General features: G+C 66.2%; 207 protein-coding genes and 7 tRNA genes (2 of these 214 running past the window's edge). 110 read left to right on the plus strand and 104 right to left on the minus strand.

Annotation, left to right across the window (positions count from 1 at the left end; translation table 11 throughout):
- The 3 genes from ACVJ6E_RS06945 to ACVJ6E_RS06955 all read left to right on the plus strand — a co-directional run.
- Positions 1-469, plus strand: the 3' portion of a protein-coding gene (locus ACVJ6E_RS06945) for a TerC family protein (RefSeq protein ID WP_120267629.1). 1,097 nt of this gene lie to the left of the window's left edge; only the last 469 of its 1,566 coding nucleotides appear in the window; the start codon falls outside the window, past its left edge; its stop codon occupies positions 467-469.
- The gene (locus tag ACVJ6E_RS06950) at positions 462-959 is read left to right on the plus strand and encodes a GNAT family N-acetyltransferase (RefSeq protein WP_199681005.1); all 498 of its coding nucleotides are present in this window, start codon (positions 462-464) and stop codon (positions 957-959) included. The genes ACVJ6E_RS06945 and ACVJ6E_RS06950 overlap by 8 nt, the downstream gene beginning before the upstream one ends.
- A 187-nt stretch (positions 960-1,146) precedes the next feature.
- Entirely contained in the window at positions 1,147-1,860 is a 714-nt protein-coding gene (locus tag ACVJ6E_RS06955; protein ID WP_120268328.1) for a glutathione S-transferase N-terminal domain-containing protein, read from the plus strand.
- Between the two features lie 30 nt (positions 1,861-1,890).
- Here the strand turns inward: ACVJ6E_RS06955 and ACVJ6E_RS06960 are convergent, their stop codons facing one another.
- Positions 1,891-2,340, minus strand: a complete 450-nt coding sequence (locus ACVJ6E_RS06960; protein ID WP_158592623.1) for a DUF2147 domain-containing protein — start codon at positions 2,338-2,340, stop codon at positions 1,891-1,893.
- 447 nt (positions 2,341-2,787) lie between these two features.
- Here ACVJ6E_RS06960 and ACVJ6E_RS06965 point away from each other — a divergent pair, with 447 nt between their 5' ends.
- Positions 2,788-3,057: a hypothetical protein gene (locus ACVJ6E_RS06965; RefSeq protein WP_120267632.1), complete on the plus strand. Its 270-nt coding sequence runs from the start codon at positions 2,788-2,790 to the stop codon at positions 3,055-3,057.
- 276 nt (positions 3,058-3,333) lie between these two features.
- Here the strand turns inward: ACVJ6E_RS06965 and ACVJ6E_RS06970 are convergent, their stop codons facing one another.
- The 3 genes from ACVJ6E_RS06970 to ACVJ6E_RS06980 all read right to left on the minus strand — a co-directional run bounded on the left by ACVJ6E_RS06970 (position 3,334) and on the right by ACVJ6E_RS06980 (position 4,864).
- Entirely contained in the window at positions 3,334-3,639 is a 306-nt protein-coding gene (locus tag ACVJ6E_RS06970) for a hypothetical protein (RefSeq protein WP_120267633.1), read from the minus strand.
- A gap of 138 nt (positions 3,640-3,777) precedes the next feature.
- Positions 3,778-4,503 (minus strand): LuxR family transcriptional regulator, encoded by a 726-nt coding sequence (locus tag ACVJ6E_RS06975; protein WP_120267634.1) that lies wholly within the window; start codon positions 4,501-4,503, stop codon positions 3,778-3,780.
- A gap of 7 nt (positions 4,504-4,510) precedes the next feature.
- Positions 4,511-4,864, minus strand: a complete 354-nt coding sequence (locus ACVJ6E_RS06980; protein WP_120267635.1) for a helix-turn-helix domain-containing protein — start codon at positions 4,862-4,864, stop codon at positions 4,511-4,513.
- 349 nt (positions 4,865-5,213) lie between these two features.
- On the opposite strand from ACVJ6E_RS06980, the gene ACVJ6E_RS06985 reads away from it, so the two are divergent.
- Positions 5,214-5,303, plus strand: a tRNA-Ser gene (locus ACVJ6E_RS06985).
- Positions 5,304-5,440: 137 nt separating this feature from the next.
- Here ACVJ6E_RS06985 and ACVJ6E_RS06990 read toward each other — a convergent pair.
- From ACVJ6E_RS06990 to ACVJ6E_RS07040, 11 genes are all read right to left on the minus strand, one after another.
- Positions 5,441-6,463, minus strand: a complete 1,023-nt coding sequence (locus ACVJ6E_RS06990; RefSeq protein ID WP_120267636.1) for a DUF2332 domain-containing protein — start codon at positions 6,461-6,463, stop codon at positions 5,441-5,443.
- A gap of 210 nt (positions 6,464-6,673) precedes the next feature.
- Positions 6,674-6,889 carry a hypothetical protein gene (locus ACVJ6E_RS06995; RefSeq protein WP_120267637.1) on the minus strand — a complete coding sequence of 72 codons (216 nt, stop codon included), beginning with the start codon at positions 6,887-6,889 and terminating at the stop codon, positions 6,674-6,676.
- Between the two features lie 78 nt (positions 6,890-6,967).
- Positions 6,968-7,315 carry a DUF6616 family protein gene (locus ACVJ6E_RS07000; protein WP_120267638.1) on the minus strand — a complete coding sequence of 116 codons (348 nt, stop codon included), beginning with the start codon at positions 7,313-7,315 and terminating at the stop codon, positions 6,968-6,970.
- Between the two features lie 23 nt (positions 7,316-7,338).
- Complete coding sequence (locus tag ACVJ6E_RS07005) at positions 7,339-8,115, minus strand: DNA alkylation repair protein (protein ID WP_120267639.1); 777 nt, start codon at positions 8,113-8,115, stop codon at positions 7,339-7,341.
- Positions 8,112-8,642: a MarR family transcriptional regulator gene (locus tag ACVJ6E_RS07010; RefSeq protein WP_120267640.1), complete on the minus strand. Its 531-nt coding sequence runs from the start codon at positions 8,640-8,642 to the stop codon at positions 8,112-8,114. The genes ACVJ6E_RS07005 and ACVJ6E_RS07010 overlap by 4 nt, the downstream gene beginning before the upstream one ends.
- A gap of 116 nt (positions 8,643-8,758) precedes the next feature.
- Positions 8,759-9,166, minus strand: coding sequence for a hypothetical protein (locus ACVJ6E_RS07015; RefSeq protein ID WP_120267641.1), 408 nt, complete (start codon positions 9,164-9,166; stop codon positions 8,759-8,761).
- Positions 9,167-9,386: 220 nt separating this feature from the next.
- A complete protein-coding gene (locus tag ACVJ6E_RS07020) occupies positions 9,387-10,010 on the minus strand; it encodes a hypothetical protein (protein WP_147421818.1) in 624 nt (207 codons plus the stop codon).
- Positions 10,011-10,300: 290 nt separating this feature from the next.
- Positions 10,301-10,693 carry a VOC family protein gene (locus ACVJ6E_RS07025; RefSeq protein WP_067215874.1) on the minus strand — a complete coding sequence of 131 codons (393 nt, stop codon included), beginning with the start codon at positions 10,691-10,693 and terminating at the stop codon, positions 10,301-10,303.
- A gap of 82 nt (positions 10,694-10,775) precedes the next feature.
- The gene (locus ACVJ6E_RS07030) at positions 10,776-12,086 is read right to left on the minus strand and encodes a short-chain fatty acid transporter (protein WP_120267642.1); all 1,311 of its coding nucleotides are present in this window, start codon (positions 12,084-12,086) and stop codon (positions 10,776-10,778) included.
- A gap of 203 nt (positions 12,087-12,289) precedes the next feature.
- Complete coding sequence (locus ACVJ6E_RS07035) at positions 12,290-12,820, minus strand: SRPBCC family protein (RefSeq protein ID WP_120267643.1); 531 nt, start codon at positions 12,818-12,820, stop codon at positions 12,290-12,292.
- Positions 12,817-13,188, minus strand: coding sequence for an ArsR/SmtB family transcription factor (locus tag ACVJ6E_RS07040; RefSeq protein ID WP_120267644.1), 372 nt, complete (start codon positions 13,186-13,188; stop codon positions 12,817-12,819). Before ACVJ6E_RS07040 ends, ACVJ6E_RS07035 begins: the two co-directional genes overlap by 4 nt.
- Before the next feature lie 189 nt (positions 13,189-13,377).
- Between ACVJ6E_RS07040 and ACVJ6E_RS07045 the strand changes: the two genes are divergently transcribed.
- Positions 13,378-13,899 (plus strand): DUF2478 domain-containing protein, encoded by a 522-nt coding sequence (locus tag ACVJ6E_RS07045; protein ID WP_120267645.1) that lies wholly within the window; start codon positions 13,378-13,380, stop codon positions 13,897-13,899.
- Positions 13,900-13,902: 3 nt separating this feature from the next.
- On the opposite strand, the gene ACVJ6E_RS07050 is transcribed toward ACVJ6E_RS07045, so the two are convergent.
- The 5 genes from ACVJ6E_RS07050 to ACVJ6E_RS07070 are packed head-to-tail and all read right to left on the minus strand — an operon-like array spanning position 13,903 to position 16,773.
- Positions 13,903-14,451, minus strand: coding sequence for a 2'-5' RNA ligase family protein (locus ACVJ6E_RS07050; RefSeq protein WP_120267646.1), 549 nt, complete (start codon positions 14,449-14,451; stop codon positions 13,903-13,905).
- Between the two features lie 4 nt (positions 14,452-14,455).
- Positions 14,456-14,881, minus strand: a complete 426-nt coding sequence (locus ACVJ6E_RS07055; RefSeq protein ID WP_120267647.1) for a MaoC/PaaZ C-terminal domain-containing protein — start codon at positions 14,879-14,881, stop codon at positions 14,456-14,458.
- Entirely contained in the window at positions 14,878-15,282 is a 405-nt protein-coding gene (locus ACVJ6E_RS07060) for a hypothetical protein (RefSeq protein WP_120267648.1), read from the minus strand. The genes ACVJ6E_RS07055 and ACVJ6E_RS07060 overlap by 4 nt, the downstream gene beginning before the upstream one ends.
- 4 nt (positions 15,283-15,286) lie before the next feature.
- Positions 15,287-16,504, minus strand: coding sequence for a beta-ketoacyl-[acyl-carrier-protein] synthase family protein (locus ACVJ6E_RS07065; protein ID WP_199681006.1), 1,218 nt, complete (start codon positions 16,502-16,504; stop codon positions 15,287-15,289).
- A complete protein-coding gene (locus tag ACVJ6E_RS07070; protein ID WP_120267649.1) occupies positions 16,501-16,773 on the minus strand; it encodes an acyl carrier protein in 273 nt (90 codons plus the stop codon). Before ACVJ6E_RS07070 ends, ACVJ6E_RS07065 begins: the two co-directional genes overlap by 4 nt.
- Before the next feature lie 233 nt (positions 16,774-17,006).
- Here ACVJ6E_RS07070 and ACVJ6E_RS07075 point away from each other — a divergent pair, with 233 nt between their 5' ends.
- Positions 17,007-17,849, plus strand: coding sequence for a Frag1/DRAM/Sfk1 family protein (locus ACVJ6E_RS07075; RefSeq protein WP_158592624.1), 843 nt, complete (start codon positions 17,007-17,009; stop codon positions 17,847-17,849).
- Positions 17,850-17,867: 18 nt separating this feature from the next.
- Here the strand turns inward: ACVJ6E_RS07075 and ACVJ6E_RS07080 are convergent, their stop codons facing one another.
- Both ACVJ6E_RS07080 and ACVJ6E_RS07085 read right to left on the minus strand, forming a co-directional pair.
- On the minus strand, positions 17,868-18,653 hold the full coding sequence (locus ACVJ6E_RS07080; RefSeq protein ID WP_120267651.1) for a lysophospholipid acyltransferase family protein: 786 nt from the start codon (positions 18,651-18,653) through the stop codon (positions 17,868-17,870).
- Positions 18,654-18,655: 2 nt separating this feature from the next.
- Complete coding sequence (locus ACVJ6E_RS07085) at positions 18,656-19,363, minus strand: fumarylacetoacetate hydrolase family protein (RefSeq protein WP_491676417.1); 708 nt, start codon at positions 19,361-19,363, stop codon at positions 18,656-18,658.
- A 233-nt stretch (positions 19,364-19,596) separates the two neighbouring features.
- On the opposite strand from ACVJ6E_RS07085, the gene parA reads away from it, so the two are divergent.
- Positions 19,597-20,247: a ParA family partition ATPase gene (parA, locus tag ACVJ6E_RS07090; RefSeq protein ID WP_120267652.1), complete on the plus strand. Its 651-nt coding sequence runs from the start codon at positions 19,597-19,599 to the stop codon at positions 20,245-20,247.
- Here the strand turns inward: parA and aat are convergent.
- From aat to ACVJ6E_RS07120, 6 genes are all read right to left on the minus strand, one after another.
- Positions 20,244-20,942: a leucyl/phenylalanyl-tRNA--protein transferase gene (gene aat, locus ACVJ6E_RS07095; protein ID WP_120267653.1), complete on the minus strand. Its 699-nt coding sequence runs from the start codon at positions 20,940-20,942 to the stop codon at positions 20,244-20,246. The two genes, parA and aat, sit on opposite strands and share 4 nt — an antisense overlap.
- An 83-nt stretch (positions 20,943-21,025) precedes the next feature.
- Positions 21,026-22,375 (minus strand): acetyl-CoA carboxylase biotin carboxylase subunit, encoded by a 1,350-nt coding sequence (accC, locus tag ACVJ6E_RS07100; RefSeq protein ID WP_120267654.1) that lies wholly within the window; start codon positions 22,373-22,375, stop codon positions 21,026-21,028.
- Positions 22,376-22,389: 14 nt separating this feature from the next.
- Positions 22,390-22,842, minus strand: a complete 453-nt coding sequence (accB, locus tag ACVJ6E_RS07105) for an acetyl-CoA carboxylase biotin carboxyl carrier protein (protein WP_120267655.1) — start codon at positions 22,840-22,842, stop codon at positions 22,390-22,392.
- A 50-nt stretch (positions 22,843-22,892) separates the two neighbouring features.
- The gene (aroQ, locus tag ACVJ6E_RS07110) at positions 22,893-23,333 is read right to left on the minus strand and encodes a type II 3-dehydroquinate dehydratase (protein WP_067215835.1); all 441 of its coding nucleotides are present in this window, start codon (positions 23,331-23,333) and stop codon (positions 22,893-22,895) included.
- Positions 23,334-23,583: 250 nt separating this feature from the next.
- Complete coding sequence (locus tag ACVJ6E_RS07115) at positions 23,584-24,336, minus strand: DsbA family protein (protein WP_120267656.1); 753 nt, start codon at positions 24,334-24,336, stop codon at positions 23,584-23,586.
- A gap of 58 nt (positions 24,337-24,394) precedes the next feature.
- Positions 24,395-25,852, minus strand: a complete 1,458-nt coding sequence (locus ACVJ6E_RS07120) for a M48 family metalloprotease (RefSeq protein WP_120267657.1) — start codon at positions 25,850-25,852, stop codon at positions 24,395-24,397.
- Between the two features lie 245 nt (positions 25,853-26,097).
- Between ACVJ6E_RS07120 and ACVJ6E_RS07125 the strand changes: the two genes are divergently transcribed.
- Positions 26,098-27,258 carry an aminotransferase class I/II-fold pyridoxal phosphate-dependent enzyme gene (locus ACVJ6E_RS07125; RefSeq protein ID WP_208996622.1) on the plus strand — a complete coding sequence of 387 codons (1,161 nt, stop codon included), beginning with the start codon at positions 26,098-26,100 and terminating at the stop codon, positions 27,256-27,258.
- Positions 27,259-27,989: 731 nt separating this feature from the next.
- Positions 27,990-28,517 (plus strand): DUF4405 domain-containing protein, encoded by a 528-nt coding sequence (locus ACVJ6E_RS07130; protein ID WP_120267658.1) that lies wholly within the window; start codon positions 27,990-27,992, stop codon positions 28,515-28,517.
- Between the two features lie 261 nt (positions 28,518-28,778).
- Here ACVJ6E_RS07130 and ACVJ6E_RS07135 read toward each other — a convergent pair whose 3' ends face one another.
- Positions 28,779-31,388 carry an Rne/Rng family ribonuclease gene (locus ACVJ6E_RS07135; RefSeq protein WP_120267659.1) on the minus strand — a complete coding sequence of 870 codons (2,610 nt, stop codon included), beginning with the start codon at positions 31,386-31,388 and terminating at the stop codon, positions 28,779-28,781.
- Between the two features lie 917 nt (positions 31,389-32,305).
- Here ACVJ6E_RS07135 and ACVJ6E_RS07140 point away from each other — a divergent pair.
- From ACVJ6E_RS07140 to prfB, 3 genes are all read left to right on the plus strand, one after another.
- Positions 32,306-33,619, plus strand: coding sequence for an N-acetylmuramoyl-L-alanine amidase (locus ACVJ6E_RS07140; RefSeq protein WP_491676418.1), 1,314 nt, complete (start codon positions 32,306-32,308; stop codon positions 33,617-33,619).
- A gap of 291 nt (positions 33,620-33,910) precedes the next feature.
- Positions 33,911-36,352, plus strand: a complete 2,442-nt coding sequence (locus ACVJ6E_RS07145) for a penicillin-binding protein 1A (protein ID WP_208996665.1) — start codon at positions 33,911-33,913, stop codon at positions 36,350-36,352.
- Positions 36,353-36,556: 204 nt separating this feature from the next.
- Positions 36,557-37,688, plus strand: a protein-coding gene (prfB, locus tag ACVJ6E_RS07150) for a peptide chain release factor 2 (protein WP_120267662.1) whose coding sequence is annotated in 2 segments (ribosomal slippage) — positions 36,557-36,625 and positions 36,627-37,688 — 1,131 coding nt in all. Because the reading frame shifts where the segments join, the coding sequence is not laid out codon by codon here.
- 98 nt (positions 37,689-37,786) lie between these two features.
- On the opposite strand, the gene ACVJ6E_RS07155 is transcribed toward prfB, so the two are convergent.
- The 3 genes from ACVJ6E_RS07155 to ACVJ6E_RS07165 form a co-directional block, all read right to left on the minus strand.
- Positions 37,787-39,124, minus strand: coding sequence for a M23 family metallopeptidase (locus ACVJ6E_RS07155; RefSeq protein ID WP_158592625.1), 1,338 nt, complete (start codon positions 39,122-39,124; stop codon positions 37,787-37,789).
- A gap of 178 nt (positions 39,125-39,302) precedes the next feature.
- On the minus strand, positions 39,303-40,199 hold the full coding sequence (locus ACVJ6E_RS07160; protein WP_120267664.1) for a ferritin-like domain-containing protein: 897 nt from the start codon (positions 40,197-40,199) through the stop codon (positions 39,303-39,305).
- A 63-nt stretch (positions 40,200-40,262) separates the two neighbouring features.
- A complete protein-coding gene (locus ACVJ6E_RS07165) occupies positions 40,263-40,736 on the minus strand; it encodes a peroxiredoxin (protein ID WP_120267665.1) in 474 nt (157 codons plus the stop codon).
- A gap of 196 nt (positions 40,737-40,932) precedes the next feature.
- Between ACVJ6E_RS07165 and ACVJ6E_RS07170 the strand changes: the two genes are divergently transcribed.
- Positions 40,933-44,208 carry an AsmA-like C-terminal domain-containing protein gene (locus ACVJ6E_RS07170; protein WP_120267666.1) on the plus strand — a complete coding sequence of 1,092 codons (3,276 nt, stop codon included), beginning with the start codon at positions 40,933-40,935 and terminating at the stop codon, positions 44,206-44,208.
- 90 nt (positions 44,209-44,298) lie between these two features.
- Here ACVJ6E_RS07170 and tyrS read toward each other — a convergent pair whose 3' ends face one another.
- Positions 44,299-45,555, minus strand: coding sequence for a tyrosine--tRNA ligase (gene tyrS, locus ACVJ6E_RS07175; protein WP_120267667.1), 1,257 nt, complete (start codon positions 45,553-45,555; stop codon positions 44,299-44,301).
- 330 nt (positions 45,556-45,885) lie between these two features.
- Between tyrS and ACVJ6E_RS07180 the strand changes: the two genes are divergently transcribed.
- The gene (locus tag ACVJ6E_RS07180; protein ID WP_120267668.1) at positions 45,886-46,416 is read left to right on the plus strand and encodes a DUF3291 domain-containing protein; all 531 of its coding nucleotides are present in this window, start codon (positions 45,886-45,888) and stop codon (positions 46,414-46,416) included.
- A gap of 123 nt (positions 46,417-46,539) precedes the next feature.
- On the opposite strand, the gene ACVJ6E_RS07185 is transcribed toward ACVJ6E_RS07180, so the two are convergent.
- The 4 genes from ACVJ6E_RS07185 to rpsF all read right to left on the minus strand — a co-directional run bounded on the left by ACVJ6E_RS07185 (position 46,540) and on the right by rpsF (position 48,809).
- The gene (locus tag ACVJ6E_RS07185) at positions 46,540-47,271 is read right to left on the minus strand and encodes a class I SAM-dependent methyltransferase (protein ID WP_120267669.1); all 732 of its coding nucleotides are present in this window, start codon (positions 47,269-47,271) and stop codon (positions 46,540-46,542) included.
- Between the two features lie 140 nt (positions 47,272-47,411).
- On the minus strand, positions 47,412-48,002 hold the full coding sequence (gene rplI, locus ACVJ6E_RS07190; protein WP_067215803.1) for a 50S ribosomal protein L9: 591 nt from the start codon (positions 48,000-48,002) through the stop codon (positions 47,412-47,414).
- 90 nt (positions 48,003-48,092) lie between these two features.
- On the minus strand, positions 48,093-48,341 hold the full coding sequence (rpsR, locus tag ACVJ6E_RS07195; RefSeq protein ID WP_029057383.1) for a 30S ribosomal protein S18: 249 nt from the start codon (positions 48,339-48,341) through the stop codon (positions 48,093-48,095).
- A gap of 12 nt (positions 48,342-48,353) precedes the next feature.
- Positions 48,354-48,809, minus strand: coding sequence for a 30S ribosomal protein S6 (gene rpsF, locus ACVJ6E_RS07200; RefSeq protein ID WP_120267670.1), 456 nt, complete (start codon positions 48,807-48,809; stop codon positions 48,354-48,356).
- 396 nt (positions 48,810-49,205) lie between these two features.
- On the opposite strand from rpsF, the gene fabD reads away from it, so the two are divergent.
- The 7 genes from fabD to gmk all read left to right on the plus strand — a co-directional run bounded on the left by fabD (position 49,206) and on the right by gmk (position 55,804).
- On the plus strand, positions 49,206-50,147 hold the full coding sequence (gene fabD / locus ACVJ6E_RS07205; RefSeq protein ID WP_120267671.1) for an ACP S-malonyltransferase: 942 nt from the start codon (positions 49,206-49,208) through the stop codon (positions 50,145-50,147).
- A gap of 37 nt (positions 50,148-50,184) precedes the next feature.
- Positions 50,185-50,922: a 3-oxoacyl-[acyl-carrier-protein] reductase gene (fabG, locus tag ACVJ6E_RS07210; RefSeq protein WP_120267672.1), complete on the plus strand. Its 738-nt coding sequence runs from the start codon at positions 50,185-50,187 to the stop codon at positions 50,920-50,922.
- A 293-nt stretch (positions 50,923-51,215) separates the two neighbouring features.
- The gene (locus ACVJ6E_RS07215) at positions 51,216-51,452 is read left to right on the plus strand and encodes an acyl carrier protein (RefSeq protein ID WP_120267673.1); all 237 of its coding nucleotides are present in this window, start codon (positions 51,216-51,218) and stop codon (positions 51,450-51,452) included.
- Between the two features lie 60 nt (positions 51,453-51,512).
- Entirely contained in the window at positions 51,513-52,778 is a 1,266-nt protein-coding gene (fabF, locus tag ACVJ6E_RS07220) for a beta-ketoacyl-ACP synthase II (protein ID WP_120268333.1), read from the plus strand.
- A gap of 156 nt (positions 52,779-52,934) precedes the next feature.
- Positions 52,935-54,137, plus strand: a complete 1,203-nt coding sequence (mltG, locus tag ACVJ6E_RS07225; RefSeq protein WP_120267674.1) for an endolytic transglycosylase MltG — start codon at positions 52,935-52,937, stop codon at positions 54,135-54,137.
- A 53-nt stretch (positions 54,138-54,190) separates the two neighbouring features.
- Positions 54,191-55,087 carry a YicC/YloC family endoribonuclease gene (locus ACVJ6E_RS07230; protein WP_208996623.1) on the plus strand — a complete coding sequence of 299 codons (897 nt, stop codon included), beginning with the start codon at positions 54,191-54,193 and terminating at the stop codon, positions 55,085-55,087.
- 21 nt (positions 55,088-55,108) lie between these two features.
- Complete coding sequence (gmk, locus tag ACVJ6E_RS07235) at positions 55,109-55,804, plus strand: guanylate kinase (protein ID WP_120267675.1); 696 nt, start codon at positions 55,109-55,111, stop codon at positions 55,802-55,804.
- Between the two features lie 92 nt (positions 55,805-55,896).
- Here gmk and rsmA read toward each other — a convergent pair whose 3' ends face one another.
- The 6 genes from rsmA to lptF all read right to left on the minus strand — a co-directional run bounded on the left by rsmA (position 55,897) and on the right by lptF (position 63,724).
- Positions 55,897-56,739 carry a 16S rRNA (adenine(1518)-N(6)/adenine(1519)-N(6))-dimethyltransferase RsmA gene (gene rsmA / locus ACVJ6E_RS07240; protein ID WP_120267676.1) on the minus strand — a complete coding sequence of 281 codons (843 nt, stop codon included), beginning with the start codon at positions 56,737-56,739 and terminating at the stop codon, positions 55,897-55,899.
- Positions 56,736-57,755 carry a 4-hydroxythreonine-4-phosphate dehydrogenase PdxA gene (gene pdxA, locus ACVJ6E_RS07245; protein WP_120267677.1) on the minus strand — a complete coding sequence of 340 codons (1,020 nt, stop codon included), beginning with the start codon at positions 57,753-57,755 and terminating at the stop codon, positions 56,736-56,738. Before pdxA ends, rsmA begins: the two co-directional genes overlap by 4 nt.
- Positions 57,756-57,766: 11 nt before the next feature.
- The gene (locus ACVJ6E_RS07250) at positions 57,767-58,684 is read right to left on the minus strand and encodes a SurA N-terminal domain-containing protein (RefSeq protein ID WP_120267678.1); all 918 of its coding nucleotides are present in this window, start codon (positions 58,682-58,684) and stop codon (positions 57,767-57,769) included.
- 287 nt (positions 58,685-58,971) lie between these two features.
- Positions 58,972-61,431: an LPS-assembly protein LptD gene (locus tag ACVJ6E_RS07255; RefSeq protein ID WP_208996624.1), complete on the minus strand. Its 2,460-nt coding sequence runs from the start codon at positions 61,429-61,431 to the stop codon at positions 58,972-58,974.
- The gene (lptG, locus tag ACVJ6E_RS07260) at positions 61,431-62,537 is read right to left on the minus strand and encodes an LPS export ABC transporter permease LptG (RefSeq protein ID WP_120267679.1); all 1,107 of its coding nucleotides are present in this window, start codon (positions 62,535-62,537) and stop codon (positions 61,431-61,433) included. Before lptG ends, ACVJ6E_RS07255 begins: the two co-directional genes overlap by 1 nt.
- On the minus strand, positions 62,537-63,724 hold the full coding sequence (gene lptF, locus ACVJ6E_RS07265) for an LPS export ABC transporter permease LptF (protein ID WP_120267680.1): 1,188 nt from the start codon (positions 63,722-63,724) through the stop codon (positions 62,537-62,539). Before lptF ends, lptG begins: the two co-directional genes overlap by 1 nt.
- Before the next feature lie 367 nt (positions 63,725-64,091).
- Between lptF and ACVJ6E_RS07270 the strand changes: the two genes are divergently transcribed.
- Positions 64,092-65,588, plus strand: coding sequence for a leucyl aminopeptidase (locus tag ACVJ6E_RS07270; RefSeq protein ID WP_120267681.1), 1,497 nt, complete (start codon positions 64,092-64,094; stop codon positions 65,586-65,588).
- A 145-nt stretch (positions 65,589-65,733) separates the two neighbouring features.
- Here ACVJ6E_RS07270 and ACVJ6E_RS07275 read toward each other — a convergent pair whose 3' ends face one another.
- Positions 65,734-65,856 (minus strand): hypothetical protein, encoded by a 123-nt coding sequence (locus ACVJ6E_RS07275; protein ID WP_266102542.1) that lies wholly within the window; start codon positions 65,854-65,856, stop codon positions 65,734-65,736.
- Between the two features lie 306 nt (positions 65,857-66,162).
- Between ACVJ6E_RS07275 and ACVJ6E_RS07280 the strand changes: the two genes are divergently transcribed.
- The 3 genes from ACVJ6E_RS07280 (at position 66,163) to ACVJ6E_RS07290 (ending at position 68,898) form a co-directional block, all read left to right on the plus strand.
- Positions 66,163-66,612 carry a DNA polymerase III subunit chi gene (locus ACVJ6E_RS07280; protein ID WP_120267682.1) on the plus strand — a complete coding sequence of 150 codons (450 nt, stop codon included), beginning with the start codon at positions 66,163-66,165 and terminating at the stop codon, positions 66,610-66,612.
- A complete protein-coding gene (locus tag ACVJ6E_RS07285) occupies positions 66,609-67,316 on the plus strand; it encodes a class I SAM-dependent methyltransferase (protein WP_120267683.1) in 708 nt (235 codons plus the stop codon). The genes ACVJ6E_RS07280 and ACVJ6E_RS07285 overlap by 4 nt, the downstream gene beginning before the upstream one ends.
- Positions 67,317-67,485: 169 nt before the next feature.
- Positions 67,486-68,898 (plus strand): GGDEF domain-containing protein, encoded by a 1,413-nt coding sequence (locus tag ACVJ6E_RS07290; RefSeq protein ID WP_120267684.1) that lies wholly within the window; start codon positions 67,486-67,488, stop codon positions 68,896-68,898.
- A gap of 18 nt (positions 68,899-68,916) precedes the next feature.
- Here ACVJ6E_RS07290 and ACVJ6E_RS07295 read toward each other — a convergent pair whose 3' ends face one another.
- Both ACVJ6E_RS07295 and ACVJ6E_RS07300 read right to left on the minus strand, forming a co-directional pair.
- Entirely contained in the window at positions 68,917-69,615 is a 699-nt protein-coding gene (locus ACVJ6E_RS07295; protein WP_120267685.1) for an HAD family hydrolase, read from the minus strand.
- Between the two features lie 20 nt (positions 69,616-69,635).
- Positions 69,636-71,534, minus strand: a complete 1,899-nt coding sequence (locus tag ACVJ6E_RS07300) for an ABC-F family ATP-binding cassette domain-containing protein (RefSeq protein WP_120267686.1) — start codon at positions 71,532-71,534, stop codon at positions 69,636-69,638.
- A gap of 141 nt (positions 71,535-71,675) precedes the next feature.
- On the opposite strand from ACVJ6E_RS07300, the gene ACVJ6E_RS07305 reads away from it, so the two are divergent.
- Positions 71,676-72,500 (plus strand): cyclase family protein, encoded by an 825-nt coding sequence (locus tag ACVJ6E_RS07305; RefSeq protein WP_120267687.1) that lies wholly within the window; start codon positions 71,676-71,678, stop codon positions 72,498-72,500.
- Between the two features lie 97 nt (positions 72,501-72,597).
- Here the strand turns inward: ACVJ6E_RS07305 and glnA are convergent, their stop codons facing one another.
- Together glnA and ACVJ6E_RS07315 are read right to left on the minus strand one after the other, a co-directional pair.
- Positions 72,598-74,007, minus strand: coding sequence for a type I glutamate--ammonia ligase (glnA, locus tag ACVJ6E_RS07310; protein WP_120267688.1), 1,410 nt, complete (start codon positions 74,005-74,007; stop codon positions 72,598-72,600).
- 124 nt (positions 74,008-74,131) lie between these two features.
- Complete coding sequence (locus tag ACVJ6E_RS07315) at positions 74,132-74,470, minus strand: P-II family nitrogen regulator (protein WP_067218098.1); 339 nt, start codon at positions 74,468-74,470, stop codon at positions 74,132-74,134.
- A 424-nt stretch (positions 74,471-74,894) separates the two neighbouring features.
- Between ACVJ6E_RS07315 and ACVJ6E_RS07320 the strand changes: the two genes are divergently transcribed.
- The 16 genes from ACVJ6E_RS07320 (at position 74,895) to ACVJ6E_RS07395 (ending at position 93,444) form a co-directional block, all read left to right on the plus strand.
- A complete protein-coding gene (locus ACVJ6E_RS07320; protein ID WP_120267689.1) occupies positions 74,895-75,299 on the plus strand; it encodes a VOC family protein in 405 nt (134 codons plus the stop codon).
- A complete protein-coding gene (locus ACVJ6E_RS07325) occupies positions 75,299-76,825 on the plus strand; it encodes an NAD(P)H-hydrate dehydratase (RefSeq protein WP_120268336.1) in 1,527 nt (508 codons plus the stop codon). Before ACVJ6E_RS07320 ends, ACVJ6E_RS07325 begins: the two co-directional genes overlap by 1 nt.
- Before the next feature lie 126 nt (positions 76,826-76,951).
- A tRNA-Leu gene (locus ACVJ6E_RS07330) sits at positions 76,952-77,036 on the plus strand.
- A gap of 123 nt (positions 77,037-77,159) precedes the next feature.
- On the plus strand, positions 77,160-78,500 hold the full coding sequence (gene tig / locus ACVJ6E_RS07335; RefSeq protein ID WP_120267690.1) for a trigger factor: 1,341 nt from the start codon (positions 77,160-77,162) through the stop codon (positions 78,498-78,500).
- Between the two features lie 288 nt (positions 78,501-78,788).
- Positions 78,789-79,430 (plus strand): ATP-dependent Clp protease proteolytic subunit, encoded by a 642-nt coding sequence (locus ACVJ6E_RS07340; RefSeq protein ID WP_120267692.1) that lies wholly within the window; start codon positions 78,789-78,791, stop codon positions 79,428-79,430.
- A gap of 244 nt (positions 79,431-79,674) precedes the next feature.
- Positions 79,675-80,940: an ATP-dependent Clp protease ATP-binding subunit ClpX gene (gene clpX / locus ACVJ6E_RS07345; RefSeq protein ID WP_120267693.1), complete on the plus strand. Its 1,266-nt coding sequence runs from the start codon at positions 79,675-79,677 to the stop codon at positions 80,938-80,940.
- Between the two features lie 457 nt (positions 80,941-81,397).
- Positions 81,398-83,821: an endopeptidase La gene (lon, locus tag ACVJ6E_RS07350; protein ID WP_120267694.1), complete on the plus strand. Its 2,424-nt coding sequence runs from the start codon at positions 81,398-81,400 to the stop codon at positions 83,819-83,821.
- 185 nt (positions 83,822-84,006) lie between these two features.
- A complete protein-coding gene (locus tag ACVJ6E_RS07355; RefSeq protein WP_067215746.1) occupies positions 84,007-84,282 on the plus strand; it encodes an HU family DNA-binding protein in 276 nt (91 codons plus the stop codon).
- 260 nt (positions 84,283-84,542) lie between these two features.
- Positions 84,543-84,618: transfer RNA gene (locus tag ACVJ6E_RS07360), tRNA-Val, on the plus strand.
- Positions 84,619-84,939: 321 nt separating this feature from the next.
- Complete coding sequence (locus ACVJ6E_RS07365) at positions 84,940-85,482, plus strand: winged helix DNA-binding protein (protein WP_120267695.1); 543 nt, start codon at positions 84,940-84,942, stop codon at positions 85,480-85,482.
- Positions 85,483-85,792: 310 nt separating this feature from the next.
- Positions 85,793-86,746 carry a TRAP transporter substrate-binding protein DctP gene (locus tag ACVJ6E_RS07370; protein ID WP_158592626.1) on the plus strand — a complete coding sequence of 318 codons (954 nt, stop codon included), beginning with the start codon at positions 85,793-85,795 and terminating at the stop codon, positions 86,744-86,746.
- A gap of 82 nt (positions 86,747-86,828) precedes the next feature.
- Complete coding sequence (locus ACVJ6E_RS07375; RefSeq protein ID WP_120267697.1) at positions 86,829-87,338, plus strand: TRAP transporter small permease; 510 nt, start codon at positions 86,829-86,831, stop codon at positions 87,336-87,338.
- Positions 87,335-88,639 (plus strand): TRAP transporter large permease, encoded by a 1,305-nt coding sequence (locus ACVJ6E_RS07380; protein ID WP_120267698.1) that lies wholly within the window; start codon positions 87,335-87,337, stop codon positions 88,637-88,639. Before ACVJ6E_RS07375 ends, ACVJ6E_RS07380 begins: the two co-directional genes overlap by 4 nt.
- A gap of 21 nt (positions 88,640-88,660) precedes the next feature.
- Positions 88,661-89,722, plus strand: coding sequence for a GntG family PLP-dependent aldolase (locus tag ACVJ6E_RS07385; protein WP_120267699.1), 1,062 nt, complete (start codon positions 88,661-88,663; stop codon positions 89,720-89,722).
- Positions 89,719-91,803 (plus strand): hydantoinase/oxoprolinase family protein, encoded by a 2,085-nt coding sequence (locus tag ACVJ6E_RS07390; RefSeq protein ID WP_120267700.1) that lies wholly within the window; start codon positions 89,719-89,721, stop codon positions 91,801-91,803. The genes ACVJ6E_RS07385 and ACVJ6E_RS07390 overlap by 4 nt, the downstream gene beginning before the upstream one ends.
- A 3-nt stretch (positions 91,804-91,806) precedes the next feature.
- A complete protein-coding gene (locus ACVJ6E_RS07395; RefSeq protein WP_120267701.1) occupies positions 91,807-93,444 on the plus strand; it encodes a hydantoinase B/oxoprolinase family protein in 1,638 nt (545 codons plus the stop codon).
- A gap of 48 nt (positions 93,445-93,492) precedes the next feature.
- On the opposite strand, the gene ACVJ6E_RS07400 is transcribed toward ACVJ6E_RS07395, so the two are convergent.
- From ACVJ6E_RS07400 to ACVJ6E_RS07430, 7 genes are all read right to left on the minus strand, one after another.
- Positions 93,493-94,485: a Gfo/Idh/MocA family protein gene (locus ACVJ6E_RS07400; protein WP_120267702.1), complete on the minus strand. Its 993-nt coding sequence runs from the start codon at positions 94,483-94,485 to the stop codon at positions 93,493-93,495.
- Positions 94,482-95,369 (minus strand): sugar phosphate isomerase/epimerase family protein, encoded by an 888-nt coding sequence (locus ACVJ6E_RS07405; protein WP_120267703.1) that lies wholly within the window; start codon positions 95,367-95,369, stop codon positions 94,482-94,484. Before ACVJ6E_RS07405 ends, ACVJ6E_RS07400 begins: the two co-directional genes overlap by 4 nt.
- Before the next feature lie 20 nt (positions 95,370-95,389).
- Positions 95,390-96,223, minus strand: a complete 834-nt coding sequence (locus tag ACVJ6E_RS07410) for a carbohydrate ABC transporter permease (protein ID WP_120267704.1) — start codon at positions 96,221-96,223, stop codon at positions 95,390-95,392.
- Positions 96,220-97,137, minus strand: coding sequence for a carbohydrate ABC transporter permease (locus ACVJ6E_RS07415; RefSeq protein WP_120267705.1), 918 nt, complete (start codon positions 97,135-97,137; stop codon positions 96,220-96,222). Before ACVJ6E_RS07415 ends, ACVJ6E_RS07410 begins: the two co-directional genes overlap by 4 nt.
- A gap of 178 nt (positions 97,138-97,315) precedes the next feature.
- A complete protein-coding gene (locus ACVJ6E_RS07420; RefSeq protein ID WP_120267706.1) occupies positions 97,316-98,533 on the minus strand; it encodes an ABC transporter substrate-binding protein in 1,218 nt (405 codons plus the stop codon).
- Between the two features lie 35 nt (positions 98,534-98,568).
- A complete protein-coding gene (locus ACVJ6E_RS07425; protein WP_120267707.1) occupies positions 98,569-99,486 on the minus strand; it encodes an alpha/beta hydrolase in 918 nt (305 codons plus the stop codon).
- On the minus strand, positions 99,483-100,181 hold the full coding sequence (locus ACVJ6E_RS07430) for a GntR family transcriptional regulator (RefSeq protein WP_120267708.1): 699 nt from the start codon (positions 100,179-100,181) through the stop codon (positions 99,483-99,485). Before ACVJ6E_RS07430 ends, ACVJ6E_RS07425 begins: the two co-directional genes overlap by 4 nt.
- Positions 100,182-100,344: 163 nt before the next feature.
- On the opposite strand from ACVJ6E_RS07430, the gene ACVJ6E_RS07435 reads away from it, so the two are divergent.
- Positions 100,345-101,421 (plus strand): sn-glycerol-3-phosphate ABC transporter ATP-binding protein UgpC, encoded by a 1,077-nt coding sequence (locus tag ACVJ6E_RS07435; protein WP_120267709.1) that lies wholly within the window; start codon positions 100,345-100,347, stop codon positions 101,419-101,421.
- 177 nt (positions 101,422-101,598) lie between these two features.
- Here ACVJ6E_RS07435 and ACVJ6E_RS07440 read toward each other — a convergent pair whose 3' ends face one another.
- The 3 genes from ACVJ6E_RS07440 to ACVJ6E_RS07450 all read right to left on the minus strand — a co-directional run bounded on the left by ACVJ6E_RS07440 (position 101,599) and on the right by ACVJ6E_RS07450 (position 104,894).
- A complete protein-coding gene (locus ACVJ6E_RS07440; protein ID WP_120267710.1) occupies positions 101,599-102,711 on the minus strand; it encodes an ABC transporter substrate-binding protein in 1,113 nt (370 codons plus the stop codon).
- 81 nt (positions 102,712-102,792) lie between these two features.
- Positions 102,793-104,226: a sensor histidine kinase gene (locus ACVJ6E_RS07445; protein ID WP_120267711.1), complete on the minus strand. Its 1,434-nt coding sequence runs from the start codon at positions 104,224-104,226 to the stop codon at positions 102,793-102,795.
- Positions 104,223-104,894: a response regulator transcription factor gene (locus ACVJ6E_RS07450; protein ID WP_067215689.1), complete on the minus strand. Its 672-nt coding sequence runs from the start codon at positions 104,892-104,894 to the stop codon at positions 104,223-104,225. The genes ACVJ6E_RS07445 and ACVJ6E_RS07450 overlap by 4 nt, the downstream gene beginning before the upstream one ends.
- 176 nt (positions 104,895-105,070) lie before the next feature.
- On the opposite strand from ACVJ6E_RS07450, the gene ACVJ6E_RS07455 reads away from it, so the two are divergent.
- From ACVJ6E_RS07455 to ACVJ6E_RS07470, 4 genes are all read left to right on the plus strand, one after another.
- The gene (locus ACVJ6E_RS07455; protein WP_120267712.1) at positions 105,071-106,039 is read left to right on the plus strand and encodes a tripartite tricarboxylate transporter substrate-binding protein; all 969 of its coding nucleotides are present in this window, start codon (positions 105,071-105,073) and stop codon (positions 106,037-106,039) included.
- A 122-nt stretch (positions 106,040-106,161) separates the two neighbouring features.
- Positions 106,162-106,602 carry a tripartite tricarboxylate transporter TctB family protein gene (locus ACVJ6E_RS07460; RefSeq protein WP_120267713.1) on the plus strand — a complete coding sequence of 147 codons (441 nt, stop codon included), beginning with the start codon at positions 106,162-106,164 and terminating at the stop codon, positions 106,600-106,602.
- A 7-nt stretch (positions 106,603-106,609) separates the two neighbouring features.
- Positions 106,610-108,112 (plus strand): tripartite tricarboxylate transporter permease, encoded by a 1,503-nt coding sequence (locus ACVJ6E_RS07465; RefSeq protein WP_120267714.1) that lies wholly within the window; start codon positions 106,610-106,612, stop codon positions 108,110-108,112.
- Positions 108,109-109,140 carry an AbrB family transcriptional regulator gene (locus ACVJ6E_RS07470; protein ID WP_120267715.1) on the plus strand — a complete coding sequence of 344 codons (1,032 nt, stop codon included), beginning with the start codon at positions 108,109-108,111 and terminating at the stop codon, positions 109,138-109,140. Before ACVJ6E_RS07465 ends, ACVJ6E_RS07470 begins: the two co-directional genes overlap by 4 nt.
- Positions 109,141-109,150: 10 nt before the next feature.
- Here ACVJ6E_RS07470 and menC read toward each other — a convergent pair whose 3' ends face one another.
- The 6 genes from menC to ACVJ6E_RS07500 all read right to left on the minus strand — a co-directional run bounded on the left by menC (position 109,151) and on the right by ACVJ6E_RS07500 (position 115,669).
- Entirely contained in the window at positions 109,151-110,293 is a 1,143-nt protein-coding gene (gene menC, locus ACVJ6E_RS07475) for an o-succinylbenzoate synthase (protein WP_120267716.1), read from the minus strand.
- A gap of 70 nt (positions 110,294-110,363) precedes the next feature.
- The gene (locus ACVJ6E_RS07480) at positions 110,364-111,173 is read right to left on the minus strand and encodes an ATP-binding cassette domain-containing protein (RefSeq protein ID WP_120267717.1); all 810 of its coding nucleotides are present in this window, start codon (positions 111,171-111,173) and stop codon (positions 110,364-110,366) included.
- On the minus strand, positions 111,170-112,021 hold the full coding sequence (locus ACVJ6E_RS07485) for an ABC transporter ATP-binding protein (RefSeq protein ID WP_120267718.1): 852 nt from the start codon (positions 112,019-112,021) through the stop codon (positions 111,170-111,172). Before ACVJ6E_RS07485 ends, ACVJ6E_RS07480 begins: the two co-directional genes overlap by 4 nt.
- The gene (locus ACVJ6E_RS07490; RefSeq protein WP_120267719.1) at positions 112,018-112,926 is read right to left on the minus strand and encodes an ABC transporter permease; all 909 of its coding nucleotides are present in this window, start codon (positions 112,924-112,926) and stop codon (positions 112,018-112,020) included. The genes ACVJ6E_RS07485 and ACVJ6E_RS07490 overlap by 4 nt, the downstream gene beginning before the upstream one ends.
- A 4-nt stretch (positions 112,927-112,930) precedes the next feature.
- The gene (locus ACVJ6E_RS07495) at positions 112,931-113,848 is read right to left on the minus strand and encodes an ABC transporter permease (RefSeq protein ID WP_097176271.1); all 918 of its coding nucleotides are present in this window, start codon (positions 113,846-113,848) and stop codon (positions 112,931-112,933) included.
- 255 nt (positions 113,849-114,103) lie between these two features.
- Positions 114,104-115,669, minus strand: coding sequence for an ABC transporter substrate-binding protein (locus ACVJ6E_RS07500; RefSeq protein WP_120267720.1), 1,566 nt, complete (start codon positions 115,667-115,669; stop codon positions 114,104-114,106).
- Positions 115,670-115,983: 314 nt separating this feature from the next.
- Between ACVJ6E_RS07500 and ACVJ6E_RS07505 the strand changes: the two genes are divergently transcribed.
- Complete coding sequence (locus ACVJ6E_RS07505) at positions 115,984-116,763, plus strand: IclR family transcriptional regulator (protein ID WP_158592627.1); 780 nt, start codon at positions 115,984-115,986, stop codon at positions 116,761-116,763.
- 142 nt (positions 116,764-116,905) lie between these two features.
- Here the strand turns inward: ACVJ6E_RS07505 and ACVJ6E_RS07510 are convergent, their stop codons facing one another.
- From ACVJ6E_RS07510 to ACVJ6E_RS07520, 3 genes are all read right to left on the minus strand, one after another.
- Positions 116,906-117,343 (minus strand): YqaA family protein, encoded by a 438-nt coding sequence (locus ACVJ6E_RS07510; protein WP_120268337.1) that lies wholly within the window; start codon positions 117,341-117,343, stop codon positions 116,906-116,908.
- Positions 117,343-118,560: a chromate efflux transporter gene (gene chrA, locus ACVJ6E_RS07515; protein ID WP_120267722.1), complete on the minus strand. Its 1,218-nt coding sequence runs from the start codon at positions 118,558-118,560 to the stop codon at positions 117,343-117,345. Before chrA ends, ACVJ6E_RS07510 begins: the two co-directional genes overlap by 1 nt.
- 188 nt (positions 118,561-118,748) lie before the next feature.
- Positions 118,749-118,824 (minus strand) — tRNA-Glu (locus tag ACVJ6E_RS07520).
- 338 nt (positions 118,825-119,162) lie between these two features.
- Here ACVJ6E_RS07520 and ACVJ6E_RS07525 point away from each other — a divergent pair.
- Entirely contained in the window at positions 119,163-119,501 is a 339-nt protein-coding gene (locus tag ACVJ6E_RS07525) for a helix-turn-helix domain-containing protein (protein WP_120267723.1), read from the plus strand.
- 18 nt (positions 119,502-119,519) lie between these two features.
- Here the strand turns inward: ACVJ6E_RS07525 and ACVJ6E_RS07530 are convergent, their stop codons facing one another.
- A complete protein-coding gene (locus ACVJ6E_RS07530; RefSeq protein ID WP_120267724.1) occupies positions 119,520-120,443 on the minus strand; it encodes a DUF4238 domain-containing protein in 924 nt (307 codons plus the stop codon).
- 518 nt (positions 120,444-120,961) lie between these two features.
- The gene (gene gloA / locus ACVJ6E_RS07535) at positions 120,962-121,402 is read right to left on the minus strand and encodes a lactoylglutathione lyase (protein WP_120267725.1); all 441 of its coding nucleotides are present in this window, start codon (positions 121,400-121,402) and stop codon (positions 120,962-120,964) included.
- A gap of 382 nt (positions 121,403-121,784) precedes the next feature.
- On the opposite strand from gloA, the gene ACVJ6E_RS07540 reads away from it, so the two are divergent.
- The 4 genes from ACVJ6E_RS07540 to ACVJ6E_RS07555 all read left to right on the plus strand — a co-directional run bounded on the left by ACVJ6E_RS07540 (position 121,785) and on the right by ACVJ6E_RS07555 (position 124,705).
- The gene (locus tag ACVJ6E_RS07540; RefSeq protein ID WP_120267726.1) at positions 121,785-122,369 is read left to right on the plus strand and encodes a cold-shock protein; all 585 of its coding nucleotides are present in this window, start codon (positions 121,785-121,787) and stop codon (positions 122,367-122,369) included.
- A gap of 94 nt (positions 122,370-122,463) precedes the next feature.
- The gene (locus ACVJ6E_RS07545; protein WP_491676419.1) at positions 122,464-123,012 is read left to right on the plus strand and encodes a DUF192 domain-containing protein; all 549 of its coding nucleotides are present in this window, start codon (positions 122,464-122,466) and stop codon (positions 123,010-123,012) included.
- A 225-nt stretch (positions 123,013-123,237) separates the two neighbouring features.
- Positions 123,238-123,762: a methanogen output domain 1-containing protein gene (locus ACVJ6E_RS07550; RefSeq protein ID WP_120267727.1), complete on the plus strand. Its 525-nt coding sequence runs from the start codon at positions 123,238-123,240 to the stop codon at positions 123,760-123,762.
- Complete coding sequence (locus ACVJ6E_RS07555) at positions 123,746-124,705, plus strand: GGDEF domain-containing protein (RefSeq protein ID WP_158592628.1); 960 nt, start codon at positions 123,746-123,748, stop codon at positions 124,703-124,705. Before ACVJ6E_RS07550 ends, ACVJ6E_RS07555 begins: the two co-directional genes overlap by 17 nt.
- A 117-nt stretch (positions 124,706-124,822) precedes the next feature.
- Here the strand turns inward: ACVJ6E_RS07555 and ACVJ6E_RS07560 are convergent.
- Positions 124,823-124,899: transfer RNA gene (locus tag ACVJ6E_RS07560), tRNA-Pro, on the minus strand.
- A 264-nt stretch (positions 124,900-125,163) separates the two neighbouring features.
- Between ACVJ6E_RS07560 and ACVJ6E_RS07565 the strand changes: the two genes are divergently transcribed.
- From ACVJ6E_RS07565 to ACVJ6E_RS07575, 3 genes are all read left to right on the plus strand, one after another.
- Positions 125,164-125,469 (plus strand): ETC complex I subunit, encoded by a 306-nt coding sequence (locus ACVJ6E_RS07565; RefSeq protein ID WP_120267729.1) that lies wholly within the window; start codon positions 125,164-125,166, stop codon positions 125,467-125,469.
- Positions 125,470-125,500: 31 nt separating this feature from the next.
- Positions 125,501-125,576 (plus strand) — tRNA-Arg (locus ACVJ6E_RS07570).
- Between the two features lie 279 nt (positions 125,577-125,855).
- Positions 125,856-126,044: a hypothetical protein gene (locus ACVJ6E_RS07575; RefSeq protein ID WP_120267730.1), complete on the plus strand. Its 189-nt coding sequence runs from the start codon at positions 125,856-125,858 to the stop codon at positions 126,042-126,044.
- Between the two features lie 63 nt (positions 126,045-126,107).
- On the opposite strand, the gene ACVJ6E_RS07580 is transcribed toward ACVJ6E_RS07575, so the two are convergent.
- Positions 126,108-126,842: a Crp/Fnr family transcriptional regulator gene (locus tag ACVJ6E_RS07580; RefSeq protein ID WP_120267731.1), complete on the minus strand. Its 735-nt coding sequence runs from the start codon at positions 126,840-126,842 to the stop codon at positions 126,108-126,110.
- A gap of 149 nt (positions 126,843-126,991) precedes the next feature.
- On the opposite strand from ACVJ6E_RS07580, the gene ACVJ6E_RS07585 reads away from it, so the two are divergent.
- The 4 genes from ACVJ6E_RS07585 to ACVJ6E_RS07600 all read left to right on the plus strand — a co-directional run bounded on the left by ACVJ6E_RS07585 (position 126,992) and on the right by ACVJ6E_RS07600 (position 128,017).
- Positions 126,992-127,228 (plus strand): hypothetical protein, encoded by a 237-nt coding sequence (locus tag ACVJ6E_RS07585; RefSeq protein ID WP_120267732.1) that lies wholly within the window; start codon positions 126,992-126,994, stop codon positions 127,226-127,228.
- A gap of 178 nt (positions 127,229-127,406) precedes the next feature.
- Entirely contained in the window at positions 127,407-127,580 is a 174-nt protein-coding gene (locus tag ACVJ6E_RS07590; RefSeq protein WP_120268339.1) for a CsbD family protein, read from the plus strand.
- A gap of 12 nt (positions 127,581-127,592) precedes the next feature.
- Positions 127,593-127,772, plus strand: coding sequence for a hypothetical protein (locus tag ACVJ6E_RS07595; RefSeq protein WP_147421819.1), 180 nt, complete (start codon positions 127,593-127,595; stop codon positions 127,770-127,772).
- 80 nt (positions 127,773-127,852) lie between these two features.
- On the plus strand, positions 127,853-128,017 hold the full coding sequence (locus tag ACVJ6E_RS07600) for a DUF3309 family protein (RefSeq protein WP_120267733.1): 165 nt from the start codon (positions 127,853-127,855) through the stop codon (positions 128,015-128,017).
- An 18-nt stretch (positions 128,018-128,035) separates the two neighbouring features.
- Here ACVJ6E_RS07600 and ACVJ6E_RS07605 read toward each other — a convergent pair whose 3' ends face one another.
- Positions 128,036-128,515, minus strand: a complete 480-nt coding sequence (locus tag ACVJ6E_RS07605; protein WP_097176266.1) for an Lrp/AsnC family transcriptional regulator — start codon at positions 128,513-128,515, stop codon at positions 128,036-128,038.
- A 161-nt stretch (positions 128,516-128,676) separates the two neighbouring features.
- Here ACVJ6E_RS07605 and ACVJ6E_RS07610 point away from each other — a divergent pair, with 161 nt between their 5' ends.
- A complete protein-coding gene (locus tag ACVJ6E_RS07610) occupies positions 128,677-129,690 on the plus strand; it encodes a 1-aminocyclopropane-1-carboxylate deaminase (RefSeq protein WP_120267734.1) in 1,014 nt (337 codons plus the stop codon).
- Positions 129,691-129,993: 303 nt separating this feature from the next.
- Complete coding sequence (locus tag ACVJ6E_RS07615; protein ID WP_120267735.1) at positions 129,994-131,475, plus strand: PAS domain-containing methyl-accepting chemotaxis protein; 1,482 nt, start codon at positions 129,994-129,996, stop codon at positions 131,473-131,475.
- 59 nt (positions 131,476-131,534) lie between these two features.
- On the opposite strand, the gene ACVJ6E_RS07620 is transcribed toward ACVJ6E_RS07615, so the two are convergent.
- Positions 131,535-133,712 (minus strand): EAL domain-containing protein, encoded by a 2,178-nt coding sequence (locus ACVJ6E_RS07620; protein ID WP_147421820.1) that lies wholly within the window; start codon positions 133,710-133,712, stop codon positions 131,535-131,537.
- Between the two features lie 258 nt (positions 133,713-133,970).
- The gene (locus tag ACVJ6E_RS07625; RefSeq protein ID WP_120267737.1) at positions 133,971-134,792 is read right to left on the minus strand and encodes a phosphodiesterase; all 822 of its coding nucleotides are present in this window, start codon (positions 134,790-134,792) and stop codon (positions 133,971-133,973) included.
- 150 nt (positions 134,793-134,942) lie between these two features.
- On the opposite strand from ACVJ6E_RS07625, the gene ACVJ6E_RS07630 reads away from it, so the two are divergent.
- Entirely contained in the window at positions 134,943-136,499 is a 1,557-nt protein-coding gene (locus tag ACVJ6E_RS07630; protein WP_147421821.1) for a glycosyltransferase family protein, read from the plus strand.
- A 24-nt stretch (positions 136,500-136,523) separates the two neighbouring features.
- On the opposite strand, the gene metC is transcribed toward ACVJ6E_RS07630, so the two are convergent.
- Complete coding sequence (gene metC, locus ACVJ6E_RS07635) at positions 136,524-137,702, minus strand: cystathionine beta-lyase (RefSeq protein ID WP_120267739.1); 1,179 nt, start codon at positions 137,700-137,702, stop codon at positions 136,524-136,526.
- A gap of 298 nt (positions 137,703-138,000) precedes the next feature.
- Between metC and ACVJ6E_RS07640 the strand changes: the two genes are divergently transcribed.
- The 4 genes from ACVJ6E_RS07640 (at position 138,001) to ACVJ6E_RS07655 (ending at position 142,563) form a co-directional block, all read left to right on the plus strand.
- Positions 138,001-139,017 (plus strand): amino acid ABC transporter substrate-binding protein, encoded by a 1,017-nt coding sequence (locus tag ACVJ6E_RS07640; RefSeq protein WP_120267740.1) that lies wholly within the window; start codon positions 138,001-138,003, stop codon positions 139,015-139,017.
- A 192-nt stretch (positions 139,018-139,209) separates the two neighbouring features.
- Positions 139,210-140,412: an amino acid ABC transporter permease gene (locus tag ACVJ6E_RS07645; RefSeq protein ID WP_120267741.1), complete on the plus strand. Its 1,203-nt coding sequence runs from the start codon at positions 139,210-139,212 to the stop codon at positions 140,410-140,412.
- A gap of 4 nt (positions 140,413-140,416) precedes the next feature.
- Complete coding sequence (locus ACVJ6E_RS07650) at positions 140,417-141,718, plus strand: amino acid ABC transporter permease (RefSeq protein WP_185925291.1); 1,302 nt, start codon at positions 140,417-140,419, stop codon at positions 141,716-141,718.
- 44 nt (positions 141,719-141,762) lie between these two features.
- Positions 141,763-142,563 (plus strand): amino acid ABC transporter ATP-binding protein, encoded by an 801-nt coding sequence (locus tag ACVJ6E_RS07655; RefSeq protein WP_120267742.1) that lies wholly within the window; start codon positions 141,763-141,765, stop codon positions 142,561-142,563.
- Between the two features lie 148 nt (positions 142,564-142,711).
- Here the strand turns inward: ACVJ6E_RS07655 and ACVJ6E_RS07660 are convergent, their stop codons facing one another.
- The 4 genes from ACVJ6E_RS07660 to ACVJ6E_RS07675 all read right to left on the minus strand — a co-directional run bounded on the left by ACVJ6E_RS07660 (position 142,712) and on the right by ACVJ6E_RS07675 (position 148,493).
- Positions 142,712-143,533 carry a response regulator gene (locus ACVJ6E_RS07660; protein WP_120267743.1) on the minus strand — a complete coding sequence of 274 codons (822 nt, stop codon included), beginning with the start codon at positions 143,531-143,533 and terminating at the stop codon, positions 142,712-142,714.
- Positions 143,530-145,107: a sensor histidine kinase gene (locus tag ACVJ6E_RS07665; protein ID WP_147421822.1), complete on the minus strand. Its 1,578-nt coding sequence runs from the start codon at positions 145,105-145,107 to the stop codon at positions 143,530-143,532. Before ACVJ6E_RS07665 ends, ACVJ6E_RS07660 begins: the two co-directional genes overlap by 4 nt.
- Before the next feature lie 180 nt (positions 145,108-145,287).
- A complete protein-coding gene (locus ACVJ6E_RS07670; RefSeq protein WP_120267745.1) occupies positions 145,288-147,321 on the minus strand; it encodes an EAL domain-containing protein in 2,034 nt (677 codons plus the stop codon).
- 170 nt (positions 147,322-147,491) lie between these two features.
- The gene (locus tag ACVJ6E_RS07675; protein ID WP_208996626.1) at positions 147,492-148,493 is read right to left on the minus strand and encodes a GlxA family transcriptional regulator; all 1,002 of its coding nucleotides are present in this window, start codon (positions 148,491-148,493) and stop codon (positions 147,492-147,494) included.
- Positions 148,494-148,821: 328 nt separating this feature from the next.
- On the opposite strand from ACVJ6E_RS07675, the gene ACVJ6E_RS07680 reads away from it, so the two are divergent.
- Both ACVJ6E_RS07680 and ACVJ6E_RS07685 read left to right on the plus strand, forming a co-directional pair.
- Positions 148,822-148,896 (plus strand) — tRNA-Val (locus ACVJ6E_RS07680).
- A 275-nt stretch (positions 148,897-149,171) separates the two neighbouring features.
- A complete protein-coding gene (locus tag ACVJ6E_RS07685) occupies positions 149,172-150,272 on the plus strand; it encodes a GNAT family N-acetyltransferase (protein ID WP_120267747.1) in 1,101 nt (366 codons plus the stop codon).
- 36 nt (positions 150,273-150,308) lie between these two features.
- On the opposite strand, the gene ACVJ6E_RS07690 is transcribed toward ACVJ6E_RS07685, so the two are convergent.
- Together ACVJ6E_RS07690 and ACVJ6E_RS07695 are read right to left on the minus strand one after the other, a co-directional pair.
- Positions 150,309-150,998 (minus strand): HAD family hydrolase, encoded by a 690-nt coding sequence (locus ACVJ6E_RS07690; RefSeq protein WP_120267748.1) that lies wholly within the window; start codon positions 150,996-150,998, stop codon positions 150,309-150,311.
- Positions 150,999-151,124: 126 nt separating this feature from the next.
- Entirely contained in the window at positions 151,125-151,781 is a 657-nt protein-coding gene (locus ACVJ6E_RS07695) for an alpha/beta hydrolase (RefSeq protein WP_120267749.1), read from the minus strand.
- Between the two features lie 363 nt (positions 151,782-152,144).
- Here ACVJ6E_RS07695 and ACVJ6E_RS07700 point away from each other — a divergent pair, with 363 nt between their 5' ends.
- The 7 genes from ACVJ6E_RS07700 to sufA all read left to right on the plus strand — a co-directional run bounded on the left by ACVJ6E_RS07700 (position 152,145) and on the right by sufA (position 159,475).
- Positions 152,145-153,323: a cysteine desulfurase family protein gene (locus ACVJ6E_RS07700; RefSeq protein ID WP_120268341.1), complete on the plus strand. Its 1,179-nt coding sequence runs from the start codon at positions 152,145-152,147 to the stop codon at positions 153,321-153,323.
- 99 nt (positions 153,324-153,422) lie between these two features.
- The gene (gene sufB, locus ACVJ6E_RS07705) at positions 153,423-154,895 is read left to right on the plus strand and encodes a Fe-S cluster assembly protein SufB (RefSeq protein WP_120267750.1); all 1,473 of its coding nucleotides are present in this window, start codon (positions 153,423-153,425) and stop codon (positions 154,893-154,895) included.
- Between the two features lie 53 nt (positions 154,896-154,948).
- Positions 154,949-155,704 carry a Fe-S cluster assembly ATPase SufC gene (gene sufC, locus ACVJ6E_RS07710; RefSeq protein ID WP_067215596.1) on the plus strand — a complete coding sequence of 252 codons (756 nt, stop codon included), beginning with the start codon at positions 154,949-154,951 and terminating at the stop codon, positions 155,702-155,704.
- A 17-nt stretch (positions 155,705-155,721) separates the two neighbouring features.
- The gene (gene sufD / locus ACVJ6E_RS07715; protein WP_120267751.1) at positions 155,722-157,047 is read left to right on the plus strand and encodes a Fe-S cluster assembly protein SufD; all 1,326 of its coding nucleotides are present in this window, start codon (positions 155,722-155,724) and stop codon (positions 157,045-157,047) included.
- 128 nt (positions 157,048-157,175) lie between these two features.
- Positions 157,176-158,423 carry a cysteine desulfurase gene (locus ACVJ6E_RS07720; RefSeq protein ID WP_120268342.1) on the plus strand — a complete coding sequence of 416 codons (1,248 nt, stop codon included), beginning with the start codon at positions 157,176-157,178 and terminating at the stop codon, positions 158,421-158,423.
- A gap of 7 nt (positions 158,424-158,430) precedes the next feature.
- The gene (locus ACVJ6E_RS07725) at positions 158,431-158,817 is read left to right on the plus strand and encodes an SUF system Fe-S cluster assembly protein (RefSeq protein WP_067215591.1); all 387 of its coding nucleotides are present in this window, start codon (positions 158,431-158,433) and stop codon (positions 158,815-158,817) included.
- A gap of 280 nt (positions 158,818-159,097) precedes the next feature.
- Complete coding sequence (gene sufA, locus ACVJ6E_RS07730) at positions 159,098-159,475, plus strand: Fe-S cluster assembly scaffold SufA (RefSeq protein ID WP_067215589.1); 378 nt, start codon at positions 159,098-159,100, stop codon at positions 159,473-159,475.
- 78 nt (positions 159,476-159,553) lie between these two features.
- Here the strand turns inward: sufA and ACVJ6E_RS07735 are convergent, their stop codons facing one another.
- Complete coding sequence (locus ACVJ6E_RS07735) at positions 159,554-160,762, minus strand: aminotransferase class V-fold PLP-dependent enzyme (protein WP_120267752.1); 1,209 nt, start codon at positions 160,760-160,762, stop codon at positions 159,554-159,556.
- Positions 160,763-160,876: 114 nt separating this feature from the next.
- Here ACVJ6E_RS07735 and ACVJ6E_RS07740 point away from each other — a divergent pair, with 114 nt between their 5' ends.
- Entirely contained in the window at positions 160,877-161,476 is a 600-nt protein-coding gene (locus tag ACVJ6E_RS07740) for a gamma-glutamylcyclotransferase (protein WP_120268343.1), read from the plus strand.
- A gap of 41 nt (positions 161,477-161,517) precedes the next feature.
- On the opposite strand, the gene ACVJ6E_RS07745 is transcribed toward ACVJ6E_RS07740, so the two are convergent.
- Genes ACVJ6E_RS07745 through ACVJ6E_RS07765 form a run of 5 tightly spaced genes read right to left on the minus strand, consistent with a single transcriptional unit; the run spans position 161,518 to position 165,473 of the window.
- Positions 161,518-161,799: a copper-binding protein gene (locus ACVJ6E_RS07745; protein ID WP_208996627.1), complete on the minus strand. Its 282-nt coding sequence runs from the start codon at positions 161,797-161,799 to the stop codon at positions 161,518-161,520.
- A 15-nt stretch (positions 161,800-161,814) separates the two neighbouring features.
- Positions 161,815-162,336, minus strand: coding sequence for a cupredoxin family protein (locus ACVJ6E_RS07750; RefSeq protein WP_208996628.1), 522 nt, complete (start codon positions 162,334-162,336; stop codon positions 161,815-161,817).
- A gap of 34 nt (positions 162,337-162,370) precedes the next feature.
- A complete protein-coding gene (locus tag ACVJ6E_RS07755; protein ID WP_120267753.1) occupies positions 162,371-163,759 on the minus strand; it encodes a copper oxidase in 1,389 nt (462 codons plus the stop codon).
- A 17-nt stretch (positions 163,760-163,776) separates the two neighbouring features.
- Complete coding sequence (locus ACVJ6E_RS07760) at positions 163,777-165,249, minus strand: TolC family protein (protein ID WP_120267754.1); 1,473 nt, start codon at positions 165,247-165,249, stop codon at positions 163,777-163,779.
- A complete protein-coding gene (locus ACVJ6E_RS07765; protein WP_097176479.1) occupies positions 165,246-165,473 on the minus strand; it encodes a hypothetical protein in 228 nt (75 codons plus the stop codon). Before ACVJ6E_RS07765 ends, ACVJ6E_RS07760 begins: the two co-directional genes overlap by 4 nt.
- 374 nt (positions 165,474-165,847) lie before the next feature.
- Here ACVJ6E_RS07765 and ACVJ6E_RS07770 point away from each other — a divergent pair, with 374 nt between their 5' ends.
- The 7 genes from ACVJ6E_RS07770 (at position 165,848) to ACVJ6E_RS07800 (ending at position 174,435) form a co-directional block, all read left to right on the plus strand.
- Positions 165,848-166,003 carry a hypothetical protein gene (locus ACVJ6E_RS07770; RefSeq protein WP_158592629.1) on the plus strand — a complete coding sequence of 52 codons (156 nt, stop codon included), beginning with the start codon at positions 165,848-165,850 and terminating at the stop codon, positions 166,001-166,003.
- A 287-nt stretch (positions 166,004-166,290) separates the two neighbouring features.
- Positions 166,291-167,676, plus strand: coding sequence for a class II 3-deoxy-7-phosphoheptulonate synthase (locus ACVJ6E_RS07775; protein ID WP_120267756.1), 1,386 nt, complete (start codon positions 166,291-166,293; stop codon positions 167,674-167,676).
- A gap of 266 nt (positions 167,677-167,942) precedes the next feature.
- A complete protein-coding gene (locus tag ACVJ6E_RS07780) occupies positions 167,943-168,479 on the plus strand; it encodes a response regulator (protein ID WP_158592630.1) in 537 nt (178 codons plus the stop codon).
- A 105-nt stretch (positions 168,480-168,584) separates the two neighbouring features.
- Positions 168,585-170,297 (plus strand): NAD+ synthase, encoded by a 1,713-nt coding sequence (locus ACVJ6E_RS07785; RefSeq protein ID WP_120267758.1) that lies wholly within the window; start codon positions 168,585-168,587, stop codon positions 170,295-170,297.
- 76 nt (positions 170,298-170,373) lie between these two features.
- Positions 170,374-171,582, plus strand: a complete 1,209-nt coding sequence (locus tag ACVJ6E_RS07790) for an MFS transporter (protein WP_120267759.1) — start codon at positions 170,374-170,376, stop codon at positions 171,580-171,582.
- Between the two features lie 222 nt (positions 171,583-171,804).
- Complete coding sequence (locus ACVJ6E_RS07795; protein ID WP_120267760.1) at positions 171,805-173,052, plus strand: MFS transporter; 1,248 nt, start codon at positions 171,805-171,807, stop codon at positions 173,050-173,052.
- Positions 173,053-173,061: 9 nt separating this feature from the next.
- Positions 173,062-174,435: a glutamate--tRNA ligase gene (locus ACVJ6E_RS07800; RefSeq protein ID WP_120267761.1), complete on the plus strand. Its 1,374-nt coding sequence runs from the start codon at positions 173,062-173,064 to the stop codon at positions 174,433-174,435.
- On the opposite strand, the gene ACVJ6E_RS07805 is transcribed toward ACVJ6E_RS07800, so the two are convergent.
- Complete coding sequence (locus ACVJ6E_RS07805; protein ID WP_120267762.1) at positions 174,398-175,663, minus strand: DUF2865 domain-containing protein; 1,266 nt, start codon at positions 175,661-175,663, stop codon at positions 174,398-174,400. The two genes, ACVJ6E_RS07800 and ACVJ6E_RS07805, sit on opposite strands and share 38 nt — an antisense overlap.
- A gap of 121 nt (positions 175,664-175,784) precedes the next feature.
- Positions 175,785-176,267 (minus strand): MarR family winged helix-turn-helix transcriptional regulator, encoded by a 483-nt coding sequence (locus ACVJ6E_RS07810; protein WP_120268344.1) that lies wholly within the window; start codon positions 176,265-176,267, stop codon positions 175,785-175,787.
- Between the two features lie 208 nt (positions 176,268-176,475).
- On the opposite strand from ACVJ6E_RS07810, the gene ACVJ6E_RS07815 reads away from it, so the two are divergent.
- Positions 176,476-176,856 carry a hypothetical protein gene (locus ACVJ6E_RS07815; RefSeq protein ID WP_120267763.1) on the plus strand — a complete coding sequence of 127 codons (381 nt, stop codon included), beginning with the start codon at positions 176,476-176,478 and terminating at the stop codon, positions 176,854-176,856.
- Positions 176,857-176,932: 76 nt separating this feature from the next.
- A complete protein-coding gene (locus ACVJ6E_RS07820; protein WP_120267764.1) occupies positions 176,933-177,451 on the plus strand; it encodes a CreA family protein in 519 nt (172 codons plus the stop codon).
- Between the two features lie 58 nt (positions 177,452-177,509).
- On the opposite strand, the gene ACVJ6E_RS07825 is transcribed toward ACVJ6E_RS07820, so the two are convergent.
- The 3 genes from ACVJ6E_RS07825 to ACVJ6E_RS07835 form a co-directional block, all read right to left on the minus strand.
- Positions 177,510-177,851, minus strand: coding sequence for an ArsR/SmtB family transcription factor (locus ACVJ6E_RS07825; protein WP_208996629.1), 342 nt, complete (start codon positions 177,849-177,851; stop codon positions 177,510-177,512).
- Between the two features lie 167 nt (positions 177,852-178,018).
- The gene (locus tag ACVJ6E_RS07830; RefSeq protein ID WP_120267766.1) at positions 178,019-178,258 is read right to left on the minus strand and encodes a hypothetical protein; all 240 of its coding nucleotides are present in this window, start codon (positions 178,256-178,258) and stop codon (positions 178,019-178,021) included.
- Between the two features lie 165 nt (positions 178,259-178,423).
- Positions 178,424-180,166, minus strand: a complete 1,743-nt coding sequence (locus tag ACVJ6E_RS07835) for a L,D-transpeptidase scaffold domain-containing protein (protein ID WP_208996630.1) — start codon at positions 180,164-180,166, stop codon at positions 178,424-178,426.
- A gap of 330 nt (positions 180,167-180,496) precedes the next feature.
- Here ACVJ6E_RS07835 and cysS point away from each other — a divergent pair, with 330 nt between their 5' ends.
- From cysS to pssA, 9 genes are all read left to right on the plus strand, one after another.
- A complete protein-coding gene (gene cysS, locus ACVJ6E_RS07840; protein WP_120267767.1) occupies positions 180,497-181,942 on the plus strand; it encodes a cysteine--tRNA ligase in 1,446 nt (481 codons plus the stop codon).
- The gene (locus ACVJ6E_RS07845; protein WP_120267768.1) at positions 181,939-182,478 is read left to right on the plus strand and encodes a GFA family protein; all 540 of its coding nucleotides are present in this window, start codon (positions 181,939-181,941) and stop codon (positions 182,476-182,478) included. The genes cysS and ACVJ6E_RS07845 overlap by 4 nt, the downstream gene beginning before the upstream one ends.
- A gap of 66 nt (positions 182,479-182,544) precedes the next feature.
- Positions 182,545-184,137, plus strand: a complete 1,593-nt coding sequence (cimA, locus tag ACVJ6E_RS07850) for a citramalate synthase (protein WP_120267769.1) — start codon at positions 182,545-182,547, stop codon at positions 184,135-184,137.
- A 34-nt stretch (positions 184,138-184,171) separates the two neighbouring features.
- Positions 184,172-185,101, plus strand: a complete 930-nt coding sequence (gene rarD / locus ACVJ6E_RS07855; RefSeq protein ID WP_120267770.1) for an EamA family transporter RarD — start codon at positions 184,172-184,174, stop codon at positions 185,099-185,101.
- Positions 185,102-185,320: 219 nt separating this feature from the next.
- Positions 185,321-187,471, plus strand: a complete 2,151-nt coding sequence (locus ACVJ6E_RS07860; RefSeq protein WP_199681009.1) for a TonB-dependent receptor domain-containing protein — start codon at positions 185,321-185,323, stop codon at positions 187,469-187,471.
- Between the two features lie 160 nt (positions 187,472-187,631).
- Positions 187,632-188,036: a metalloregulator ArsR/SmtB family transcription factor gene (locus tag ACVJ6E_RS07865; RefSeq protein ID WP_120267771.1), complete on the plus strand. Its 405-nt coding sequence runs from the start codon at positions 187,632-187,634 to the stop codon at positions 188,034-188,036.
- Entirely contained in the window at positions 188,033-189,982 is a 1,950-nt protein-coding gene (locus ACVJ6E_RS07870; protein WP_120267772.1) for an ABC transporter ATP-binding protein/permease, read from the plus strand. The genes ACVJ6E_RS07865 and ACVJ6E_RS07870 overlap by 4 nt, the downstream gene beginning before the upstream one ends.
- A gap of 137 nt (positions 189,983-190,119) precedes the next feature.
- Entirely contained in the window at positions 190,120-190,821 is a 702-nt protein-coding gene (locus ACVJ6E_RS07875) for a phosphatidylserine decarboxylase (protein WP_120267773.1), read from the plus strand.
- A 13-nt stretch (positions 190,822-190,834) separates the two neighbouring features.
- Positions 190,835-191,734 carry a CDP-diacylglycerol--serine O-phosphatidyltransferase gene (pssA, locus tag ACVJ6E_RS07880; protein WP_120267774.1) on the plus strand — a complete coding sequence of 300 codons (900 nt, stop codon included), beginning with the start codon at positions 190,835-190,837 and terminating at the stop codon, positions 191,732-191,734.
- Positions 191,735-191,842: 108 nt separating this feature from the next.
- Here pssA and ACVJ6E_RS07885 read toward each other — a convergent pair whose 3' ends face one another.
- From ACVJ6E_RS07885 to ACVJ6E_RS07910, 6 genes are all read right to left on the minus strand, one after another.
- On the minus strand, positions 191,843-192,586 hold the full coding sequence (locus ACVJ6E_RS07885; protein ID WP_120267775.1) for an SDR family NAD(P)-dependent oxidoreductase: 744 nt from the start codon (positions 192,584-192,586) through the stop codon (positions 191,843-191,845).
- 10 nt (positions 192,587-192,596) lie between these two features.
- Positions 192,597-194,126, minus strand: a complete 1,530-nt coding sequence (gene purF / locus ACVJ6E_RS07890; RefSeq protein ID WP_120267776.1) for an amidophosphoribosyltransferase — start codon at positions 194,124-194,126, stop codon at positions 192,597-192,599.
- 144 nt (positions 194,127-194,270) lie between these two features.
- A complete protein-coding gene (locus ACVJ6E_RS07895; RefSeq protein WP_120267777.1) occupies positions 194,271-194,912 on the minus strand; it encodes a CvpA family protein in 642 nt (213 codons plus the stop codon).
- A 137-nt stretch (positions 194,913-195,049) separates the two neighbouring features.
- Positions 195,050-196,447, minus strand: a complete 1,398-nt coding sequence (gene radA, locus ACVJ6E_RS07900; RefSeq protein WP_120267778.1) for a DNA repair protein RadA — start codon at positions 196,445-196,447, stop codon at positions 195,050-195,052.
- Complete coding sequence (gene alr / locus ACVJ6E_RS07905; protein WP_208996631.1) at positions 196,447-197,589, minus strand: alanine racemase; 1,143 nt, start codon at positions 197,587-197,589, stop codon at positions 196,447-196,449. The genes radA and alr overlap by 1 nt, the downstream gene beginning before the upstream one ends.
- Positions 197,590-197,614: 25 nt before the next feature.
- On the minus strand, positions 197,615-199,096 hold the full coding sequence (locus tag ACVJ6E_RS07910) for a replicative DNA helicase (protein WP_120267779.1): 1,482 nt from the start codon (positions 199,094-199,096) through the stop codon (positions 197,615-197,617).
- Positions 199,097-199,522: 426 nt separating this feature from the next.
- On the opposite strand from ACVJ6E_RS07910, the gene ugpB reads away from it, so the two are divergent.
- From ugpB to ACVJ6E_RS07930, 4 genes are all read left to right on the plus strand, one after another.
- Positions 199,523-200,842 (plus strand): sn-glycerol-3-phosphate ABC transporter substrate-binding protein UgpB, encoded by a 1,320-nt coding sequence (gene ugpB / locus ACVJ6E_RS07915; RefSeq protein ID WP_208996632.1) that lies wholly within the window; start codon positions 199,523-199,525, stop codon positions 200,840-200,842.
- Between the two features lie 140 nt (positions 200,843-200,982).
- Complete coding sequence (gene ugpA / locus ACVJ6E_RS07920) at positions 200,983-201,864, plus strand: sn-glycerol-3-phosphate ABC transporter permease UgpA (protein WP_120267780.1); 882 nt, start codon at positions 200,983-200,985, stop codon at positions 201,862-201,864.
- 8 nt (positions 201,865-201,872) lie between these two features.
- Positions 201,873-202,709, plus strand: coding sequence for a sn-glycerol-3-phosphate ABC transporter permease UgpE (gene ugpE, locus ACVJ6E_RS07925; RefSeq protein WP_067218063.1), 837 nt, complete (start codon positions 201,873-201,875; stop codon positions 202,707-202,709).
- A 5-nt stretch (positions 202,710-202,714) separates the two neighbouring features.
- Positions 202,715-203,767: a sn-glycerol-3-phosphate import ATP-binding protein UgpC gene (locus ACVJ6E_RS07930; protein ID WP_120267781.1), complete on the plus strand. Its 1,053-nt coding sequence runs from the start codon at positions 202,715-202,717 to the stop codon at positions 203,765-203,767.
- 53 nt (positions 203,768-203,820) lie between these two features.
- Here the strand turns inward: ACVJ6E_RS07930 and ACVJ6E_RS07935 are convergent, their stop codons facing one another.
- Entirely contained in the window at positions 203,821-204,954 is a 1,134-nt protein-coding gene (locus tag ACVJ6E_RS07935; protein ID WP_199681011.1) for a M20 family metallopeptidase, read from the minus strand.
- A 196-nt stretch (positions 204,955-205,150) separates the two neighbouring features.
- Entirely contained in the window at positions 205,151-206,827 is a 1,677-nt protein-coding gene (locus ACVJ6E_RS07940; RefSeq protein WP_120267783.1) for a cache domain-containing protein, read from the minus strand.
- A 274-nt stretch (positions 206,828-207,101) separates the two neighbouring features.
- Between ACVJ6E_RS07940 and ACVJ6E_RS07945 the strand changes: the two genes are divergently transcribed.
- The 3 genes from ACVJ6E_RS07945 (at position 207,102) to ACVJ6E_RS07955 (ending at position 210,647) form a co-directional block, all read left to right on the plus strand.
- Positions 207,102-207,791, plus strand: coding sequence for a glutathione S-transferase family protein (locus ACVJ6E_RS07945; protein ID WP_120267784.1), 690 nt, complete (start codon positions 207,102-207,104; stop codon positions 207,789-207,791).
- A 184-nt stretch (positions 207,792-207,975) separates the two neighbouring features.
- The gene (gene ndk, locus ACVJ6E_RS07950; RefSeq protein WP_120267785.1) at positions 207,976-208,398 is read left to right on the plus strand and encodes a nucleoside-diphosphate kinase; all 423 of its coding nucleotides are present in this window, start codon (positions 207,976-207,978) and stop codon (positions 208,396-208,398) included.
- Positions 208,399-208,550: 152 nt separating this feature from the next.
- Positions 208,551-210,647, plus strand: coding sequence for a molybdopterin oxidoreductase family protein (locus tag ACVJ6E_RS07955; RefSeq protein ID WP_120268349.1), 2,097 nt, complete (start codon positions 208,551-208,553; stop codon positions 210,645-210,647).
- 41 nt (positions 210,648-210,688) lie between these two features.
- Here ACVJ6E_RS07955 and ACVJ6E_RS07960 read toward each other — a convergent pair whose 3' ends face one another.
- Complete coding sequence (locus ACVJ6E_RS07960; protein WP_158592631.1) at positions 210,689-211,432, minus strand: glutathione S-transferase family protein; 744 nt, start codon at positions 211,430-211,432, stop codon at positions 210,689-210,691.
- Between the two features lie 104 nt (positions 211,433-211,536).
- On the opposite strand from ACVJ6E_RS07960, the gene ACVJ6E_RS07965 reads away from it, so the two are divergent.
- On the plus strand, positions 211,537-212,280 hold the full coding sequence (locus ACVJ6E_RS07965; protein WP_120267787.1) for a helix-turn-helix transcriptional regulator: 744 nt from the start codon (positions 211,537-211,539) through the stop codon (positions 212,278-212,280).
- Between the two features lie 22 nt (positions 212,281-212,302).
- Here ACVJ6E_RS07965 and purN read toward each other — a convergent pair whose 3' ends face one another.
- Positions 212,303-212,977, minus strand: a complete 675-nt coding sequence (gene purN, locus ACVJ6E_RS07970) for a phosphoribosylglycinamide formyltransferase (protein ID WP_120267788.1) — start codon at positions 212,975-212,977, stop codon at positions 212,303-212,305.
- Positions 212,974-214,053 (minus strand): phosphoribosylformylglycinamidine cyclo-ligase, encoded by a 1,080-nt coding sequence (gene purM / locus ACVJ6E_RS07975; protein WP_120267789.1) that lies wholly within the window; start codon positions 214,051-214,053, stop codon positions 212,974-212,976. The genes purN and purM overlap by 4 nt, the downstream gene beginning before the upstream one ends.
- A gap of 263 nt (positions 214,054-214,316) precedes the next feature.
- Here purM and ACVJ6E_RS07980 point away from each other — a divergent pair, with 263 nt between their 5' ends.
- The 4 genes from ACVJ6E_RS07980 to ppx all read left to right on the plus strand — a co-directional run bounded on the left by ACVJ6E_RS07980 (position 214,317) and on the right by ppx (position 219,996).
- Complete coding sequence (locus ACVJ6E_RS07980) at positions 214,317-215,453, plus strand: AI-2E family transporter (RefSeq protein WP_120267790.1); 1,137 nt, start codon at positions 214,317-214,319, stop codon at positions 215,451-215,453.
- Positions 215,446-216,138, plus strand: a complete 693-nt coding sequence (locus ACVJ6E_RS07985) for an HdaA/DnaA family protein (protein ID WP_120267791.1) — start codon at positions 215,446-215,448, stop codon at positions 216,136-216,138. Before ACVJ6E_RS07980 ends, ACVJ6E_RS07985 begins: the two co-directional genes overlap by 8 nt.
- 119 nt (positions 216,139-216,257) lie before the next feature.
- Positions 216,258-218,477, plus strand: a complete 2,220-nt coding sequence (locus ACVJ6E_RS07990) for an RNA degradosome polyphosphate kinase (protein WP_120267792.1) — start codon at positions 216,258-216,260, stop codon at positions 218,475-218,477.
- Entirely contained in the window at positions 218,470-219,996 is a 1,527-nt protein-coding gene (gene ppx / locus ACVJ6E_RS07995) for an exopolyphosphatase (RefSeq protein WP_120267793.1), read from the plus strand. The genes ACVJ6E_RS07990 and ppx overlap by 8 nt, the downstream gene beginning before the upstream one ends.
- A gap of 99 nt (positions 219,997-220,095) precedes the next feature.
- Here the strand turns inward: ppx and rnd are convergent, their stop codons facing one another.
- The gene (gene rnd, locus ACVJ6E_RS08000) at positions 220,096-221,343 is read right to left on the minus strand and encodes a ribonuclease D (protein WP_120267794.1); all 1,248 of its coding nucleotides are present in this window, start codon (positions 221,341-221,343) and stop codon (positions 220,096-220,098) included.
- 221 nt (positions 221,344-221,564) lie between these two features.
- Between rnd and aspS the strand changes: the two genes are divergently transcribed.
- Both aspS and ACVJ6E_RS08010 read left to right on the plus strand, forming a co-directional pair.
- Positions 221,565-223,349, plus strand: coding sequence for an aspartate--tRNA ligase (gene aspS / locus ACVJ6E_RS08005; protein WP_120268350.1), 1,785 nt, complete (start codon positions 221,565-221,567; stop codon positions 223,347-223,349).
- Between the two features lie 34 nt (positions 223,350-223,383).
- On the plus strand, positions 223,384-224,023 hold the 5' portion of the coding sequence (locus ACVJ6E_RS08010) for an ABC transporter ATP-binding protein (protein ID WP_120267795.1). It continues 1,145 nt past the right edge of the window; only the first 640 of its 1,785 coding nucleotides appear in the window; it begins with the start codon at positions 223,384-223,386; its stop codon lies beyond the right edge, outside the window.

Below are 224,023 nucleotides of genomic sequence, written 5' to 3' on the forward strand. Positions count from 1 at the left end.
GGCGCAGCTGATGCGCCAGCCGGGCGTCGTGCACGAGATGACCGACGTGCTGACGGTGATGGAGCTGCTGCGCCGTTCGCCGGTGCAGATGGCGATGGTGATCGACGAATACGGCTCGCTGGAAGGCATCGCCACGCCCACCGACGTGCTGGAAGCGATCGCCGGCGAGTTCCCCGACATGGACGAGGAGGCCGCCGCGCTGCAGCAGCAGGAGGACGGCTCGTGGACGGTGGATGCCTTCATCGACATCCGCCAGCTCAGCGTCGCCATCGGCCGCGATCTCGTCGACGAGGCCAACCGCTACTCCACGCTCGCCGGCTATATCCTGTCGCAGCTGGGGCACCTGCCGAAGGTCGGCGACGTGCTGGAGGCCGGGGACCTGCGCTTCGAGGTGATGTCGCTGGAAAAGCGTGCCATCGGCAGGGTGCGGATCTCGCCTGTGGACACCCGGGCGGCACCGCATGACTAAGGGCGGGATGTTCGAGTCGGAGCTTCAGGGCCTTCATATCGCGCCTGCGGGCGAGGACGACTTGGGCGCCTGCGTCGCTTTGATGAGCGCCAATGCGGCCGGCGCGCGCGTCGGGCAGGAGGCGGAGGATCTGGCGCCTTATGTCGCCGCGTTCCGCCGCATGGTGGCGGGTGGGGCCAGCGTCCTGCATGTGGCGCGCCTGCCGGGCATGGAGGCCGGGCGCATCGCCGGCATGTTCGAGCTGACGATCATCGACGGGCTGTCCTTCGGCGGGCGTCCGCGTGCCCAGGTGGAGAGCGTGCATGTGGACCCGGAGCTGCGCGGATGCGGCATCGGCCGGGCGATGATGCGCTTTGCGGAGGCGAGGGCGCGCGACTGCGGCTGCGTGCTGCTGCAGCTCACCTCCAACCGCGAGCGGGAGGGCGCGCACGACTTCTACCGGGCGCTGGGCTACCAGCCCTCGCATGTCGGCTACAAGCTGATGCTGTGAGCGGTGCGCGGCGTACGTGTGGCGTGATCGAGCGTTCACGCGGGCCCGCTTGCCGCCCCGCCTTCGGCCGCGGGTGGTTGTACCGGCGCTTTCCGGCCTTAAGTTCTAACCCGACCGGCCGCAGTCGGCGCGCGCACAAGCGTCCGCGAGCCTCCGGCCTTTTGAAGAAACATGGAGCATGACAGGCATGTCCGCGACCCAGACCAAGCCCATCGAACTGCATTACTGGCCGACCCCGAACGGCTGGAAAGTCTCGATCCTGCTGGAGGAACTCGGCGTTCCCTACAACCTCAACCTCGTCAACATCGGCGCGGGCGACCAGTTCAAGCCGGAGTTCCTGAAGATCTCGCCGAACAACCGCATGCCGGCCATCGTCGATCCGGAAGGGCCGGGCGGCGAGCCGATCTCAGTCTTCGAATCCGGCGCCATCCTGCAGTATCTCGGGCGCAAGTTCGGCCAGTTCTACCCTACCGACGAGCGCAAGCGGGTGAAGGTCGACGAGTGGCTGATGTGGCAGATGGGCGGCTTCGGCCCGATGCTCGGCCAGAACCACCATTTCCGCGTCTATGCGCCGGAGAAGATCCCCTACGCCATGGACCGCTATCTCAACGAGACGCACCGGCTTTACGGCGTGCTCGACAAGCAGCTCGCCGGACGCGACTTCGTTGCCGACGAATATTCCATCGCCGACATGGCGATCGTCGGCTGGGCGACCGGCTGGGAGCGGCAGGGCATGGAGCTCGGCAAGGACTTCCCGAATGTCCAGCGCTGGCTGGAGGCGCTGAAGGCGCGCCCGGCGGTCGAGCGCGGGCTGGCCGTCGGCCGGGAGATGCGTGAGCAGCTCAACCTTGCCAACGACAAGGGCGCGCAGTCGGTGCTGTTCGGCCAGCGCGCGCGCTGACCTTTCGCGAATTACAGGGGCGCCGGGGGATCAGTTCGCCCGGCGCCACACTTCCGTTTCGCACAGCTGCACGACCATGCGCACGCAGCCGCGAATGGACAGGCGGTCGTCGCCCTGCAGCGTCGCCGTCGCCTTGGCTGTCACGCCCCGCCGCGGGTCGTAGACGCGGGCGCTCCAGGTGCCGGCCTTGTCGCCCGGCGCGATATCCCAGATCACCGGTACGTTGAGAAGCTTGCGGCTCCGCTTGGCGGCGTCGCGGTTCTTCACGTCCGTCGCGCTCTGCCGAGTGGTGCCGGCGGGCGGGGGAAAATCCACCAGCAGGCCGCAGGGCGCGGCGCCGCAGGGGCCGACGCGCACGGTGCCGGCGGCCGGCGTCTGCCAGGTTCCGAAAATTTCGTTCGCGGCGAGGGCGGGCGGTGCGAGGGCGAAAATCGCGAGCCCTGCAAGCGCGGGCAGGGGCAGTAGGCGAGCGGGCGTCATCGGTTTCCTTTCGCGGGGCATGCGAGGACGTGTCGAGATCGCAGGCTGCCGGACAAGTTGGGCGCCAGGGTGACCGCCTCTGGCCGGCTTCGTGTCGGGCTTTGGGAAAGCTTGTGCCGGGGGGAACGCCGACTCCTGTCAAAGGGTTTGATGGCGCCAGTTCTTCTCAAGGTGAATCAAGCGTTTCCCGGACAAATCCATGTTGATTCAAGTTGCCTTGATTCCACTGCCGTTTCGGCGCGGAAATGCTGAATCCTTCGTGAAGTTTACCAAGCGTTTTCGACTCGTTTGCTTCCCGTTAAGCGAGAATTTTAAGCTCGCGTTGAAGGGGGCGGACCACACTCGATCAGGAAGATTGCAGGGAAAACAGCAAGCATCCCGAGGTCTTCGGCCCACAACGGACCGGCAGAACGCCGGCTGCAAGACGACTGACAAGGAGTGTGAAACATGGCTCGTTTGGAACTGGGTTCCCCCGACCTCGCCATCATGGGCGGCCAGCCCGCCGGCCCGGATATCCTGCTGCAGATGGGGCTGGACTGCGCCTGCGGCCGCCACGGTGCCGCCGACTTGGTTGCCGCGCACAAGTGGTTCAACATCGCCGCCGTCAAGGGCAGCCAGGATGCGGTACGCTACCGCAAGGAAATCTCCGCCGAGATGACCCGCTCGGAAATCGCCGACGCCCAGCGTGCGGCCCGCGAGTGGCTGTCCCTGCATTGATCCGCGGTGGAGCCGGTCCCTGCGCAAGGGGCATTTCCACCAAGGACATCAACCAGGCTGCGGCGCGCTGAAGCGTAACCCGCGTAGCGCATGCGACATGACCGGCGCCCGTGCCGCAGCCCGTTTTCCTCTTGGCCGTCCGCCGCGGCCCGCCTGCCCGCCCGGAGCACGGCACGTCATCGCAGCTGCAAGCGCGTGTGCTGATTCCTTCCGGCGGTCTCTGGTAGTGCGCGCCGCCACGGCCTCCCGCCGGGCTTTCTTCTCGCGCTCCCTTTCTCACTCCGCCTTGTCGTTCGGGTCCCCGCCGGCCTTGCCGCCGCTTTTTCCCGCCTGCGTCCTGCCGGCTTTCGCATAGCGCGCGTCCTGCCGGTGGCGGAGAGGGTGATACGGCTCCTGCGCCTGTTCGGCCAAGCCGTCCGCCAGTTCTCCTGCCGCCTGTTGCAACGCCGCAATCTCACGGATCGCTGCCAGGCGGCTGCCGAGCATGTCCAGTTCCGGATAGGGCGCCAGCCGGGCGATGGCCGCATCCAGACGCTCGATAATCTGCCTGCGGGCCGCGTCCTGGCGGCTTTTCCTGTCCATGCCGTTCCCCTTCTCCTCGTCCCGGCACGGACTGTGCTGCCGAACCGTTTGCGTCCTCGTATCTCCCGTGGTCCGCAAGTCTTGCAGGCTTTGCCCGGCTCACCATCATGGGTTTCCCGGATTGACGGGCGGGTCCGCTCACCCGATCAGGCCGAGGCGGAACGCCCTTGCGACGAGATGCACCTTGTTTGCCGCATCGAGCTTTCGCCGTGCGGCGGCAAGATGGCTTTCCACGGTCCTGGGAGCGATGCCGAGGATGGCGGCGGTCTCCCACTCCGTCTTGCCTTCCGCCGCCCAGGCGACGCAGTCGCGCTCGCGGCCGGTGAGGGGGGAGGCGGGGCGCCACCGCTCGCCATGGGCAAGGACGGCGGCCCGCTCTGCCGCGCCCGCCGCCAGCAGCGCCAGCGTCGTGCGGTGGGCCGGGTCCAGCTCGATGCGCTCGCCGCTGAGCGAGATGCTGCCGCGCCCGCCGGCGGGACCGGAAAAGGGCAGGGCGAAGCCTGCGGACAGCCCGTGCTCGCGGGCTTCCTCCATCATCCGCCGGGCCAGGGGCGCCCGGTCTGTCGGCGCGCGCGCCTCGCGCCAGTCGAACATCGCGTCGGCGGCCGCGATCTGCGAGATCACCGGGTCGATCTCGACATAGCGCCGGGCGACATAGCGCTCCAGCCATTCGGCCGGCCAATTGCCGAAGAAGATGGACTTCCTCGCCTCGTCCGGCGGGGTGGAAGGGGCGGGCAACAGCCCGCACATCACCTGGTCGATGCCGTAGACGCCCGTCGCGGTGACCAGCCGGCCGCGCACCTCCTCTGCACTCGGTGCGTGGCGGATCCGGTCGAGATGGGCAAGCAGGTCCGCGGCGTGCAAGGGCGCCTCAGTCGATGATCCCGAGGCGCAGCGCCTTGGCGATGAGATGCACCTTGTTCGCGGCGTTGAGCTTTCTGCGGGCAGCGATGAGGTGGCTTTCCACGGTCTTGGGGGCGATGCCGAGGATGGCGGCGGTCTCCCACTCCGTCTTGCCTTCCGCCGCCCAGGCGACGCAATCGCGCTCGCGGTTGGTGAGGGGGGCCAGGCTGCGCCGCGCGCGTTTGCAGGCGCGCTTCGCCGTCATCGTCTCCGGGGGCAGCCCCTTGGAGCGGCGCCAGGTCCGGTAGAGCTCGCGCGCGAGCGCATCGTTGCGCGCCTCGGCGATCGCCTCGAAGGGGACAGCCTCCAGTATGGTCGTCATGAAACCCGTTCGGTTCAATGAATGGTCCGGCCAGGGCCGTTCTCAATTGTCCGCACCTTCGAAATTCCGGCACGCACCGGCCTTGGGGCAGGGCCCTGTTCGCCGGCCCGAACAGTTCAGTGCGCCCGCGCCGGCGACGGAAATATGTTTTTCGTCTCGATAAGGTCGAGAGATGCGACGAGGGCGCCTGTGCCCCGCCGTTTTGCTGGCCCAACGCCCCTTTGCCTGTGGAAATTCGCCGGGAAAGACGCAGGAAAGCTGCCATTTTCCGCGCACCGGCAGGGCAGGGGGACAAAACCGCAACTTCCCGTCTTGCCAAACGCTCGCAAATCCTCGAAAAGGGCGGCACGGAGAGGTGGCCGAGTGGTCGAAGGCGCTCCCCTGCTAAGGGAGTATACCGGAGACGGTATCGAGGGTTCGAATCCCTTCCTCTCCGCCATTCCCCGATTGCCCTCTACAAATCGCTATCGCCGCCGATCACCGCGCTCCAGTTGCGCGGCGCTGATAGCCGCCGTTTCTCCGCTCCCGATATACCCTCAAAACCCACGATGGCAGCAATCGCCCCCATGTCGGTCGTCAGTGAAGCCGGTCAGTCTCCTCGGGGGAGGACGTTGAATCCCTGATCGTTTCAATCCAGGCGCCGTGCGGGTCGGTCCACGCCGCAGGTCGGTTATTTACCGACAGCAGGAAGGCGCCTTGCGACGGAGCGTCTGCGGCGGCGAAGCCAAAATGCGGCATGACGCTCGGTGCCTCGTTGCAGATCCAGACATCTGACAGCGCGGAAGCCCGGTTGGCAAATCTCATGCGGTCGTCGTTGCGTGGGACGTAGGCGAGCACGGCGGTATGAAAGACGACCAGCGTGGCGTCTTGCGGAGCTTGACGGCACAGGGCTTCGAACTCCGGTCCGAGGAGATCACCCTTTACGATCGTCGGTCTCTCCTCCGCCACGATATCGAGTGCCAAACGAAGCCGGTTGCGGCGCTCTTCCTGTTCGGGCCAGATGAGCGTCTCGAGCCATGCGGCCTCGTCTGGATCGCCAGCGTCCAGCGGGTTCAGATCGAGCCCGGCCCGCCAAACGATCTGCGGAAGCGTGTCAGGGAGCTGGACAGTCGCGGCAGCCCTGCATGGGAACACGGGATGAGGTTTAGCCTCCGCCGACGGCCGGAGGCTTCGTGAGGGGTACTCGTATCCATATCGATCCGGGAAGAGGCAAAGCCCGGCGGACGCTCCGACCTCCAAAAGCGCCAGAGGCTGAGGCAGACTGGCCAAAATCGGCAGGAGCACAGCGCACCGTCCCGGTTCGTTTGTTTGCGTCGAGCGCTCCAGCATGATGGAGCGAACCGCATCGAAGCGATCCACCAGAACTTGCCTGAACTCGCTGTAGTTCGCCGGGACACCGAAGAGGTGTCGATAGGCGGCGAGAAGCAGGTTGGGCTGCTGCTTTGGTTGAGGGAGGGCCGCAATCAAGCCGAGAACTTCTGCGTCGTTCGACAGGCTCATGGTGAGGTGCTCATACAGCGGAGACCGTCCGCTCGCCTCACGGACTGCAAAACGACGGTAGCGGGAGGACAACGCACCCGGATCCGCATCGATAGTCATGCTGAACTTCTCCGTGCCGCTGGCTGCCAAGGAAGCGCAGCCATCTAGGACCCATTCGCTCGTGACTCAGTTGGGGGATAGCGTAGGTGCAGTTCTCCGTTGTACAGGCGCGGCCCGCCACTTTCCGAAGATATCTCCCTCGTACATTTCGATCTTACCGCCGACTGCCCGCGCAGCCTCCGGCACAGCGCTATTTGCCGGCTATGCCGGTCAGTGCTTTCGCGCCTTCACAAGCGAGCGCAGGGCGAGCAGCAGAAACACGGCCGCGACGATGCCCCAAAGCTGTCCGCCACTGGTGAGGTTGCTGCCGTCCTCAGTGCGGCAGCTCGAGGCCGAAGCCTCGATACAGTCTCGCCAGCGCCAGAAACGCTCGTAGTAGAGATAGGCGAAGGCCGCGCTGGCCAGAAACAGGCAAACGGTTTTCATGCCGCGATATTGCCCGGCTGGGTGGCGGAGTAAACCGCCCGCGGGCGCGCGCGTCTCCGCCACCGATTACGCCCGTGCCTAGCGCTGGGCGGTTTCGACCAGCTGGGCGAGATGCCCGGTAAAGTCGGCTGCCTCGCCGCCGGCGTTGATCGTCTCGAAATAGTCGTGCCAGCCCGATTGCGCGATGCCGTCGACCAGCGCGCCGAGCGCCGCGTCGTCCGGGCATCGCCACACCGCAAAGAATGTCTGCGGCGCGGCGTGCGCCTTGGTCTGGTCGACCTTGCCGAGGGCAAGAGCTTCGACGCCAAGCGCCGACAAGGCCGGCATGGCCGCGCCGATGGCGGCGAAGAACTGCTGGCGTTCGGTCCCGGTCAGGGCCAGCCAGGCGGACTTCGGCGTGTAGAGTTCGGCAAGATAGTGGGTCACGATGGGTCGCGTCCGTTTCGGTGTCAAAGAGCAGGGGTGATCGAGCGAAGGGCGCGCTTGCAGATGCGCGCCGTCTCCTGTGTGGGGCTTTCGGCGGACCAGCGGGCGCACAGGGCCTTGACCCAATCGGGCCGGTCCTTGCCGGCATCGTTCAGCCAGTTGCCGACCGAGTTCTGTACATAGGCGGCAGGGTCCGCGCGGAGCGGCTCGAGAACCGGAAGCGCAAGCTCGGGCTCTGCCCGGAGCGCGCCGATATGCGCGCACCATACGCCGCGCGGCCGGATCGCCTCCGAGGAGAAACGGCGGATACGCTCGGAAGGTGCCGCGGTCCACTCGGCGAGCTGCGCGATGGCGCCGGCAAGCTCAGTGGCCAGATGCGGACGCACCGCCATCCACGACCATTCCCGCACGCCGAAATGCGGGTCGTCCGCATAGGGGCGGATGGCTGTGAGCCTTTCGGCAAGCGGCATCTCGGCCGCGCCGATCATGAAGCAGGCCCAGCCGCGCGCGGTGTCCGACCGATGGTGTGCAAGTCGGTCGAGGGCGGCAATGCCGAACTCGTCCCCGATCACGCGCGCGGCGAGCGACATGCGCTTCGAGATGCCCGTTGCGGCGCCGCGCTCCATTTCACCGAGCGCGCCCGCTCCGATCTCCGGCAGGACATGGCGCATCAGGATGGCGAAATCGACCGCCAGACATTCGGTCAGCGTTGCGGCTTCGATCTCGCCGGCATTGAGGCGGGCGAGGCGATCCGGATCGATGTCCTTGATGCCGCGCCCGGTGGCCTTTACCGCGCTCATTTGCGGGCGTCCTTGTCCATGCCAGCCTTGCGCCCGTTCGCTTCCAGGTTTCGCCAGATGCGTTGCAGCAGCGCGTTCAGCGTCTTGCGGTCGTCGTCGGTGAAGCCGTGGAACAGCGATGCGACCCAGTCGGCATGTTCGGTGAACAGGTCGCGGGCGGTTTCGCGCCCGAGCTGCGTCAGCGAGACGGAAATCTTGCGCCGGTCGTCGAGGCCGCTGCGCCGGACGATGAACCCGTCGCGTTCCAGCCCGTCGAGAAGCCCGGTGATCGTCGCCCGCGTCACGCCCGCGCGCTCGGCCAGTTCATGCGGCGACAGCCCGTCGGGCTTGTCGTGCAGGAGGAACAGCAGCACGAACTTGCCTTCGGACAGGCGGTGCCGCGCGAGGCGGACGGCGCAATCGCGGTCGATGGCACCGGTCAGCGCCAACAGTTCGAAACACGCACGGATGTTGTCCGTGGGCGCGACGGCCCGGCGCTCTGCTTCCTCCAGCAGCGCCAGGTGTTTTTGTTCCAGCATCTTTGTCATGTGGCGGCATATAATATGGTGCCTAATCAGCGTCAAGCGGCATGGAGGGAGAAGGCACTCGCCGGTCCTGGCGACTGTCGCGGTGCGCCGGCCCGGAAGGCTGTGGGCGGCCCGACTCAGTCGTGCCTGCGCAGAAAGTCCAGCAAGGTGCGGTGCGGCTCCGATGTCTCGCGGGTCTCGTGAACCTTACGGACTGTGGCGAAGACGACTTCGACCGCCATGTCGTTGAAGGAGATGGTCCAGAGCCGCAGGGGCAGCGGTTTCCAGCGCTCGGTCGCCTCGCTCCCCGTCACTTCCGTGAAGTGCCATGGGCGGAGCGGATGGACCGAGGCGTCCGGCCGTTCGGCGGTGTTCGCGTTCTTCTCGAAGCTGAACACGTCGCCGAACTCGAGAATGACCGCTCCGCCGCCGGCGGCCGGCGCGACCCCGTAGCACAACAACAGGTCCCGCCCGTCGAAGAAGAGGGCCGGATTTCTGACTGTCCCAATGAGCGGAAAGCGCTCTTGCGGCGACCTGCCTTCCATCTGCGGTCCTCGTCGGTTTGGTGAGTGCGGGGCATTTCCGGTCGGTGCGAGGGGCGAAGGAGAGGCGCGAAATTCTTCATAGGCTGCAAGGTGTAAAGGGTTGAATTCTATGTAATTTCGATAGCGCGCCTTTCTTCAAGCGCTAACTTCTTTTATACGGCGTCTCTGTAAATGATCAGCGTTTTATCCATACGTCTTGTTGGGCCCATGAGAAGGTTGTTTAAAGCCCGAAAAAACGCCACGCATTTGTCCTTTCGATCTTTTCCAGTAATTTGATATTTTCTGTGTAATCAATAAAAATATTCTCCTCTTCATTAAATGAATTCTCAGATTGCAAGATGTATGCAGTGAATCTAATATATTCCTCACCTCGATCACACCTTATGCCTTGCCGAATTGTTTCGTATGATATTTCTTGTTTGAAGTTACGCAAAACTCGGCATGGATATTTAAAAGACTTAATGAATATATCAATGGTCTCTTTATTTGCATTTCTGTCAAAGAATATCTCGAGGCAATTTTGTTCAATTTTCATAATTTCATTTAGATGCCCGCAGTATTTTCCTTTTTCTCTGGGAAGACGCCACCATCGGCAATGGTTTTGGAGCCACGGTTTTGCGCCGATCTTAAAATCACCAGGGTTTTTACATGCTGGTATTTTCAGTCTCGCTAGTTCAAGTTCTGCTAGAAATATCAAGTTTCCTTGAGGCATAGACTGAATCCAAAGCTTGTTGAATGAAATAATAGAAAATATTATCAAAACTAATAATCCTGCCGCTGATGCGGCGGCGATTTTAAATATTCTTTTGAGGGTGGTTTTTTTAAAATTCAAAAGATACCCCATTGATTTGCGCGAAATAATTTGAAAAATTTGCTTTAGTCGAACGAATTTCTCGTGACGGGGTCAAGGTTTATACTGCTAAAACCATACCCAGAGGATAGAGGAGCCGCCCTGCCGTCCTTTCTGGTCATTGTCGTTGGTTCTCGGAATTGAGATTTTCAGCGACACCATCAAACCCGCTCTAACGTAGCATGGCCACCCCTTCTCAGGCGGGGCATTGTCAGGCGATTCCGTCTCGGGACATTATTACTCCCCCACCGCCGCCGCTGGCGCCGGCGGGGGCTGTCGTCATGTCAGGCCGGGCGGTGGAGAGCGCAGAGCTTGTTGCCGTCCGGGTCGCGCACATAGCCGAGGTAGAGCGTCCCCATCGGGCCGGTGCGCGGGCCGGGCGCGCCTTCGACCGAGGTGCCGCCATGCGCCACGGCGACGTCGTGGAATTCCTGCACCTGTTCCGGCGAGTTGCACTTGAAGCCGATGGTGCCGCCATTGGCGGGCACCGCCTCCTGGCCGTCGAGCGGCTCGGTGACGGCGAAGGTGCTGCCGTCGTGGCGGTAGAACAGGCGGGTCTGGCCCGAGGCGTTCTGGTTGCGCGCCGGTTCGCCGGCGCCCAGCAGCCCCAGCACCGCGTCGTAGAAGCGTTTCGCGCGCTCGATGTCGTTGGTTCCCACCATCACATGGCTGAGCATGTCTTCCTCCCTCACTGGTTCACTTGCGAAACACCGGCCGGGCCATTGTCGGTCCGGCCGGCATGCGGCGGGCGGGCCGTCCCTACAGGACGACCAGCAGCGTCCCGATGATAACGCCGGTGATGACCAGATGGATCAGGCAGAAGCCCATGATGTCCTTGGCCTTCAGCCCGGCGATGCCGAGCATGGGCAGCGCCCAGAACGGCTGCAGCAGGTTGGTCCAGGCATCGCCCCAGGCAACGGCCATGGCAACGCGCGCGACGTCGGCGCCGAGCGCCTCGGCCGCCGGCAGCATCACCGGCGCCTGCACCGCCCACTGGCCGCCGCCCGAGGGCACGAACAGGTTGACGATGCCGGCGCTGATGAAGGTCCAGAACGGCAGGGTGGTGGCGCTGGAGATCGAGACGAACCACTCCGACAGGCTCTGTGCCAGGCCGGACTGGGTCATGATCGCCATGATGCCCGCATAGAAGGGGAACTGGATGATGATGCCGGAGCCGCCCTTGACCCCTTCCTGCAGCGCATTGAGCAGGTTGCGGGCGGTGCCGTGCAGCACGATGCCCACCATCAGGAACAGGAAGTTGACGATGTTGAGGTTCAGCCCGGCGCCGCGCACGAAGAAGTAGTGCGCCAGGAAGACGAGGCCGGCGAAGCCGACCAGCCACATCAGCAGCCGGCTGTTTTCCAGGTGTTCGGCCGGGCGGGTCGGCTCGAACGTGGTGTCGAGTTCCTCGCCCAGCTGCTCGCGCGTGACATAGACGCTCTCGTCCTCGCGCGGCAGCATCAGCCAGTTCACCAGCGGAATGACCACGAAGAGCACGGCGACGATGATCAGGTTGAAGGCGGAGAAGATCGTGTCGCCGGTGCCGATGACGCCGATCTGCGCCTCGGTGAAGTGGCCGGGCGTGGCGATGGTGAGCGGGATCGAGCCGGCAAGGCCGCCGTGCCAGATCACGAAGCCGGAATAGGCGGCGGCGATCAGCAGGCGGTAGTCGACGCGGATCTGGCGGGCCAGCTCGCGGGCGAACAGCGCGCCGACGACGAGACCGAAGCCCCAGTTGACCCAGGAGGCGACCAGCGAAACCACCGACACCAGCACGATGGCGGAGCCGGGCGAGTTCGCAAGGCCGGCCAGCAGGGCGAGGAACTTCCTCACCGGCGGCGACGAGGCGAGGATATAGCCGGTCACCAGGATCAGCAGCATCTGCATGGAGAAGGAGAGCAGGCCCCAGAACCCGTCGCCCCACATCTGGACGACGGCCATCGGGCCGGCGCCCTCGAACAGCATTGCCGACGCGACCGCGATGATGGTCAGCAGCAGAACGAAGATGAAAGCATCGGGCAGATAGCGATCCATCAGCACGACGGCAGGGCGTGAAAGTGCACGCAACATGACAGCCTCCCTTTTCTCGGCTTGCTTAGGGCCGATTCCCGGCCCGCAACCGTAGGGTGATGGGGCGCGAGATTGCTGGGGGTGTCAAGTCTGGGGAAGGTTGACCGCAAGTTGTCGTAAGGGAAGATTCGCTTGCGAGAACAAGGCGGCCGGCGAGAGGTATCTCCCCCGCCGGCCGGATGTCTTCGCCTGGACTTGCCCCATCAGGGCAGGCGCGTGTCGTAGTCCTGCTTGAGCGCGGTAAACGCGTCCCAGAAGGGCGCGGGCTTGCGCCCCTCGACCAGGGCCACCAGCGCGCCGAGATGGGCATGCCAGCCGGCGCTGACGCCGAGCAGCGAGGCGCGGTCGGGCAGGCGGGCATGAACGATGGTGAGCAGCGTGTCCTCGCCGCGCGGGGCCAGCGAGAAGGTCACGTTGCTGGCCGTGCCCCAGGTGATGGACAGGCTGCGCGGCGGATCGGCCGAGATCACCCGGCAGGTCATCCGGTTCTCGTCGCCGATGTTCTCGGGCCGGGTTCCGGGCGGGTCGGTCAGTTCGTCGTTGCGCCAGACCAGCTCGAACTCGCCACCGGGCACCAGGGTCATCTCGCCGGAGGCCAGCCACTTCTTGCGCAGCTCGCTGTCGGTGAGCCAGGCCCAGACCCGCTCGGGGGCGGCGGGCAGCACGCGGCGGATCTCCAGCGTGTCGGGGGCGGTCAGCGTGCCATGGGCATCGGGTTTTTCCATCACGGTCATGTCTTGTCTCCTTCCTTGGGTTGGTCAGTCTTCGTCTTGGCCCTTTCCTCGCGCAGCAATGCGTCGAGGACGTCGAGGCGGCCGGTCCAGAAGCGCTCGTAGAAGCCGAGCCAGTCGTGGGCGCTGGCCAGCGGCCCCGGTTCCAGCCGGCAGGTATGGGTGCGCCAGCGCACCTCGCGGCGGATCAGGCCGGCCTTTTCCAGCACCTTCACGTGCTTGGAGGCCGCCGCCAGCGACATGTCGAAGGGCTCGGCAAGCTGGCTGACGCTGCGTTCGCCCTCGGAAAGGGCCTGCAGCATCTGCCGGCGGGTGGCATCGCCGAGGGCGTGAAAGATGGCGTCGAGCCGGTGTGTTTCTTGTTCAACCATGCGGTTTAATAAACGCGGCCCGGGCGAATGAGTCAACCGAAAAGTTGAATGAATGTTCGAGGGGGCCGAAACCGCCTGCGACGCCCATGCACTTGCGCTATCCGGCCAAGGTCTGCGATACCTGTCGCGTGCAAGGGGATCCGCCGCCATCGCGGATCGACAGCCTGCGGACGTTGAGCGGAACCTGCGATGAAACTCGCCTATACGACCTCGCCCGGACGCGGCGACATGGACCTCGTGCTCGCCCGTGTTGCCGAGCGGCTGGAAGGGCAGGGCCTGCGGGTCCTCGGCGTCGTGCAGATCAATTCCGCCTGCGCCGACGACCGTCCCTGCGACATGGACGTCAAGGTGCTGCCCGACGGCCCGTTGATCCGCATCTCGCAGACGCTGGGGCCGCAGTCGCGCGGCTGCCGGCTCGACCCGCAGGGGCTGGAGCAGGCGGTCGGCGAGACCGCCGCCCGGCTCGCCTCGGGGGGCGACGTTCTCCTTGTCAACAAGTTCGGCAAGCAGGAAGCCGAGGGCAGGGGCTTTCGCGACGTGATCGCCGAGGCGCTGGCCGCCGACATGGCGGTGATCGTCGGCGTCAACGGCCTCAACCTGCCGCGGTTCCTGGAGTTCTGCGGCGACATGGCGACCCGGCTTCCCGCCGAGGTCGATGCGATCGCCGGCTGGGCCGAGACCGCGCTCGCCGCGGTTCCCGAGGACGCGTAGGGCTCAGCCCGTCAGGGCAACGCTTTCCAGCACCCGTGCCGGGTGAAACCGCACCACATCCAGCGACGACAGGCTGAGGCGCAGCGGCCACGCGGTCCCGGCGAGCGCGTCGAAGGCCGCGCCTGCATCGTCCACCTGCTCGCACAGCGTCACATGCGGCACGAAGGCTTCCGCCCGGGTATGCGGGGTCTGCCGCGCGCCGTGCCCCTCGGCCTCGATCAGCTCGGCAAGGTCCGCCTGCAGGTCCAGCAGCGCCCGCGTCGGCTTGGGCGCGGCGAAGAGCACCGCCGGGCGCGCTGGAAAGACCGCAAGGCTCGCGAGCGTCAGGCGCAGCGCCGCTGTGCGTGCGCCGATCTGTCGGGCCGCCTCACGGGCGACGGCCTCGGTGCTGCCATCCGCCTCGTCCTCGTTCAGCACGGCGAGCGTCACATGCGGGCGATAGGCGAAGTTGCGCGCCGCACCGTCGAAGCCCGCTTCGGCCAGCCGCGTCCACATCCGGCGGACCGCGTCCGCCCCGGCCTCGTCGATGGTCAGCGTGATGGCGATGGGCATGGGCCTACCCGTCTGCCGGCAGGTGCAGCACCGCTTCGCCGATGCAGATCATCGCGCCGGCGCCGTTGGCGATGGTAAGGCGCACCAGCAGTTCCGTGTCTCCGCCCGCAAGCGGGCGCACGCGGGCGATGCGTCCGCCGATGGTGATGCCGTCGCCCACCGCCAGCGGCTTCACGAAGCGCGACTGCAGGCCCTTGATGACCGCCTGGGGCAACCAGCTGCGGATCGCGCCCTCGAACCGGCCCATGATCAGCATGCCGTGGACGATGGTGCCGGGCAGGCCGGCCGCCCGCGCTGCCGTCTCGTCGAGATGGATCGGGTTGTGGTCGCCGGAGGCCTCGGCATAGGCGGCAACGTCCTGCGCGCCCAGCACGGCGAGCGGCGTGTCGGCAAAGCGGTGGCCGACGGCAAGGGCGGAAGGCGCGCTCACGGGGCCTCCTCGCGGTTCTCGAACAGCACGATCTCGGCGCGGAAGTCCTGCAAGGGCGTTTCGGCGATCTCTCCCTGCAGGGGCTGCACGCGCCCGCGCAGGGTCAGCCGGTCTGGACGTCCCTCATGCGGCTTCCAGTCGACCAGCACGGTGTAGTGCCGGTCCGCCTCCAGCGTGCCGTGATAGACGAAATCCTGAGCCTGATGGACCAGCACGGCGGAGCGCTCGGCGGCAAGCCGCGCCAGCGTTTCCATGACGCTCGGATGGGAGAAGACGGTGAAGGCGAAGGTGGCCGGCACCGGCTCTTCCGGGGCGCCGAGCGCCGCGGCGAAGGCCTTGACCGCGGCGCGCGCCGTCGACAGGTCCAGCGCGGCGATCTCGGTCCATTGCGCCTCGCTCACCGTCCTAGACCTTTCGGATGGCCACGGTGGCGTTGATCCCGCCGAAGGCGAAGGAATTGCTGAGCGCGGCATCGATCTGCCGGGGACGGGCGGTGTTGGGCACCGGGTCGGCAAGGCATTTGGGGTCGGGTGCCAGCCAGTTGATCGTCGGCGGGGCGATGCTCGCGCGCAGCGCCTCGACGGTGATCACCAGTTCGATGGCGCCGGCCGCTCCCAGCGTGTGGCCGTGGATCGGCTTGGTGGAAGACACCGCCAGCGCCTCGACATCGGCGCCGAAGACCTGGCGCAGCGCCTCGCTCTCGGCGATGTCGTTGAGCACCGTGCCCGTGCCGTGGGCGTTCACATAGCCGATCTCGTGCGGTGCAAGGCCGGCATCGGCCAGCGCGCCGGCCATGGCCGCGGCCGGTCCCTCGACGGTCGGGCGCAGCAGGTCCGCCGCATCGCTGGTGGTGCCGTAGCCGGCGAGTTCGGCAAGCGGTGTCGCCCCGCGCGCCAGCGCATGCTCCAGCTCCTCGATCACCAGCACCGCGGCGCCTTCGCCGAGTACCATGCCGTTGCGCTTGTCGGAGAAGGGCCGGCACGCCTCCGGCGCCATCACCCGCAGCGCTTCCCAGGCACGGAAGCTTGCCGGCGTCAGCAGCGCCTCGCTGCCGCCCACCAGCATCGTGTCGGCCAGGCCGGAACGGATCATGTGCATGCCGTAGCCGACCGACTGGGTGCCGGAGGCGCAGGCGCTGGAAATGGCGAGCGAGGGGCCGCGCGCGCCGTAGCGCATGCTGATCTGCGAGGCGGCGGCGTTCGGCATCACCTTGGCGATGGCCAGCAGGTCGGGGCGCGCGTCGTGGATGTAGAAATTGTAGTGGCCGTCGTCGGAGGTCCAGGCTCCGCCGATGCCAGATCCGATGATCGTGCCGCAGCGGGTCCCGAGCGGCACTTGCGTGTCGAGCCCGGCATGCCGCAGGGCCTCGTCGGCGGCCACCATCGCCAGCTGGGCGAATCGGTCGGTGGTCTTGATCTCCTGCTCGCTCAGATGGGCGGCAGGCTCGAAGCCGGAAATATGGGCCGAGCGCGAGACCCGCTGGCGCGGATAGCGCTCGAAGCGCAACTCGCTGACGCCGCTGCGTCCGTCGCGGGCAGCCTCCCACAGGGCCTGCACACCGGTGCCGGCCGCCGTGATTGCTCCCATTCCGGTGATGACGACGCGCCTGGTTGCGCTGGTCACTCGGCGCCTTCTTTCATCCGTGCTGCAAGCACATTCAGGAAATCGCCCAGGCTCCGCGCCTCGGCCAGATCGCCGTCGACGGGAATGTAGACGCCGAATTCTTCTTCGATCGCCATCAGGATGACGACCATGTCGGCCGACTGGATGCCGAGTTCCTCGAACGTGGCATCGACAACGAGCTTCTCGCGCTCAACCATTCCCTCCTTGGCGACCAGATCCAGCAGACGCTCGATCGTTGCGGCATCCATCCCCTCTGCCGTCAGTCCCATGTCAGCCCCGTACCTGCAGTTTTCAGCGTTTTATGAGTGTCATAAGGGTTAAGCCGGTTCGGTTCCAGCATCAAGTCGATCCGAAATCGGAACAAATACGGAGGTCATCCCGACGTTTCCACGCCTTGAGCGGCTTGCGGAGGGGGAAGGGCTCCACTATTCACGTCCTGCCCCTTGGACAGCGGCGGCCGCCGCGGCCGAAGGGGAGGAACAGGACGAGACGGCAGGCGCGCATGAGACAGTCTTTGCACACGGCCACGGGCGGCAGCGCGCCGGGTTCCGAGAGGGCGCCGCTTCTTGCCCGTCTCGCCGGGCTCGCGGTCAGCGTTCCGGTGGTGGTGATCCCGGCCTGGGCGATCTACATGATGGTCTGGGCCCGCTGGACCTTCTACGAGCGCCATCCCGACTATATCCAGCAGAGCGCGCCGACCGTCAGCCGGGCGATCACCGACCCCTATATCGGCGATCCGTTCGCGGCAGTGATTCTTGCCGTCGCCATCGTCATCGCGCTGGCGATGGTGCCGCTGACCTATGCCTTTTACGGGGCGATCTCGGCGCGCGCCGGCCACATGCCTAAGGTCGCGGCCAGCCTGCGCCGGATGATGGCGGTGTTCCTGGTCATGCAGGTGCTGGGCACTTCGGGCATGGTCATCTGCACGCAGATCACCTTCCGCCACGACCACGACCTGCACATGCTGGGCAGCTACCTGTTCTTCGTGTTCCAGGCGCTGTCGATCCTGATGAGCGGCATCATCACCACGCGGCTGATGCGCCTGCCGGACACGGGCCGGCCCAGCTACCTGTGCCTCGGCTCGCGCTACACCCGCCTTCGCCGCGCCCTTGCCTTCGTCACCGCCGGCCTTGCCGGGCTCTATGTGGCTCTGTTCCTGGTCAAGGGGCTCGACCTGCCGGTCACCGAATACACGATCTACTACGTCTACACGGTGCAGGAGATCGTCACGATCTCGGCCTATATCGTGCAGGTGATGCTCTACGCGCCGGAGATCTACCGCATCGTGCGCAATCTCGTTGCTTCCGGCACCTTGCGACTTGACGCGGCCCCGGCGACCGCGTGATGTCCGGCGGCCCGCCGCTCAGCTTGCCGCGCCACTGGCGCTGCGAACCAGCGCGTCGGTGCGTGTCTCCACCTGCTGCTCCAGCTGTTCCATGAACTGGCCGGAGGAAAGTCCCGCCGGGATCGTCGGCAGGAACTCGATGGTGATGCGGCCGGGAAACTTCCATGCGCTGTTGCGCGGCCAGAAGACGCCGGAATTCAGCGCCACCGGTACGCAAGGCACCTGCAGCGAGCGATAGAGCGCGGCAACGCCGGGCCGATAGGTCGGGGCGGACAGCGGCGTGCTGCGCGTGCCTTCGGGAAAGATCACCACCTGCCGTCCCTCGGCGACCCGCTGTTTCGCCTGGCGGATCAGGTCCATCAGGGCGCTGGCTCCGGCCGCGCGGTTGATGGCGATATGGCCGAGCCGCCACATGCCCCAGCCGGCGACCGGGATCCATGTCAGCTCCCGCTTCAGCACGAAGGCCGGATCCTTGAGGATCACCTGCAGCGCCAGCGTCTCGAAGGCCGACTGGTGCTTGGCGGCGATCAGGCAGGCGCCGTCGGGCAGGTGCTCCAGGCCGCGCACCTCATAGCCAAGGCCGACGATCAGCCGCAGCAGGCCCAGCCAGCCCCGCACGATCACACGCACCGCGATGCGGGTCACCGCGCGCGGCAGGATCATGAAGACGCAGGCCGGCAGCAACAGGGTAAGGCTGGCGATCACCAGCACCAGCAGGAGCAGCGAGCGCAGGACGACGAGCGGTGTCGCGCGCGGCGGTTTCCAGCCGGTTGCCGATGGCGTTGGGGCGCCGTCTGCGGCCATCGTCAGCCCCGGTCCTGCGGCTCGCCGATGGTCAGGCTGAGCCGTGCCACGCCCTCGATTTCGCCCTCCAGTCGGTCGCCGGGAACCAGAGCGGCAACGCCGGCCGGCGTGCCGGTGAAGATCAGGTCGCCGGGCATCAGCTCCACCGAGGCGCTGCAGATCGCGACGATATCGGCGACGGGCCAGATCTGGTCGGCAAGGTCGCCCTGCTGGCGGATCTCGCCGTTCACCGACAACGCGATGCGCCCGCTGGTCGGGTGGCCGATGCGGCTTGCCGGAACCAGCGGCGAGCAGGGAGCGGAGCGATCGAAGGCCTTGCCCCAGTCCCAGGGGCGGCCGAGGTCCTTGGCCTGCTGCTGCAGGTCGCGGCGCGTCAGGTCGATGCCGATGCCGTAGCCCCAGATGTGGCTTTCCGCATCCTCCGGCGCGATGTTGCGCCCGCCGCGGCCGATGGCGACCACCAGTTCGACCTCGTGATGCAGGTCCTTCGTCAGCGGCGGGTAGGGGATGGTGCCGCCGGCATCGCACACCGCGTCCGCCGGCTTGGTGAAGAAGAAAGGCGGCTCCCGGTCCGGGTCCTTGCCCATCTCGCGGGCATGGGCGGCATAGTTGCGCCCGACGCAGAACACCCGGCGGATGGGGAAGCGCGCATCCGTTCCCTCTACGGCGACATCGGCCGAGGCAGGAGGCGCAATCACGTAGTCGGTCACCGGAAATCTCCTGCTGAGGGAATGCCCCGGGAAAGCGGGGAGCCCCTGTTTACGCCCTCGGCCCCATCCGGTCCAGACTTGGCGGGGAGGGCGCTGCCTCCCGCTCATCCTGTTGCGCATGCTGGCGCCGGCGGCCACGATGATGGCGATTGTCTTTGATTTTTTGCAATGCAACAATGGCGGGCAGCACTCGTAAACAACACGAGCGGGAACGCAACCTGCGGGAGCAGTCGATGACGGGGCGTATCATTTCGGTCGCACAGCAAAAGGGCGGCTCGGGCAAGACGACGCTGGCGGCGCATCTTGCGGTGGCGCTGGCCGCGCGCGGCGCCTTTCCGGTCGCCGTGGTCGACATCGACCCGCAAGGGTCGCTCGGCACCTGGTACGAGACCCGCGAGGAGGCGCTCGGCGACGGGGCCACCGGCCTGACCTTCCGCACCTCCAGCGGCTGGGGCGCCCGGCGCGAGGCCCGCTCGCTTGCCCGCGACCACGGTCTCGTCATCCTCGACACCCCGCCCAAGACCGATTCCGATGTGCGTCCCGCCATTGAGGCCGCCGATCTCGTCATCATCCCGATGCAGCCGACGCCGGTCGACCTTTGGGCCACCGGCCAGACGGTCGACATCGCCCGGCGCGAGGGCACCGACACGCTCGTCGTGCTGAACCGCGTGCCGCCGCGCGCCGCGCTGACCTCCGAGGTGATGGGGCTGATCGACGAGAACGGCTTCACCGTTGCCTCGGCCCAGCTCGGCAACCGCACGGCCTTCGCCGCCTCGATGGGCGAGGGGCTGACGATCCTCGAGACGGACCAGCGCGGCAAGGGCGCGGACGAGACGCGCCTGCTGGCCGAAGAGGTCGCGCGTCTGCTCGGGCTCGAGGTTTAGGGAGCTCGGTCTCCGCCGGAGCCATCCTGTGCGCCGTCCAGCACGGCCAGCGCCTGTGCGCCCGTCACGCGGTCGGACAGGGCCAGGAAGTCGCCATAGTGGTTGAGCGCGGCGCTCAGCTGCTTGTCGTAGCGCGCCTTCGGCACTTCTTCCGCACCGAACTGGGCCAGATGCTCGGTGACGAACTGCGCGTCGAGCAGGTGGTAGCCGCCGGCGATCAGCCGCGCCACCAGATGGCTCAGCGCCACCTTGGAGGCATCGCGCTCGCGGGCGAACATGCTCTCGCCGAAGAAGGCGCCGCCCAGCGACACGCCGTAGAGCCCGCCGACCAGCTCGCCGCCGCGCCAGGCCTCCACCGTATGGCAGTAGCCCATGTCGTAGAGCGCGCCGTAGAGGCGGCGGATCTCGCGGTTGATCCAGGTCTTGCGGCGGCCGTCCGCCGGGGCGGCGCAGCCGTCGATCACGGCCTGGAAGTCGTGGTCGATGCGGATCTCGAACACGTCCTGGCGGATGGTTCGGCGTAGGCGGCGGGGGATGTGGAAGCTCTCGAGCGGCAGGACGCCGCGATGCTCCGGCTCGATCCAGAAGAGGTTGGGATCGTCGGCCGACTCGGCCATGGGAAAGATGCCGCAGGCATAGGCCTTGAGCAGCACCTGCGGCGTGATGACCAGCGGATCGTGGGTGTTCCCGGCCATGGCTGCCTTTCCTGCCGGACGCGCGAGGCGGGCGCCCGCAAACGTTGGGGGGACGGCGCCGGCGGGCGGCGCCGTCCGTCCCGTCAGTCGTCCGACTTGGCGGCGAGATACTTCTCGAGCCAGTGGATGTCGTACATGCCGTTGGCGATGTCCTGGTTGTCCACCAGGTCGCGGAACAGCGGGATCGTCGACTGGATGCCGTCGACGACGAACTCGTCGAGGCAGCGACGCAGCCGCATCATGCACTCCACCCGGTTACGGCCGTGCACGATCAGCTTGCCGATCAGGCTGTCGTAGTGCGGCGGGATCCGGTAGCCCTGATAGACGCCGGAATCGACGCGCACGCCGAGGCCGCCGGGCGGATGGTAGTAGCTGATCTGGCCGGGCGAGGGCGCGAAGGTGCGCGGGTTCTCGGCGTTGATGCGGCATTCGATGGCGTGGCCCTCGAACAGCACGTCCTCCTGGCGCAGCGTCAGCTCGGCGCCCGAGGCGATGCGGATCTGCTCGTTGACCAGATCGATGCCGGTGATCATCTCCGTCACCGGATGCTCCACCTGCAGGCGGGTGTTCATCTCGATGAAGTAGAACTTGCCCTCTTCGTAGAGGAACTCGATCGTGCCGACGCCGCGGTATTTCAGCTTGCGCATGGCATTGGCGACGATCTCGCCGATCTCCTTGCGCTGTGCCGCGTTCAGAGCCGGGGAGGGAGCCTCCTCCCACACCTTCTGGTGACGGCGCTGCAGCGAGCAGTCGCGCTCGCCCAGATGGATCGCGTTGCCCCGGCCGTCGCCCAGCACCTGGATCTCGATGTGGCGCGGCTTGCCTAGATACTTCTCCATGTAGAGCGCATCGTCGCCGAAGGCGGCCTTGGCTTCCGAGCGGGCCGTCGACAGCGCGGTGTCGAGGTCCTTTTCGGTGAGCGCCACCTTCATGCCGCGTCCGCCGCCGCCGGCGGCGGCCTTGACCAGCACCGGATAGCCGATCTCGCGGGCGATCGCATGGGCGTCGTCGCTCGGCGTCACCGCGCCGTCGGAGCCCGGAACCACCGGGATGCCCAGCTCCATAGCGGTCTGCTTGGCGGCGATCTTGTCGCCCATGATGCGGATATGCTCGGCGGTCGGGCCGATGAAGGCGATGTTGTGCGCCTCCAGGATCTCCGCGAAGCGGGCGTTTTCGGACAGGAAGCCGTAGCCGGGGTGGACCGCGTCGGCACCGGTGATCTCGCAGGCGGCCAGCAGCTGCGGGATGTTGAGATAGCTGTCGCGTGCCGGCGGCGGGCCGATGCAGACGCTCTCGTCGGCAAGGCGCACATGCATGGCATCGGCATCGGCGGTCGAGTGCACGGCCACCGTCTGGATGCCAAGCTCCTTGCACGCGCGCAGGACCCGCAGCGCGATCTCGCCCCGATTGGCGATCAGGATCTTGGAGAACATGGGCTCGGTCCCCGTCACTCGACGACGACGAGGGGCTCGCCGTACTCCACGGGCTGGCCGTCTTCGACGAGGATCGCGGTCACCCGTCCGGCGCGCGGCGCCGGGATCTGGTTCATGGTCTTCATCGCCTCGACGATGAGCAGCGTGTCGCCGGCGGCAACCGTGTCGCCGACCTCGACGAAGGTGCGCGCGCCCGGCTCCGGCGAGCGGTAGGCGGTGCCGACCATCGGCGAGGTCACGGCGCCGGGATGGTTGGCGGCCTCGGCGGCGGCGACCGGTGCGGGCGCGGCGGCTGCGGGAGCTGCGGCGCGGCCGATGGAGACCGGGGCCTCGACGGTGACCTGACGGGCGACGCGGACGCGGAAGTCGTCCCGCTCGAGCTCGATCTCGGTCAGATTGGTCTCGTCGAGCAGCGCGGCGAGCTGGCGAATCAGGTCCTGGTCGAGCTGGTTTTTCTTTTCCGACATGGGCTTGTCTTGATCTTTTCGTGGTTGTTCGGGCGTCATGCGCCCGCAGGTCATGGCCTGATGACGGTCGACAGCGCTTCCAGCGCCAGCCGGTAGCCCGTCGGGCCGAAGCCGCAGATCACGCCGAGCGCGACCGGCGAAACGTAGGAGCGGTGGCGAAACGCCTCGCGTGCGTGGACGTTGGACAGATGGACCTCGACGGTCGGGATCTGTGCCGCCCGGATCGCGTCGTGAAGCGCCACCGAGGTATGGGTATAGGCCGCCGGGTTGATCACCAGGCCCTGGGCGACGTCGCCCGCCTCCTGGATCCAGTCGACCAGCACGCCCTCGTGGTTGGACTGGCGGAACTCGATGTCCAGATCGAGATCCTCGCCGACATCGCGGCACAGCCGCTCGATATCGGCCAGCGTCGCCGTTCCGTAGGTGGAAGGCTCCCGGGTTCCGAGCCGGTTGAGGTTCGGTCCGTTGAGGACATAGATCGAGGCGGACATGCAATCCTCTTCAAGGGTCCCGGCGCGGATCTTCCGGAGCCGGGACGTCCGGCCTCCGGAACGTGGCGCTGGAGCCCGACAAGGGGTGACGCGCCGCATCCTGGCGCCGCGTCACGATACCTCGCCTCTTATAGGCACTCGCGCGGATGAGGAAAAGACCTGATCTTGCCGCTAGGCTGTGCGCGGGCACCGCCCGCAGGGCAGGGCGCGGCCCCGTTGCCGGGACCGCTTGGCGCCTTTGCCCACAAGGTCAGCAGGTCGCCTGGCCGCAATTGCGCATGGCCGAGATCTTGCCCTTGAGCTGGTCGTAGCCGACCGCGCCCATCACCACCTCGTCGCCGATCACATAGGACGGGGTGCCGGTCAGGCCGAGCCGGTTGGCGAGCATGTAGACCTCCTCGATGGCGGTGTTCACCTCGCTCTTGCCCAGCGTCTCCTCGACCTTGGCCGTGTCGATGCCGGCGGTCTTGGCCGCGGCCAGCGCGGCCGCCTTGTTGGCCTGGCCGCGCAGGCCCATCAGCTCGCGGTGGAAGTCGTGGTACTTCTCCGGCGCGACCATGTTGACCGCGACCGCGACCTGCGCCGCCTCGACCGAGCCCTGGCCCAGAACCGGGAATTCCTTCAAGACGATGCGCAGCTTGTCGTCTTCTTCCAGCAGGCGCTCCATGTCGGCCATGGCCCGCTTGCAGTAGCCGCAATTGTAGTCGAAGAACTCGACCAGCGTGACGTCGCCCTCGCGGTTGCCGAGCTCCACCTGGCGGGTGGAATCGAACAGGATGTCGGCAACGCTCGACAGCGCGTCGGAGCGGGCCTTGTTGGCGGCGGCGACCTCGCGGCGCTCCAGCTCCTCCAGCGCCTCGCGGATCACTTCCGGGTTCTGGATCAGGTACTCGCGCACGATGGTCTCGACGTCGCCGCGCTTCAGCGGCGTGTCCTGGGCGAGCGCCATCGGCGACATGAGAATCGCCAGCATCGCGGCGGCGGCCAGTACGAGTTTCTTCATTCGGGTCTCCAGCGGCCGGGCCCTGCCGGCGTGAGTGCCTTGCATCCTTGCGGCGCGGTCACGACCGTCCGGGGAGCTTCGGGGGTTTATAGGATACGATATCATCGGCTTGCAGCCATGCGGGCGTGCCCCGCTTCAAATTTTTTTGTGCACGGGCGGCGTAGCGCCTGGCGGCCTCGAAATCCCCGCGTGCCATCAGGCCGCGCGCGGTCGCCACGTCCGCCTCCGCCGTCTTGCCCTGGCGCCCGAGCGCGATGGCCAGCTGCGAGTAGCCGATGGGCGAGTTCTCGTCCACCTGCAGGCCGGCCTTGAGGATCTTCTCGGCCTCCGGCAGCAGCGAATTGTCGTTCGCCGCCACCAGCGCGAAGCCCAGCCAGATCTGGAACTGCGCCTCGCGCGGGCGCAGGCTGAGGGCCTGGCGGAACGGCGCGATCGCCGCTTTCGGATTGCCCGATTCCAGCAGCGCCTGGCCCTTCAGCTCGTGGAAATAGGGATTGTCCGGCTGCCGGCGGATCAGCTTGTCGATGGCTGCCACCGCTTCCTTGCGGCTGCGGGTGCGCATGGTGACCACGGCCCGCGCGTATTCGGCCGGCAGCGAGCTGTCGGAGCGCGGGTAGTCGCGTGCCACCGTGTTCGGATGGGCGGTGAAGGCGATCAGCTTGGCGCGCACCATGTCGTGGCGGGCCTGCAGCTGCGGGTCTTCCGGCGCGTCCCAGTATGGGCTCTGGCGGGCCACCGTCTCCAGCTGGGTCAGCCGCTCCCGCGGCATCGGGTGGCTCTGCGCGTAAGGATCGGTGTACTGCGCCGAGAACAGGGTCTGGTCGGCGAAGCGGGCGAAGGTCTTCAGCATGCCGCGCGCCGACTGGCGGGTCTTCTGCAGGAAGGTGAGGGCGGCGCGGTCGGCAATCGATTCCTCGCCGCGCCGATAGGCGAGCAGCGAGCGTTGGGCGAGGCCCGCACCGGCGGTCAGCGCGCCTGCACCGCCTTGCGCGACGCCGCTGGAACCAGAGCTGGAGCCGGCGACGACGGCGCCCGCGCCCAGCACCGCGCCGATCACGGCGATGATCTGGGCATTGGCCAGCGCCTGGCGCAGCCGCACCAGGTGGTTGCCGGTGATGTGGCCGGTCTCGTGCGCCAGCACGCCGATCACCTCGCCGGGCGTTTCCGCATCGGTGATCACGCCGACATTGATGAAGATGCGGCGGGCGTCGGCGACGAAGGCGTTGAAGTCGTTGCGGTTGACCAGGACGATATCGACCTGCTGGCGGGCTATGCCGGCCGCGTCGAAGATCGGCCCGGCATAGTCGCGCATCAAGGCTTCGGTCTCCGCGTCGCGCACCAGCGGGATGCCGCCTTGCGCGTGCACGGCCGTCCCCATCGGCCCGAGCGCCAGCACGCCGGCCATCACCAGCGCCGCCGTCCGGCGCGCCAGCGTGCGCGTGGAGGGCGCCGCGTCTGCACGGCGGGCCGCGAGCGATCCTGCGGCGGATCGGTCGAGCGAGCGGAAGGACCCCATCTTCTGCCTCTTGCCTGTTCTCTTGACCTGTCGCGCCGCGCCCGGGTCCACGGGCAAAATCCCGCCCCGGTACATGCCGAGCCTCGACAGCGGCGCGCGCGAAGGGTAGGGAGCCGGTGAAGGGCGGTCAACCGCTCCGCCAGGCCCCTTGGCTTTCGTCTAGACGCGGCAAATGCGGCGCGAGATGGGCAGGCGGGGCGGCTTTGCCGCAGATTGCCGTCAAGACCGAACACAGGACGTTTTTCATGTCGCATCCTTCCCGCCGGTCAGAAGTCGAGCCGTTCCTTGCGATGGACGTGCTCTCGCGCGCCAACACCCTGGAGGCGGAGGGCCGGCGCATCCTGCACATGGAGGTCGGCCAGCCGGGCGCATCGGCGCCCGCGCCGGTGCTTGCGGCGGCCCGTGCGGCGCTGGAGGGCGGGCGCATCGGCTATACCGAGGCGCGCGGGCTGCTCGGCTTGCGGCAGGCGATCGCCGGCTATTATCGCGACACCCACGGGCTCGACGTGCCGCTGTCGCGGATCGTCGCCACCACCGGCTCTTCGGCGGGCTTCAACCTCGCCTTCCTCGCCGCCTTCGATGTTGGCGACCGGGTGGCGATCACCGCGCCGGGCTATCCCGCCTATCGCAACATCCTCAAGGCGCTGGGGCTGGTGCCGGTCGAGATCGAGGTCGGCGCCGACACCCGCTGGGCCCTGACGCCGGAGCTGCTCGAAACCGCCCATCGCGAGGCGCCGCTCAAGGGCGTGCTGGTCGCCTCGCCGGCCAATCCCACCGGCACGATGATGACGCCGCAGGCGCTCAAGGCCTTGAGCGATGCCTGCGAGGCACTCGATATCCGCTTCATCTCCGACGAGATCTATCATGGCCTGGTTTTCGACGGCGAGCAGGAGACGGCGCTCTCCTTCACCGACAAGGCCATCGTCATCAACAGCTTCTCCAAATACTACTGCATGACCGGCTGGCGCATCGGCTGGATGGTGCTGCCGGAGGACCTGGTGCGCCCGGTCGAGCGCATCGCGCAGAGCCTCTACATCTCGCCGCCGGAACTGTCGCAGCGGGCGGCCGCCGCCGCCTTCGATGCGCGCGACGAGCTGGAGGCGGTGAAGGCCGGCTATGCCCGCAACCGGGCGCTGCTGCTGGAGCGCATGCCGCAGCTCGGCTTCACCGAGCTGCTCCCCGTCGACGGCGCCTTCTACCTCTATGCCGGCATTCGCCCCTTCGCCAATGACAGCCTGGCCTTCGCCTCGCGTCTGTTGGAGGAAGCCGGCATCGCGGCGACGCCCGGCCCGGACTTCGATCCGGTCAACGGCCGCTCCTACATGCGCTTTTCCTTCGCCGGCGATCACGCGGTCATCGCCGAGGCGGTCGAACGGCTCGCCGACTGGCTGCCAAAGGCGGGGTAAGGGGCTCCTTCGTTCCTGGAGCGGTGGCGGGGGTACGCCCGCGCTAACCTCATACACAGAGTGTCATCCCGGTTTCGGCGCAGCCGAAGACCGGGATCCAGTACCCCCGAACGGTTCGGCTCGGACCTCGGAATTGCCGCGAGCGAGTATCGCCATGGTGGAAGACGCCTTTGCGCTATCGCGTGCTCCGGCGGATACTGGATACCTGCCTTCGCAGGTATGACAGCGGTGGAGGTGGCGGCGGGCTCCCGCCTCACCCCCGCTGAAGTTGCCAATGGGTCCCGGCTCTCCGGCTTCGCCTGCGGCCGGGATGACCTCCGAGAGGGAGGCGCGGCCCCGCAGCCCCTCTGCCGTCACTCCGTCCTCTGCCGTCACCTCACACTCCGCCGTCACCCCGGACGAGCATCGCGAGATCCGGGGCCCATTGGTTCCCAGAGCGGTTGCGAGGACGCGCCCGCGCAAACCCGCGCTCAGGCTGTCGTCCCGGTTTCGGCGCAGCCGAAGACCGGGATCCCGTAATCCCGAACGGTTCTGTTCAAGCCCCGGCGTTGCCGCGCGCGCCCCGCGTCGAAGCTGGGGTGCCGCTTGCGCACCACCTCCGCCCACCAAAACTGTCCGTATCTGTCGCGGGCAAGGGCCTTGCGACAGACCGTTACAGCTTGCCTGTTGCCGGCGTCCCGTGCCTCTGCCACGCCTTGGCGCAGAGGAGGCAGACCAGTTCGGAGAGCAACATGCTTCGCGTCCTGAAAACCCACGGAACCACTTTCACCATCGTTCTTTTTGCCGTCTCCGCCGTGTCCGGCGTCGCCCTGTTCTTCCACTGGGGCTCCGCCGCCTTCCATGGCATGCACGAATGGCTGTCCATGGTGCTGCTCGCGCCCGTCGTCGTGCATCTGTGGCGCAACTGGCCGGGCTTGTCCGGCTATCTGAAGCGCCGCCAGCTTCTCGTGCCCGCTGTCATCGGCATCGCTGCCTCGCTGGCCTTCGCCGTTCCGGCGCTGACGGCGGGCGCCAGCGGCGGCAACCCGATGCGCGCCGCCCTGTCGGCGATCGAGAACGGCACCGTCGCCGAGGTCGCCCCGCTCTTCGAGCTGACGCCGCAGTCCCTGGCGCAGCGTCTTGCCGCGAAGGGCTACCAGGTGGCGCCGGACGGCGACCTCGGCTCCGTCTCGCTGGCCGAGATCGCCAGCGCCTCCGGCAAGCCTGCCGGTCCGGGCCTGATCGCCGATGTGGCATTTGCAGGTGATGCTACGCCCTGATGCGGGGGGCGGGGACAAGTTTCACGGGGCCCCGGGGATAGAGCGCCAAGGCGGCCGGCAGGCGAGGGGCCTGCCGGGGCCGTTTATCCCCGCCGCCGGCCGGCCCGGGGCGTCTGACCGATTTTGCGAGTGCGTCTCGATTTTCGCCGATTTCGAGACGGGATTTTGCAAAATCCGTCTCGAAATTTCGCAAGGCCTCTCAAAAACGAAAACGGCGCCCGGATATCCCCGGGCGCCGTCGTCATTTCAGTGGTGCAAAGATCAGAAGAAACCGCGGCGCTGCCACCAGCCGGACCGCTTCGGGCCGTCCGGGTCGGTTTCCTCGCTGCTGCCGTCGCTGGAGACGGTCTCGCGCACCACGACAGGCTCGCTCGGCGCGGCCGGCTGGGCCGGAGCCTCGGGCTCGACAGGTTCGGAAGCCTCTTCCGCGACAGCCTCCACCGGAGCCTCTTCGGTCACGGTTTCGCTCGTCTCTTCAGCAGGTTCCGCGGCAGCGGCGACGTCCGCGACCGGCTCGTCCGCAGGCGTCTCGACCTCGGGGGCCGGAGCCTCAGGGGCCGCGTCGGCCTCGCTTTCGCCCGCCGGCTCGGCAGCGGTCTCACTCGCCTCGGCAACGGTCTCGCTGACGGCTTCGGCCGGAGCCTCGTCCGTGCTCGCCGTTTCTTCGGCAGCCGTCTGGGCGGCCACCGGCTCGCTCACGCTGTCCCCGGTCGCGGCATCACTGTCGCTGTCGTCGGCCTCATCCGAGGCCTGGGCGATGGCTTCGCCGTTCTCGTTCTCGCCGTTCTCGCCCTCGCCATCGCGGCGGCTGCGGCGACCGCCCCGGCGGCCACGGCGGCGCTTGCGGCGCGAGCGCTCCTCGTCGTCGCCATCTTCCTGGCGCTCGGCGGCGCTGGCTTCGCCTTCGGTGTCGTTGTCGCCATCCTCATCGCCGTCCTCGGCATCGGCCTGGCGGGTCTGCGGCTGGTCCTCATCGGAGCCCGAACGCCTGCGACGGCGGCGGCGGCGGCGTTTGCGGCCGCCGTTTTCGTCGTCGCTCTCGTCGCGGTCGCGGGCGGAGGAGGCGCGCGGGGTCTCCTCCTCTTCCTCCTCGACCTCGTCGATCTCTTCGGCTTCCTCGACCGTCATCGGCATGACGGTGGACGGCTGGATCATGCGCGGGGCCGCATCCGGGCGCGCGTCGATCGGCTCGCCGCGCTCCAGCACGTAATGCTGGCCGCTGTCCATGTGGCCGGCCTGGACCGTCACCTCGAGGCCGAAGCGGGCCTCCAGATCGGCCAGGTGGCCGCGCTTCTGGTTCAGGATGTAGAGCGCCGCCTCGGTCGTCGTGCGGACGATCAGATTGTGCGTCGCGCCCTTCAGCAGGTGGTCCTCAAGCGAGCGCAGCACATGCAGCGCCACCGATTCCACCGAGCGGATCATGCCCGTGCCGTGGCAGTGCGGGCAGGGCGTCATGGAGCTTTCCAGAACGCCGGTGCGGATGCGCTGGCGCGACATTTCCAGAAGGCCGAAATGCGAGATGCGGCCGACCTGGATGCGCGCCCGGTCGTTCTTCAGGCAATCCTTGAGCTTGCGCTCGACGGCCCGATTGTTCTTGTTCTCCTCCATGTCGATGAAGTCGATCACAATCAGGCCGGCAAGGTCGCGCAGCCTCAGCTGGCGCGCCACTTCCTCCGCCGCTTCCAGGTTCGTCTGGACGGCGGTGTCCTCGATATTGTGTTCGCGCGTCGACTTGCCGGAGTTGACGTCGATGGCGACCAGCGCCTCGGTCTGGTTGATGACGATGTAGCCGCCCGACTTCAGCGTCACCTGCGGCGAGAACATCGCATCGAGCTGGCTCTCGACCATGAAGCGCGAGAAGACCGGCGTCGCGTCCTTGTAGGGCTGGACGTTCTTGGCATGGCTCGGCATGAGCATGCGCATGAAGTCCTTGGCCTCGCGATAGCCTTCGTCGCCGGCCACCAGGACCTGGTCGATGTCCTTGTTGTAGAGGTCGCGGATCGAGCGCTTGATCAGCGAGCCCTCCTCATAGACGAGGTAGGGCGCCGACGATTGCAGCGTCAGGTCGCGCACATTCTCCCAAAGCCGCATCAGGTACTCGAAATCGCGCTTGATCTCGGCCTTGGTGCGGCTGGCGCCGGCGGTGCGCAGGATCACGCCCATGCCCTGCGGCACTTCCAGCTCGGAGGCGATCTTCTTCAGCCGCTTGCGGTCGGTCGGGGTGGTGATCTTGCGCGAGATGCCGCCGCCGCGGGCGGTGTTCGGCATCAGCACCGAATAGCGGCCGGCCAGCGACAGGTAGGTGGTCAGAGCAGCGCCCTTGTTGCCGCGCTCTTCCTTGACGACCTGCACCAGCAGAACCTGCCGGCGCTTGATCACTTCCTGGATCTTGTACTGCTTGCGGTGCTTGCGGGCGCGCTGGGGGAGCTCCTCCAGCGCGTCTTCCGCGCCGACCGACTCGACGTCGTCTTCGCCGTTCTCGGATTCCTCGGAGGCGACGGCCTCGCCGTTCTCCTGCTCGGCGGGCTTGGCGGCCTTGCTCTTGCGGCGCGAGGGACGCTCGTCCTCATCGGCGCGGGCGGCTTCCGCTTCCTCTTCGTCGATGAGCGCCTGACGGTCGGCCATCGGGATCTGGTAGTAGTCGGGATGGATCTCGCCGAAGGCAAGGAAGCCGTGGCGGTTGCCGCCGTAATCGACGAAAGCGGCCTGCAGCGACGGCTCGACGCGCGTTACCTTGGCCAGATAGATGTTGCCGCGAAGCTGCTTGCGGTTCGCAGCCTCGAAATCAAATTCCTCGACCCTGTTTCCGCGCACCACGACGACCCGGGTCTCCTCCGGGTGCGCGGCATCGATAAGCATCTTGTTTGCCATTGATGGGTGTCTCCACGACCGTCGCGCCCGGGCGGCTTGTCACGCTCGTCCGGATCCGCGCGAGGGCGGTCGTTCTGTTCTGCGGTGTGATGAAAGACGAAGGGGTGCTGCACCGCGCGGCGATCCGTCCGGACCCGGCGACGCCGATAGCGGCGGCCTCGTGTCCGTTTTGGATCGTCTTCGCGCATTGGTTCATTGCAGCGCCCAGTAAGCCATGTTGCGGCGGCCACTGCCTTTCGGCGGGCCGGATGTATCAGTCCTGATCGGCTGCCTGTCCGGGCGCTGAGGCGGCCTCGGTGGCAAGTCGAGACGGGGCTCCGGCCAGCCTTGCCGCCATCGTACGCCGGTTGCGATGAACGCAGCCGGACGCTCCATGCGCCTCGATCCGTCGCGAGCTTCCCACGGCGCCGCAGGGGGCGGGGCCGGAGGGCGCTACGGAGCGCCGGCCGGGACGCAAGCGTCCAGGATGCGGGGCGACCTCGATACGCGGCGCGTCATCACTGACGCGGGGCATCGCTGACGCGCGGCACCATCGACCGGATCCCGGTGTTCGGCCTTCGCCACGCAGACCGGGAACGCACGAATTCGATGGCCACCCTGCCGGGCGCCGCTGCCAAGTGATCGATCGCTGTTTACGAAAGCACAGTTGGCTTGACCGGACGCCGCCAGATGGCACCAGAACGACCCAGGTTGAATCAGATTCAAATCCCGGACCCGTCGCATTTCTTTTACGGTCGTGAAAGGCATATGGCAAGTACGCTTGCGGGGCGGGGGCGCGCTTTGCGTGCATTTGGGCGGGTTCGCCTCGCATCTGCGTACAAGGCGTCGTATCGTCAATGAAAGGTTAACTTGCGAGGGGCTACATCTTGCTGCAGTAAAGCGGCGGGGCGGGCAGAGACCGGCAAGAGGCATATCGAGTGACGATCTTCGCACGCATGACACGGCTGCTGGCGCTTGCTGCCGGCCTGGCGCTGCCGGCGGGGCCTGTCGCAGCCGAGACCGCCGTCGCGCAAGCCTCTGCCGCGGACGCCCAGACCAGCGGGCAGGCCGGCGGACCGGTGGTCGCGCGCGAAGCCCGCGTTGCCGGCGACGCGACGCGCACCCGCTTCATCATGGATCTGTCGGCGCCGGTGGAGTTCGCCGTCTCCACCCTGTCCGATCCCTATCGCGTGGTCATCGACCTGCCGCAGGTGCGCTTCGACCTGCCGCCGACGGCCGGTCAGGACGGGCGCGGACTGATCACCGCCTGGCGTTTCGGCATGTTCGCCGCCGGCAAGTCCCGCCTCGTCCTCGATGCGTCCGGGCCGGTTTCGGTCGACAAGTCCTTCGTGCTGCCGCCGGTCTCGGACCAGCCGGCGCGCCTGGTGCTCGATCTCGTCGGCACCACGCGGGAAACCTTCCTGGCGAGCGCGCAGGCGCCGGCCCCGATCGCCTCGCGCAAGGGCGACAAGCTGACGGCCGTGCGCCGCCGCGACAAGCCGCTGATCGTGCTCGACCCCGGCCATGGCGGCATCGACACCGGCGCGCGCGGCACGTCGGGCACGCTGGAAAAGGCGGTGGTGCTCGATTTCGCCCGGCTGCTGCGCGACAAGCTGGTGGCGACCGGGCGCTACGAGGTTCACATGACGCGGGATGAAGACATCTTCATTCCCTTGCGCGAGCGGGTCCACATCGCCCGCGAGATGGAAGCGGACCTGCTGTTGTCCGTTCATGCCGACTCGGTGCGAATCGGCCGCGAGCAGGTGCGCGGCGCCGGCGTCTACACGCTGTCCGAGAACGCCAGCGACGAAATTGCCGCAGCTCTTGCCGAGCGCGAGAACCGCTCCGACGTGATCGCCGGTATCGACCTTGCCAACGAGCCCGACGACGTCACCGACATCCTGATCGATCTGGCGCGGCAGGAGACCAAGAAGTTCTCTTTCCTGTTCGCCCGCACGCTGGTGAACGAGCTGCGCGGCACGGCGCAGCTGATCAAGAATCCCCAGAGATCCGCCGGTTTTCGCGTGTTGACGGCGCATGACGTGCCGTCCGCTCTGGTCGAGCTCGGCTATCTGTCGAACCGTCTCGACGAGAAGCTGATGACCACCGACGAGTGGCGCGGGCGCATGTCGCAGGCCCTTGTTGCGGCGATCGACGGCTATTTCGGCCGGCGCTTCGGCGATGGCGCGATGCAGATGTCGCGCACCACGGCGGGCCATGCGGCGGCCGAGGCGGAAGAGCAGGTCGAGTAGAGACGCAACGTCCGCCTCAGCATCGCCATATTGGTCAAGGATGGAGGTGGGGTTGCGGGGCATGCCCCAGGCGGTTCGCCGCAATGCGGAACCAGGGGACGTCGAGGTCCGAATCCGCTATTGCGAGGGGACGCGAACGGGGGCATGACGGCGGGGCAGCCAATCGCGCCAGGCGCATCGGCCGCGCGGACCGGCAAGCTGCCGGGGCGTGCGGCGGTGCAAAGCGCGCCGGCCTGACCTGCGACGCAAGATCGACATTACCGGGATAGACGAGCCGGATATATGAAGTTCCTGATCAAACTCTTCGGCTACCTGTTCGGCATTGGTGCCGTGCTGGGATTGCTCGTGGCCGCGGGTGTCTGGCTGTTCCTCCAGGACATGTCCGAGGACCTGCCGGACTACACCGCGCTCAAGAACTACGAGCCGCCGGTGATGACCCGCGTTCATGCGGCCGACGGCCAGCTCATGGCGGAATACGCCAAGGAGCGGCGGCTGTTCCTGCCGATCCAGGCCATCCCGGATCTGCTGAAGCAGGCCTACATCTCGGCCGAGGACAAGAACTTCTACTCGCATCTGGGCATCGACCCGGAAGGCATCGCGCGTGCCGCGGTCGCCTATGTGCGCAATTACGGCTCCGGCCGCCGCCCGCAGGGCGCCTCGACGATCACCCAGCAGGTGGCGAAGAACTTCCTGCTGACCAACGAAGTGTCGATGGAGCGTAAGGTCAAGGAGGCGATCCTGGCCCTGCGCATCGAGCAGGCCTACACCAAGGACGAGATCCTCGAGCTCTATCTCAACGAGATCTATCTCGGCGTCGGCGCCTATGGCGTGGCCGCGGCCTCGCTGCTCTACTTCGACAAGTCGGTGCACGAGCTGAGCCTGGAAGAGGTGGCCTATCTCGCCGCCCTTCCCAAGGGCCCGAACAACTACCATCCGTTCCGCGAGCGGGACGCGGCCATCGAGCGCCGCAACTGGGTGATCGATCGCATGGTCGAGAACGGCTATGTCGACAGCCTGGCCGGCGAGGAAGCCAAGGCCAAGCCGCTGTCGGTCAAGCTGCGCTCGCGCGGCACCCACCTGTTCGCGTCCGAATATTTCTCCGAGGAAGTGCGCCGCGAGATCGCCAGCATGTACGGCGAGACGCGCCTTTACGAAGGCGGCCTGTCGGTCCGCTCGACCCTCGACCCGAAGCTGCAGGTGATGGCGCGCAAGGCGCTGATGGACGGCCTGATCGCCTTCGACCAGCGCCGCGGCGGCTGGCGCGGTCCGGTGCAGAAGATCGAGCCGGGCGCGGCCGACTGGGGTGTCGAGCTGTCCAAGATCGAGGGCATGCCGGACGTTCCCGAGTGGCGCCTGGCGGTGGTTCTGTCGGTCTCCGGGGAGGCGGCCGAGATCGGCCTGCAGCCGACGCGCGAGACCAACGGCCAGCTGTCGACCGAGCGCGAGCGGGTCAGCCTGCCGCTGTCGGGCATGAAGTGGGCCCGCATCAGCGGCCGCTCGCCGACCAATGCGGGCGACGTGCTGTCGCCGGGCGACGTGATCTATGTGGAGAAGGGCGAGGGCGAAGGGTACGAGCTGCGCCAGTTCCCGAGCGTCTCCGGCGCGCTGGTGGCGATGGATCCCTATACGGGCCGCGTGCTGGCGATGGTCGGCGGCTTCTCCTTCTCCCAGAGCGAGTTCAACCGCGCCACGCAGGCGTATCGCCAGCCGGGCTCTGCCTTCAAGCCGTTCCTCTACGCGGCCGCGCTCGACAACGGCTATACGCCCTCCAGCGTGATCATGGACGCGCCGTTCGAGATCGCCCAGGGTCCGGGCCTGCCGATGTGGCGGCCGCAGAACTACGGCGGCAAGTATTACGGTCCCTCGACGCTGCGCGTCGGCATCGAGTTGTCGCGTAACGTGATGACCGTGCGCCTTGCCCAGGACATGGGCATGCCGCTGGTGGCCGAATACGCCAAGCGCTTCGGCATCTACGATGCGATGACGCCGGTCCTGTCCATGTCGCTGGGCGCGGGCGAGACCACGGTCATGCGCATGGTCACTGCCTATGCGATGATCGCCAATGGCGGGCGCCAGGTGCATCCGACGCTGATCGACCGCATCCAGGACCGCTACGGCAAGACCGTTTACCGGCATGAGGAGCGGATCTGCGAGACCTGCGCGACCGATCATTGGGCCGACCAGCCCGAGCCGGAGCTGGTCGACAATCGCGAGCAGGTTCTCGACCCGATGACCGCCTACCAGATCACCTCGATGATGGAAGGCGTGGTCCAGCGCGGCACCGCCACCAGCGTCAAGGTTCTCGGCCGTCCGGTCGCCGGCAAGACCGGCACGACCAACGACGAGAAGGACGCCTGGTTCGTCGGCTTCACGCCGGACCTGACGGTGGGCGTGTTCGTCGGCTACGACACGCCGAAGCCGATGGGACGCGGTGCGACGGGCGGCCAGGTGGCGGCGCCGATCTTCATCGATTTCATGCAGGCTGCGCTGAAGGATGCGCCGCCGGTCGAGTTCCGCGTGCCCAAGGGCCTGCAGCTGATCCCGATCAACCGCCAGACGGGCCTGCGCGCGGGCGCCGGCACGCCGGGCACGATCCTGGAAGGCTTCAAGCCGGGCACCGCTCCGCCGGACGAGTATTCGATCATCGGCTTCCAGGACGAGATCGGCATTCCGCGCACGGTCTCGCCGGAGGCGGGCCAGGCCGTCATGAGCGGTACCGGCGGCCTGTACTGACCCGGCAATGTTCCGCCCCGGCGATGCCGGAAGCGGAACCCGACAGCTTCGACGCCGCGGCAGGGGAGACCCTGCCGCGGCGTTTGCGATTGGCGGCCCGATCAACTATGGTCCGCGACCGAAACGGAAGCGCCGTCAGGCCTGTGGCGAGGACGGTTTCCATCTTTTCGCACTGCAACCCCCAACTGGCGAGAAAGGACAGCGATGCGCGCTGAAACCGAGGCCGTGGTCGACGAAATCAAGCAGGCCATAAGCCTGCTGAGGAGGCATCTTTGACTGGGACAACGCGATTGTCCGTCTGGATGAACTGAACGCCGCTTCCGAGGACCCGACCCTTTGGGACGATCCGACGAAGGCGCAGAAACTGATGCGCGAACGCCAGCAGCTCGATGACGGGCTGACGGGCGTGCGCAAGCTGGAAGCCGACCTTGCCGACAATCTCGAGCTGATCGAGCTCGGCGAGATGGAAGGCGACAAGGACGTGGTGGGCGAGGCCGAGCAGGCGCTGAAGGCGCTGCGCAGCGAGGTCAACAAGCGCCAGATCGCCTCGCTCCTGTCGGGCGAGGCCGACGGCAACGACTGCTATGTCGAGATCAACTCCGGAGCCGGTGGTACCGAGAGCCAGGACTGGGCGAGCATGCTGCTGCGCATGTACACCCGCTGGGCGGAGCAGCACGGCCACAAGGTCGAGACGCTCGAACTCCATGATGGCGAGGAAGCCGGCATCAAGTCGGTGACGCTCAAGATCAAGGGCGAGAACGCCTATGGCTGGCTGAAGACGGAATCGGGCGTGCACCGACTGGTGCGCATTTCGCCGTATGACAGCCAGGCGCGCCGGCACACCAGCTTTGCCTCGGTGTGGGTCTATCCGGTCATCGACGACTCGATCGAGATCGAGGTGAACGAGAGCGACTGCCGCATCGACACCTACCGCGCCTCGGGCGCGGGCGGCCAGCACGTCAACACGACCGACTCGGCGGTGCGCATCACCCACCAGCCGACCGGCATCGTGGTGCAGTGCCAGTCGGAGCGCTCGCAGCACAAGAACCGGGCGACTGCCTGGTCGATGCTGAAGGCGCGGCTCTACGAGCTGGAACTGCAGAAGCGCGAGGAGAAGGCGAATGCCGAAGCCGCGTCGAAGACGTCGATCGGCTGGGGCCACCAGATCCGCTCCTACGTGCTGCAGCCCTACCAACTGGTGAAGGACCTGCGCACGGGCGTCGAGAGCACGAACCCGACCGGCGTGCTGGGCGGCGACCTCGACGACTTCATGGAAGCCACGCTGGCGCAGCGCGCCTTCGGCGGCGCTCCGGATGCGGTCGAGGATGTCGACTGACGCCTTCCCGGCGCAGTTGTCTGCAGAAACGAAAACGGCGCCCTTCGGGGCGCCGTTTGTCGTTACGGGGCGGGCTACACGTTGCCCGCCGGTCTTGATCAGTCGTGCAGCAAGGTGGCGATCTTCTCGCCGGTGCGCAGGAAGCGGATCGGGTTGAGCGGCCGGTCGTTGACGCGGACCTCGTAGTGCAGGTGCGGGCCGGTCGAGCGCCCGGTCGAGCCGACCGAGCCGAGCCGGTCGCCGGTGACGACCTCGTCGCCTTCGCTCACGCTGATGCTGCTCATATGGGCAAAGCGGGTGACGACACCGCTGGGATGGCGGATCTCTACCGACTTGCCGTAGCCGCCGTTGCGCCCCGAAAAGATCACCTTGCCGGGGGCGGGCGCGCGGATGGCGACGCCCGTGGTCGCGCGGAAGTCGAGGCCCGTATGCATGGCCATGCGGCCGAGGAACGGATCGACGCGCGGGCCGAAGGAGGAGGAGAGCTCGGCGCCGGGGACCGGCGAGGCGAGCGGGATGCCGCGGGCGGCTTCCTTGACCTGGGAGAGGGCGAGCAGCGCCTTCTCGGCACGCTCGATGCGCGCATCGAAATCGGAGCCGGTGAGCGGAACGAAGGGGCCGCCCTGGCTGGAGGCAAGGTCCGTCTTGACGCCGGCAAGCTGCAGGCCGAGCTCATCGGCCGCGTCGGCGATGGTCGCCGCGTCGCGCTCCGCGGTCACGGCGATGACGTCGAGCGCGGCGTGGGCTTCGCCGTCCATGCGGTCCAGGGCGGCGTTGACGTTGTCGATCAACTCCACGCGCTGGTCGGGGGCAGGCTGGCTTGCGGGCGTCTGGGGCTGGGAGGCGGCTGCCTCCGGCGCAAGGTCGCGTAGCGGCTTGCCGGGAGCGGCGGCGCCCTGACGGGCGGCGGCTTCGGCAGCGGCGTTGTAGTCGGCCTTGGTGCCGCGCAGGCTGAGAACGGGCGAAATCTCGATGGGTTCGGGCGTGCCGCCGATGCCGGTCGGAGCATCGATCGAGCCGAGCGCGACGACCGGTGTTGCGGGCTTTGCCGCCGGCACCGGGCTGCCGACCGCGACGCGGATGCCGTTCTCGGCAGCCTTGGCCAGCAGGCCGGAGACGCGCGCCTGCCTCGTGTCGAGATCGCGCTGGCGCTCGACCACGTCAGCGAGCTGCTCCTCGATGCTGCGGCGCTCGAGCACGCGGCGGCTGGTCAGCTGGTCGATGCGCGAGCGCAGCGAGGCGATGCGGTCCTCGTAGGACAGCTGCATCTGGGCCTGGCGCTCGGCCGAAGACTGGATGATGTCGTCGCGCAGGACGAGATAGGCGGTGGCGCCGATATAGCCGACCGCGAGCATGGTGCCGACCGCAGTCGCCAGGCCTGCCACGAGCGGGGAAATGGTAAAGCTGCGGACATTGTCGCCACGGGCGATAATCACCCGGTGCGGCTCTTTCCGCTTGCCGAAACCCCCGCGGCCGTTTCCTGCGTGTCCTGTCATTCGTCTGTGGACCCGTTCCCGGCGGTGCCAGACACATACGCGGCACCTTCTTCGGATCCGATCATGCCCCCGTTAAGGTTAACAAAAGCTAAGGAACTGTCCGAATTCGAGAATCCGATCAGCCGATCAGGCGGGCGAGGGGACGGTAGAAGCCGGGCGTAAGGCCGGCCTCGGAGCGGGCCCGGTCGTTGAACGGAGGCTTCAGCCCGCCCTTGAAATGACGGCGCACCAGATCCTGGAAACGCCGCTCGGGGTCGCAGCGTTCCTTGTCGCACAAATAGCGGAACCACTTGGCGCCAAAGGCGACGTGGCGCTTTTCGTCGCGATAGATGATCTCCAGGATCGCCGCCGTCTCCGGATCGCCGCGCCCGCGCGCCTTCTCGATCATCGGCGGGGTGATGTCGAGGCCGCGCGCCTCCAGCACCAGGGGGATGACGGCAAGGCGCCCGGCGAGGTCGTCGCCGGTGCTTTCTGCGGCCTCCCACAGCCCGTGATGGGCGGGAAGGGCGCCGTAATGCGAATCGAGGTCCTCCAGCCGCCGGCGCAGCAGCGAGAAATGCTTGGCCTCCTCCAGCCCGACCCGCACCCAGTCGTCGAAGAAGGAGCGGGGCAACGCCCGGTCGGCGAAGCGCCCGACCATGTCCCAGGTCAGGTCGACGGCGTTCAGCTCGATATGGGCGAGGGAGTGCAGCAGGGCGATGCGCCCGGACGTTCCGCCGACGGCGCGCTTGGGCATGTCGCGCGGCGGCAGCAGGACGGGCGTGTCCGGCCGTCCCGGCTGGTCGGGCATGCGCTCGCTGCCCGTCCGTCGGCGCAACGACAGCGTGCGGCCGAACCAGGCGCGGGCGGTGGCGTGCGCCACGTTGGTCTTTTCATCGAGCGAGCGGGAGGCGACGACGCGCCGTGCGCCGCAGGCGAGCGAGGCAGGGGTGTAGTCCACAGTCTCCGCCTTGCCCGGCGAGACGCGGGTGTGGAAACCGTGAGGCCGAACCGTGCTGTCTGGGGGAACGTGCATGTGATCTCCGCTGGCGCCGGGAGCGGCGCCGGACGGATCCGGCGCCTGCAGCGCTTGCCCGGCTTAGCCGCCGGCGGCGCGGACGGCCTCCAGCACGGCTTCCGCGTGGCCGGGCACCTTAACCTTGCGCCACGTCTCGACGATCTTGCCGGCCTCGTCAATGAGGAAGGTCGAGCGCTCCACGCCCATGTACTTCTTGCCGTACATGGACTTCTCGACCCACACGCCCCAGGCGGTCGCCACGGCCGAATCCGGGTCGGCGGCAAGGATCACCGAAAGGTCGTGCTTGGCCTTGAACTTGTCGTGCTTTGCCGCCGTGTCCGGCGAGATGCCGACGATGACCGCCCCGGCCGCCTCGAACTGCGATGCCAGTGCTGTGAAGGCGATCGCCTCCTTGGTGCAACCCGGTGTGTCGTCCTTCGGATAGAAGTAGAGCACCACCTTGCGTCCGCGCAGATCGGACAGGCGCAGCGTGCCGCCGCCGTCCCGTTCGAGCTCGAAATCAGGGGCGGCGTTTCCGGCTGTGATTTCCGTCATTCTGCCTTCCTTTGGTCATTTGGAGAGTGAAAGGTGCAAGTTTCCTCGCCGGTTGCAGATACGCATCGCAGACAGGCGCGGATCCCCCTTGCGCCATACAATGATTTCCGCGAATCGCGGATGATCAGACTGCCATGCCCAAAGGACCGGGACACTGCTGAAACGCCTCATACATCGTGACAGGCCGCTGCGAGACGTGCTGCGTCGCAAGCCCCGGCTGTGGCGGAAGAGGACCTATGTCCTGGCGGCGCTCGGCGTCCTGTTGCTGGCGGTGTTCGGCGGACTGATCGTTACCTTCGGCAATGGCCCGGTTTCCGTGCCCTATCTCGCGCGAATGATCGCCGAGCGCGCCTCGATGCCCGGAACGACGCTGGAGGTCGGGGCGGTCACGGTGGACCTGTCCGAAGGCCTGCCGCCGAAGGTGGAGCTGCACGATCTTTCCGTCGAGGTCGATGCCGACAGCGACCTGTCGCTGCACGTGCCGCGTGTGTCCGCTCCCCTTGATGCGGCTGCACTGCTGACCGGCGACCTGCATCCAGCCGAGATCCGGCTGGAGCATGCCAGGTTGAAAATCGCGCGAGCGGCGCGCTCGGCATCTTCCAGCGAGATCCCCGATATGGCCGTGGTCGCGGAAGCGGCCGACCGCACCGCTCGCCTTGCCGTGGGGCAACTGGCGCAGCGCGGCATTGCCCGCATTGAACTGGTTTCCGCGGAGATCGTACTGGAGGGCGAGAAGACCTACCGGATGCGCGGCATCGACGCGGAGCTGACGAGGGCTGCCGACGGCACGCTGCAGGTCGACGCGCAGGTTGCCGGCCGGCTCGGCCAGTGGAAGGCCAAGGCGAGCCGTTCCACCGATGCGGAGACCGGCGAAAGCCTGATGCGGGTCGATGTGTACGACGTTTCCCTCGGCGAGTTCGTGCCCATCGACGCCTCGGTGGGGGCGGGCAAGGGGCTCGGCATTCCTGTGCGCGGGCGCCTCGATGTGACGGTCGACGCGGAAGGCAATTTCGGCACCACGCGTGCGGGCGTGATCGTCTCGCCGGGTTGGATCAACACCGGGCGCACCGTGGTCGGCTTCGACACGATCGACGTCCAGCTCTATTGGGAAGCAGGGTCGCCTGGCTTCCGCATCGTCCCGTCCAATTACCAGAGGGGCAACACCTTCCTGCCGTTCGAGGGGGTGGTCGAGCCTCCGCGAGAATGGCAGGAGGCGTGGTCCTTCCGCGTGGTGTCGCGCGATGCCCGCATTGGCCCGTCGGATGTTCCGGGGCCGCCCTTTGCCATGGAGAGGTTCCTGGCGGAAGGGCGCGTGGACCTGGACACGCAGGAGATCCATTTCGACAAGCTGGCGCTGCGGTCGGGATCGGCGGAAATGGACGGCGCCGGCTCGCTGCGCATCGGCGAGGACGGTCCCTACATGGCGCTCGCCGTCCAGAGCGGCGCGATGTCGGTCGCCACGCTGAAGCGGCTGTGGCCCATCACGATGATGCCGCCGGCAAGAGCCTGGGTGATCGAGCATGTCGTCGACGGCCGGATCGAGGGAGGACGCGCGACGGTGTCGCTGCGCCCGCCCGCCTTCGATGTGGACGACGAGGCGCCGGGCTGGGCCGGTGATGACGTACAGGTCGACATCGCTTTCTCCGATCTCAGCCTCAGCACCGTCGGCACGGTGCCGGTGGCGCAGGGCCTGTCCGGCCGCATCCAGGTTGCCGATGAAGTGCTGACGATCACGTCGCCTTCCGGCGTTATGGTGGCGCGGCCGGGCGAGCAGATCGCCATCAGCGACACGGTGTTCAAGGTGCCGGACATCCGCGAGAGCGGCGACAAGACCGGCGTCCTGAAGCTGACGGCCAAGGGGCCGGCAAAGTCGCTGGCGACACTGCTGGACGCCGAACCGTTCACGGTGCTGTCGCGCAACGACCTTGCTCCCGACGATGTGGCGGGCTCGGGCGAGATGACGCTCAACGCCACCTTCGCCCTGGTCAAGGACGTGCGGGTCGATGATGTGGACTGGGATCTTGCCGGCTCGCTCAAGGGATTCACCAGCGACCGGCCGATCCGTGGCCACAAGCTGAGCCGCGCCGATCTGGCCTTCGCGGTGGACGAAGGAAGCCTGTCGCTGAAGGGGCGCGGGCGGCTCGACGGCTTGCCGGCCAATCTCGATCTTGTCGTCCCCTTCGATAATGCCAATGGCGAGGCCGTCGTCGCCCGACAGGGGGTCGTGATCGAGGTCACGGCGGAACAGCTCGCAGATCGCGGCATCGACATTCGCGGCTTCGTCAATGGTCCGCTGAAACTGTCGACCGAGGAAACCGATGCCGGGCAGTCCTACGAGGTCGACCTGACGCGGGCCAGCATCGAGCTGGCCGAGGTGGGCTGGAGCAAGAGCCCCGGCGTTGCCGCGCGTGCGGTGTTCCGCATGAGCGAGGTCGAAGGCCGCCGCGAGATCCGCGGTTTCCGCCTGACCTCGGAAGGGGTGGAGATCGACGGCGGCATCACGCTGACGGCTGCCGGCGATCTGGAGCGGGCGGAGTTTTCGCGCTTCGCCTTGCGGGCAAGCGACGAGGCCAGCTTGCGGCTGTCCAAGCGCGGGCGGCAGATCACCGTCGACCTGCAGGCAACGCGGCTGGATGCGCGCGGGCTGATCGCTAGCCTGAGCGGGAGCAGCAAGGGCGGTGCGGCGGACAAGACCGCGCTCAAGATCAATGCCGAGGTCGGCCAGCTGATCGGCTTCAACGGCGTAACCCTGTCCGGCGTGTCGCTCGTCATGTCCAAGTCCGGCGGCGAGTTGCGCGCGCTTGAGCTGTCCGGCGCGTCCGGCGGCAAGACGACGTTCCAGGCGAAGCTGACCGGGGAGGGGCAGGGGCGCGAGTTGACCGGCACGTTCCAGGATACCGGAGCGATCCTGCGCTTTGCCAATCTCTATGACCGCATGCGCGGCGGCGTCGGCATCCTGTCGGTCGCCATGCCGTCGGCCAGCGACTGGATCGGCCGCTTCAAGATCAAGCGGCTGGCGATTACCGAGGACCCGGCGATCCGCGAGCTTGCGCGCAGCCCCGGCGTGCTCGAAGCGCGCGATCCGCGCAGGCAACAGCTGCTGGCCGCGGCCGAACGGAGCGGCGAGGCGACGTTCAGCGCGCTGGATCTGGAGTTCCGTCGCAGCGGCGACATGCTGACCATCACCGACGGCACGCTGGCCGGCCCGACCATCGGCGGCACGGTGTCGGGCAATGTCAATCTGGCGGCGCGTTCGCTGGACATGACCGGAACGTTCGTGCCGGTTTTCGCGCTCAACAACCTGTTCGCCAAGATCCCGATCCTGGGCTTTGCGCTCGGCGGCGGCTCCGACGAGGGGCTGATCGGCGTGACCTACCGGCTGACCGGCTCGCTGGCCGAGCCGGTGCTGACGGTCAACCCGGCCTCTGCCATGGCGCCGGGCATCTTCCGCAAGATCTTCGAATACCGCTGAGGGGCCGACGCGCCTTTGAAAAATGAAACCCCGGGCGCGGGCGCCCGGGGTTTGCAGTCGTGTCGGCCGTGTCGAAGGGCGGTCGAGCGCTCAGACGGCTTTCAGCAGCACGTGCTTTTTCTTGCCGAGCGAGAGCTTGATGACGCCCTCGTCCACGAGATCGGACGTGCCGAGCACGCGCTTCTCGTCTTCTGCGACCACGTCGTTGACGCGAAGGCCGCCCCCCTTGACCTGACGGCGGGCCTCGCCGTTGGAGGCGCACAGGCCGGCGGTGACGAAGGCGGCCAGCAGGCCGAGGCCGGCCTCGAGCTCGCCGCGAGCGACCTCCACCGTCGGCAGGCCCTCGGCCAGCGCACCTTCCTCGAAGGCACGGCGCGCGGTCTCGGCCGCGTCCTCGGCAGCCTTGCGGCCATGAAGGATGGCCGTGACTTCGGTGGCGAGCACCTTCTTCGCCTCGTTGATCTCCGAGCCGCCAAGGGCGGCAAGCCGGGCGATCTCGTCCAGCGGCAGAACCGTGAAGAGCTTGAGGAAGCGCTCGACGTCGCCGTCCTCGGTGTTGCGCCAGTACTGCCAGAAGTCATAGACCGACAGCAGATCGGCATCGAGCCAGACCGCGCCCGAGGCCGTCTTGCCCATCTTCGCGCCCGACGAGGTGGTCAGCAGCGGCGAGGTCAGCGCATAGAGCTGCTGGGTGCCCATACGGTGGCCAAGGTCGATGCCGTTGACGATGTTGCCCCACTGGTCGGAGCCGCCCATCTGGAGCCGGCAGTCGTAGCGCCGGGCCAGTTCGACGAAATCGTAGGCCTGCAGGATCATGTAGTTGAATTCGAGGAAGGACAGCGACTGTTCGCGGTCGAGACGGGTTTTCACGCTGTCGAAGGACAGCATCCGGTTGACCGAGAAATGGCGTCCGACGTCGCGCAGGAACTCCAGGTAGTTGAGCGGGCGCAGCCAGTCCGCGTTGTTGATCATCAGGCCGCCGCCGAGCGGGCCCTTGTCGTAGTCGATGTAGTTGGAAAAGGCGCGCTTGATCGAGGCGATATTGTCTTCGATCATTTCCACGGTCATCAGCTTGCGGGCCTCCTCCTTGAAGGAGGGGTCGCCGACCATGCCGGTGCCGCCGCCCATCAGCGAGATCGGCCGGTGGCCGGTCGCCTGGAACCAGTGCAGCATCATGATCTGCATCAGATGACCGACATGCAGGCTGGATGCCGTCGGATCATAGCCGATATAGGCGGTGACCGTCTGAGTCCGCAGGAGATCGTCGAGCCCGGTCTCATCCGACATCTGGTGGATGAAGCCACGCTCGCTAAGGGTCCTCAGGAAATCCGACTTGAATCCGGTCATCTTGCCAATCTGCATCTTGTGGTGACATGAAACGCGCCCCGAAAGGGCCCGCATTTCTTAGCCGAACTCGCTGCGGAGATCACGGACAAATCAGGCCGCTGGCGGCTGCCATGCAAAAAGCGCAAGCAGCGGCGTGGTGCGCGCCTGCGCACAAAAAAACGGCCGGACAAGCCGGCCGCTGTGAAGTTTTGCGGGTCGAGGCCGGGCGAGGGTTGGGTCGCGCCGACATCGAAACTTTGGTAGCAGGAACGGATGACGCGGCGGTGACAGGGGAACGGGAGCGTGGCGGGCCGACGCCGTGAAACCCGGTTTCCTCGAGGGAGGCATCGGATGCCCTTGGCTCTTTACACGTTCGGTATCTTCAGGAAGCCCGCCGATGATCCGGCCAACGAGGGCTTTCAGCAGTTGAACGATCCGATCCTGGCGCTGGCGGACCGGTGCGAGGGGCTGATCGCGCGCTCCGGCTATGCTTCCGATCCCGGCCCGCCCTCGTGGGGCGCGGAGGTCTATCCCAGGTTCTACGAGGAGCGCGGAGACGGGTGGTCGCCAGCAACCCTGTCCTTGTGGAGGGATCTGGAGTCCCTGTTCGTGTTCACCTATTTCGGCCTTCACGCAGCGGCGTTGAAGCGCGGTCGCGAATGGTTCGACAAGCCGGCATGGCCGCCGCTGGTGATGTGGTGGCACATGGATACGGCCCCGCCCAGCTGGGCGGATGCTGTTGTCCGCCATGAGCATCTGCATGACCATGGGCCGACGCCAACGGCATTCAATTTCAAGGTGCCGTTCGACGAGGCCGGGCGCGCGACCAGACTGGAAAAGGCGCGGATCGAGCAGCTCCGCAGGGCTGGCGAGAATTTCTGAGACTGCCCTGCCGGAACAAACGAGGCCCCGCCGGAGCGGGGCCTTTTCAAGTCAGCGCTTGCGGGACGCGGCTCAGAGAGCCTTTCCCTTGCCAGTCTCGGCCTCCTCATCGCGGGCTTTCCGCTAGTCCTTGACCGCTGCGACGAGCAGCATCATCGGGCGCTCCAGCTCTTCGGCCAGCCCGGGGGTCTGCGCGATCTGTTCCCGCGTCGGCGCGAACTCGTCGATGCGCCGCAGCCGGAAGCCGGTCTCTATCAGCGTGTTCAGGGTCGTTGCAATGGTGCGGTGGTATTTCAGGACGCCGCTGGCGAACCAGTCCGTGCGCCGTTCTCCTTCGACGGAATAGCCGTTCACCGGCCAGGTCTTGCGGCCGTCGTGGTCCTGCATCCAGAGGGGGCGGGCCGCGGCCATGAAGATCGGGTGCTCGATGGTGAAGACGAGCTCGCCGCCCGGCGCCAGCGCATCGCCGATCATCCGCGCAAGACGCGCGAAGTCCTGGACGTAATGGAACGTCAGCGCGCTGTAGACGAGGTCGAACCCCGCGTGCGGCAGCTCCAGCGTCTCCAGATCGGCGATACGGTAGGAGATCGCCTCGTCGTGTGTATCCGCGATCGCGCGATCGATCATGTTGCGAGAGAGATCGAGCCCCAGAACCGAGGCCGCGCCGTTCTCGCGCATCCAGCGCGATGCCCAGCCGAAGCCGCACCCCAGATCCGCAACCCGGCGTCCGGCCAGGTCTGGCAGCAAGGCCTTGATCGCCGGCCACTCGGGCGCGCCGGCCAGGCCGTGGACCTGGCGCGGCAGCTGGCTGTAGCCGGCGAAGAAATCGGGATCGTCGTAGATGTTCTGGGCCATGCTTTTCGCTTTCGGCAGGGGGAGCGCGAGTATTCGCCGGATCGCTTGCCCCGCGCAATGGCCGCGGCCGGCAACGTTGCCAAACAAAAAGGCCCCGCGAGAGCGGGGCCTTTTCAATTCGGTGCTTTTTGGAAAGCGGCTCAGAGAGCCTCTTCCTCGTCAGCCTCGGCGTCGGCCTCGGCGGCCTCCTCGCCCTCGGCATCCTCGTCCTCGTCCTCTTCGAACTCGAACGTGTCCTGCTCGCGGCCGGTGAGGTCCTCACCGCGCGCCTGGCGCTCGGCCTCGTCGGCGGAGCGGGCGACGTTGAGCGTGACCGACACCTCGACTTCCGGGTGAAGGACGACGGCAACCTCGTGCAGGCCGATGGTCTTGATCGGACGGTCGAGGCGAACCTGCGAACGAGCCGAGGAGAAACCGCCTTCGGTCATCACGTCGGCGATGTCGCGGGTCGACACGGAGCCGTAGAGCTGGCCGGTCTCGCCAGCCTGGCGGATGACGGTGAAGGTCTGGCCGTCGAGCGTCTTGGCGACCGACTCGGCCTCCGACTTGCGCTCGAGGTTGCGAGCTTCAAGCTGCGCGCGCTCGCTTTCGAAGCGCTGCAGGTTGGCCTTGGTGGCACGCAGCGCCTTGCCCTGCGGCAGCAGGTAGTTGCGCGCGAAGCCATCGCGCACGCGCACCACTTCGCCCATCTGGCCGAGCTTGGCGACGCGCTCGAGAAGAATGATCTGCATTTCGGTGATCCTTTTCGTCTGTCCCGCGTCCTGCGCGGTTAGGGACGGCCGGCGAGCCGGCCAGTCCCAGCCGATTGGAAAGTCGTGATCTTACTTGATCACGAAGGGCAGCAGGCCGAGGAAACGAGCGCGCTTGATGGCACGCGCGAGCTCGCGCTGCTTCTTGGCGGACACCGCGGTAATGCGGCTCGGCACGATCTTGCCGCGCTCGGAGATGTAGCGCTGCAGGAGGCGGATGTCCTTGTAGTCGATCTTCGGCGCGTTGGCGCCGGAGAACGGGCAGGTCTTCCGACGGCGGAAGAAGGGGCGGCGCGTCGGCAGCTGTGCGATATCGACCATTGCGTTAGCTCCTTATTCTTCGTCGAAGCGGCGGCCGCCGCGGTCGCCACGATCACCGCGGTCACCACCACGATCGCCGCGGTCACGGCCACCACGATCACCACGGTCGCCGCGATCACCACGACCACCACGACGGTCGTCGCGGTCACGCTTCTGCATCATCGCGGACTGCTCTTCCTCGTGCTCCTCGACGCGGAGCGTCATGAAGCGCAGGATGTCCTCGTTGATGCGCATCTGGCGCTCCATCTCGGCCACGGCGGCCGGGGAGGCGTCCAGGTTCATCAGCGTGTAATGAGCCTTGCGGTTCTTGTTGATGCGGTAGGCCAGCGTGCGCAGACCCCAGCTCTCGACCTTGCCGACGTTGCCGCCGTTGGTGGAGATCAGGGCCTTGTACTGCTCGACCATCTGCTCGACCTGCTGGGCCGAGACGTCCTGGCGAGCCAGGAACACATGCTCGTAAAGCGGCATGAGGGTGCCTTTCTTTCCGTTTCAGTTCCCGGAACCCGGCGCTAAGCCTCTTCGAGCCTTCAAGAAAGGCGGATCGAAGCAACTTCGAAGGCGGAGACACGGGAAGACGGACGACACTTTGCCGACCTGCCCGCCTGTCGCCTGCCTCTCTTCAGTTCGAAGAGATGCCGGCATGCGGCGGACCTTCCGTTCAGCCCCCGGCCAGAGTTCCGAACGAAGCGTGGCTTATACACCAGTTGCGCTGCTTCGCAAGGCGGAGCAAAGGGATTGCGCGTGTTTTTTCCATGCTCCACCTTGACAGTGTGTGCCTGGGACGTCTCTTTGCGGCACATTTCGAGACAAGACGGACGGTCGGACGCGAATCCGGCCGCACAAGGGATGTTGGAGCCAGCGCCAATGAGTATCGCATTCACGTTTCCGGGACAGGGCAGTCAGGCTGTCGGCATGGGCAAGGACCTGGCCGATGCTTTCGCCGAGGCCCGGGCGGTGTTCGATGAAGTGGACGAGGCGCTGGGGCAGAAGCTCAGCGACATCATGTGGAACGGCACGCCCGAGGAGCTGACGCTGACGGCCAATGCGCAGCCCGCACTGATGGCGGTGAGCCTGGCGGCCATGCGCGCGGCCGAGGCGCGCGGCCTGAACCTGGCGTCCAGCGTTGCCTATGTGGCCGGCCATTCGCTCGGCGAGTATTCGGCGCTGGCCGCCGCCGGCACGCTGTCCATCGGCGACGCGGCGCGGCTGCTGCGGATTCGCGGCACGGCGATGCAGCAGGCGGTGCCGGTGGGTGAGGGGGCGATGGCCGCTCTTCTCGGCCTCGACTATGCCGAGGCGGCCGCCGTGGCCGCGGAAGCCGCACAGGGCGAGGTCTGCCAGGCCGCCAACGACAATGCACCGGGACAGGTGGTGGTCTCCGGTCACAAGGCAGCCGTCGAGCGGGCCATCGAGATCGCCAAGGGCCGGGGCGCGCGCCGCGCGGTCCTGCTGCCGGTGAGCGCTCCGTTCCATTGCGCGCTGATGGCGCCTGCCGCCGAGGCGATGGCCGCGGCCTTCGAGACCGTGACCTTCAAGGCGCCGGCCGTGCCGCTGGTCGCCAATGTGCTCGCTGGCCCGACCAGCGATCCGGACGAGATTCGCCGCCGGCTGGTGGAGCAGGTGACCGGCACCGTGCGCTGGCGCGAATCCATCGAGTGGATGGCTTCGGCCGGCGTCGACACCGCATACGAGATCGGCACCGGCAAGGTGCTGACCGGCATGGTCAAGCGCATCGCCAAGGACATGACCGGTATCGCGGTCAATTCGCCCCACGACATTGCGGCCCTTCTGGAGCGGCTGGCCTGACGCACGGCACGCATTGCAAGACAAGGATCAAAGACTCATGTTCGACCTGACTTCCAAGACGGCGCTCGTGACGGGCGCAACCGGCGGCATCGGCGAGGCGATCGCCCGCGCCCTGCATGTCCGCGGCGCCACCGTCGCTCTGTCCGGCACCCGCGCCGAGAAGCTGGAGGCGCTGGCCGCCGATCTCGGCGAGCGCGTGCATGTGCTGCCCGCCAACCTGTCCGACCGGGCGGCCGTCGACGCACTCGTTCCGGCCGCGGAATCGGCGATGGGCCAGCTCGACATTCTCGTCAACAATGCCGGCATCACCCGCGACAACCTCTTCATGCGCATGAAGGACGAGGAGTGGGACGACGTCATCGAGGTCAATCTGACCGCCGGCTTCCGTTTGTGCCGCGCAGCGGTGAAGGGCATGATGCGCCGCCGCTATGGCCGCATCATCAACATCGCCTCCGTCGTCGGCGTCACCGGCAATCCGGGCCAGGGCAACTACGCTGCGGCCAAGGCAGGCCTCATCGGCATGGCCAAGTCGCTTGCGCGCGAGGTCGCGTCGCGCAACATTACGGTGAACACGATCGCGCCCGGTTTCATCGAAACTCCGATGACCGACGCGCTCAACGACAAGCAGAAGGAATCGATCCTCACCACCGTGCCGGCGGGTCGCCTGGGGAAGGCGGACGAGATCGCGGCGGCTGCATTGTACCTCGCCAGCGAGGAAGCCGCCTACGTGACCGGCGAAACGCTGCACGTCAATGGCGGTATGGCCATGATTTGACTTGGCAAACCCGGTCGCTTCCAGCCCCGTGGAACAGGTGTTCCGCAGGGCGGCGGGGCGGCTGGTCAAGCCCTATAAAGTGTGTTAGGAACCCGCCGGCCAGCGAACCCGTTCACGAATGATCGGCGCTCGGGCGCGGCCAGTCCGGCCGGCCGTGGTCGCCGGATCGGACATGGTGCGGGCTGGAATCCCATTCGCCTCGTTCCGGTGCCGAGCTCCGGAGATCGGGTACGAGGTGCGGCGCTGAGCGCTGAACTAGCGAAAACCGTTGGAAGCAACTGAGGAATTCTGAAATGAGCGACATCGCGGATCGGGTAAAGAAGATCGTTATCGAGCACCTCGGCGTGGATGCCGAAAAGGTCACCATGGAGGCGAGCTTCATCGACGATCTGGGCGCCGACAGCCTCGACACCGTTGAGCTGGTCATGGCTTTCGAGGAAGAGTTCGGCGTGGAAATCCCGGACGATGCCGCCGAGACGATCCTGACCGTCGGCGACGCCGTGAAGTTCCTGGAAAAGAACGCCGGCTGATTCAGTTTTCCGCATCGGGCGGGCTTCGTGTCCGCCCGACGCGCCAGATACAGGTTCATGATGAGGCGAGTAGTCGTTACCGGCCTTGGCATGGTCACGCCGTTGGCGTGCGGTGTCGAGGAGAGCTGGTCCAGAATTCTCGAGGGCAGGAGCGGAGCCTCCCGCATCAGCCATTTTGAGGTCGACGATCTCGCCTGTCAGATCGCTTGCCAGGTTCCCCGTGGAGACGGGTCGAACGGAACGTTCAATCCGGACGACTGGATGGATCCGAAGGAACAGCGCAAGGTCGACGAGTTCATCATTTTCGGCATGGCTGCCGCCGAGCAGGCGATCCGTGACAGCGGCTGGTCCGCGAAGTCGACGGAAGACCAGAATCGCGCAGGCGTCCTGATCGGTTCCGGCATCGGTGGCCTGCAGGGCATAGAGGCTACGGCCCATGTCATGCGCGACAAGGGTCCCCGGCGCATTTCCCCCTTCTTCATTCCCGGCCGGCTGATCAACCTGGCCAGCGGCTATGTGTCGATCCGTCATGGCCTCAAGGGGCCGAACCACGCTGTGGTGACGGCATGCTCGACCGGTGCCCATGCCATCGGCGATGCAGCGCGTCTGATCGCGCTCGACGATGCCGACATGATGGTGGCGGGCGGTGCCGAATCGCCGGTCTGCCGTCTGTCGCTGGCTGGCTTTGCCGCCGCGCGCGCCCTCTCGACCGGCTTCAACGACCGTGCCGAGGCAGCCTCGCGTCCCTATGACAAGGACCGCGACGGTTTCGTCATGGGCGAGGGCGCAGGTGTCGTCGTGCTTGAGGAATACGAGCACGCCAAGGCTCGTGGCGCCAAGATCTACGGCGAAGTGGTCGGCTACGGCCTGTCGGGCGATGCCTATCACATCACCGCTCCGGCCTCGGACGGCGACGGCGCCTTCCGCTGCATGCAGGCTGCGCTGAAGCGTGCGGGCCTGACCCCGGCCGATATCGACTACATCAACGCCCATGGCACCTCGACGCCGCTCGGCGACGAGATCGAGCTCGGCGCGATCCAGCGTCTTGCCGGCGACAGCGCCCCGCGGCTGACCATGTCGTCGACCAAGTCGTCGACCGGTCACCTTCTCGGGGCCGCAGGCGCCATCGAGGCGATCTTCTCGCTGCTGGCGATCCGCGACAGCATCGTGCCGCCGACGATCAATCTCGACAATCCTTCCGTCGAGACCGAGATCGACCTGGTTCCGAAGACGGCAAAGCGCATGAACGTGGATACGGCGCTGTCGAACTCCTTCGGTTTCGGCGGCACCAATGCCTCGCTCGTTTTCCGCAAGGTCGCGGCCTGACAGGGCTTCCTGCGCCGGGCGCGAGGGGGTTTTCCCTTCGCTTCCGGCGAAGCCGATCCCCAGTTGCGCCGGGCGGAGCGATCCTTCCCGGTTTGGCCATAATTTCGGGCCAAGTGGCATGTCCATTGCCTCGATCAAAAGGACCGGACAGGACAGATGACCGAGACGCCAGGCCGAGAGCCCGATAACACTTCTTCCGAGACCGCGGCCAAGGACGAGGGCACTCCGTTCCGCCCGCACCCCAAGAGCCCGCGCGAGGCGATCCAGCCGGATCAGGCGCCGCCGCCGCCGCTGCGCTCGCGCCATGTCCGCAATCCTCTCGTCATCGTCGTCAATGCGCTGCTGTCGCTGGCGGTGCTGGTGGTGATCGGCACCGGCGCCATGCTCTACTGGGGCAAGGCCGAGTTCGATGCGCCGGGTCCGCTGGCGGCCGAAAAGACGGTGATCATTCCCTCGGGCAGCGGGTTGCGCATGATCGCCGACACGCTGGAGAACCAGGGTGTCATCGAGGATTCCAACGTGTTCTGGGCGGGCGTACAGGCCTACAAGAACGCAGCCCGGCTGAAGGCCGGTGAATATGCCTTCTCGCCCGGCGTCTCGATGCGCCAGGTGATGGACGACCTGGTCAGCGGCAAGGCGGTCTATCATACGGTGACCGTGCCGGAGGGCTGGACCAGCGCGCAGATCGTCGCCCGGGTGCGCGAGCATCCGGTTCTGACAGGCGAACTGGACGAGATCCCGCCGGAGGGATCGCTGCTCCCGGAAACCTATACCTTCACCCGCGGCACGACGCGCGCGCAGATCGTCCAGCAGATGAAGGATGCGCAGACCAAGGCGCTGGCCGACATCTGGGGCCGGCGAACCGAAGGTCTTCCTGTGGAGACGCCGGAAGAGCTGGTGGTGCTGGCCTCCATCGTCGAGAAGGAAACGGCGCGGGCCGACGAGCGACCGCGGGTCGCGGGCGTCTTCGTCAACCGCCTGCGCCAGGGCATGCGCCTTCAGTCGGATCCGACCATCCTTTACGGCCTTTATGGCGGGGAGGCTTGGCTGCAGGACCGTTCGGCGATCACCCGTTCGCAGCTCGATGCCCGCAATCCCTACAATACCTATCAGATCGACCGCCTGCCGCCGGGCCCGATCGGCAATCCGGGCCGCGCGGCCATGGAGTCGGTCGCCAATCCCTCGCGGACCAAGGACCTGTACTTCGTCGCCGACGGCACGGGTGGCCACGTCTTCGCCGAGACCTACGAACAGCATCAGCGCAATGTCGCCCGCTGGCGTCAGGTGGAGCGGGAGCGCCGCGAGCGCGAGGCGCAAGGGACCCAGGGCGGAGCCGCAAGCGGTGGCAGCGGCGGTTAAGCCGCGCGCCCTGATTGTTGCGTGATTCCAGACCTGTGGGGGCAGTTTCGCAGATGACACTTTCGCTTTGCAGCATGACCGGCTTCGGCCGGGCGGACGGTGCCAGCGGCGCTGCCCGGTGGACCTGGGAACTGCGCTCGGTCAACGGCAAGGGGCTGGACCTGCGCATGCGCCTGCCGGGTGGCCTGGAGGCGCTGGAAGGGGTCTGCCGCGAGGCGGCCGGACGGTATCTCACGCGCGGCAACGTCACCATCGGGCTGAGCTATCAGCGCAGCCAGGGCGAGGCGGTGCCTCAGCTCAACGAAGCTGCCCTGAGCGCGTTGCTGGCGGCGATGGATGCGGTGCGGCAGCGTTTGCCGGATGCGGCCCCCGTTGCCCTCGACGGTATCTTGTCGCAGCGCGGCATCATCGAATGGAAAGAGCCGGAAGAAGATCCGGCGGAGCGCGAAGCGTTGATCGAGGCGCTGAAGGCGTCGCTGGAAAGCGCGCTTGAGGAGCTGGCCCGTATGCGGCGCAACGAAGGCGCGGCCATCGGCACGGTGCTGCGCGGCCAGCTTGCGACGATTGCCGAACTCACCCGCCAGGCGGAAGTCGCGCCGTGCCGGGCGCCGGAGGCGATCCGGGCGCGGCTTGCGGCGCAGGTCGAGGCGCTCGTCGGCAGCAGTACCGCGCTCGATCCGGCGCGGCTGCACCAGGAGGCGGCGCTGCTCGCCACCAAGGCGGATATCCGCGAGGAGCTGGACCGGCTGGTCGCCCATGTGCAGGCGGCAACCGACCTGCTCGACGCGGGCGGGCCTGTCGGCCGGCGGCTCGACTTTCTCGCGCAGGAGTTCAACCGCGAGGCCAATACGCTCTGTTCCAAGTCGAACGGCACGGAGCTGACCGCCATCGGCCTGGAGTTGAAGACGGTCATCGACCAGATGCGCGAGCAGATCCAGAACCTTGAATAACAGGACGAACGGGGCAGGGGCATGACGACAGCGACCGGCGGAACGGTTGTGACATCGAGTGAGGCGGCAGCGCGCCGACGCGGGCTGATGCTGGTGCTGTCCTCGCCTTCGGGCGCGGGCAAGTCGACGATCGCGCGCCAACTTCTCGATCGGGAGAAGGTGAACCTCACGCTCTCCGTTTCGGTGACGACCCGGCCGCGCCGGTCGAGCGAGATCGACGGCGTGCACTACCATTTCATCTCGCGCGAGCGTTTCGAGCAGATGCGCGACCGCGGCGAGTTGCTGGAATGGGCCGAGGTGCACGGAAACTATTACGGCACACCGCGCGACCCGGTGGAGGAGGCGCTGGCCGGAGGGCGCGACGTGCTCTTCGACATCGACATCCAGGGCACGTTCCAGCTGTATGAAAAGATGCGCTCCGACGTGGTGTCGCTGTTCATCCTGCCGCCGTCCATCGCCGAGATGAAGTCGCGCCTGCATCGCAGGGCGGAAGATGCGGAAGACGTCATCAAGCGCCGTCTGCAGACCGCGGTCGGCGAGATGAAGCACTGGCAGGACTACGACTACGTGATCGTCAACGACGACCTGCAGACCGCCTTCGGCGGGGCGCTGTCGATCCTTCATGCCGAGCGGCTGCGGCGCGAGCGCAGCCCGGCCATCGGTCCGTTCATCGAGGGCATGGTCGAGGATCTGAAGCGAGAGACCGGCGAGGCCTGACCAGGTTGCCGGCAAACCCTTCGCAGAGACTGAAAAGGCGCCCGCTGGGGCGCCTTTTTCATATTCCCGGTCGGTCTTTCACAGGGAAGCGGTCAGCCGGCCGCGAAGGCGTTCGCCAGCTTGACGAAGTCGGCGATCTCCAGCTGCTCGGCACGCGTGGTCGGTTCGATGCCGACTGCGGCGATGCGCGCTTCGGCATCGGCGGCAAGCGGCTTGAGGCTTGCGCGCAGCATCTTGCGGCGCTGGCCGAAGGCGGCGGCGGTGAGCCGCTCCAGCGCTTTCAGATCACAGTCGAGCGGCGCCTTGCGCGGTGTCAGGTGGACGATCGCCGAGGTTACCTTCGGCGGGGGGGTGAAGGCCTTGGGTCCGACCTCGAACGCGAGCGTGGCATGGCAACGCCAGCCGGCCAGCACGCCGAGGCGCCCATAGGCCTTGCTGGCGGGGGCGGCCACGATGCGCTCGGCCACTTCCTTCTGGAACATCAGCGTCAGCGATTGCCAGACCGGAGGCCAGTTCGCGCTGGTGATCCAGTCGACAAGCAACTGGGTTCCGACATTGTAGGGGAGGTTGGCGACGATCTTCAGCGGTCCGCTATCGGCGATGCGCTCCAGGTCGATGGTGAGAGCATCGGCCTCCAGCACCTCCAGCCGCCCTGGGTAGTGAGCGGCAATCTCGGCAAGCGCGGGCAGGCAGCGAGGGTCCTTCTCGACGGCCACGACGCGTTTTGCACCGGCCACAAGCAGCGCGCGGGTAAGGCCGCCGGGGCCGGGCCCCACCTCCAGCACCGTGCACTCACTCAGATCACCGGCGGTGCGGGCGACCTTGAGCGTCAGGTTGAGGTCGAGCAGGAAGTTCTGCCCCAGCGACTTGCGGGCCTGCAGCTCATGAGTGCGGATGACATCGCGCAGCGGCGGCAGGTCGTCGATCTGGCTCATTCGATGAGGCCCGGATCCGCCAGAACGGCGGCGAGCCTGACGGCAGCGGCGAAGCTGTCCGGGCGGGCGCTGCCGGTGCCGGCGATGCCGAGGGCCGTGCCATGGTCGGGCGAGGTGCGCACGAAGGGCAGGCCGAGCGTTGCGTTGACCGCGTCGTGGAAGGCCAGGGTCTTTGCCGGGATCAGCGCCTGGTCGTGATACATGGCCAGCGCGCAGTCGTAACCGGCACGGGCTTCGGCGTGGAACATCGTATCCGCGGGCAGCGGGCCCTGGACGTCGATGCCCATGGAACGCAGCTCGGCCACGGCCGGGGCGATGATCTCGTCGTCCTCGAAGCCGAGCGCGCCGCCTTCTCCCGCATGCGGGTTCAGTCCGGCGACGGCGATGCGAGGCGCCTTGATGCGGAACCGGCGCACCAGCTCCTGATGCACGATCCGCCCGACGTCGACGATCAGGCCGGTCGTCAGCACTTTCGGCACGTTATGCAGCGGGATATGGACGGTGACGGGCACCACGAGCAGCTCGGGACCGGCAAGCAGCATCACCGGCGTCGCGTCCTGCGCACCGGAGCGCCGCGCCAGCTCGCCGAGATACTCGGTGTGGCCAGGGTGCGTGAAGCCGGCGTCGTAGAGCGCCTTCTTCTGGATGGGGTTGGTGACGATGCCGGCGGCAAGACCCGCCTGCGTGTCCGCAACGGCGCGGTCGATCGAGGCGATGACGGCGGCCGCCGTCGCTGGATCGGCGATACCCGGACGATCCGGCACGCTCATGCCCAAAGGCACGACCGGCAGGTGCTCGCTCCAGGCCTCCAGCGCTTCCTGCGGCGTCACCTCGGCCAAGGGCACCGCAAGCCCGAGGCGGGCGGCGCGGGCCGCAAGAAAGGCGGGGTCGGCCAGCAGGTAGAACGCAGGCAGCTCGCGCTTTTCGCGCTCCGTCCAGGCAAGAAGGGCGACATCGGGACCGATGCCGCCGGGGTCACCCATGGTGACGGCGAGAGGCTTCACACTGGCGCGCATGCGGGGGCGGCTCAGCGGTAGTCGATGATGGCGCGGCTGCGCAGCTCGCGCAGATAGCGGCGGCTCATCTGCTCGCCTTCCTTGTTGCGCAGTTCGTCCTCGACCTCCATCCGCGCGGCGGCGTTGCTGGCGATCTCGCGCTTGTCGCAAACCGCATAGACTTCCAGACCCTTGGAGCTGTCCTGGGCGGTGGTCACCTTGCCGACGGCGGTCTTGTCCAGCGCTTCCTTGAGCGGGGCGGGAACCTCGGTCTCCAGGCGGGTGACCATCGGCATCACCACCACTTCGCGGAACTCGCTGGCGAGCGTCTGGGCCTCGTTGCAGGACGAGAAGCGCGAGCGGAAGTTGTCGACATCGCGGCGGCGCTGGTTCTTGCCGCTGGCGCCGGTCTTTGCCGGCACGACGAAGATGATGGGCTGGATGCGGTATTCCATGCTGGTGTCGCTGCTCTTGTCCTCCTGCTTGCGCAGGGCGGCGATCACGTCGGATTCGGAGATCCGCACCTCGGACTGGAAGCGGGCGCGCAGCAACTGGCCCCAAGCGATCTCGGCCTGGATACGCTGGCGCATGGTGTCGGCCTTGACGCCCGACTGGGCAAGCGCCTGGGTGAGGCGCGCCGGCGTCAGCTTCACGCGGCTGGCGAGCTGGCCATAGGCCTCGTCGACATCGGCCTTTGTGACGCGCACGCCGGCCCGTTCGGCCTCCTGCATCTTCAGGACTTCGTCGATGAGCTCTTCGGTCGCCTGCTTGGAGCCGCCGCGGCTGCCGGTGAGGCGCAGCAGGCTGGCTCTTTGATTGATGTCATAGGTGGTGATCGGCTTGTTGTTCACGATCACCTTGATGGCGGTCTGCGCAGCGAGCGGTCCGCCGGAAACGGTGGCGGCGACCAGAATCGCCAGGGCCGCGAGCATCCAGCGCTTTGCAGTCATTCATTCCCCCTGTCGTCGCGTCCATTGCTGTCGCGTCCAGTGTCGTCGCTTCTCGTTTCGCCGGATCCGGACAGCCAGTGCCCGGTCGCGCAGCAGTCGGTCTGAAGGCGCGTGCACCTGCTTTCAGACATCTCGCCCGGCGATGCTATCGTGCAACCTGCTGTGACACCAGAAAACGGCTAAAATCCGTCGAAAGCAGCTGTCTCGTCCCGCCGTCCCGCAAGAATCGGGTCCGTCACCGCACGCGCTCCGCCCTTGGCGGCATGCCCGTCGCCGGCATCGGGTCCCTAGTTGGTTCCGCTGGTCGAGAACTGCGTGTCGCCGAGCGTGCGCAGGCCGAACCGGAAGAAGAACAGCCGATCCGTCGTCTGGCCATTGTTGCGGCTGCGGTCCTCCGAATAGGCGAAGGAGACCGAGAAGCCCTCATCGTCATAGCCGACGCCGAAGCTGTCGCGCACCATGTTGCGGCGCTCGAGGTCGAAGCGCACCGAGCCGAACAGACGCCAGTTTTCCTGCAGCCGCAGGCTGGCCGAGCCGATGACTTCCTCGCGCGGCGTCGCGATGCCGAGGTTGGGCTGCGGCGACAGGTAGGCATAGGCGAGGTTGCCGGTAACCGGGCCGTAGATGCCCGTCGCCTCGACCTGGGCGCGGCGGACAGAGAAGTTCTTGTGATCGAAGCGGGCCTGCGCGCCCATCCGGAAGCCTTGCCGGCTGTCGAAATAGAGGCTGCCGACATAGTCGCTGTAATTGGTGGCAAGACCCGAACTCGTGGTGGCGCCGAGAATGTCGGCCTGCTTGAACGAGTTGGTGCCGCCAAGGTGGAACGAGCGGCCGAACAGGGCGCTGACGTGGTAGCCCTGGTCGAAGTTCAGGCTGTATTTCAGGCCGACATTGGTCCTGGTGCCGCCTTCGCTGCGGTCGAAGCCGGAGAACTTGTCGTACTCGAACAGCGTGGTGGAATCGAAGACGATGCTCTGCGCATCCTCGTTCGGCAGTTCGCCGATCCGCATCTCGTTCGGGCGGACGATGATCTGGGCCACCGGCTCGATGATCTGGTTGCCGCCCTGGAACGTGCCGATGAACGGGAAGCGATAGTCGAGGCCGACGGCCGGCATGACCCGGCCGACGAAGCTCTCGTCGGTCATCGAGGCGACGTTCTTGTCCTGCGAGGCGAGGAAGTAGAGATCGCCTTTCACATAGGCGAAGGGCGTGAACACCTGGCCGAAGGAGTCGATCAGCGTGGAGCGCCATTGGGCCTCCAGGCTGGCGCGCGTGAACGTGCCTTCGACGCCGCGGAAGCGGGTAACGCCGGCAGGCGCCGGGCCGCCGATCTGGATCGCGTCGGTCTGGTCGCGGGTCAGGCTGGTGAGGTTGCCCGTCAGGGCCAGCTCGCCGCCGGCGATCGGGTTCTCGAAAATGTAGTTCCAGTCGAGCACCGGGTGGACGAAGGGCTGCTTGTCCTGCAGGCGGCTGCCGACGGGAAGGAACTGCGGACCGGGATTGAGCGCGGCGAGGGCGGCGTAATCCTCCTGCGAGATGCGGAAGGCATAGGCGCGCAGGTCGAAGCGGTTCCGCTCGCTCTGCCCGGTCAGGTAGATCTTCGACACGTCGCTCGCATTGCCGAGCGGGGCGAACTTGTAGTCGCGCAGGAACGAACGGTCGGTGCGCCAGGACAGGTCCCAGCCCCACTTCCAGCGCTGATTGATGTGGAACTCGCCCTCCGAGGCGATCACGCCGCGGAAGTCGCGGTTGCCGCTCGAGGTGGTGTATTCGTCCGGCCGCGCCTGGAAGATACCGGCGGCGTGGATCGAGTAGGCGCCGTCCATCAGGCGCTGGCGCCAGTCGAACTGGCCGAGCACGCCCTGCTTGCTCAGCGGCGTGGCGGAAATCAGCAGGTCTCGCGACTGGTCGATGGCGAAATAATACGGGATGCGCATGCCTGCGCCCACGCGGTCGCCATAGACGAAGCTGGGAATCAGCAGGCCCGACTTCCGCTTGACGCTCGGGTCCGGCATCGACAGATACGGCAGATAGACGAGCGAGCGGCCGAAGAACTCGAACGAGGCCTTCTCGAACTCGATCGTCTGTTCCTGCTGGTCGTGGACGATCGTCTGCGCCCGGATGCGCCAAAGCGGCGGCTTCTCCGGCGGATTGTTCGGCCCGGTGTAGACTGTGTAAAGGCCGTTGTCGAAGCTCGTGCGGTTGCCGTTCTCGCGGCGCGCGCCATCCGCGATGAAGCGGGTGCGCTGTGGCGTGTCGAGCTGCAGTGCATTGGCGAAGCCGTCGCGCAGATCGTCCGACAGTTCCATCGAAGCGGCGCGCAGGACATTGCCGTTCGGCTCGGTCAGACGGACATTGCCGTTGGCGCGCAGACGGCTGTTGCGTCGGTCGAAATCGACGCGATCCGCCTCTACCGTGTTGCCGCCATAATAAATCTGCACATTGCCTACGGCCGAGATGATGTCCCGGTCGAAATCGTAGCGCAGCTCCGCCGCCTCAAGCAGCAGAGGCTCGGTCGGGTCGACCTGTGAGCCGAGCGAATCGAGCGCACTGTCCTGGGCAAAGGCGGGAAGGGGCGCAAGCGCCGAGCTGAAGCCGGCCAGCAGAGCCAGCGCGGCGCCCGACAGCAACGTGCCGGCAAGCATGGAGGCGCGCAGCGAACGCGCGCGCGGGGACGCGCCCACCCGACCAGCGCGGGACGGGCGGTTCTGCCGATCGGTCATGCCTGTCGAAACGGCCGAACGCATCAGCCGTCCTCCAGGTGCAGGAGGATCGTGATCCCCATCAAGACTCCAAACACTCCAGGTGCCCACGCGGCGATGATCGGAGGTACGATTCCCGCACCGCCCAGGTCCTTGCCGAGCTCCGACAGAACGTAAAGCACGAACCCGGCGAGGATTCCACCCAGAATCAGGCGGCCGATCCCCCCCATCCTCGAAACCCTCAGGGAAACGCAGGCCGCAATCAGCACCATTGCGGCCAAAAGTGCGGGCCTTGCCAGAAGTGTTTGATATTGAAGCGAATAACGATACGCGGGCAAACCGGCTCTCTGTGACAATTCGATCACACGCGGCAGGTCCCAGAATCCGATGGATTCGGGGGCGGCGATGCTCTCGCGAACCTCCGTCGGTGTGAGATAGGTGGAGACGTTATAGCTCTCGTAGGTCTGCGGATCGCCCTGGGTCGAGTAGACCGTCGCGTCGGACAGGCGCCAGGTCTTTTCGCCGAGCGTCGCCTCGCTCGCCTCGATCCGCTCCAGGAAACTGCCCTGCCGGTCGAAGGTGAAAAGGGTCACCCCGAGCAGCCGCTCTCCGGAGTTTAGGATCTGCTTGGCGTGCAGCACCGATTCTCCGTCCTGGCCGTCCTGGCGCAGCCAGATGTCTCCGGTGGTCTGCAGCAGGAAGTTTTGCTCGCGGCCGAAAAGGCCCGACGCGAGTTCGTCCGACTGTGTGCGCAGGGTGACGGCCAGCGGATTGTAGAGAAGCACCGCGCCGATGCCGATGACGATGCCGACGATCAAGGCAGGGGCGGTGAACTGCCAGACGGACACGCCGGCAGCGCGCGCCACGACCAGCTCCAGCTTGCGGCTCAGGCCGAGGAACGCGGCAATCGCGCCGAACAGCACGGCGAAGGGCAGGACCTGCTCCATCAGCTGCGGCACGCGCAGCAGCGAGATCGCGCCGATGCGGGCGAGACTGGCTCCGTCCTGATCGCTCGCCCGGCGCAGCAGTTCGAGCGCGTCGAAGATGAAGATCAGCACGGCGGCCAGCAGGAACAGGCCGAGAATCGATGCGACGAAGCGCAGCGCGAAGTAGACGGCGAGCGTGTGGCCGGAGCGGAGCGAGGCAAGCATCAGGCGGTCCCGCCCTGCTGGTGGCCCTGCAGGCGGGCGACGATGGCTTCGATCCGTTCGCCGATCCGCTCCCCGAGGGTGGCAAGGGCATTCATCCAGCGCGGCTTGCGACCAATCGCGATCATCCAGCCGGCCAGGGCGATGGTCACGAGCGGCGGAACATACAGGGCGAAGCGGGCGGCGGGCAGGCCGGACACCAGCGTCAGAATGCCGAAGCCCGCCGTGCGCAGCGCGATCGCGAGGACCAGGGCGGTCAGCGTTGCCGCATGGCGATTCTGTCGGGTGGTCTTCGGCTCGCCGGCGAACAGAAAGACGATGAGCGCAAAGGCAATGGGGTAGAGCGGCTGGCTAAGCCGGTCATGAAGCTCGGCCATCAGCCGGTTGCCGTTGTCGACGGCATAGGGATCGTTCGGGTCGGGCGCGAGCAGGTCGAGCGTCGAGCGTTCGCTGGCCTTGTAGGTGGCAACCGTACCGGTCGGAACCATGCTCGACAGGTCGAAGGCATAGGACTGGAAGCGGACGATGGAAATGCTGCCCGTCGCCCGTGTGCGGCGCTGGATCGTGCCGTCCTGCATCACCAGCAGGGTTCGGCCGGCCGCCTCGACGATCTGCCCGCGCGCCGCCTCATAGGTGAAGACGATATCCTCCGCCCGTTCGTCATGCATCAGCAGGCCTTCCAGCTGGCCGTCGCCGCCGCGGTTGCGGATGTGAAAGGTGAGGCCGTCCTCGATGCCGATGAAGCGGCCGGGCCGGACGATGTTGGCGACCAGGTCGACGCGCACCTGGGTGATCTCGTCGCGCAGCGAAGCAAGGCCGGCAGGTGCGAACAGAAGCGAGAGCGAGGCGCAGAACAGGCTGATGACGGCGGCGAAGACCAGAATGGGCCGCAGCAGCACCGAGCGGGATGCGCCGGAAGCGTTGATGACGATGAGCTCGCTGTCGTTGGACAGGGTGTTGAGCACCACCAGCATGGCGATCAGCAGCGCAAAGGGGGCGATGGCGAGCGCCAGGAAGGGCATGGCCAGCATCGTCATGCCGATGAACTGGATGATGGTCTGGCCCTTGGCGGTGACCAGGTCGAGCTGGCGCAGGGCCTGCGTCGCCCAGACGACGCCGGCCAGTGCCGCCAGCGTCACCAGGAAGACGGCGGCAAGGCGCCGGAAAACATACCGCTCGAAGGTCGTCATCAGGTCCGCGTTCGGTCAGCCCGTTGGGGCTTCTGCCAGAATGTCGTGGCTGCGATAGAGCCTTTTGTGATGGGGCGGCAGGTCCAGCCCGCGTCAACTTGGGCCGGCCGGGCGCCGGTCCGCATCCGATTAGGCGCCATTTTAGGTAAATACTCCGAGAAGAAAAAGGGTTAACCGGAGATTAACCGGGGGCTTCGGACGGGAAGGGCGCTTGCCGAGCGGGAAAACAGGCACCATTCTAGACGTATCAGGACTTTCCGGGCGGAAATCCGCCTGGCCGCCATGGCGCGCCGCGGGTTTGCGGCTGGCATGAGCCGGGCACACCGCTCCGGATTTCCTCCATTCCTGCCAGACATGAGGTTTCCCCTTGCTCCCCAAGATCTCTTTCGCAAAACCCGCGGCTCCGCAAAAGGGCGTGGCCGTCATTCTCGCCGACGACAAGCTGGCAACCGGGGCCACCGCGGCCGGTCTTGGGGATGGGGCGCTGGAGCTGATCCGGCGTGCGGCCGACACTGCGGGCTTTTCCGGCAAGTCGAAGACCGTGCTCGATCTTCTCGCGCCTGCGGGCCTCGGCGTCGACCGGCTTCTGGTCGTCGGCCTCGGCAAGGCGGACGGTGTTGCCGCGCTCGACGACAACGACTGGGCGGCGCTCGGCGGCACCGTGATGGGCAAGCTCGGCAAGGCCAAGGCCGCCGAGGTGCTGCTGGAGACGCCGGGCGGGGCTGTCGCGGCCGGTCACGCGGCGGCCTTTGCGATGGGCATGAAGCTGCGCGCCTATGTCTTCGACCGCTACAAGAGCAAGAAGGGCGACGACGAGGAGGCCGGCGGTTCGGTCAAGGTGTCGCTGCTGGTGGACGATACCAAGGCGGCGAAGAAGGCCTGGGCCGATGCCGATGCCGTGAGCGACGGCACGCTGCTTGCCCGGGATCTCGTCAACGAGCCGGCCAACGTGTTGACGACCGTCGAATTCGCCGACCGCGCGAGCGAGCTCTCAAAGCTCGGCGTCGAGATCGAGATCCTCGACGAGAAGGCGATGAAGAAGCTCAAGATGAATGCGCTGCTCGGCGTGGCGCAGGGTTCGGAGAGCCCGCCGCGCATGGTGATCATGCGCTGGAACGGCGGCAAGAAGGACGCGGCCCCGCTCGCCTTCATCGGCAAGGGCGTCGTCTTCGACACCGGCGGCATCTCCATCAAGCCGGCAGCCTCGATGGAGGACATGAAGGGCGACATGGGCGGCGCCGCTGCGGTGACCGGCCTGATGCACGCGCTGGCCGCCCGCAAGGCCAAGGTCAATGTCATCGGCGTCATCGGCCTGGTGGAAAACATGCCGGACGGCAAGGCGCAGCGGCCCGGCGATATCGTCACGGCGATGTCGGGTGCGACCATCGAGATCATCAATACCGACGCGGAAGGCCGCCTCGTGCTGGCCGATGCGCTCTGGTACACGCAGGACCGGTTCAAGCCTGCCTTCATGATTAATCTGGCGACGCTGACTGGTGCGATCATCATCGCGCTCGGCAGCCAGCACGCAGGCATCTTCTCCAACAATGACGAGCTTGCCGCACGGCTGACCGAGGCCGGGCTGGCCACCGACGAGAGGGTGTGGCGCCTGCCGCTGTCCAAGGACTACGACAAGCTCATCGACACGCCGAATGCGGACATGAAGAACACCGGCGGCCGCTCCGCCGGCTCGATCACGGCCGCGCAGTTCCTGCAGCGCTTCGTCAACGATGTGCCATGGGTGCATATCGACGTTGCCGGCACGGCGATGGGCAGCCCCAAAACCGACGTCAGCAAGGGATGGGCTTCGGGCTTCGGCGTGCGCCTGCTCGACCGTCTCGTGCGCGATCACTACGAAGGCTGAGGCAGAGGGACGGCATGGTCGCGGGGCGTCCCGCGGCTGTGCCGGGCCCTGGTGCTGCAGGCAACAAAAAACCCGCCTGGTGGCGGGTTTTTTCGTTCCGTCCGTCTGGTGGCACCGTTTGCGGTGCCGCAGGGGCGGAGTGTCTTCAGCAGGTCTTGTAGGATTCGCAGGCGCCGCCCGTCGGCTCCACAACCACCGTTCCCATCGCCGTGGTCACGCCGGCGAGACCGAGCACGAGACCGAAAAACAAAGCAATCCGCACAGCCATCGAATGTCTCCCGTTGCCCCGGCGCGGTGACGGCTCTACCGTCCCGGCATTCGCTTTCGTCTGGCCCAAGCTATCCCGTTCCTGCCGAGGCCGTTGTGACGGCAACCACAGGAAAGATGAGGGAACAGCGCGTGGCGCGAAGCGTTTGCCGAATCGGCCGGGTCCAGCCCGGTCATCACTCTGCCGGGCCGAAGTTGGGAAACCGTTAATCGTGAATCATTGGCAAATCAAAGCCCGTTTCTCACCCCACGGCACTTCGCACCAAGGCTGTTGCAGGACTGCCGCACTGCACAAGCGGGGAGCGGAATGAGCGAGGTTCTGTTCTATCATCTGACCCGCCAGCCGCTGGAGCAGGCGCTGCCCGCCCTGCTGGAGACCTGTCTTGGCAGGGGCTGGCGCTGCGTCGTCCAGGCCGGCTCGCGCGAACGGTGCGAGGCGCTCGATTCGTGGCTGTGGACCTATCGCGACGATGCCTTCCTGCCGCACGGCACGGCGGCCGACGGGCATGCGCAGGCGCAGCCGATCTACCTGACCGATGGCGAGGAAAACCCGAACGGCGCGGTGGTTCGCTTTGTCGTCGACCGGGCGAGCCCGCCCGATCTCGCTCCCTATCAGCGCGGGGTCTTCCTGTTCGACGGGCAGGACCCGGAAGCCGTCGCGGATGCCCGTCGGCACTGGAAGGCGATGAAGGAGGCGGGGCACGATATCACCTATTGGCAGCAGAACGAGGCCGGGCGCTGGGAGAAGAAGGCATGAGCGGGGAGGGGGCGGACAAGCCGGGCTTCATGGACCGGCGGGATGCGGCGCGCGAACGGCTCGACGGGCTTTTCGGCGCCAAGGGCGGCAAGCGGGAGGATCGCTCCGCCTGGTTCGACGCGGTCTACGAGACGGCCGGCGGCGACGCGGCTGCCGTGCCTTGGGCAGATCTTGCTCCCAAGGCGGAGCTGGTCGATTGGCTGGCCGCGCATCCTGGCAAAGGCGCGCGTGCCGTCGATGTGGGGTGCGGGCTCGGCGACAACGCCGAGGCGCTGGCAGCGGCCGGCTATCGCACCACCGGATTCGACCTGTCGCAAAGGGCGGTGGAATGGGCGCGTCAGCGGTTCCCCGAAAGCACTGTCGATTACCGCGCCGGCGACCTGTTCGACCTGCCTGCCGAGTGGTCCGGCGGTTTCGATCTGGTGCATGAATGCTATACGCTGCAGGCGCTCTCGGAGGATCTGCGCGAGCGCGCCTTTGCCGCCGTCGCCTCCCTCGTTGCGCCGGGCGGCAGGCTCCTGGTGCTGACACGCACGGCACCAGAAGGGAGTATGCCGGACGGGCCTCCCTGGCCCTTGACGCCATCCGAGCTCGAGCGCTTTTCCACGCTGGGGCTGGAGCGCATCGACCGCCACCCTTACGAGATCCGCAAGGGGGAGCGCGTTATTGGGCATGTCCGTGACGTCTGGCGGCGGACGGAATAATGCCGAGGCCGGCGCATCAGGGATGAAGTGTCGATGTATATGAACTAAGTTAAGTAAAAAGGCTTACGCAGGCGAGCCGTGAGGTTCGATCGAGCGTCGGGTCGCGCGTCAAAACGGCGTGGAACGGTTCCCGTGGACGGCGAAGAGTGCGCGAGGTGGATTGAGCGTGATGGGACAGGATAAGGCTCGAGGCGGCGCGCTGCCGCGGTCGGACACCCGTCCACTCGTTACCCATGGCCAGATCTGGTCGATCTCTGCGGCGACCGGCCTCTTTCTTGCGGTCGCCCTGGGGCTGGTGCTCATTGTTTCGCATGTCGTTCTGTCCATGCGGCACACGGCGAATGACATCGATGACCAGCGTGCGATCTCGGCCGCCGCCGCTGCCGTTGCGACGCTGGGGCGTGGGCTGTCGATGGTGGTGCGCGACAACTCCTTGTGGGACGAGGGGTATGAAGCGGTAAGCTCCAGCGACGGCGCCAACTGGATCCGTCAGACGTGGGGAGACCCGACCGTCAACTACCCGCTCTACGACGGTTTGATCGTCTACCGCCCGGACCTGACGGTGATCGCCGCTTATGACAAGGGAGCGCCGTTTTCTCCCTCCGGCGAGGTGGCGGCGTTGATCCTCGAGCAGGTACGGCGCGCCAAGGCCACGAACATGCCGGTCACTGCCTTCATGTCGATGGACGGTGACGTCGTCTCCACGGCTGCAATGACGATCCAGCCTTTCGCAGGGCCTGTTCCCGATGCGCCCGTCCTGTTCCTGTTCAAGACCATCGACGACGAGATCATCTCGACGATTTCCGCCGACTACCAGATCGCGGGGCTCGCCCTTGCTCCCGCGAGAGCGGACGACAAGCTCAACCTTGCGCTGGAGGACCCTACGGGCAAGGCGCTCGCCTATCTGACCTGGCCGAGCCGGAAGCCGGGAGACCAGGCGTTCGAGAACCATCGTTCGCTGCTGGTCCTGGCCGGTGCAACGCTGGTCGTCTTCCTTCTGATGGTGCTGGCCGCCGGCTTCATCGAATCGCTGCGCTTGCGCCGGATCGCGGCTGCCGCCGAATACGAGGCCAAGCGCGACACGCTGACCGGGACGCTCAACCGCAGCGGTTTTGTCGAGACGCTTGAAACGCTGGTCGCGGACGCCTCTGCCTCACGTCCGCTGGCTCTGCACATGCTGGACCTTGATGGGTTCAAGCAGGTCAACGACACCTGGGGGCATGCGGTCGGCGATCTGTTGATTGCCGCGGTGGCCGTCAGGCTTGCCGGCTTCGGCAATCACTTCGTCGCGGCCGGACGGCTTGGCGGCGACGAGTTCGCGCTGGCTCAGCGAGGCGACATGCCGCCGGAAGTTCTGGCGCAACAGGTCATCGATGCGTTCTCGCGCCCCTTCATCGTCGGGCGCCATCAGCTGCAGGTGACGGCAAGTATCGGGCACGCCTCGACCCAGGAGCCGATCGACCCGGCCGAACTCATGCGCCGTGCCGATGTGGCGATGTACCAGGCCAAGGCTGCGGGCAAGTTCCGGGCACTGGAGTATCATCCGCAAATGGACGAGACCTGCGACGAGAAAGGGGCTTAGCCCCGGCCTCCGGCCCGCTTATGCCAGCCGCGAGAGCAGGGCCTGCAATTCGCCAAGATGGGCGACCTGGTGAAAGCGGTCGCGGCCGGCCGGCACGTCGGCATGTTCCAGAGCCCAGGTGATCTCGTAGGGCACATGGACGCCGTGGCTGCCGGCATCCAGCGCCGGCACCACGTCCGACTTCAGCGAGTTGCCGACCATCATGGCCCGTCCCGGACCATCGCCATGGCGGGCGAACAGGGTGCGATAGGTTTCGGCGGTCTTTTCCGGCACGATCTCGACCGCATCGAAATGATCCCCGAGACCGGATTCCGCCACCTTGCGTTCCTGGTCGAAGAGATCGCCCTTGGTGATCAGCACCAGACGGAAGCTGCCTTTCAAGGCCTGCAGGGTCTCCTCCACGTGAGGAAGCGGCTCCACGGGGTGCGAGAGCATGTTGCGGCCGGCATCCAGGATTTCGCCGATCACCGAAGCGGGCGCCTTTCCTTCCGTCACCTCGATGGCTGTCTCGATCATCGACAGGGTGAATCCCTTCACCCCGTAGCCGTAAAGGCGCAAGTTGCGCCGTTCCGCGGCGAGCAGCCGTTCGGTGAGATTGTCCTTGTCGCTATAGTCGGCGAGCAGATCGGTGAAGCGCTCCTCCGTCAGGCGGAAGTTGCGCTCGTTGTGCCAGAGCGTGTCGTCTGCGTCGAAGCCGATGGTCGTCAGCGTCGCCATTGTCTCTCCTCGCGCGGGGTTCAGCCGCTTTCGAGCTCAGTCGAGAGCTCCAGCCACTGCTCCTCGGTGCGCACCAGCTTCTTCTCCAGATAGGCGCGCTCCTTGGCGAATTTCGTCGCCCGCTCGGCATCCTTGCGGAAGAAATCCGGGTCGGCAAGCGCCTCGTCGAGCTTGCCGATCTTCTCCTGAAGACGCGCCATTTCCTTTTCCGCCGCCTGGATTTCCTTGCGCAGCGGCGCCTGCCGGGCGCGCCGGTCGGCGGCCTCGCGGCGCTTTTCCTGGGCAGTGCGATCGTCTTCCGGCTCGGCCGCTGCGGCGCTCTTCGCCGCCTCGCGCCCGTTGCCGCGCTCGGGTCTGTCCTTCTGCAGAATCAGCCGGCGATAGTCCTCCATGTCGCCGTCGAAGCTGCGCACGCAGCCATCGGCAACGAGCCACAGCCGGTCGGCGCAGGCCTCCACCAGATGTCGGTCGTGCGAGATGAGGATCACCGCGCCGTCGAACTCGTTGACCGCGTGAATCAACGCCTCGCGGCTTTCGATGTCGAGATGGTTGGTCGGCTCGTCGAGGATCAACAGGTGCGGGCCCTCGAAGGTGGCAAGGCCGAGCAGCAGGCGGGCCTTCTCGCCGCCCGACAGGTCGCGCGCCGGGGTCTCCATCCGGCTTGTCGGCAGGCCGAAGCGGGCGACGCGCGCGCGCACCTTGGCCTCGGGCGCATCGGGCATCAAGCGGCGCACATGCGCGACGGGGCTTTCCGCCGGCATCAGCTCGTCGAGCTGGTGCTGGGCGAAGAAGGCGACCTTCAGCTTGGCGGCCTTGGTGATCTCGCCCGACTGGCGTTCCAGCCGCCCGGCGATCAGCTTGGCGAAAGTCGACTTGCCGTTGCCGTTGGAGCCGAGCAGGGCGATGCGGTCGTCATTGTCGATGTTGAGCGACAAGCGCGACAGGATCGTGGTGTCGCCATAGCCGACGGCGACGTTTTCCAGCCGGATGATCGGCGGGGCAAGACGTCCTTCCGGATCGGGGAACGAGATGGGCAGCGCGTCGGTTTCCACCACCGCGGCGATGGGCTCCATCTTTTCCAGCATCTTCAGCCGCGACTGTGCCTGGCGCGCCTTGGTCGCCTTGGCGCGGAAGCGGTCGACGAAAGCCTGCATATGCTTGCGCTGGGCTTCCTGCTTCTCGCGGTTCTTCTCCTGCAGCAGCAGCGACTCGCGCCGCTGGCGGTCGAAGCTGTCATAGCCACCACGGTAGAAGGTCAGCTTGAGCTGATCGAGATGGACGATGGAATCGACCGCCTTGTTGAGAAGATCGCGGTCGTGGCTGATCAGCAGGACCTGATGCGGATAGCGGGCGATGTAGCTCTCCAGCCAGAGCGTGCCTTCCAGGTCGAGATAGTTGGTCGGCTCGTCGAGCAGCAGCAGGTCCGGCTCGGAGAACAGAACTGCCGCCAGCGCGACGCGCATGCGCCAGCCGCCGGAAAAGGACGAGCAGGGGCGGGCCTGCGCCTCGGCATCGAAGCCGAGACCCGCAAGGATGCGGGCCGCGCGCGCTTCCGCGGTATGGGCATCGATATCGGCAAGGCGGGTGTGGATCTCGGCGATGCGCAGCGGGTCCGTCGCCGTCTCCGCCTCCTCCAGCAGCCGTGCACGCTCGGTATCGGCGGCCAGCACCACCTCTACAAGCGTCTGTTCCGTGCCAGGAGCCTCCTGCGCCACCTGGCCGATGCGCAGGCCCTTCGGGACGCGGATCTCGCCGCTTTCGGGCGCGGTATCGCCGGTGATCAGGCGGAAGAGGGTGGACTTGCCGGCGCCGTTGCGGCCGACGAAGCCGGTCTTGGCGCCCGAGGGCAGCATGACGCTTGCCCGATCGAGAAGCGTACGCCCGGCAATCCTGTAGGTGAGGTCGGTGATCTGCAGCATGGGCGGATCAATGGCCGGAAATGCGGGACGGCGCAAGAGGGAGGAAGGCTGCCATGGCGGTCCGGCGAAAGGCCGATTGCAGGCCGGCGCGAACGCTGCCTAGGATGGTAGGCAACCTGTTCCAGAAGAGGGGAAACAGACATGTGCGTTCCAGGATGCCAGGAAGTCGTTGCGCGCCGGCTGAGCCGCCGCGGATTGCTCAAGGGGCTCGTCGGCACGACGGCGGGAGCTGCCGTCTTCGCCGCCTTTCCGCCGCCGCGCGCGGCCCATGCTGCCGATGTCTCGTTCACCCGCGCTGTCGATCTGACCCATGCGCTGGGTGAGGATTTCCCGACCTTCTTCGGCAAGCCGCAGCTGCGGATGGAGCGGACAGCGGAGTTCTCCAAGGACGGCTTCAACATGTACCAGTGGCATCTCGACGAGCACACAGGCACGCATCTGGATGCACCTCTGCATTTCTCGGCAGACGGGGTAGGGGCCGACGAGATCCCGATGGACCAGCTGATCGTGCCGCTGGCCGTCGTCGACATTCGCGAAAAGGCTGCTGCCGATCCCGATCACCAGCTTTCGGTCGACGATCTCAAAGCCTTCGAGGCGGCGCATGGCGATGTGCCAGCCGGCGGCTGCGTCGCGATGAATTCCGGCTGGGCGCAGCATGTGGCGAGCGAACGCTATCGCAATGCCGATGCCGATGGCGCGATGCACTTCCCCGGTTTTTCCAAGGAGGCCTGCCTCTACCTGATGGAGAAGGGCGTGGTCGGCATCGCCGTCGACACGTTGTCGCTCGACCACGGCGCCTCCAAGACCTTCGACACGCACTACACGTGGTTGCCGTCCGGTCGCTGGGGGCTGGAATGCCTTGCCGGCCTCGACGAGGTGCCGGCCACGGGGGCGACGCTGGTGGTCGGTGCCCCGAAGATCAAAGGCGCGACGGGCGGCCCGAGCCGGGTCTTCGCGCTGGTCTGATCGGCCTTCGTACTGCGGAAGAAACGAAAAACCCCCGGCGGATGACGCCGGGGGTTTCCTGTCTTTGCGGAAGATCGCTTGGCCGGAGCCTTGCGGATCAGACCGAGTAGTACATGTCGTACTCGACCGGATGCGGGGTCATCTCGTACCGCATGTTCTCTTCCATCTTCAGCTCGATGTAGGCGTCGATCTGGTCGTCGTCCATGACGCCACCGGCCTTCAGGAACTCGCGGTCGGCGTCGAGCGACTCCAGAGCCTCGCGGAGCGAACCGCAGACGGTCGGGATTTCCTTCAGCTCCTCCGGCGGCAGGTCGTAGAGGTTCTTGTCCATCGCGTCGCCCGGGTGGATCTTGTTCTTGATGCCGTCCAGGCCGGCCATCAGCATCGACGCGAAAGCGAGATACGGGTTGGCTGCCGGATCCGGGAAGCGGACCTCGACGCGCTTCGCCTTCGGGGAAGAGGTGAAGGGAATGCGGCAAGAGGCCGAACGGTTGCGCGAGGAGTAGGCCAGCAGCACCGGAGCCTCGTAGCCCGGGACCAGACGCTTGTAGGAGTTGGTCGACGGGTTGGTGAAGGCGTTCAGGGCCTTGGCGTGCTTCAGGATGCCGCCGATGTAGTACAGGCAGCTCTCCGACAGATCCGCGTACTGGTTGCCGGCGAAGACGGGCTTACCGTCCTTCCAGATCGACTGGTGCACGTGCATGCCGGTGCCGTTGTCGCCGAAGACCGGCTTCGGCATGAAGGTCGCGGTCTTGCCGTAGGCATGGGCGACCTGGTGCACGACGTACTTGTAGATCTGCATCTTGTCGGCATTGCGGGTCAGCGTGTCGAACTTGATGCCGAGCTCATGCTGGGCAGCCGCCACCTCGTGGTGGTGCTTCTCGACGGTGACGCCCATTTCGGTCAGGACCGTCAGCATCTCGGAACGGATGTCCTGGCAGCTGTCGATCGGGGGAACCGGGAAGTAGCCGCCCTTGGTGCGCGGACGGTGGCCGAGGTTGCCCGTCTCGTACTCGGAGCCCATGTTCGACGGCAGCTCCATGCTGTCGATCCTGAAGCCCGTGTTGTACGGGTCGGCCGAGAAACGCACGTCGTCGAAGATGAAGAACTCGGCTTCCGGGCCGACATACACGGTGTCGCCGATGCCGAGCGAGCTGACATAGGCCTCGGCCTTCTTGGCCGTCGTGCGCGGGTCGCGGTTGTAAGCCTCGCCGGAGACCGGGTCGATGATGTCGCAGATGATCGAGATCGTCGACTGAGCGAAGAACGGATCGACATGGACGGTGTCCGGGTCGAGCACGAGCGTCATGTCGGACTCGTTGATCGCCTTCCAGCCGGCGATGGACGAGCCGTCGAAGGCGACGCCTTCAGCGAACATGTCCTCATCGACCAGACCTGCGTCCATGGTCACGTGCTGCAGCTTGCCGCGCGGATCGGAGAACCGCAGGTCGACGAACTTGATGTCCTTGTCCTTGATCTGCTTGAGAATGTCGCTGGCGCTCGTCATTTAAGATGTTCCCTGTTTTCCTTGGGGTCGGTCCCGTTAGGGTTCTTGCATATGGGCCGCCGTGCAGTCCGCTTCAGGATCTGCCGGTCTGCCCGGAAGTTTCGGCCGTCGTCCGGCCAGAGCCTCAGATCGCGTCGGTGCCGGTCTCGCCGGTCCGGATGCGAACGGCCTCCTCGATGGTGGAGACGAAGATCTTGCCGTCGCCGATGCGCCCGGTCTGGGCGGCATTGCGGATCGCCTCGACGGCCTTGTCGACGAGGTCGTCGGTCAGCACGATCTCGACCTTCACCTTGGGAAGAAAGTCGACCACGTATTCGGCGCCGCGATAGAGCTCGGTATGGCCCTTCTGGCGGCCGAAGCCCTTGGCCTCGGTCACGGTGATGCCCTGAAGGCCAACCTCCTGGAGAGCCTCCTTGACCTCATCGAGCTTGAACGGCTTGATAATTGCCTCGATTTTTTTCATCGCCTCCGCCACTTCGCGTCATTCGGTTTCGAAATGCCGGCCGTTCCGGGCCTGTGCCAACTCCTGACTAGCATGCCCCGTGCCAAGTTTGCTTGCCGAAAAAAGAGCCTGCAAATCGGGCAATTCCAGCAGGGTTTTCCGGGCCGTCCAGCGTTCGGTATCACAGCGGTGATTAAATACTGTGCGGGCTGAACAATAAATAGGCGAATCTGGCGGCATAAAATCCACCTTTTCCGGGGTTGGAGCTCCGGCGGGGCTGCCTCGATCGTGACCGTTTCGCACAATTGGCGGGCAGGCCCGGGGGCGTTTGCCCGAAAGCGGCTTGCGCGCCTGTGCCAATCGGCCAAACATCGGGTGTGGCGCGACGGCGTCCTGCGTGGAGGCGCGTCGCATCAAGCGTTTGGGGAACGACAGGGAGATACGGATGCAGATCGAGGCGCTCGACCACCTGGTCCTGACGGTCGCTGATATCGACGAGACCGTCAGTTTCTATTGTGGCGTGCTGGGCATGGAAGAGGTGGTGTTCGGCGGCGGCCGACGGGCGCTGCATTTCGGTGCGCAGAAGATCAACCTGCACAAGGCGGGCGCGGAGTTTTCTCCGGCCGCGCGCAAGCCGACGGCCGGATCGGGCGACCTGTGCTTTCTGGTGGCCTCGCTCGAGGCGGCGATCGCACGGCTGAAAGAGGCCGGCGTGACGATCGAGGAGGGGCCGGTCTCGCGTACCGGTGCCCAGTCGCCGCTCCGCTCCGTCTATATACGCGATCCCGACGGCAACCTGATCGAGCTGTCCGAGCCGCAGGCGGTGGTGATTGCCGGAGGCGGTGCTTGATCGAACTTCTCACACCCGGCGAGATGGGCCGGGCGGATGCACTCGCCATTGCCGGCGGCGTGCCGGGCATCGAGCTGATGCGGCGCGCGGGGCTGGCGGTGGCCGATGCCTGCAGCCGCATGGCCGGGCACTCGGGACAAGTCCTGGTGCTGGCCGGCCCCGGCAACAATGGCGGCGACGGATTCGTTGCCGCGAAGGTACTGCGCCAGCGGGGTTACCGCGTCGAGCTGTTGCTGCTCGGCGATCCCGAGCGCCTGTCGGGCGATGCGGCGCTCGCCTTTTCCGAGATGCAGGCGGCAGGCCTCACTGTCGGCATCCTGTCGCAGGACACATTGGACCGTGTGCCGGGGCAGGCGTCGGTGGTGATCGACGCGCTGTTCGGAGCAGGGCTCTCGCGTCCGATCGAGGGCGTTGCGGGCGAGGCCATCGACCGGGTCAACGGCTCGGGCGTTCCGGTGCTGGCGGTCGACCTGCCGTCGGGCGTGAACGGGGCGAGCGGCGAGGCGATGGGCCCGGCGATCCGTGCCAGTCGGACGGTGACATTCTTTCGTCTGAAGCCGGGCCATCTGCTGCTTCCAGGCCGCCTGCTCGCCGGGCGGGTGGAGCTTGCCGATATCGGCATTCCGGCCTCGGTCCTCGATGAGGTGCATGGCAGCGAGCAGGGAAAGACCTGGCGCAACGACCCGGAGCTTTGGGGGATGGGTCTGCGCCCGCCGCGGCTCGATGGGCACAAATATGCACGCGGCCATGCGGTGGTGGTGTCGGGGCCGGCCCTGTCCACCGGGGCGGGGCGGCTGGCTGCTGGTGCCGCGCTTCGGGCGGGGGCCGGACTCGTGACCGTGGCGACGCCGCCCTCCGCCGCGCTGGTGAATGCCAGCCATCTGACGGCGGTGATGGTACGCTCCTTTCGCGGGAGCGAGGGGCTTGGCGAGATGCTGGCCGACCGGCGCCTCAATGCAATTGCGCTGGGGCCGGGCGCTGGTGTCGGCGAAGAGACGCGGGCGCTCGCGCTGACCTGCCTGTTGGGCGAACGGGCGGTGCTGCTGGACGCAGACGCGATCACATCCTTTACCGGAGAGGTGGAGGCGCTGGCCGGTGCGCTCTCTCGTCGCACAGGCGCGCGGGCCGCCGACGTCGTGCTGACGCCCCATGACGGCGAGTTCGCTCGTCTCTTCGGCGAGAGCGCTGTCGGGGCTTCGCGACTGGCGCGGGCGAGGGCAGGGGCACAGGCGAGTGGCGCCGTCGTCGTCTTGAAAGGGGCGGATACGGTCGTTGCGGCGCCCGACGGTCGTGCCGCGGTCAACGACAACGCGCCGGCCTGGCTTGCCACGGCGGGGTCCGGCGATGTGCTCTCGGGCATCGTCACCGGCCTGCTGGCGCAGGGACTGGACGGGTTCGACGCGGCCTGTGCGGGTGTGTGGCTGCATGGCCGCGCGGGTGCGCTGGCGGGCCCAGCCCTGACGGCGGAGGATCTTGAGCCGGCTCTGCGGCAGGCATTGGCGGAGTTCTTTTCCCGCGCGGGCTGAGCGGGGCGGGGCGAGGGCTCCAGATTGCGCTGTACAGCCTGTCGAGAAGCCCCGTTTTTTCTTTGACCCTGCCGGGCGGGGTGCTATAGAGGCCGCGCCTTGACTTCGGGCGCTTGAAGGCACGTCGCGGGCGTGGTGGAACTGGTAGACACGCCAGATTTAGGTTCTGGTGGCGCAAGCCGTGGGGGTTCAAGTCCCTCCGCCCGCACCACGTCAGGCCTTGGGCGATGCGCTCCCGTTTTGGCAGCGAATCCGGTCAAGCACGCCCAGCCGGGCCACACAATCACAAGAGCAGTCGGAAAGACGTTCTCGATCTAGGACGAAGCACACGACCATGCAGGTAACCGAAACGCTGGCCGAGGGGCTGAAACGCGAACTGAAAGTCGTCATTCCGGCGTCTGAGCTTGCTAGCCGCCTCGATACGTACCTTGACGACCTCAAGGACAAGGTGAAGATCAAGGGCTTCCGGCCGGGCAAGGTTCCGGCTGCGCACCTGAAGCGCCTCTATGGGCGCCAGGCGACCGCCGAGATCCTCAATGAGCTTCTCAACGAGACCACCCGCAAGGCGGTCGAGGAGCGCAACGAGAAGCCGGCGCTGCAGCCCGAGATCGATCTGCCGGATGGCGACGCCGAGGCGATCCTGTCGGGGTCTGCCGATATCTCGTTCAAGATGAGCTACGATATCCTGCCGGAATTCGAGCTGATCGACTTCAAGACGGTCGAGATCGAGCGTCCGGTGGTCGAGATCTCCGATGCCGAGATCGACGAGCAGATCGCCCAGATCGCCGACAACAACAAGCCGTTCGAGACCAAGGACGGTGCGGCCGAGGAGGGCGACCGTGTCCTCATGAGCTATCTCGGCAAGCTGGACGGCACGCCGTTCGACGGCGGTGCCGACGAGAATGGCCAGCTGGTGCTCGGCTCCAAGCAGTTCATTCCGGGCTTCGAGGAGCAGCTCGTCGGTCTGAAGGCCGGCGACGAGAAGGTCATCGAGGTGTCCTTCCCCGAGGACTATCCGGCCAAGCACCTGGCCGGCAAGGCTGTCACCTTCGACATCGTCGTCAAGGAAGTGCAGGCTCCGGGCGAGGTGAAGATCGATGACGACTTCGCCAAGGGTCTGGGCCTTGAGGGTCTCGACAAGCTGAAGGAGATCATCCGCGGCCAGATCGAGAGCCAGTACGGCGCGATGACCCGTCAGAAGGTGAAGCGTCAGCTTCTCGACAAGCTGGACGAGGTCTACACGTTCGACCTGCCCGAGCGTCTGGTGCAGTCCGAGTTCGACGGCGTGTGGCGCCAGGTCGAGCAGGACATGCAGCGCTCCGGCAAGTCCTTCGAGGACGAAGAGACGACCGAGGAAGAGGCTCGCGGCGAGTATCGCAAGATCGCCGAGCGCCGGGTCCGTCTCGGCCTGGTGCTCTCCGAGGTCGGCGAGCAGAACCAGGTCAAGGTGACCGACGAAGAGGTGCAGCGCGCCCTCTACGAGAAGGTTCGCCAGTTCCCGGGCCAGGAGAAGCAGGTCTTCGACTTCTACCGCAGCAACCCGACGGCGCTCGCCAGCCTGCAGGCGCCGATCTACGAGGAGAAGGTCGTCGACTACATCCTCGAGCTTGCCAAGGTCACCGACAAGACGGTCACCAAGGACGAGCTGATGGCGGAAGACGAGGACGAGGCCTGATCCTCGTTCCCGACCTGACGGTTTGACGGACCGGCCCCGGATGACCTCCGGGGCCGTATTCGCGAGGAAGGCAGCCTTGTTCCTTGCGTTTTTAACCCTTGTTCCCGACCCGTCAGCACCTATCTTCCGATACGAGGCGACATCCCTTATGAATGGGTGTCGCTTTTTTCGACTCAAGACCGAGACCGAGACCGTTCCCGGCCGCTTGCGAGCGGCAAACCGATTTGAAGAGGTGGCTGCGCGCGAGCGGTGCAGCCCGGGAGCGTTCCTCCAAAGCATGGACGAGGCATGAAGGATCCAGTCGATTTCGCCGTGAACTCACTCGTGCCGATGGTCGTCGAGCAGACGAACCGGGGCGAGCGCGCGTTCGATATCTATTCGCGGCTTCTCAAGGAGCGCATCATTTTCCTCACCGGGCCGATCGAGGATCATCTGGCAACGCTCGTCTGTGCGCAGCTGCTCTATCTCGAGGCCGAGAACCCCACCAAGGAGATCGCGATCTACATCAACTCGCCCGGCGGTTACGTCACCTCGGGCCTGGCGATCTACGACACGATCCAGTTCATTCGCCCGGAAGTCTCCACGCTGTGCATCGGCCAGGCCGCCTCGATGGGCTCGCTGCTGCTGGCGGCCGGTGCCAAGGGCAGCCGCTTCTCGCTGCCGAACTCGCGGGTGATGGTGCACCAGCCGTCCGGCGGTTTCCGCGGCACGGCGGCGGACATCATGCTGCACGCGCAGGAGATCCTGAGCCTCAAGAAGCGGCTCAACGAAATCTATGTGAAGCATACCGGGCAGTCTCTGGACGCCGTCGAGGAGGCGTTGGAGCGCGACAAGTTCCTGACGCCGGAGATGGCCAAGGAGTTCGGCCTGATCGATGGCGTCATCACCAGCCGGGCCGGTCTTGCCGGTAGCGACGACAAGTCTAAGTGACGTAACGGTGCCAGGGTCGGACCCGCCTTAGGGTGGCGTGCGGCGTCCCGTTCGGTCCGAGAAGACCGGCGCCATGGCTTCGCCTTAAACGTATATTGATTTTTGAGGTGGAAGCATGATGACATTTACGGGACGAGTGCGGGCGGGTCTCTAGTCCGGTTCCGGAAAAGAGAAGAACGGCTTCGTTCTTCTCGCCAGATACAGCGGAAGGACCAGTCCTTCCGAAGCACGCGGGGTTTACCTGATGACTAAGGCCAGCGGCGGCGACTCGAAAAACACGCTCTACTGCTCTTTCTGCGGGAAGAGCCAGCACGAAGTGCGCAAGTTGATCGCCGGCCCGACCGTATTTATCTGCGACGAATGCGTCGAGCTGTGCATGGACATCATCCGCGAGGAGAACAAGTCTTCGCTGGTCAAGTCCCGTGACGGCATTCCGACGCCGCAGGAGATTCGCGGGGTCCTCGACGATTACGTGATCGGCCAGGGTCCGGCGAAGAAGGTGCTGTCGGTCGCGGTGCACAATCACTACAAGCGCCTGAATCACGCGTCGAAAAACAACGACGTGGAATTGGCCAAGTCGAACATCCTGCTCGTCGGTCCGACCGGCTGCGGCAAGACGCTGCTGGCCCAGACGCTGGCGCGCATTCTCGATGTGCCCTTCACCATGGCGGATGCGACCACGCTGACCGAGGCCGGCTATGTCGGCGAGGACGTGGAAAACATCATCCTGAAGCTGCTGCAGTCGGCCGACTACAATGTCGAGCGTGCGCAGCGCGGCATCGTGTATATCGACGAGGTCGACAAGATCAGCCGCAAGGCCGACAACCCCTCGATCACCCGCGACGTGTCGGGCGAGGGCGTGCAGCAGGCCCTGCTGAAGATCATGGAAGGCACTGTGGCTTCCGTGCCGCCCCAGGGTGGCCGCAAGCACCCGCAGCAGGAATTCCTGCAGGTGGACACGACCAACATCCTGTTCATCTGCGGCGGTGCCTTTGCGGGCCTGGAGAAGATCATCTCCGAGCGCGGCCGCAAGACCTCGATCGGCTTCAAGGCCAATGTCGAGGCTCCGGAAGACCGGCGCACCGGCGAGCTGTTCCAAGAGCTGGAGCCCGAGGATCTGCTGAAGTTCGGCCTGATCCCGGAATTCGTCGGCCGTCTGCCGGTGATCGCGACACTGGGCGACCTCGACGAGGAAGCCCTGGTCCAGATCCTGACCGAGCCGAAGAACGCCCTGGTCAAGCAGTACCAGCGCCTGTTCGAGATGGAGAACGTCGAGCTGACGTTCCACGACGAGGCGATGAAGGCGGTGGCCCGCAAGGCGATCGAGCGCAAGACCGGCGCCCGTGGCCTGCGCTCCATCCTGGAGTCGATCCTGCTCGACACCATGTACGAGCTGCCGGGCCTGAAGGGCGTCAAGGAAGTCGTGATCTCGGCCGAGGTTGTGACCGGCGAGGCGCGTCCGCTCTACATCTACGAGGATCGTGCGGAGACTTCGGCCACCTCTGCCTGAGGCAGCGTTTCTTCCGCCTCGTGATCTTGAAGGCCCCGGTCCGGCAACGGTCCGGGGCTTTTGCCGTCAAAGGACCCGTTGCGGAGTGTCCTGAGATTACGCTGCGGAAGTCGGGTAACCGATTTCCCCGGATTTCTGGCTTTTTATGCCGGCGGAAGCGCAGTTTTTCGGCGAATCAAACCGGTTTGGGCTTAGACTCGAAGCTAACGCGGGGCGCCCGCGCGGTCAGCGTGCCTTGACACGTTGCGGGGGGCTCGCCACCTATTGGCATAACAGGCAAGCGGGGCGACCGCCGCCGTGCCCGGCAAACGGGGCGATGGTGGTCGGCCGGTCTGGACGCTAGCTCCCATCGGCCAACGGCCGGGCAGTGGCGAGATGATCCTGGCACCGCTTCCGTAATGCGCCCGTCGTGTCTGCCACTCCCCGGGGCGGCGGGTTCGCAAGGAAAGGAAGACCCATGACTGATTTCGATGCGCGGACCGAGGGCGATACCACCCTCCATGCCGTCCTCCCCTTGCGCGATATCGTCGTGTTCCCGCACATGATCGTGCCGCTCTTCGTCGGCCGCGAGAAGTCGATCCGCGCCCTCGAGGAGGTGATGAGCGCCGACAAGCAGATCCTGCTTGCGACGCAGATCAACGCCTCCGACGACGAGCCGTCGCCCTCCGACATCTACGAGGTCGGCACGCTCGCCACCGTGCTGCAGCTGCTGAAGCTGCCGGACAACACGGTGAAGGTGCTGGTGGAAGGCGTGTCGCGCGCCCGCATCTCGTCCTTCACGGATCGCAGCGACCTGTTCGAGGCGCATGCCACAGAGCTGCCCGACACCGACACCGACACGGTCGAGGTGGAGGCGCTGTCGCGCTCGGTCGTTGCCGAGTTCGACAATTACGTGAAGCTCAACAAGAAGGTCTCGCCCGAGGTTCTCGGCGCGATCGGCCAGATCGACGACAATTCCAAGCTCGCCGACACCATCGCCTCGCATCTGGCGGTGAAGATCCCGGAGAAGCAGGAGATCCTCGCGATCACCTCCGTCGCCGGTCGTCTGGAGCGTGTGCTCGGTCTGATGGAGAGCGAGATCTCCGTCCTGCAGGTGGAAAAGCGCATCCGCTCGCGCGTCAAGCGCCAGATGGAGAAGACCCAGCGCGAGTACTATCTGAACGAGCAGATGAAGGCGATCCAGAAGGAGCTCGGCGACGGCGAGGAAGGCCGCGACGAGGTGGCCGAGCTGGAAGAGCGCATCGCCAAGACCAAGCTGTCGAAGGAAGCGCGCGAGAAGGCCAATGCGGAGCTGCGCAAGCTCAAGCAGATGAGCCCGATGTCGGCGGAAGCCACGGTCGTGCGCAACTATCTCGACTGGCTGCTGGGCATTCCGTGGGGCAAGAAGGGCAAGGTCAAGCACGACCTCAAGCATGCCCAGGAGGTGCTGGACGCGGACCACTACGGCCTGGAGAAGGTCAAGGACCGCATCGTCGAGTATCTCGCCGTGCAGAAGCGCGCCAACAAGCTGAAGGGCCCAATCCTGTGCCTTGTCGGCCCTCCGGGTGTCGGCAAGACCTCGCTCGGCAAGTCCATCGCCAAGTCGACGGGCCGCGAGTTCGTGCGCATGTCGCTCGGCGGCGTGCGTGACGAAGCGGAAATCCGCGGTCACCGGCGCACCTATATCGGCTCGATGCCCGGCAAGGTCATCCAGTCGATGAAGAAGGCGAAGAAGGCCAACCCGCTCTTCCTGCTCGACGAGATCGACAAGATGGGCATGGACTTCCGCGGCGATCCGTCCTCGGCCCTGCTGGAGGTGCTGGATCCGGAGCAGAACTCGTCCTTCATGGATCACTACCTGGAGATCGAGTATGACCTCTCGGACGTGATGTTCGTGACCACGGCCAACACCCTCAACATCCCGGCGCCGCTGATGGACCGGATGGAGATCATCCGCATCGCCGGCTACACCGAGGACGAGAAGGTGGAGATCGCCCGTCGTCACCTGCTGCCCAAGGCCGAGAAGGACCACGGGCTGCGCAAGGGTGAGTTCGAGGTGTCGGACGAGGCTCTTCGCAAGGTGATCCGGCGCTACACCCGCGAGGCGGGCGTGCGTAACCTGGAGCGCGAGCTGGCGACCCTTGCCCGTAAGGCGGTCAAGGAGATCCTGATGTCCGACAAGCCGGCCATCAAGGTCGACGAGGCCGTCGTCGAGGAGTTCCTGGGCGTGCCGCGCTATCGCTACGGCGAGGCGGAGCTCGAGGACCAGGTCGGTGTCGTCACCGGTCTTGCCTGGACCGAGGTGGGGGGCGAGCTGCTCACCATTGAGGGGGTCATGATGCCCGGCAAGGGCAAGATGACCGTCACGGGCAACCTGCGCGACGTGATGAAGGAGTCCATCTCGGCTGCGGCGTCCTATGTCCGCTCGCGGGCCGTGGATTTCGGCATCGAGCCGCCGCTGTTCGACAAGCGCGACATCCACGTGCACGTGCCGGAAGGCGCGACGCCGAAGGATGGTCCGTCGGCCGGCATCGCCATGGCCACTGCCGTCATCTCTGTGATGACGGGCATTCCGGTGCGCCGCCATGTGGCGATGACGGGCGAGATCACCCTGCGTGGGCGGATCCTGCCGATCGGCGGTCTGAAGGAGAAGCTGCTGGCCGCGCTGCGGGGCGGCATCACCACGGTGATGATCCCCGAGGACAATGCCAAGGACCTTGCGGACATCCCCGACAACGTCAAGAACGGGCTGGAGATCATTCCGGTCGCGCGGATGGAAGAGGTGCTGAAAACCGCGCTGGTTCGCACGCCGGAGCCCATCGAATGGGACGAGGCAGCGGCCGATGCGGCGGCCAAGTCGGTGGTGCAGGAGGATGATGCGGCGAAGTTCGTCGCCCACTGATCCACCGCTTATTCACAGGAAAAGGGGCGCCGGCGTCAGCAGGCGCCCCTTTGTCATGCAAAAAGCCGAAAAAATCGCGGATTTCTGCGCTTTTCAGCTTGCCACGGGCGGGATTTCGCAAGACTGTCCCTCCCCGAAGCCTGTCACGAATCGTCGGGCTTGCTGTTTCCAGGAAAGGGACTGCCATGAACAAAAACGACCTGATCGCCGCTGTCGCAGAGAAGACGGGCCTCACCAAGGCGCAGGCCGGCGAGGCTGTTGATGCAGCGCTCGACGCGATCACCGGCACGCTGAAGAGCGGCGGCGAAGTGCGTATCATCGGCTTCGGCAACTTCTCCGTCTCCGAGCGCGCTGCCTCCGAGGGCCGCAACCCGCGCACCGGCGAGACGATCCAGATTCCGGCGTCGAAGACCCCGAAGTTCAAGGCCGGCAAGGGCCTCAAGGACGCCGTCAACGCCTGATTGGCGCGACCGTTCGAACCCTTCCGCTGACGGCCCCTGCGGGATGCCCGCCGGGGCCGTTTTGCGTCCGAGGAGCTCTTGGGGGCTGTCCTTGTGCGTTCCGTGCCCCACAGGCCGCAAGAGGGCCGGGGTGCGCCATCTTGCGCCGGTGATCTGACCGGTTGAATTCGCCGCCGGCTCGGCTTAAAAGGCACCAGCCTTCGGCCTGCCCGCAAGGCTCCATCCGCGGTGGCCCTGGATTGCTCCGGGCCGCGCCGGACGGGCGGTTAGCTCAGTTGGTAGAGCGCCTCGTTTACACCGAGGATGTCGGGAGTTCGAGTCTCTCACCGCCCACCACGTTTTCCCGACCTGAATTCCCTTGCGATCAACAGCTGGCTTCTGCGCCGGCAGGCGTGAAACTGGGTTCGTTCCGACCCAGTTCGCCGGGTGCTCTCCGGCTGTGGCAACCGGCGACTGCTTGACTTGATGGTCGACCCTGTTGTCACCTTCGATGCCGGCCTGCCGGTAACCGCTCCGCTCCGATCGACCCTGGGGGCCGGCCAATTGCCGTTTCTGCCAGGTCTCGCTTCCCGATGCTTCGTATCGGGATCCTGGCCTGCCGTGCGCTCCTGAGGATCGACGGACGGGCGCCTTTGCAAGTGGATAGGTTACCGGGACATGGACGACGACAGGAAGACGCAATCCGTACAGGAGTTCAGCCGGATCCTCAGTGATCTGGAGTTCGCGATCGTCAATCTCTCCTTCGGGTTTCACAAGTGGGTCGAGATCTGCATGTCCGCCAGCGGTACACGCGGATTGAGCCCGATGGACATCCTTGTGCTGCACGGAATCAATCTGCGGGCACGAGGGCGGCGGCTCGCGGAAATCTGCATGGTGCTCAACATCGACGACACGCACCTGGTTTCTTACTCGCTGAAGAAGCTGTTGGCTGCGGATCTTGCCCGCGTGCATCGCCGCGGCAGGGAAAGCCACTATGAGACCACGGAACTGGGCGACCAGACCTGCGACGAATATCGCCGGGTGCGGGATGAGTTCCTCGTGCCGAACATCCAATGGTTCATCGAGGGGCGGTCCTCGACCGAAATGCAGCAGGTCACGCTTTTCCTGAAAACCATGACGGCGATGTATGACCAGTCGGGCCGCTCGGCCACGGCTGCTGCGCCGAATGTGCTCCCGCCTCCCGTGCGCACCAAGCGCTGAACGCCGTCCGGCCGCGGGTCTTACCTTTCAAGCGATTTTCGCCGGCATCCGGAGGTCCTTTGGGGCTTTCGGAGCGTGCGTTCTGCTGCCTGAAGACCCGACCACGAGCTGTGAAACGCCCTCGTTTCGCCGGCAATTTACAGCTTTGACACATTTGGGTGACGGTGGTCTCCTGATCGGGAGGATGCGGTTTAGAAAAAATAAAAATCAGTAAATCCCGGGTATGACCGGGAAATGAGAGGGGAACTGTGTGATGAAATCGAACACGGCTAAATTGATCAAGTTGCTCGGTCTTGGGGTTTCTGCCGCAATGCTGGCTTCTTCAGCCTCTGCGCAAGAGTTCGAGTGGCGGTATTTCACCTACTTTCCCACCAATGACAAGCCGACGCAGCTGACGAGGGCTTTTGCCCAAGATGTCGAGGCTGCAACCGATGGGCGCTTGAAGATCACGATCTTCACCGCAGGCGAGTTGCCATACAAGGCGGCCGATGTGGTGCGCAGCGTTGCCACCAACCAGGTTCAGATGGGCGATGTGGCGGTGGGCTTCGCGTCTGGCGACGTGCCGGAGCTGAACGTCCTGTCGATGCCGTTCCTGTGCACCTCGTTCGAGGAGTTCGAGGCGGCCGCCAGCGAGATTGCTCCCACGGTCTCGGCGGTGATGCAGGAGAAGTTCGATATCGTTGCCGGGGTTCAGTGGACGATGCCGCCGCAGAATCTGTGGCTCAACCGGGAGATCGGCTCTCTGGACGAGATCTCCGGTCTGAAGGTGCGTACCTGGAATCCCGAGCAGGTGGAGATGATCAAGCTGCTCGGCGGCAGCCCGGTTTCCATCACATCCGCGGAAGTCATTCCCGCCCTGGAACGCCGCACCATCGATGGTGCGATCACCTCCGCCCTGTCGGCCAACGACTGGCGTGCCTATGACATCGTCAAGACCGGCTACATGGTCAACATGACGATGGGCCACCAGATGATGCTGGTGAACGGCGAGGAGTTCGGCAAGCTGCCGGAGGATATCCAGGCTATCCTGCGCGAAAAGTTTGCGGAGTGGGGGCCGAAATACAACGCGATGTCGCAGGAGAACGAGGAGCTTGCCCGCAAGAATCTCAGTGACAATGGCGTCGCGCTCGTCACCCCGAGCAAGGATGACATGGACAAGGCCGGTGCGGCATTGCAGCCGCTCTGGCAGGCTTGGGCCGAGCGGAACGGCCAGACCGGCCGGACGCTGCTGGATGCGGCGATGAAGGTCTGCGGCCCGGCCTGAGGCTGGTAGTCCGCTCCGGCGGGCCGTGCCTCACCCGCGGCCCGCCGGCTCCCGATCCTTCCGACGGAGCCGATCGTTTCCCATGTTGCACCCGATCGACAAAGCCATTGACGGGTTGTCCCGTGCAATGATGCTCACCGCCTGTCTGCTGGTTGTCGCGCTCGTCATCCTCATCAATGTCGAGGTGATATCGCGCTACGTCTTCAACACCTCAACCCTGGTCGCGGACGAATACGGCGGCTATGCCCTTGTCTGGATCTGCCTGCTTGGCTTCGGTCAGGCGCTTCGGTCCGGGCAGTTCATCTCCGTCGATGCATTTTCGCGGCGGTTTTCCCCCGTCGGGCAGCGTTTGGCCGCCGTTCTTGGGGGCCTGGTCGGGCTGGCAGCCTCGGTCTTGCTGACCTACGCGACGTATCGACTGGTGGCGATGAACTATCGCTTCGGCACGGTGTCGATCCAGCCTTCCGCCACGCCCTTGTGGGTCGTCCAGGCGGTGCTGCCGTTCGGCTTCGGGCTGCTCTGCCTCGTCTACCTGCAATTGATGGTCCACGCGGTCGCGGGCCTGCGTCGCGGCGAGGGGGGCGAGGCATGAGCTGGGAAGTCGCTTTCGCCATCTACGGCGCCCTGTTGTTCGCGCTGCTCTTCTTCGGCGTCGCCATCGGCTCCGTGATGGGCTTCGTCGGCATCGTCGGTGTGACGCTGGTCGGCGGCAGCCGCTTCTGGCCGACGCTGGGTGACATCGTGTGGAACACGCTGGACTCCTTCACGCTCGCAGCGGTGCCGCTCTTCGTCTTCATGGGCGAGATCATTGCCCGGTCCGGGGTTTCAGCTCGGCTCTATTCCGGCCTTACGACGTTGATCGGCCGGGTGCGGGGTGGGCTAGCCCAGTCGAACATCGCCGGCTGCGCGATCTTTGCGGCGATCTCCGGATCGTCGACCGCGACCGCCATGACCATCGGCGTCATCGCGCTGCCGGAAATGCGCAAGCGCGGCTACAGCGATACGCTCAACCTCGGCAGCCTGACCGGGGGCGGGTGCCTCGGGATCCTGATCCCGCCCAGTATTCCGCTGGTCATCTATGCCTCCTCCGTGCAGGCGCCGCTGATCGACCTCTTCATGGCCGGTGTCGTGCCCGGGCTGCTGCTTGCCGCTGTCTTCATGGCCTATATCTGGGTCCGGACCTGGCTCAACCCGACGCTGGCACCGCGCCCGGACAGCGAGCCGCGCAGCGGTCGGGACATTGCCCGTGCATTGGGCGACTGCGGCCCGGTCATCCTCCTCGTGCTGGCGGTGATCGGCGGCATGTACTTCGGCATAGTCACGCCGACGGAGGCGGGCGGACTCGGTGCGCTTCTGGCAATGCTTCTGTCCCTCCAGAGCCGGACGCTCAGCATCGCGGTGCTCAGCGAGGCGCTGAAAAGCACCGTGATGACGACGACCGTGGTCCTCTTCATCATGATGAACTCGCAGGTTTTGAGCTATGCACTGACCCTGTCGGGAGTGGGGCGGGCGCTTGCCGAAGGCATTGCCGTGCTGGACCTGTCGCCCTTCGTCTTCTTCCTCTGCCTCATGGCGCTGTTCACGGTGCTCGGCATGTTCATCGATGGCATCTCGATGATGTTGTTGACGGTGCCGGTCCTGCTGCCGGCGATCCTGGGGGCCGGTTTCGATCTGGTGTGGTTCGGAATCGCCATGGTCCTGTTCATGGAGCTCGGGCAGTTGACCCCGCCGATGGGACTGAACCTGTTCGCGATCCAGTCGATAGCGGGCAAGGTCTCCCTGGAGAAGATCGCCTACTCCTCGTTGCCCTATGCGCTGATCATCGTGGTGTTCTGCCTGTTGATCTACGCAGTGCCGGAGATCGTCCTCTGGCTGCCGCACACGGCCGGCTGATACGCAACAAAGGCAAGTACAATGACGTATTTGGACTTCAGGAGTGACTTCCTGTCGCGCCCTTGCGCGCGCATGGCCAAGACGATGGTCGAGGCGGCACTTTCTCCCAACGGCTTCGGTCTGCGGGATGATCGCTGGCAGCGGCGGTTGGAAACCCATGCAGCGGAGCTTCTGGACAAGGAGGATGCCCTCCTGTTCCCGACCTGCACCATGGCGAACCTTGCGGCGATGATCGCCTGGACCCGGCCGGGCGACACCGTTCTGGGTGATGCGACCAACCATCTGGCGACGTCAGAGGCCGGAGGGCATGCGGCGGTCGCAGGGGTCGAGTATCGCGGGCTCGCCGGAGAGTACGGCATGTCGGCCCTTGCCGAGTGGCGGGCAGCCAGCGCTCCGCCCACCGATGCACAGCGCTCTTCGGTGCGTCTTTTTGCACTGGAGACCACCCACAACCGGGGCGGAGGCAATGCCATCGGCGGCACCTATGTGGCGGCGGTCGCAGAGGTTGCGCGGCAGGCTGGAGCCCATCTGCATCTCGACGGCTCCCGCCTCTTCAACGCGGCCGTTGCGCTCGGCGAGGTGCCGGCCCGACTGGCTGCGGAGGCCTCGTCTGTTGCCGTCAGTCTCAACAAGGGTTTGAGGGCACCATCTGGCGCAATGCTTGCCGGTCCCCGCGACTTCATCGGCGAGGCCTTGCGGATCCGTCAGCGGCTCGGTGGCGGAATGCGGCCCGTTTCCATGATCGCGTCGGTGGGTCTCGTGGCGCTGGAAAACTGGGGGGAGGTGGGCGCCGATCACGAGACTGCCGCCCGGCTGCGCGAAGGCTGTCGCGGTCTTCCCGGCCTGATGCCGGTCGATCCTCCAGTGCCCACCAACATTGTCCTGCTGCGTCTGGCGCCCCGTTGGGGAGGTCCGCAAGCGTTCTGCCAGCGGCTTTCGAGGGAGGGCGTTCTCGCCATCCCCTTCGGGGCGGACCTCGTCCGCTTCGTCACCTATCGCGACATCACCCATTCGGCGGTCGACCAGGCGCTGCAGGCGCTGGCGCACCTCGCCAACACGCATGAAAGGCAAGATGACGAATGACATACCGTATCGGAGTAGATATCGGCGGCACCTTCACCGATCTGGCTCTCTTCGACGATGCAGCCGGCACCGCCATCACCCACAAGCTGCTGACCTCGCCGGACGAGCCGTCCCGGTCGGTTCTGGCAGGTGTCGTTGCCATTGCCGAGAGCGCGGGTATCGCGATGAGCGAGGTCTCCGCCATCTCCCACGGAACGACGCTCGTCACCAATGCGGTGATCGAGCGGCGGGGCGTGCCGACGGCGCTCGTCACAACCGAAGGCTTTTCGGACGTGCTCGATATCGCGCTGGAGCGCCGCTACGACCTGTTCGACATGCGCATCGCCTTCCCGCAGCCCATGGTGGCGCGCAACCAGCGCCTGGAGGTGCGAGAGCGCATCCGCGACGATGGCAGCGTCGTCACCGCTCCGGATCGCGCGGGACTGGAGGCCGGGCTTGCCCGTCTGGTGGAAGAGCAGGGCATTCAGGCGGTGGCCGTGTGTTTCCTGAACTCCTACGCCAATCCCGCGCATGAGCGCCTGGTGGCCGGCTGGATCCGCGAGCGTTTCCCCGAACTCTATGTCAGCCTGTCCTCGACCGTCTTTCCCTATCCGCGCGAATACGAGCGCTGGACGACGACCTGCATGAACGCCTATGTCCAGCCGATCGTCGACCGGTATTTGGCCAGGCTCGAGGCCGGGCTCGGCGAAATCGGCTTCACCGGGAAGTTCCTGGTGATGAGTTCCAGCGGCGGCACGCTGGCGAGTTCCATCGCCCGTGAGTTCCCGATCCGTCTGCTGGAGTCGGGGCCGGCGGCCGGCGCCCTGATGTCGGCCCATGTCGGCAAGGTGCTCGACGAGCGCAACGTCCTTGCCTTCGACATGGGCGGTACGACCGCCAAGGGCTGCATCATTCGCGGCGGCACGCCGATCAAGCGCTACGAGATGGAAGTGGCGCGGGTTCACGAATTCAAGGGTGGCAGCGGCCTTCCGGCCAAGATCCCGGTCATCGACATGATCGAGATCGGCTCGGGCGGCGGCAGCCTTGCCGGAACCGACGAGCGCGGGACGCTGGCAATGGGACCGCGCAGCGCGGGCGCGGATCCGGGGCCGGCCTGCTACGGCCGTGGCGGCGAGCGAGCAACCCTGTCGGATGCCAACCTCTTGCTCGGCTATCTCGGGGCGGGCTCCTTTCTCGGGGGAAAGATGGCGCTGGATGAAGCCGCAGCGCGCAAGGCAATCGGCGATCATGTCGCCGAAAAGCTGAATGTCGACCTGGTGGCGGCCGCGTGGGGCATGCATGAGGTCATCAACGAGGACGTCGCGCGGGCCTTTCGCGTCCATGCGTCCGAGCGAGGCATCGACTATCGCCGTTCCAGCATGGTGGTTTTCGGTGGATCGGGTCCGCTGCATGGCGTGCGCGTCGCCCGCAAGCTGAAGATCCCCAAGGTCATCTGCCCGGCCGGTGCCGGCGTCATGTCCGCCTTCGGTCTGTTGAGCAGTCCGCCGGCCTTCGAGGTGGTGCGCTCTCGCCAGATCGGCATCGACCGGCTCGCCCCGGCCGATCTCGCTGCCATCTGCACCGAGCTGGAGGCCGAGGCCGCCGAAGTCCTTGCGACCGGTGGCGTCGCGCCGGAGGCGATCCGTTTTCGCCGCCGTCTCGACATGCGCTACAGCGGCCAGGGTTACGAGGTGGAAGTGGCACTACCGGACGAAGGAGATCCGCAGTGCCTCCACGCCGCACTGCCGCAGCTCTTCAATGAGGCCTATGCGGCGATCTTCGGCATGACACTGCCCGGGCGGCCGATCGAGATCCTCAACTGGAAGATCGAGGCCTATGGACCGTTGGCGGCCCAGCACCAGACCTACCGGGTGCTTCAGGAGCCGGAGGGCGAGGTGGCGCTGAAAGGCAGCCGCAAGGCCTATTTCCCGGACGCGGGCGGCTTCGTCGACTGCCCGGTCTATGACCGCTACGCGCTGGCGAGCGGCGATCAGGTCAGCGGCCCGGCCCTCATCGAGGAGCGGGAATCGACCTGCGTCCTGGGGCCCGGCGACCATCTGACCGTCGACCCTTTCATGAACCTCGTAATCGAAATCAGGTAAGACATGAGCAAGATCGACCCCATCGCCGTCGGCATTTACTGGGACAGGCTGATCTCCATCACCGACGAGATCGTCAACACCCTCGTGCGGACGTCCTTCTCCACCAATGTGCGTGAAAGCTACGACCTGTCCTGCATGCTGTTCGACGGGCGCGGCCGGATGCTGGCACAGGGCAGCTACAGCGTTCCGTCCTTCACCGGAACTGCGCCCGCTACCTTGCAGCACATGCTGAAGCGGTTTCCGCCCGAGACGCTGTCGCCCGGCGACGTCGTCATCACCAACGATCCCTGGCTCGGCACCGGGCACATGTTCGACATCAACGTCATGCAGCCGGTCTTCCGCGAGGGGCGGATCGTCGGCTACTGCATGAGCATCAGCCACCTGCCGGATATCGGCGGGCGCGGGTTCTCGGCGGTCGCCCGCGAGGTCTACGAGGAAGGCCTGCGCCTGCCGGTGCTGAAGCTGATGGAGAAGGGGCAGGTCTCGGAGCTGATCCTCGAGCTGTTCCGTTGCAACGTGCGGGCACCGGAAGAGACCATTGGCGATCTGATGGCCAATGCCTCGGCCACCTCGGTTGGTGGACGCATGCTGCTGGAGTTCATGGACGAATACGGGATCGACGACATCTCGGATATTGCCGATGTCATCATCTCGCAGTCCGAGACTGCGATCCGGGAGGAACTGCGCAAGATCCCGGACGGATGCTACGAGAATGCGATCCTTGTCGAGGGCGTGGAAGAGACCGTTCGGCTCGCCTGCGCGGTGCATATCGCCGATGGGCGCGCGCGGATCGACTTTTCCGGCTCCTGCGATGCCGTGCCTTCGGCGATCAACGTGCCGGTCTGCTACACCCACGCCATGGCCTGCTACGCCATCAAATGCCTGACCACGCCGGGTATTCCCAACAATCTGGGGTCGGTGACGCCGGTCGAGGTGACGGCGCGCGAAGGCTCGATCCTGAATCCCGTCCATCCCAGTCCGACGGGCGGGCGCCACGTCATCGGCCACTACGTCGCCCCGCTGATCTTCGGGGCGCTGGCCAGCGTCATGCCTGACAGGGTGCAGGCGGATTCCGGCATGCTCAATCTGATCAACGTTCAGGGGCGCAATCGCGAGGGCAGGGAGGTGTCCAGCATCTTCTTTGCCTGTGGCGGGTTCGGCGCGCTGAAGGGGATCGACGGGGCGCCGACGACGCCATCACCCTCCAACATGACCTCGATCCCCATCGAGGTCTGGGAGCGGCTGACCAGCATGACGGTCCTCGCCAAACGGCTGCTGCCGGACAGCGGCGGTGCGGGCGAGTTCCGCGGCGGCCTCGGTCAGGAGATCGTGCTGCGCAACGAGTCGCCTTATCCCCTCACCGTTTCCTGCCTGTCGGGGCGGACCGAGTTCCCCCCGCTCGGCATGCTGGGCGGTGAACCGGGCAAGCTGCGCGAGATCTCGATCAACGGGGAGGTGGTTCACCCGAAGGGGCGTTACGTGCTGGCGCAGGGCGATACGCTGACCATCCACGAGGCGGGTGGTGGCGGCTTCGGCGACCCGAAGCAGCGCAACCGGGACGCGGTTCTGGAGGATGTCCGCAACGGCTTCGTTTCGCCACAGGCCGCCCGCGAGATCTACGGAGTGGCGCCTGCCGCGTGACAGGGCGTGGAACCGCGCGTGGAGCCTTCGCTTCACGCGCGTTTTTTTTCAGGAAATCTGCGCGATCATTCGTTCCAGCCGCTCCATGGCGAGGACGCCGGCCTCGATGCCCGGCGCGTTCGCCTGCTCGCCGCGCAGGGCCCGCGCCGTGTCGGCCAGAAGGGCGGCATAGCCCTTGTGGTCCTCGTTGGCGGCGGCGGTGAAATTCGGCGTCCAGGACAGCGTGTCGCAGGCCGGATCGAGGGTCGCGGCCGGGTCGTCCGCCTTGAACGGCGGATCGCGGTAGAGCCGCACATTGATGATGTTGTCGATCTCCAGCCGCGCATGGTCGCCCATGATGCGGATTTCTTCCATGGGCGTGCCGCGCGACTGCACCGTGCCCATCACCACATTGCCGATCGTGCCGCCCCTGGTGGTGAAGTTGACATGCAGCAGCAGCTTGCCGGGCGCGGGGCTTACCGAGCGCACCAGCATGTCGCCGAAGTCCTCGCCGGCGAACCAGGGGATGAGGTCCATGTAGTGGACGCAGTGATGCAGGAAGAAGCCGGTATAGTCCGGCTCGCCGACGAAATAGGTCGGTGCGGTCATGTAGCTGCCGGTGATGCCCAGCACCTTGCCGAAGCTGCCTGCGTCCAGAACGTTGCGCGCGATCCTGTTGCCGGTCGAGTAGCGCTTCATGAAGCCGACGATCACCGGCTTGCCGGCCCGTTGTGAGGCTGCCGCGACCTCGCGCGCGCCGGCTGCATCGGCTGCCGGGGGCTTTTCCATGAAGACCGACAGGCCTTTCTCCAGCGCTGCGATGGAGGCGAGCCGGTGCAGCTCCGGCCCGACCGCCATGCCGATGGCATCCAGACCCGGCTGGGCGATCAGGTCGCGGTAGTCGCTGTGCAGGGAGGCGACGCCGTAATTCGTCGCCGCCTCGCCGAGCGCGGCCGCATCGCGGTCGCACAGGGCTGCGATGCGGAAGCCGTTGCGGCCCAGCTGCGGCAGCAGCATCTGCCGCGCGTGGCGGCCGCAGCCGATCCAACCGATATTGATCATTGGTCGACCTCCGCCAGCGCCAGCGCGTTGCGGATGACGCCGAGGCCGGCCATCAGCTTTGCGCTTTCGTCCTCGCGCGGTGCGCGCCAATGGGCGATGGGCAGCGCCACCCGGTCGTCGGCGCGGCGGAAGGGCTCCAGCGAGATCGGGCCGGTGTAGCCGACCTGATGCAGGGCCCGCATCACCGCCGGCCAGTCGATATGGCCGGTGCCGGGGTGGCCGCGATGGTTCTCGTTGGCCTGGAAATGGACGATGCGATTGCCGGCGGCGCGGATCGCGTCGGGGATCGAGCGGTCCTCCATGTTCATGTGGAACGTGTCGAGCATCAGGCCGAGGCCCGCATCACCAACTGCGTCGACCACCTCGATTGCCTGCCGTGTCGTCGAGATCACGTCGGTTTCGAACCGGTTCAGTGCTTCCAGCGCCAGCACCTTGCCGGCGGAGCGGGCAACGGCCGCCGCCTGCTTGAGTCCCTCGACGGTGCGCTCGGCGCGGGCCGCAATGTCGGCATCGCTGCGCGGCACGGGCGGACGGCCGGCAAAGACCATCGGCTCGCCGTAGAGCGGACCGCCGATCATCCGGGCGCCGAGGCCCTCTGCGACATCGACGCAGCGCTTGAGGTAGTCGAGCCCGCCCTGGCGGTTGGCGGGGTCGTCCGAGGCGATGGAGCGGGTCGGCGAGACGCGCGCTGCCAGCACCAGGAAGAGGCCGGCGTCCTCGGCGGCGCGCCGCGTTTCGGCAAGGTCGAGCCCGTCCTCGGGCTCGGGCACCAGCAGCTCGACGAAGTCGAAGCCGAGCTTCGCCGCCCTTGCGAAGTGATGCAGGTCGGCGCCCGTGAAGGGGCGGACGAACTGCATGGAGATGATGCCAATCGGGTTCTTCAAGGGGAGGGTCCTTTCGAGTCTCAGCCCTTCACCGCGCCCTGGGTGAGGCCGGAGATGAGGCGTTTCTGGACGAGCAGGAAGAGAACGGTCGCGGGCATGGCGCCGATGATGCCGCCGGCGGTGAGCAGGCCCCACTGGACCTCGTATTCGCCGATCAGGGTCTGCACAGCGACGGTGATGGTGCGCACGTTGCGGCCGCCAAGGGTCAGTGCGTAGAGGTACTCGTTCCAGGCGGTGATGAAGATGTAGATGCCGGTCGCGACGATGCCCGGCGCGCAGAGCGGCAGGATCACCCGGCGCAGGGCGCCGAGCCGCGAGCAACCGTCGGTCATCGCCGCCTCGTCGAGCGAGCGCGGAATGCCGTTCATGTAGCTGACCATCATCCAGACCGAGAACGGGATGGCGATGGTCGAGTTGGCGATGATCAGCGCCGCGTGTGTGTCGAGCAGGCCGAGCACGCGCATCAGCACGAAAAGCGGCAGGATCAGCAGCACGAGCGGGAACATGTTGATGAGCAGGAACTGCATCATCAACAGGCGCTTGGCCCGGAACTCGAAGCGCGAGAACGAGTAGGCGGCGGTGATCGACAGGGACAGCCCGACGACCACCGTGCCGCCCGCGACGATCAGGCTGTCGAGCAGGTTGCGGCCGAAGCCGACGGTGCGGAACAGGCGGGCATAGTTTTCGAACGTCGCGCCGAGGATCGACGGACCTTCCACGAAAAGCCTGGCTTCCGGCGTCACCGAGGTGAGGAACATCCAGGCGTAGGGGCCGAGCGTGAAGGCCAGGATCGCCAGCATCGGCAGGTCGACGGTCAGGATCCGCCGCCACAGGGGGAGCTTGCGCAGTCTCATCGGCTCACCGCCTTTCCGGTGCGGCGCAGGTAGACGAGCACGACCACCATCAGCAGCAGGGTGAACAGGACGGCCAGCGCCGAGCCGTAGCCGAAGTCGAGATTGGTGCGGGACTTGACGAAGGCGTAGAGCGGCAGGGTGTAGGTGCTGTAGCCCGGCCCGCCGCCGGTCATGACGAAGATGACGTCGAAGGAATTGGCGACCCAGATCATCCGCAGCAGGATTGCCGTCACCAGGACGCCGGAGATCCCGGGTAGGGTGATGTGCCAGAACTGGCGCCAGGTGCTGGCCCCGTCGATGGCGGCTGCCTCGTAATAGCTGCGCGGGATCGACTGCAGACCGGCGAGGATCATGACCGCGAAGAACGGAAAGCCCTGCCAGGTCAGTGTGAGGATGATGGCACCGAGCGCGGTGTCGGGCCGGGCGAGCCAGGGCACGGCCTGCTCGATGAGACCGAGGCGCAGCAGGAAGTCGTTCATCAAGCCGTAGTTGCTGTCGTAGATCCACACCCACATCAGGGCGATGACGACCGACGGCAGGGCCCAGGGGATGATGATCAGCGCGCGGGCGAGCGGGCGCCAGGGAAAGTCCTGGTTCAGCAGCAGGGCGGTGGCGAGGCCGAGCAGGACCTGCGCCGGGATCGTGATGCCGATCCAGATCGCGGTGTGCTGCAGGGATATCCAGAACACCTCGTCGGCCAAGGCCTTGCGGAAATTGTCGAGCCCGATGAACTCGAAATGGTTCGGGCGGAACAGCACGTAGTCGTGCAGGCTCATCCAGGCGGTCTGCACCATGGGGAAGAAGACGATGGCCAGTGTCACCAGCACCGCCGGGGACAACATGGCGTAAGGGAGCACGCGCCGGCCGAGCGGGCGCCCGGTCGGCCCGGCATCGGGAACGATTGTATCGGTCATGGTCTGGCCGTCGGCTGGATCAGCGGGCGTGGCCGAACCCGGCCAAAAGCCCTGAAAACTGATCGGTTCCAGAATGCCGGAGCCGCGTGCCCGCACCCGGTCGGGTGCCGGCGGCTCCAGGAAGGCGACGGGCGCGGCGGCCTGCGCCCCGCCCGTCGCTGTCAGGGGATAGTCGCGCTTACTTCGCGTAGAGCTCGGCGATCTTCTCGTTCATTTCCTTGGCCGTGATCTCGCCCGTCAGCGCGCGCTGCATGTTGACCGGCCAGACGGTGTTCACGAAGTCGGAGGTCTGCGAGACGTTCGGCAGCAGGTGGGCAAAGGGAAGGGAGTCCACCGTCGCCTTGACGAAGCGCTGCGGGTGCAGGGACCAGCTTTCGGCATCCGACTTGACCACCGGCAGCTGGCCGGTCGCCTCGTTGAACCTGGCGTTGTTGACCGGCGAGGAGAGGAAGGAGATCCATTTCCAGGCCGCGTCCTTGTCGGAGGCCGAGGAGAGGACCGCCGTGCTCTCGTCGCCGAAGGAGGTCCAGCGGCCGCCGCCGCATTCGGGCACCGGCGCGGCCGAGACCTTGTCGCCGAGCACCTCGACGATGCCGTTGGCCGAGCCGATGTGGTGGATGGTCATCGCCGTCTTGCCCGCCTTGAAGGCACCGAGGATTTCCTGGAAGCCGTCATTGGGCGCGGAGGGCGGGAAGACGCCGTCCTGGCGGAAGAGGTCGACGACGTACTGTGTGCCGGCAATCCCCGCCTCGGAGGTCAGGCCGTCTTCGAGGCTGACGCCTTCGTGGGAGAGGGTAAGGCTCGCCCAGTGGTCGTGGCCGCCCTTGCCGCCCCGGAAGCCGAAGCCGTAGACGTCCGGCGAGCCGTCGCCGTTGGTGTCGCGGGTCAAGGCCTTGGCGACATCGCGGAATTCGTCGCAGGTCGCCGGTACCTTGAGGCCGAGCTCGTCCAGCATGTCCTGGCGATAGTAGAGGTAGAGCACGACGTACTGGACGGGGAGATAATAGGTCTCGCCGTCGGCGGCCTTGGTGAGGTTCAGCAGGTTGTCCTCAAGGCCGGTCTTGCCGTCCCAGGCGTCGATGCGCGCGCCGATCGGCTCCAGCGCGCCCATCTCGACGAGGCGCGGTTGGGCGAACATCTTGACCATCGCCGCGTCCGGAGCGTTGCCGCCGATGATCGCGGTGTAGAGATTGTCGTAGTAGCTGTTCCAGGGAATGTTCTCGGCTTCGACCTTGATGCCCGGATTCTGCTTCTCGAACTCGGCGACGAGCTCGTTCATCGGGTTGTCGGCATTGTCGAAGTGATACCAGAAGCGCACGGTGCTGTCGGCATGGGCAAGGCTGGCCATCAGCGTCAGGGCGCTGGCGGCTACAGTGATTTTCCTGAGTATTTTCATTGGTTTGGTTCCTCCCTGGAGTTTCAGGCCGCTCCTCAGCCGGCCCGTTTCCTGAAGACGGCGCCGGCCCTTTGGAAGGCGTCGCGCGCCTCCGGCAGGGCCGGCCCCATCTGCATGAAGCCGTGGACGACGCCCTCGAACAGGTCGAAGGGGTCGTTTCGGCCGAGCGCGCGAAGGCGCGCGGCCAGTCGTTCGGTGTCGCTGCACAGGGGGTCGAGCCCGGCGGCGTTGAGATAGAGCGGGGGCAGGGCGGCGAGCGCCGCATCGCTTGCCGCCAGCGGGGATACGGCCGGCCGGTCGCGCAGTTCGCGGGCCGCGTACCAGTTCCAGTAGCGCTGCATCTTCGCCCGGGTGAGGCCCGGTCCGTCCGCGTATAACTCGTAGGACGGGGTGGCGAAGTCGGCGCCGTAGACCCCGTAGAAGAGCAGCGCCTGGGCGGGCAGGAGCCCACCTTCCTCGATCAGCCGCAGCATCGCCGCCAGCGCCAGGTTGGCGCCCGCGCTGTCGCCGGCCATCGACCAGCGAAGGTCCGTGTCGCGCGCGGCCCAGGCCGCCAGCACGTCCTCCAGCCCATGGGGATAGGGATGCTCGGGGGCAAGGCGGTACTCGACGGTGAGCACGCGCGCGCCGGTCGCATTGGCGATACGCCGGGCGGCGCCTTCATGGGTTGCGGCAGAGCAGAAGGCCCAGCCCCCGCCATGGACGTGCAGGATCGCGTCGCGCCCCGTATCGCCCTCCGGCACGACGAGACGCGCCGGCAGCCCGGCATGCATCAGGGTGCGGCTTTCGGCGACGGGGGGCAGGTCCTCGTTCCAGCGGATATTGGTAAGCGCGGCAAGCGCCCGGCCGGCTTGCGGCTCCAGGGTCGTGGGGTCGGCAAGGCCGCGATCTTCCTGCGCTAGGCGGTCGAGCACGGCGCGCATGGCGGGGCTGGGCTGGCGGCGCGGGGTCATGCTCCGGCGTCCTCGGTCAGGTCGGGGCCGAAATCGACGATGGTGGAAATGTGGTGGCCGAGCACGGTGCGCAGGCGCTCCAGATCGCCGTCCTTGAGCGCGTCGATGATGGGGACATGCCGCTCGGCCGTCTCTTCCAGCGCGCGGTTCGGCTGGGAGTTCATGATCTTGTAGCGGTGATTGTGGATCAGGCAGCGGGTCAGGATCGGCACCACCAGCGGCAGGTCGGCGGCCGCGAACAAGGTGGTGTGGAAGGCGCGGTCATGCACCGAGAGCCGATACTCGTCGCCGTCGCGGGCGGCGTTGCGCATGGCGTTCAGCTCGTCGTGCAGCTGGCCGACGAGGCCACGGCCGGAATTGCGCAGCACCTCTTCCAGATAGGTGCACTCCACCTCGCGGCGGATGTTGATAAGCGCGCGGGCATCGGCGGCGCGGCAGGGGGCGACCAGCGTGCCGCGATGGGGCAGGCGCTTGACCAGCCCTTCCTCGGACAGCTGCATCAATGCCTCGCGCACCGTGCTCTGGCTGCACTGAAAGCGCTGGGCCAGTTCCATCTCGGTCAGGGAGGAGTCCGGGGGGAGCTCACCGAGCACGATCTCCTTCTGCAAGGCGACGAAGACGGCATGGCTGCGCCGGCTCGACTGACGGGGGACAAGATCCATCACGGATGCGGTCGAGAAGCTCTCAACGGCCATCAGACAGCGGCTCCCTGCTTGTCGCCGACCGTGCGCCGGCGACCCTTTTTCGCTCCGCCCGTCGGGGTTACCGACCGGGGTTGCGCTTCATTATCGATATCGATAACATCCAAATTATCGATAATGCAAGCCCCGTAGAAGCGGGCGGTCAAGGGAGAGGGCCATGGCGGATATCCGGCTGGAGGGGATCGTCAAGGACTACGGGTCGGTGCGGGCGATCCATGGGGTCAGCCTGGACATCAGGGACGGGGAATTCGTCGCTTTCGTCGGGCCGTCGGGATGCGGCAAGTCGACGATGCTGCGGATGATCGCCGGGCTTGAGGAGATTTCGGGCGGCGTCCTGAAGATCGGCGAGCGGGTCGTCAACGATGTGGAGCCGCGCGACCGGGACGTGGCCATGGTGTTCCAGGACTACGCGCTATACCCGCATATGAGCGTGGCCGAGAATATCGGATTCGGCTTGAAAATGAGGGGCTTGAAGGCTTCCGAGATCGAGCCGAAGGTGCGCGAGGCGGCACGTATCCTCCAGATCGAGGCCTATCTCGACCGCAAGCCGGGGCAGCTTTCGGGCGGCCAGCGCCAGCGCGTCGCCATGGGCCGGGCCATCGTGAGAAAGCCCGCGGTGTTTCTGTTCGATGAGCCGCTGTCGAACCTCGATGCCAAGCTCCGCGTCGAAATGCGTACGCAAATCAAGCGCTTGCACGCGATGCTGAAGACCACGACGGTCTATGTCACCCACGATCAGACGGAAGCGATGACGCTAGCCGATCGGGTGGTGGTGCTGCGCGGGGGTAAAATCGTGCAGCAGGGCCATCCGATCGAGCTGTACAGCCGGCCGAACTGCCGGTTCGTCGGCGAGTTCATCGGCTCGCCGCAGATGAATGTGTTCAGCGGAAATGTAGATAGATCAGGCAGTTCGCCGGTGCTGCGGGTGGGCGATGCGGCCCTGCGGCTGGGCGAGGTGGCGGCTGCCGACGGGGCGCGGCTGGACGTCGGCATCCGCCCGGAGCATCTCGCCTTTGCCGGGGACAAGGGGGGCGCCATCGCCCCGGTGGTCGAGGTGTTCGAGCCGCTCGGCTCGGACACGATGGCGATCTGCCGGCTCGGCGGCCAGGAGCTGACGGCCCGGCTGGCGCCGACCGTGGCGCTGCGCCCGAACGAGAGGATAAGCCTCGACTACGAGCTTGCGGACCTGCACTATTTCGACGGCGAAAATGGTGCGCGGATCGAGGCTCTCTGAGCGTTTTCTTCTGTCATGACAAGGGCTTGCAGGCGATATCGAGATTGAGACGGATTTTGCAAAATTCCGTCTCGAAATCGCGTTTTTTTGGAGTCGGGCGTCGCAAGATGCCCAAAATCGCGAAAAGGCCGGCCGAAGGCTCCTCCGGGCCGGCCTTTTGCCGTTTATCCCCGCGCTCTACTGCGAGGCGCTTTCGACCTGCATCGCCGCCGACCAGTCGGCGAGGAAGGCCTCCTTCTTCAGCCGGTCGAGATAGGTGAGCAGGCCGGTGCCGAGCCGGATGGGCAGCAGCGAGCGCCCTTCGGTGCCCGGCACGCCGCTATGGCCGGAGGCGGCGTTCGCCTCGGGCAGGAGGGGGATAAGTTCCGGCGAGGAGGCAAGGGCGGCCTGGCCTTGCGGGGACAGGAGAAAATTGACGAAGGAAACGGCGGCCCGCTTGTTCGGCGCGGTTTCGGGGATAAAGGCGGTGCGGCTCATCACCAGCGTGTAGTCGTCGAGCAGGTAGTAGCCGATGCGCTCGTCGTTGCGCGCGACGCCGAGCGTGTAGGAGCCGATCATGTTGTAGCCGTAGACCAGCTCGCCGCTGGCGACGCGGTCGAGCACGTCGCGGGTGCAGCAGAAGGTGCGGGCGCGGGCGCGGCCGAAGGATTCGGCGACGCGCGAGAACTGGTAGCCGCGCTGGGCGTCCTGGGTGGCGAAGAGGTAGCCGACGCCGGACAGGTGGATGTCGTAGGTGCCGACGCGCCCGCGAAAGAAATCCGGGTCGTCGCGGATCATGCCGGCAAGCTCGGAACGGGTCTGCGGCAGCGGCCGGTCGGCGAAGGCCTTCTTGTTGTAGACCATGACCACCGGCTCCCAGGTGAAGCCGTAGAGCTCGCCGCGCCAGCGCGCCCATTCGGGCAGGGCATCGGCATTGGGTGGGCTGAAGGCGTAGGCATCGCCGCTGTTCACCAGCTTCGCCTGCAGGTCCATCGAGGAGCTGATCACCACGTCGACCGAATGGCGATGCGAGGCGATGGCCTCGTAAAGCTCGGACGTGTTGTATTCGACATACTCGACCTTGACCGCCGGATGGGTCGCCTCGAAGCGGGCGATCACCTCCGTCATCGCCGAGGTGTCGGTGGCGCTGTAGATGGTCAGCACGGTCTGGGCCCGGGCGGGGCCGATGCCGGCCATGGCAAGTGCTGCAGCGCCGAGCACGGCGGGGGCCAGCGCTGCCACGCCGCGCGCGGCGGCAAGCATGCGGCGCGCGGCGGCGATGCGTGTCATGGCAAGGGACGCAAGCGTCATGCCCGTCTTCCTCCCGTTCCCGTTTCCGTTCCCTGTCGGGTGCCGGCGCTGGTTCGCTCGCGCCGGTCGCCCCCTTTCACATCACGCCGGCCCGTCGACCGGCAGGTCCAGCTCGACACGCAACCCGCCGAGCCGGCTGTCGCAAAGGGCGAGCCGGCCGCCATGGCTGCGCGCCACTGCGTTGACGATGCTGAGCCCGATGCCGGATCCCCCACCGGCCCGGTTCAGCGAATAGAAGCGCTCCAGCACCTTTTCGCGTTCGGCCGCCGGAATGCCCGGACCGCTGTCGTCCAGCGAGATGCACAGGGCCTCGCGCTCGTCGATCCGGGTACGTGACAGGCCGATGTCGATACGGATGTCTTTCGGTCCGTGCCGTGTTGCGTTGTCGAGCAGGTTGCGCAGGGCCTCGCGCAGCGCCACCGGATCGGCGATGAGCAGGGCGGAGCCGGCCGGCAGGTCGTCGTGCAGCACGGCGATGTCGATGCCTTCGGTCTCCGGGTGGCGCAGGAACTCCTCGACCGAGGCCCGGATCAGCGGCATCAGGTCGATCTTTTCGACCGGCTCGTCGATGCCGCGATGGGTGACCATGGCATGCGACAGGAGCTGGTTGGTGAGGCGGATGGTGCGCGTCGCCTGCTCGGAGGCGCGCTCCAGCCGCTGGCGCATGCGCTCGGGCTCGTCCTGCTCGGCGGCCAGCTGCAACTGCCCCTGCAGGGCGGCGAGCGAGGTGCGCATCTGGTGGGCGACATCGGCGATGAAGGACTGGGCGTGCTCCTTGCTGGTGACGAGCCGGCCCATGAAGTCGTTGATCGCGCCGATCAACCCCTCCACCTCGCGCGGCGGCTTGGCGTCCAGCGGCGTCATGTCGGAGGGCTCGCGGCCGCGGATGTCGGCCTCGATGCCGGCGAGCGGAGCCATCGCCCGGTTGATGCCGAGCCGCATGAAGACGAGGCCGAGCACGGCGATGGCGACGAGGCCGGCCAGCCCCTTGGAGAAAAGGTCCATCTGCATCGCATCGCGCGCGCGGCGCGTGTGGCCGAGCTGGAGCATGATCCAGTCCGGCCCGGTCGGCTCGATGATCAGCTTGCCCTGCAGCACGAAGCGCGAGACCTCGCGGCTGAAGGGGGCATCGAAGAAGCGCGGCTGGTCGCCGGCGCGCACGCCGCCCGGCGGCAGCGGCAGCTCGGCATCGCCGGTCAGCGTGCTGCCGCCGAGGCGAAAGACGCGGTAGAAGACCCGGTCCTCCTTGGCGAGGCCAACGATCTCCAGCGCCGAGGAGGGGATGTCGACGATCAGCCCGTCGGGCGTCGGCGAAATGCGCTCCAGGATGGCGATGGCCGAGCCGGCCAGCAGCAGGTCGTAGGTCTGGTTGGCGGCGTTGCGCGCGTAGGTCCACAGGCCGATGGACAGAACGACGAGGATCGCCAGGAACCCGGCGACCATGCCGACGGTCAGCCGCCGGCGCAGCGAATAGGGGACGGTGCGTGCTTCAACCAGGGGCGGGGGCAGCGTCATTCGTCGCGGACGCTCGCGATATAGCCCAGGCCCCGGATGGTGCGGATGGAGAAGGCCGCGCCCTCCAGCTTGCGCCGCAGCCGGGTCATGGTCTGCTCGACGGCGTTCAGCGTCGGCACTTCCTCGAAGGTGTAGAGCTTGTCGGCGACCTCCTCCTTGGACAGGACGCGGCCGATATTGCCGATCATCACCTCCAGCAGCTGCACCTCGCGGTGGCGCAGGTCGACGTCCTGGCCGTCGACGGTGGCGCGCTTGGCGGCGCGGTCGAAGGTGAAGTTGCCGGCGATGAACAGGTTGCTGGATTCGCCGGCGCGGCGGCGGGCCAGCGCCCGGCAGCGGGCGGCGAGCTCGCGCAGGTCGAACGGCTTGACGATGTAGTCGTCGGCACCCGCATCCAGTCCGACGACGCGGTCGTCGACCTCGGAGCGGGCGGTGAGCAGCATGACGGGCGTGTGGTTGCCGCTGAGGCGGAGCTGGCGGAGGATCTCGAAGCCGTTGCGGCCGGGCAGGTTCACGTCCAGCAGGATGAGGTCGAAGGTCTTGTAGCGCAGGAGCTCGCTCGCCTGCTCGCCATCCGCCTCCCGGTCGATGGCATGACCTTCCCCCCGGAAGCGATCGATGATCGCTTCGGCAAGTTCGTCATTGTCCTCCACAAGAACGATCCGCATCCCACTTGATTAGTGCAAGCGGTGATCGGCGGGAAGAAAAACCGTTGCCGCAGGGTTTCCTGTCAGCGTCGCGTCAGCGACGGGTCAAGCTCCGGTCAGCCAGGCGGCCTAGTGTCGCTGATCCATGAACGGCGCCGCCGCTGCGGCCCGTTTCGTGCGACAACCGGGAGGACTACATGAAACTCTTCAAGACCGCGGCCGCGGCGCTCATCGCCGCCGGCCTCGCCACCCCTGCATTCGCCGCCGAGATCTCCAAGCCCGAGTGCATTGCGCCGGCGCAGCCGGGAGGCGGCTTCGACCTGACCTGCCGCGTCGCCCAGACCGGCCTGCAGGGCCAGTTCGACACCCCGATGCAGGTCAGCTTCATGCCGGGCGGCATCGGCGCGGTGGCCATCAACCTGTTCAACACCACCCGCACCGACGACCCGAACGCCATCGTCGCGTTCTCCTCCGGCTCGCTGCTCAACATCGCCACCGGCAAGTACGGCCAGTGGACCGAGAACGACGTGCGGTTCCTCGCCACCGCCGGCGCCGACTTCGGCGCGGTCGTGGTGCGTGCCGACAGCCCGTTCGAGAAGCTGTCCGACCTGATGGATGCGGTGAAGGCCGATGTCTCGTCCATCGTCTTCGGTGCCGGCGGTTCGGTCGGTTCGCAGGACTGGATGAAGGGCGCGCTGCTGCTGCGGGCCATCGAGCAGGATCCGAAGAAGATGCGCTACGTCGCCTTCGACGGCGGCGGCGAGTCCATCGCGGCGCTGCTCGGCGGCAGCATCCAGGTCTACATGGGCGACGTCGGCGAGATGGTCTCCCATATCGGCACCGGCAAGCTGCGCATCCTGGGCGTGATGTCCGACGAGCGCCTCGACGCGCCCTTCGCCGACATTCCGACCGTGAAGGAGCAGGGCTACGACGCGGAGTGGACCATCCTGCGCGGCTTCTACATGGGCAAGAACGTCTCCGACGAGGCCTACAATGCGTGGGTCGAGAAGTTCAAGGCGGCCTATGCCAGCGAGGACTTCGCCAAGCTGCAGAAGGAAAAGGGCCTGCTGCCGCTGAACCTCGCCGGCGCGGAGCTGGATGAGTCGATCAAGCAGCGCATCGCCAACATGCGCGAGATCGCCCGCGAAGCCGGCCTGATCCAGTAACGCGAGAAGGCCGCAAGGCCAAGGTAACCGGACAGCTGGGGCCGACGGCACGCAACGTGCCGCCGGCTCCATGCCAACCGGGCCCATGCCAACCGGGGCAAGACCCGGGAAGGGAGGACGTCATGGCAGACCGCGTCTTTGCGGGCGCGATCCTCGTGATCGCACTGCTCTACACCTACATCGCCTTCACAGTCATCAAGGCGCCGTTCCAGTACGACCCGCTGGGGCCGGAGAGCTGGCCGAAGCTGCTGGGCATCGTCGCCATCCTTTGCACGCTCTACCTGATCGCGCGCCCGGATGTCGCCAAGCTCAAGGCCGATCTGGCCACGCTGGGCCGTCTGGCGCTGGTCGTCGTCATGCTGATGGTCTACGCGCGGGCGTTCGAGCCGCTCGGCTTCCTGGTGTCGACATGGGTCTTCTGTGCCGTCTTCGGCATCATGCTCGGCGCGGCTCCGCTCAAGGCGATCGCCTTCGGCGCGGTGACCGGCACGGTCGGCTATTTCGCCTGCACCCGCCTGCTGGAGCTGAACCTTCCCGCAGGCCTGCTCAACCACATTCTGTGAGGCTCCCATGGACGCTGTCATTTCCGGGCTGTCTGCGGGCTTTGCCGTAGCCTTGCAGCCTTTCAACCTGTCGCTCGTGCTCATCGGCTGCTTCGCCGGCACGCTTATCGGCGCGCTGCCGGGCATCGGCCCGATCAACGGCGTGGCGATCCTGCTTCCCATCGCCTATGGCCTCGGCCTGCCGCCGGAGTCGGCCCTGATCCTGCTCGCCGGCATCTACTACGGCGCCGAATACGGTGGGCGCATCTCCTCGATCCTGCTCAACGTGCCGGGCGATGCCGGTGCGGTGATGACGACGCTGGACGGCAACCCGCTGGCCAAGCGCGGCGAGGCGGGACGGGCGCTGTCGCTCTCGGCGGTCGCCTCGTTCTGCGGCGGCACCTTCGCCGTCGTGCTGATGTCCCTGAGCGGCCCGGCGCTGGCCTCCTATGCGGTGACCTTCTCGCCCTCCGACTATGTGGCGCTGATGGTCTTCGCCTTCGCCAGCCTTGCCTCGCTGGTCGGCAGCAACCCAGTCAAGACGCTGCTCGCCGCCGTGATGGGCCTGATGCTCGCCTCGATCGGCATCGACGCCAACACCGGCGTTGCCCGCTACACGTTCGGCATTCCCGACATCCTGGCCGGCATCGACTTCCTGGTGGTGGTCATCGGCCTGTTCGGCATGGCCGAGCTGATCCACCTCGTCGAGCAGCAGGTGACCGGCAAGCTGAAGCCGCTGGCGCTGGACAAGAGCTTCGTCTCGATGAAGGACCTTGCCTTCACCAAGTGGACGATCCTGCGCGGTTCGGTGATCGGCTTCTTCATCGGCATCCTGCCGGGCACCGGCGCCTCGGTTGCCTCCGCCGTCGCCTATGGCACGGAAAAGCGCGTGGCGCCGAACTCGGAGAACTTCGGCAAGGGCGACATCCGGGGCCTTGCGGCGCCGGAATCGGCCAACAACGCCGCCGCGGGCGGTGCCATGGTGCCGATGCTCACCCTCGGCATTCCCGGCTCCGGCACGACGGCGATCCTGCTCGGCGCGCTGCTGCTGTTCAACGTGACGCCGGGGCCGCTGATGTTCGAGCAGCGCCCTGAAATCGCCTGGGGCCTGATCGCGTCGATGTATATCGGCAACGTCGCGCTGCTGGTCATCAACCTGCCGCTGGTCGGGCTGTTCGCCCGCCTGCTGACCATCCCGCAGCAGTACCTGACGCCGCTGATCGCGGTGCTGGCCTTCATCGGCGTCTACTCGGTCGTCAGCAACCCGCACGATCTCTACATGATCACGCTGCTCGGCGTGTTCGGCTGGATCCTGCGCAAGCTCGACTTCTCGCTGGCGCCGGTGATCCTCGGCTTCGTGCTGGGCGGGCTGTTCGAGGACAACCTGCGCCGCGCGCTGTCGATCTCCGGCGGCGACTGGTCGATCCTGCTCAACTCGGGCAACAGCATCATGCTCTATGTGCTGGCCGTGATCGTGGTGATCGTGCCGATCTGGCTCGGCCGCCGCAAGAAGAAGGCTGTCGAGGCATGACCGGAGCGCGGTGGCGCAGCCTTGCCGTTGCCCTTTCGGCCGGGCTTGCCGGCGCGGGAGCGGCGACGCTGGCAGGGCTGCCCGCCGCCGCGCTGATCGGCAGCACCGTCGCGGTGACGCTCGCCGCGATGCTGGGCCTCAAACCCGAGGTGCCGGGCCTGTTGCGAAACTGCGCCTTTCTGGTGATCGGCGTGACCCTGGGAGCCGGGGTCACGCCGCATTTTCTCTCCGACATCGCCAAGTGGCCGGTGAGCCTTGCCATGCTGGCGGCGACCATCGCCGCGGTGATGGTGGTGTCGGGCACGATCCTGCAGCGCGGCTACGGGCTCGATCCGGCAACCGCGCGGCTTGCGACCTCGCCCGGCGCGCTTAGCTACTGCCTGTCGCTGGCCGCCTCCGGCGTCGGCGACCTGCGCGCCGTCATGGTGCTGCAGAGCCTGCGGCTGCTGGTGATCACGGTGCTGCTGCCGCCGGTGATCGCGCTGATCGACAGCGCGCCGAGCGGGGCGGTGCTGACCACGATGGGCGAGATCGGCTACGGCGCGGCGGTGGTGATCCTGATCGCCGGGTTCGCGGCCGGGCTGGCCGGCGACCGGCTCGGCGTGCCGGCGGCCTATCTGCTGGCCGGCCTGATCCTGAGCGCTGCGACCCATGCGGCCGGCCTCGTCGAGGGGCGGCTGCCGCTGCCGCTGACCTTCCTGGGGTTCACGGTGACGGGCGCGGTGATCGGCGCAAGGTTCAGCGGCTTGACGGGCAAGGAGTTGCGGCTGCTCGGCGTTGCCGGCCTTGCCGCTGCGAGCGGCGCGCTGGCGATCTCCGCGGCGGCGAGCTGGCTCACCGCCGCGATGACCGGACTGCCGTTCGGGCAGGTGTGGGTGGCCTTCGCGCCGGGCGGCGTGGAGGCGATGTCGTCGATGGCGCTGGCGCTCGGCTACGACCCGGTCTACGTCGCGACCCACCACGTCTTCCGCATCCTGGCGCTGTTCGCCGCGATGCCGTTCCTCGTCGGCCGCAGCAAGGGCGGGTAGGGGCGGGCGGTTACCCGGCCGCCCCGAAGGTCTCGCGGTCGCTGGAGATGCTCTCCAGGAACTCGCGGTCGAGGCGCACGCCGATGCCGGGGCCTTCCGGCACGGGCATCATGCCGCCTTCGGTCTCCAGCCATTCCACCGTCAGGTCCTTGCGGAAATAGCGCCGCGCGCTCGATGTGTCGCCGGGCTTGCGGAAGTTCGGCAGGGTCGACATGTGGATGTTGTGGGCGCGGCCGATGCCGGACTCCAGCATGCCGCCACACCACACCGGAACGCTCCAGGCCTGCGCAATATCATGGATGCGCCGGGCCTCCAGATGGCCGCCGACGCGCCCGACCTTGATGTTGACGACGCGGGCGGCATCGCTCGCCAACGCCTTGCGGGCGTCGGCGGCCGAGCGGATGCTCTCGTCGAGGCAGACGGCCGTGGCGATGCGCGACTGCAGCACGGCGTGGTCGTGGATGTCGTCATAGGCGAGCGGCTGCTCGATATATTCCAGGTCGTAGGCGTCGAGCGCCTTGAGGACCCTGAGATCCGCGAGCGAGTAGGCGGTGTTGGCGTCGACGCTCATGCGCGCGTCCGGCAGGGCGGCACGCACCCTGGCGACGAGCTCGACATCGTGGCCCGGCTCGATCTTCAGCTTGATCCGCTTGTAGCCTTCCGCGTGATGACGCTTGGCCGCCTCGACCGTCGCCTCGATGTCCTGCAAGCCGAGCGAGACGCCGACGGCGACCTTGTCGCCGGTGCCGCCGAGCAGGGTCTTGAGCGGCAGGCCGAGCGCCTTGGCCCACAGGTCCCAGAAGGCCATCTCGACGGTGGCCTTGGCCATCCAGTGGCCGCGCCAGGGGGCGAGCACCTTTTCCAGCTCCTGCGGGTTCTCGAAGCTCTTTCCGACCACGTTGGGCAGGATCGCCTCGCGCAGGAAGTAGGTGGCGGCGGAGATGGTGTCGTCGAGATAGTCGGGCAGCGGATCCATCACGCCTTCGGCATAGCCTTCCAGCTCGCCGGACTTCAGCACCAGCAGCGGAAACACCTTCTCGTGCATGGTGCCGGTGGAGGTGGTGAAGGGCGAGATCAGCGGCAGGCGGACGATGTGCAGCTCGGCGCTGTCGATGGTGAGAGGCAGCTGCCGGGTGGCGATGGGGCGTGTCATTTCAGTGACCCTCTGGGGAATGGGAAGCCGGCGGGCGAGGGCGCGCCGGCTTCGGGAAAGGCAGAAGATTTCAGACCTCCGGGCTGACGTCCGGGCTGGCTGCGGGCACGGTGAGCGCGGAGGCGAGCAGGCGGCGGGTGTAGTCGTGCTGCGGGGCGGCGAAGAGCGCCTCGGCGTCGGCGACCTCGACGAGGCGGCCGGACTGCATGACCGCGACCCGGTCGGCGATGTACTCGACCACCGCAAGGTCGTGGCTGATGAAGAGATAGGTCAGACCGAACTCGGCCCGCAGCTCCATCAGGAGGTTCAGCACCTCCGCCTGCACCGAGACGTCGAGCGCGGAGGTCGGCTCGTCGCACACGACGATCTCGGGCCGCGAGATCAGCGCCCTGGCAATGGCAACGCGCTGGCGCTGGCCGCCGGACATCTGGCTCGGATAGGCCTCCAGCATGCGCTCGGGCATGCGCAGGATGTCGAGCAGCTCGCGCACCCGGCACAGCCGCTCGGACGCCGCGACCCCGCCGGCGATGACCAGCGGCGCCTCGATGATCTGGCGCACGGTCTTGCGCGGGTTGAGCGAGGAATAGGGATCCTGGAACACCGGCTGGACGCGGGCAGCGAAGGCGCGGCGGCGGATGGAGGCGACCGGCGCGCCGTCGAGGAACACCTCGCCAGAGGTGGGGGCCTCGAGCCCGAGCAGGATGCGCGACAGGGTGCTCTTGCCCGAGCCGGATTCGCCGACCAGCGCCAGCACCTCGCCGCGGCGCAGCTGCAGACTGACGCCGTCGAGCGCATGCAGGTCGCGCTGCTTTCCGAACATGCCGCCGCCGATGCGGTAAGTGCGGCGCACGTCGCGCAGTTCCATGACGATGTCGCTCATGAGGAGGCCTCCGGCGCGTCTTCGCTCCAGCGTACGGACCCGAGCGTGTCGCGGCCCCAGCGCATGCCCCGGCGGGGCACGGAGGAGAGCAGCGCCCTGGTGTAGGGGTGTTTGGGGTGGCCGAGCAGTTCGCCGACCGGGCCGCCGTCGACGGTGCGCCCGCCATACATGACCTGCACGCGCCCGGCGATGCGGGCGACGACGCCGATGTCGTGGCTGATGAAGATCATCGCGAGGCCGCGCTCCTGCTGCAGGGAGGCGAGCAGGTCGAGGATCTGCGCCTGGACGGTGACGTCGAGCGCGGTGGTCGGCTCGTCGGCGATGATCAGCTGGGGATCGCACAGCAGCGCCATGGCGATCATCACGCGCTGGCGCAGCCCGCCGGAGAGCTGGTGCGGGTAGACGCCCAGCCGCTCGCGCGGATGCGGGATGCCGACCCGGTCGAGCAGGTCGATGGCGGCCTCCAGCGCCTCGCGCTTGCTGCCGCGGCGGTGGCGCATCCAGGTCTCGCTCATCTGGCGGCCGATGGTCAGCACCGGGTTCAGCGCGGTCATCGGCTCCTGGAAGATCATCGCCATGCGGTCGCCGCGGATGTCGGCCATCTGCCGCTCGCTCATGGCGGCAAGGTCGGTGTCGCCGAGGCGCATCTCGTCGGCGGTGACGGAGATGCGACCGGGCAGAAGGCGCATGATCGCCATCGAGGTGACCGACTTGCCGCAGCCGCTCTCGCCGACGATGCCGAGCGTCTCGCCGGCGCCGACCTCGATATCGACGCCGCGCACCGCATGCAGCGGCTCGCCGTGGGTGGGGATGGTGACCTTCAGGTTGCGGACGGACAGGACGCTCATGACCGGCTCTCCGGGGTCAGCACGTCGCGAAGGCCGTCGCCGATCAGGTTGATGCCGAGCACCAGGATGGCGATGGCGGCACCGGGCAGGGCGATCAGGCGGGCGTCGAAGAAGACGAGGCCCTTGCCTTCCGAGACCATCAGGCCCCAGGACGGGGTCGGCGGCTGAACGCCGAGGCCGAGGAAGGACAGCGCCGATTCCAGCAGGATGGCGTGGGCGACCTCCAGCGAGCCGATGACGACGAGCGGGCCGATGAGGTTCGGCAGCAGCTCGACGATCAGGATGCGCGGGGTGGAGGCGCCCATGGCGCGGGCGGCGGTGACGAATTCCTGGTTGCGCAGCTGCTGGGTGGCGGAGCGCACGACGACGGCGAAGCGGTCCCAGAGCAACAGGCTCAGCACCGTGACGACGATCCACAGGTCGCCGCCGAACAGGGAGACGACGGCCAGCGACACCAGCACCACCGGCAGCGCCAGGCGCACCGACACGATGAAGGTGACGACGCTGTCGACGCGGCCGCCGAAATAGCCGGCAAGCAGGCCGAGCGTCGTGCCGATCAGGCCCGAGCCGATGGCGGCGGAGATGCCGATCAGCAGCGAGATGCGGGCGCCGAACAGGATGCGCGAGAGATAGTCGCGCCCCAGGGCGTCGGTGCCGAAGATGTGCTCCCAGCTGCCCTTTTCCGACCAGACCGGCGGCAGCAGCCGCTTCGACAGGTCCTGGGCATACGGATCGTGCGGGGCGATCAGCGGCGCGAAGAGGGCGATCAGCACGACCGCCAGCACGATGGCGCCGCCGATCACGAGGCCGCGGTGTTCCCTCGCACGCTTGAGCAGGATGCGACGCGGCGAGGGATGGGGCAGGCGGGCCGGAGCCGCCGGGATCAAGGATGTGTTTGTGCTCATGGGATCAGCTCACGCGGATGCGGGGATCGAGCCAGGCATTGATCACATCCGCGAGGAAGGTCAGCCAGACATAGATCATGGCGTAGACGAGAATGATCGCCTGAATGGTGGGGAAGTCGTTGCGGGCGATGCTCTCCCAGGCCAGCAGGCCGATGCCGCGGATGCCGAAGACGCTTTCCACGACGACCGAGCCGCCGAGGATGAAGCCGAACTCGACCGCCGCGACGCTGATCACCGGCAGGATGGCGTTGCGGATCGCATGGCCGAAGATCACCTGGCGGGGCAGCAGGCCCTTGGCGCGGGCGGTGCGCACATAGTCGGATGACAAGGCGTCGATCATGCCGGCGCGGCACAGGCGCAGCATGGAGGGCGCGGCGTAGTAGCCGAGCACCAGGGCGGGCAGCACGAAATGGGCCAGCGTCTGGGAACCGGAGACCGGCAGGACCCGAAGCTTGACCGCGAAGAGCCAGATCAGCATCAGGCCGAGCCAGAAGCTGGGCGTCGCCTGGCCGATGGTGCCGAAGGTGAGCGCGGCGCGGTCGGGCAGGCGGTTCTGGCGGATGGCGGCGATGATGCCGAGCGGGATCGCCAGCAGGATGGCGACGCCGATGGCCAGCACGCCGAGCGTGGCGGTGGCCGGAAAGCGCTCGGCCAGAAGGTCGACCACCGGCTTGCTGAAGTAGATGCTGTCGCCGAAATTGCCCTGTACGGCGCGGCCGATCCACTCGGCATATTGCACCGGGACCGGGCGGTCGAAGCCGTAGCGGGCGCGGATGACGGCGATGTCGTCTTCCGTCGCGCCTTCACCGGCGATGGCGATGGCGGGATCGCCGGACACGAACATCAGGCCGAAGCTGATGCCGGAGACGACGAGGGCAACGAGCGCTGCGATCGCCAGACGTTTGAGGGTGAAGCGGATCATGCCGGGCCTTTGACTGGTCTGGACCTTCGACGAGAGGCTTTCGATTTCGGGCCTTCGATTGGGTCATCCAACCGGGCCGGGGGCGGGGGCCGCGGCGAACTGCGGGCAGCACCCGTGCCGCAAGGTATCGAGAGCGCATGCGAAGGCATTTCCGGCGGCGTTCGGGAGCAGCCGGGCTGGCGGTCAGGATACTCTGGCAGGCAGAAAAGCGAAGCGAACCGGTGCCGCATCCGGGCGCGGCACCGGCCCTTGCCGTTACTTCCAGCTGGTCGCGTAGAAGCGCGGCATCTCGTCAGCCGACGGGGTGAAGTCGAGCTGGGCGTTGTAGCTGTAGTTCTTGGTGTAGCTGAACAGCGGCAGCCAGTAGGCCTCGTCGGCGATCAGCTGCAGGGCCTCGGCATAGCTGGCGAGGCGCACGTCGCGGTCGCTGGACAGGTCGGCGCGGCGGATGGCCTCCTGCAGGGCCGGGTCCTTGGCCGGATCGTCCGGGCCGCCGCCGAAGAAGTAGCTGGTGATCGCCGACACGTCCGGGATCGAGGACGAGCCCCAGGTCATGTTGGCGGCCGGCGCCTTGCCTTCGCGGATCAGGTCGCGGGCGGCGGAGTACTGCAGCCAGCGCAGGTTGGCCTTGATGCCGACCTTGGCGAGGTCGCCCATGATCGCCTCGGTGACTTCGCGGTCGCGATAGCCGTAGAGGTCGAAGGAGAAGCCGTCGGCCTTGCCGGCCTCGGCGAGCAGGGCCTTGGCCTTCTCCGGGTCGTAGTCGTAGGCCGTGACTTCGCTGGTGCAGCCGAACTGGCTCGGATGGCAGGCAGCGTTCACCACCTGGCTGTTCTCGCCCATCAGGTACTTGGCGATGCGGGCGCGGTCGATGGCATGGCCGACGGCCTTGCGGATCTTGGCGTCGGTGAAGACATCGGTGCCGCTGGTGCCCTTCAGGTCGAAGGTCAGGTAGCTGATGCGCATGGTCGGCGCGTTGACCGAGGTCAGGTGCGGCGCCTGGGCGAGGTTCTCGGCCTGGTCGTTGCTGATGCCCCAGACCCAGTCGATGCCGCCGGTCATCAGCTCGGCGATCTGCGTCGCCGCATCGGTGATGGTGCGGTAGGTCAGCTTGGCGATCTGCGGCTTGCCCTTGGGGCCGTCGAAATAGGCCTCGTTCGCCTCCATGACGACCGTGTCGCCATTGCCGAAGCTGGTGACCTTGTAGGGACCGGTGCCGACCGGGGGCACGGAGGCAAAGCGCTTGGTGCCGTCGCTGCCGGTCTCGGCCTTGTCGAAATGGCCCTCAGGCACGATCGGCAGGACCAGCGCCAGATAGGACAGGGCGGCCGGGAAGGGCTCGTTCAGCTCGATGCGCACGGTGCGCTCGCCGACGGCCTCGGCCGACTTGATCCACTTGATGTCGCCGTAGTTGAGAACGCCGTTCTTCTCGTCGATGACGAAGTTCAGCGTGTAGACCACGTCCTCGGTGCCGAAGCTGCTGCCGTCGTGGAAGGTGACGCCCTCGCGCAGGTCGAACTCCAGCGTCTGCGGGTCGATCTGGCGCCACTCGCTGGCCAGAAGCGGCTTGAACTCCTGGGCCTCCTGATCCCAGAAGACCAGACCGTCATAGACGTGCTGGGCAACGACGATCGCCTCGCGGGAGGTGTCGAAATAGGTGTCGGCGGCGGTCAGCTCCTTCTGGGCGGACCAGACCAGGCTGTTGTCGTCCGGACCTGCAAGCGCGGTGCCGAACGGTGCGGACAGCACCAGGGCAGCGGCGAGCGCGGTGCTCAGCTTGAGAGACTTCAAGGACATGCTTTGGGACAGGCTACGGGACATGGGGACCTCCTGGGCGCTGGATCGCCCTTTGATCGATACCGGTCGCGATAGACGCCGGCTGTGATCGATATTTTGTGCTTGTTATCGAATAGTGATTATCGACATTGATATTTAAATGTGACAACTTATTGCTTGTCAAGCGGCGCCCGGTCGTGCGGCTTAGGGAAAAAGCCCTCCGCATGGCCGCTGCGGGCGGTGGAGACACACCAAGGCATTCATGGTGCTCCGGTTTTTGCCGGCGAAACGGGTGGTGGATTTTTCCGGTGCCGAGGATCGCGGGAAAGCGGAAGGCGCCAGTGGGAGATGACTGCAAGATGAGCGAACAGACCAGGCCGCCGGTGCTGGCGAGCACGCTGGAGCGGGGCATGCGGGTGCTGGCGCTGTTCCGCGATCACCATGTGGCGCTGAGCCTGACCGAGATCGCGGAAGCGGCCGGGCTGGAGAAGAGCGCGGCGCAGCGGCTGACCTATACGCTGCATGCGCTCGGCTATCTCGACCGCGACGACAAGACCCGCCGCTATCGCCCGGGCCTGAGGATGCTGGATCTGGCCTATGCGTTCCTGATCCACGACCGGCTGCTGGAGCGTGCCCTGCCGCGCATGATCGAGGTCAGCCGGACGCTGCGCACCACCGTCAATCTCGGCGTGCTGGACGGGCACGAGGTCGTCTACAAGGCGCGGATCCCGCATACGAGCCTTGCCTACGACACGACGCTGATCGGCGTGCGCCAGCCGGCGGCGGTGACCGCGGTGGGGCAGGTGATCGCCGCCTTCTCGCCGCCCGAGGTGCTGGAGCGGATGATGGAGCCGGGCCTGCCGGAGCCGGTGACGCCCTTCACCTGCCAGGATCCTGCGCTCGTGCGGGAGCGCGTGGCGCAGGCGCAGCGCGACGGCTATGTCATCACCAACCAGCAGATCATGCTGCAGGAAATCGTCATTGCCGCGCCGGTGATCGGCGCCAACCGCCAGGCGGTCGCGGCCATAAGCATGCCGGTCTACATCCCCGAATGGAGCGAGGAGCGGGTGAAGCGCGAGCTGGTGCCGGCGATTACCGATGCGTCGCGGACGATTTCGTCCGTCGTCGCTCTCGCGTAAGGGCAGGAAACTCTACTCCCGCGGCCGCCTATCGCGGTTTTCTGCGCTTCCGGTGCTCACGTACCCGAATGTACGCTGCGCTCCGGTTCTCGCAAACCACGCCATTCGGCTCGCAGGAGCGAGTTTGAATCAGTGGCCGTGGCTAGCCGAAAAAGCCGAGCGTGACGGCGGCCAGCACCGCATAGCGGCCGGTCTTGGCGATGGCCACCAGCACCAGCACGGTGAGGAACCGCTCGCGCATCACGCCGGCGGCAAGCGTCAGCGGATCGCCGATGACCGGCATCCAAGACAGCAGCAGCGACCACTTGCCCCAGCGGGAGTACCAGTCCTGCGCGCGGGTGAGGGCGGCCTCGCTGACCGGGAACCAGCGGCGGTGGCGGAAGCGCTCGATGCCGCGCCCCAGCGCCCAGTTGATGAGCCCGCCGAGCGTGTTGCCGAGGCTGGCGACGAACAGCAGCAGCAGCACGGGCCGGCCGCTGAGCAGCAGGCCGACGAGCACCGCCTCCGACTGCATCGGCAGCAGCGTCGCCGCGCCGAGGGCGGAGAGAAACAGCCCGCCATAGACCCCGAGCTCTACCATCATGCGGCTCCGATCAGCATGCCGCCGAGCCCGCCGACAAGGACCGCGATCCAGGGCGGCGCCTTCCACGCGGTCAGCAGCACGAAACAGACGAGCGCCAAAGTGAACTGCGCCGGCGTCGTGACCGCGCTGGTGAAGACCGGATCGTAGAGCGCGGCACCCAGGATGCCGACGACGGCGGCATTGGCCCCGGCCATCGCGGCGCGCGCGCCCGTGCGAACGCGGAACGCCTGCCAGAACGGCAGCACGCCGACGAGCAGCAGCAGGCCCGGCAGGAAGATCGCGACAAGCGCCAGCGCGGCCCCGAATACAGCGCCCTGCGGCAGGGCGATCACCGCGCCGAGATAGGCTGCGAAGGTGAAGAGCGGGCCGGGCACGGCCTGCGCTGCGCCGTAGCCGGCAAGGAAGCTCTGCGCGCCGACCCAGCCGCTGCGCACGACCTCGGCCTCCAGCAGCGGCAACACCACATGGCCGCCGCCGAAGACCAGCGCGCCGGCGCGGTAGAAGGCATCGAGCACGGCAAGCGCCTGCGAGGGCGCGACAAGCTGGGCAAGCGGCAAGCCGACCAGCAGCAGGACGAAAAGCGCCAGGCAGACGAGGCCCGCGAGGCGGGAAACGGGTGCGCGGGAGGCGGGGGCAGGCGTGCCGCCAGTTGCGGCGCCGGCCGCGGGAAGCCTCAAGGTGAGACCGGCCAGCGCGGCGAGCGCGATGGCAGCGACCTGGGCCAGCGGCCCGGCAACGAGCAGGACGATGGCGGCGGCGGCGAGCGCCAGTGTCGCCCGCTCCCGGTCGGGGCACAGGGCCCGGGCCATGCCGAGCACCGCATGGGCGATGATGGCAACGGCCACGAGCTTCAGCCCGGCAACGAGGCCCTGGCCGAGGGGGCCGGCAAACAGGGGCGCGCCGAGCGCGAAGGCGACGAGCAGCAAGGCGGAGGGAAGCGTGAAGGCGGTCCAGGCGGCAAGGGCGCCGAGCGGGCCGGCGCGCATCAGCCCGAGCGCGAATCCGACCTGGCTGGAGGCGGGGCCGGGCAGGAACTGGCACAGGGCGACGAGATCGGCATAGGCAGCCTCGTCCAGCCACTTGCGGCGCAGCACCAGTTCCTGGCGGAAATAGCCGAGATGGGCGATCGGGCCGCCGAAGGAGGTGAGGCCGAGCTTGAGGAAGGCGCGGAAGACCTCGCCAGCGCTGCCGCGCGGCTGCGGCGCGGGGGGCATCGTCTGTTTCCGCGGGACGGGGGGGCTCCTCGTCACGTCGTCCTCTCCTGCCTGTTGCTTGCGGACGGCGCCGTGTAGCCGCGCGATGTTGCGGGACCATGACAGCATGATGCCGTCCTTGCGCAAGCACCGGCTTGCCGCAGGCGATGCATCTGGAAAGCAGGATGTGGGGGAGAACAGCGACGGAGTGGCACGCCCAACGGGACTCGAACCCGTGTTTCCGCCGTGAAAGGGCGGCGTCCTAGACCGCTAGACGATGGGCGCCCGGTCCGTCGATGTGCGCGGGTTATAAGCAGCTTTCTCGCCGTCGGCAAGAGGGTAGGTGACGCGTCGTCCACAGGCTCGTGAAGAGAAGCGGTCGGCACGGGCTTGCCGATGTCGATCTTCGCGCCTTTGCCGGACCAAGATGTGCCGCGTCGCCAAAGGGGCGCGTGCTTAAGACGGTGTCTTATGGAGCCTTTGCTTCATAAATAGATCTTATTATTGCCTTGCGGTCCAATTATGGAACATGGCTGGCTTCTCCAAGAGGTTTTATGGTAAGATGCTCCATAAATGGAGCGAGAAGTCGCTACCAGACCTTTTTATGGAACATTGAGGTGCGAATGAGCAAGCCGGCGACACGCAGCTACTCTCGCTACGGGCAGGAAGCGGCCGAACTGCTCGGGCATATGATCCGGAGCGCCCGCGTCGAGCGGGAAATGACCATTACCGAGCTGGCCGAGAGGGCCGGGGTATCGCGCGGTCTCGTCCACCGGATCGAAAGCGGCGACATGGGATGCTCCATCGGCGCGGCCTTCGAAGTGGCGGCGATCGTCGGCGTCCGGCTGTTCGATGCGGAGCCGACCACGCTCACCCGCTATCTCGGCATGGTCCGCGACAAGCTGACCCTGCTTCCCAAGGCGGTGCGTCAGGGCCGGAAGGCGGTAAAAGATGATTTCTAGGCCCGCTTATCACCTTTACTATCTTCGCGACGGCTCATATTTCGTCTCGAAGCGGCCGTCTACGATGCGATAGCCGATGTTTTTTGGGGCAGGGATTCCGAAGTTCCTAGAGATAAAAGCGCCCGGTGGAGGCTGCCGACTAAAAACAAATCGCTTCGCAACTCCAAGCACGATACGGTTCATACGTGCCACCCCGTTAGTTGTCATATCAGTGATATAGGCTACCGACCGGTCAACTTCACGAAAGGGGAACGGTATTACCTCTAATGCTAAATCTGGCGTCAATGGCGCATGAATAGTGAATGGTATTCCATAGCGATGATGCCATGGCTCGTCGACTACTAAGCCGCCATCCGCGTACAGAAACTCTGACGCTGAATCCCTACGGCAGACCATGATGACGGCATTCTGAATTTCAGAAATATATATGTCATAAATATAAATCATGTTTTCGAGGGCTTTGTTGCGTGATAAATTCTCAGAATATCCATTCTTAGAATGAAATTCGACTAATTTTGAAAGATATGAAGGGTGTCGTACTACTAGTGCAGATATGTATCGCGCAATTGATTGTCGCACGTCGTAGCTGAGAGGGATGAATTCGACGTAGTCGCGGGTGCGGAAACCCAGTTCATTCATTTGATCATTTTTTTCTCGTCTAGGGCGAATTTTTCTGCGTCGTGTATTTGATGGGTCAGAGAGATGCTCAATCATCGCTCTAGCGGGGGCGTCGATCTCCTTCCCAAACCAGTCCTCTATTGAAGTGTCTTTTGCGGCATCCTCGGAAAAGCGCGTGTAAAGCTCCGACTCAATCCCGATATTGCTTGGGTTTGTACGAAATGATGTCCCATCCTGCTTAGTAACGTGAACTAGTCCGGCAGAGTCGGTCCAGAAGCGTGACTGTACCTGAGGCCACCAGTGATGACGCTTGGGCTGAGACATACCTCGTGCTCCGGTCAATGTTTCTCGGAACGATTTGTGGTTAATTTAAATTTTGTGGTTAATTTAAATTTTCGTCTAGTAATGATTCTACTTTCTGAACCAAAATTCCGCAGGTTGAGCCGTGCAGTTTGCAGGTCCTTGAACGAATTTGTCAGGTTTTTCGGGCGGTTAGGCTGTGCGAACTGAGCCATTTTTTGGCAAGTGGCAATATTTCCTTCTCATCAATATAAAGAAACGTCAGAATCAGCTCGTAATTCTGCTCGTTTGCGAAATTGGCCCGCCTCGGCCTCGGCTATACAGAGACGGTATTCACCAGCCCGTGTCGCATTTTGCTTAGAGTTCGCAAGTTTCACAGGGCATTGAAGCCTATTTCGGAGCGGTTTTCAGCGGCTCTTCGTCGGTTTCTGCGGTAGTTCTGAGGGGCCGCAAAGGTTGGCCGTCAGGTGAGGGCGTGGGGCCGGTTCGTATTACAGTCGAAGAAAGGGAGGGGCGCCGGGCGCCCCTCCGCAAGCCGGGTGTTACCAGATGCCGGTGTTGCCCATGGAGGCCCAGGGCTCCTGCGGCTCCTGCGCGCCGCCCTTCTGCAGCAGCTCGATGGAGATGTTGTCGGGCGAGCGGACGAAGGCCATGCGGCCGTCGCGCGGCGGGCGGTTGATGGTGACGCCGGCGGCCTGAAGCTTGGCGCAGGTCTCGTAGATGTCGTCGACCTCATAGGCGAGATGGCCGAAATTGCGCCCGCCCTGATAGTCTTCCGGATCCCAGTTGTAGGTGAGTTCCAGCGCCGGCGCCTGGCCGTCCTTCACGGCCTCAACGTCCTCGGAGGCGGCAAGGAAGATCAGCGTGAAGCGGCCGGCCTCGCTCTCGAGCCGGCGCACTTCCTGCATGCCCATCTTGTTGCAGTAGAAGTCGAGCGACTCGTCGATGTCGCGGACACGGACCATGGTGTGCAGGTAGCGCATGAATACCTCTTCGTACTGTGCGGTGCTTCGTGGCGGCCGGCCGCCCGGCAGGACGGCGGCCGAAAATGGGGTCGCAGAAAGAAACGACGCGCGGGGCGCCCGGTTGGGAAACGACACGCCCGGCGCCGGGTTCCGCCGCAGAGAATATGGCCTTGCGCGGCGACTTCAATGGAGGCTTGCGATCTTTCGCGCACGCAGCGGTCGCTGAAGGCTTGCGAATCGCGCTGAGCCGGAGAAACTGTTGCACAAGGGTAACCATGGCACTTTTTCGCAAAATGCACTGGTTCCAGGGACGTGGGATGCTATCCTTGGTCTTGCGGAATCGGTGGTTTTCCGGTTGTGCACTCACGGATCCAGCTTACGGCGTATCAGAGGCGGGACTATGAAGGACTTGGGGGCAAAGCCGGTTGTGGCCTCGCGTGATACGGGATCGGAAGATCCCGGGATCGATCTGACGGTCGTCGCGGGCTCGATCAAATGGTTCGACGTGGCCAAGGGCTACGGTTTCATCGTGCCCGATGACGGGCAGCCCGACATTCTCCTGCATGTGACCTGCCTGCGGCGCGACGGGTTTCGCACCGCCTACGAGGGCGCGCGCATCGTCTGCGAGGTGACGCCGGGATCTCGGGGGCTGCAGGCCTTCCGCGTGCTGTCGATGGACGAATCCACCGCCGTGCACCCCTCGCAGCTGCCGCCGTCGCGCACTCATGTGCAAGTGACGCCGGAAGGCGGATACGAGCCGGCGGTCGTCAAGTGGTTCAACCGGGTGAAGGGCTTCGGCTTCCTGACCCAGGGCGAGGGCACGGAAGACATCTTCGTGCACATGGAGACGCTGCGGCGCTTCGGCATCACCGAGCTGCGCCCCGGCCAGACCGTGATGGTGCGCTTCGGCCAGGGCCCGAAGGGACGCATGGCGGCCGAGATCCGGCCCGACGGCGAAGGCGTTCACATCCCGTCCTCCCACTAAGCGGCCCGGCGGACATCGTCGCGACATTCCTGTCCGGCGAGGATCCCGTTCCGACCGCATGGACCTGAGAGTGTCGCTTGTGCAGGACCGACCGATGCCCACCATGATGATCACCGCCGGTCCTCCTGCCCGCCGCTCCAGCTCCCTCTACGCGCTGGCCGTCTTCTCCGTGCTGTGCCTGTCGCTCGCGGCAGCCCTGCTGCTCGCCTTTCCGGCGGCGGCGCAGGAGCGCGGCGCGCCGCAGACCGGCCTCAAGCGCGAGGCGCTGAGCATCACCACCGCCGGCGGCAAGGTGCACGACTTCTCGGTGGAGATCGCCGATACCGCGGAATCGCGGGCTCGCGGGCTGATGTTCTACGAGAACCTCGCCGCCGATGCGGGCATGCTGTTCGACTATCACGCCGATCGGGAGGTGGTGTTCTGGATGAAGAACACGCTGATTCCGCTCGACATGATCTTCATCAGGAAAGACGGGCACATCGCCAGCATCGCCGAAAACACGGTGCCCCTGTCGGAGGCGCTGGTGCCCTCCAACGCGGTGGTGCGCTTCGTGCTGGAAGTGCCGGCCGGAACCAGCGCCGCGCTCGGCATTGCGCCGGGCGACCGGGTCGACAGCCCGACAATCCGCGCCGCCGCGCCTTGATCGATGGCGCTCCGGGCTGTCAAGTCCGGTATTTGTCCGTGATCCCCCCGTTATTGCAGCGTGATTTCGGCTGATCCGGCCCTGCCTGGGGGCCGCATTCGCAATTTTTTCCGCTTATGGTGCGAATCACCTTGATCGAATCAATTTATGATTCGTTCCGGCATGATCCCGTCACGCGGGTACTCGTGCCATTGCGCAAAGGGGCGCGGCGTTGAGGGCAGGGTGATGGCTGGGAGCGGTGTGTCGGCCACTGTCGGGAATTGCAAGGTCGACCTGGATCAGGCCGGCTTCTTCCGCAATGTAATCGGAGCCCTGGCCGGCACCATGGAGGAGGTGATCGGCCGGGAGGACGCATCCGCCTTCGTCAGCGTGGTGGGCACGCGGATCGGCGACGACCTGTCTCAGCAGTACCGCACGGCACTGGGCGGCGAGGTGGCGGATCTGGAAGCGGTTGCGGCGATTCTCGTCGACCTGAAGGCCCGGATCGGCGCCAGCTTCGAGATCGCCAGCCTGAGCGAGGACGAGATCGTCCTGGTGAACGGCGACTGCCCCTTCGCGGAGAAGGTGGTCGGCCGGCCGTCGCTCTGCATGATGACCGCGACCGTGTTCGGACGGATCGTGTCGCAGGCCAGAGGCTATGCGCGGGTCCGCGTCGAGGAGGCGATCGCCACCGGCCACGGCTGCTGCCGGGTCCGTGTGGCCTTGAAACGAGGGGAGGGCGGCGATGACGGTCATGAGTTCTTTGCCTGACGCGACCCTCTTGATGGAGGGCATGCGGGTCGCGCTGGACAACATGCCGCGCGCGACGCTGGTCTTCGACGAAAGCGGCCGTGTGCGACTGGCCAACCGGCAGGCGCTGCGGCAGTTCGACCGGCTGGAGGCGGACGGCGTCTGCGCCCTGACCGACCTGCCGCGAGAAGAGGTGCTGGAGCGCGTCGGCCGGGCCTTCCGCTCGACGACGCCCGCGTTTATCGGCCTGCAGGCAGCAGACGGGACCAATCTGACGTTTTCCGGCTGGCGGCTCGGTGTGAGCGGCCCCGGCGGGGAAGTGCTCGCCATGCTGCAATACGATCAGGCAAAGTCGCTGGCGGCGCGGTTCCTGGCCGTTTCCCAGGAAGTGGCGGACCACCGCGAGCGTCTGGCCGACAGCCTGCAGCAGCAGCGCCAGCTGCACGAGGAAGCCAAGAGACTGCGCCAGCTCTCCGCCACCGACCGCATGACCGGCCTGCTCAACCCGGTGGAATTCCGCCTGCAGGCAGGGCGGATGATCGCGGAGATCGGCGCCGGCATCTCCTGCGTCACCTTCGCCTATCTCGATCTCGACAATTTCAAGCAGGTCAACGACCGCTTCGGCCATCTGGCCGGCGACATGGTGATCCGCGCCATCGCTCATATCCTGAAGCGGGCCGTGCGGGCCGGCGACATTATCGGGCGGATGGGCGGCGACGAGTTCATGATCGGTTTTGCCGATGCGCAGGCCGCCGACATCGCCGACAGGATGCACGAGATCTCCGACCGCATCCGCCAGCCGATGCACTGGAACCCGCCGGACGCGGACCACAGCTGCCTGCTGACGGCTTCCGCCTCCATCGGCGTGTTCACCGTGCAGGAGACGGACATTTCGTTCGAGAGCGTGCTGCGCAATGCCGAGGCCGGCATGTATGGCATGAAGCGGCAAAGCCGCCGCGCCTGAGGCGAGGGCGCCCCTGCGCCTGAGAATTCCCGGTGGGTCGGGAGTTCGCGCGAGACTTCAGGAAAGCCCCATAAGGGGCTGTTTCCCAAGACTTAAGCCGAAAGCAGAAAAGGAAAATGGTCGGGGCAGCAGGATTCGAACCTGCGACCCTCTGCTCCCAAAGCAGATGCGCTACCAGGCTGCGCTATACCCCGACTTGGAGAATTTCTGCGGTGTATCGGGGTTGGGATGGGGCGTCAAGGCTGAACCACGGATGCCCAGGCCCTGGCTGCCGGCGGCGATAGCGGCGGGAAAAGCCGGGCGGGCAGGCATTTTGCCGAGTTGACTTCGCGCGCCGAACCAATGAATAACCGACTGAACGCGACGAATGGACCGAAAGCGCGGCAGCAATCCTGCGCCGCTTTTCGCCCAGCGGGTCGCAACGAGACGCAAGGCAACCGCAAGAGGGGCACTGCACGATGGTCGCACGCATCTATTCCCCGGCGAAGACGGCAACGCAGTCGGGGCGCGGCAAGACCCATGACTGGGTGCTGGAGTTCGAGCCGGAGCAGGCGCGCACGATCGAGCCGCTGATGGGCTACACGTCCTCCACCGACATGAAGCAGCAGCTGCGCCTGCGCTTCGAAACGCAGGAAGAGGCGGAAGCCTACGCCCGCAAGAACGGCATCGCCTACCGGGTGGAGCAGCCGCGCTCGCGCCGCGTGCCGAAGATCGCCTATTCGGACAATTTCCGTTTCGATCGCTTCATGCCCTGGACGCATTGAGCCGCGATCCTCGCGCCGCGCGCGCCGGAACGGCCCCGTAGCTCAGTGGATAGAGCACCGGCCTTCTAAGCCGATGGTCGCAGGTTCGAATCCTGCCGGGGTCGCCATTTTCCCTTGTACGGCCAAACCTGTCCTTCCCCCGCACATGCAGGGCACGGGATGCCATGCGCATCCGGGTCCGGTCGTTGGCTGCGCGCAAAACCGGGCAGGGCTAACCTGCGTCAGTGCGCCGGAGCCGATATTGCGATTGAGTGTGGACGTGCCCGCCGGATGACCGGTGGCACGCACTTCCGGAAAACGCGAAAGCACTTGTGGCGAGGCTCCTTCACGGAACCGCGCTGCCCTGGCGCTTTCAGCTTCCCGGATGGTCCAGAAAGGGACATTTCATGACACCCGACCGCAACAACGTCACCGAGAAGATGACCTCCGTCAAGGCTGCCTGGGACAAGGCCCCGGCAGGCCCGAAGAAGGATGCGGCTTTCAAGCACTACAAGGCTGCCGAGACCGCGCAGACGGCGAACAACCACGCCGATGCGATGAAGGAACTCGACGCGACGACCCGCGCCCTTGGGTGATACGTGCTGTCTGAGCTGACGTGACTGCCGGGTCGCCCGCCGTTCGACGGCGGGCGGCCTTGTTCATTTCAGCAGCGGGCCGCCCTGGTCCAGATACATCGGGTCGAACTCCGCGAACTCCACCAGAGCGCCGTAGTCGTCGAATGTCACATGGCCATCGCGGAAGGTGACGAGCCCGCTATCACGCAGCTTGCGCAGGACGCGGTTCACATGCACCGCACTCAGGCCCAGGGCGTCGGCGAGGTGATACTGGGTGAGTGGGCAGGGGTAGCCGTCCCTGGTGCCCATCCCGACCAGCGCCAGCCGCGCATGCAGTTCGAGCAGGAAATGCGCCATCCGGGCTTCCGCATCGCGGCGCCCGATGCCCACGAGATGCTCGACCACCATCGCCTCGTCCCGCGAGGCGGCCCAGAGAATGGCCGTCGCCAGGCGTGGTGTCTGCGCGAAGGCCTCCAGAAGGTCGCTCACCAGAACTTCGGCGGCGTGGATCTCCATGATCGGCTCGAAGCTGTGATCCGAGGTGCGCAGCAGGACGCTGCGCAGCCCCAGGAAATCCCCCGGTATCTGGAAGTCGACGATCTGACGCGTTCCGTCCGTCTGGATCTTGTACGAACAGACCCAGCCCGAGGAGAGGATGTAGGCGGCCTGACCGGACTGCCCCTGGTGCACGAGATCGCGCCCCGCGGCGAAGGTCCGACGACGTTCGTGCAGACGCTCCAGCATCTCGAGCTCTGCCTGCGAAAGGGCGACAAACGCGGAGAGCTTTCGGGCGAGCGGGGATGCGTGCCTCGTGTTCATGAACTTCGGCCGTCCCTTGGAGGATCGAGGGAAAGCCGGAACGACAGCTGCTTTCGATCAGTCCGGCGATCCGTGCTTGCCCGTAGAGTCGTGTCCGGCAGCGAAATTCTGTCGTGACCGATCACTCGCCGCCGGAAAGGATCCTGTCGATGCCCCCTCATTCAGACTACTCGGGGATGGCCGCACTGTCGATCTGCGAGGCGCTCCTGCTTGCCCTCAACGATCACAATCTCCTTCCCGAGCCGGAGATCCTCGGCATTTTGCGCGATGCCGCAGCGGCGCACGAGAATGCCGTTGCCCCGGAAGGGGAGCAGGAAGCGCACCAGGCCGCCGCTGAGCTGATCAACCGGATCATTGCCGGCGGCAACTCCGTCCGGCGCCCATAAGCAAGCCGCATCCGTCGTGGCGGCCGGAGCGCGCAGGTGCCTGCCGGCCCTCGGCTTTCGAGCGGCGCGCGGGCGGGCGCACTAACCTGCGTCAGTGCGCAGAGGACAGAAAACCGGCTAGCTCACGGGTGTTGCCCGAACGATGTTCGGGGCGTTTTCGGTCGAAGGGGACAAGGCCATGGACAAGGATCGCGTGATCGGGTCGGCAAAGGTCGTCAAGGGCAAGCTCAAGGTCGTCGCCGGGAAGGCTTTCGGCGATGCCAAGCTGCGCTCGGAAGGGGAGGCCGACAAGGTCGAGGGGAGCATCCAGAACACCCTCGGCAGCATCAAGGATACGCTTCGTGACGCGTAGGGAGCGCGGCCGGTGCGCCTGTTCCGAAACCTCATGGGCGAGCGTCCGATGACCCGGCAAGGCCTCCTCCTGGTGATCGGGGTGCTCGTCGCGGTGGTGGCCACCGGTGCTACCTATCTCGCCCTGGAGGAGGGCCGGAGCGGCATCGACATCAGCATCGACAGGCGCGGCCTGACCATCGACGGCAACTGAAACGGCGCGCCGTCCGCCCGGACCCTTCAGGCGTGAGCCGCGTATGGCGGGCGAGCGTTCCCTGCCAAGGAGAAAATGCCATGTCCCTCAGCACAATCCTCATCATTATACTCGTCATCTTCCTTCTCGGCGGGTTCAGCGGGCGCTTCGGAGGGTACGGCTACGGCTTCGGCCATGCCGGCGTGGGTGTGCTCGGCACGATCCTGCTGATCGTGGTCATCCTGATGTTGCTCGGCCGGCTCTGACAGCGCGCCCGTCGCGCCTCAAAACTCCAGCAAAGCGTTGTCGATCACTTCCCGGATGACGAAGAAGGTGCGGGTCTGGCGCGTGCCGGGCAGGGCGAGCAGCTTGTCGCCGTGCAGGCGGTTGAAGTCGGCCATGTCGCGTACGCGAATCTTCAGCATGTAGTCGAAGTCGCCGGCAACCAGGTGGCAGTCGAGTACGAAGGCGAGCTTGCGCGCCGCCTCTTCGAACTCGCGGAAGCTCTCCGGTGTCGAGCGGTCCAGCACCACGCCGACCATGACCAGCGAGCCGCGCCCGACCTTGTCCGGCGCCACCATCGCCCGCACGCCGCTGATATAGCCCTCCGCGAAAAGCCGCTGGGTGCGGCGGTGGCAGGTGGCCGGCGAGGTGTTGGTGCGCTGCGCCAGTTCCGCGTTGGTCAGCCGGCCATCCTCCTGCAACAGCTTGAGGATCTTCAGGTCGATGCGGTCGAGGCGATCCTCTCTGGAAGCTTCTTTCATTTCAGGCCTGTTTATCGGAAGAAGGGTGAGCTTGTGGAGGCTTCCGTGAGTGCAGAAGGGAAATTCGGACGCCAAATTAGAGAGCACATTTCATTCGTCGATTGCTAGCTTTTTCGCCGGTTCCACAAGGCCCCAAGAGGCGCTTACCGGCGAGGACAGGCATGCTTGAGAAATTCGAACGCTATCCGCTGACCTTCGGTCCCACCCCCATCGAGAAGCTGGAGCGGCTGACCCAGCATCTGGGCGGCAAGGTCGAGATCCATGCCAAGCGCGAGGACTGCAACTCGGGCCTCGCCTTCGGCGGCAACAAGCTGCGCAAGCTGGAGTACATCGTGCCGGATGCCATCGCCTCCGGCGCCGATACGCTCGTTTCCATCGGCGGGGTGCAGTCCAACCACACGCGCATGATCGCCGCCGTCGCGGCGAAGATCGGCTTCAAGTGCCGCCTGGTGCAGGAAAGCTGGGTGCCGCATGAGGACGCGGTCTACGACCGGGTCGGCAACATCATGCTGAGCCGCATCATGGGCGCCGATGTGCGCCTGGTCGACGAAGGCTTCGACATCGGCATCCGCCGCAGCTGGGAAGATGCGATCGCCGAGGTCGAGGCCTCCGGCGGCAAGCCCTATCCGATTCCGGCCGGCGCCTCGGTGCACAAGTATGGCGGCCTCGGCTATGTCGGCTTTGCCGAGGAAGTGCGGGCGCAGGAAGAGGCGCTCGGCTACAAGTTCGACTACATCGTCGTGTGCACAGTGACCGGCTCCACCCATGCCGGCATGCTGGTGGGCTTTGCCAAGGATGGCCGCGCGCGCAACGTCATCGGCATCGACGCCTCGGCAACGCCGGAGCAGACCCGCGACCAGGTACACGAGATCGCCACGCGCACGGCGGAGCTGGTCGAGCTCGGCCGGCCGATCGAGAAGGACGACGTGGTGCTGGTGGAAGACTACGCCTACCCGGTCTACGGCGTGCCGTCGGACGAGACCAAGGAGGCGATCCGCCTTTGCGCGCGCCTCGAGGGCATGATCACCGACCCGGTCTACGAGGGCAAGTCGATGCAGGGCATGATCGACCTGGTCAAGAAGGGCTACTTCCCGGAAGGCTCCAAGGTGCTCTACGCGCATCTGGGCGGCGCGCCGGCCCTGAACGGCTACGGCTACACCTTCCGCAACGGCTGATCTGCCGTATTGGTAAATCCTGCAGGTTAACGCAGGGTGCGGACAGTATTGACAGGGGCGCGAGGGAAACCTTGCGCCCTTTTTGAGTCTGCTTTCCGGTCGGAAATGATGGTTTCTTGTGCAATCATCTCGATGGGTATTTTAGTGAAATAAGCAAACTATTGTTCCGCAACGTAAATTCAAATTAACCCAGTTTTCACCGATTTTTCCCTAAGGTTGTGATGCGCCGGAAATAAGCAACGGCCGGGAATGGGAGGGGTATAATTATTTCAGGACCATCCTTCGGGGGTGTAAGGAGGATTCATGTTTCTTTCAGGTCGCCGCCGGCAGTCAGATTGCGACGCCATTGCCAGCGCGCTGGACAGGTCGCAGGCCCGCATAGAGTTTTCGCCCGACGGTACCATTCTCGACGCCAACGCGAACTTCCTCTCAGCACTCGGTTATACGATCGATGAGGTCCGCGGCCGCCACCACGCGATGTTCGTCGGCAAGGCGGTGGCCAACAGCTCCGACTATACGTCCTTCTGGGAAAGGCTGCGGCGCGGTGAGTTCCAGGCCGGCCAGTTCAAGCGCTACGCCAAGGACGGCAGCGAGGTCTGGATCGAGGCGTCCTACAACCCGATCCTCGATCGTGCGGGCAAGGTCTACAAGATCGTCAAGTTTGCCTCCGACATCACCGAGCGGACGAAAGAGCATGCGGAGATGAAGGGCCAGGTGGCGGCGATCGGCAAGGTCAGCGCCGTCATCGCCTTCGATCTCGACGGCAACATCCTGGATGCGAACGAGAATTTTCTGTCGACCGTCGGTTACAGCCTCGATGAGATCCGCGGTCGCCATCACCGCATGTTCGTCGATGCGGCCTATGCCAAGAGCTCCGAGTACCGCGATTTCTGGGACCGGCTGCGGCGCGGCGAGTTCCAGGCCGGCCAGTTCCGCCGCCTGGGCAAGGGCGGCAAGGAAGTGTGGATCGAGGCCTCCTACAATCCGATCCTGACGCCGGACGGGGTGCCCTACAAGGTGGTCAAGTTCGCCACCGACATCACGGCGCAGATGCAGCTGCTGGCCAACCTGCGCAAGATGATCGACGAGAACTTCGTCGAGGTGGAGACCGCCCTGTCGAAGTCCGACCAGCGGGCCGAAACGGTGGCCGGGGCGGTCGGCAAGACCTCCGACAACGTGCAGATGCTGGCCGCCAGCGCGGAAGAGCTGGCCTCGTCCATCGCCGAGATCTCGCAGAACATGTCGCGCTCGCGCATAGCAACGGAAAGCGCGGCGTCCCATGCCCGCGAGGCGGAGGCCGCGACCGGGAAACTGGTGGGGGCGGCGACGGCGATGGGCGGCATCGTCAGCCTGATCCAGGATATTGCCGGTCAGATCAACCTGCTGGCGCTCAACGCGACCATCGAGTCGGCACGGGCTGGCGAGGCGGGGCGGGGCTTTGCCGTCGTGGCGAGCGAGGTGAAGAACCTCGCCGGCGAGGCGGCCAAGGCGACGGACCAGATCACCCGCGAAATCGACGGCGTGCAGGCGATCACCGACGATGTGGCCACCATGCTGGAGAACATCCGCGGGGCGGTCGACACGCTGTTCTCGCAGGTGGCGGCGGCGGCCTCGGCGGTCGAGGAACAGAGCGTGGTGACCAGCGGCATGTCGCAGAGCATGCACGAGGTTGCCGGTGCGGTCGGCGACATTTCCAGCTCGATCACCGATATCGGCGCGGCTGTCACCCAGATCGACAGCGCCTTCAAGCGCACGCGCGAGGCGGCGACCGTCCTTGCCCGCTAGCCGTCAGCTAGCACGACAGAAGGGCCGGCACCTCGCGCCGGCCCTTGCCTTTGCGGGCCTCACACTTTCTCGGTGTTGTTCAGATAGGTGACGAGGTCTTCCTCGCGGGTGGTCGGCCGGCCGAAGAGATAGCCCTGTGCCAGGTCGCAGCCGAACCGGCGCAGGAAGTCCAGTTGCTCGTGCGTCTCGATGCCTTCGGCCACGACATCCATGCCGAGCGCCTTGGCAAGGCCGATCACGGTGCGCACGATCACCGCATCGTCCGGGTCGGTTTCGATATCGCGCACGAAGGACTGGTCGATCTTCAGCCGGTCGACCTGAAGACGCTTGAGATGGGCGAGCGAGGCATAGCCGGTGCCGAAATCGTCAAGCGCGATGCGGATCCCGAGCCGGCGCAGCTCGCGCAAGGTGAGCGCGATTTGCTCCGCGAAACGGCCGAAAACCACCGTTTCCGTGACCTCGACCTCCAATTGCGTCGGCGACAGGCCGTGCTCCTCGAGCATGGCGGCGACGGTCGCGGCGAAGTCCGGCTCGCGCAGCTGGGCGGCCGAGACGTTTACCGAAATGGTTCCGGGGTCGATGCCGGTTTGCGCCAGCTTGCGGGCAAGGCTGAGACTGCGGGCCAGCAGCACCTTGCCCAGCGGCACGGCAAGGCCCGTCTCCTCGGCAAGGGGAATGAACTCGGCCGGCGAGATCGGCTGGCCGTCCAGCGTCCAGCGGGCCAGCGCCTCGAATCCCTTGTGGGTGTTGCTGCTGGCCTCGACGATCGGCTGGAAGGCAATCGACAGCGCATCGGCGGCAATCGCCGTGCGCAGCGCCTCGGCCAGGACGCGGCGGCGCTCGCGCACCTCCCGCAAGGCGGGGGAGAAGAAGACGTGGGTCTGGCGACCGGCCGCCTTGGCCTCGAACAGGGCGATGTCGGCATGCTTGAGCAGGGTGTTCGGCGTCTGCCCGTCGCGGGGGAAGAAGACGATGCCCATGGAGACGCTGCTCGACAGGGCATGCTCCTCGATATGCACCTCGTCGCACAGGCGCGCGGCGATACGGCCGATGGTGGCCAGCACCGCGTCCTCGCTGGCGATCTCCGGCAGCACGGCGACGAACTCGTCGCCGCCGATCCGCGCGACGATGTCCTCGTGGCAGACGCTCTCGGTCAGCCGCTCGGCAGTGGCACGCAGGAAGATGTCGCCGGCATCGTGGCCGAGCGTGTCGTTGATGTCCTTGAAATGGTCGAGATCGAGCAGGATCAGCGCGCCGCGACCGCCATCGGCAAGACGCTGGCGCAGGGCCTCGTCGAGGCGACCGCGCAGCAGCGCCCTGTTGGCAAGGCCGGTGAGCTCGTCGCGGTCGGCAAGGCGGCGGATTTCCTCGTCCTTCTTGCGCTGCACGGTGACGTCGATGATGACGCTGTGCCAGACGGTGTCGCCGTTTTCCTCGCGCCGCGGCAGGCCGCGTCCTTCCAGCCACTTGAAGCGGCCCGACGGCGTGGTCAGACGCCAGATGTAATGCCAGGGCTGCAGGGTGCGGGCCGATTCCTGCACCGATTCCAGCATCGGCGGTATGTCCTCAGGATGGATCATCTGCCAGATGGGGGTGGGGTCGTTGCCGATCTCGCTCACCGGCAGCTCCCAGATGGCGACGCTGCCCGGCGTCATGTCGAAGATCTCATGGGCACCGTCGGCGCGCAGGCGGTAGCGGAACACCGCGCCGGGAATGTTCTCCGCCAGGGCGCGGAAGCGGGCCTCGCTGGCCTGCAGGTCGGCATAGGCCTGGACCTGCGCGGTCATGTCGGTGACGATGATGCTCCAGGTATCGCCCGGCAGGTCCGGGCAGGGCAGGCCGCGGGCGACCGCCCAGATCTCCTTCCGGCCCCGCGGTGTCCTCGCCGCCGCATCGCCCTCGAGGCTGCGGATGCGGAAGGTCGCCGTCCAGTCCCGGTATGCGCGTCCGGCGGTCCGCAGCCGGTCGCTGAGATGGGGCAGGTCGTCGAGATGGATCCGCCCCCAAAGCACCCGCAGGTCGCCGGCGATCTCGGTGTCGGCCAAGCCCCATACGGCCTGGCACCCCTCGCTGATGTAATTGATCCGGAAGCGCTCGCTTGGCGAGTTGCGGGACACGCGCATGACGCAGAAGGGCGGCGGATTGGCCAGGATCAGCCGTCCCGCAGGGCTGTCGAGCGCTCTCGCTCTCGCGGCACTCCGCCTGTTCAGTTCCGGTTTCGCCGATGTGGTTGCCACAGGTCTTTTCCGGCTGCTTTGGCCCGCGCCGGAAATTCCGGCCGAATGCCGGGGCGTCCTTCGCACCCTTGGGGGCGTCGGCCACCCTGTTCGCGTAACACGCGTTGAGGTCCAGTAGACGGGTTATGAAAATTGAAAAAAGTGGCTTCGTCTACTTGGACATGACTCGTTGGTATACGTGGAAGTCCAGACTGAACGTTTTGCGAGAAAATGCAAGCGGCCGCCGCGCAGGACGTGCGCGGCGGCCTTTTCGGAACGTCAGAAGCTTACGCCCTCGTCGGCGAAGAAGGGGAACGGCCCGGGGAAGCGCTCGACATAGGCAAGGTGGCTGACCACGTCGCTCGTCGGCGCGTAGTGGTGCAGGAAGAAGGCCGGCGGCTCCATGATGAAGTGGCCGGTGCCGCGGTCGACGAAGTCGAGATGCACCTGATGGGCGGTGCTGGGGCACAGGGTCATGACCGTGTGGCCGACCGAGGCGATGATCGCCCGGTGCACATGGCCGCACATGACGCGGCGCACATGGGTGTGGCGGGAGACAACCTGGGAGAAGGCGGCCGCGTCGGCAAGGCCGATCGTGTCCATATGCGCAATGCCGGTGAGTGCCGGCGGATGGTGCAGGGCGATGAGCGTCGGCCGGGTGCTGGCGGCGAGCGTCGCGTCGAGCCAGGCGAGCTGGGCCTCGCCGAGCAACCCGTGCGGGGCGTCGGGCACGGAGCTGTCGAGCGCGATCAGGCGCACATCGCCGATATCGACGGCGTAGTGCATCTTGCCGTTCTCGCCCTCGTTGATCGGCCCGACGCCGATCAGCATCTCGCGCATCATCGTCGCCGAATCGTGATTGCCCGGAAGCACATAGACCGGAGCCTTGATCAAGGAGACGAGGCGCTGGACACCGCCGTATTCGCGCGGGTCCGGCGTGTCGGCCAGATCGCCGGTGATGATCACGGCATCGGGCTGCGGATCGAGCGCATTCAGCGCCTCGACCGCACGATAGGCGAGCATGTTGGTCTCGCTGACGCGGTAGCACGCCGTCCCGCTGGGGCGTACGTGCAGGTCTGTGATCTGGGCGATCAGTGTCATCAAGGTCTCCCTGGAAAGGTCGGCTGCGGCAAGCGCATCTTTCCGATTTAGCGGATGTCCGGGCTTCGCGCGAGGGGCGGAATCGGCCTGGCCGCGGCCTCCGGTTCCCCTTTGTCCCGCGCTCCTGTAGGAAACGCAGGGACAGGCGACGTGAGCGCAGTAGCAGGCGATCTTGACATGACGGATACACAGGCGCGGCAATCCACAGGCAGTTTCGAGGTCCGGTTTTCCGGACCCGGCGCGCGCTGGCTGCGATTGCTGGGGCATCGGGGGCTGGCGCCGCTGGCCTTGCTGCTGCTCGCCCTTGCGCTCTACCTGCCGGGGCTGACGGTGGCGCCGCCACCCGGCACCGGCGAGGCGCAGCTGATCGAGACTACGCGGCACATGCTGGCGAGCGGCGATCTCGTCGACACGCGGTTGCGCGACGGCAGCGAGCGCCTCGTGCCGCCGGGCCTGCCCTTGCTGCAGGCCCTGAGCGCGACAGTGAGCGGGCAGGGGGCGGACGCCCCGCTCTGGATCTTCCGCCTGCCTTCCCTGGCCGGCGCCGTTCTGGCCGTGCTGCTGAGCTACTGGTGCGCGCGTGCGTTCGTCGCGCCGCCGCCGGCGCTGCTGGCCGGGGCGCTGACGGCGGCCGCGCTGTTGCTGGGCGGTGCTGCCCGCCTCGCCGGTCCGGATGCGGTGCTGCTGGCCGCGATCCTTGCCATGCAGGGTGCGCTGGCGCGGATCTGGCTCTCGCGTCTGCCCGGCACGTCCTCGCCGGGCCGTTTCGCATCACGGAGCCTCGCGGCCGTCTTCTGGATCGGGCTTGCGGTCTCGGTGCTGGCGGGCGGGGCGAGTGGGCCGGTCGTCATCGGGCTGAGCGTGGCGGCTCTCTGCCTTGCCGCGCGGGACCTGCGCTGGCTTTCCCGCCTGATGCCGCTGGCGGGCCTGGCGATCCTTGCCGTGATCGTGCTGCCCTGGTGTGTCGCCAGCGCACTGCGGGGCGAGGGCGGCATCCTGTCGGGCGGGAGCCTGACGCTCCTTGCCGGGCTCCTCGGGGGCGCGGGCCTCGGTGCGCCCTTCGCCGGGCAGGGCATCGGCGCTCCGCCGCTCGCCCATCTGCTGCTGTCGCTGGCAACCTTCTGGCCGCTGCCGGCCTTTGCCCTGCTGGGCCTGCCGATGTTCTTGCGCAGCACTCGCACGCCGCAGGTCGTGTTCTTCCTGTGCTGCCTGGTGCCGTACTGGCTGCTGATCGAGCTGCTGCCGGTCAAGGCGCCGCAGCATGCCCTGCCGCTGGTGCCGGCGCTGGCCGGCCTTGCCGCGCTGCTGCTGTCGCGCACGAGCGGGGAGGAAGGCAGCGCGCCGCGCCGTCCGGGTCGCATCCTGCGCTATGGTGCGGCTGGCCTCTTTGCCGTGCCGTTCCTGGGGCTGGTGGCGGCAACCCTTGCGGCCGGCCCGCTGACGGGATCCTGGCCCTCGCCGCCGGGGGCGGTGATCGGGCTGCTGGCGCTGGTGCCGGGGCTTTCGGCGCTGCGGCGGCTGGCGCGCGGCGAGGCTGCCGCCGCCCTGATGCCGGCGCTGGGAGCGGGCATCCTGCTGTCGGCCGCCGTGTGGATCTTCACCCTGCCGTCGGTGGCGCCGTCTTCAGTGCCTGCTCCGGCGGTGTCCGAGCCCGCCGGTTCCAAGCCCGAGGCTTCGGAGCCTGCCGCGTCCGGCACAGCGCTGTAACGCTGCGCCGGACCGGCGTGTGGCTCAGCCTTTCAGCGCGGCAAAGCCGGCTTCCAGGTCCGCGCGGATATCGGCGGTGTCCTCAAGACCGATATGCAGGCGCACGCTGGGGCCGCCGGTCGGCATCGGGGTCGCGGTGCGCGCGCCCTTGAGCCGCACGGGGATCGCCAGGCTCTCGAAGCCGCCCCAGGAATAGCCGAGGCCGAACAGCTGCAGCGCGTCGAGGAAGGCGTAGCTCTGCGTCTCGGTGATGCTGTCGACGAAGTCGAAGGCGAAGAGGCCGCAGGCGCCGGTGAAATCCCGCTTCCAGATGGCGTGGCCCGGATCGCTCTCCAGGCCCGGATGCCGCACGCGGGCGACCTCGGGCCGCTCCTCCAGCCAGCGGGCGATCTCCAGCGCGTTCTGCATGTGGCGGCGCAGGCGCACATCCAGCGTGCGCAGGCCGCGCAGGGCCAGATAGACGTCGTCCGGCCCCACATGCATGCCGAGCGCGCCGTGGGTCTCCTTCAGGCCCGGCCAGGCCCGCTCGCTGGCCGCGACCGTGCCGAGCATGGCGTCGGAATGGCCGATCAGATACTTGGTGCCGGCCTGCACCGACAGGTCCACGCCGTGGCCGATGGCGTCGAAGAAGCAGGGCGTTGCCCAGGTGTTGTCCATCACGACCAGAGCGTCATGCGCATGGGCGACCCTGGCGATGGCCGGGATGTCCTGCATCTCGAAGGTGAGGGAGCCGGGCGCCTCGGTCATGACCGCACGGGTGTTGGGCCGGAACAGCGCCTCGATGCCGGCGCCGAGCGCGGGATCGTAGTAGTCGACCGCAACACCGAGCCGCTTCAAGGTGGTCTCGGCGAAATGGCGCGTGGGGCCATAGGCACTGTCGGTGATCAGCACATGGTCGCCGGAGGACAGGCACGACAGCAGCGCCACGGAGACGGCATTGAGGCCCGAGGCGGCAAGGCGCACGCCGGCCGCACCCTCCAGTTCGGCCAGCGCCTCTTCCAGCGCATCGGTCGTCGGATTGCCGCGCCGGGCATAGTGATAGGTCTGGCCGCCGGAGAGCATCGTCGCACAGTCCGGAAACAGCACCGTGGAGGCGTGAACCACGGGCGGATTGACGAATCCGTGGAACTCCTCGGGCTTGCGTCCGGCATGGGTGAGTTTCGTTGCAAGACCCCGGGCGCGGTTCGACTGGGAGGCAGACATGCAGTACCTTTCGCGGTGAGTTGACTGGATTTTCAGTTAGCGAAAAATTTTTCGCAAATCGTACCTTACGGTGCGTCGGGTACTTGACCCTTAGCGATAAATGCCATCGAATGCACTCATGAGATGACGGTGGCATCTCCGACGGCCAGAAAACAAGAAGGGCCGCGGAAATGCCGGGAGGGGGTTTTCTGTGCCGACACTGCTTTTTGCAGGCGCATCATGGCCGCATCCTGATTCCCGCACGCGTGATCTCGAAAAAACCCAGAATAGACAGGGCAAAAGAGAAGGCTGCATATCCATGACGCATAAATTGCTTCCGATCGTGCTCGGCGCGGCGCTCGGCCTGACGGCCACCGCCGCTTCCGCCGCGACGCTCGACGACGTCAAGGCGAAGGGTTTCCTGCAGTGCGGCTCCAACACCGGCCTGGCCGGTTTTGCGGCTCCGGACGACAAGGGCGAGTGGACCGGCCTCGACGTCTCCATGTGCCGCGCCATCGCGGCCGCGATCTTCGACGATGCCACCGCGGTGAAGTTCACCCCGCTGACCGCCAAGGAGCGTTTCACCGCGCTGCAGACCGGCGAAGTCGACGTGCTGGTGCGCAACACCACCTGGACGATGAGCCGCGACACGACCCTTGGCCTGAATTTCACCGGCGTCAACTACTATGACGGCCAGGGCTTCATGGTCCGCAAGTCGCTGGGCGTCTCCTCGGCGCTCGAGCTGTCCGGCGCCTCGGTCTGCGTGCAGACCGGCACCACCACCGAGCTGAACCTGACCGACTACTTCAAGGCCAACGGCATGGAGTACAACCCGGTCGTGTTCGAGAAGCTCGAGGAGGTGAACGCCGCCTACGACGCCAACCGTTGCGACGTCTACACGACCGACGCCTCGGGCCTGTACTCGATCCGCCTGCAGCTGACCAACCCGGCCGACCACATCGTGCTGCCGGAGATCATCTCCAAGGAGCCGCTCGGCCCCGCAGTGCGCCAGGGCGACGACCAGTGGTTCAACCTGGTCAAGTGGGTCCACTACGCCATGCTCAACGCTGAAGAGCTGGGCGTGACCTCGGCCAATGTCGAGGAGATGAAGGGCTCCGACAACCCGAACATCCGCCGCCTCCTCGGCGTCGAAGGCACGTTCGGCGAGTCTATCGGCCTCAGCAACGACTGGGCGGCCCGTGTCATCAAGCACGTGGGCAACTACGGCGAAGTCTTCGACAAGACCGTCGGTCCGGACACTCCGCTTGGCATCGCCCGCGGCGTGAACGCGCTGTGGTCGAAGGGCGGCCTGCAGTACGCGCCGCCGATCCGCTAAGACAGCCTCACCCGGACCCGGCGCGGCCTCCGCGCCGGGTCTTTTTGAAACGACGCTGAAACGACAATCGACCGAGTCCGGAAAACCGGGCCGGACGGGCCCGAACGGGCCAGTCACTTACGGGTTGCGCTGCAATCAGCGGATATCGGGTAACGCTGAAAACAGCGAACCGGCGAGGGGAACCTGTCTGACATGACACCTGCAAGCTCTGCCGAGCGCGAGCAAGCGGGCGGCGGATCCGGCACATCCTGGTTCTACAATCCGCGCGTGCGCGGCATTGTCTTCCAGGTGCTGGTCGTCGCCTTCCTCCTGGGGATGCTTGCCTTCTTCGCATACAACGCGAAGATCAACCTGGAACGGGCGGGAATCGCCTCCGGCCTCGGATTCCTGTCCGAGCGCGCCGGCTTCGACGTCTCCCAGTCCCTTGTTTCCTACACCAATGACAGCACCTATTTCCGCGCCTTCATCGTGGGGCTGTTGAACACCCTGCTGGTGGCGTCGATCGGCGTCGTCATCGCGACGGTGCTCGGCTTCGTCGTGGGCATCGCGCGGCTGTCGAAGAACTTCCTGATCCGCCAGATCGCCACCTGGTATGTGGAGCTGCTGCGCAACATCCCGCTGCTGCTGCAGCTGCTGTTCTGGTACAAGGCGGTGCTGTCCGTGCTGCCCTCGCCGCGCCAGTCTCTGGAGCCGGTGTCGGGGGTCTATCTCAACAATCGCGGCCTGATCCTTCCCGAGGTGATCGGCCAGCCGGGCTCCTCGGCGATCCTGTGGGCGCTGCTTGCGGCGGTCGCGACGTCGATCGGCATTTCCCGCTGGGCGCGCAAGCGCCAGCAGGAGACGGGACGCCAGTTCCCCAGCGTTCTCGTCGGGCTCGCCCTGATCATCGGCCTGCCGCTGCTGGTCTTCCTGGTCACCGGCATGCCGGTCGATCTGGCCTATGCGGAGCTGGCCGGCTTCAACTTCCGCGGCGGCGTCGTCGTCATCCCGGAATTCATGGCCCTGCTGCTGGGACTTGCGCTCTACACCGCGGCCTTCATCGCCGAGATCGTGCGCGCGGGCATCCTTGCCGTCTCGCACGGCCAGACGGAGGCGGCCTATTCGCTCGGCCTGAGGCCGCGGCGGACGCTGCAGCTGGTCATCATCCCGCAGGCGATGCGGGTGATCATCCCGCCGCTGACCAGCCAGTATCTCAACCTGACCAAGAACTCCTCGCTGGCGGTGGCCATCGGCTATCCGGACCTTGTCGCGGTGTTCGCCGGCACGGTGCTGAACCAGACCGGCCAGGCGGTCGAGGTGATCATCATCACCATGCTGGTCTACCTGACCCTGTCGCTGCTCACCTCGGGCTTCATGAACTGGTACAACTCGCGCATGGCGCTGGTGGAGAGGTAGGGCCATGAGCGTGTCGAAAATCGCCTATGTGCGAACCGACGAGGCGCCGCGCATGGCGCCGCCCGTCTCCGAGACCGGCGTGATCGGCTGGGTCCGCCAGAACCTGTTCGACAGTGTCGGCAATGCCATCATGACCGTGGTCGGCATCGCCATGCTGGCCCTGATCCTGCCGCCGACGATCAACTGGCTGTTCATCGACGCGGTGTGGACCGGCACCAGCCGCGACGCCTGCGTCGTGGAAGGGGCAGGGGCCTGCTGGGCCTTCGTCTATGCCAAGTTCGGGCAGTTCATGTACGGTCGCTATCCCGATCCGGAGCGCTGGCGGGTGGATCTCACCGGCCTGTTGCTGATCGCCGGTCTGGTACCGGCGGCGATCCCGCGGGTGCCGTTCAAGCGCGAGACGGTGCTCTACCTGCTCATCGTCTTCCCGATCGCCGGCTTCATCCTGCTGACCGGCGGCAATATCGAACTGTCGGGCACGTTCTGGATCGGCCTTGCGATCCTGGCCGCGATCGCGCTCGCCATCACCGGGCTGATCTGCAGCAATGCGGGCATCGCGCTGGCCGCGCCGCTCAAGGTCGTGGCGGCGATGTTCCTGGCGCTGGCGGCGGTCTTCGCGGTCGTCTCGTTCGACTTCGGCCTGAGGCCGGTGGAGACGCAGCTGTGGGGCGGCCTGCTGGTGACGCTGGTGGTCGCCATCGTCGGCATCGTCGCCTCGTTCCCGCTCGGCATCCTGCTGGCGCTGGGACGGCGGTCGAAGCTGCCGGCGGTGAAGCTGGTCTCGGTGATCTTCATCGAGTTCTGGCGCGGCGTGCCGCTGATCACCGTGCTGTTCATGTCGTCGGTGATGCTGCCGCTGTTCCTTCCCGACGGCGTCAACTTCGACAAGCTGCTGCGGGCGCTGATCGGCGTCGCCCTGTTCGCCTCCGCCTACATGGCAGAGGTGGTGCGCGGCGGCCTGCAGGCGATCCCCAAGGGCCAGTACGAGGCGGCCGATGCCATGGGCCTGTCGTTCTGGCAGGGCATCGGCCTCATCATCATGCCGCAGGCGCTGAAGCTGGTCATTCCGGGCATCGTCAACACCTTCATCGGCCTGTTCAAGGACACGAGCCTGGTGCTGATCATCGGCCTGTTCGACCTGCTCGGCATCGTCTCGCTGAACTTCTCCGACGCGAACTGGGCCTCGCCCAACACGCCGGCGACGGGCTTCGTCTTTGCCGCTTTCGTCTTCTGGATCTTCTGCTTCGGCATGTCGCGCTACTCCATCTACATGGAGCGCCGCCTGCACCGGGGGCACGCGCGCTGATGCGCGCGGCCCCGCGAAGCCGACACAACGTTTGGAGCTGACCCATGAGTGAACATGCTGCCGATGCCGCGGACACCATCCCCAACCGCAGCCGGATGACGGTGTCGGAGACCGACGTCGCCATCGAAATCACCAACATGAACAAGTGGTACGGCGATTTCCACGTGCTGCGCGACATCAACCTGAAGGTGATGCGCGGCGAGCGGATCGTCATCTGCGGCCCGTCCGGGTCCGGCAAGTCGACCATGATCCGCTGCATCAACCGCCTGGAGGAGCACCAGAAAGGCTCCATCGTGGTGGACGGGATCGAGCTGACCGACGATCTGAAGAAGATCGACGAGATCCGCCGCGAGGTCGGCATGTGCTTCCAGCACTTCAACCTCTTCCCGCATCTGACGATCCTGGAGAACTGCACGCTGGCGCCGATCTGGGTGCGCAAGATGCCCAAGGCCAAGGCCGAGGAAATCGCCATGCACTACCTGGAGCGGGTCAAGATCCCCGAGCAGGCGAAGAAATATCCGGGCCAGCTGTCGGGCGGCCAGCAGCAGCGCGTGGCAATCGCCCGCTCGCTGTGCATGAGTCCGAAGATCATGCTGTTCGACGAGCCGACCTCGGCGCTCGACCCGGAGATGATCAAGGAAGTGCTCGACGTGATGGTGAGCCTGGCGGAAGAGGGCATGACCATGCTCTGCGTCACCCACGAGATGGGCTTCGCGCGTCAGGTCGCCAACCGCGTCATCTTCATGGATGCCGGCCAGATCGTCGAGCAGAACGAGCCGGAACCCTTCTTCACGAATCCGCAGCACGAGCGGACAAAGCTGTTCCTCAGCCAGATCCTGCACTGAGGCGGGGCGGGCCGCGCTGTCGGGGGGGCAGCGCAGGCCGCTCGCGGTCTCGTGCAATCGGGGGGCATCGAGGAACGGAGAGGCGCGGGCCGCAAGGCTCGCGCCTTTTTCGTTCGGCAGGCGCCATGCGCGCTGGCGCGGTGCCGCGTCAGGCCGGCTGCAGGCGGTCCATCAGCAGCTTGAAGATCTCGACGGGCCGATAGGGATAGTCGAGGAAGCCGTCGATACCGGTTTCCAGAAGGCCGGCGCGCGCGCCCTCGCTCATGTTCGGAGGGGCCAGCAGCACCATCTTGCCGTGCTGGGGGCGAACTCCTTGGCCGGTCATGTATTGCAGGTAGTAATGCACGAACTTGCTGTAGACGAGCAGGACGATGTCCTGCCGGTCGAAGCTGTAGCTCTTGTGCTTCAGGTTCTCCTCCGGAACGAGCGCGACTTCGCAGCCCAGCTCCTCCAGTGCGGCGTGGATCGGCTCGGTCACCTTCGCCACACCGCCGACAAGGGCGATGCGCAAGGGGCCACGTGCCTGCCGCGACTGGCGGATCGCCTTTTCGATCTGCATGAGCTGTGCCCGGTGGGCGCCGTCGATGCGCCTGACTTCGTTCAGCCGCGCCTCGACCGTCGCCAGCAGCATGTCGAAGTCGAGCGGCTTGGTGAGATAGTCGTCCGCGCCCAGCTTCTTGCCCTGGATGATGTCGTCGCGCGTGGCGAGCGCGGTGAGGAAGATGAAGGGCATGCGGGTCAGCCGGGGGAAGTCGCTGCGGATGCGGGCCAGCAGCTCCGGGCCGCTCATCACCGGCATCATCATGTCGCAGATGACGAGGTCCGGGACATGCTGCTGGAGGCAGTCGAGGCCTTCCTGCCCGTTGCTGGCGGTCAGGACCTCGTAGCCGGCATCCTGAAGCTCTTCCGTCAGGTCTTCCAGCAGCAGCTTCTCGTCCTCGATGCACAGGATCGTCGTCTTGTGGGTCATGGGGCTGCCTCGTTGACGCTTTGGGTGTTGGCGGGGCGGGCTGCCGTGTGGGGCAGGCGGATCTCGACCACCGTGCCGCGCCCGACCTCGCTCGAGACATTCAGTTTTCCGCGGTGCTCCGAGACCACCATGTCCGTCATGTGCAGGCCGATGCCGGTGCCCGGTATGCCGCTGGAGGTGGAGGCGCGGAAGTAGCGGTTGAAGATCTTCGGGATTTCCTTTTCGGGAATGCCGACGCCGTCGTCCTCTATGCGGATGACCGCCTGACCGTTCTCGGTGAGCCCGCGAACGCGGATGCTGTCGCGGCCGGCCGAGTACTTGATGGCGTTCGACAGGATGTTGGCGATGCACTGCTCGATGAGGCGGGCATCGATCATCGCGGTCTCGGGCAGGGCATCGAGGTCCATGTCGATGACATGCGTCGTGCACAGGCCCTGCTGGCGCTGGCACACCGCCTGGACCAGCGGCCGCAACGCGCTTTCCTTCAGCTCCAGCTCGAGAGCGCCCGACTGGTGCTGCGTGAAGCTCAGGAAGCGGTTGATCAGGTACTGCATCCGGTCGACGGATTCCCGGATGTTGGCAAGCCGGCGGGTCAGGGCGGTTGCGGCGTCGTCGTCGATCGCGTTTGCCCCGTTCGCGACGTGCCGGTCGAGCATGCGGCGCAGGCGTTGCGCGTTGCTGTCTATGATGGCGAGGGGCGTGCGGAACTCGTGCGAGGCCATCGAGACGAACTCGCGCTGCATCTCGTTGATCTTCTGCTCGTTGCGCAGCATCTTCACCAGCTTGTCGGTGTGTTGCTGCAGTGCCCGGTGCTGGAGCTTGAAGGTGGTGATATCGGCAAAGCGGTAGATCACCGTGCCGTCCTCGCCGGTCCGGCAGCAGCTGACGCGATACCAGCTGCGGGCCCCGAAGCGGAACTCGCTCGGCGTCTCGGGATCGGTTTCCAGGCCTTCCAGCGCCTCTGCCAGCCCTGCGGGGCCGAGCCGCTGCAGCACGTCGACGATGTTCTCGCCGCTATCGGTCCAACTGCGCTCGCTGGGAAACAGCCGGTCGAACGTGTTGTTGGTCAGCACGATCCGGCCGCTCTCGTCGACCACCACCAGTCCGTCGTTGACCGCATTGACCGTGCTGGCGAGCAGGTCGCGACCGCGGCGCAGTTCCACGGTGCGCTCCTCGAGACGCTCCTCGAGAAGGTCGCGCGCCTCGGTGACGGCGTCCTTCTGCCGGCGCGCCTCGGTGACGTCGGTGTAGATGGTCACGAAGCCGCCGTCCGGCATCGGCGTGCCCTGGATCCTGAGTACCGTGCCGTCGGGGCGCTCGCGCTCGAAATCGTACATGTCCCGGCTGCGGGCGAGCTCCAGGCGCTCGCGGACCTGGGCTTCGGGGTCGCCGGGGCCGTACTCGCCCCGCAGCGCGTTGAAGCGCAGGACCTCCTCCAGTCCGGGCGTCTGCTCGACGAGGCTTCTCGGCAGGTCGAGCAGCCGGCAGGCCGTCTCGTTGACCAGGACGATGCGCAAGTGGCGATCCATCACGGTGATCCCCTGATGCACGGTGGCCAGGAGATGCCGGAGCACGTCCGCTTCAGAGCTTCCCTTCCGGATGAAGTGCTGCAAGTCGCATCCTCGTTTCACAACCGTCAGGCTGGAAACCCAGTGTGCGCCAGCGGAGCGGCGATTCTAAGCGGAAGTCGGAAACGCGTTTAATAGTCCCTTGCCGGCACAGCTTCCCGGCTGTCGGGAAGGGGAGCGCGGCGCTCAGGCGCGCGGCTGCAGCGGCCAGCAGGCCGGGGCGCTTTTCAGGGGAGTGGCGCTGTTCAGGCGCGCGGCAAAGTCGAGCGCCTCGTCCAGCGGCATCGCCGGAGCGTGCAGCCAGCCCTGGATCAGGTCGACGCCGCAGGAGGTGACAAGGTCGGCCTGCGCGCGCGTCTCGACGCCTTCGGCGACCACCTGATAGCCGAGTTCGTGGCACAGGCCGGTCAGCTTGCGGTAGACGATGCGTCCGCGCTGCTCGGCCGCACTCAGCAGCAGCGAGCGGTCGAACTTGACGATGCTGACGGGGAGGTCGGCCAGCAGGTTGAAGTTGGAGTGGCCCGCACCGAAATCGTCGATGGCGACGCTCAGGTCCGCTTCCGCCAGGCGGCGAAGATTGTCGGCGATGGCGGGATCCGACCGCAGCCCGCGCTCGATAATCTCGAAGCTGACCGGCATGTCGGCGAAGGCCTGGACCAGCCAGTCGACGGTGGAGCGGTCGGCGATCGTGTCGGGATGCAGGTTGATGGAGACGATGAGGTCGCGCCCGGCGCCCTGAACATGGGCCAGGTCCTGCAGCACCTGGCGGCAGACCCAGCGGTCGATCAGATGGGCGAAACCGGCATTTTCCAGCGTTTCCAGGAAATAGGGGCCGACGAAACCGCGTCCTTCCACCCAGACCCGCAGCAAGGCTTCAAAGCCGATGCAGGAGCCGGTGCGGGCGTCGATCTCCGGCTGGTAATGCATGGCGAGCCGGTTTTCGCGCAGGAAGTCGACCGCATTGCGCGCGGCCTCGCTGTTGCGCAGCAGCGTCTTGTGCTGGTCGAACACGGTGCGCCCGTGCTGGCGGCGCATGTGGTCGTCGAAGTCGGCGCCATCGTTGAGCAGCGAGGGGCCGAGCTTGTTTTCCCGCATGCGCCCGTACCTGATCACGAAGGGCGCATAGAGCAGGATGCTCACCCCCAGCAGCGCCGCCTGCAGCAGCACGGCCCAGACTTCGCCGGTCTGCAGGTAGACGTTGAGGAACATCGGCGTCACCCAGGGCACTTCGGTCGGATAGACCGTCAGGCCGATATGGGAGATGGCCACAAGGCCGAGCATCTGGCAGACGACGGGAACCGCGACGAACGGCGCAAGCAGCCGCAGGTTCAGCACGATCGGCAGGCCGAAGACCAGGATCTCGGAGATGTTGAAGGCGGTGAAAGGCAGGGCGACCAGCGCGATGGACCGCATGTGCTGGTTGCGCGAGAACAGCAGGATCGCCAGAGCCAGGCCGAGCGTCGTGCCCGATCCGCCGAGATTGACGAACGAGGTCATGAACATGTCGCGCGTCATGTCGCCGGCGACGAGGAACGAACCGAAGTCGGGCGGCACCGCGAGATAGGCAAGGTTGGTGCCGTGCAGGCCGAGGAACCAGATGAACTGGGAGCCGGCCAGATAGAGCGCCAGCGCCATGTCCGAGCCGAGCCCGAAGAAGGCCGGGGCGAGCGCTGCGTAGATCACATTGGCCGCATCATGCAGCACGCCGAGCACGACGGCGGTGAGAACGAAGCTCAACAGGGCCGGCAGCGCCATGTTGAGCGCGTTTTCCAGATTGTAGCTGAGCGCGCCGTGATGGAGGCGCGGGAGCGGCAGGCGGGCGCAGGCGCGCAGCATCATCAGCGCCAGCAGCGGGGCAATCACCGCGTTGATGGAGGCAAGGGAGATCGCCTCGGCATCGTCGATCGCCATGGTGCCGTAAGTGTCGAAGAAGAAGACGGCAAGCGCGAGCGCAGCGCCTGTCACCCGGTCGATGCGGAAGAGGATCGAGAGCTGGTAGGAAACCGAAATCGCCAGCATCACCGGCATCGCGATTTCCAGAAGCCGGCCAATATCGGTGAGCGTTTGATACGACAGGAAGGGAAGAGAGGCGGCGCTATAGATCAGTGCGAAGTCGATCAGCCGTATGGCAGAGACCAGAATGACGAACGGAACCAGCGCGATGAACGCTTCCTGCAAGGAAAAACGGATGTTCTCGGCGAAACCGACAAACGATTTCATGTTCAGGCGCTCGTCCCTTGCGACGAATCCGACATACGGTTCGTAAACTCGGAAAAGACCCTAATCACTCAAATGTTAATGTGTCCTGCACAACTGCGAGAAATACGGAGTTCTCCACCGGCGGGAAGCTGGTCGGGCGAGCGGCCCAATGAGAGGGGGGCGACCTTCGCCTAGCCGGAGGTCGCGATCCGCGCAGGGGCGACGATGCGCGCGGTCTGCTTGCGTCCGCCCTGCGCCCAGAAATAGGACTGCCGCTCCTCCGTCGGAGTGCAGCTGTAGCGCTCGCGGTAGCACTTGGTGAAATGCGAGGTGGAGGCGAAGCCGCAGGCGATGGCGACGTCGAGCACCGGCCGGTTGGTCCGGCGCAGAAGGTCGCGCGCCGTCTCCAGGCGGATCTTGAGATAGTATTGGCCCGGCGTGCAATCGAAATGGCGGCGGAACAACCGCTCCAGCTGGCGCGGGCTGAGGTTCACGGTCATCGCCAACTGCTGGCAGGACAGCGGATCCTCGATATGCAGGTCCATGATGCGGATCGCGTCGAGGATCTTGACGTTGGAGATCCCGGTGCGGCTCTCCAGGTCGTGGCGCTGCGCGCTCTCGCCCGAGCGCATGTTCTGGTAGAGCGCGACCTCGGCGACTTCATGGGCCAGATAGGCGCCGTGCTGGATGGCGATGACGCGCAGCATCATGTCGAGCGCGGCCATGCCGCCGGCGCAGGTGATGCAGTTGCGGTCGATGGCGAACAGGTCGCCGGAGACCTCGATCTCAGGAAACTCCTCGCGGAAGGACCTCAGGTTCTCCCAGTGGATGGTGCAGCGGCGGCCGTCGAGCAGGTGGTAGCGGGCCAGCACATAGGAGCCGGTGCAGACGGCGCCATAGGTGCGCCCGCGCGCATTCAGCTTGCGCAGCTTGGTGCCGAGCTCCTTGGGCAGGGGCACGCGCTCCACGTCGACGCCGGAGCAGATGAGGGTGATGTCGGCATCGTCGAGCTCGTTGATCGAGCCCTGCACGGAGACATGGCAGCCGTTGCTGGCCTGGACCGGATTGCCGTCCACCGAGTAGGTTTTCCAGGAATAGAACTCCTGGCCCAGCACCCGGTTGGCAATGCGGATCGGCTCGATGGTCGAGGTAAAGGCGATCAGCGAGAACTGATCGAGAAGGATAAGGGCCACGGTTTGTTTTTCCGTGGATGCGGCCTGGTCTGCCATGCGCTGTGCCCGAGCTGTGACGCGCGGTCCCCTAGTTCATTGGAAGGTTTTTGCTTTTAATTTCGGTTAGTCTGGGATCGGGCATCATGCTTGTCAAATAAAAACGGCGGCGAATACATGTATGGCGAAAATGTGCCGACACGCATGAAATAAAGCCGGGCGGCGTCAACAAAACGTCATGGCGATGCGCGGGCGCGACATCGCTTCCACCGCAAAATCCACAGGGGCTCAAATTCCGCCTTGCGCAACCCGGCCGGCTCCTTTAGATACCCCTCACCAGCCGACAGGCCATGGGCGATTAGCTCAGCGGGAGAGCGTTCCGTTCACACCGGAAAGGTCACTGGTTCAATCCCAGTATCGCCCACCATTCCTTCCCGCACCGTCCCGAACACTGCCGAGATGAGACGCACCGAGCCCGGTGCCGGACCTCCCTCGTATTCCTGACAGGAAGACGACGCAGGGCAGCGAATTTGCCCCTGCGTAAACCTGCAGCGTTCGTATCCGGTTTACCAGTTGCGCTTTTTTCGCCGGGGCAACGGCGTTTTCCTGCGATCCGTAAAGTCTCCCTCAAGCCCGCCGCGCGATAGTGGCGGGAAAGAGGAACGTTTCCGGATGCACGGACAGATCGCCAGGACCAGCCCTATGTTGCGCGACGCGATGCACCACGCCAGCCGCCCTATGGAGCGACGGGATCTGGGTGCCGTGGCCGCGATGTTCGGCGCCGCCTTTCGCGGCGGGCGGGTCGCACCCGGCCTCGAGGCCTATCTGGAAACCTTCTGCTTCGGCCATCCGCAGCTGACGTCCGAGACCGGCAGCCGGGTCTATGAGAGCGAGACGGGCGAGCTCAGCGCGGCGATTCTCTGCGTGCCGCTGCGGTTTCGCGTCGACGGGCAGCCGGTGACGGCGCGGCTTTTGTGCAATTTCATGGCCGTCGGCGAAGCGGGCGCGCGTGGCGCAGCCTGCCTGTCGCGGCATTTTCGGGCAAAGCGCCACGACTTCCTGTTTTCCGATACGGCCTCGGAGGCGAGCTCCACCCACTGGAAGACCGGCGGGGGGCGGATCCTGCCGATCCAGAGCCTGGAATGGTGCCGGGTCTTCCGCCCGCTGACCGCCTGCGCAAGGCGCATGCATCGCAGCCTGAGGGGAGAGGCGGGCGGCCTGCTGCTGGCGCCGCTTAGCATGCTCGACAAGGGCGCGCGGCGGCATCGTCCCTTGCTGGTCGCGCATATGCCCGAGGGCGTGACGGTGCAGGAGGTGGGGCCGACGCAGTTTCTGGCCGAGACGCGGCCGATGTTCGGGCGCTTCAGCGTCCATCCGGACTGGGATCCGTCCGAATTCGCCTGGCTGTCGCGCATGGCGGAGGCGAATCCGGCGCTCGGTCCGCTGCACTTTGCCTTGATGCACGATGCCAGCGGCGCAACCATCGGCGCGGCTGCCTATTGCGGCACGGGCCGGGGGCGGGCGAGCGTGCTCAATCTGCTGTGCCTGGAAGGGCATGAGCGCGAGAGCGTCGCCGCGCTGCTGGCCGACCTCGACCGGCAGGGCTATTGCGAGGCGCGCGGGGCCACCCAGCCGTTCCTGATGCAGGCGCTGCAGGCGCAAAAACACATGTGCTTCCGCCACCGCGGCTTCTTCTGCATCGCCGGGCGGATGCCGGCGCTGCACCGCGCGCTGGACCAGGACCTCGTCTATGCGGAAGGCTTATCGTCGGAGAGCTGGTCGCGGCTCTTGACCGACTTCTGAGCCGCAGCGGCTTTCTTCCGTCCTGCCTTGCAGCGATCAGCGCGGGCCGGGAAGTCCGGCAAGCGCCGGGTGCAACTCGTCGAAATGGTCGATCACGGCGTCGGGCGAAAGCTCGCGCACCGGAACCGCGGTGTAGCCGAAGGTGACGGCTACGACCGGAATGCCGGCCGCGCGAGCCGCATCGATATCGGTCTTGCTGTCGCCGATCATCACCGAACCGGAAAGGCGCGCGCCGGCGCGCTCGACCGCGCCCAGAACGGGGGCGGCGTCCGGCTTCGGCCTGGCGAACGTGTCGCCGCCGACCAGCGAGTCGAACAGATCCAGCATCTTCAGGTGATCCAGCAACTGGCGGGCGATCGGCTCCGACTTGTTGGTGCACACGGCCAGGCGCCAGCCATCCTTGCGGGCCGTCTCCAGCGCCTCGTGGATGCCCGGAAAGGGGCGGCTGAGGCCGGCAATGTCGGCTGTGTAGAAGGCGATGAAGCGCAGGTAGAGCCGCTCGATCTCGGCCGGGTCGGGATCGGGAATGCCGTTGGCCCAAAGCGCCTTGGCTATCATCGGCCGGGCGCCGACGCCGAACAGGTGGCCGAGCGTCTCGATGTCGACGCCGGACAGGCCTTCCTCGCGCATGACCGCGTTGAGCGCGGCGGCAAGATCGTGGCGGGTGTCGACCAGGGTGCCGTCGAGATCGAAGACCAGAGCGGGCGTGGAGGCGGGCGTGGTCATGGGCGCTTTCCTGTGTGGCGGCGGGTGATCCGGCTTATAGCCGGGCGGTTCGCCCGCGGGGAAGGAAATACCAAAACGCCGGCCAAAAGGGCCGGCGTTTCAAGGGTCTGGAGACCGTCGATGCGATCAGGCGATCTCGCTGGTGACGCCGAGGCGCTTGTCGAGATAGGAGCCGCACTCGGCCATCAACTCGTCCATGTGGTTCTCGAAGAAGTGGTTGGCGCCCGGGATGACCTTGTGGTCGATCACGATGCCCTTCTGCGTCTTCAGCTTGTCGACCAGCGTCTGGACGTCCTTGGACGGCACCACCTTGTCGGCATCGCCATGGACGATGAGGCCGGAGGAGGGGCAGGGCGCCAGGAACGAGAAGTCATGCAGGTTGGCCGGCGGAGCGGCGGAGATGAAGCCTTCCACCTCCGGGCGGCGCATCAGGAGCTGCATGCCGATCCAGGCACCGAAGGAGAAGCCGGCGATCCAGCAGGAGCGCGCGTCGGGATGGACCGTCTGGACCCAGTCGAGCGCGGCAGCGGCATCGGACAGCTCGCCCTGGCCATGGTCGAAGGAGCCCTGGCTGCGCCCGACGCCGCGGAAGTTGAACCGCAGAACGGCGAAGCCGCGCTTCGCGAACATGTAGTAGAGCTGATAGACGATCTGGTTGTTCATCGTCCCGCCGAACTGCGGATGCAGATGCAGGATCAGGGCGATGGGCGCCGTCCGCGATTTCGCCGGCTGAAAGCGGCCTTCGATCCGGCCGGCCGGACCGTTGAAAATCACTTCAGGCATGGACCACCTCGTTCATGGGGTATTCGTTCCTTAACTGCGGTTGCCGCGCACCGGGGTCGCGAAAGGTTGTGAAACTCAGGGGTATTGCTTAGTCCGGCTTGACTCGGATGGCCCTGCTTCCTACAACTTCTTTAGAATCGTTCGAAAGTTGACGGCGGACGCCGCATCTCGACCGGTTCACGTCGGCGGCCCGGTCGACCAGTCGTGTCGATCTGTCCGTCCGGCCAGCGTGGTATATAGGGATGTCTTAAACCGATCTCCACGCGGAATTGCAAGAATTGCATCGCGGTAGAAGCGGTCAGGAGCGGTTTTGTCGGTCGAACAGGCCGGGCAGGGCGGTTCCGGCGGAGACATATGACGGTCATGACGTCACGGACGGACATCTATTTCGACCACAATGCCGGGGCGCCCTTGCGTCCGCAGGTGGCCGAACTCGTCTGTTCCGTGCTGAGGCGCACGGGAAATGCCTCGTCCGTTCACGGACCCGGGCGCCGGGCACGCGGCACGATCGAGACGGCGCGGGCGCAGGTCGCCCGGCTGTGCGGGGTTCCGGGCGCGCAGGTGAGCTTCACCTCGGGCGCCACCGAGGCGAACGTGACGGCGCTGTCGCCGGTCTGGAAGGACGGGCGCGGCGAGCGGCGGTTCACCCGGCTGCTGGTTGCAGCGAGCGAGCATCCCTCGGTCGCGGCAGGCGGACGCTTCCCGGCCGAGGCGCGAGAGAGCGTCCCGGTCGATGGCGAGGGCCTTGTCGATGCCGCATCGTTGGCGGCGCGGGTCGCGGAGCTGACGGCGGCGGGCGAGAGCGTTCTGGTGGCGGTGATGGCCGCCAACAACGAGACCGGCGTGCTGCAGCCGCTGGCGGAGATTTCGGCGGCGCTCAAGGGGAGCGGCGCGGTGCTGCATGTGGATGCGGTGCAGGCGGCAGGCCGCATCGCCATCGACATGGAGGCCTGGGGCGCTGACAGCCTGGCGCTTTCGGCCCACAAGATCGGCGGTCCGCAGGGCGCGGGCGCGCTCGTGGTGCGCAGGGCAGGGTTGCACCCCGCCCCCTTGCTCACCGGCGGCGGACAGGAAAACTGGCGCCGGGCAGGCACGGAAAATGTCGCGGCAATCGCCGGTTTCGGCCTTGCAGCGGAGCTGGCTGCCGCGGAACTGGACGGTTGGGACGAAATTCGGGCCCTTCGGGATGGCATGGAGCGCGAGCTTTGCCATATATGGGCCGATATGGTGGTCTTTGGCGCGGGCGCGCCGCGGCTCGCCAACACCAGCTGCTTCGCGGTGCCGGGCGTATCGGCGGAGACCGCGCTGATCGCTCTCGATCTGGAGAGCATCGCAGTGTCTTCGGGCTCGGCCTGCTCGAGCGGCAAGGTCGGCGTCTCGCCGGTGCTGTCGGCGATGGGTGCGAACAAGGATCTGGCGCGCGGCGCCATCAGGATCAGCCTCGGCCGGGAGACCGCGCCCGAGGAGATCGAACGGTTTCTTGCCGCATGGCGGCGGATATCGGGACGGATCAGGCAGGCAGGCGCGGGTCGCGCCGCCTGACGGGTTCCGGACCATCATGACCCGGATGCGGCCCAGGCCGCATCCATTACATAGTGCGACAACCCGCGGTCCTTGACACCGCAGTGGATGGAGACACGCATGCCTGCAGTTCAGGAAACGATCGACCGCGTCCGGTCGATCGATGTGGATCAGTACAAGTACGGTTTCATCACCGACATCGAGTCCGACAAGGCTCCCAAGGGTCTCAACGAAGACATCATCCGCTTCATCTCGGCCAAGAAGGACGAGCCGGAATGGATGCTGGAATGGCGGCTCGAGGCGTATCGCCGCTGGCTGACGATGACCGAGCCGACCTGGGCCCGCGTCGAGTACCCGAAGATCGACTTCAACGACATCTACTACTACTCCGCGCCGAAGTCCGCGCCGGGGCCCAAGAGCCTCGACGAGGTCGACCCGGAGCTGCTGGCGACCTACGAGAAGCTGGGCATCCCCTTGCGCGAGCAGGAGATCCTGGCTGGCGTCGAGCCGAAGAACCGCGTTGCGGTGGACGCGGTGTTCGACAGCGTGTCGGTGGTCACCACCTTCAAGGAAGAGCTGAAGAAGGCCGGCGTCATCTTCTGCTCGATCTCGGAAGCGCTGCGGGAACACCCGGAGCTGGTGCGCAAGTATCTCGGCTCCGTGGTGCCGGTCACCGACAACTACTATGCGACGCTGAACTCGGCGGTCTTCACCGACGGATCGTTCGTCTATGTGCCGGAGGGCGTGCGCTGCCCGATGGAGCTGTCGACCTATTTCCGCATCAACGAGAAGAACACCGGCCAGTTCGAACGCACGCTGATCATCGCCGAGAAGGGCGCCTACGTCTCCTATCTGGAGGGCTGCACGGCGCCGCAGCGCGACGAGAACCAGCTGCATGCGGCCGTGGTCGAGCTCGTTGCGCTGGATGATGCCGAGATCAAGTACTCCACCGTCCAGAACTGGTTCCCGGGCGACAAGGAAGGCAAGGGCGGCATCTACAACTTCGTCACCAAGCGCGGCGACTGCCGGGGCAAGAACTCCAAGATTTCCTGGACCCAGGTCGAGACCGGTTCGGCGATCACCTGGAAGTACCCGTCCTGCATCCTGCGCGGCGACAATTCGCGCGGCGAGTTCTACTCGATCGCGGTGTCGAACGGTTACCAGCAGATCGACAGCGGCACCAAGATGATCCATCTCGGCAAGAACACGTCGAGCCGCATCATCTCCAAGGGCATCTCGGCCGGCAAGTCGCAGAACACCTATCGCGGCCTCGTCTCGGCGCATCGCAAGGCGTCGAACGCGCGCAACTTCACCCAGTGCGACAGCCTGCTGATCGGCCAGGATTGCGGGGCCCACACGGTGCCCTACATCGAGTCGAAGAACGCGACGGCCGTGTTCGAGCACGAGGCGACCACCTCGAAGATCTCCGACGACCAGATGTTCTACTGCCAGCAGCGGGGCCTGTCGGACGAGGAAGCGGTGGCGCTGATCGTCAACGGTTTCGTCAAGGACGTGATCCAGCAGCTGCCGATGGAGTTCGCCGTCGAGGCGCAGAAGCTGATCTCCATTTCGCTCGAAGGCTCGGTCGGCTGACGCCGGCCGACCGCCTCGCATACCGCACATCCAGAATACCGACGGATATCATCATGCTTGAGATCAAGAACCTGCACGCCCGCATCGCCGAAGACGGCACCGAGATCCTGCGCGGCATCGACCTCGTCGTGAAGCCGGGCGAAGTGCACGCCATCATGGGCCCGAACGGCTCCGGCAAGTCGACGCTTTCCTACATCCTCGCCGGCAAGGACGACTACGAAGTCACCGAGGGCGACATCGTCTACAACGGCCAGAGCCTGCTGGAGCTGGCGCCTGACGAGCGCGCCGCCGCCGGCGTCTTCCTCGCCTTCCAGTACCCGATCGAGATCCCGGGCGTGGCGACCATGACCTTCCTGAAGACGGCGCTCAACGCGCAGCGCAAGGCGCGCGGCGAGGAGGAGCTGTCCACGCCGGAATTCATGAAGCGGGTCAAGGACAAGGCCGGCGAACTTCAGATCACCATGGACATGCTGAAGCGGCCGCTGAACGTCGGCTTCTCCGGCGGCGAGAAGAAGCGCGCCGAGATCCTGCAGATGGCGCTGCTGCAGCCGACGCTCTGCGTGCTCGACGAGACCGATAGCGGCCTCGACATCGACGCGCTGAAGGTGGTGTCGGACGGCGTCAACCGCCTGCGCGGCCCGGACCGCTCCTTCGTGGTGATCACCCACTACCAGCGCCTGCTCGACCACATCGTGCCGGACGTGGTGCATGTCCTGTCGAAGGGACGCATCGTCAAGACCGGCGGCCCGGATCTGGCGCTGGAGCTGGAGAAGAACGGTTACGCCGACTTCATCGACGCGGCCGCGTGACAGGTCAGGAACACGACATGACCATCGAACCACGCACCCTGGACACCAGGGCCGAAACCGACCTCGCCGAGGCCTATTACCGTGACCGCGACGCCCTGCCGGGCGGTGCGGCGGTGGCCGAGATCCGCAAGTCGGCCTTCGATGCCTTCCGCAAGAGCGGGCTGCCGCATCGCCGCGTCGAGGAGTGGAAATACTCCGACCTGCGGGCAAGGCTGAAGAGCGTACCGGCCTTTGCCGCACGCCGCAGCGACGACGATGCCAAGGCGGCTGTCGCCGCGCTGGACAACGTGTACGGCTCGGCGGAGCGCTATCGTCTTCTCATCGTCGACGGCCACTTCCACGCGGGTCTTTCCGACGTTGCCGCGCTGGCCGAGGCCGGCGTGAGCGTGCGTCCGCTCGCCGAGGCACTGGCTGAAGAGGGCGAAAGCCTGATGCAGCTGCCGGAGATCGCCACGGGCGATGCGGCGACAGGCCTCAACGCCATCTTCTGCGCCGACGGCCTCGTGCTGTCGCTGCCCGAAGGCGCTTCGCTGGACAAGCCGGTCGAGATCGTCCACGCGCTGTCGGCCACTGCCGCCAGCACCAGCGAGCGGGTGATCGTGGCGGCCGCCAAGGGCGCCAAGGCAACCGTGCTGGAGACGTTTGTCGGCGGAGCCGAGGGGAGCTTCTCCAACACGCTGACCGACATCCGCGCCGCCGATGCCGCGGAGGTGACCGTCGCCCGCCTGCAGGCGGAGGCCGCCGGCACCACTCATATCGGCACGGCCGTCGTGACGCTCGGGGCCGAGACCCAGGTCAAGCTGATCGGCGCGGGCATCGGGTCGGGCTTTGCCCGGCACCAGTCCTTTGTCGCCTTCACGGGCGAGGGATCGCGCGCGGACCTGCTCGGCATCACCATGGTGCGGGCCGGCCAGCATGTCGATCAGACGCTGGTGGTGGACCACGCGGTGCCGCATTGCGACAGCCGCGAGCTGTTCAAGACGGTGGTCGGCGAAGGCGCCAAGGGCATCTTCCAGGGCAAGATCATCGTCCGCCCGCATGCGCAGAAGACCGACGGCCAGATGATGACCCAGTCGCTGCTCTTGTCGGACGATGCGGAAATGTCGCTGAAGCCGGAGCTGGAGATCTTCGCCGACGACGTGCAGTGCGCCCATGGCGCCACGAGCGGCCAGATCGACGAGGACCTGCTGTTCTACCTGCGCTCGCGCGGTATTCCGGAGGCCGATGCCCGCACGCTGCTGGTTCTTGCCTTTCTGTCGGAAGCGGTCGAGGAGATCGGCGAGGAAATCATCGTCGAGGCCTTCGAAGAGCGCATTCGCGCCTGGCTGGACGCCGGAGCGTAAAAGCCCCGGCATCAAAGGCTGTGGGGGCGTAACGCCCCGCCGCCACGCTTCCGGGGCTCAAGGCCCCGGCAGCACCGTACAGGCCGGGGTAGTCGCCCCGGCGAAGCGGGAGTACGCAGATGACGTCGATGACCGATCCCGGTGCCGTTGCAAGCGCCCCCTATGACGTGGCGGCGGTGCGCCGCGACTTCCCGATCCTGTCGCGCGAGGTTTACGGCAAGCCGCTCGTCTATCTCGACAACGGCGCCTCGGCCCAGAAGCCGCAGGCGGTGATCGACGCGGTGACCAAGGCCTATTCGCACGAATACGCCAACGTCCATCGCGGGCTGCACTACCTGTCGAACACAGCGACCGAGAATTTCGAGGCCGCGCGCGAGACCGTGCGCCGCTTCCTCAACGCCCCGTCGCAGGACGAGGTGATCTTCACCCGCTCCACCACCGAGGCGATCAACCTGGTCGCCCAGACCTTCGGCGCGGAACGGATCGGCGAGGGCGACGAGATCGTCCTGTCGATCATGGAGCACCACTCCAACATCGTGCCCTGGCACTTCCTGCGCGAACGGCAGGGCGCGGTGCTGAAATGGGTCTATGTGCGCGAGGACGGATCCTTCGACATCGACGCGTTCGAGGCGACCCTGTCGCCCAGGACGAAGCTGGTGGCGATCACCCAGATGTCGAATGTGCTGGGCACCGTGGTGCCGATCCGCGAGATCTGCCGGATCGCCCATGCGCGCGGCATTCCGGTGCTGGTCGACGGCAGTCAGTCGGCGGTGCACATGCCGGTCGACGTGCAGGATCTGGGCTGCGACTTCTTCGTCTTCACCGGCCACAAAGTGTACGGTCCGACCGGCATCGGCGTCCTGTGGGGCAAGATGGAGCACCTGGAGCGGATGCGTCCGTTCAATGGCGGCGGCGAGATGATCCTCGACGTCACCGAGGACATGGTGAGCTACAACAGCCCGCCGCACCGCTTCGAGGCCGGTACGCCGCCGATCGTCCAGGCCATCGGCCTTGCGGCCGCGCTCGACTATATGGACGCGATCGGCCGCGATCGGATCGCCGCGCACGAGGCGGCCCTTCGCGACTACGCGCATCAGCGGCTGAAGCAGATCAACTCGATCCGCATCTTCGGCGAGGCACCGGACAAGGGCGCCATCGTCGCCTTCGAGATGAAGGGGGTGCATGCGCACGACGTGTCGATGATCATCGACCGCGAGGGCGTTGCCGTACGGGCCGGGACCCATTGCGCGCAGCCGCTGCTGGCACGATATGGTGTGACCTCGACATGCCGGGCGAGCTTCGGCCTCTACAACACGTTCGACGAGGTCGACAGGCTGGTCGAGGCGCTGCAGAAGGCCCACGACTTTTTCGCATGAGGGCGAGATGAGCGAAGACCAACTGACGCAGGACGAGGAAGCCCAGGCCGAGATTTCGGCGACCGGCTCCGCATTTTCCGAAGATGAGCTGAAGCGCCTGACGGACGATATCGTCGGCGCGCTGAAGACCGTCTACGACCCGGAAATTCCTTGCGATATCTATGAGCTGGGCCTGATCTACAAGGTCGATATCGAGGACGACCGCTCGGTCGCCATCGACATGACGCTGACCGCGCCGGGCTGCCCGGTCGCCGGCGAGATGCCGGGCTGGGTGGAAAACGCTGTCAGTGCGGTCGCCGGGGTCGGCGACGTCAACGTGCAGATGGTGTTCGATCCGCCGTGGACGCCCGACCGAATGTCGGAAGAGGCCAAGGTGGCGCTCAACTGGTATTGAGTGCCAGATCTGCCGGATGGTCCGAGCGAACTGGCAAGAGCCCGCGCCAGGCCCTATATTGTGGGGTAACGCGGGTGCATCTTGCACCTGCTAGTGTGGTGAATTTGAAATACGCCTCGTTTTGGCAGCGACCGTCAGAGCGTATTTCAAATTCGAAAACCACACTAGAAACATAAACTTGCTAGTCACCCTTTTAAATCTGAAGTTCGTTCAGAGCACGCCGCCAAATGTGACGAACTTCAGATTTGGGTGACTAACCGCTAGAATCGGGGAAACGGATATGGGTTCCAGATTCCAGGTCCTGAAGCTGACGGACGCCGCCGCCGAGCGCGTGCGCGAGATCGTCGGCAATTCGGCCAAGCCCGTTCTCGGCCTGCGCGTCGGGATCAAGAAGGGCGGCTGCGCCGGCATGGAATACGACATGAGCCTCGTCGAGGAGGCGAAGCCGGGCGACGACGTGATCGACGACAAGGGCGTCAAGATCTTCATCGAGCCCTCGGCGGCGCTCTTCCTGCTGGGCACGGAGATGGATCACGAAGTGACGAAGTTCCGCTCCGGTTTCGTGTTCCGCAATCCCAACGAGGTCTCGGCCTGCGGCTGCGGCGAGTCCGTCTCGCTGAAAGAGGCGGACGCGGAGGCTTTCGCGGCGCAGGGCTGAACGGCCGATCAGAGCTTTGGACACAATAAAACCCCGCCGGACGCGACCGTCCGGCGGGGTTTTTCATGTCAGCTCGCCTCAAGCGCCCCGCAGGGCCTTCAGCAGGGTCTCGATCTCAACTTCCGTGTTGTAGGCGTGAAGCGAGGCGCGCAGGACCGCGTCGAGGCCGCGGCGCGGCAGGTCGATCCGCGAGGAGGAGGCGGACGAGACGGAGGTGTTGATGCCGGTCGCCGTCAGCCGCGCCTTGGTCTCGGACGGTGCTTCGCCGTCCACGGTCAGCGTGACGATGCCGCATTTGCGGATGCCGCGATCGTGCACCGCGACGCCCGGGAGCTTGCCGAGTTCGCTGCGCAGCAGGGCGGCAAGCGCCGAGATGCGATCCTCCAGCCGCTGCGGCCCGGTCTCCAGCGCATAGCGCACGGCAGCGCCTAGGCCGATCTGGCCGGCGAAATACCGCTCCCAGTTCTCGAAACGTCGTGCGCCCTCGACCAGGCGATAGCTGTCGGCGTCGATCCACTCTGTGGATTCCAGGTCGATGAAGGCAGGCTCCAGCTGGTCGAGCACAGCGTCCGAAACATAGAGGAAACCGGTGCCGCGCGGCCCGCGCAGATACTTGCGCCCCGTGCCGGAAAGCAAGTGGCAGCCGATCCGGGTGACATCAAGGGCGAGCTGGCCGGCGGACTGGCAGGCATCCAGCAGGTAGAGCAGCCCGTGGCGGCGGGCGATGGCGCCGACTTCCTCGGCCGGATTGACGAGGCCGCCGAAGGTCGGAACGTGGGTGAGGGCGATAAGCCGGGTCTTCGGGGTGATCGCAGCCTCAAGCGCCTTCAGGTCGATCTGGCCGGTCTCGTCGTCGTCGATCAGATCGATCTCGATGCCGGCGCGGGCCTTCATCTGCAGCAGCGCGACATAGTTGGAGACGTATTCGGCGCGGCCGGTGATCACCCGGTCACCCGGGCGGAACGGGATCGAGTAGAACGCCATGTCCCAGGCGCGCGTGGCGTTCTCCACATAGGCGATCTCGTGCGGGGCGGCGCCCAGCAGCGCGGCAACCGCGGGGTAGAAATCGGCGACCGCATGGGCGGCCCGGTCGGCAGCCTCGTAGCCGCCGATATCGGCTTCAAGGTCGAGATGCGCCTTCACGGCGGCCAGAACCGGCGCAGGCGGCAGGCTGGCGCCGGCATTGTTGAAATGGACGAGGCGGGCGGCGGCCGGCGTATCGGTACGCAGGCGGGCGGTGTCGGCATCGGTCCAGCCGAAAGATTGCGCGCGTTGGATGGTGGTCATGGGCGGAGCGATCCTCTAGGCAGGAAGATGATCAGGAATGACGGGCAGGAGCGATGGCGGGCGGACGGCGCGAAGGCTCCCGACCGCGAATGGAAGGGGATGGAAGCGCAGGGCATGACTATCACGTATTTCGGTTACGGATCGCTCGTCAACACGCGCACGCTGGGGCCGCAGGCGGTCGCCGAGGCGGGCACCCTGTCGGGCTGGCGGCGCGAATGGCGTGCCTGGTGGCGGCCGGCGGGGGCAGAGAACCTGCCGAAGGTCTGCACGCTGACGGTGCGCCGGGCGGCGGATACGGCGATCCGCGGAGTGATGGTGAGCGAGCCGGCCGAACGGCTTGCCGAGCTCGACGCGCGCGAGCGGCGCTATCGCCGGATCGACGGCATCGGCCCGTCCTTCCGCCGCGACGACGACGGGGCGGCCGGGGCTGCAAGCGCCTTTCTCTATGAGGCGGACAGTGAAATCCGCCGGCCGGGCGACGACGAGCACCCGATCCTGCAGAGCTATGTAGACTGCGTGCTGGCCGGCTTTCACGCCTTCTGGGGCGAGGAGGGCGTGCGCCACTTCATCGAGACGACGGACGGCTGGGAGGCGCCGATGCTGGCCGACCGGAGCGCGCCGCGCTATCCGCGCGCGCAGGTGCTGAACGCGGACCTGCTGGCGCTGTTCGACGAGCAGCTGGCCACGACGGGCCTGCGCTACATCGACATCTAGGGCGTGCGCCGGAGCGGGGGATGCCGCTCCGGCGCACCGCGTCACTTCAGTTCGGTGACGGTGATCTTGCCGTTCACCCTGCCGGCGACGAACTCTATCTCCTTGCCTTCCTGCAGTTGCTCCCACATCGCCTCGTCGGCGACGCGGAAGACCATCGTCATGGCCGGCATGTCGAGGGACTTCAGTTCCTCATGGACGATCGTCACCTTCTTTCCGCGCAGGTCGACCTTCTTCACCACACCCTTGGTGAACTCGGCGGCAAGCGCGGTGGAGGCCCCGGAGACGAGGAGCAGGGCGGCGACGAGAGCTGTTGCGAGTTTCATGGAAGATCTCCTTGGTCAGTGGCTGCCGACGACGAGATCGCCGTGCATGCCGGAATCGTAGTGGCCGGGGATGAGGCACGCGAACTCGAACGAGCCGCCGTTCGCGAAGGTCCAGATGATCTCGCCGGTTTCGCCCGGCGCCAGGCGCACGGAGTTCGGGTCGTCGTGCTCCATGTCCGGAAAGCGCTCCATCAGCTCCTTGTGCTCCATGACGCCCTTGTGGTCGTCGAGGACGAACTCGTGCTCGATCTCTCCGGCATTGGCGATGGCGAAGCGGATGGTCTCGCCTTTCTTGAACTCGAGGCGGGAGGGCTCGAACAGCATGCGGCCGTCGTCGCTCTCCTTCATGGTGACCTCGACGGTGCGGCTGACATCCGCGGCCTTGCCGGGCTTGCCGACCGACATCATCGCCTCGTGATGGCCGTCGGACTTGTCATGGCCGTGACCGCCGGAATGGCTTCCGGCTGCGATGGCGGCGCCCGTGCCAAGGGCAAGAATGCAAACGGCGGCAAGAGCGCTCGTGCGGATCAATTTCATTCGGTCTTCCTTTCTTCCGGGGATGAGAGCGGCCTCAGCCGCCATGCTTGTGGACGGGACGTGCGGCGGGAGCTGCCTGCGGGGCCTGGGGGCCGGCGGTTGCGGCGCTGTCTGCGCGCGCGAAGTCCGGCAGTTCGCCGGTCCATTCCCAGGCCTGCGTTCCGGGAGGGTTTTCGTACCAGCCGGGATCGGCGTAATCGCCCGCCTGAATGCCCTCACGGACCTTCACCACGGAGAACATCCCGCCCATTTCCAGCGGGCCATGCGGCCCCCAGCCGGCCATCATCGGGACCGTGTTGTCGGGCAGGGGCATCTCCATCTCGCCCATCTCGGCCATGCCGTTGGAGCCCATCGGCATGTATTCGGGCTGGAGCTTGCGGATCTTCGCGGTGACCGAGCGCTTGTCGGCGCCGATGAAGGTCGGCACGTCGTGGCCCATGGCGTTCATCGTGTGATGCGACTTGTGGCAGTGGATTGCCCAGTCGCCCGGATGGACCGCATCGAACTCGTAGGCGCGCATGGCGCCGACGGGAATGTCGATCGTCACTTCGGGCCAGCGGGCCTCCGGACGCACCCAGCCGCCATCCGTGCAGGTGACCTCGAAGTCGTAGCCGTGCATGTGGATCGGATGGTTGGTCATGGTCAGGTTGCCGACGCGCACCCGCACCCGGTCGCCCAGCCCGACGACGAGCGGATCGATGTCCGGGAAGATCCGGCTGTTCCAGGTCCACAGGTTGAAGTCGGTCATCGTCATGATCTTCGGCACGTAGGAGCCGGGATCGATGTCGAAGGCGTTGAGCATGATCAGGAAGTCGCGGTCGACGCGCATGAAGGCCGGGTCCTTCGGATGCACGATGAAGAACCCCATCATGCCCATGGCCATCTGCACCATCTCGTCGGCGTGCGGGTGGTACATGAACGTCCCGCTCTTCACGAGGTCGAACTCGTAGACGAAGGTCTTGCCCGGCGGGATGCCCGGATGTGACAGGCCGCCGACGCCGTCCATGCCCGAGGGCAGGATGAGGCCGTGCCAGTGCACCGAGGTATGCTCGGGCAGGCGATTGGTGACGAAGATGCGGACCCGGTCGCCTTCCACCGCCTCGATGGTCGGGCCGATGGACTGGCCGTTGTAGCCCCACAGGAAGGCAGTCATGCCGTCGGCAAGCTCCCGCTCCACCGGCTCGGCGACGAGGTGGAACTCCTTGACGCCGTTGTTCATGCGGTGGGGCAGGGTCCAGCCGTTCAGGGTAACGACGGGGTTGTAGTCCGGGCCCGAGGTGGGGGTGAGCGGGGCCTGGGTTGCGGGCGTGTCCATCGTCGCCGCCTCAGGCAGTCCGCGATTGCTGGTCTGGGACCAGGCGGTGGAGGACACGAGGGCCGCGCCCGCAGCGCCGGCGCCCAGGATCTGACGTCTGTTCAGCATTGCAGTCTCCTTCGCCATCAATGTCCGCCGCCGCCGGCATCGGCGACCGCGGCTTCGCCGCCACCGCCTGCGGCCGGGGCTTCACCGCCGCCATGGATCGCGGCGGCCAGGCCCGCTTCCGCGAGCCAGAAGTCCCGCTTGGCGCGCGAGGCCATCAGGACGGTGCCGATCCGCGCCCTGGTATCGGCCAGCAGCTCGAACGTGTTGGTGATCATGCCGTTGTAGGTGAGGAGGGATTCCTCCTCGATCTGGTTGCGCAGGGGCAGGACCGAGTTGCGGTAGTGGCGGGCGATCTCGTGCGAGGCGCGGTAGGCCAGATAGGCGGAGCGCGCCTGCGAGCGAATGTTGACCGCACGTTCCGCCAGGCGATTGGCGGCACGCATGTAGGTGAACTCCGCCTTCTTCATGCGGGCCGCGCCGCTGTCGAAGATCGGGATCGCGAAATCCAGCTCCACCTGGGCCGTGCCGGTGAGCCGGGTCTTGCCGTCCTCCTTCTCGCGCTCGCTTTCGAAGCCGGCGACGAGGCCGAGATCGGTGACGTAGCGGGTCGCCTCGGTCAGTCCGAGCTCGCGGGCCGTGGCCTCCAGCTCGATCTTCGCGATCTGCAGGTCGACCCGGCGCTGCAGCGCCTCCCGCTCCACATGCTCCTTGTTCATCAGGCGGCCGGGAAGCGGGGGAAGCGCGTCGGGCACGAAGAACGCGGTGTCCGCGCCCCATAGTCCCATCGCGCGGGCGAGCTTTTCCTTGGCGAGCCGCGCGGCAAGCCGGGCCTCCGCGATCTGGCCGACCAGTTCCGCGTTGAACGCGTGTTCGCGCGCCTGCGCGGCCTTGGGCATGGCGCCGGTCTCACCGAGCTTTTCGGCAAGCTCGGAGGCCGCATCGGCGGCCTGACGAGCCTGGTTGAGGAGGGCGACCGTCTCGAAGGCGGCGACCGTCTCGATCCATGCGCTGCGCGTCTCGTTGGCCACGCGCAGGGTTTCCTCCGCCGCCCGCATCTGCGCCTGGCGGAAGCGGGTCTCGGCGATCTCACTGCGCCGCTTGTGCGTGAGGAGGGCCAGGATGTTGTTGGCGACCATCCCCTCGATGGTCTTGAAGGCGACCAGACCGGGCTGACCGATGCCGAGTAGGCCGACCGAAATGTTCGGGTTCGGCAGCAGGGTCTGCTGCCAGGCATCGGCGGCGCTGATGCCGAGATCCGAATAGGCCGCCTGCAGGCCGCGATTGTTGATCAGGGCCACCTGAACGGCGGTTTCGGCGCTGATGGTCTTCTTGTGGACCATGGAACGCACGCGCTCGGAGGCCGCGCGGGCCTGCTCGGGGGTCTGGACCCATGTGGGGGTGTTGCCGCCGAGCGCCGGCGCCACCTGGCCGGCGACGGTGACGAAGCCGGCATCGCCGGGCCCGTAGGCATCCGTAGCAGCCGTGGCGATGCAGCCGCCGAGCAGCAGGGGCGCCGTCAACACGGCGAGGGAACGAAGGGCGGGCCTCATGACGCACCTCCGCCGGGGGCCTGACGGTCGTTGAGGTTGCGCCAGTTGCCGGGTTCGACGGGCACGCGGTGCTGATAGGGAGCGACGACGCTGGCCGGTCGCAGGGCTGGAACGGCGGCGTGCGGGTCTTCCGGCAGCGGACCGTAACCGGACACGGTTGCCGGGACGGTGGCACAGGCAGCCACCGCCAGCGGCGCGAGAGCCGCAAGCAGTCTGGATATCATGACAAGTCCTCGAGAATGACAGAATGCGGCCGCGCAGGATCACCGCGCGGCAACGGCCTTTTCAGGCCGGCAGGTCAGGCTCGAGGGGGGCGGTCGGTCAGGTGGGGCGGCTGCGGCTCGAGGCGAACCTCGTGGTCGCTCTCCGGCTGTGCAGCGGAGAGATGGTCGAAGCCGTCAACGAAATCGCTGGCGAGGCCCGGAAAACAGAAGGACAGACAGCAATCGACTGCCGAGCCCTCGTGATGATGGGAGTCCTGCGGTGCCTTGCCGGGCGAAGTCTTGGAGGTTGCGGCATGCGAATGGGCGGTGCCATGGGATCCGGCATGCGTTTCGCCTGCCTCATGCGCGGACACCGTCGGAGACGAGGCGTGCGCATGACTGTCGGAGACGTCCATCCGATCCGCTGCGGCCATCGCTTCGCCGAGGCCGCCGGGGGCTGCACCGGCGAGCGCAATCAACGCCACGAGAACGAGGCGGCACAAGGTTGCGGCAAAGAGGCGGACGCGACTCTCCATGAGGCGGGAGAGTGATTCAGAAGTCCTTCGGATGCAAGAGGCCAGCGCGCCGTCTGTCCGTCCTCTCGGCAATGTGATCCGGGGTCGCTCGGCGGTGCGCGGCCCGGCCGGGCGGCCCCGTCCGGCCACATCTGTTTCAACGTTATCTGTGGCCTCGCCCTGCTGCCGCGTGTATAACGCCCCGCACCCTATGCCCACGCAACATCCGATCGGGCAGAGGGGGGACAAACGAAACACGCAACCGGAGCGGATGCCTGCAGGCACAAGATCTTGCCGAAGGTCGTTTATACGGAGTTGGAACAATGGCGCAGAACTGGACACCGGATAGCTGGCGGTCGATGCCGATCGTGCAGGTGCCCGAGTATCGCGACGCGGACGCGCTCGCGGAAGTGGAGCGCCGCCTGTCCGACTTTCCGCCGCTCGTTTTTGCAGGTGAGGCGAGAAAGCTGAAGGCCCAGCTCGCCGAAGTGGCCGAAGGACGCGGCTTCCTGCTGCAGGGCGGTGATTGTGCGGAGAGCTTTGCGGAGCACCACGCGGACCACATCCGCGACTTCTTCCGCGTTTTCCTGCAGATGGCCGTCGTGCTCACCTATGCCTCGGCTCAGCCGGTGGTGAAGGTCGGCCGCATCGCCGGCCAGTTCGCCAAGCCGCGCTCCTCGCCGATGGAGAAGCAGGGCGACGTGGAGCTGCCGAGCTACCGCGGCGACATCGTCAACGACATCGCCTTCACGCCGGAGTCCCGCGAGCCGGATCCGCAGCGCCAAGTCATGGCCTATCGCCAGTCGGCCGCGACGCTGAACCTTCTGCGCGCCTTCGCGCAGGGCGGTTTCGCCAATCTCGACCATGTGCACCGCTGGATGCTGTCCTTCGTCAAGGACAGCCCGCAGAGCCACCGCTATCAGGTTCTGGCCGACCGTATCTCGGAGAGCCTGGACTTCATGCGGGCCTGCGGCATCGATCCCGATAGCGCGCCTCAGCTGCGCTCGACGGATTTCTTCACCAGCCACGAAGCCCTTCTGCTGGGCTACGAGCAGGCGATGACCCGCGTCGACAGCACGTCCGGAGACTGGTACGCCACCTCCGGCCACATGCTGTGGATCGGCGACCGCACCCGCCAGCCCGATCATGCGCATGTCGAGTTCTTCCGCGGCATCAAGAACCCGATCGGCCTCAAGTGCGGTCCGAGCCTGAAGGCCGACGAACTGCTGAGCCTGATCGACACGCTGAACCCGGCCAACGAGGCAGGCCGGCTGACGCTGATCTGCCGCTTCGGCGCGGACAAGGTGTTCGAGCACCTGCCGCAGTTGGTGCGCGCCGTGGAGCGCGAGGGCCGGAAGGTCGTGTGGTCGTGCGATCCCATGCATGGCAACACGGTCACCGCCAACGGCTACAAGACGCGGCCGTTCGATCGCATCATGCGGGAGGTCGAGGCCTTCTTCGCGGTGCACCGGGCCGAAGGCAGCTACGCGGGCGGCATCCATGTGGAGATGACCGGCAAGAACGTGACCGAGTGCACGGGCGGTGCCCGGGCGCTGACGGCCGAGGATCTCGCCGACCGCTACCACACCTATTGCGACCCGCGCCTCAACGCCGAGCAGGCGATCGAGCTCGCCTTCATGGTGGCCGAGAACGTCCGCAAGGAGCGCGACCTGCGCGGCAATCCGGAGCGCGAGGCGGCCATCGCCTGAGCCGCTTCGGTTCACTGCCGGAGCACGCAATCGTCATCGACGCCGCCGGGATCCTCCCGGCGGCGTTGTCGTTTTCGTGCCCTGCCGCGCCGGGCGGTAGGCTTCCCGAAAGGTATTGCGGGTATGGATCGCGCGCCGAGGCCGCAGGTCGGACGAGCAGATGAGCGCCCCTGCAATCGATGTTATCGTCTGAAACTTACGTAACGAAATATTTCCGTATTTCGTATATTTATAAGTATGAGCCAATCGGGAGGGGACCGAACGGCATGTTACTCGACCTTTCAGCAGTGTCGGTTTTGGTTATCGACGACAACTCGCATATGCGCAGCCTGTTCAGGGCGATCCTGAACGGGTTCGGCATTCGGCGTATCTCGGATGCGTCGGACGGAGCGGACGGTCTGGCGGTAACGCTGGAGCGAAAGCCCGATGTCGTCATTTGCGACTGGGTGATGTCGCCGCTCAATGGTGCGGAATTTCTTTCGATCCTGCGCAGCGACACCGATACGGGCGTGGCCACCACGCCGGTGATCATGGTGAGTGCGGATGCGCGCAAGCCCGTTGTTCTCAAGGCAGTGGAGCTCGGCATCCACGAATTCCTGGCAAAACCGGTTTCGCCGGCCATGCTCTACCAGCGCCTGCAGCGGGTCTTGACCGAGCACAGGCCGTTCGTGCGGGCGGTGGACCGGTTGCGACCGGCCCCAAGAGGCAGCTATGAGCCGTCGGCAATGCCGGCGCCTGAAGTGGCGGCGGCAGCCTTGAAGGCGCAGCGCTCCGCCGGCGGGCAGGGCACTGTTTACCTGTAGTCGAGTGACGTTCCGCGGCCCCAGGGGCGGCGACGCGCGTTGCGCGACCCGCCCATGCGCTCTCGCCGATTGCGCAAGCGCAAGGGCCGGGCTACACCCGTTTTCATGAGCGCGACACCGACCGAATCCTCCCTGAAAACCGTCTCTTCCGGCCCTGCCGACAGGCTGCGGCTGGCGGTGGCCCAGATGAACCCGACCGTCGGCGACGTGGAGGGCAACCTGGCGCTGGCGCGCCGCGCCCGTGCGCAAGCCGCCGCCGCCGGGGCCGATCTCGTTCTGCTGTCGGAGCTGTTCCTGTCCGGCTATCCGCCGGAGGATCTGGTGCTCAAGCCCGCTTTCGTCGCCGCCTGCCGGGCAGCGCTGGACGAGCTGGTCGCCGACACCGCCGATGGCGGGCCCGGCGTCGTGATCGGCCTGCCGTGGCGCGAGGGCGACAAGCTGCACAATGCGGTGGCGCTGATCGACGGCGGACGCATCGAGGGTGTCCGGTTCAAATACGATCTGCCGAACTACGGCGAGTTCGACGAAAAGCGCGTGTTCCAGGCTGGCCCCTTGCCGGGACCGGTCGGCTTTCGCGGCATCCGTATCGGCCTGCCGGTCTGCGAGGATGCGTGGACCGAGGAAGTGTGCGAGTGCCTGGAGGAGACCGGCGCGGAGCTGCTGCTGGTGCCGAACGGGTCGCCCTTCTATGCCGGCAAGCCCGAGGTGCGTCTGCAGGTGATGGTGCAGCGCGTGGTCGAGACGGGCCTGCCGCTGGTCTATTGCAACCAGCTCGGCGGCCAAGACGAACTGGTGTTCGATGGGGCGTCCTTCGCGCTGCAGGCCGACCGGCGCCTTGCCTTCCAGATGGGCGAGTTCGTCGAGGAGATCGCGATCACCGACTGGCGCCGCGATGCGGATGGAGGCTGGGTCTGCGAGAACGGGCCGAAGGCCGATCTGCCGGATATCGATGCCGCGCGCTGGCAGGCCTGCGTCCTGGGCTTTCGCGACTATGTGAACAAGAACCGCTTTCCGGGCGTGGTGCTGGGCATGTCCGGCGGCATCGACAGCGCGGTGGTGGCGGCGATGGCGGTGGATGCGCTGGGGGGCGACAAGGTCCACTGCGTGATGCTGCCCTATCGCTACACCTCGACGGAGAGCCTCGTCGATGCCGAAGCCTGCGCCAAGGCGCTCGGCGTGCGCTACGACACGGTGGCGATCGCCCCGGCGGTGGAGGGCTTTTCGGAAGGGCTTTCGGGCCTGTTCGCCGGCACCGACAGCGGCGTGACGGAAGAGAACCTGCAGTCGCGCGCGCGCGGCACGATCCTGATGGCGATCTCCAACAAGTTCGGCTCCATGGTCGCGACCACGGGCAACAAGTCGGAAATGTCCGTCGGCTATGCGACGCTCTACGGCGACATGAACGGCGGCTTCAACCCAATCAAGGATCTCTACAAGACGCAGGTCTATCGGCTCGCCGCCTGGCGCAACGCCAACCGGCCGGACGGCCTGCTCGGCCCCGAGGGCGAAGTCATCCCGGTCAACATCATCGACAAGGTGCCGACCGCGGAGCTGCGCGAGAACCAGACGGATCAGGATTCGCTGCCGCCCTATGACGTGCTCGACGACATTCTCGAGTGCCTGGTGGAGAACGAGATGTCGGTGGGCGATATCGAGGCGCGCGGCCATGACCGCGAGCTGATCCACCGCATCGAGCACCTGCTCTACATCGCCGAGTACAAGCGCCGGCAGTCGGCGCCGGGCGTGAAGATCACCCGCAAGAATTTCGGCCGCGACCGCCGCTATCCGATCACCAACCGCTTCCGCGACCGCAGCTAGGCCGCGTCTTTCAGTGGCAGCCAAGCCCGGCCGGGCTGCTGCCGCTCCTGCCACACGAGCCCTCGCGCGAGGGACCATGCGTCTCGACAGGCTTCGCCTGGTCGCCATCCTTGCCGCCGGCCAGATCGTCGGTTGGGGAACGACCTTCGACATGCCCGGCGTGCTGGGTCGGCAGATCGCCGCCGAGCTCGGGATGTCGAACGCGCTCGCCTTCGGCGGCCTGACGGCGATGATGCTTCTGGGCGGGTTCGCGGGCCCGCTGACCGGACGGCTGATCGAGCGGCATGGCGCTGCAAGGGTGCTCGCAGCGGGAGCTGCGACCATGGCGGCGGGGCTTCTCGCCATGAGCCTGGCGCAAGGTGTCGTGCTCTACTACGCCGCCTGGCTGGTGATGGGGATTGGCGGCGCACTCGGCCTGACCGTGCCGTGCAATGCGGCGGTGGTCGAGCGGGAAGGGGCGGGTGCCCGGCGCTCCATCGGCATCCTGATGATCTTCACCGGCCTGTCGGCCGCCGTCGCCTGGCCGCTGTGGAGCCTGCTGGAAGGGGCGATCGGCTGGCGCATGGCGATGCTGGCAGCGGCCGGAACGCAAGCAGTGCTGTGCCCGCTCTATCTCTTCGCCCTGCCGTCGCCGCGCGACGAGGACGGAGGTGCAGCGCGGGCCGCGGCCGCCGCTGTCGAGCCGTTGCGGCTGACGCAGGCACAGGCGCGCCTTGCTTTCTGGCTGATCGCGCTGGTGTCCATCGTTTTCAGCCTGGTTACCACGGGTCTCGCACCGTCGCTGATCGCCTTGCTGCAGATGTCGGGTGCCTCGCCGGCTCTGGCCCTGGAGCTCGGCGCCCTGCGCTCGGTGCTCGGGATCACGGCGCGGCTTGCCGATATTCTGGCGGGGCGGTTCGCAACGCCGCTGACCTCGGGCCTCATTGCCGCCGCGCTGCTGGTGGGCTCGCCCCTGCTGCTGCTCCTCGCCGACGGGCAGGCTTCGCTGCTCTATCTCTTCATCGCGTTCTACGGCTTCGGCTCGGGCATTTCGGCACTGACCCGTGCGCTGCTGCCGCTCAGCTTCTTTTCGGCAAGCCGCTATGCGCGCGCGGCGGCCAACCTGTCGCTGCCGAGCAATGTCGCGATGGCAGCAGGGCCGCTGCTGGTGACCCTTGTGCTCGACAGTGCCGGTGTCGCGGGCGTGGCGGTCTATGCCTCTGGGCTGGCGATGCTGGCGCTGGCGGCGCTCGTGTGCCTTGCCGTTCTGGCGTGGAGACAGCGGGCAGGGGCTGTGTCCGCCTGAACCCGCCGGCCTTGTCGAAAAGGACGATCTCTTTCGCCGGGCGAGAAGTTTCTCTATCCTGACCGCTCTTTCCTGGTCCTGCGACCGGTGCCGCCGGCCTGCGCTCCACATGATGATCGACCTGCGGTCGCACCGCCCTTCGCTCCGCGCCATGCTCCGGTTTGGTGCGGGAGGCGGGCTTGCCGGCTTGCGGACTTGCCACTTTTGCCGCGGATTGCTGCCATGTCCTTCTTCACCTTCCTGCGCGACAATCTCCGCTGGCTTGCGGCCGGACTGCTGCTGACCTTCTTCTCCAGTTTCGGGCAGACCTATTTCATCTCGCTGGTGGCGGGAGACCTGAGGGCCGAGTTCGGGCTGAGCCACGGCGCGTTCGGCGGGCTCTACATGGCCGCGACCCTGTGCTCGGCGCTGTCGCTGACCTTCGTCGGCAAGGTGGTCGACAATTTCCCGCTGGCGCTGGTTGCCGGCGGCGTGGTGGCGGGGCTCGCGCTGTTCACCGCCGGGATGGCCAGCGTCTCCTCGGTCGCCATGCTGTTCGTGGTCCTCTACGGCTTGCGGCTGTTCGGTCAGGGCATGATGACCCATGTGGCGATGACCGCGATGGGCCGCTGGTACGATGCGCAGCGCGGCCGCGCGGTCTCCATCGCCTCGCTCGGGATCCAGTGCGGCGAGGCGAGCCTGCCGCTGGTCTTCGTGACGCTGGCCGGCCTGCTGGGCTGGCGCGGCACATGGTGGCTGGGCGTTGCCGTGCTGGTGCTGGTGGCGCTGCCGGCGCTGCTCCTGCTGCTGAAGGTCGAGCGGGTGCCGCGCGGCACCATCCACACGGACGAGCGTCCGGTGGCGCAGCGGCAATGGACCCGCGCGGAGGTGCTGCGCGATCCGGCCTACTGGATCATTTCCGCCGGCACGCTGGCGCCGCCCTTCATCGGAACGACGATCTTCTTCCATCAGGTCTATCTGGTGGAGCTGCGCGGCTGGTCGATGGAACTGTTCGCCTCGGCCTTCATGGCCATGTCGGCGATGACCATCAGCTGCGCGCTGCTGGCCGGCTATCTGGTGGACAAGGTGACGGCCCTGCGGCTGCTGCCCACCTTCCTGCTGCCGCTGGGGCTCGCCTGCGTGCTGCTGGGGACGGTGACTCACCCCTTCGCCGCGTTCGGTTTCATGGCGCTGCTCGGCATCAGCTACGGGTTCAGCTCGACCCTGTTCGGCGCCTTGTGGCCGGAGATCTATGGCGCGCGGCACCTCGGCTCGATCCGCTCCGTGACGGTGGCGATGATGGTCTTTGCCTCGGCGCTGGGGCCGGGCCTCACCGGCTATTTGATCGATGCGGGCGTGCCGTATTCGCTGCAGGTCTATGCCATGGCGCTCTACTGCCTGCTGGCGGCGCTGGCCCTCACGTTGGTGTCGCGCCACGTGCGGCAGCGCCAGGCGGAGGGCGGCGTTGCGGGGGAACCTGCTTCCGGCTAAGAGGTGGCCATGACAGTCACCGTTCGCTTCGCCCCGTCGCCCACGGGCTTCCTGCACATCGGAAATGCCCGTCCGGCGCTGATCAACTGGCTCTTCGCGCTGCGCCGCGAGGGGCGCTTCATCCTGCGCTATGACGACACGGACAAGGAGCGCTCGACCGAAGAGTTCGCCGCAGCGATCGCGGAGGATCTCGGCTGGCTCGGCATCGCGCCGCATGAGAGCTTCCGCCAGTCGGACCGGCTGCCGCTCTACGATGCGGCGGCCGAAAAGCTCAAGGCGGCCGGGCTGCTCTATCCCTGCTACGAGACGTCGGACGAGCTGGAGCGGCGACGCGCAAGGGCGCGCGCGCTCGGGCGCCCGCCGGTCTACGACCGGGCGGCGCTACGCCTCGATGACGCGGAGCGGGCGCGGCTGGAAGCGGAGGGGCGACGGCCGCACTGGCGCTTCCTGCTGCCGAACCACGACGGCGATCCTTTCGTCACGCGGCGGGTGGAACGCAGCTGGGACGACCTGTGCCGAGGGGCGCAGAGCATTGATCTTGCCTCGTTGTCGGATCCGGTGCTGGTGCGCGAGGACGGCAGCTATCTCTACACGCTGCCCTCCATCGTCGACGACATCGCCGCCGGGGTGACCCATGTCATCCGCGGCGAGGATCATGTGGCCAATACCGGCGTGCAGATCGCTATTTTCGAGGCGCTGGACGCGGCCCCGCCGATCTTCGGCCATCACAACCTGCTGACGACGATTTCCGGCGAAGGCCTGTCGAAACGCAAGGGTGCGCTGTCGCTGCGCTCGCTGCGCGAGGACGGGTTCGAGCCGATGGCGGTTGCCTCGCTGGCGGTTCTGACCGGTACCAGCCATGCGGTGGAGCCGGCGGACGACCTGTCCCGGCTGGCGGAGATCTTCGATCTGGCCGACGTGTCGCGCTCGTCGGCCAAGTTCGATCCGCAGGAGCTGCGGCCGCTCAATGCGAAGCTGGTGCATGCCCTGCCATATGCTGCGGTCGCGGACAGGCTGTCGGGCCTTGGTATCGCCGAGACGTATCCGGGGGGCGAGGCCTTCTGGCTGGCGGTGCGGGAGAATTGCGAGACGGTGGCGGATGCTGCGCGCTGGTGGCGGGCGGTGACGTCACCACAGCCGCTGTCGGTTGCCGAGGAAGACGGTGCGTTCCTTCGCGAGGCGGCAGAGCTTCTGCCGCCCGAGCCCTACGACGAGACCACCTGGGGAGCCTGGACGGGCGCGCTCAAGGAGCGAACGGGCCGGAAGGGGCGGGCATTGTTCCTGCCGCTGCGCAAGGCGCTGACGGGCGAAGAGCACGGGCCGGACATGAAAGCCCTGCTGCCGCTTATTGGGCAACGAAATAGCGCGGCCCGACTATCCTGACATTGCGCTCGGCCGGAGGCTCCGACGAGCCTTCCGTGCCGGCGTTCGCGGCCGGCAGCTCGGCCGAGGTGGCGACTTCCGCCTTGTGGCGCGAGGGGGAGCCCAGAACCGGCAGCGACGGACCCTGGCGCACCGGCGAATAGCCGAGCTCCATGTTGGTGCGCGTGTCCGGGTCCTGCAGCTGCAGGGTTTCGATGGCCTGCTGTGCGTCGTCGGCTCCGATCCCGTCGGGCGTGACGCCGCTGCGCAGTTCCTGTTTCACGCCGGCCTCGACATCGACATCGCGCAGGTAGCTGGCGGCCTCGTCGTCACCACTGCGGATCAGGCTCGCCATGGTCTGGCGGTCGGCGCTCGGCTGGCAGCCGCACCCTTCTACATAGGCGACGCGGAACCGGTTGGCGTTGGGCAGGTCGCCATAGGGCATGCCCGTGATGGAGACGAGGTTCTCGACCGTCTCGCCCGGATTGCGATGGACGAAGAGTTCGGCTTCTGCGCCTGGGCACATGGAGCGGCACACGGCGGCATCGCGGCCGAAGCCCTCCTCGCCGGTGGAGAAGCTGACGGGGAAGAAGAACCCGTCGCACATGCGCACGCACATGGTCCGGTAGGTCGGTCCGGAGGGCCGGCGAACCATGGTGGCGTTGTCGCCGGAGCTGAAGCGCACGGTCGAGCGCGGCCGCGTCTCCGTCCGCTGCGGCTCCACGGCGGCCTGATGCGTCACCGCGCCGTTGCCCCGGCCGATGCCGAACAGCGAGAGGAAGCCGCCGCCGGAGGGCGGAGCAGAGCGGATGCCGGGATTTGCAGGCGCGCGGGCCTGCTGCGGGGCATCGCAGTTCTGGCGGGCGAGGGCCTTTCGCAGGGCCGCCTCGCGACCGGTGCTGCGGCTGCCGGCGTGGCGGGCGCGCTGACGGTCGATCTTGGCAAGGTTGGCGCGCATGCGCTCGATCTTAGGCTTCAGCCCCTTGCAGGACGGGGCGCTGGCCGCGCCGCCACAGCCGAGATGGCGGAAGTCGCGCTCGGCCAGCCCCAAGGCCTGCGACTGGGCGCGGTGGGCATCGTCCCACTTGGCATATTCGGGAGAGCGCGAGCCGCCGGCGGAAATCTGCTGGAGTTCGGCACGCAGGGCCGAGCAGCTGGCGGCAATGGCCGGGCCGCTGACGGCAAGGACCAGGCCCGCAGCCACGAGGCCGCGCAGCAGTCCTTTTCCAATGCCGGTTTCCAGAGCCATCGATGCGATCCGCTTGAGCAAAAGAGCGTTGCCTGACCGTAGCCAGGGTCCAACGCGGCCGACTATGGCGTCAGGTCGCGGGGCGGCACAAGGAAATGCTCAACTTTTAGTAAATTCGCGCCTAGGCGGGCGCGTTGGAGCCTTCGAGATCCGCGCTCAGTTCCTCTGCGCGCCGCGCCAGTTGCTCCAGCACCCGGTCGAACACCTGCCTGTCGGCAGGGTCGAGCGGCGCCACCAACGCCTCTATGAAGCGGTGCGCCTCCGGCACCAGCTTGCGATAGGCGGCGATGCCTTTTTCCGTCAGCTGCAGGAAGCTCTCACGCATGTCGCGGGTGTTGGCGGTCCGCTGAAGAAAGCTGCGATGCTCGAGACTGGCGACGGCGCGCGAAACCTTGGTCTTGTGCATGCGACTGTGCTCGCCGATCTCCTTGGCGGTCATCGTGCCGAACTGGCCCAGGGTCGCCATGATCCGCCACTCCGGCACGCTGATGGCATAGTCACGGCGATAGATGCCGGCTAGCGACTGGCTGACGGTCTCGGCAAGCACGTTGAGCCGATAGGGAAGAAACCCCTCCAGCTCGAGAGGCCTTTGATCGTTGCTCATGGACTGCTCGCTTTCGGCTGCTGCCGGGAGACAGGCGTGCCCGGCCGGCAGCGGCAATAATCGCATCTATCGTTTCAATTCTAACCATTGCCGCGAGTCCGGCAAGGGTGCGACACCGGGTGCCACCGGATCGTCTTGCGGCCAGGGGCCGAGCGTGGCAGTCAGGCATGGGCGGGGCGACGACGTTTCACACAGGAAGAGCTACAGGATGGCGAAAACGGCAGAACGGACGGACAAGGCACCGGCACCCGAAAAGGCCGCCGCCGCACCGCCGAAACCGCAAAGCCCCGCTCTGGTGTGGACGGTGCTCAACCACGTCTTGCTGCTGCCGCTGGCCGGCGCCTTCCTGCCGATGGTCTTGTTTCATGCCGGCGTGCAGGATGAGCGGGGGATGCTGGCCGCGGGTGTTCTGGCCGTACTTGTCGTGCTGACCCATGGCGCCTGCTGGCGTATGGCCGCAAGGGCCGGAGAGCGCGGGCTGGCCGGCGCCAATCTGGTGTTGGGGCTTCTCAGCCTTGCGGCCCTGGCGTTGCTGTCGACGCCTTCGCCGCTCGTTGCCGTCGTTCACATCGGAAAGCTCTTCATCTGAGGTCCGCCGGCGCATTGCTTGCGCCCGTTCCGGCCGCCCCCCATATGCGGGTCGACCATACCGGGAGATTGAGACGATGAAATCCTTCCTGCGGGCCGCCGTTCTCGCCCTTGCAAGCGCCGCGGCCCTGGCGCAGCCGGCCCTGTCGGCCGACGAGCCGGACCTGATTTTCAAGAAGTCGACGGTCTGGAAGTTCCTGACGCCGGATCACAAGCTGGCCACGTATGCGGTGGACGACCCGCTGATCGACGGGGTGGCCTGCCACTTCACGGTGCCGGAAAAGGGGGGCGTTTCGGGCTGGCTGGGCGTTGCGGAGGAAGTCTCCGACATCTCGCTCGCCTGCCGGCAGGTGGGGCCGGTGACCTTCAAGGCGAAGTTCGAGCAGGGCGAGGAAATGTTCCGCCAGCGCCGATCCTTCCTGTTCAAGAAGATGCGGATCGTGCGGGGCTGCGACACCAAGCGGAACGTACTGGTCTATCTCGTCTATTCCGACAAGATCATCGAGGGCAGCCCGAAGAACTCGACCTCGACGGTGCCGATCATGCCCTGGGGCGAGGCGGATGCCCCGCGCTGCGCGGACTGGCTGGACGACTGACCGTCGCTGTCATGCGAAAGGGGAAAACGCGCGGCGCTACCAGGTGCCGCGCTGCCCGTCAGCCGGCGCTGCTGGTCTCCAGCCGGTTGGTGGCCCGGGCCATCGTCTCGGGCGGGCAGAAGTGCTTCTGCAGCAGAGACAGGACGTCCTGCGCGACTTCGCTGTCGAGGCTGTAATAGATCGTCGTGCCCTCGCGGCGCGTGCGCACCAGCCCCTGGGCCCGGAGCAGGGCGAGTTGCTGTGAGACGGTCGGCATGCGCATGCCGGTAAGTTCGGCGAGCTGCCCGACATTGGTTTCGCCGTTGGCCATATGGCACAGCAGCATGAGGCGCGGGGCGGAGGCGAGCATCTTGAGAAAGCTCGCCGCGTCCTCGGCCTTTTCCTGAAGCGCGTCGATCATTTCCATCCTTACCGAAGGCCCTGGGTACCGCAGGCGGTCCAGATCCCGCAACTGCCGACCCACCGGCCTCGAGCTACAGCAGCGACGCCCTCCTGCCGGAAGGGCTTTGACCGCCTGCAATTCGAAGTCGCGGCATTAAAGTGGAACAATTCAATCCGCGCAAGATATCAGCGATTGCTAAAAGGCGAACTATGAGCCTGAGAGTTAAGATTACAGCTGATTTCGCCGCTTCTGCACACCGACTGTGCATTGAACGCCAGCGCGCTGTGGCTGCGGGCTCCGAAATCCGTGGCGAAAACGAATCCCGCAACGGGAGCCAGCATCAAGGCGCCGAACAGGGAGGCGGCGACAAGCTGGCGGATGAGGGCGCCGCGGCGGGTGATGGAGGTCGGGAAGATCGTCTGCATGGCACTGGCTCCGATACGCTGGGCCTTGAACTGTGCCGATCATGCAATGGCGCGGCTGAACCCGTGCTGAGGCGCCCTTTTATGTGCCGTTCACAATGGTAAAGGCGCCGCCCCTTGCGTGGCGGCGCCTTCCTGTGTGAGCGAGCGGGACGGGCGATCCGTCCGTCAGAGATTGGCGGGCCGCAACTGGGCGATCGCCTTGGCCAGCACCTTGTCGCGGTCGTAGATGTCGCGGCGGAAGTGGACCGAGCCGTCCTTGTTCACCCAGGCGGTCAGGTAGGTGAGATGGACGGGCAGCGGCTTGGACAGCTTGATCACCCGGCGTTCGCGGCTGTTGCGCACCGCCTCCAGCTTGTCCTTGGTCCAGCCGTCCGGGCCGAGCAGCGCCTGGCCGAGGTCGAACGGGTCCTCGGCGCGGATGCAGCCATGGCTGAACGAGCGCTGGGCCCGGTCGAACAGCGACTTCGACGGCGTGTCGTGGATGTAGATGTTGAACTTGTTCGGGAACATGAACTTGATGCGGCCGAGCGCATTGCCCTCGCCGGGGTCCTGTCGCAGCGTGAAGGGGAAGCTGGCGCGGCTGTAGGAGCCCCAGGCGACCGACCAGGGATCGATCTCGCGGTTGCCGGAGAAGACGCGGATGTTCTTCGCCAGCAGGGAGCCGGGATCGCGCTGGAGCATCGGCAGGTACTCCGTCGTGGCGATGGAGTAGGGCACCGTCCAGTAGGGGTTCACCTCAGCATAGGTCATCTCGTCGGAAAAGACCGGGGTGGCATGGTACGGCTTGCCGACGACCACGCGGGTCGTGTGTACGGTCTTGTCGTTCTCAACGACCTTGAGGTTCTGGTCGGCCAGGTTGACGAAGACGTAGCGGGAGCCGAGATCGTCGGGCATCCAGCGCCGGCGCTCCATGTTGAGCTCCATCTGGTCGATGCGCCTGGAGATCGGCACGTTGATCTCGGCGAGCGTGTTCTTGCCGATGACGCCGTCCACCTCCAGGCCGTGGCGCTCCTGGAAGAGCTTCACCGCCTCGACGAGCGCGCCGTCATAGACGTCGCCCGCATGGCTGCCGGGGGTGAAGAGATCCTGCTCGGCCAGACGGGTGCGCAGCGCTTCTGCGCGTGTGTCGGTCATGCCCGGCTTCAGGGTCTCGCCTTCGGGAACGACGGTAAAGCCGCCGGCGGCCTCCTTGGCGCGGTAGTCGGCAAGCGCCGTCTTCAGCCTTGCATAGTTGGGCGTGTTGGGAGAGAGCCCCTCGATGGCGGAGGCGAAATCCTCGGACGTGTCGACGAATTCCAGCAGCATTGCCGGATCCGGCGCCTTGGGGAAGAGGTTGAGCGAGCGGTTGACCTCGTTGGGCTTCACCCGGCCGGCCGTGAGATGGTTGGCATAGGTGACGAACGTGTTGGAGATCGCGACCTCCAGCTCCGCGAGGCTGTCGATATCGGTGGCTGTGCTGGCCAGCTGGCGCAGTCGGTCGGGAGCATAATCGGCAGGGTCGAGCGCGTGGTCGCCGGCCTTCTCGAAGGCGCCGAGCAGCAGTTCGCCATGGGGGTTGAGGCCCTGGTCGCTGACCCACAGGGGCTGGAACACGCGGTTCTCGTAGTAGCCCTGGATCCCGAGCTCGAGCTCTTCCTCGCTGCCGGCATTGGCCGACGCGTCGAGCATCACGGTCGTGTTGACCGACAGCTCGCGGGCAATCGCCATGGCGAGCGGATCGGTCGGCAGGTGCGCTTCGCCCACCTGGACGCTGCCCGTAGGAGCGCTTTCCACCGGCAGGGCGGACTGGGCAAACGCCGGCACCGCAGTGCCGGACAGCAGCACAGCAAGGGCGAGCGCCGGGGCCGCGCTGGCGAGACGCCCGAGCGCAACCGGCCTGAACCGGGTCTTACAGGCGAAAGAGCTCATGATTTCCTCCCACAAATGTCCTCCATCATACGGTGGAGCCGCAGCCCTAATATGACGGAGTCTCCTCAAGGCCAGTGTGATGCAGGACACGCCGCGGACGCCAGCGAAAAGCCGCTGCGAAGCGCGGCAAACCGCCTTTTGGCGCTTGACCGGGCCAGGCAAACGGGTCAGAACACTTGCCATGTGCACGGCCCATCGGAAGACCATTTCGATTCTCATTATTTGCAGCTAGCGACAAAGCTGGCTGTGGCCGTTCCCCTCATGCGTGAAGCTCTCCGGCAAGGGAGATGAGACGGACGCCCCGGCCAGCCGGCCAGGAGACGACCGATCATGCTTCCCGCTCATCGATTGAAACTGACCAACACGCTGACTCGGGCGAAGGAAGACTTCGAGCCGGAGGACGCCGGGAACGTGCGCATGTATGTGTGCGGACCGACGGTCTATGACTATGCCCATATCGGCAATGCCCGGCCCGTCGTCGTGTTCGACGTGCTGTTCCGCCTGCTGCGCCATCTCTACGGGCAGGCCCATGTCACCTATGTGCGCAACATCACCGACGTGGACGACAAGATCAACGCGCGGGCCCTGCGCGACTATCCCGACCTCCCGCTCAACGATGCGATCGCCAGGGTAACGGGCAAGACCGCTGATCAGTTCCATGCGGACGTGAAGGCGCTGGGCTGCCTGTCGCCTACGCACGAGCCGCGCGCGACTGCCCATATCAGCGGAATGATCGAGATGATCGGCACGCTGATCGCCAAGGGCCATGCCTACGAGGCGGAAGGCGAGGTGCTGTTCGATACCGGCTCGATGCCGGCTTACGGCGAATTGTCCAAGCGCAATCTGGAAGACCAGAAGGCCGGCGCGCGGATCGCGGTCGATGCCCACAAGAAGAACCCCGGCGACTTCGTGCTGTGGAAGCTCTCGTCCGAGGACGAGCCGGGCTGGGACAGCCCGTGGGGACGCGGGCGCCCGGGCTGGCATATCGAGTGCTCGGTGATGAGCGCCCATCACCTGGGCCCCGTCTTCGACATCCATGGCGGCGGGCTTGATCTTATCTTCCCGCATCACGAGAACGAGATCGCCCAGTCCTGCTGCGCGCACGGCACCAAGCTGATGGCGCGCTACTGGCTGCACAACGGCTTCCTGCAGGTGGAAGGCGAGAAGATGTCGAAATCGCTCGGCAACTTCATCACCCTGCATGACCTGCTGGAGACCGAGAAGGTGGGCGGTCGTCGCTGGCCGGGGATGGCCATTCGGCTCGTCCTCCTGATGACGCAGTATCGCCAGCCGCTCGACTTCACCGAAAAGGCCCTGGAAGAGGCGGAAGGGCTGCTGCAGCGTTGGGACGATCTGATCAACCGTGCCGGCGTCCAGCCTGCAGCAGGCGCTGAGCCCCCGGAAGCGCTGGTGGAGGCGCTGTGCGACGACCTCAACACGCCGCGGGCCATTGCCGCTCTTCACGGCCTCGCGCGCGAGGCCCGCAGCGGCGATACCGCAGCTGCCCAGGCCCTTGCCGATGCGCTGGGCTTCCTCGGCTTCGACCTTGCCGAAATTCGCGCTGCCGTCGAGGCGGTTCAGGAAGCGGCTGCCGATCCCGAACTGGTGGCGAAGGTGGATGCCCGCATCGCCGAGCGTCTTGCCTTCATCGAGGCGAAGGACTGGGGAGAGGCCGACCGCATCCGCGCAGAGCTGGCGGATGCCGGCGTCGTGCTGAAGGACGGCAAGGACCCCGCAACCGGCAAGCGCGTGACGACCTGGGAGCTGACGCAATGACTGAGAGCAACGCAGTGAAGACCGGCGGGTGCCAGTGCGGGGCGATCCGCTTCCGTGTCGAGGGCGCGCTGGGCAATGCCTCGATCTGCCATTGCCGCATGTGCCAGAAGGCCTTCGGCGGGTTCTATGCGCCCTTGGTCGCGATCGAGCGCCCGCAGCTGACATGGACGCGCGGCGAGCCGGCGCATTTTCGCTCCTCCAACCATGTCACCCGCGGCTTCTGCCCGTCCTGCGGGACGCCGCTCACCTATGAGGAGCCGGGCGACAAGCTGGCGCTGGCCATCGGTGCATTCGACCATCCGGAAGAGATCTCCCCGACCATCCAGTACGGCGTGGAGGCGAAGCTTCCCTATGTCGACGCGGTGTCGTCGCTGCCCAAGCGCGACACGATGGACGACCTCGAGGCGGCTTCGTTCCTAGCTTCCATCCGCTCCAACCAGCACCCCGACCAGGAGACGGAGAGCTGGCCGCCCGATGAGTGGCCGCAGGACGCCTGGTCGAACGCTCCTTCTCACCTGCCGCGCAAGAAGACCTGACCGGCACAGCCGGATCCCATCCACGAACGACCGGCCGCAAAGGCCGGCGACCCCAAGGACCAGACCATGACACGCGAACGCCTCTACCTGTTCGACACGACGCTGCGCGATGGAGCGCAGACGGCCGGCATCGACTTCTCGGTGGAGGAGAAGATCGTGATTGCGGAGCTGCTGGACCGGCTGGGTGTCGACTACGTGGAAGGCGGCTATCCGGGCGCCAATCCGACCGACACGGCCTTCTTCGAGGCGAAGCGGACGACGGCGGCGACCTTCACCGCCTTCGGCATGACCAAGCGGGCAGGGCGCTCGGCCGCCAATGATCCGGGGCTGCAGATGATCCTGGGCTCGGCGGCGGAGGCGGTGTGCCTCGTCGCCAAGAGCTGGGACTACCACGTGCGCGTGGCGCTGGGCTGCACCAACGAGGAGAACCTCGACTCGATCCGCGACAGCGTCGAGGCGGTGGTGGCGAGCGGCCGAGAGGCAATGATCGACTGCGAGCACTTCTTCGACGGCTACAAGGCCAACCCCGCCTACGCACTGGCCTGCGCGAAGACCGCCTATGAGGCGGGCGCGCGCTGGGTGGTGCTGTGCGACACCAATGGCGGCACGCTGCCCTCGGAGATCATGGAGATCGTCGGAGCAGTCACCGCGCATGTGCCCGGCGCGCGTCTGGGCATTCACGCGCATGACGATACCGGGCACGCGGTCGCCAACTCGCTGGCGGCCGTTGCGGCCGGCGTGCGCCAGGTCCAAGGCACGCTCAACGGCATCGGCGAGCGCTGCGGCAATGCCAACCTGGTGACGCTCGTGCCGACCCTGATGCTCAAGTCTCCCTACAAGGATCGGTTCGAGCTGGGCGTGAGCACAGAGGCGCTGGCCGACATCACCTCGATCTCGCGCGCCTTCGACGAGATCATCAACCGGTCACCGGACCGGCACGCGCCCTATGTCGGCGAGAACGCCTTCGCCACCAAGGCCGGCATCCATGCCTCGGCGATCCTGAAGGAGCCGGAGACTTATGAGCATGTGCCGCCGGAGACCGTCGGCAACCGGCGCCGGGTCCTGGTTTCCGACCAGGCCGGCAAGTCGAACCTGATCGGCGAGCTCGCGCGGCTCGGTATCGCCGTCGACAAGGCCGACCCGCGGCTCGATACGCTGCTGGCCGACGTCAAGGAGCGCGAAGCACAGGGCTATGCCTATGAGGCGGCGGATGCCTCGTTCGAGTTGCTGGCGCGCCGCAGGCTCGGCGAGGTGCCGCGCTATTTCGATGTGCATTCGTTCCGCGTGATGGTCGAGCGCCGCTTCAACGCCATCGGCGAGCTGGTCACGGTTTCCGAGGCGGTGGTGAAGATCGACATCGACGGCGAGACGCATATGTCGGTGGGCGAGGGCAACGGTCCTGTCAATGCGCTCGACACGGCCCTGCGCAAGGACCTGGGGCGCTACCAGTCGGTCGTCGACGAGATGGAGCTGACCGACTTCAAGGTGCGCATCCTCAACGGCGGCACGGATGCCGTCACGCGCGTATTGATCGAGAGCTACAACAAGAGGACGCACAAACGCTGGTTCACGATCGGCGTTTCGGGCAATATCGTCGATGCGTCATTTCAGGCGCTCATCGATTCCCACACCTACACGCTGCTGAAGGCCGGGCTCTGACGGGCAGCCTCGCAGCCCAGCGGACCACGCGACCATGACCTCCCAACCGACAGCCGCGGCGGCCGACGCCGAGCGGCGCCTCGGCCTTGCCTTCGCCCTCTCGGCTTTCCTGCTCTGGGGCTTCCTGCCGGCCTACTACAAGTGGACGTCGGCCATCCCGGCGGATCTGGTGGTTGCCCACCGGATCCTGTGGTCGGTGCTGTTCCTGGCGATTTTCCTGGGGCTGCGCGGCAAGCTCGGGGAGGTGGGAGCCATCCTGTGCGATCCCGCGACGCTGTCCAAGCTGGCGCTGTCGGCGACGGTGATCTCCATCAACTGGCTGGTGTTCATCTGGGCGGTGGAGCGCGGGCGTATTCTGGAAGTGAGCTTTGGCTATTTCGCCAATCCGCTGGTTTCGGTCGCCATCGGGCTCGTGGTGCTCAAGGAAACGCTGAGCCGCTGGCAGACGGTGGCAATCGTGCTGGCGAGCATCGCCGTTGCCGTGCAGGCAATGGCGCTTGGCGGGTTTCCCTGGGTCTCCGTCGCGCTGGCCTTCTCCTTTGGCGTCTACGGCTACGTGCGCAAGACGGTGGCGGTTGGCGCTTCGCCCGGACTGATGGTCGAGGCGATCGTGCTGGCGCCGTTTGCCCTGGCCTACCTGGTCTATGCCGGCGTTTCCGGCGGGAGCGCTGCAATGGCGGACGTGTGGCCGGTCGACCGGCCAGGCCTGTTCCTGCTGCTGCTGGGCACCGGTGTCGTGACGGCGGTGCCGCTGGCGCTGTTCGCCGCCGGCGCAAGGCGGCTGTCGCTGACGGCAGTGGGCCTGATGCAGTACATCGCGCCGAGCATCCAGTTTCTGCTGGCGCTCTATGTCTATGGTGAGGACGTGGAGCCGGTGCGGCTGGCGACCTTCGGTCTCATCTGGATCTCGCTGGCCATCTTCACCACCGACACGCTGGTCAGACACGAGCGCTCGCGCAGCTAGGCTCCCTGACTTGTTGTTCACAAGATCCGAAACGTTTTGCCGTTGCGTCACGCAAGGCTTTGAAATTCCTTAGAATTAAAACTTGACTCTATAAGTCATATTTTTAGGTTGCGGTTGCAAGGGCGCGCCGGGGGTACGGCGCGCCACCACAGCCAGCATGCCTTTGCAGACCTTCTGCTCGAGCCGCCAGCGACACAATCGCACGACAGGAGGCTTCAAGTGAGCAGATTTGGCGACCGCGGCAGGCAGGCCGCATTCGTGACCCTATGGCTGGCGGCGCTGACGGCCGCCCCCTTCACCGCATCGGCGCAGGACACGAGTACCAGCGAGGAGGGGGAGGCGACCTCCGGTCTGGCCACGATCCTCCGGCGCATCACGGTGCCTTGGGCGAATTTCGAAACTACCCCTTATCAGCGCAACGCGGCGGCGAGCTATACGAGCGGCGAAGTGCTGCAGGACAGGTTCGGTGGCGACGTCAACGAGGCGTTGCGCTCGAATGCCGGCACGTTCACGCGCCAGTCGTCCGACCAGCCCGGCATCACGCCGAATGTGCGTGGCCTGCAAGGCTTCGGGCGGGTGAACTCGACCATCGACGGGGTGCCGCAAACCTTCACGAACCTGTCGGGCCATGGTGGCACGTTCGACAACTTTGTCTATGTCGACCCGAACCTGGTGGCGGGCGTCGGCGTGACCCGCGGCCCGGTGACCGGAGCCGAGGGCATGGGCGCACTGGCCGGAGGGGTCAACTTCCGCACGCTGGAGCCCGAAGACGTTCTCAAGCCCGGCTCGACCTTCGGCGCGATGACCACCTGGCGCGCCGGCACCAACGATTACGGCTGGTCGGGCATGGCGGCGGGCGCGGCCCGGGCCGCGTTCGGCGAAGGCGATATCAGTGTGGTTGGGGCCTACAGTCTTTCCGAGGCCGGCCACTACGACAATGGCGATGGTCGGAAGGTGCCGTTCGACCCCTCGCAGATGCCGAAGTCGGGCCTGTTCAAGGTCGCCGTGGCACCCAATTCCAGCCACCGCGTAAAGCTTGGCGGGCGCTGGTACTCCAACTCATTCTACGTCCAGAGCGGGGGCTACGACTGGGCAATCGACAACCAGACCTACACGGCGAATTACGAGTTCACGCCCGACAGCGACTGGTTCGACCTGAGGGCCAACGCCTATCACAACATCACCGATCTTGCCTTCGAAGGGGCTGGGGGCGTCTTCGCCGGCCGGCGCGGCAAGCAGACCGGAACCGGTTTCGACCTTGCCAACACCAGCCGGGCTGATTTCGGAGCGGTGGGGCTGAAGCTCCATTACGGCTTTGCCTTCTCGCATGACGACTATGAGGGCAACGACCAGCGCGGCGCCAATCCCGACGGAACGCTGGTGAAAACCGGCACCTTCGCCGAGGCGACGGCCTCCTACGGCATCTTCGACCTGACGCTGGGCCTGCGCTACGACACCTGGGACCTCGACGGCGTACGCGGCTACACCGCGCCGGGACGAGGAGGTTGCCCGGCCGGCGGGCCGGCATGTCCGGCGGAGCTTGCCTCGCGGGGCGGAGAGGAGTGGAACCCGCGCATCGGGTTGGCCGCGCGGGCGACCGACTGGCTGCAGCTCTATGCGAGCTATGGGCGCAGCTACCGTGCGCCGACGGCATCCGAGATGTTCTATCCCGGCGGGCACAACTTCAACGGCGTCGGGGATCCGATTGCCGGCAATCTCGACTTGGTGCCGGAAAAGATGTGGGGGCTCGACATCGGTGCCAACATCACTGCGGACAACCTTGCCGTCCAGGGGGACAAGCTGCGGCTGAAGCTCGGCTATTTCGACAATCGCATCGAGGATTTCATCACCTATGGGCTCGACCGCAAGCCGGGCGAGAGCCGGGCGGTGCAGCGCTGGGTCAACCTGGCAGGCACCACGCGGATGAACGGTTTCGAGATCGAGGGCAGCTACGACGCGGGCTTCGCCTATGCCAATGTCGCGGTCACGATCGCCGATACAAAGCAGCCCCTGCCGTATTTCGCCGGGATCGGCAACGATGTCGGACGCCTGCCGGACGACTACGCTACTGTCGACATCGGCGCGCGGTTCCTGGACCGGAAACTCACGTTCGGCGGACGCATGCACTATGTCGGCGACAGCGTGCAGGCATTTGTGGACGAGCAGAATTCGCTTCCGATCGACAGCTATGTCCTGTTCGACCTCTACAGCTCGTGGCAGTTCAGCGAACACGGAAAGCTCTTTGCGTCGGTGGAGAATGTGGGGGACCTGTCCTACATGGCGGCGAATGCCGGATTTGCCGAAGCCTATTCGGGGGTGGCGACGGGACGTGGACGCACCTTCACCGTGGGAGCGAGCCTGAAGTTCTGATCTTCCCGGCCTGCAAACCAGAGCCAAGAGCAGGGCGCTCCCGCAAGGGGGCGCCCTTTTTCGTTGCGAAGAGAAAAAGAAAAGCCGTGTCCTCGCTTGCCGGCTGGCGGCCTGCGGATTAGAACCCATCCATCGGTAAATTACGATGAATGGATATTCCATGCGTGACCGAACCGCTGTGCGGCTCCGCGACGAGCCGGCCCGCCCGCTTGCTGCCGCCATCGACAGCGAGCGGCTCGCCCGCATCTTCAAGGCCCTGTCGCATCCGGTGCGGGTGGAGATCGTCTCCTCGCTTGCCGCCTGTTCGGGCGCTGTCTGCGGCGACATCGTTCGCGGTCTGCCGCTGGCGCAGTCCACCGTCTCCCAGCATCTCGCCATCCTGCGCGAGGCGGGCCTGATCGAGGCGGAGGAGAATGGCCGCTGCTGCCACTATCGCCTTACGGCAGGCGCGCGGGCGCTGGTCGAGGGTGCCGCCGCCGAGCTTTTTGCCGCGACATGCTGCGGCGAGGTATCGGGGCAGGCGAGCGCGCCACGCATGGATGTCTGTCGAAAGGACACGGAATGACCAGCCGTCGCTCAGGCGTACCCGGCCCCGCGCCCCGCATATCGGCGGACGAGGTCTCGACTTTCCGCACCCTCGGCCAGTTGTGGCCGTATATCTGGCCGTCCGACCGTCCGGACCTCAAGGCCCGGGTCGGCCTTGCCGTTCTGGCACTCGTCGTGGCGAAGATCGTCACGGTGCTCTCTCCCTATTTCTTCAAATGGGCGACGGATGCGCTGACCGTTCAGCAGGGCGATGCGTCGGCTGCCGGTGGCACGCTCGGTCTCGACGTGCTGCCCGCCTGGCTGGTGGCGCCGGTGATGCTGGTCATCGCCTACAATGTCGCGCGGGTGCTGTTCGTCGGCTTCAACCAGCTGCGCGACGCGCTGTTCGCCCGTGTCGGCCAACATGCGGTGCGCCAACTCGCGTTCCTGACCTTCCGCCACCTGCATGCGTTGTCGCTGCGGTTTCATCTGGCCCGGCGTACCGGCGGCCTGTCGCGGGTGATCGAGCGCGGCGTGAAGGGCATTGAGAACATCGTCCGCTTCACGATCCTCAACGGCATTCCGACGGTGATGGAATTCGGCGTGATGGCTGCGGTGATCTGGTACCAGTTCGGCTGGATCTACGTTGCCGTCGTTGCGGTCATGATCGTCGCCTACACCTGGTTCACAGTGCAGACCTCGAACTGGCGCATCACCATCCGCCGCGAGATGAACGACAATGACACCGAGGCGAATTCCAAGGCCATCGACAGCCTGCTGAACTTCGAGACGGTGAAGTATTTCGGCAACGAGCAGATGGAGGCGGAGCGCTTCGACCGCTCGATGGCCGGCTACGAGCGCGCAGCCACCCGCACCTGGACGTCGCTGGCATGGCTCAACTTCGGCCAGGCGGTGATCCTGGGCGTCGCCACGGCGATCTGCATGGTGATGTCGGCCCGCGCGGTGATGGCCGGCACCCAGACGTTGGGCGATTTCGTGATGATCAACGCGCTGCTGCTGCAGCTGTCGATCCCGCTGAACTTCATCGGCTTCCTCTACCGCGAGATCCGGCAGGGGCTCACCGATCTGGAGGCGATGTTCCAGCTGCTCGGCCAGCCGGCCGAGATCACCGACCGGCCGGGCGCCGCGCCGCTTGCCGTTCAAGGCGGCACCGTGCGCTTCGAGGACGTCACCTTCCACTACGATGCCGACCGGCCGATTCTTCGGGGCATTGCCTTCGAGGTCCCGGCCGGGCGCACGGTCGCCATCGTCGGGCCGTCGGGGGCCGGCAAGTCGACCATTTCGCGGCTGCTGTTCCGCTTCTACGACGTGACGGGCGGACGCATCACCATCGATGGGCAGGACGTGCGGGGCGTCACGCAGGAGAGCCTGCGCCGGGCGACCGGCATGGTTCCGCAGGACACGGTCCTGTTCAACGACACGGTCGCTTACAACATCCGCTACGGCCGCCCCGAGGCAACCGAGGCGGAGGTGCACGAGGCTGCCCGCATGGCCCAGATCGCCGACTTCATCGCGGCGCTGCCGGAAGGCTACCGCACCGAGGTGGGCGAGCGCGGACTGAAGCTGTCGGGCGGCGAGAAGCAGCGCGTGGCCATCGCCCGCACGATCCTGAAGGCGCCGCCGATCCTGATCCTCGACGAGGCGACCTCGGCGCTGGACACCCATACGGAACGGGAAATCCAGGCGGCGCTCGACCAGGTCTCGCGCAACCGTACGACCCTGGTGATCGCCCACCGTCTGTCGACCGTCGTCAATGCGGACGAGATCCTGGTGCTGGAAAAGGGCCGCATCGTCGAGCGCGGCCGGCATCCGGAGCTGTTGGCGAAGGGCGGGCTCTACGCGTCCATGTGGGCGCGCCAGCAGGAGGCGAGCGAGGCGGAGGAACGGCTGCGGGCTGCCACTGCCGATGGTGAAGGCTTCGTGATGCGCGGGCCGCGTGCCGGCGAGGACGTGCCTGCGGAATAGGAGGCGAAAGCCGCCTTGCCTGAGGCATGGTGCCGCCATGGATTGATTTTGCGACCCGCTCCGGTGCAAAAGGGGCGGGTTCGCCTTGTCTGCGGAACCTTTCGTTCCGCAGCCGGCCGTCATAAACGGAACCATCCATGTCGCTGACCGATACGATCACCAAGACCTTCGTCCCCATCCACCGTGAGGGCTGGCCCTTCGTTGCCGGAGCCGGTGCGGCGACGCTGATCGTCGGGTGGTTCGTCGACCCGCTGTTCTGGATCGGTCTGATCCTGACCGCATGGGTCGCCTATTTCTTCCGCGACCCGCAGCGCGTGACGCCCATCGACGACGATCTGATCGTTTCGCCCGCCGACGGAACGGTCTGTCAGGTCGGGCAGGCGGTGCCGCCGCGGGAGCTGGAGCTCGGCAGCGAACCGATGATGCGCGTCTGCATCTTCATGAATGTCTTCAACTGCCACGTGAACCGCGCGCCGTTCGGCGGCCGCATCACCCGCGTTGCCTATCGCGCCGGCAGCTTCCTCAACGCCGAATCCGACAAGGCCAGCGAGGAGAACGAGCGCAACGGCCTCGTCATCGAGAGCGGTGAAACCCGCATCGGCGTGGTGCAGATCGCCGGCCTTGTGGCGCGGCGTATCGTCTGCTTCGTGCGCGAGGGCGAGAATATCGGGGCGGGCGAGCGCTTCGGCCTGATCCGCTTCGGCTCGCGGCTCGACGTCTATCTGCCGGACGAGGCCAGCGTGAAGGTCGCCGTCGGCCAGACGATGATTGCGGGCGAGACCGTGGTCGCGGAACTCGGCGGCGAGACGCGCGGCAGCGTGCTCACACGCATCAGCTGATCGGCAGGAACGGATGACCGGACCCTTTGCCCCCTACGACCCAGGCCCCACGCGCCGCCGGCGCGGCCGTGCCCCGCGTTTTCGCCGGGTGCCGCTGCGCTTGATCTTGCCGAACCTGGTGACGCTGCTGGCGCTGTGCTCCGGCCTTACGGCAATCCGCATGGCGCTGGAGGCGCGTTGGGACTATGCGATCGGCGCCATCGTCATCGCGGCGGTGCTGGACGCGTTGGACGGACGGGTCGCGCGGCTGCTCAAGGGCACGTCGAAATTCGGCGCGGAACTCGATTCCCTCGCCGACTTCGTGAACTTCGGCGTGGCGCCGGCACTGATCCTCTATTCCTGGCTGCTGCAGGAAGTGCGGTCCATCGGCTGGATCGCGGCGCTGATCTTCGCGATTTCGGCAGCGCTCAGGCTTGCCCGCTTCAACGTGTCGATCGACGATCCGAACAAACCCGCCTGGGCCGTGAACTTCTTCACGGGCGTACCGGCCCCGGCCGGCGCATTGAGCGTGCTGTTCCCGGTCTATCTCGAGTTCGTCGGCATTCTGCCGCACTGGCCGGAACTGGCGCCCGCTGTCGCGGTCTATGTGGTGGCGATCGCCTTGCTGATGGTCAGCCGATTGCCGACCTTCTCGGGCAAGAAGCTGGGCACGCGCGTACGCCGCGATCTCGTGCTGCCGCTCTTCGTTGCAGCGGTGTTCCTGGTGGCGCTGCTGGCGAGCTACCCGTTCGAAGTTCTGGCGGTCGGGGCTGCCGGCTACCTGGTCTCGATTCCCTTCGCCTGGCACTGGTACCAGCGCTATCGCAAGGCGGATCCGGTATCGGACGACACGGATGAAGACGGCCTGGCGGCCGAGGACGAGGAAACCGATCTCGACCACCTGAGCGAGGACGACAAGGATGACGCGCCGTAGTCCGCGGCCTCCGGCTTCCTGGCAGAGCGTATAGGTTCAAGAAAAAAGCCCTGCGTCGTGGACGCAGGGCTTTTTCGTTTCTAGCCGTCCGGGAGACCCGTGACGGCGTTACGACGACACCTGTACGAAGTCGCGCAGCTCCTTCGACGGGAAGTCGAAAAGCTTGCCGTTGGCCGTGTTGGCCGGCGCCACGAAGTCGAGCAGGGACGCTGCCACCTCGGACGGATGCGGCAGGGTCTGCGGGTCCTCGCCCGGCATCGCCTCGGCCCGCATCGCGGTGCGCGTTGCGCCGGGATTGACCAGCATGCCGGTGATCGGCGTTTGCGCTGTCTCGGCGACATAGGTGCGCACCAGGGCCTCCAGGGCGGCCTTCGACACGGAGTACGGGCCCCAGAAGGCCTTGCACTTGTGGGCGGCACCGGAGGACAGGAACAGCACGCGGCCGGCGTCCGACTGGCGCAGCAGCGGATCGAGCGAGCGGATCAGGCGCCAGTTGGCGGTGACGTTGATCGCCATCACCTTGTCCCAGGTGCGCGGGGAGACATGCCCCAGCGGCGACAGGCCGCCCAGAATGCCGGCATTGCCGATCAGGACGTCGAGCTTGCCCCACCGCTCGAAGATGGCCGCGCCGAGCCGGTCGAGGGCGTCGTAGTCCGTCAGGTCGGCGGGAACGAGCGTTGCCTGGCCACCTTCCGAACGGATCTCGTCGTCGAGCTCCTCCAGGCCGCCGACCGTGCGGGCGAGCGCAATCACGTGCGCTCCCTCGGCGGCCAGTGCCTTGGCGGTGAAATAGCCGATACCACGGGAGGCGCCGGTAACGACGGCAACCCGTCCCTCGAAGCGTTTGGTCATGTTCTGTCCGTTATCCTACTTCGACGAGGCGCGGCAGGTGCGTGACATCTCCGTCCTCAGCCATGTCGGTGAGCGGCGTCGGATAATCGCCGGTGAAGCAATGGTCGGTGAACTGCGGCGCCTCGTTGTTGCGCCCCTCGTAGCCGATGGCCTTGTAGATGCCGTCGACCGAAAGGAAGGCGAGGCTGTCCGCGCCGATATAGTTGCGCATCTCATCGAGGCTGTACTTGGCCGCCAGCAGCTTCTCGCGCACCGGCGTGTCGATGCCGTAATAGTCGGAGAAGCGGATCGGCGGGGAGGCGAGGCGGAAGTGCACCTCGCGGGCGCCGGCATCGCGGATCATCTGTACGATCTTCAGCGACGTGGTTCCGCGCACCAGGCTGTCGTCGACCAACACCACGCGCTTGCCCTCGATCTGGGCACGGTTGGCGGAGTGCTTCAGCTTCACGCCGAGGGTGCGGATCTGCTGGGTCGGCTCGATGAAGGTGCGGCCCACATAGTGGTTCCGGATGATGCCGAGCTCGAAGGGGATGCCGGACGCATGGGCAAAGCCGAGCGCTGCCGGAACACCGGAATCGGGTACCGGAACGATGACATCCGCCTCGACCGGCGTTTCCAGCGCGAGCTGGCGGCCGAACTCCTTGCGCACGTCGTAGACGCTGCGCCCGCCGAGGATCGAATCCGGGCGGGAGAAGTAGATGTACTCGAAGATGCAGGGGCGGGCAGGGCGACGACCGAAGGGGAAGAAGCTTTCGATGCCGCCGGGGGTGCAGACCACCACTTCGCCGTTCTCCACTTCGCGGATGAACTTGGCGCCGATGATGTCGAGCGCGCAGGTCTCCGAGGCGAAGATCGGGGCGCCGTTGAGGTCGCCGAGGACGAGCGGGCGGATGCCGTAGGGGTCGCGCGCGCCGATCAGCTTCTTGCGGGTCAGGGCGACCAGCGAATAGGCGCCCTCCATCTGGGTGATGGCGTCGATGAAGCGGTCGACGATCTTGTCCTTGCGCGAGCGCGCCACCAGCTGGAGTACCACCTCCGAATCCGAAGTGGACTGGCAGATGGCGCCTTCCTTGATGAGCTTGCGGCGCAGGGTCATCGCGTTGGTGAAGTGGCCGTTGTGACACACGGCGATGCCGCCGCCGTCGAGCTCGGCAAAGAGCGGCTGGACGTTGCGCAGGATCGTCTCGCCGGAGGTCGAGTAGCGCACGTGGCCGATGGCGTAGGGACCGCTCAGCCGGCGGATCGTCTCGGCGTCGGAAAAGTGGTCGCCGACGAGGCCGAGATGCCGCTCGGAGCGGAACTGGTTGCCGTCGAATGTGACGATGCCGGCGGCTTCCTGGCCGCGGTGCTGCAGGGCGTGAAGGCCGAGCGCGGTGATCGCAGCGGCGTCGTCATGGCCAAGAACGCCGAACACGCCGCATTCCTCGTGGAGGCGGTCGCCTTCGATTTCCTCGCGCCAGAAGTCCCTGGCGGCTGCGTCGCGGTCGGAACCGTGGCTGTCTGCGTGATGGGGGGCGGTGTGATTATCGGCGTAGGCCATGGCCTTGGCTCCTGGTTGCCCGCAGGCGGCGGAGGCGTCCGCCGGACGGGCCTTCAAAACGCACCAGGGACGGCACCGCAGGGCGGTCCGTCCGTGGCACAGGGGAATTCAGTCACATGATGCGGTCCGTTTAGCGGACGTGCCTTAGTTGGTGGACGACCCCGAGGTCGTCAACTGCTCGATCCCGCGACGCTCGCTGTCGGTATAGCCCTGCTCCTCGCCGGCCGGTGCCGGTGTGGCGGGCGTTTCCGTCGTGCCGGCAGGGGCGCTGTCGGAGCGATTGCGGATGCGGTTGAGGATTGTGTTTTCCGGGCTCTCCGGAAGGGCGTTGACCAGCCGGTTGCCGATCGAGTCGATCACGGGCTTGGACTTGGCCGTGGCGATCCAGGCAGGCTGGTCCTGCGGCACGAACCAGTTGAAGAACATCATCGCGACGACGACCAGCAGAAGGCCGCGCAGGGCGCCGAAAACGAAGCCGAGCGTGCGGTCGAGCGCGCCGATGCGGCTGTCGAGCACGAAGTCGGAAATGCGCATCGTGATGTAGCTGACGATGATCAGCGTCACCAGGAAGACGGCGGCCGCGGCAACGCCTAGGGCAACGTTGTCGTTGTTGATGTACTGGCGCACGAAGGGAACGACATGGCCATGCAGGTAGAAGGCGGCTACGGCAGCCGCGATCCAGGAGGCGATGGACAGGACTTCGCGGACGAAGCCGCGGATCATGGCCAGAACGGCCGACAGGAGCATGATGACGAGAAGGATTCCGTCGAGAAGCGTGATCGGCATCGCTCGGCCTGGTCCCTGATCGCGTCGCAAGACGCCCTGTCGACCCAGTTCTCCGCGTGGGTCGGGCGCGGTGTTCATTGCCTTGCCCGGCGCGTGCAGCGATCGGGCGCTGCCGGCCGCCAGATCCGTCCGGGCCCCTAGTCCCGCTCGGATGCGCCTGCGGAGCTTGCCGCCACCTGGGCGACCAGATCCGTCAGCTCGCTCAGCCCCGTCACCTGCCCACCGTCGTTCGCGCCGTCTCCGGCGTTCGATTCCGGCACGAAGGCCGAGGTGAAACCGAGCTTGCGGGCTTCCTTGAGACGGCTTTGAGCCTGAGAGACCGCTCGGACCGCCCCCGAGAGGCTGACCTCGCCGAAATAGACGCAATCGGCGGGAAGGGCAACCCCGCTGAGAGACGAGACGAGAGCGGCAGCAACGGCAAGGTCCGCGGCCGTCTCGTTGACCCTCAAGCCGCCGGCGACGTTGAGGTAGACATCGTTCTGCGCAAAGCGCACGCCGCAGCGGGCCTCCAGCACCGCAAGGATCATCGAAAGGCGGGCGCTGTCCCAGCCGATGACCGCCCTGCGCGGGGTGCCGAGAGGCGAGGGCGCGACCAGCGCCTGGATCTCGATTAGCAGCGGGCGCGTGCCCTCCAGCCCTGCGAAGACGGCCGATCCCGGCGTGCGGCCCGAGCGCTCGCCGAGGAAAAGCGCAGACGGATTGGCCACTTCGGCCAGCCCCTTGTCGGTCATCTCGAAGACGCCGATCTCGTCCGTCGCGCCGAAGCGGTTCTTGACCGACCGCAGGATGCGATACTGGTGTGCGCCGTCGCCCTCGAAATAGAGAACGGCATCGACCATGTGCTCCACCACGCGCGGGCCGGCGATCTGGCCGTCCTTGGTGACATGGCCGACGAGAATCACCGTGGCGCCGCTCGACTTGGCGTAGCGCACCAGGGCCTGCGCGGAAGCGCGGACCTGGGTGACGGTGCCGGGCGTGGACTCGACCATCTCCGACCACAGGGTCTGGATCGAATCGATGATGACGAGGGCCGGCGGCGGGCCGTCCGTCAGGGTGGCGAGGATGTCCTCGACGCTGGTCTCCGCCGCAAGGCCGACGGGGGCGTCGGACAGGCCTAGGCGCATGGCGCGCAGGCGCACCTGATCGATCGCTTCCTCGCCGGAAATATAGATCGCGCGGTGGCCGAGCCTGGCGATGCGGGCGGCGGCCTGAATCAGCAGCGTCGACTTGCCGATGCCCGGATCGCCGCCGACGAGCAAGGCCGAGCCGCGCACGAATCCGCCGCCGGTGACGCGGTCGAGCTCGCCGACCCGTGTCTCGATGCGTGGAGGCGTGTCGCTTTCGCCTGCAAGGCCGACCAGGGGCACCACGCGTCCGCGCTTGCGTCCGGCGGCCGTGGGCGAGCCGCCGACCCCGCCGCCGCTGCGTTCCTCGACCAGGGTGTTCCACTCGCCGCAGCTGTCGCAGCGGCCGGCCCATTTGGACGCGACCGCGCCGCAGGACTGGCAGACGTAGTTTGTGCCGCGCTTGGCCATCAGGGCCGCTCCCCGCCATCCGAGGGCGCGCCGACATAACGGTGGGCGAAGCGGTGGCCGAGAGACGTCAGCAGTTCGTAGCCGATGGTACCGGCACGGCTGGCAGTCTCGTCGACGGAGACGTTGCGGCCGAACAGCTCCACGAAGGCGCCCCGCACGGCAATGTCTTCCGGCACGTCGCTGATATCGAAGGCGCTCATGTCCATGGAAACGCGACCGAGGGCCGGCAGGCGATGGCCGGCGAGCCAGGCTTCCGCACCTGCTTTGCTGTCTGTGGAGCCGGCCGCGCGCAGGAACCCGTCGGCATAGCCGGCCGCGACCATGGCAACGCGCATGTCGCGCGGTGCGGTGAAGGTCGCGCCGTAGCCGATGGGCGCGCCCTTGGGCAGCGTGTGGACCTGGAGGATCCGCACCTCGAGTGTGACGACGGGATCGAGCCGGCTCTCCTCCATCGCCGAGGCCTGGCCGCCATAAAGGGCAATGCCCGGCCGCGCGAGCTCGAAATGGAAGTCCGGACCGAGGAAGATGCCGGCGGAGTTGGCGAGCGAGCGCGGCACGCCGGGGAACAGGTCCGCAAGCGCCCGGAAGCGCGCCAGCTGGACCTGATTCATCCGGTCGCCCGGCGCGTCGGCGCAGGCCAGATGCGACATGATCAGCGATAGCTCGAGGGGAGTGTTCTGCGCCAGCGAAGCCGCTTCCTCCGCCGTCAGACCGAGGCGGCTGATGCCGGTGTCGACATGAAGCGCTGCGGGCAGCGGCGCGCCGGCATTGCGCCAGTCGGCAATCTCGTCCGGCGAGCCGAGGCAGGGGCGCAGTCCGTTGGCGGCGTAAAAGCCGGCTGCACCCGGATAGAGCCCGTTGAGAATGTAGACCGTGGCATCCGGCAGGTGGCGACGCACGGCCGCGCCTTCCTGCGGCGTTGCAACGAAATAGGTCCGGCAGCCGGCGGCCCAGAGCGCCTGCAGGCACGGCGCATCGCCCAGCCCGTAGCAGTCGGCCTTCACCGCCGCACCGCATGCGGCGCCCTCCGCCATCAGGCCGGCTAGGCGCTGCCAGTTCGCTGCAAGAGCAGCAAGGTCTACGGTGATGCGGCCGTTGTCGATGAGAGGCGTGGCGCTGGCGCCGGAGTGGTTATCGATCACATCCCTGGTCCAGGCTCTGGCCGCGTCATTGCGGCTCGGGGAATCGGTCCGGGTCGGCGAGGTCGGAGAATCGGGTGAACTCGCCCTGGAAGTGCAGGTTCACAGTACCGGTCGGGCCGTGACGCTGCTTGGCGATGATCACTTCGGCCCGGTTGCGCACCCTGTCAAGCTTCTCCTCCCACTTGACGTACTCCTCGGTGCCTTCCTCGGGCATGGTCTTGCCGAGATAATACTCCTCGCGGAACACGAACATCACCACGTCGGCGTCCTGCTCGATCGAGCCGGATTCGCGAAGGTCCGAGAGGATGGGACGCTTGTCGTCGCGCGATTCTACCTGACGCGACAGCTGGGACAGCGCGATGATCGGGACGTTCAGCTCCTTGGCCAGCGCCTTGAGGCCGGTGGTGATCTCGGTGATCTCCTGCACGCGGTTGCCGCTGTTCTTCTGCGAGCCGGTGAGCAGCTGGATGTAGTCGACGATCAGCAGGTCGAGGCCGCGCTGGCGCTTGAGCCGGCGGGCACGGGCGACCAGCTGGGCGATGGAGATGCCACCGGTCTGGTCCACGTGCAGCGGAACCAGCTGCATGGTCTGGGCCGCGGCGGCGAGCTTTTCGAAGTCGTGCTCGGAAATGTCGCCGCGGCGGATCTTCGAAGACGAGATTTCCGTCTGCTCGGAAATGATACGCGTTGCCAGCTGCTCGGCCGACATTTCCAGCGAGAAGAAGCCGACGACGCCGCCGTTGACGGTCTTCATCGTGCCGTCGGGCTGCTCCTCGGCCATGTAGGCCTCGGCGACATTGTAGGCGATGTTGGTGGCGAGCGAGGTCTTGCCCATGGCGGGACGGCCGGCAAGCACGATGAGATCCGACGGCTGCAGGCCGCCCATCAGGCCGTCGAGATCGCGCAATCCGCTGGCGATGCCCGACAGCGCGCCTTCGCGCTGATAGGCGGCGGCGGCCATTTCGATGGTCGCGGTCAGCGCGTCGCCGAAGGAGACGAATCCGGTGTCGGTGCGGCCCTTTTCCGCCAGTTCGAACAGGCGGCGCTCGGCATCGTCGATCTGCGCCGTCGGCGGCATGTCGATCGGCGCGTCGAAGGCGATGTTGACCATGTCCTCGCCGATGCGGATCAAGGTCCGGCGGATCGCGAGGTCGTAGATCGCGCGGCCATAGTCCTCGGCGTTGATGACCGAGGCGGCGTCCGCTGCGAGCCGGAGGATATACTGCGCGGCCGACATGTCGGCGATGCGGGCATCCTGCGGGAAGAAGGTCTTGAGCGTGATCGGCGAGGCGACCTTGCCGGCGCGGATCAGCTGGCCGGCCTTCTCGTAAATCTCCCGGTGGGGAGCGATGAAGAAGTGCTCGGGCTCGAGAAAGTCGGAGACGCGGTAATAGGTCTCGTTGTTGACGATGATCGCGCCCAGCAGCTGACGCTCGGCCTCCGCATTATGCGGGGCGACGCGCATCGCCGCGGCGGTTGTGTCGTTCGCCGGAACAGGACCCTTCATTCTCACTTCCCCTCGTGTGCCCTTGTTCCTACCGGAGGCAGGGGGAGGGAGGAAGGGGAATCCGGGCGGTGTGCATTTCGTGTGAAAGGAGCGGGGAAAACGTGGGCGCCCGGTTGACGCGGAGGGCGATCTTCGTTCCGCCGGCAAAAGGTCTGCCAGGGGGCTAAGGGGCACGCATGACACGAAAGTGACCAACTTGCCCACATGCCCTAGGGGAACGGTGTGGATCAGCGATTTCCCGCTTGTCTTGGGGCTCTTGCGTCTGTCATGGAAGTGTCGCTTAATGTTCATGTGAGCGACATCTGGCGTTCATATGAAACAAATACGAAATGCGGACATTTTCGTTCAACGCGTCTTCTATACCGGAGGCCGCGTTGCCCAGAACCGCATGTCGGGCCGGGTGCCCGAGCTTTGGGAGAGCAAACTATGGCTTATCGCAAGACGCTGGCCGGTCTGGTCGCCGCAACGATGCTTGCCGGCAGCACCACCGTGTCCTTCGCCGCCACCGAGATCCAGTGGTGGCACGCCTTCACCGGTCGCCTCGGCGATCTGCTGAACGAGCAGGTCGAGAAGTTCAATGCCTCGCAGAGCGACTACGTCGTGGTCGCTTCGCACAAGGGCAACTACTCCGAGGCGCTGAATGCCGGCATCGCCGCCTTCCGCGCCGGCGAGCAGCCGCATATCCTCCAGGTCTTCGAGGTCGGCACCGCCACGATGATGGGCGCCAAGGGCGCCATCAAGCCGGTCTACGAGCTGATGGCCGAGACGGGCAAGGAGTTCGACCAGAGCGCCTACCTGGCCGCGGTTGCCGGCTACTACACCACCACCGACGGTCAGATGCTGTCGCTGCCGTACAACTCCTCGACCCCGGTTCTCTACGTGAACCGCGATGCGCTCGAGGCGGCTGGCATCGATCCGAACACCGACCTGAGCACCTGGGAGAAGGTGGGCGAGGTGCTGGACAAGCTGAAGGCGTCCGGCGCAGCCTGCCCGCTGACCACCGCCTGGCAGAGCTGGGTGCATCTGGAGACCCTGTCTGCCTATCACGACGTTCCCTTCGCGACGAAGGAGAACGGCTTCGGCGGCGTCGACACCGAGCTGTCCTTCAACGGACCGGTTCAGGTCGCGCATATCGAGGCGATGGGCCAGTGGGCCAAGGACGGCAAGTTCATCTATGCCGGCCGTCGCAACGAAAGCGGTGCCCAGTTCCGCGCCGGCGAGTGCGCCCTGTTCACCGAATCTTCGGCCGGTTATGCAGGCGTGAAGTCCGAGGCCAAGTTTGCCTTCGATATCCGCCCGCTGCCGTACTGGGATTCGGTCGAGGCTGCTCCGGTCAACACGATCATCGGCGGCGCCTCGCTGTGGGTGATGTCCGGCCATGAGGCCGAGGAATATGCCGGCGTCGCGGAGTTTCTGAACTTCCTGTCGTCCGCCGACATCCAGGCCAAGTGGCACCAGGACACCGGCTACCTGCCGATCACCATGGCCGCCTACGAGCAGACCAAGGCCTCCGGCTTCTACGAGGCCAACCCGGGCACGGACATTGCCGTCATCCAGATGACCGGCAAGGCGCCGACCGCCAACTCGAAGGGCGTGCGTCTGGGCAACTTCGACCAGATCCGCGGCATCATCGACGAGGAGCTGGAAGCGGTGTGGGCCGGCGACAAGTCGGCCAAGGAGGCGCTCGACAACGCGGTGGAGCGTGGCAACCAGCTGCTGCGCCGCTTCGAGCAGGCCAACCGCTGATCCCCTGAAACGGTCGCGGATGCGGGACATGTCCCGCATCCGTTGCCCATTCCAAGAAACGGGAAACGGTCCGGCAGCCTGCCGGGCCGTTTTCGCCCGTCGGCTAGACCCGGCGGACAGAGCAGCCGGAATAGCGCGCCATGCACAAACGCGTCGTCTTCAATAGTCGGGTCTTGCCGTATCTGCTGCTAGCGCCGCAGATCTTGGTGACACTAGTCTTCTTCTTCTGGCCCGCGGGCCAGGCGATCTATCAGTCCGCCTATATTCCAGACCCTTTCGGTCTTTCCTCGCAGTTCGTCGGCTTCGGCAACTTCGAGTTCCTGCTGAGCGACCGCTACTATCTCGCCTCGTTCAAGACGACGGTGATCTTCTCGACCCTGGTAACGTTTGTCTCCATGGGTGCGGCGCTGTGGCTCGCGGTCATGGCCGACCGGGTGATCAAGGGATCGAGCGCCTACAAGATGCTGCTGGTGTGGCCCTATGCGGTGGCCCCGGCGGTTGCCGGCGTGCTGTGGCTGTTCATGTTCAATCCCAATGTCGGTCTGGTTGCCTGGTACCTGAAGGCAATGGGCTACAACTGGAATCACGTCCTGGACGGCGAAGAGGCGATGGGGCTCGTCGTCGTGGCCTCCGCCTGGCGCCAGATCAGCTACAACTTCCTGTTCTTCCTGGCCGGCCTGCAGGCGATCCCGAAAAGTGTGATCGAGGCTGCGGCCATCGACGGGGCAAGCTTCGCCCGCCGGTTCTGGACCATCGTCTTTCCGCTGCTGTCGCCCACCACGTTCTTCCTGCTGGTGGTCAATGTCGTCTACGCCTTCTTCGAGACGTTCGGCGTGATCCACACGATCACCGGCGGCGGCCCGCAGCAGGCGACGACGATCCTCGTCTACAAGGTGTTCTCAGACGGTTTCGTCGGCCAGGACCTCGGGTCCTCGGCCGCCCAGTCGGTGATCCTGCTCTTCGTGGTCGGGCTGCTGACGGTCGTCCAGTTCCGCTATATCGAACGCAAGGTGCACTACTGATGAGCGGCATGGTCGAAAAACGCGGGCTCGGCATCTGGCTGACCCATATCGGGCTGATCGTCGGCATCGCGATCATCTGCTTCCCGATCTACATGGCCTTCGTCGCCTCGACGGTGACGCAGCCGGAGATCGCCCGCCCGCCGATGCCGCTCATCCCCGGGCCGCATCTGATCGAGAACTATACGGCCGCGCTGACGAGAGGCGTCAACTCGCCGGTCCTCCTGATGCTGTTCAACTCCAGCGTCATGGCGCTCGGCATCACCATCGGCAAGATCGCCATCTCGATCATCTCCGCCTATGCGATCGTGTATTTCCGCTTCCCGTTCCGCATGGCGTTCTTCTGGATGATCTTCCTCACCCTGATGCTCCCGGTCGAGGTGCGCATCGTGCCGACCTACGAGGTCGTCGCAGGGTTCGGGATGCTCAATTCCTATACGGGCCTTATCCTGCCGCTGGTGGCTTCCGCGACGGCGACCTTCCTGTTCCGTCAGTTCTTTCTCACGGTTCCGGACGAACTGATCGAGGCGGCGCGGGTCGACGGGGCGGGGCCGGTGCGCTTCTTCCTCGACATCCTGCTGCCGATGTCGCGGACCAACATCGCCGCGCTGTTCGTGATCCTCTTCATCTACGGCTGGAACCAGTATCTCTGGCCGTTGCTGATCACCACCAAGCCGGAAATGAACACCATCGTGATGGGCATCAAGCAGATGTTCCCGTCCGGCGACGATATCGCCGACTGGCCGGTGATCATGGCCACCACGCTGCTGGCGATGCTGCCGCCCGTCGCCGTCGTCATCTTCATGCAGGGGCTCTTCGTGAAGGGTCTCGTGGAAAGCGAGAAATAGGTTTCATGGCGAAGATCGCTTTTTCGAACGTCCGCAAGTCCTACGGCACCACCCAGGTCATCCACGGGGTCGATGCGGAGATCGCCGACGGCGAACTGATCGTGATCGTCGGGCCGTCCGGCTGCGGCAAGTCCACCCTGCTGCGTATGGTGGCAGGTCTGGAAACCGTGACGTCGGGCGAGATCCGTATCGGCGACCGGGTGGTCAACGATCTGGAGCCGCGTGAGCGCGACATCGCCATGGTGTTCCAGAACTATGCGCTCTATCCGCACATGTCGGTCTTCGACAACATGGCCTACGGCTTGAAGATCGCAGGTGTTGCGAAGCCGGAGATTGCCGAGCGGGTCGCGCAGGCCGCTAAGATGCTGGAGCTCGAGCCCTATCTCGACCGCAAGCCACGCCAGCTTTCGGGCGGCCAGCGCCAGCGCGTCGCCATGGGCCGAGCGATCGTGCGCAAGCCCTCGGTCTTCCTTTTCGACGAGCCGCTGTCCAATCTCGACGCCAAGCTGCGCGTGCAGATGCGCGTGGAGATCAAGACGCTGCAGCGCCGTCTCGGTGTCACCTCGCTCTACGTGACCCACGATCAGGTGGAGGCCATGACCATGGCCGACCGGATCATCGTCATGAACGGGGGCAATGCCGAGCAGGTCGGGACGCCGCTATCGGTCTACCACAAGCCGGCAACGGTCTTCGTCGGCGGGTTCATCGGCTCCCCGCCGATGAATTTCCTGCAGGCGGCGCGGCTCCAGGCGAGCGGTTTGCTGCGCAAGGTGGCGGAGACCGGCGGTGCGGCAGGCGCGCTCGATACGGTCGGCGTGCGGCCCGAGCATCTTTCCTTCTGTGCGGAAGGCGCGGCGGTGCTGTCGGGCAAGCTGATGATCGCCGAGGCCCTGGGGGCGGAAACGCTGGCCCATGTGGAGCTCGACGACGGCGAACGCATGATCGTGCGGGTCGAAGGCGGGCACGAGGTTCCGGCCGCGGGCGAGCGGGTGCATCTTTCCTGCGCGTCCGAGCACCTGCACTATTTCGGTGCCGACGGAAAGCGGCTGCCTGACTGATTTCAAAACACTGTCGGCCGGCACTCAATGAGCCCGGCCGACAGGCGTTTTCCTCAGTTCAGCGTTTCGATCAACCGGACCATGAGTTGCATCCGCTCGCCCAATGACGGGATGAAGATGTGCTCGTTGAGCGTATGCACGTCGTCGCCGTCCGGGCCGAGGCCGTCGAGGGTCGGAACCTTGTCGGCGATGAAGTTGCCGTCGGATCCGCCGCCCGTCGTCTCGCCGATCAGTTCGAAACCGATCTCCCCGGCCAGCCGCGCCGCATGGTCGAAGAGCGTCTTGCTTGCGGGCGACTGCTCGAAAGGCGGGCGGTTCATGCCGCCGGTGATTGTCAGCTTCGTATCCGGGGTCTTCGGCGTGAGGCCGGTGATGCGGGCGACCATTTCATCGGCAGCGGCGAGCGTCGGCACACGCAGGTCGATTTCGGCCGTCGCGAATTGCGGCACGACATTGGTTCCGGTGCCGCCCCGGATCTCGCCGACATTGACGGTGATCTCGCGGTCGTAATCCGTCATCGCTTCCAGCGCGATGATCTGGTGGGCAAGCTCGGTCACCGCGCTGCGGCCCTGCCAGTGGCGGGCGCCGGCATGGGCGGGGCGGCCCTCCACCTTCAGCGTGAAGCGACCGACGCCCTTGCGGGCGGTGACCACATGGCCGCCATTGCGGGCCGGCTCCGTCACAAGGGCGTATTTGGCCGCGCCGCCGATGCGCTCGATCAGCGCCCGCGAGGTCGGACTGCCGACTTCCTCGTCCGAGGTAAAGAGAATGCTGACGGCAAGGGCAGGGGGCGTGCTGCCGGCCTCGATATCGGCAGCGACCGCACGCATGGCGGCAAGTCCGTTATACGCGCCGCCCTTCATGTCGCAGATGCCGGGACCGTAGCAGCGGTCGCCTTCCACGCGGATCGGCAGGTCCTTGTCGATGGTCCCGCGCGGATGAACGGTGTCGAGATGGGACAGGAAGAGAATGCCCGGCTTCGAATGGTCGCCCCATGGGGAGCGGACCAGCAAATGGTCGCCATGGCCGTCGCGGCCAGGGAAACGCTCCGTGGTCGCGCCGAAAGCCATGGCTTGTGTGGCCACGAGATCCATCAGCCGGTTGAGCCCCTCGACATCCGGCGTATGCGTCTCGATGCGTACCCAGTCGAGCAGGCCGGCGAGCAAATCCTCCGACGACGGCTTCATGTCTATCCCCATGTGCGTGAACGATAATCGGGCGAGAGCAAGATCATAGCCTGTCACTTTGCGCTTCGCGAGAGGCAATGCTGGCGGGCCGTGCGGCAAGGCCGGTGCGCCGCGGATGCCGCGGCGTCGCCGGCATGAAAAAAGCGCCGACCCGAAGGCCGGCGCTCTGGTTTTCGTCACTCGTTGCCGAGGCAGATCAGGCGGCGCGCACGCCCGTCAGGAAGCTCTCGACTTCCTGCTTGAGTGCTGCGGCGTCCCGATTGACGGCGGCAGCTGCCGACGCCACGTCTTCGGCGGCGGTACGGGTCTCGCTGGCGGCATGGGAGACACCGAGAATGTTCTCGGTCACGTCCTGGGTGCCGCGCGAGGCTTCTTCCACGTTGCGGGCGATCTCGCCGGTGGCCGCGCCCTGCTGCTCGACCGCAGCAGCGATCGCGGCGGCGATGGCATTCATCTCTTCCACGGTACGACCGATGGACTGGACGGCGCCGACGGCGGTGCGGGTTTCGCTCTGGATGGTGGCGATCTGCGCGGTGATCTCCTCGGTCGCATTGGAGGTCTGGGAGGCGAGCTCCTTGACCTCGGCGGCGACGACCGCGAAGCCGCGACCGGCATCGCCGGCGCGGGCGGCCTCGATGGTCGCGTTCAGCGCCAGCAGGTTGGTCTGCTCGGCGATGGCGGCGATCATGCTCACCACCTGGCCGATCTTCTCGGCCGCGTTGGCAAGGCCCTGGATCTGGCTGTCGGTACGCTGAGCCTCGCCGACCGCCTGGGAGGCGATCTGCGACGACTTGGAGACCTGCGAGCTGATCTCGGAGATCGACGAGGACAGTTCCTCGGTCGCGGAGGCAACCGTCTGGACGTTGGCGGCAGCCTGCTGGGCCGCAGTGGCGACCGTCGTGGAGCGGGCATTGGTGTTTTCGGCGATGTTGGCCATGGAGCGTGCGTTGTTTTCCATGGTGCCGGCCGAGGAGGTGACAGCCGTCAGCAGCGCGGAGGCGCTTTCGTCGAAGCGGCGGGTCATTTCCTCGATGCGCAGCGCACGCTGCTCGCGGCTGCGCTGCTCCTCGATCTGCGAGGCGGAGAGATCCTGCGCGCGCAGCATGCCGTCGCGGAACACCTCGGTGGCATCGGCCATCTGGCCGATTTCGTCCTTGCGCCCGGCGCCCGGCACGGAAACCGAAAGGTCGCCGGCCGCAAGATGCCGCATGGCATCGGTGATCGCGGCGATCGGCCGGCTGATGCTGTTGGCCAGCAGGAAGGCGGCGATGCCGATCAGGGCGGTGAGCGGCAGGATCCAAAGCGCGCTGACCAGGAGCTCGCCATAGAAGGCCTCGGTCACGTCATCGACATAGAGCGAGGCGGACACGGCCCACTGCCAGGGAGCGAAACCGTCCGAGTAGGCGACTTTCGGGGAGGGCTCCGTCTCGCCGAGGCGCGGGAAGTAGTAGTCGGTGAAGCCGCCGCCTGCCCGCGCGGACTTGACCTGGCCGACGACGTATTCGGTCCCGTCGGCATCCTTGGAAGCCCACAGGTTCTGGCCGACGATCTTCGGATTCGGGTGGGTGACGACGACGCCCTGGTTCGCCTGAGAGGAATCGATGACAACGAAGTAGTCGGATCCGTTGAAGCGCATCGAGGTCAGGAGGTTCTTGGCGATCCGCTGAGCCTCGTCCACCGACAGGTTTCCGGCCTGTGCGTCCTGGGCGATGGCTTCGATCATCGTCACGGCGGTCTCGACCTGGGTGCGAACGAGTTCGCGGCGGTCGTGCATCATCGAGCCGTAGAGCGAGTAGATCTGGACCGCCGCGACAAGAAGCAGGGCAGCCAATGTGCCGCCGACAAGCGTCAGCATTTTCTGTTTGATGGACATAGGGGAGGCGACCTCGTGAACTGAAGATGCTGCAGTAGGTACGAGAAACTACTGAAGCTTCAGTAAATACGTGGGGCAAACGAGGCTCTTTAAATCGTTGACGTAACGGCATATTTCTTGATGTTCAATCCAAGGGTTTTGTTGTCCGTGTGCGCTCTCCTTTGGGTTGTGATTGGGCTGCCGAGATGCCGGCGCCGCTTGGAGCGGCGCCGTGCGGGGGATAAGGTTCGCTCCGACATCGCGAACGCGATCCAAGGAAAAGTGGAGCGAAACCTTGAGCCTTGTTCTCTATGAGCTGTGCGGCGCCGATGCGGGGCGCCCCTTCAGTCCCTACGCCTGGCGCATTCGGATGGCGCTGAAGCACAAGGGGCTTGATTTCGAATGCCGGCCCAAGCCCTTCTGCGAGATCCCGGCCATCGCGCCGGATGTCGGCAAGACGGTGCCGATCCTGGTCGATGGCGAGCGGACGATCTGCGACAGCTGGGCGATCGCCACCTATCTGGAGGAGGCCTATCCGGACCGGCCGAGCCTGTTCGGGGGCGAGGGCGGGCGCGCCGCGGCCAAGCTGATCGAGGGCTGGGTCAACGCCTCGATCAGTTCGCTTATCGTGCGGCTCATCATCAAGGATATCTGGGACGTGCTCGGCCCGGCCGACCAGGTCTATTTCCGCGAGACGCGCGAGGCCCGTTTCGGCATGACCCTGGAGGAGGTCCAGGCCGGGCGCGAGGACAGGCTCGCCGAGCTGGGGACCGCCCTGTTGCCGCTGCATCTGATGCTGAAGAGCCAGCCCTTCATCGGGGGCGATGCGCCGCTTCACACCGACTACCTGCTGTTCGGCACCCTGCAATGGGCACGGATCACCAGCCCGTTCCAGTTCATCGAGCCGGGATCGCCTGTCGGGCAATGGCGCGAGCGCTGCCTCGATCTGTTCGACGGCTTCGGACGCGGCGTTCCGGCAGCCTGAATCTTTCCCGAAAACAGCAGAATCCGGCGTCCCTTGCGCCTTGCGGGGGCGCTCATCCCCGGCTATACGCATGGCGCGCCCGCTCACGGGCGCAACGAGATCAAGCAGTGTCCGGCTTTGAGGCACGGACAGGCGGGGCCCGCGAGGGCGCGAGGCTCCGCCGGACAACAACGGGAAAACGATAATGGCGATCGAGCGCACCTTTTCGATGATCAAGCCGGACGCGACGCGTCGCAACCTGACCGGCGCGATCACCAAGATGCTTGAGGATGCCGGCCTGCGCGTCGTCGCTTCCAAGCGCGTGTGGATGTCGCGTCGCGAGGCCGAGGGCTTCTACGCGGTGCACAAGGACCGTCCGTTCTTTGGCGAGCTGGTCGAGTTCATGTGCTCGGCCCCGACCGTCGTGCAGGTTCTGGAAGGCGAGAACGCCATTGCCAAGAACCGCGAAGTGATGGGCGCCACCAACCCGGCCAATGCCGACGAGGGCACCATCCGCAAGACCTTCGCCCTGAACATCGGCGAGAACTCGGTGCACGGCTCCGACGGCGCGGACACCGCCGCCCAGGAGATCGCCTACTGGTTCTCCGAGACCGAAATCGTCGGCTAAGGTTTGAAGTCGCATCGCGACATCGCAGCCAACGCTATCTGGAAGGGCCGGCCGCTGTGCCGGCCCTTTCTTTTTGTACGGCCACTGGTCCTTGACATGACGGCTTGGTGCGAGTGAGCCTTGCCGCCGTTTTCCTTGCCCGCGAGAGACGCATGAACGCCCCCGTTGCCAAAGATCCGGTTCTGAAGGCTTCCGCCTGTCCGCACGACTGTCCGTCCACCTGCGCGCTGGAGGTCGAACTGTTCGCCGACGGACGCATTGGACGGATCAAGGGCGCGCGGGCGAATGCCTACACGGCCGGCGTCATCTGCGCCAAGGTCGCGCGCTACTCCGACCGGCTCTATCATCCGGATCGCTTGACGCAGCCGCTGAAGCGGGTCGGGGCCAAGGGAGAGGGGCGCTTCGAGCCCATCTCCTGGGACGAGGCGCTGGATCTGGTTGCGGCCGCGTTCCTGAAGGCCGAAGCCGAGCACGGGGCCCAGGCCGTGTGGCCCTATCACTATGCCGGTACGATGGGCCTGGTGCAGCGCGACTCGATCCACCGCCTGCGCCATGCCAAGGGCTACTCGCGCCAGTTCGACACGATCTGCACCAATCCGGCGTGGACGGGCTATATCGCCGGGACCGGGCGGCTCGCGGGACCCGATCCGCGGGAAATCGCGGTTGCCGACATGGTGGTGATCTGGGGAACCAACGCGGTCTCGACCCAGGTCAACGTGATGACTCATGCGATCACCGCCCGCAAGACGCGCGGGGCGAAGATCGTCGCCATCGACGTCTACCCGACCCAGACCGTGAAACAGGCGGATCTCGGCCTCGTCCTGAAGCCGGGAACGGATGCAGCGCTTGCCTGTGCGGTGATGCATGTGTTGTTCCGCGATGGGCATGCCGACCGCGACTACCTTGCCCGCTACACCGACTGCCCGGATGAGCTGGAGGCGCATGTGGCGCAGCGCCCGCCGGAATGGGCGGCGGCGATCACCGGACTTTCGGTGGAGGAGATCGAGCTCTTCGCCCGCATGGTCGGGCAGACGAAGCGCACGTTCTTCCGCCTCGGTTATGGGTTCACTCGCCAGCGCAATGGCGCCGTCTCGATGCACGCGGCCTCCTGCATCGCGGCCGTGACCGGCGCCTGGCAGTACGAAGGCGGCGGCGCGTTTCACAACAACGGTGCGATCTACACGCTCGACAAGTCGATGATCGAGGGGCACTCGCTGATCGATCCGGCGGTGCGGCAACTCGACCAGAGCCAGATCGGCCGGGTGCTGACGGGCGATGCCGAGGCCTTGCGCCATGGCCCGCCGGTGACTGCGATGCTGATCCAGAACACCAACCCGGTGTCGGTGGCGCCAGAGCAGGAACTGGTGAAGCAGGGCTTCGCCCGCGAGGACCTTTTCGTCTGTGTGCACGAGCAGTTCATGACGGAAACGGCGAAGATGGCCGACGTGGTGCTGCCGGCGACGCAGTTTCTCGAGCATGACGACATCTACAAGGGCGGCGGACACCAGTATCTGCTGCTGGGGCCGAAGCTGGCCGAAGCCCCGGGCGAGACTCGCGAGAACGTCTATGTGCTCAATGAGATCGCCCGACGTGTCGGCGCGGCCGAGCATCCGGGTTTCGCCATGAGTGTGCGCGAGCATATCGACTGGATGCTGAAGGCTTCCGGTTTCGGTTCGCTGGAGGAAATCGAGCGGGACCGCTGGGTCGACTGCCAGCCGGACTTCCGCAAGGCGCATTATCTCGACGGGTTCAACTGGCCGGACGGCAAGTTCCGCTTCAAGCCGGACTGGCCGACGGTGCCGGCGCCCAACGACGGCCCGATGGGACCTTTCGCCGACATGCCGACCTTGCCCGACCACTGGGCGGTGAACGAGGCGGCGAACGAGGAACATCCCTTCCGTCTCGCGACCTCGCCGGCGCGCTCGTTCCTCAATTCGACCTTCAACGAGACGGCGTCCTCCCGCGACAAGGAAGGGCGGCCGGACCTGATGATCGGGCCGATGGATGCCGAACGGCTCGGGATCTCCGACGGCGACCGCATCCGCATCGGCAACCGGCGCGGCGCGGTGATCCTGCATGCGCGCCTCACCGAGGGGCTGAAGCCCGGCGTCGTGGTGGCCGAGGGGATCTGGCCGAACGATGCCTATCCGGACGGCCGCGGTATCAACACGCTGACCGGAGCCGATGCTGTGGCGCCGTACGGCGGGGCGGCCTTCCACGATACCGCCGTGTGGGTGCGCAAGGACTGACCCTACGCACCCGCGGCACCGGGGGGAGCTGGCAGGCGGCGTCAGGCCGCCTGTTCGCCGCGCAAGGTTGCGGGGATGCGCGCTGCCGGGCCGAACACCGTGCGCTCGAACCGCAAGGCGTAGTCGGCCAGCGTCGGGATCGCGGCCGCGTGGCGCATCAGCGGCGTGTCGACATCGCTCGCAAGGATGTTGAGCACGACGCCGACAATACTGGCATCGACCGTGGTCGGCCGGTCGCCCATGAAGAAGGGCTTGTCGTCCAGAAAGGCGGCGATGGCGTCGAGAGCCGTGCAGCCGAAGGCGTAGATCTCCTCCGGCGCATGCCGGCCGATGCCCTGTGCATGCAGTGTCTTGCGGATGTTCTCGCGCAGGCCCATGAACACGTCCCGCCGCATCTCCTCGGGCACCCCGGCGAGGGCAGTGGAAAGCATCATTCCTTCGCCGGCAGGATCGATCCAGCGGGCATGGACTATCGTCCAGCGCAGGTGCTCCTCAACCATGCGGCGGAAGGCCTCCGACATGGCCAGTTCGACGCCGGTGAGCGCGTCGTCGATGGCAAGTCCGTGATGGCGTTCCAGGTGGCGCTGGATCAGAGAACTGTCGGGGATGACGAGGTCGCCGTCCCTGAGCACCGGCACCTTGCCATGGGGCAGGGCGGCAAGATCGGTGGTCGGCTCCAGCCGGTAGTCGCAGCCGGCCAATGCCAGCAGCGCTTCCGCCTTGTAGCAGAAGGGCGAGAGACTGCGAATTTCCGGCGGTGCGGGAAAGTTGACGAGAACGAGCATGGAGGCATCTCCTGGGGTTGCGTCTGGCTCGCGTCTTGTAGCCAACCCTTCCTGACAGCATACTGTCAGCATCAGGTGGCAATATGTCAGCGGAAGGGAAAGTGATGCGTCGTGCCGACAGGTTGCTGCAGGTTCTCCAGATCCTGCGCCGGTACCGCAGGCCGGTCAGCGGTGCGGCCATTGCCGCGGAGCTCGAAGTGTCGTTGCGCACGCTCTATCGCGATATCGCCGCGCTGCAGGCCTCCGGCGTGCCGGTGGCAGGTGAGGCCGGCGTTGGCTATGTCCTGGAAGAAGGCTACGACCTGCCGCCGCTGATGTTCACGGCAGAAGAGCTGGAGATCATCATGCTCGGCCTGCGCATGGTGGAAGGGCGCGGCGACGAGGCGATCCGGCGCACCGCGCGCGACGGCGTCGCCAAGATCGCGACGGTTCTGCCGCAAGGGCTGCGCGACGGGTTTCTGGATGCGCCGCTCTACGCCCCGCCTCCCTGCGAGCTGCCGGGCGACCGGATCGAGCTGTTGCGGCTCCGGGAGGCCTTGCGGCTGGAGCGGAAGGTGGAGATCCTCTACCAGGTTCCCGATCGTCCGCCCGAGCGCCGTGTGATCTGGCCCATCGTTCTCGCCTTTTTCGAGCATGCCCGGGTGCTGGCTGCCTGGTGCGAGCTGCGGCAGAACTATCGCAACTTCCGCACGGACCGGATGCTGGAAATGACGGTGCTGGACGCGCGCCCACCCCGTAGCCGCAAGCGGCTCTATGCGGAGTGGTGGCGCCATCGGCTGGAAGAAAACAGGGCCAGGGAAGCGGCGGCCGAGAACGGGGGCGTTGCAGGGTGCCGGGCGGTGGGCTGAGCGCCCGGCCGCCTCGTGCGTCTCACCCCTTGGGGGCGATCAGCGGCGGCTGGGCCGCATCCGCGCCGGATTTCAGGTGCACCCGCATGCCGTCGATCTGGAAGGCGTCGGCCGCTACCAGCGCAAGCGCCTGAGGGTAGATGCGGTGCTCGACTTCGAGCACGCGCGCGCCCAGCGTTGCCGGCGTGTCGTCGTCGAGCACGGCGACTGCGCCTTGCGCGATGATCGGTCCGGCATCCATCTCGGCGCGAACGAAATGCACCGTCGCGCCATGCAGGCGGCAGCCTTCCGCCAGCGCCCGAGCATGCGTGTCGAGGCCCTTGAAGGCCGGCAGCAGCGCCGGATGGATGTTGAGCAGGCGGTCGTGCCAGCGCTCCACGAACCAGGGCGTCAGGATGCGCATGAAGCCGGCCAGGCAGACCAGCTCCACATTGCGGGCACGCAGCTCCGCATCCAGCTTTTCCTCAAAGGCTTGCCGTCCGCCCTGGCCGCGGTGGTTGACCGCGACGGCCTCGATGCCGGCTGCGCGCGCCTTGTCGAGGGCGGGAGCGTCCGGCACGTTGGCGATCACCGCGACGATTTCCGCGGGAAAGGCCGGATCGGCGGCTGCCGACAGCAGGGCGGTCATGTTCGATCCGCGCCCCGAGACGAGGATCGCCGTGCGCTTGCGGCCGGAAGCGGAAGGGGCAGAGGTCAAAGCGCCAGGGCTCCGTCGAAGACAACAGCCTCGTCGCCCGTGCGTGCCTCGAGGGTGCCGATGCGGCTCACCGTCTCGCCCTCGGCGGTCAGGATCGCAATCGCTTCGTCTGCCGTCTCGGCTGCGACCGCGACGACCATGCCGACGCCGCAGTTGAAGGTGCGCAGCATCTCCGACTGGGCAACGCCGCCGGCCTTGGCCAGCCAGCCGAAGACCGGCGGGACGGAGATGGCGGAGAGGTCGATGCGGGCGCCCAGATGGTCGGGCAGCACGCGCGGCAGGTTTTCCGGCAGGCCGCCGCCGGTGATGTGGGCGAGCGCCTTGATGCCGGCGCCAGCCTTCAGCGCGGCCAGCAGCGGCTTCACGTAGATGCGGGTCGGTGTCATAAGCGCTTCGCCAAGGCTCGCGCCGGATGCGAACGGAGCATCGGCGCTCCACTCGAGACCGGAATGCTCGACGATCTTGCGCACCAGGGAGAAGCCGTTGGAATGCACGCCGGAGGAGGCGAGCGCGAGCAGCACGTCGCCTTCGCAGACGTCGCCGCGCGGCAGCAGGGTACCACGCTCGGCCGCGCCGACGGCGAAGCCGGCAAGATCGTAATCGCCCTTGCCGTACATGCCCGGCATTTCGGCGGTCTCGCCGCCGATCAGCGCGCAGCCGGAAATGCGGCAGCCCTCGGCAATGCCCTTCACCACGTCGGTGGCGACGTCGACGTCGAGCGCGCCGCAGGCATAATAATCGAGGAAGAAGAGCGGTTCGGCGCCCTGCACGACGAGATCGTTGACGCACATGGCCACGAGATCGATGCCGACGGTCGCGTGCGCGCCGCTGTCGATGGCGATCTTGAGCTTGGTGCCGACGCCGTCATTGGCCGCGACAAGGACAGGGTCGGTGAAGCCGGCCGCCTTCAGGTCGAACAGGCCGCCGAAGCCGCCGATCTCGCTGTCGGCACCGGGACGGGCCGTCGCCTTCACGAACGGCTTGATCCGCCGCACGAGGGCGTTGCCCGCGTCGATGTCGACGCCCGCGTCGGCATAGCTCAGGCCGTTCTTGGGGGAGGGGGTCGCCTCGCTCATGCTTGTCATGTCTCCGAAACCCGTACAGGGCGCGCATACAAACACAGAAGCGCCGGAATGCAAGCGAAACCGGGCCCTGTTTGCACAGGCGCGGGGCGGAAAAGCCGCATCGAGCGTCACGGGCGCGAAAGGGAGCCTGTCAGCCTGTGGTGAAGAGGGAAAATGGCAGATCCCGGCAGGGGGCCTCCTTGACGCTCCCCGGCGCGGCTGCCTATCTGCTGGGGGACGGAGAACAGACTGACACCAGCAAGGGACGAGATTTCGTGACGCTCAAGCGACAGATCAATTTCTGGCTGGTTTCCTTCGCACTGTTTGCGCTGTTCATCTACCTGTTCAGCCCGATCCTGCTGCCCTTCGTCGCTGGCATGGCGTTGGCCTATCTGCTCGATCCCGTCGCGGACCGGCTGGAGGCGTTCGGTCTGCCCAGGCTCGGGGCAACCATCGTCATCCTCTTCATCTTCGTACTCGCGTTCATTCTCATCCTTCTGCTGCTGCTGCCGATCCTCGGCAACCAGCTGGCAGCGTTCCTCGAGGCCTTTCCGAACCTCGTCAGCTCCCTGCAGGAGCTCATCACCTCCGGGCTCGGCAGCCGTCTGTTCGAGACGCTGGGCATCGGCGGACAGGAGCTCAAGGCCAATGTGGGCAGCCTGCTGGGTGAGGGCGCCGGCTGGATCGGCGGTCTGCTGAAGTCGGTTTGGAACGGCGGGCAGGCGCTGCTTTCGGTGATCTCGCTGTTCGTCGTGACGCCGGTGGTCGCCTTCTATCTTCTTCTCGACTGGGACCGGATGGTCGCGAAGATCGACGGCTGGCTGCCGCGCCAGCATCGCGACACGGTGCGCCGGCTGGCGCATGAGATGGATCTTGCGGTTGCCGGTTTCGTGCGCGGTCAGGTCAGCGTCTGCTTCCTGCTCGGCGCCTTCTACGCGATCGGCCTTGCGGCGGTCGGGTTGAATTTCGGCCTGCTGATCGGCATCGGCGCCGGTCTCGTCAGCTTCATTCCCTATGTCGGCGCGACGCTCGGCCTCGTCGTCTCTCTGGGTGTCGCGCTGGTTCAGTTCTGGCCGGACTGGCCGATGGTGGTGGCCGTGCTCGCGATCTTCGCCGTTGGCCAGTTCCTGGAAGGCAACGTGCTGCAGCCCAAGCTCGTGGGCAACAATGTCGGCCTGCATCCGGTGTGGCTGATGTTCGCGCTGTTCGCCTTCGGCTACCTGTTCGGCTTCGTCGGCATGCTGATTGCCGTACCGGCAGCGGCGATGATCGGCGTGCTGATCCGGTTCGTGCTCTCTCAATACATGGCGAGTGCGCTCTATACGGGTGAGGGAACGGCAATGGCGAGCGGGGTCCCAGGAGATCCGGCCGGCACGATGCCTGCCGGACGCGAGGAGAGCCACGATGGCTGATACCTTGCGCGGAGGCGGCGAACAGCTTCCGCTGATCCTGCCGCATGAAGCGGCCTATGGGCGCGACGATTTCCTGGTCGGCTCGTCCAACCAGGCTGCCTTCGCCCTGATCGATGCCTGGCCGAACTGGCCGAGCGCGGCCGCGCTTCTGGCAGGGCCCGTGGGCTCGGGTAAGACGCATCTTGCCCATGTCTGGCAGGCAGCGAGCGGTGCAGTAATCCTTCGGGCGTCCGATCTGCGCCGGGAGCAGGTCGAGGAGCTTGCCCGATCCGGTGCCGTTGCGCTGGAGGATGCCCATGCGGGCTTCGACGAGACGGCCCTGTTCCACCTCTTCAATGCCATTCGGGAGACGGGCGGAAGCCTGCTCGTGACCTCGCGCAGCTGGCCCCAGGCCTGGGGGCTCCGATTGCCGGATCTTGCCTCGCGGCTGCGCGCGGCGACCCCGGTGGAGATCCTGGAGCCGGATGACGATCTGTTGCGGCGGGTACTGGTCAAGCTTTTCGCGGATCGGCAGATCGATATCGATCCGGCCGTGGTAGAGTTCCTGGCCGTACGGATGGAGCGGTCCGTGGCGGCGGCTCAGGCGTTGGTCGACCGCCTCGACAGGGCCTCGCTGTCGGCGGGGCGGCGGATCACACGACCGCTGGCGGCAGCGGTTCTGGCGGAGCAGGACCCGGCCGCCTGACAGCTGTTGCCGGGGCAAGCAATTTGCCGGGTGATGTAAATCCGTCAAATCAATCCGCTATGGTCCCGTTCGACGGTGACCACGGATGACCGGCCTGGGCCGGTCCGCAGGAGGCAGACATGAACGAGATCAGCGTGAACCCGAGGGATGCGGAGGCAGCTCCTGCAGAGGTTCGGCCGGGGAAGCCGGTTTCGGATGCTGCCGAGGCGCTGGCCGATCATCCCAGCCGGTTCATCAATCGCGAGGTCTCCTGGCTCCAGTTCAATCGCCGGGTGCTGGAGGAGGCGGAAAACACCTCCCACCCGTTGCTCGAGCGGCTGCGCTTCCTGTCGATCTCGGCCAACAATCTCGACGAGTTCTTCATGGTGCGTGTCGCCGGCCTGCGCGCCCAGCAGCGCGAAGGCGTCTCGACCCGCTCCATCGACGGCCTGACGCCTTCAGAGCAGCTGGAGCGGGTGTCGGCCGCGGTCCTGTCGTTGCAGCACGAGCAGCAGAGCGTTTGGCGCGAAATGCGCAGGCTGCTGGCCGCCGACCGTATCGCCATCGTCGACGGGCCGGATCTCAGCCCGCAGGACCTTCAGTGGTTGGAGGATTATTTCCTCGCACACATCTTTCCGGTGTTGACGCCGCTGGCCATCGATCCGGCGCATCCCTTCCCCTTCATCGCCAATCTCGGCTTTTCGCTGGTGCTCGAACTCGCGCCGGAAAAGGGCGGGCGCGGCATGACGGCCCTGCTGCGCATTCCCGCCCAGCTCGACCGTTTCGTGCGCCTGCCGGCGAGCGAGACCGAGGAGGGCGAGCGCTATATCACCATCGAAAATGCGCTCGGCCTGTTCATCACCCGGCTTTTCCCCGGCTATCAGATCCGCGGCAAGGGCGCGTTCCGGGTGATCCGCGATTCCGATCTGGAAATCGAGGAAGAGGCGGAGGACCTGGTGCGCCTGTTCGAAAGCGCGCTGAAGCGTCGCCGCCGCGGTTCGGTCATCCGGCTGGAGATCGAGGAGACGACGCCGCAGTCGCTGCGCGATTTCGTTGCCGAGGCGCTCGGCGCTACCACGGACGAAGTGTTCCTGGTCGACGGTCTGCTGGCGCTGAACAACCTCTCGCAGCTCGTCTCCATCGACCGCGACGACCTGAAGTTCGAGCCGTTCGCCCCGCGCTTCCCCGAGCGCATTCGCGAGCATGGCGGAGATTGCTTCGCGGCGATCCAGCAGAAGGACATCATCGTCCACCACCCTTACGAATCCTTCGATGTGGTGGTGCAGTTCCTGCGTCAGGCGGCGCAGGATCCGGATGTGGTGGCGATCAAGCAGACGCTCTACCGGACCTCCAGCAACTCGCCCATCGTCAAGGCATTGGTCGAGGCGGCGGAGGCTGGCAAGTCGGTGACGGCGCTGGTCGAGCTGAAGGCACGCTTCGATGAGGAGGCCAATATCCGCTGGGCGCGCGATCTGGAGCGGGCCGGCGTGCAGGTGGTCTTCGGCTTCCTGGAGCTGAAGACCCACGCCAAGCTGTCGATGGTGGTTCGGCGCGAGCATGGCGAGTTGCGGACCTATTGCCACCTTGGCACCGGCAACTACCACCCGATCACCGCGCGTATCTACACGGACCTGTCCTATTTCACGGCCGACCCGCGCATCGGACGGGAGGTCGCCAAGATCTTCAACTTCATCACCGGCTATGCCGAGCCGGTCGAGCTGGAACACATGATGGTGTCGCCGGTAACGCTGCGCGACGGCATCACCCGGCTGATCGCGGCAGAGGCCGAACATGCGCGGGCGGGGCGCCCGGCGCAGATCTGGATGAAGATGAACTCGCTGGTCGATCCCGGCATTATCGACGCGCTGTACAAGGCAAGCCAGGCCGGCGTGCAGATCGACCTGGTGATCCGCGGCATCTGCTGCCTGCGGCCGGGCATTCCGGAGCTCTCGGAAAACATCCGGGCCAAGTCCATCGTCGGCCGCTTCCTGGAGCACAGCCGGATCTTCTGCTTCGGCAACGGTCACGGGCTTCCCTCGCCGAATGCGGTCGTCTATATCGGCTCCGCGGACCTGATGCCGCGCAACATCGACCGGCGGGTGGAGACGCTGACGCCGCTCATCACCCCGACGGTGCACGAACAGGTGCTCGATCAGATCATGGTCGCCAATCTGAAGGACAACCAGCAGAGCTGGCGACTGCTCCCTGATGGCGGTCACGAGCGCGTGCGCCTCGGCAGGGGCGAGAAGCCCTTCAACGCCCATCAGTACTTCATGACCAACCCGTCGCTCTCCGGCCGCGGCAAGTCGCTGCGCAGCCATAGTCCGAAACCGTTTGCGGAGCCGAGGAAGCGTGGCTGACAGCCCAAAGCATGAACTGGTCCGCGGCCGTCTCAACGGCAGCGGACCGATTGCCGTGATCGATATCGGATCGAACTCGATCCGCCTCGTCGTCTACGAAAGACACGCACGCACCCCGACGGTGCTGTTCAACGAAAAGGTGCTTGCCGGCCTCGGGCGCGGTGTCGGTGCGACAGGTCGTCTGTCGGACGAGGCGACGGACCAGGCACGCCGGGCATTGGTGCGGTTTCGCCGCCTGTGCGATCAGATCGGCGTTTCCGATCTGCACATCCTTGCCACCGCCGCGACCCGCGATGCCGCCAACGGCGAGCAATTCCTCATCTCCGTGGAGGAAATCTGCCGGACGCCGGTGCGGCTGCTGTCGGGCCGCGACGAGGCACGCCTTGCCGCCAATGGCGTCGTGTCCGGCATCTGGCGGCCGGACGGCATCGTCGGCGACCTCGGCGGCGGCAGTCTCGAGCTCGTCGAGATCAAGCATGACGAGATCGGCCGCGGCCAGACCCTGCCGCTTGGCGGCATCCGCCTGCAGGAAGATGCGGATGGGAAGATTGCCAAGGCGCAGAAGATCGCGGAGCAGGCCCTCGGGGATGTCGAGTGGCTGCCCATCGGCGCCGGTAAACCCTTCTATGCGGTCGGCGGCACGTGGCGCTCGCTGGCCCGGCTGCATCTGCACCAGGATGGCTATCCGCTGCATGTGATGCACGACTATGCCATCCCGGCAGAGGAAGCGATCGAGTTCTGCCAGCTGGTTGCCCGGCGCGATCCGGAAAGCCTCGACATGATCGAGGTCGTATCGCGTGCCCGTCGTCCGCTGCTGCCGTTCGGTGCGGCGGTGATGGAGAAGGTGTTGCGGCGCTCCAAGGCGTCCAAGGTGGTCATGTCCGCGCTCGGCCTTCGAGAAGGGCTGCTGTTCGATCTGCTTCCGGACGATCTGCGCCGGCAGGACCCCTTGGTGGAGGCGGCGCGGGAACTGTCGCAGCTGCGCTCTCGCTCGCCCGCCTATGGCGAGGAACTGGTCGAGTGGACCGACCGCCTGTTTCCGGCCGTGGGCATCGACGAGACCGAGTACGAGGTGCGGCTGCGGGCGGCCGGCTGCCTGCTGTCGGATATCGGCTGGCGCGCTCATCCCGACTATCGCGGCGAGCAGAGCCTCAACATCATTTCCAACGCCGGCTTCGTGGGCATCGACCATGCGGGCCGCGCCTATCTCGCCCTGTCCGTCTTTTACCGCCATCAGGGGCTGGTGGAGGACGCGCTCGGGCCGCGCATTCGCGAGCTTGCCCATACACGCCTGAAGGATCGGGCCCGCATTCTGGGTGGCGCGCTCCGGGTGGCATCGGTGCTCAGCGCTTCCGTCGCCGGCATCCTGCCTCAGGTTCCGGTTTCCGTGGACAATGGCGAGGTTGTGCTGACGCTGCGCGGCGAGCTTGTCGCGCTGGAAGGGGAGCGGCTGAACAAGCGGCTCACCCAGTTCGCCCGCCTGCTGGGCCTGAAGGCACGGGTCGTGATCGAACCCTGACGGCCTCTTGCCGCCATTCGTTACCGAGCGATAGATAAGCAAACGGGCAGGGAAAACCTGCCCGTTTGCTTATCCGTGATCGTCGGTGCGGCTGCCGGCTTACTCTGCGGCATCCGCGTCCGCGTCTGCATCGGCTTCCGACTTCTGCCGGTTGCGGCGGCGCTTGGAAGGCTCGGGCTTGGGGGCCAGAATCGGCTCGCTCTGCTCCACTGAGACGATCCGCTTGCCGTTGAAGGCGAGGGCGATCTCGCCACGCTTCAGCTTCAAGGCCGCCTCGCCGAACAGCTCCATCCGCCAGCCCTTCAGCGCGTCGACATCGGCATCGTCGCTGGCTGCGATCTTCTCGAGATCCTCCATGGTCGCAATGACCTTGGCGGCAACGCCGTTGGCTTCGCTGACCAGCTTGAGCAGGACCTTCAGAAGGTCGACGGCCGCCGCGGACCCATCCGGCGCGGCGCGGCCCTTGGGCACCGAGGGAAGCTTGTCCTTGGGGATCGCCATCGCCCGCTTGACCGCGCCCAGGATCTCCTCGGCGGTACGCGAGCGCTCGAAGCCGCGCGGAATGGTGCGCAGGGCGGCGAGCGCTTGAGTGTTGGTCGGTTGCTGGGCGGCGATCTCGTAGATCGCGTCGTCCTTGAGGATGCGGTTGCGCGGAACGTCGCGCTCGTGCGCCTCGCGCTCGCGCCAGGCGGCGACCTCCTGCAGCACCGCGAACTCGATGGGCTTGCGCACCCGCAGCTTCAGCCGCTTCCACGCATTTTCCGGATCGGTGCGATAGGTGCTCTCGGAGGTAAGAATCTCCATCTCGTCGCCGACCCAGTGGCTGCGCCCCTGTTCGGCGAGGTTCGCCTTCAGGAAATGGTAGACGTCACGCAGGTGCGTCACATCGGCCAGCGCATAGTCGAGCTGCTTGTCGCTCAGCGGCCGGCGGGACCAGTCGGTGAAGCGAGACGACTTGTCGATCCGCACAGCAGTGATGCGATGGACCAACTGGTCGTAAGAAATCGAATCGCCGAAGCCGCAGACCATTGCCGCGACCTGGGTGTCGAACACCGGGTGCGGGATGAACCCGCCGAGGTGATAGACGATCTCGATGTCCTGCCTTGCGGCATGGAACACCTTCACGACGCTCTCGTCGCGCATCAACTCGAAAAATGGCGCGAGGTCGAGCCCGTCTGCCAGCGCATCGACGATAACAGCGTCCTCGACGCTCGCCATCTGGATGACGCAGAGCTTCGGCCAGAAGGTCGTTTCGCGCAGGAACTCTGTGTCGACAGCGACGAAATCGTGTTGCGCGAGGCGCCGACACACGTCGGCCAGTTCTTTGGTGCTTGAAATGATGTGCATAGTAATCGCGAGATATAGCGGATGCTTGCCCGCTTGTCGCCACGAAACCGCCTTGTTATCGCCTGTCCGTTCGATTGGCGAACAGGGGGCGCAAGCCGGCCCGCCGCCTTGACTTTGTCGTCATCCCATGGCTTTTGCACGGGCGCGCAATCGCGCCGGCCGGCACCGGCTTCGCCTTGTGTGCCGCCACTTTTTTCAAACTTCGGGCCATCGAGGACCACATGCATCGCTATCGCAGTCACACGTGCGGGGAACTGCGCGAAACCCATGTCGGCGCCACGGCGCGCCTGTCGGGCTGGGTGCACCGCGTGCGCGATCACGGCGGTCTGCTCTTCATCGACCTGCGCGACAACTACGGCATGACCCAGTGCGTGGTCGATCCCGATTCGCCCGCCTTCAAGCTCGCAGAGACCGTTCGCGCCGAATGGTGCATCCGCATCGACGGCAACGTGAAGATGCGCACGCCCGAGACGGTCAACGAGACGCTGCCGACTGGCGCGATCGAGATCTTCATCCGCGATCTGGAAGTCCTTGGCGCGGCGCGTGAGCTGCCGCTGCCGGTCTTCAACGAGCCGGACTATCCCGAAGATATCCGCCTGACCTACCGCTTCCTCGACCTGCGCCGCGAGACGCTGCACGAGAACATCATGACGCGCACGCGCATCATCGGTTCGATGCGCCAGCGCATGGGGTCGGCGGGCTTCACCGAGTTCCAGACACCGATCCTGACGGCCTCCTCGCCGGAAGGCGCGCGCGACTTCCTGGTGCCCTCGCGGCTGCATCCGGGCAAGTTCTACGCGCTGCCGCAGGCCCCGCAGCAGTTCAAGCAGCTGTTGATGGTCTCCGGCTTCGACCGCTATTTCCAGATCGCGCCGTGCTTCCGCGACGAGGACCCGCGCGCCGATCGCCTGCCGGGCGAGTTCTATCAGCTCGACGTGGAAATGAGCTTCGTCGAGCAGGAGGACGTGTTCTCCACGATGGAGCCGATCATGCGCGGCATCTTCGAGGAGTTCGCGAAGGGCAAGCCGGTCACCGGCACCTTCCCGCGCATTCCGTATGCGGAGGCGATCGCCAAGTACGGTTCGGACAAGCCGGACCTGCGCAACCCGATCGAGATGCAGGATGTCGGCACGCACTTCGCCGGCTCGGGCTTCAAGATCTTTGCGCGCCTGCTAGAAGACCCGAAGAACGCCGTGTGGGCGATCCCGGCTCCGACCGGCGGCAGCCGTGCCTTCTGCGACCGGATGAACTCCTGGGCGCAGGGCGAGGGGCAGCCGGGCCTCGGCTACATCTTCTGGCGCGAAGAGGGCGGGGCCCTGGAGGGCGCCGGCCCGCTCGCCAAGAACATCGGCGAGGAGCGCACCGAGGCGATCCGCACGCAGCTCGGCCTGAAGGCGGGCGATGCCGCGTTCTTCGTGGCGGGTGATCCGAAGAAGTTCTCCGACTTCGCCGGCAAGGCGCGTACCCGCGTCGGCGAGGAGCTCGACCTCGTCGACCGCGACCGCTTCGCGCTGGCCTGGATCGTCGACTTCCCGTTCTTCGAGTGGGACGAGGAAGAGAAGAAGGTCGAGTTCGCGCACAACCCGTTCTCCATGCCGCAGGGCGGCCTGGACGCGCTGGAGAACATGGCCCCGCTGGATATCAAGGCGTTCCAGTACGACCTCGTCTGCAACGGCTACGAGATCGCCTCCGGCTCGATCCGTAACCAGTCGCCCGAGCTGATGGTCAAGGCGTTCGAGAAGGTCGGCCTGTCGAAGAGCGACGTGGAGGAGCGCTTCGGCGGCCTCTACCGCGCGTTCCAGTACGGCGCGCCGCCGCATGGCGGCATGGCCGCCGGCGTCGACCGCATCGTCATGCTGCTGGTCGGGGCGAAGAACGTGCGCGACGTCAGCCTGTTCCCGATGAACCAGCAGGCGCAGGACCTGCTGATGGGAGCACCGTCCGACGTGTATCCGAAGCAGTTGCGCGAGCTGCACATCCGGCTCAACCTGCCCGAAAAGGGCTGATCCGCGGGCTCGCGCCGCGGTGGAGTGACATCTCTTGCGCAAGCGTCTGGAAGCCTGGCTCTTTGCCGATGCCGACGGGGCGCCTGCGCTCATTCGCCGGCTGGTCAGCGAGAATGCGCGGGCCTTTGTGCTGCCTTACGCGCTGGCCTTCCTGTGCATGGGCCTTGTCGCCGCCACGACGGCTGCAAGCGCCTGGATCCTCAAGGATATCATCAACGAGATCTTCGTAGCGCGTGACGGGGCGATGGTGATCGCCATCGCCGCCTTCGTGTTCGTGGTGTTCCTGATCAAGGGAGCGGCCGCCTACGGTCAGCTCGTCATTCTGGGGCGCATCGGCAACGCCATCGTTGCGTCGATCCAGAAGCGGCTGTTCAACGCCATCACGCGACAGGACGTCGCCTTCTTCGAAAGCTCGGGCATCGGTGACCTGGGCACGCGCCTGTCGCACAACGCGAATGCCGCGCGTGCTGCCCTCGATCTCGTCGTCACGGCGCTTGGCCGCGACCTGCTCTCGGTGATCGCGCTCGTGGGCGTCATGGTGGTGCAGGATCCGTTGATGAGCCTCATCGCCCTGTTCATCGCGCCGCCAGCGATATTCGTGGTGAGCAAGCTTGTGCGCCGCGTCCGGCGCGTGGCGAAGTCCCAGTTCGTTTCGCTCTCGCGCATCCTGTCGA

Source organism: Stappia sp. G46H5W (genome assembly GCF_058448995.1).

Coding starts and splice junctions, on each gene's coding strand:
- ACVJ6E_RS07075 (WP_158592624.1), top strand. CDS start 17,007: ATGAGACAGTCTTTGCACACGGCCACGGGCGGCAGCGCGCCGGGTTCC.
- ACVJ6E_RS07010 (WP_120267640.1), bottom strand. CDS start 8,642: ATGACAAAGATGCTGGAACAAAAACACCTGGCGCTGCTGGAGGAAGCA.
- ACVJ6E_RS07985 (WP_120267791.1), top strand. CDS start 215,446: ATGGCTGATACCTTGCGCGGAGGCGGCGAACAGCTTCCGCTGATCCTG.
- ACVJ6E_RS07825 (WP_208996629.1), bottom strand. CDS start 177,851: ATGATCGACGCGCTTCAGGAAAAGGCCGAGGACGCGGCGAGCTTTCTC.
- ACVJ6E_RS07365 (WP_120267695.1), top strand. CDS start 84,940: ATGGACGACGACAGGAAGACGCAATCCGTACAGGAGTTCAGCCGGATC.
- ACVJ6E_RS07845 (WP_120267768.1), top strand. CDS start 181,939: ATGACTGAGAGCAACGCAGTGAAGACCGGCGGGTGCCAGTGCGGGGCG.
- ACVJ6E_RS07545 (WP_491676419.1), top strand. CDS start 122,464: ATGCCCACCATGATGATCACCGCCGGTCCTCCTGCCCGCCGCTCCAGC.
- fabD (WP_120267671.1), top strand. CDS start 49,206: ATGAGTATCGCATTCACGTTTCCGGGACAGGGCAGTCAGGCTGTCGGC.
- ACVJ6E_RS07690 (WP_120267748.1), bottom strand. CDS start 150,998: ATGACCACGCCCGCCTCCACGCCCGCTCTGGTCTTCGATCTCGACGGC.
- ACVJ6E_RS07725 (WP_067215591.1), top strand. CDS start 158,431: ATGAGCGAAGACCAACTGACGCAGGACGAGGAAGCCCAGGCCGAGATT.
- ACVJ6E_RS07160 (WP_120267664.1), bottom strand. CDS start 40,199: ATGCACGTTCCCCCAGACAGCACGGTTCGGCCTCACGGTTTCCACACC.
- ACVJ6E_RS07745 (WP_208996627.1), bottom strand. CDS start 161,799: ATGAAACTCGCAACAGCTCTCGTCGCCGCCCTGCTCCTCGTCTCCGGG.
- ACVJ6E_RS07030 (WP_120267642.1), bottom strand. CDS start 12,086: ATGTTGCGTGCACTTTCACGCCCTGCCGTCGTGCTGATGGATCGCTAT.
- ACVJ6E_RS07185 (WP_120267669.1), bottom strand. CDS start 47,271: ATGGCCCAGAACATCTACGACGATCCCGATTTCTTCGCCGGCTACAGC.
- ACVJ6E_RS07285 (WP_120267683.1), top strand. CDS start 66,609: ATGAGCGGGGAGGGGGCGGACAAGCCGGGCTTCATGGACCGGCGGGAT.
- ACVJ6E_RS06990 (WP_120267636.1), bottom strand. CDS start 6,463: ATGACTATCGATGCGGATCCGGGTGCGTTGTCCTCCCGCTACCGTCGT.
- ACVJ6E_RS07375 (WP_120267697.1), top strand. CDS start 86,829: ATGTTGCACCCGATCGACAAAGCCATTGACGGGTTGTCCCGTGCAATG.
- ACVJ6E_RS07940 (WP_120267783.1), bottom strand. CDS start 206,827: ATGTCCATCAAACAGAAAATGCTGACGCTTGTCGGCGGCACATTGGCT.
- ACVJ6E_RS07865 (WP_120267771.1), top strand. CDS start 187,632: ATGCGTGACCGAACCGCTGTGCGGCTCCGCGACGAGCCGGCCCGCCCG.
- chrA (WP_120267722.1), bottom strand. CDS start 118,560: ATGCCCCCCGCGCCGCAGCCGCGCGGCAGCGCTGGCGAGGTCTTCCGC.
- sufD (WP_120267751.1), top strand. CDS start 155,722: ATGACCATCGAACCACGCACCCTGGACACCAGGGCCGAAACCGACCTC.
- ACVJ6E_RS07685 (WP_120267747.1), top strand. CDS start 149,172: ATGTTGCGCGACGCGATGCACCACGCCAGCCGCCCTATGGAGCGACGG.
- ACVJ6E_RS07415 (WP_120267705.1), bottom strand. CDS start 97,137: ATGACCGATACAATCGTTCCCGATGCCGGGCCGACCGGGCGCCCGCTC.
- ACVJ6E_RS07390 (WP_120267700.1), top strand. CDS start 89,719: ATGACATACCGTATCGGAGTAGATATCGGCGGCACCTTCACCGATCTG.
- ACVJ6E_RS07960 (WP_158592631.1), bottom strand. CDS start 211,432: ATGCTCGTTCTCGTCAACTTTCCCGCACCGCCGGAAATTCGCAGTCTC.
- metC (WP_120267739.1), bottom strand. CDS start 137,702: ATGTCTGCCTCCCAGTCGAACCGCGCCCGGGGTCTTGCAACGAAACTC.
- ACVJ6E_RS07135 (WP_120267659.1), bottom strand. CDS start 31,388: ATGGCAAACAAGATGCTTATCGATGCCGCGCACCCGGAGGAGACCCGG.
- ACVJ6E_RS07230 (WP_208996623.1), top strand. CDS start 54,191: ATGACACTTTCGCTTTGCAGCATGACCGGCTTCGGCCGGGCGGACGGT.
- ACVJ6E_RS07885 (WP_120267775.1), bottom strand. CDS start 192,586: ATGACCAAACGCTTCGAGGGACGGGTTGCCGTCGTTACCGGCGCCTCC.
- ACVJ6E_RS07250 (WP_120267678.1), bottom strand. CDS start 58,684: ATGACTGCAAAGCGCTGGATGCTCGCGGCCCTGGCGATTCTGGTCGCC.
- rarD (WP_120267770.1), top strand. CDS start 184,172: ATGACCTCCCAACCGACAGCCGCGGCGGCCGACGCCGAGCGGCGCCTC.
- ACVJ6E_RS07045 (WP_120267645.1), top strand. CDS start 13,378: ATGAAACTCGCCTATACGACCTCGCCCGGACGCGGCGACATGGACCTC.
- ACVJ6E_RS07565 (WP_120267729.1), top strand. CDS start 125,164: ATGGTCGCACGCATCTATTCCCCGGCGAAGACGGCAACGCAGTCGGGG.
- rnd (WP_120267794.1), bottom strand. CDS start 221,343: ATGCACATCATTTCAAGCACCAAAGAACTGGCCGACGTGTGTCGGCGC.
- ACVJ6E_RS06955 (WP_120268328.1), top strand. CDS start 1,147: ATGTCCGCGACCCAGACCAAGCCCATCGAACTGCATTACTGGCCGACC.
- ACVJ6E_RS07525 (WP_120267723.1), top strand. CDS start 119,163: ATGAGCAAGCCGGCGACACGCAGCTACTCTCGCTACGGGCAGGAAGCG.
- ACVJ6E_RS06995 (WP_120267637.1), bottom strand. CDS start 6,889: ATGAAAACCGTTTGCCTGTTTCTGGCCAGCGCGGCCTTCGCCTATCTC.
- ACVJ6E_RS07445 (WP_120267711.1), bottom strand. CDS start 104,226: ATGACGCTGCCCCCGCCCCTGGTTGAAGCACGCACCGTCCCCTATTCG.
- ACVJ6E_RS07640 (WP_120267740.1), top strand. CDS start 138,001: ATGACGCATAAATTGCTTCCGATCGTGCTCGGCGCGGCGCTCGGCCTG.
- ACVJ6E_RS07695 (WP_120267749.1), bottom strand. CDS start 151,781: ATGCCTGAAGTGATTTTCAACGGTCCGGCCGGCCGGATCGAAGGCCGC.
- ACVJ6E_RS07625 (WP_120267737.1), bottom strand. CDS start 134,792: ATGACACTGATCGCCCAGATCACAGACCTGCACGTACGCCCCAGCGGG.
- ACVJ6E_RS07070 (WP_120267649.1), bottom strand. CDS start 16,773: ATGGGACTGACGGCAGAGGGGATGGATGCCGCAACGATCGAGCGTCTG.
- ACVJ6E_RS07575 (WP_120267730.1), top strand. CDS start 125,856: ATGACACCCGACCGCAACAACGTCACCGAGAAGATGACCTCCGTCAAG.
- ACVJ6E_RS07130 (WP_120267658.1), top strand. CDS start 27,990: ATGCTTCGCGTCCTGAAAACCCACGGAACCACTTTCACCATCGTTCTT.
- ACVJ6E_RS07875 (WP_120267773.1), top strand. CDS start 190,120: ATGTCGCTGACCGATACGATCACCAAGACCTTCGTCCCCATCCACCGT.
- ACVJ6E_RS07165 (WP_120267665.1), bottom strand. CDS start 40,736: ATGACGGAAATCACAGCCGGAAACGCCGCCCCTGATTTCGAGCTCGAA.
- lptF (WP_120267680.1), bottom strand. CDS start 63,724: ATGACGACCTTCGAGCGGTATGTTTTCCGGCGCCTTGCCGCCGTCTTC.
- ACVJ6E_RS07465 (WP_120267714.1), top strand. CDS start 106,610: ATGGACGCTGTCATTTCCGGGCTGTCTGCGGGCTTTGCCGTAGCCTTG.
- rsmA (WP_120267676.1), bottom strand. CDS start 56,739: ATGAGCCAGATCGACGACCTGCCGCCGCTGCGCGATGTCATCCGCACT.
- ACVJ6E_RS07385 (WP_120267699.1), top strand. CDS start 88,661: ATGACGTATTTGGACTTCAGGAGTGACTTCCTGTCGCGCCCTTGCGCG.
- parA (WP_120267652.1), top strand. CDS start 19,597: ATGACGGGGCGTATCATTTCGGTCGCACAGCAAAAGGGCGGCTCGGGC.
- ACVJ6E_RS07785 (WP_120267758.1), top strand. CDS start 168,585: ATGAGCGCGACACCGACCGAATCCTCCCTGAAAACCGTCTCTTCCGGC.
- purM (WP_120267789.1), bottom strand. CDS start 214,053: ATGAGCGAGGCGACCCCCTCCCCCAAGAACGGCCTGAGCTATGCCGAC.
- sufC (WP_067215596.1), top strand. CDS start 154,949: ATGCTTGAGATCAAGAACCTGCACGCCCGCATCGCCGAAGACGGCACC.
- ACVJ6E_RS07500 (WP_120267720.1), bottom strand. CDS start 115,669: ATGTCCCGTAGCCTGTCCCAAAGCATGTCCTTGAAGTCTCTCAAGCTG.
- ACVJ6E_RS07215 (WP_120267673.1), top strand. CDS start 51,216: ATGAGCGACATCGCGGATCGGGTAAAGAAGATCGTTATCGAGCACCTC.
- ACVJ6E_RS07440 (WP_120267710.1), bottom strand. CDS start 102,711: ATGACGCTTGCGTCCCTTGCCATGACACGCATCGCCGCCGCGCGCCGC.
- ACVJ6E_RS07005 (WP_120267639.1), bottom strand. CDS start 8,115: ATGAGCGCGGTAAAGGCCACCGGGCGCGGCATCAAGGACATCGATCCG.
- ACVJ6E_RS07050 (WP_120267646.1), bottom strand. CDS start 14,451: ATGCCCATCGCCATCACGCTGACCATCGACGAGGCCGGGGCGGACGCG.
- ACVJ6E_RS07755 (WP_120267753.1), bottom strand. CDS start 163,759: ATGCTGAACAGACGTCAGATCCTGGGCGCCGGCGCTGCGGGCGCGGCC.
- ugpB (WP_208996632.1), top strand. CDS start 199,523: ATGGCTTATCGCAAGACGCTGGCCGGTCTGGTCGCCGCAACGATGCTT.
- ACVJ6E_RS07255 (WP_208996624.1), bottom strand. CDS start 61,431: ATGCGTTCGGCCGTTTCGACAGGCATGACCGATCGGCAGAACCGCCCG.
- ACVJ6E_RS07460 (WP_120267713.1), top strand. CDS start 106,162: ATGGCAGACCGCGTCTTTGCGGGCGCGATCCTCGTGATCGCACTGCTC.
- ACVJ6E_RS07180 (WP_120267668.1), top strand. CDS start 45,886: ATGCCCTTGGCTCTTTACACGTTCGGTATCTTCAGGAAGCCCGCCGAT.
- ACVJ6E_RS07740 (WP_120268343.1), top strand. CDS start 160,877: ATGACTATCACGTATTTCGGTTACGGATCGCTCGTCAACACGCGCACG.
- gmk (WP_120267675.1), top strand. CDS start 55,109: ATGACGACAGCGACCGGCGGAACGGTTGTGACATCGAGTGAGGCGGCA.
- ugpE (WP_067218063.1), top strand. CDS start 201,873: ATGGTCGAAAAACGCGGGCTCGGCATCTGGCTGACCCATATCGGGCTG.
- clpX (WP_120267693.1), top strand. CDS start 79,675: ATGACTAAGGCCAGCGGCGGCGACTCGAAAAACACGCTCTACTGCTCT.
- ACVJ6E_RS07300 (WP_120267686.1), bottom strand. CDS start 71,534: ATGCTGCAGATCACCGACCTCACCTACAGGATTGCCGGGCGTACGCTT.
- ACVJ6E_RS06950 (WP_199681005.1), top strand. CDS start 462: ATGACTAAGGGCGGGATGTTCGAGTCGGAGCTTCAGGGCCTTCATATC.
- accC (WP_120267654.1), bottom strand. CDS start 22,375: ATGTTCTCCAAGATCCTGATCGCCAATCGGGGCGAGATCGCGCTGCGG.
- ACVJ6E_RS07615 (WP_120267735.1), top strand. CDS start 129,994: ATGTTTCTTTCAGGTCGCCGCCGGCAGTCAGATTGCGACGCCATTGCC.
- fabG (WP_120267672.1), top strand. CDS start 50,185: ATGTTCGACCTGACTTCCAAGACGGCGCTCGTGACGGGCGCAACCGGC.
- ACVJ6E_RS07370 (WP_158592626.1), top strand. CDS start 85,793: ATGCTGGCTTCTTCAGCCTCTGCGCAAGAGTTCGAGTGGCGGTATTTC.
- ACVJ6E_RS07645 (WP_120267741.1), top strand. CDS start 139,210: ATGACACCTGCAAGCTCTGCCGAGCGCGAGCAAGCGGGCGGCGGATCC.
- ACVJ6E_RS07590 (WP_120268339.1), top strand. CDS start 127,407: ATGGACAAGGATCGCGTGATCGGGTCGGCAAAGGTCGTCAAGGGCAAG.
- ACVJ6E_RS07580 (WP_120267731.1), bottom strand. CDS start 126,842: ATGAACACGAGGCACGCATCCCCGCTCGCCCGAAAGCTCTCCGCGTTT.
- ACVJ6E_RS07495 (WP_097176271.1), bottom strand. CDS start 113,848: ATGATCCGCTTCACCCTCAAACGTCTGGCGATCGCAGCGCTCGTTGCC.
- ACVJ6E_RS07965 (WP_120267787.1), top strand. CDS start 211,537: ATGCGTCGTGCCGACAGGTTGCTGCAGGTTCTCCAGATCCTGCGCCGG.
- lon (WP_120267694.1), top strand. CDS start 81,398: ATGACTGATTTCGATGCGCGGACCGAGGGCGATACCACCCTCCATGCC.
- glnA (WP_120267688.1), bottom strand. CDS start 74,007: ATGACGAGCGCCAGCGACATTCTCAAGCAGATCAAGGACAAGGACATC.
- ACVJ6E_RS07935 (WP_199681011.1), bottom strand. CDS start 204,954: ATGAAGCCGTCGTCGGAGGATTTGCTCGCCGGCCTGCTCGACTGGGTA.
- ACVJ6E_RS07080 (WP_120267651.1), bottom strand. CDS start 18,653: ATGGCCGCAGACGGCGCCCCAACGCCATCGGCAACCGGCTGGAAACCG.
- sufA (WP_067215589.1), top strand. CDS start 159,098: ATGGGTTCCAGATTCCAGGTCCTGAAGCTGACGGACGCCGCCGCCGAG.
- ACVJ6E_RS07425 (WP_120267707.1), bottom strand. CDS start 99,486: ATGACCCCGCGCCGCCAGCCCAGCCCCGCCATGCGCGCCGTGCTCGAC.
- ACVJ6E_RS07280 (WP_120267682.1), top strand. CDS start 66,163: ATGAGCGAGGTTCTGTTCTATCATCTGACCCGCCAGCCGCTGGAGCAG.
- pdxA (WP_120267677.1), bottom strand. CDS start 57,755: ATGCGCGCCAGTGTGAAGCCTCTCGCCGTCACCATGGGTGACCCCGGC.
- ACVJ6E_RS07930 (WP_120267781.1), top strand. CDS start 202,715: ATGGCGAAGATCGCTTTTTCGAACGTCCGCAAGTCCTACGGCACCACC.
- ACVJ6E_RS07485 (WP_120267718.1), bottom strand. CDS start 112,021: ATGAGCGTCCTGTCCGTCCGCAACCTGAAGGTCACCATCCCCACCCAC.
- tig (WP_120267690.1), top strand. CDS start 77,160: ATGCAGGTAACCGAAACGCTGGCCGAGGGGCTGAAACGCGAACTGAAA.
- aroQ (WP_067215835.1), bottom strand. CDS start 23,333: ATGTCCGCCTCGATCTATGTCCTCAACGGACCGAACCTCAACCGGCTC.
- ACVJ6E_RS07720 (WP_120268342.1), top strand. CDS start 157,176: ATGACCGATCCCGGTGCCGTTGCAAGCGCCCCCTATGACGTGGCGGCG.
- ACVJ6E_RS07910 (WP_120267779.1), bottom strand. CDS start 199,096: ATGAAGGGTCCTGTTCCGGCGAACGACACAACCGCCGCGGCGATGCGC.
- ACVJ6E_RS07530 (WP_120267724.1), bottom strand. CDS start 120,443: ATGTCTCAGCCCAAGCGTCATCACTGGTGGCCTCAGGTACAGTCACGC.
- ACVJ6E_RS07020 (WP_147421818.1), bottom strand. CDS start 10,010: ATGGGGTATCTTTTGAATTTTAAAAAAACCACCCTCAAAAGAATATTT.
- ACVJ6E_RS07750 (WP_208996628.1), bottom strand. CDS start 162,336: ATGAAATTGATCCGCACGAGCGCTCTTGCCGCCGTTTGCATTCTTGCC.
- ACVJ6E_RS07435 (WP_120267709.1), top strand. CDS start 100,345: ATGGCGGATATCCGGCTGGAGGGGATCGTCAAGGACTACGGGTCGGTG.
- ACVJ6E_RS07400 (WP_120267702.1), bottom strand. CDS start 94,485: ATGATCAATATCGGTTGGATCGGCTGCGGCCGCCACGCGCGGCAGATG.
- fabF (WP_120268333.1), top strand. CDS start 51,513: ATGAGGCGAGTAGTCGTTACCGGCCTTGGCATGGTCACGCCGTTGGCG.
- ACVJ6E_RS07480 (WP_120267717.1), bottom strand. CDS start 111,173: ATGAGCGACATCGTCATGGAACTGCGCGACGTGCGCCGCACTTACCGC.
- ACVJ6E_RS07800 (WP_120267761.1), top strand. CDS start 173,062: ATGACAGTCACCGTTCGCTTCGCCCCGTCGCCCACGGGCTTCCTGCAC.
- ACVJ6E_RS07305 (WP_120267687.1), top strand. CDS start 71,676: ATGTGCGTTCCAGGATGCCAGGAAGTCGTTGCGCGCCGGCTGAGCCGC.
- pssA (WP_120267774.1), top strand. CDS start 190,835: ATGACCGGACCCTTTGCCCCCTACGACCCAGGCCCCACGCGCCGCCGG.
- rpsR (WP_029057383.1), bottom strand. CDS start 48,341: ATGGTCGATATCGCACAGCTGCCGACGCGCCGCCCCTTCTTCCGCCGT.
- ACVJ6E_RS07765 (WP_097176479.1), bottom strand. CDS start 165,473: ATGATATCCAGACTGCTTGCGGCTCTCGCGCCGCTGGCGGTGGCTGCC.
- ACVJ6E_RS07700 (WP_120268341.1), top strand. CDS start 152,145: ATGACGTCACGGACGGACATCTATTTCGACCACAATGCCGGGGCGCCC.
- ACVJ6E_RS06960 (WP_158592623.1), bottom strand. CDS start 2,340: ATGACGCCCGCTCGCCTACTGCCCCTGCCCGCGCTTGCAGGGCTCGCG.
- ACVJ6E_RS07340 (WP_120267692.1), top strand. CDS start 78,789: ATGAAGGATCCAGTCGATTTCGCCGTGAACTCACTCGTGCCGATGGTC.
- ACVJ6E_RS07830 (WP_120267766.1), bottom strand. CDS start 178,258: ATGCAGACGATCTTCCCGACCTCCATCACCCGCCGCGGCGCCCTCATC.
- ACVJ6E_RS07660 (WP_120267743.1), bottom strand. CDS start 143,533: ATGACCCACAAGACGACGATCCTGTGCATCGAGGACGAGAAGCTGCTG.
- ACVJ6E_RS07420 (WP_120267706.1), bottom strand. CDS start 98,533: ATGAAAATACTCAGGAAAATCACTGTAGCCGCCAGCGCCCTGACGCTG.
- ACVJ6E_RS07790 (WP_120267759.1), top strand. CDS start 170,374: ATGCGTCTCGACAGGCTTCGCCTGGTCGCCATCCTTGCCGCCGGCCAG.
- ACVJ6E_RS07450 (WP_067215689.1), bottom strand. CDS start 104,894: ATGCGGATCGTTCTTGTGGAGGACAATGACGAACTTGCCGAAGCGATC.
- ACVJ6E_RS07955 (WP_120268349.1), top strand. CDS start 208,551: ATGAACGCCCCCGTTGCCAAAGATCCGGTTCTGAAGGCTTCCGCCTGT.
- sufB (WP_120267750.1), top strand. CDS start 153,423: ATGCCTGCAGTTCAGGAAACGATCGACCGCGTCCGGTCGATCGATGTG.
- rplI (WP_067215803.1), bottom strand. CDS start 48,002: ATGCAGATCATTCTTCTCGAGCGCGTCGCCAAGCTCGGCCAGATGGGC.
- ACVJ6E_RS07835 (WP_208996630.1), bottom strand. CDS start 180,166: ATGAGCTCTTTCGCCTGTAAGACCCGGTTCAGGCCGGTTGCGCTCGGG.
- ACVJ6E_RS07410 (WP_120267704.1), bottom strand. CDS start 96,223: ATGAGACTGCGCAAGCTCCCCCTGTGGCGGCGGATCCTGACCGTCGAC.
- rpsF (WP_120267670.1), bottom strand. CDS start 48,809: ATGCCGCTTTACGAGCATGTGTTCCTGGCTCGCCAGGACGTCTCGGCC.
- ACVJ6E_RS07810 (WP_120268344.1), bottom strand. CDS start 176,267: ATGAGCAACGATCAAAGGCCTCTCGAGCTGGAGGGGTTTCTTCCCTAT.
- ACVJ6E_RS07540 (WP_120267726.1), top strand. CDS start 121,785: ATGAAGGACTTGGGGGCAAAGCCGGTTGTGGCCTCGCGTGATACGGGA.
- ACVJ6E_RS07820 (WP_120267764.1), top strand. CDS start 176,933: ATGAAATCCTTCCTGCGGGCCGCCGTTCTCGCCCTTGCAAGCGCCGCG.
- ACVJ6E_RS07670 (WP_120267745.1), bottom strand. CDS start 147,321: ATGAAATCGTTTGTCGGTTTCGCCGAGAACATCCGTTTTTCCTTGCAG.
- ACVJ6E_RS07555 (WP_158592628.1), top strand. CDS start 123,746: ATGAGTTCTTTGCCTGACGCGACCCTCTTGATGGAGGGCATGCGGGTC.
- ACVJ6E_RS06980 (WP_120267635.1), bottom strand. CDS start 4,864: ATGACGACCATACTGGAGGCTGTCCCCTTCGAGGCGATCGCCGAGGCG.
- aat (WP_120267653.1), bottom strand. CDS start 20,942: ATGGCCGGGAACACCCACGATCCGCTGGTCATCACGCCGCAGGTGCTG.
- ACVJ6E_RS07610 (WP_120267734.1), top strand. CDS start 128,677: ATGCTTGAGAAATTCGAACGCTATCCGCTGACCTTCGGTCCCACCCCC.
- ugpA (WP_120267780.1), top strand. CDS start 200,983: ATGCACAAACGCGTCGTCTTCAATAGTCGGGTCTTGCCGTATCTGCTG.
- ACVJ6E_RS07380 (WP_120267698.1), top strand. CDS start 87,335: ATGAGCTGGGAAGTCGCTTTCGCCATCTACGGCGCCCTGTTGTTCGCG.
- ACVJ6E_RS07650 (WP_185925291.1), top strand. CDS start 140,417: ATGAGCGTGTCGAAAATCGCCTATGTGCGAACCGACGAGGCGCCGCGC.
- lptG (WP_120267679.1), bottom strand. CDS start 62,537: ATGCTTGCCTCGCTCCGCTCCGGCCACACGCTCGCCGTCTACTTCGCG.
- ACVJ6E_RS06965 (WP_120267632.1), top strand. CDS start 2,788: ATGGCTCGTTTGGAACTGGGTTCCCCCGACCTCGCCATCATGGGCGGC.
- ACVJ6E_RS07550 (WP_120267727.1), top strand. CDS start 123,238: ATGGCTGGGAGCGGTGTGTCGGCCACTGTCGGGAATTGCAAGGTCGAC.
- ACVJ6E_RS07355 (WP_067215746.1), top strand. CDS start 84,007: ATGAACAAAAACGACCTGATCGCCGCTGTCGCAGAGAAGACGGGCCTC.
- ACVJ6E_RS07770 (WP_158592629.1), top strand. CDS start 165,848: ATGACTGTCGGAGACGTCCATCCGATCCGCTGCGGCCATCGCTTCGCC.
- ACVJ6E_RS07395 (WP_120267701.1), top strand. CDS start 91,807: ATGAGCAAGATCGACCCCATCGCCGTCGGCATTTACTGGGACAGGCTG.
- ACVJ6E_RS07510 (WP_120268337.1), bottom strand. CDS start 117,343: ATGGTAGAGCTCGGGGTCTATGGCGGGCTGTTTCTCTCCGCCCTCGGC.
- ACVJ6E_RS07470 (WP_120267715.1), top strand. CDS start 108,109: ATGACCGGAGCGCGGTGGCGCAGCCTTGCCGTTGCCCTTTCGGCCGGG.
- ACVJ6E_RS07040 (WP_120267644.1), bottom strand. CDS start 13,188: ATGGTTGAACAAGAAACACACCGGCTCGACGCCATCTTTCACGCCCTC.
- ACVJ6E_RS07805 (WP_120267762.1), bottom strand. CDS start 175,663: ATGGCTCTGGAAACCGGCATTGGAAAAGGACTGCTGCGCGGCCTCGTG.
- ACVJ6E_RS07430 (WP_120267708.1), bottom strand. CDS start 100,181: ATGGCCGTTGAGAGCTTCTCGACCGCATCCGTGATGGATCTTGTCCCC.
- ACVJ6E_RS07600 (WP_120267733.1), top strand. CDS start 127,853: ATGTCCCTCAGCACAATCCTCATCATTATACTCGTCATCTTCCTTCTC.
- ACVJ6E_RS07295 (WP_120267685.1), bottom strand. CDS start 69,615: ATGGCGACGCTGACGACCATCGGCTTCGACGCAGACGACACGCTCTGG.
- ACVJ6E_RS07505 (WP_158592627.1), top strand. CDS start 115,984: ATGAGCGAACAGACCAGGCCGCCGGTGCTGGCGAGCACGCTGGAGCGG.
- ACVJ6E_RS07775 (WP_120267756.1), top strand. CDS start 166,291: ATGGCGCAGAACTGGACACCGGATAGCTGGCGGTCGATGCCGATCGTG.
- ACVJ6E_RS07035 (WP_120267643.1), bottom strand. CDS start 12,820: ATGACCGTGATGGAAAAACCCGATGCCCATGGCACGCTGACCGCCCCC.
- ACVJ6E_RS07780 (WP_158592630.1), top strand. CDS start 167,943: ATGTTACTCGACCTTTCAGCAGTGTCGGTTTTGGTTATCGACGACAAC.
- accB (WP_120267655.1), bottom strand. CDS start 22,842: ATGTCGGAAAAGAAAAACCAGCTCGACCAGGACCTGATTCGCCAGCTC.
- radA (WP_120267778.1), bottom strand. CDS start 196,447: ATGGCCAAGCGCGGCACAAACTACGTCTGCCAGTCCTGCGGCGCGGTC.
- purF (WP_120267776.1), bottom strand. CDS start 194,126: ATGGCCTACGCCGATAATCACACCGCCCCCCATCACGCAGACAGCCAC.
- ACVJ6E_RS06970 (WP_120267633.1), bottom strand. CDS start 3,639: ATGGACAGGAAAAGCCGCCAGGACGCGGCCCGCAGGCAGATTATCGAG.
- mltG (WP_120267674.1), top strand. CDS start 52,935: ATGACCGAGACGCCAGGCCGAGAGCCCGATAACACTTCTTCCGAGACC.
- ACVJ6E_RS07870 (WP_120267772.1), top strand. CDS start 188,033: ATGACCAGCCGTCGCTCAGGCGTACCCGGCCCCGCGCCCCGCATATCG.
- gloA (WP_120267725.1), bottom strand. CDS start 121,402: ATGCGCTACCTGCACACCATGGTCCGTGTCCGCGACATCGACGAGTCG.
- ACVJ6E_RS07585 (WP_120267732.1), top strand. CDS start 126,992: ATGCCCCCTCATTCAGACTACTCGGGGATGGCCGCACTGTCGATCTGC.
- ACVJ6E_RS07760 (WP_120267754.1), bottom strand. CDS start 165,249: ATGAGGCCCGCCCTTCGTTCCCTCGCCGTGTTGACGGCGCCCCTGCTG.
- ACVJ6E_RS07795 (WP_120267760.1), top strand. CDS start 171,805: ATGTCCTTCTTCACCTTCCTGCGCGACAATCTCCGCTGGCTTGCGGCC.
- ACVJ6E_RS07320 (WP_120267689.1), top strand. CDS start 74,895: ATGCAGATCGAGGCGCTCGACCACCTGGTCCTGACGGTCGCTGATATC.
- ACVJ6E_RS07120 (WP_120267657.1), bottom strand. CDS start 25,852: ATGGGGTCCTTCCGCTCGCTCGACCGATCCGCCGCAGGATCGCTCGCG.
- ACVJ6E_RS07275 (WP_266102542.1), bottom strand. CDS start 65,856: ATGGCTGTGCGGATTGCTTTGTTTTTCGGTCTCGTGCTCGGTCTCGCC.
- ACVJ6E_RS07455 (WP_120267712.1), top strand. CDS start 105,071: ATGAAACTCTTCAAGACCGCGGCCGCGGCGCTCATCGCCGCCGGCCTC.
- aspS (WP_120268350.1), top strand. CDS start 221,565: ATGCATCGCTATCGCAGTCACACGTGCGGGGAACTGCGCGAAACCCAT.
- ACVJ6E_RS07815 (WP_120267763.1), top strand. CDS start 176,476: ATGGCGAAAACGGCAGAACGGACGGACAAGGCACCGGCACCCGAAAAG.
- ACVJ6E_RS07125 (WP_208996622.1), top strand. CDS start 26,098: ATGTCGCATCCTTCCCGCCGGTCAGAAGTCGAGCCGTTCCTTGCGATG.
- ACVJ6E_RS07655 (WP_120267742.1), top strand. CDS start 141,763: ATGAGTGAACATGCTGCCGATGCCGCGGACACCATCCCCAACCGCAGC.
- tyrS (WP_120267667.1), bottom strand. CDS start 45,555: ATGACCGGATTCAAGTCGGATTTCCTGAGGACCCTTAGCGAGCGTGGC.
- ndk (WP_120267785.1), top strand. CDS start 207,976: ATGGCGATCGAGCGCACCTTTTCGATGATCAAGCCGGACGCGACGCGT.
- cysS (WP_120267767.1), top strand. CDS start 180,497: ATGCTTCCCGCTCATCGATTGAAACTGACCAACACGCTGACTCGGGCG.
- ACVJ6E_RS07025 (WP_067215874.1), bottom strand. CDS start 10,693: ATGCTCAGCCATGTGATGGTGGGAACCAACGACATCGAGCGCGCGAAA.
- ACVJ6E_RS07895 (WP_120267777.1), bottom strand. CDS start 194,912: ATGCCGATCACGCTTCTCGACGGAATCCTTCTCGTCATCATGCTCCTG.
- ACVJ6E_RS07605 (WP_097176266.1), bottom strand. CDS start 128,515: ATGAAAGAAGCTTCCAGAGAGGATCGCCTCGACCGCATCGACCTGAAG.
- ACVJ6E_RS07015 (WP_120267641.1), bottom strand. CDS start 9,166: ATGGAAGGCAGGTCGCCGCAAGAGCGCTTTCCGCTCATTGGGACAGTC.
- ACVJ6E_RS07290 (WP_120267684.1), top strand. CDS start 67,486: ATGGGACAGGATAAGGCTCGAGGCGGCGCGCTGCCGCGGTCGGACACC.
- menC (WP_120267716.1), bottom strand. CDS start 110,293: ATGACACGCCCCATCGCCACCCGGCAGCTGCCTCTCACCATCGACAGC.
- ACVJ6E_RS07990 (WP_120267792.1), top strand. CDS start 216,258: ATGAACGAGATCAGCGTGAACCCGAGGGATGCGGAGGCAGCTCCTGCA.
- ACVJ6E_RS07115 (WP_120267656.1), bottom strand. CDS start 24,336: ATGAAGAAACTCGTACTGGCCGCCGCCGCGATGCTGGCGATTCTCATG.
- ACVJ6E_RS07735 (WP_120267752.1), bottom strand. CDS start 160,762: ATGACCACCATCCAACGCGCGCAATCTTTCGGCTGGACCGATGCCGAC.
- cimA (WP_120267769.1), top strand. CDS start 182,545: ATGACACGCGAACGCCTCTACCTGTTCGACACGACGCTGCGCGATGGA.
- ACVJ6E_RS07315 (WP_067218098.1), bottom strand. CDS start 74,470: ATGAAAAAAATCGAGGCAATTATCAAGCCGTTCAAGCTCGATGAGGTC.
- ACVJ6E_RS07490 (WP_120267719.1), bottom strand. CDS start 112,926: ATGAGCACAAACACATCCTTGATCCCGGCGGCTCCGGCCCGCCTGCCC.